Source organism: Kitasatospora purpeofusca, from assembly GCF_000718025.1.
Classification (GTDB): Bacteria; Actinomycetota; Actinomycetes; order Streptomycetales; family Streptomycetaceae; genus Kitasatospora; species Kitasatospora purpeofusca.
In genome coordinates, this window is the sequence record NZ_JODS01000018.1 from 1 (window position 1) to 229,250 (window position 229,250).

A 229,250-nucleotide genomic window follows, 5' to 3' on the forward strand; every position below is an offset into this window, starting at 1 on the left:
CCACGCCGCCCGCCGCCACACCGACACCCAGACCGGCCTGGTCCTGCCCCTGCGCAAGATCCTCGCCACCGACCACACCCCCACCCGACTCCTCCCCGAGGCCCTCCACCTCGTCCACTGGGGCGGACGCCTCAGCCCCGCCCAGGAATCCACCGTCGCCCGCCACCGACCCCCGCACACCGTCACCGCCGCCCACTGGCTCCACCGCGCCCAACTCGCCGACAACATGCAACCCGACCACCACCGCCGCACCACCCACGCCCTCGACGCCCTCACCCGCGGCGCCCACCTGCAAGCATCGAGTCCTCGCCAGACCGGAAGCCAGCAGGTCGGTTCGGGCCTCGGGGGAGTGGGAAGTCGACTCCGTCGACTTCCCACTCCGGACCCCCAGCACCCGTGGACGGCGTGCGGCGGGAGAAGTCCGCCAAGCTCCGCCGCCGATCGTAGGGGGCTGCAAAACTGGACGATGCCGTCAGACACGGACGAGTGACCCGACTCGGCCGACCGGCCGGCTGGCCCCAGGCCACACCATCCCACCTGCGAATTCAAGATGAAAAGTTCTCAATGCCGGGCGGATGCGGATGGCCGCCGAGTACGGCCTGTTCGACGATGGACGCGAGTTCCTGATCGGCATCGACGACTCCGAAGAGGTCGACGAACCGCAGCAAGCCCGGGTGGGGGTCTGGCTTTTGGGCGGGTGGGATTTCGTCGACAGCGAAGTCGAGCAGTTGCGGGGAGGCCGGCTTGTCGGTGCTCGGATCTAGTATGCGGGGCATGACGCGATATGTGGACGAGGATCTGCACGGTGTGGAGTTCCGCGAGTGCGATCTGAGCGGGGCACGCCTGATCGGCGTCGTCATGCAGGATGCCGTGATCGACGGGCTCGTCGCCAACCTCGTGGTCAACGGTGTCGAGGTCGGCGAGTACGTCGAGGCAGAGCTCGACCGGCGTCATCCGGTGCGGGTGCTGATCCGCTCCGAGGACCCTGACGATCTGCGCGAGGCATCGCGTCAGCTCCATGCCGGCTGGGCCGCCACGGTCGAGCGAATCCGCCGCAGGCCCGGCATCGAGCGCCGCAGCGTGAACGACGAGTGGTCGGCGGTGCAGACGATGCGCCACCTGGTCTTCGTCCACGACTCGTGGTTCCGCCGCTGCTGCCTGGGCTCGACGGAGCTGTTCACACCGATAGGCATCGGGACGACCGTCGAGCCCTACCGTGGAGCGCACGGGCTTGACCTCTCGCTCGATCCGACCCTCGACGAGATCGTGAGCGTGCGTGACGCGCAGGCCGCCGAGATCGAGGCCTGGCTCGACGAGGTCACCGCCGTGCAGCTCGCAGAGCGAGCGCCGGTGCCCGACGACGATGTCTGGCCGCCGTACGCCCGGGGCCGCTTGGTGCGGCAGTGCCTCGCCACGGTGCTCAACGAGACCTTCGAACACCACGGCTTCTGCGTCCGCGACCTCGACCTGATCGAAGCACAGGACGCCGAGTAGGGCCGGCTACGGACTCAGCATCTTTGCGGATGCGGGCATCACCGACCGTCTGCGCGGTGCCGAGCTCCTGGGCAGGTGCCCGCCGGGTCGGCGGCCGTCGGGAGCACGGCGAGCTCGGGTGCGCACCAGACGCCGCATCGGTAGACAGAGTCGGCGCAACTACTTCGGGAAGCACAAGGCCCACGGGCTGTTGGTCCTGGCCGTCACCGACGAGCGCGGGAACCTGCTGTGGATCTCGGCGGCCAAACCCGGCCGCGCCTCGGACCTGACCGACCCCAGGCCACCCCATCCCACCTGCGAATTCAGGATGAAAAGTTCTCATTCTTCCTGAGCTGCAGTTGTGGGACTCGAAGCCGGCACTGTGCTCACCACACCCCGGCGGCCTGACGGACGCCGGGGTGACCCGCAGTCGTCTTGCTCAATCCAGTCCATGCAGGTCAACGCGATCCGGCCGACTGACTTCGTGTCGGGCCTTCGGTGCGTTCTACGGGCCCTCGATGCCGACGATGGTGCCGAACGGGTCGCGCAGCTGGGCGATCCTGCGTCCGGGCTCGATGGTCAGCGGGCCCCGGTGGTGTTCGCAGCCGGCCGCCAGCAGCCGGTCCCGGACCCGGTCGACGTCGTCCACGCCCCAGTACACGACAGGGCTGCCGCCCCGGGGGTTTCGCTCGTCGTCCACCGGATGGAAACCGACCTCGACCCCACCGATCTCCACCCAGGCGTAGACCGCCCCGGTGCCGCTGACGTCCGTCTTCACGGGGACGTCCAGGAGCTGACCCCACCACCGGGCCGACGCCTCGGGGTCTGCGGCGAAGGTCATCACGGTACGTACACTGTTGAACACGTCCCACCTCGACAGGGGGCCTCGGGAGTTCCGGTCTCTGATTCCTGCGCTTCGCGTGGGACGGGAGCCAGTGTGTGTCGGAATCAGTCCGGGCCACCACCGCCCCCAATCCGGGCTCTCCATTCTGACTGGGATCATGCCCTCGGGGAAAACCGCAGGCCCGTGCGGCCGTCCGCCAGGTGTGAGACGCGTACGGGCGGCAGTACCGCCGCAGGAACTGGACGAGGGGCAGCCGCTCCGACGAGTGGCCCAGGGGGACCGGGCCACTCTCGTAATCGCCTCACTGACCCCCGGCAGGCATCGCCTCCTCCCGTTCGTCCCGGACATAGGTCAACAGGTCGGGCTGCGTGGTGGAGAGTGGGAAGTCGGCTCCGTCGACTTCCCACTCCGTCCTCACGGCAGCCGTGCTTCAGCGCTTGGTCCCACCTCTGCTCCGCCGTCGCGGCGCCTTCGAAGGTGTCGTCGCTGCGCTTGACGATGGCCGGCATCACGGCGAGAACGGCGAGGCTGTTCTCGACGAGGCTGCCGTTGTGGCCGCCATCTGCCCGGACTAGGGTCAGCCGGCGGTGTGTGGCAGCGACCCGGCCGAGCAGCACCTGGGCGGCGGCACGGTCGCCGACATCTGCGGCCGTGACCATCACCGCGAGCAGCTGTCCGAGCGTGTCGACCACGACGTGCCGCTTGCGGTCCGCCGGGGCCGCCCGCGCCCCCTCGGCGCGGGCCCCGGCGCGCCCCCGTTGATGGGCTTGCCGCCGTCGAAGCCGCGGCTGCCGGCGCCGACAACGGCGTCGGCCTTGACCGCGCTCGGCTCGGGATCCCGCCCGGCCTGTTCGCGAACCTGGCGGCGGAGCCGGTCGTGGAACTCCTTGACCAGGCCGTGGTCGCGCCGGCGGCGGAAGAACGCGTAGACGCGGTCCCACGGCGGGAAGTCGATCGGGATCGCTCTCCACTTCGTGCCGTTGTCGACGGGACAGCGGATCGCATCAAGTATCGCCGGTGGCAGTACGCCGCAGGCTGGCCGCCCCGGCCGCGCAGCCAGCCCGATGCCGAAGCAGCGGCCTGGCCACCCCCTACTCGGCGTCCGACATGTCGGACGGGTAGCGGCGCTCGCGGACCGGGTGGTCGCCGGCGTTCCCGAACCTGTGAGCCACGCAGTCACACGCGATAGCGGCCGCAGTGGACCCCGCCTCCGCGATGCCGTGGAAATACGACAACAGAGCCCCCTGGAGGACTCGTTGGTGCAGAAACCCACTGAGCTACCAAGGAGTCCTGCCTTCATGCCTGACGGTCACCCGATCGGCCTGATCGCGGGAAGGGGTTCGTGCACGCCAGGGGTACGCCCGCAGTGCGCCTTTCCGGTGTGCCCCGGTGCTCGACCGCCCAATGCGCCTCCTCTGCCTGGCGGCGGTACGGTTGCGGGAAAGCTGCGGGGCCGACCGCGGCCCGGGGCGTCGGTTCCCGGAGTTCAGTCCGTCGGGGGTTCGTCGGCGATGAGGTCCAGGAGCTGGTCGGGGGTGAGGGTGGCGAAGTCGACGGAGCGGTCCGCGTGGACGAGCCGTACCGTCGTCTGCCCGGTGGAGAGTTGTCCCGCTCGTTCGATGAGTTCGCCGGCGCGGCGCCGCTTGCGGATCCGATCGGCGATGTCTGCGACCGCGAGCACGGCGGAGGGCACGGACAGGAGCAGTGCCGTCACCGCCACGGGGTCGACGCCCTTGGTGTTCGAGCCGGTCACCGTTGCGCTCGACGCAGTGGTGTCGGCGGGGTGGCCCCAGTCGGCGGTGATCGCTGAAATACTCTTCCGGGCGGCTTCGGCTTCCGGGCCGACAATCTCGATGATCATGATTCCTCGTCTTCGTCGCTGATGGTTTCCATGAGCTGCTCGGCCTGGAACACGATGTCTGCTGCGCCGATCACAGCGGCAGCGGCTCGGCAGGCCTGGAGCACTTGTCGGGCCTGAGCCCGTGCACCTGAGGCCAGCATCACCTGCCCCAGAGTGATCCCGACGACCGCGATACCGTCCGGCCGTTGTAGTTCCAGGAAGTGCTGGAACGAGGTGACCAGCCTCGGCACCGCTGCGTGGAGGTCCCCACCGTCCAGGTCGATTCTGGCCAGGTCCCAGTTCGCTGCTGCGATGCCGTCGATATCGCCGAGCCGTTCATTGACTTCCAAGCGCTTCAGCTGCAGCTCAACGGCTTCGCCGGCCTGACCGCGCTGCTGCAGGATGTGCGCGATCTTTCCCCAGGTGATCGCGGTGGAGCGGGTGTCGCCGATCCGTTCGAAGGCCGGCAGTTCGATCTCGTGGCGGATCCGCAGGGCCTCGTCGACTTCCCCGCGCTGCTGCAGGATGTCCGCGATCTGCCCCCAGGTGACTGCGGCTTCGCGGGTGTCGCTGACCCGCTCGAAGGCCGGCAGTTGGACCTCGTGGCGGATCCGCAGGGCCTCGTCGACGTCCCCGCGCTGCTGCAGGACATCCCCGATCTTTCCCCAGGTGATCGCGGTGGAGCGGGTGTCGCCGACCCCCTCGAAGGCAGGTAGTTCGATCTCGTGGCGGATCCGCAGGGCCTCGTCGACTTCCCCGCGCTGCTGCAGGATGTCCGCGATCTGCCCCCAGGCGATCGCGGTGGAGCGGGTGTCGCCGATCCGCTGGTACTCCGGCAGTTGGACCTCGCGGCGGATCCGCAGGGCCTCCTCCATCTCCCCGCGCTGCTGCAGGACATCTGCGATCTGCCCCCAGGTGGCCGCAGTGAAGCGGGTGTCGCCGATCCGCTCGAAGGCTGGCAGTTGGACCTCGTGGCGGATCCGCAGGGCCTCGTCGACTTCCCCGCGTTGTTGCAGGATGTCCGCGATCTTTCCCCAGGCGATCGCGGCGGAGCGGGTGTCGCCGATCCGCTCGAAGGCAGGTAGTTCGACCTCGTGGCGGATTCGCAGGGCCTCGTCGACGTCCCCGCGCTGCTGCAGGATGTCCGCGATCTGCCCCCAGGCGATCGCGGCGGAGCGGGTGTCGCCGATCCGCTGGTACTCCGGTAGTTCGACCTCGCGGCGGATCCGCAGGGCCTCGTCGGCTTCCCCGCGTTGTTGCAGGATGTCCGCGATCTTTCCCCAGGTGATCGCGGCGGAGCGGGTGTCGCCGATCCGCTGGTATTCCGGCAGTTGGACCTCGTGGCGGATCCGCAGGGCCTCCTCCACCTCCCCGCGCTGTTGCAGGATGTCCGCGATCTGCCCCCAGGTGATTGCGGTGGAGCGGGTGTCGCCGATCCGCTGGTATTCCGGTAGTTCGACCTCGCGGCGGATCCGCAGGGCCTCCTCCACCTCCCCGCGCTGTTGCAGGATGTCCGCGATCTGCCCCCAGGTGATCGCGGCGGAGCGGGTGTCGCCGAGGTCGGTGAACAGTTGCCGGGCCTGGTGGAGGAGGGTCTCGGCCTGTCCGGTCTCGCCGCGGGTGAGCAGGCGGTTGGCGTGGTCGTGGAGGACTGCCGCGTGGTTTGCCGGGTCGGTGTGCTGCGGGTCGGTCTGGATCTGCTGGACGGCGCGGTGCAGGAGGGTGTCGGCACGCTCGCCGTCGCCGCTGGTGACAGCCGCGTCGGCGACGGCGCGCAGCAGGGGCAGGGGGACGGGGTGGTGGTGGCGGTCGAGGAGGGCGATGGCACGCTGGCCGAGTGCGGCGGCGGCGGAGGCCGGGCCCCGGCGCAGGGCGGACACGGCCTTCGCGGCGCAGTCGGCGGTGACGGCGGGGTTGTCGGCGTCCAGTGCGAGGCGGGTCAGCTGCAGGTCCAGGTCGGTGCTGCGGCGAGGGCGGGGTGAGGGTCCGCCCCATCGGGTGTGGAGGGGTTCGACGGCGAGGGCGGCCAGGGTGGTGCGTTCGTCGGGGCTGAGGGGGGTGAGGTGTCCGGCGGCGAGGGCGTTGACGGCCACGGCGGTCGTGGGTCGGTGGTAGTCGTCCGGGTAGGCGTCCAGGAGGCCGAGGCCGCGCAGACGGGAGGCCGATCCGCCGACTGCTTCGGCGAGGGTGTCGACGACGGGTTGTGGGACGGGGAGGGTGAACAGGGTGCAGGCCCGCAGCAGGTCTTGGTGGGCGGGGCCGGCCTGCTGGAGGAGGGTGTCCAGGGCCAGGTTCTCCAGGAACGCGGCCAGGTCGGGATCGTCGGCGGGGTCGCCCTGGCGCAGGTAGTTCTCCATCGCGGCGATGGCGGCCTCGGCGCGGGCCGGGTCGACGTGCTCGCCGTAGACCAGGCGCAGCACAATCAGGTCCTGCAGGCCGGGATTGCCGCGGCTGACCTCCATGGCCCGTCGGGCCAGATCCGTTCGCCGGGCCGGTTCGGTGTCCGGGAGGCGGTTCTCGGTGGTGGCCAGGTCCTGCTGGCGGCGGCGGAGCTTGTGCCGGGCGGCCGGGGAGAGCGGTTGGAGCTGGACCGGCTCCAGGCGCCTCTCCAGCCCGTCGAGAGTGAAGGTGTAGCGGCTGGTGAGCAGGAGCCGGCTGTCGGTGGTGGCCGGGTCGAACGCGGAGATGACGTCGGCGAGCACCTCGTTGTGTGCGTTGTCGACCCGGTGCGGGCCGTCGGGGTGGGCGGTCAGGATCTGTTCGAGGTCGTCGACGACCAGCAGGAGGGGCCTGCGGGTGCCCTGGGCCTGGGCGCACGGCCCGGCCAGCAGGTCGACCAGGAGCGCTCTGAAGCGGTCCGGATGCTCGCGGACGTCGGCGCGCCTGTCCCTGAGCAGGTCGCGGGCGTCGGGAAACGGTTCGACGGCTGTGGCAACGGCGTCGAGGACCGCTGCCCGGGTGTAGTCGCCGAACACGACCGCGACGGCCCGGTCGGGGAGGCGGTCGGCGATCCGGGCGGCCAGGCTCGACTTGCCCAGCCTGCCCTGCCCGTGGAGCAGCACGCCCCCGTGCCGCCGGCCGCGCAGGGCCCGCAGCGCCTGCTGGAGTTCCGGGCGTCGGCCGACGAACATCCCCGCTGCCGCGACCGGGACGTCGTGCTTGCTGCCCAGGAACGTCGTGGTCGCGTGGTGCGCGGGCGCCATCCGGCGCTTGACGGTTCCCGCGACGAGCGGGCCGCCGCCCGCGGGCCCCAGCCACAGCCGTGCCAGGTGCCAGTCCGCGCGCACGTGCTCGTCGGGGGACTCCAGCAGTTCGCGGCGGGCGGCGGCCACCGCCTCCGCCACGGTGACGCGGAGGCCGAGCCGGGCGTACAGGTGCTCGGCGAACAGGGTGGCGGCCCGGTCGCTGACCGAGCCGTCCCAGCCGATCACCGCGGGAATCCCGGCGGCCACCAGCTCCGTGGCCAGCGAGTGCGCCACCGCCGCCCCCGCACCGGTGCCCGGGGCGCCGCGGCGCCCCGCGCCCGCGGGAAGGTGCCCGCCGACATCCGCGCCGGTGGCCGTCAGGCAGGCCGACACGAACGCCAGCCGCGGCCGGGGCGTCAGCAGGCCCACCAACTCCTTCGCACTGGTCGGACGCCCCTGCCCCAGATCGTCCTCCAGCAGCAGGACCGGCGTGGGGCGATCCCCGGGGCGCTCGCGCCAGTTGTGCAGCCCGTGGCACGACAGGTGGACCACCGGCATGCCCCCCAGCTCCGACAGCCGCACACCCAGGCGCTCGGGATTGCCCGAGTCCTCGACCACCAGGTCCAGGCCCGTCTCCCCGACAGCCCCGAGGATCGCCAACTCCTCCGCCTCGTAATCCAGTTCGTTCTGCCCCCGGGGGGACGAGGCCATGAACGCGACCCCCAGCCGCCGGTCGTCCAGGGCATCCGCCGGGCCCGGGCGGCCGAGCCGCCGCACCACCGCGAACTGCTCGGGCTCCTCCACGAGGAACCCGCCCCCGGGAGCCGCCAGCAGTTCGAACGGGGCCCGCAACAACGCCCACTCCGCGGCCGACGGCCTCCTCGGCCCCCGGACCTCGAACAACACCGGCACCGGAGCCTCGTCCAGCAACCGGGTCAACCGGCGGCGGTCCCCGTCCAGCCACCCGTACAACTCCCGTCCCAGCGCGAGCAGTACCTCCCGCCGGGAGCCGCCGCGCACCGCGTCCACGTACCGGCCCGCGACCGCGGTCAACCAGGCGACGTCGGAGTCCTGCAGCAGCCTGCGCGGACCGATCCCCTCCCCGCCGACGACCAGCTCGAACCCGCCGGTCTCCACAACCAGCCCAGTGATCATCTCGTCCCCCTGACGTCGCACCCGGCCCGCACCAGGACCACACCCCCGTGCATAGTGCCACTCAGGTGCACGAGTTGGGCGCCGGACGCAGTTTTCCTCCAGCTGGACCGAGCCTCAGAAACAGTGCGAGGAAGCCCCGCCCCAGCCGGGCTCGGGTCCTGTTCACAAGGGGTCGGCCCACGGCCGACAGGCAGCTCGCCCGATGCAAGACACCAGTTCGATCGATGCCCCTCAAGAACGGAACGACAACAGCTATTTAGTGACGTGCAATCATGTTTGGAGCATTAAAAGGACATTGACCTTCCCATGGCAGTGGTGTGGTTCATCATCGCTGACCATGCTTCAAAATGAGATCTGGGACGACCATGCCGCTCTGAGCTATGACACCCCTGGGTCCGGCATGTTCGCGCCGACGGTGCTGGGGCCGACAGTGGACCGCCTCGTGGAGCTCGCCGAGGGTGGGCGGGCACTGGAGTTCGCCATCGGGACGGGGCGGGTGGCGTTGCCGCTCGCGGCGCGGGGAGTCCCGGTCAGCGGTATCGAGCTGTCGAATCCGATGCTCGATCGGCTCCGCGCCAAGGCGGACGAGGCGACCATTCCGGTCGTCGTCGGCGACATGGCCACTGCACGGGTCCCCGGCAGCTTCCAGCTCGTCTATCTCGTCTACAACACCATCTCGAACCTGCTCACACAGGCCGAGCAGGTCGCCTGCTTCCGGAACGCCGCACGCCACCTCGCGCCGGGTGGACGATTTGTCGTCGAGCTGTGGGTCCCCGAACTCCGAAAGCTGCCACCCGGCCAGCAAGCCATGGTGTGGGAGTCGGCGAGGGGCTATATCGGGCTCGACACCTACGACGTCCTGCGTCAGCAGGTCGTTTCGCACCACTTCCGGTTCGACGCCGAGGGCGGCCGTGACGCCCAGGTGTTCCGCAGCCCGCACCGCTACATCTGGCCGGCCGAGCTCGATCTGATGGCCGAGCTGGCCGGAATGACACTGGAGTCCAGGCATGCCGACTGGGTGGGAGGGGAGTTCACCGCGGAGTCGCGTTCCCACGTCTCGGTCTACCGGACGGCCGACCCGCTCTGACGGGTTCCGGGGGTGGGGCGGTCTTCGAACGGGCGCCCTCGGCGCCCAGGAAGGTGTTCCGCACCCGGGGAGGACTTCGGCCACTCGCCGACCGGATCAGGCCGCATTGCCGAGCGCCTCCTGCCGGGCAACCGGCTACTGGCAGTCTCTGACGCGCGCTGATGCGCCCCAGCTGTCATCTGTCATCACACGCGCCCTGCCGAAGGAGCTCTCCATGCGCCTGTTCCGTACCCGTGCGGCCGCCCCGTTCGCCTTCCTGCTCGCCGGCGGGCTGCTCGCTCTCGCGCAGCCTGCGCAGGCCGTCGGACCTGCCGATCTCTACGCCACGGTGACGGCCTCGGGCGCCCCCGGGGCCGTCACCTACCGCGTCTTCTTCGGCAACGCCGGGCCCAACCGGGCGGCGGGCACGGTGACCGCCGTCGTGCAGCTTCCGTCCCGGACGACCAGCGCGAGCGTCGACCTCTCCGGCTGCGCGTACGACAACACCGCCAAGACCCTGACCTGTGATCTGACGGGGATGCCGGACGGGCAGGGCTTCGTCCCGACCCTGACCGCGCAGGTCGGCCTGCTCGCGCTCGGCGCGCTCACCGCCACCGCGACCATCACGGGCACCGACCCGGACCCCGACCCGAGCAACAACTCCGCCTCGGCCTCGTGCACGGCCCTGACCGGTGCGGTCATCATCTGCTGACCAAACACCTGGTGCGCCTCCACGGGGCCCCGCCGATCACTGGCTCGCGCACCGGCCGGACGGGCGCTCATGCCCGTCCGGGCGGCGGCGGGTCAGGGCAGGGGACACGGACCGGCGCCGTCACTTCCGTCCGGTGCGTTGCGGCAGACCATCGGCGGCCCGCCGCAACGGAGCCAGGCAGGAAGCCAGCAGGTCGGTTCGGGAGGCAGGCCGGAGTGGGAAGTCGGTGCCGTCGACCTCCCGCTCCGACCTGCGGCCCTCGCTCTGTCGCGTGTCTGTAGGGCGTCCGGCCGAGGCCGCTCCTCGCGTGTACGCGGTGGTCACCGGGCTCGCGAGCCTGCACGACCCGGACCGGTGAACGCCGAAGCGTCTGGTGCCCCGTCGACCACCACGGCCGGGTGGGGCACTGGGCGTTCGGCACCTCTGCCACGGGCACTCGATGCCGAGGAACTGTGTCGCCGTCATTCATTGTCCCGACCGCTCCGAGTGGCCGGGAGAATGCGCTACCAGCGGAACCGGCACAACTGAACCCCCTGGCAGGCTGTTTCGCTGCCGCCAGTCGTCCGGGCCGATGGGTCGGCGGGAGTTGCCCGGTGTTTCTTTTCGCGGGGGCGTCGTAGCGTGAAGTCTTGAGGGGTGCAGGAGTTCTGAATGCCAGTTGAGCCAGGGGGAATCGTGCGGAGAGCGACCACGGAATCGGCCACGGCAACAGGCGGCGGCCAGGAGGATTCTGCTGCAACGGGCGGTCTAGGTAGAGGAGTTCGGTACGCTAGGCGACCCCGGCGGCTCGCAGCTGCGGCGGTTCTCCTGACCGCCGCGGCACTGGTGACGGCATGTACCGGCGACGGGACGACACCCTCCGAGCCGGGCGCCCCGTGGGCCCTCGACGGGCTGGCTGCCGCGCCGGTTGCCCCGTCCGTCCAGGCCAGTGTCGACGCGCCCCCGGCCAAGGGCGCCGCCAAGATCCTGGGCATCGCCGAGGTGGAGGGCACCGATGTGGTTCTCGCGGTGAGGAACGACATCTGCCAGGTCGCGTTCCTGGCGGCTCCGCCCACGGGGGCGGACGCCACTGCTTCCGTCTCGGTCGGAGCGCAGCGCCCGACCGGAAGCGTGTACTCGGACAGCCACCAGGGATTCCCCGGCAACGTTCTCACCGGAAAGCACACCCAGGCGTCCGCGCAATTTCCGCCGTTCAGATTCGTGGCCGTGGGATGTTCCGAAAAGGCCATGGCGGTGAGGGTGGAAGGTGCGGGCGCCTCGGCCGACGTTCGGAACAAGGCGGGGGATTCCCTGAGGATCTGGCGGGACGGCCAGGACCTGGTGATGGCCGTCGGGAAGCCTGAGGCAATTCGCCGGGAGCCCGTTCCCACTTCCTGAGGGCGCCCTCGAACCCTCGTCGGAAGTTCGACAGTGCGGCAGGACAGCGCGCGGGGAGTGGGAAGTCGGCTCCGTCGACTTCCCACTCCGGACCCACGGAACCCGTGGCCGGAGTGCGGCGCCGCCGGGCGGACGTCGCCTCCTCGCGTCGCAACCGCGCTGCCCCGGTGCTCCCATGACGCGCACCCGGATGGTGCGGTGGTCCCGGGACACGGTCGGGACCGCCGCCTCATGTCACCGTCCGCACGGATTCCTACCGTTGAGGCATGCGTTGAGCGCACGGACGGTGACACCCGACCGGCGCCGCGCAACGCCGGGTCTGCTCGGACGGCCCGGCGGCCCACGGACCGGAATCCTCCCGGCCGGCGGGTGACGGAAGCGAGCTCCTGGAGGTTCGTAGATGAGTTGGAACCGATTCACGCTGGCGTCGGCCGACAGCGCCTCGCTGTCGAGCCGGGTGGCCGCGGTCTCCCGGATCGACGGCAGCATGGAGGTCTGGTGGGTCGCCCCCAACGGCTCTGTCCAGGGCGCGTACTGGTACGAGGGGTCGCCGTGGCGGCGCTACGAGCTCGCGCCCGCCGGTAGCGCGTCCGCCAACGGCGGCATCGCCGCCGTCTCGCGTGTCCCCGGAAGCATGGAGGTGTTCTTCGTCGGGGCGAACGGCTCCGTCCAGGACCGTTTCTGGTACGAGGGCAGTACCTGGCAGGGTTTCGAGCTCGCTCCCGCGGGGAGTGCCTCGACGACCGGTGGCATTGCGGCGGTCTCGCGGATCCCGGGCAGCATGGAGGTCTGGTACGTTGGCAGGGTTTCGAGCTCGCTCCCGCGGGGAGTGCCTCGACGACCGGTGGCATTGCGGCGGTCTCGCGGATCCCGGGCAGCATGGAGGTCTGGTACGTGGTCCAGGACCGCTTCTGGTACGAGGGCAGTACCTGGCAGGGTTTCGAGCTCGCTCCCGCCGGCAGTGCGTCCGTCACCACCGGGCTCGCCGCGGTGTCCCGCGTTCCCGGAAGCATGGAGGTGTGGTTCACCGGTGGGGACGCGTCGATCCAGGACCACTTCTGGTACGACACGTCGAGCAAGAACTTCGACCAGGACGTCACGACCGACATCGCGATCGGCGGCTCGGTGCACGTCGTGATGCGGCAGGACGGCTTCTTCTCGTTCAGCACGCACGCGCACGACAGCGGCTTCGACAACATCGACTACACGATCTCCGCCGCCGTGCTGACGCCGGACGGACACGTGTTCACGTTCCAGCACTCCGGCCACACGGAAGGCACCGTCGCCGGACTGCCCTTCGGTACGCCGGACCGCAACGACGACTTCACGTTCGTCGGGAACAACCCCGAGATCACGGCCCGGTGGGACGGCATCCTCAACGGCACCTTCAAGGCGAGCCTGGACGCCACCGACACCCTCGCGGCCGGAGTGACCGGAGCCCTCGGCGACCTGGTGAAGGCGGTCCTCGCCGCCGCGGGGAAGGCGGCGGCGGACGCGGTCGTCAAGCTCGTCTCCTGACCGGGCCGGTCCCACGCGGGCCGGTCCCCACCCCCGGGCTCCGGCCTGGGCCGGGCGGCCGGGAGGTCGAAGCCGTGGGGCAGCTGCGGGGGAAGCACGAGGGTGTCCGTCGCGGTCCGTGAACGACCGCGACGGACACCCTCGTGCGTCGGCTAGGCCGGGAGGAAGAAGCCGGTGATGTCGGCGAGGCGCCCGTCCTCGTGGTGGTGGGCGGTGCTGATGCCGGCCGACGCGGTCCCGCCCTGTCCGTCGAGCTGGGTCCAGCGGGCGAGGGAGCGGTCGTGGTGCTCCAGCACCTCGTCGATGCGGAACCGGTGGCCGGGGAAGGCTCCGGCGAAGCCGGCCATGTAGGCGGCGAGTTCGGTCAGGTTGCCGACCTCGGTCCCGGGGTCGCGGTAGGCGACCTCGTCCACCGCGACCGCGCCGAGGGCGGCGGTCCGGTCGGCGGGGTCGGCCGACCAGCAGGCGGCGTAGTCGTTCCAGAGCCGCTGGGTGTCACTCATGGTCGTCCTGCTTTCGTGGGGCCCTCAAGGATCCGATCGACGCCATCGCGCCGTCGGTGACGCTGTGCAGTGTGGTGCGGGGCAGGCCGGCCCGGACGAGCACCAGCAGGCCCTGGTAGAGCGCGAGCAGATGGGCGGCCGTGGTTCCGACGTCGAGGTCCGCCGGCGCGTCGCCGTGCTGCCGGGCGCGGGTCAGCGCGTCGGCGAAGCCGCCCTCGATCGCCGCCAGGCCGTGGTGCACCCCGGCGGCGGCCTGGGGGAGGGCGAAGGACTCGACGGCGGTGTTGGTGAGCAGGCAGCCCGGGTCGGGCTCGGGGCCGGTCTCGATCGCCGAGGTGAAGAACGAGCGGATGCCGGCCAGGGGGTCCGCCGGCTCCAGCAGGTGGACCCGGACCCGGCCCCGCACCACCCGCTCGTTGTAGGCGTCCAGTGCGGCGTGGAACAGGCCGTCCTTGCTCCCGAAGGTCCGGTACAGGCTCCCCGGGTGCAGTCCGGTGGCCTCCTCGATGTCCCGCAGCGAGGCGCCGAGGTACCCCCGGTGGCGGAAGAGCCGCATGGCCGAGGCCAGTACCTCGTCCTGGTCCCAGAGCTGCTTGCGCCCCATCCCCGACCTCCGTAGTTGAACGATTGCTCACAAAAAATAGCACGGCCCGGAGTCGATCGGCTCCGGGGCCGGTCGTCACCGGCCGGGCCGGCTGCCCGCCCGGCCGCCGCTTCCCGACGAACCCGGTGTGACCGGGATCACTCCCGGGAGAAAACCCGCAGGCCCGGCCGCCCGTCTACCAGGTGTGAGACGTGTACGGGCGGCAGCACCGCCGCAGGAACTGGACGAGGAGCAGCTGCTCCGACGGGTGGCCCGGGGGGACCGGGTCGCCTTCGAGGAGCTGTACCGCCGCACTTCGCCGTGGCTGGCGGTGCGGCTGCGCCGCCGCTGCGCCGACGAGCAGATGGTCGCCGAGGTGATGCAGGAGACCTATCTGGCGGTGTGGCGGGCGGCGGGGTCCTTCGCCGGGAGCGGGGCCGGCGGGTCGGCCGTCGGCTGGCTGTGGACGATCGCCGCCCGCCGCCTGGTCGACGCGTTCCGGCGCCGGGCCCACCACGCGGAGCCGCCGCCGGCCGCCGCCCCGCACCCGGTGGCGCCCGCCGCCGAGGAGGAGGCGCTGCTCGCCACCGTCGGCGGCGACGTCGGGGACGCGCTGGGCCGCCTCGCGCCCGAGCTCAGGGACGTCCTGCGGGCCATGGTGCTCGACGGGCTGTCCGTCCGGGAGACGGCCGTCGTCCTCGGACTGCCCGAGGGCACGGTCAAGACCCGCGCCCGCCGGGCCAGGATCGCGATGCGGGAGGCACTGGCATGACCGTCGAACACCCCTCGGCCCGGCTGCTCGCCGCCTATGTCGACGACGGCGTGCCCGGCGCCGCCGCTCCCACCGTCGCCCTCGCCGCCGACGAACTGTGGGCCGTGGAAGCCCACTTGGAGGCCTGCCCGGCCTGCCGGGAGCGGCTGTCGGCCGCCGTCGGCACCGGGGCGCCCGCCGTCGCGGCGCTCACCGCCGCCGTCTGGTCGGAGCTGGAACCGCAGCTGGCCGTGGCCGCCCCGGCGCCCCCACGCCGCCTCGCGGCCCGGCTGTCCACCTGGACGACGCCCGCGATGACGCCGTGGCTGGCCATGGTGCTGGTCGTCACCGCGCTCGCGCTGCTGCTGGACCGGGCGAACGCCGGGCCGGACCCGGACCGGATCTCCCTGCTGCTGGTGCTCGCCCCCGTGCTGCCGGTCGGCGGCGTCGCGGCCGCCTGGTCGCGCGGCCTGGACCCGGCGTACGAACTGACCGCCGCCACCCCCCGCGCCGGACTGCCGCTGTTGCTGCGGCGCACCGCCGCCGTGCTCGCCGTGGTGCTCCCCGCGCTGCTGATCGGCGGGTGGGCGACGGGCGTGACGGCGGCGCAGTGGCTGCTGCCCTGCCTGGCGTTCACCTCGACCACCCTCGCGCTCGGCGCGCTGCTCGGGGTGACCAGGGCGGCCGTCGCCGTGGCGGCCGGCTGGCTCGCGGTCGTCGTGGCCCCGACCGTGGCCGCCGGCCGGACCGCCGCCGTCCTGCGGGCGGACGGCCTGCCGCTGTGGGGCGCGGTCCTCGCGCTCGGCGTGGCGGTCGTGGTCGCCCGCCGCGGCGCCTGGACGGCGCCGGGCCAGAACCGCTGACCTTCCCCCCATTCACAGACAGGAGGACGCGCACCGTGCGTGCCGTCACCAGGGCCGAACTGGCCCCCACCACCTACGCCCGGGAGATCCGGGCGACCGGACTCCAGGTCAGGGCCGGCCGCAAACGGCTCGCCGTGGACGGGCTCGACCTGTCCCTCGGCACCGGCGTCCACGGACTGCTCGGCCCCAACGGGGCGGGCAAGACCACCCTCATCCGGGCCCTGGCCACCGTGCTGCGCCCCGCCGGCGGCGAGCTGGAACTGCTCGGCGAGACCGTCCGCGGCCCGGGCGAGTACCGCGCGCTGCGCCGCCGGATCGGCTATCTGCCGCAGGAGTTCGGCTACTACAAGCGTTTCACCGTCCGGGAGTTCGTCGAGTACATGGCCTGGCTGAAGGAGGTCCCGGCGGCGGAGATCCCGGCCGCGACCCAGCGCGCCGTGGAGCGGGTCGGCCTCGCCGACCGCGCCGACGACCGGATGAAGGCCCTGTCGGGCGGCATGGTGCGGCGGGCCGGCATCGCCCAGGCCATCGTCAACGACCCGGCGGTCCTGCTGCTGGACGAACCGACCGTCGGCCTGGACCCGGCGCAGCGGCTGCGGCTGCGCGAACTGCTCCAGGAACTGGGCACGGAGGCCTGCGTGGTGGTCTCCACCCACCTGGTCGAGGACGTCGCGGCGGCCTGCACCGATGTGCTGCTGTTCGCCGAGGGCCGGCTGGTCTTCCAGGGCACTCCGGACGCGCTGGCCGCGGCGGGCGGTCCCGAGCACGAGGGCGACAGCCCGCTGGAGCGCGGCTACTCGGCGCTGCTGGTCGACCCGGCGCGACGGACGCGGGGTGCCTGGTGAGCCTCTCCCGCCCCGTGAGCCTGCCCTTTGCGCCCTCCGCCCTCCGCCTCCTGCGCACCGAACTGCGCCGCTCCGTCGCCCCGTGGGCCGGCGCGGTGGTCCTGGCGGCCGCCCTCGCGTTCCTGACCCTCGCCCCCGGGCCGTGGTCGGCGGGCACCACCCGGTGGACGGCGCAGTGGACCTCGATGGCCCTGTGGACCCGTCACCTACTGGTCTTCCTGTGGCCGCTCGCCCTCGGGCTCGGCGCACTCCAGGGGCTGCGCGACCACCGCTCGCGGACCGCCGAACTGCTGGCCTGCACCCCGCGGCCGGCCCGGCAGCGGGCGCTCGCCCAGGCCGGCCCGATCGTCCTCGCGCTCGTCACCGGCTACGGGCTGCTGCTCCTCGTCGGCGGGGTGCGGGTACTCACCGGCGACACCCGGTTCACCCCGGCGGGCTGGCTGCCGATCTCGCTGGTCGGGGCGCTCGCGCTGGCCGCCGGGGCGGTGCTGGGCCTGGGCGTCGCCCGGGTCCTGCCCTCCGTACTCACCCCGCCCGCGCTGGCCGTCGGCGCCTTCCTGCTCACCAGCCTGCTGCGGCCGACCACGGACGCCGCGATCCCGACCTCCGCCGTGTCCAACCGGCTCTCCCTGCTGTCACCGGTCACGGCGCCCGTCCGCGACACGCTGCTCACCGTCGCCGTCCCGGTCCACCTCGGGCAGGTCCTGTGGCTGCTCGGTGCGGCCGCGACCGGCCTGGCGCTGCTCGCCGCCGCCACCCCGCGCGCCCGGCTGCTCGCCCTCGCCCCGCTGCTGGCGGGCGGCGCGCTCGCCCTGGCGGTGCTCCCGGCCGACCCGAGGGACACCTATGTGGTCGACCGGGCGGCGGCCGCGCCGGTGTGCGACGGACCGGTCTGTGTGACGGCGCTGCGGCAGTCCCGGCTGGACGAGTTGGCCGGTCCCGGCCGGGAGGCCCTGCGCCTGCTGCACGCCGCCCTCGGCGACCGGGCACCCGGCACCGTCCGTGAGACCGTGGAGTCGCACGCGCTCGGCGAGCGGCCGGAACGCTCGGCGGACGCGGTGCTGGTCGACTTCGACGATCCGGTGTTCGCCGCCGCCACCGGCGACCGGCTGACCAGGGCCCTGGTCGCGCAGGGCATCGCCCCGAACTGCCGCCCGCGCAGCGAGGTGGAGAGCGGCACCCTGGACGACGCCGCCGCCCAGAGCGTCGCCGCGGCCTGGGTGTTCGGCGACCTCCGCCCGCTCGACGGGACGATGCACCGGACGAGCGACCAGAACGACCTGGCCGGGCCGGTCTGGGAGCGGTTCCGCGCCCTGCCGGAGGCGGAGCAGCGGCGCCGGATGGCCGCGCTGCACGAGGCCGCGGTCGGTTGCGCGGACGATGTGCTCGCCACGCTGACGGGGGTGCCGACCCGATGAGGTGGCTGACGCTGTACGCGCGCTCGCGGCAGGTGCCGGCCGCGCTGGCCGCCGTGCTGGCCGGGGCCGTGGCGGTGTCCGTGCTCGGCCGGGCCGTGGGCGGGGCGGACGACCCGCGACTGTCGGTGCTGGTCCTGGCGGCCGGGGCGACGGCGCTCGCCGTCGGTCTGGCCGGGCCCGACCTCGCGCTGGACCGCACGGCCGCGGTCCGCTGGCCGCCCCGGCGGGCGGCGCACCTGCTGGGCGGCGCTTTGCTCGCGGCCGGCGTGCTGCTGGCGGCGCGGGCGGGCGTCGGCCTGTCGACCGACCTCACCCTCGTCGTCCGGGACAGCGCCGGGCTGACCGGGCTGGCCGCGCTCGGCGCGGCCTGGTGCGGGCGGTCCTGCGCGTGGCTGCCGCCGTTCGCGGCGCTCGCGCTCGCATTCGTCCTGCCGCCCGGGCCCGGCACCCTCGCCCAGGTGCTGACCTGGCCGATGCTGCCGCCCGGTACTCCGGTCGCCACCTGGGCCGCGCTGGTGGCGGCCGCCGTCGGCACCGCTGTGTACGCGCTGGGCGGGCCGAGGCGCTGACCGGGCGCTGCGGGCCGAGGAAACCGGGTTGCCCTCCGGCGGAAGATCACATTGGGTGGGCGCCATGACCGATCTGCACACCGACCGTCTCCTGCTCCGCCGCTGGCAGGAGTCCGACCTCGAACCCTGGGCGGCGATGAACGCCGACCCCGAGGTCCGGCAGCACCTGGGCGAGCCTCTCAGCAGGGAGCGGAGCGACGAGTCCGTGGCGCGCTTCGAGGCCGCCTTCGAGCGGCGCGGCTACGGCTGGTGGGCCGTCGAGGTCCGGGAGACGGGCGAGTTCATCGGTTTCGCCGGACTGGACGACATCGACTACGAGGCGCCGTTCACCGGCGTGGAGATCGGTTGGCGGCTCGCCCGTTCCGCCTGGGGCCACGGCTACGCCACCGAGGCCGCCCGCGCCGTGCTCGCGTTCGGCTTCGACACCCTGGAGCTCCCCGAGATCCTGGCCGTCACCACCGCGACCAACCTCCGCTCCCAGGCGGTGATGACCCGCCTGGGCATGACCCGCGACCCGGCCGGTGACTTCGACGACCTCGACGCCCCCGAGGGGCCGCTGCGCCCCAATGTCCTCTTCCGGCTGGCCCGGCCCGCCACGTCCTGACCGGCCCGCCCCGACGTCGTCCTCCGGATGCCCGTCACGTCCTGACCGGCCCACCACGTCCTGACCGGCCCGCCGGTCGGTGACCGGCGGGCCGTGACGGCGCGTCCCCGCGGCGCCGTCGGTAGGAGCCGTCAGTACGAGCCCGACTCCAGCTCTGCCACCGCGCCCGGCCGGTCCGGCTTCCAGCCGAGCGCGGTGCGGGCGGCGGCTCCGCTGACGCTCTGGTCGAGGGCGAGCGCGTCCGCGAACAGCGGGCCGAAGACCTCGGCGGCCTGCGCGGCCGGCACGGCCTTCGGGTCGCCGCTGACACCGGCCACCCGGCCGGCGGCCCGGGCGATCTCCCGCACCGGGACGGCCGACTCGCCCACACCGTGCCAGACGCTGCCGGCCTCGGCCCGCTCGACCGCCGCCAGGAACAGTTCGGCGAGGTCGTCGACGTGCACGGTCGGCCAGCGCACGCCCTCCTCGCCGTAGTACTCGGGCGCACCCTGGGTGCGGGCCCGGTCGACCAGGATCGCCGGGATGCCGCCGCCCCGGCCGTACACGATGCCGGGCCGGACGACGACCGCGCGCACGCCCTCGGCGGCCTCGTCCAGCACCCGCCGCTCGATCCGCGGGCGGTAGCCGACGATGTCGATCGGGTTCGTCGGGGCCTCCTCGCCGACCTCCTGGGCCGCCCCGGTGGCGCCGAGCACCCAGACGCCGCTGGTGTAGACGAAGGAGCGGCCGGTGCCGCGCAGCGGAGCGGCGAGTGCCTCGACGACGGCGGTGTCGACCTCGGCGTCGCCGCTCGGCGGGGCGAGGTGGATCACGGCCTCGATGTCGGGCGTCACCGCGCCGGCCAGCGAGGCCGGGTCGGCGGTGTCGCCGACCAGCTGGCCGTGCCAGCCGCGAGCGGGCTGCGGCTCCGCGCTGCGGGTGAGCGCCACGACCTGGTGGCCGGCGGCGGTGAGGTGCTCGGTGACGGCGGAGCCGATGTAGCCGGTGGCACCCGTGAGCAGGACCTTCATGACCATCCCCCTGTACTGGACACGCCTCGTCGGACACGCCCTGTCGAACATGTCGAACATTTCGATGTCGAAACTATAGGGAGACATGATCCGCGATGTCAAACACTTCCATGTCGAAATGTTAGACTCCGGCGCATGACGGACACGACGGAACAGCAGCCGCAGCACGACGGCGTCGACCGCATCACCGCGCAGTGGCAGGCGGTCCGCCCCGACCTCGACGCCTCGCCCATGGCCGTGATCGGCCGCCTCTCCCGCGCCTCCCGGCTGCTGGAACGCGGGATCAAGGAGAACCTCGCCGCGCACGGCGTCGAGCCCTGGGAGTTCGACGTCCTGGCCACCCTGCTCCGCTCCGGCCCGCCGAACGTCCTCACCGCCGGCGAACTCAGCGCCGCCGCGATGGTCAGCTCCGCGGCGCTCACCAACCGCATCGACCACCTCGTGGAAAAGGGCCTGGTGGACCGGGCCGTCGACCCCGCCCACCGCCGCCGGGTGCTGATCTCCCTCACCGACGCCGGCCGGGAGCTGACCAACCGTCTCGTCGAGCACCACCTCGCCGGGGAGGAACGCCAGCTCGCCGGGCTCACCACCGCCGAACGCGACCAGCTCACGGGCCTGCTCCGCCGCGTCCTGCTCACCCTCGGCGACCACGCCGACGGCACCCCCTGAACGCCGGATCGCCGTCGCTGCCGTCGCGGTTGTCGCCGTCGCCGTCGCCGTCGCCGTCGTCGGAGGGGCTTGACTCTCGGGTGGCACGAGACGGCACAGTCGGGGCCGTGGACAGGAGAAACCTGCTGCCGATCGGGCAGTTCTCGCAGGCCAGCGGCCTCTCGGTGACCGCGCTCCGGCACTACGACGCCAGTGGCGTGCTGCTGCCGGCGTTCGTCGACCCGGTGAGCGGCTACCGGTACTTCCGGCGCGACCAGGTGCGTACGGCGCAGTCCATCAGGGCGCTGCGGCAACTGGACATCCCCGTCGAGGAGGTGGGCCGGCTGCTCGGCGGCGGCGAGGAGGAGCTCGCCGCCGCGCTGCGGGCGCGGCTGCTGGCCGCCGAACGGCGGTTGCAGGTGCAGCGCTCCGTCGTGCACGGCCTGTTGGACCGACTCACCGAAGGAGCAGGGATGACCCACCGCGTCACCGTCCGCCAGGGCGCCGCCGAACGGATCCTCGTCCGCGGGGCGACCGTGGACAACTCGGGGCTCGACGCCTTCCTCCGCACCGCCTACCAGGAGATGTACCAGGCCGCCGGCCGCGGCCCGCTCACCTTCAGCGGGCCCGCGTTCGTCCGCTTCCACGGGGTGTGCGACGACGAGAACGCGACGCTCGTCGAGGCCTGCCTGCCGTTCCGGCCGGACGGCGCGCAGCCCGCGGACCTGCCCGAGGGCATGACCGTGCGCGACCTGCCCGCGAACACCCTCGCCTGCCTGGAGGTCGAGGGCGAGGCCGCCGCCTTCCCGCGGATCCTCGGCGGGTACGACGCCGTCGCCGACTGGATCACGGGGCACGGCTTCGCCTTCGCGGGGCCGGTCCGGCTGGTCCACCGGCGCTGGACCGGGACGCCGGACCACCCGGACAACCGCCTGGAGATCGCCTGGCCCTTCGACGAGCCCGCCGACGAGCCCGCCGACGGGTCCGCCGGAGAGTCCCGTTGAACCGCAGCCCTGTTCAGTCCTGCCACAGGAACAGCAGCGTGTCGACGTCGAGCTCCGTCCACTCGCCGAAGTAGCGGGCCAGGAGGCCGGGAACCAGTGCCCCGCCGCTTCGCAAGTCGATCCAGTGGAAGCCGGCCTCGGTGAAGGCCACCCGGTAGCGGTCGTCCCAGTCGTCGCCGTTCACGAACAGCCCGAGCTGCGACACGTACAACTTGCCCGGGTGGTCGGGGTCGTCGCGGTCGTTGTCGTGGACGATGACGTCGTAGTTGCCCCCGCCCCCGTCGTGGTAGAGCCCGCACGGCATCGGCGCCCACGGGTTCACCCCGAGCTCGGCCAGCACCGCCCACGCCCGGCCGAGCCGCTCGGCGGAGTCGACGGGCGGGGGCGGCTCGGTGAACAGCGCCTCCACCCGCCAGCGCGGATCGCTGCGCTCGCCGCAGACCGGCACGTACGCGTGCACGATCGCTGCCCTGACCTCCTCCGCCAGCCTGGGCACCTCCACCCGGGGGCGTCCCAACCGCTCGTACAGGACGCGCAGTTCGTCGAGGTCGCCCAGGTCGAGCGCGGCCCGCAGCCGCGCCTCGACCGAACGCGCGACGCCGTCCTGCGGTCGGTCCGTGAAACCGGTCATCGCCCCTGCCCCTCCGGGTAGTCGACTCGCGGGTCTACGCTGGACGGGGATCTTGCCCCCGCACAGGAGGATGCACACACATGAGCGGAACGGTCACGGCGGTCAGCAGCAGCGGCGAGTACACCTTCACCAAACCGAACCGGGCGAGCATCACCCTGATCGCCGGCCTCGGCGTGGCGGGCGACGTGCACTCGGGGGTGACCGTCAAGCACCGCTCCCGCGTCGCGCAGGACCCGACGCAGCCGAACCTGCGGCAAGTCCACCTCATCCACGAGGAGTTGTTCGCCGAGGTGGCCGAGCAGGGCTTCCCGGTCGCGCCCGGCGAACTGGGCGAGAACGTCACCACCCGCGGCATCGACCTGCTCGGCCTGCCGGTCGGCACCCTGCTGCGGATCGGCCCCGAGGCCGTCGTCGAGGTCACCGGCCTGCGCAACCCGTGCCTCCAGATCGACGCGTTCCAGGACGGCCTGCTCAAGCAGGTCGTCGGCCGCGACGAGGAGGGCAACATCGTCCGCCGGGCCGGGATCATGGGCGTGGTCCGCACCGGCGGCACGATCCACCCCGGCGACCCCATCAAGGCCGAGCTGCCCCCGGGCCCGCACCGCCCGCTCGACCGCGTCTGAGCGGACCTGCGGGTGGTCAGCCCTGCCGCCCGGAGTGCCGGGGCCGGTTCCGGCTCAGGTCGCGGGCGTGCAGCAGCGCCGCACGGGCCAGGTCCGCGGTCCGCGCCTCACCGTCGGCGCCGTCGAGGCCGGGTACCGCGGGCGGCACGGACCGCCACTCGCCGTCGGTCAACGGCGGTACCGGGGGGCCGGGTTCGATGTCCTCCGGCAGCGCGGGCAGCCGCACCAGCAGCCCGCGCACACCGACCGCGACGGCCGCCGCCACCCCCTCGAAGGCGAGCACCGGCACCCCGTAGGCCCCCTCCAGCGGATGCCCCGGCACCAACGAGGCCAGCCACTCGCAGTTGTCCGGGTGCGTGCGCAACTGCCAGGCCCCCAGGGCATGGTCCGTCGGCCCGCTCGCCGGCGTCGCCCGTTCCCGGAAGTGCGCGAGCAGGGTGCGGTTCTCGGGCAGTTCGGGCAATGGTCGAACCGGAGCGGGCCCCGGTCCGAGTCTTCGCTTCGCCATACGGCCGACCCTAACGACCGACCCGCCCCCGCGCACCGTCGCCCGCCCCCGAGGCGGACCGCACTGTCGCCGTCCGGCGGGCCCTGTCCTCATCATCCGTCAACTCACGCTGTCCCATGGGCCCGTACCGGTGTCGGAGCTGTCGCCCCGGGGTGCTGACGGAGGACGGGGCTAACCTGACGCCGTGACGAATCGAAACCGAACCTTCCGTACCGGCGCGACTGCCCTTGTGGCCGCGGGCCTGGTTCTCCTCACCGGGTGCGGCGGCGGTGACAGCAGCAGTGACAGCAAGGCGAAGCAGGTCGGCTGGTACCGCACGGTCGGTGACCTCTGCGCGGTGGTGGGCGATCCCGGCCTGCCGGGGGAGTTGAGGAGCTCCATACCGGTGACGAGCGCGGGGATCGCGAGCGACCCGTCCAAGACGCTCAGCTGCAGCTACGACGGCGGTCCGGCCACGGAGGACTGGCGGGTGAGCATCGACGCGACGGTCTTCGAGGCGGCCCGCGGCTGCCACTGGCTGGAGGTCTCGGCGGAGAACGCCAGGTCGCCGATCGGCGGGCCCAAGCCGACGGAGACGCGGAAGTTCGAGAGGACCGACGGCGGTGGGCTCGGCCAGGAGGGGTACCAAGTGTCGGTCCGGCACCCGCTCACCGACACCATTCCCGGGCCGGTCGACCGGCTGAGCTTCACCTCGGCGTTCTGCGACGGGAATCTGCGCCTGGCGGTCGAGGTCGACTACGGCGCCGGCTCGGGGATGTCCGCGGACTACCCGGGCGCGCTCGACAAGGCGGAGGAGGCGTCGCGGAAGAAGGCCGCCGAACTGCTCGCACGGGCGCGGGAGAAGCTGTACGAGCGGGCGATGAGCCCCCAGCCGACGGCTTCGTGACGCGCGGGCGCCCCGGCCGGGGCGCCCGGTAGTCGGGGCTCGGGGGGGTCGAGCCGTTCACCCCCGGCCGTCGTGGGCTGCCGCCGTCAGGTACGTGTTCAGGTGGGCGGCCGCGCTCAGCATGGCCAGGCCGCGGGCGGTGAGCCGTTCCTGCCAGTCGGCCAGTGCGGCGGCGAGGGCGCTGGTGCCGCCCGCGGTGCGGATCTGGCCGACGACGGCCGCGATGTGCGGGAGGCGGTAGCCGCCGCGGCGCAGCAGGTGGGCGAGTTCGGCGTCGCGGACGTCGCCCGGGTGGAAGAGGCGGTGGCCGGTCGCGCGGTCGCGGGCGGGGAGCAGGATGCCGGCGGCCTCCCAGGTGCGCAGGGTGGCCGGGGTGAGCCGGAGGCGGTGGGCGACCTCGCCGATGCTGAGCGGGAAGGGGCCGGTATCGCCCCCGGTGTCACTCCCGGTGCCCTCCTCGGGCGCGGAGTCGTCGGCCGCGGCGTCGGCCCCGGCCAGGTGCTCCACGGCCCCGCGCACCGAGGCGAGGGTCTCCCGGTCGCGGAGCAGTTGGGCGTGGCCGTGGTCGAGCGCGGTCAGGGCGTCGTCGGTCCGGTCCGCGTGGACGGCGTTCATGACGGCCCCGGCGGTCGCGTGCCCGTAGGCGCGGACGAGGGCGAGGAAGGTGCGCAGCGCCGCCGCGTGCAAGTCGGTGTAGATCCGGTACCCGGTCGGCGTCCGCTCGGCGGGCGGCAGGAAGCCGTCCTGCTCGTAGTTGCGGACGGCCTGCGCGGAGAGGCCGTGCTCGCGTCCCAGGTCGACGGGTCGCAGTCTCTTCATCGGTTCTGATGGCACTTTGAAACTTTACAGTCGATTCCTCGGGCCGAGAGCAGCAAAGTTTCAACGGGCACATCAAAGATACGCTTGAGGTGGTGAGGGCAGGGAGCGGCGAGGGGGAGTGGCGGAGATGACCTGGAACGGCGCCGACCGCATCGTGGCCGCGCTGGTCGGCGGCGAGGACTACCTCTTCGTCGCGGGGGGTCGCGGCCGCCCGGCCGCGCCGGCGGCGCGCTCCTGCGCGCCGACGGCGCCCCCGCGCTCCTCGACGGCGCCGCGTCACTCCAGCGAACCCGCGCGGACGGACGGGGGCGAACGACCTCTGGGGTAGGTTAGCCTTACCTAAATTGAGGTGAGAGGAGACGGCCCTGACCAGCACCACCGCCCCCGCGCGGTTCCTGCTCTTCCCGCTCGAGGTGGTCCGGACCGCCAGGATCACCCGGCACATGGCCCGCATCACCCTGAGCGGCCCCAGCCTCGCCGGGTTCGTCAACGGCGGCCTCGACCAGCGGGTGAAACTCCTGCTGCCGCTCCCCGGACAGAGCGAACCCCTGATGCCGGAGGGCGAGGACGACTTCGCCTGGTACCAGCACTGGCGCACGATGGATCCGGCCGTCCGCCCGGTGCTGCGCACCTACACCGTCCGCGCCCAGCGCCACGACCCCGACGAGGTCGACATCGACATCGCCGTCAACGGCGACCACGGCCCCGGCTCCCGCTGGGCCGAGACGGCGGCGCCCGGTGACCGGGTGGTCGTCTGCGGGCCGGCGGTCGAGGAGGCCGGCGGCGTCGAGTTCCACCTGCCCGACGGGGCCGACTGGGTGCTGCTGGCGGGGGACGAGTCCACCCTGCCCGCCGTGGCCGCGATCCTCGACGAACTGCCCGCCGACCTGCCGGTCCGGGTGTTCGCCGAGGTCGAGGGACCGACGGAGCACGCCTACCTCCCCGCCGACCGGCCCGGCACCACCATCACCTGGCTGCACCGCGGCACGCCGGGCACCCCCGCCCTCCCCGCCGCCGTCCGCGCCGCCGAACTGCCCTCCGGCACGCCGTACGCGTGGATCGCGGGCGAGGCGGCGGCCGTCCGCGAACTCCGCCGCCACCTGGTCGGCGAGCGCGGCTACCACCGGCGCGCCGTCTGCTTCATGGGCTACTGGCGCCTCGGCACCACCGAGGACCAGCGCGCCGACGAGCCGGCGGAGACGGACACCGACTGACACCCCGGTACCCGGCGCCGGGCGCCCGGCGGGCCTCGGCCTTCCGGGCGGTTTGCCCGAAAGGGCCGTCCTTCGCCCGCGCCGGAACCGTCCGGTCGGTGCACGAAGTCCTCTACGGGGTGACCTCCGACGTGACCCCCGACATGCACCCGACCGAGCCCGCAGCCCCCGCCGGCGCTCCCCGGCCCGCGATCCACCGCCGCCGCCTGCTGCTCAGTACCGTGGGCGGCCTCGGCGCGCTCGCGGTCCCGGCCGGCGTCCGGTGGTGGGCGGACCGGGTGCCCGTACGCGGACCGCGGATCTGGAGCACGGCCGCCACCGGCGGGCGGATGGTCCTGCCCGCCGGTCCGCGCGAGAGCCTGTACGTGTCGGGGTACGACGGCACCGTCCGGGCCCACGACACACGCACCGGCACCGTCCGCTGGACCCGGGCGGTGCCCGCGGCCGACGCCTACGACCCTCCGGGCGGTTGGCCGCTCGCCGCCGGGAACGGCACGGTCTGCGTGAACTCCGCGACCGGCGTCCGGGCCCTCGACGCGGCTTCGGGACAGGTGCGTTGGGAGGTCGCGGTCCCCGACTGGCGGGACCTGTCGGCGGAACAGGGCATCGTGGTGGCCGGCGACCGCGTCCTGACGGGGTACGGGAACGCGCTGCGCTGCCACGACCTGGCCACCGGCGAGGTCCGCTGGAGCACCGCGGCGAACGTCTCGCCGGTGCCGCTCGTGGCCGGCGACACGGTGTACGTACCCGGCCGGACGGGCGGACTGTTCGCCTTCGACGTGCAGAGCGGTGAGCGGCGCTGGGCGCAGGAGGCCGTCGGCACGGTCGACTTCGCGCCGACCGTGCACCGGGGCACCCTTCACACGGTGTGCAACGACCCCGCGACCGGAGGTTCGACCGTGCACGCCCTGGACGCGGCCTCGGGCCGACCGCTGTGGCGGCGGGCGCAGCGCCACAGCCTGGGCGAACTCGCGGTGGCCGACGGGACGGTGTGCCTGCTGAGTGGCACCGCCCTGACCGCCCTGGACGCGGGCACGGGCGACACCCGCTGGACCGCCACCGTCCCCATGGGCCTCGGCCGGGGCATGAGTTCGGCGGCAGCGGCGGGCGGCACGGTCTACGTCGGGACGAACGACGACCGCCTCTTCGCCCACGACCTCGCCACCGGCCGGCTCCACTGGCGCGACGAACCGGACCGCCTCACCGCCGACACCGCGTACACCCGCATCGCCCTGGCCGCCGTCGGCCCCGCCGTCTTCCGGGCCGGCCGCACCGGAATCCAGGCCCTCGGCACCCTCCCGGCGGCCTGACGGCGCGGCCCGCGCACAGGGTCGATTCGCCTGTGCGGCGAAGAGCTTGCCGCTCCGCTCCGGCCGGTGGTTCTCTGGCGGAGTCAACTCCCGCCACCGGGGCGGGAAGTGAACGGGGGAGACTGCATATGCCGGACATGACCGGAGGGTTCGCCAAAATGGCCGCCGTGAGCGTTGTCGTGGCAGGTGCCGCGTTCGGTCTCGCGACGCCGTCGCACGCTGCCGAGCGGGAGGCCCCGGCGCCCGTCGCCCACGAACTCGCCCAGGACGCCGCCGCCACCCACCCGGTGCCGGACCGGGCGAACCAGGGCCACTACTGATCAGGGGGCGACGGCCCTGCGCCACGCGGCGCAGGGCCGTCGCCCGTCCGAGGCCGATCCCACGCATGCGGCCAACTCACCTGAACGGCCGTGCGGTTGCCGGGCATGCGTGACCACTGCCCGGATCGACCGCTACCGGGCGGACGACTCCAGGAAGAAGTCCGCCAGAGCCGGGGCCACGGCGGCGGGATTCGTCTCGGGCCCGAAGTGGTCCAGTCGGGGGAGGAGCAGCAGCCGGGAGCCGGGCAGGACCTCGTGCACGGCGGTGGCCGCACGTCCCGCCCCGGTGCTCCGGGCCTCCTTGCCCGCCATCAGCAGTACGGGCCGGTCGAGCCGCCCGTACTCGCGGAAGGTGTTGTCCCGGGCGGCGATCTCGGCGTGTTCGCGGATCGCCGCGGCCAGCAGGGCGTGCTTCTGCAGCCGCTCGGGCTTCTTGAGGGCGAGCGGGAGGATCAGCCGCAACAGCCAGCGCGGCGCCTTGCCGCTGGTCCCGGGGTTGACGCCGCGGACGAAGGTCAGGAACGCCTCGGCGGGCTTCCCGGCGTCGAGTTCGCGGCGGCACCGCTCGGCCCAGTCGAAGGGGATGGAGCCGTCGACGGACACACCGGGCTCGTAGACGGCGATCCGCTCGAAGGCGGAGCCGGCCAGCGCGGCCTCCAGGGTCAGGAAGCCGCCGAAGCTGTGGCCGAACACGAACCGCGCCCCGGTGGCCGCGCGGACGGCCTCGATGTCCGCGCACTCGGCGGCCGCGCTGTACGTGTCACCCTGCGGGCCGCTCGTACCGCGCCCCCGCCGCTCGACGGTGTGCACCGTGAAGCGGTCCGCCAACTCCGCCGCCAGTCCGTCGAAGTCGGCCGCGAGCGCGAACGCCCCGGGCACCAGCAGGAGCCCCGGCCCGGAGCCGGTGCTGCGGTAGCCGACGGTGGTGCCGTCGGCGGAACGCACCGATCCGACCGTGGTGCCCGGTGTTGTGACGTGCGTGGTCATTCTGTCTCCCCCTGTTGGAACGATCACCTGGCCCGTGCACAGTACGCGGCCGCCGGGCGGACGGGGAGAGCCGTTCCGACGGGTGGGCAGGGCGTGCCCGAAACCGCGTGAACGCCCCCGCCGGAGCGAGGACGACGGTCCGGAGGCTCCGCCTTACGAGCCCTGCCGCCGCGGCGGGTCGACGCGGGTGCGGGCCGGGGCGAGCAGGAGGTTGAGCAGGGCGGCGCCCTCGGCGGTGTCCAGCGGGACGGGGGCGGCGTCGGCCGGCTTGACCAGCGGGGTGGCGGCGTCGTGCTCGTAGAGGATGCAGGCGCTGCTGCCCAGGTCGCGCTTGGACGGCCAGCGCAGGCCGAGTGCCTCCGGGGCCTGACCGCGGATCCAGGCGGCCCAGCGGCGGGTGCGCGGGTAGGCGTCCGGGGTGGAGTGGATCAGCCACTCGTCCTGGTGGACGGCGGCGAGCTGGTCGAGCGTCATCAGGCCGACGAGCGGGATGTCGCAGGTGGTCTCGATCCGCGACAGCACCCGGCCCCGCACCGAGGCGCGCCGGATCCGGCGCCAGCCGCGCTCGTCGAAGGGGATGCCCCGGACCAGCGTCTCCATCACGGCCGTGCGCTCCGAGAACCCGGCGTACAGGTACGGAAGATGGCTGCCGTCGCCCTGGTAGGAGCAGAACCGGCCGCCCTCGTAGTGGCTGTCGGACGGGTTCGGGTTGAACGAGGTGGCCGGGTAGGCGGCCGAGTGCACGCGGTGGAGCACGGTGCCGGCGGGCAGCACCTCGAGGTGCGGGGTGGCGCGCGCGGTCGGGGCGGGGACCTTCACGTCGGGCATGAGGTCACCACTCCGCGATCTCGGCGCGGGCGGCGGCGAGCAGGCCGTGCTCGCCGGGGGTGCCCAGCAGACGGGCGGGGACGGCGTCCAGCCAGGCGTTGGCGCCGAGCCACCAGTCGGCCACGCCCCACGGGTCGTCGTCGGCGTCGAGCAGGCGGTTGACGGCGACCACCACGGGTAACGGCCGGCCGGAGGCACCGTCGAACTGGAACGACGGCAGGCGGACGGTGCCCTGGCGGTCGGTCAGCCGAATCAGATCGGGATCGGCGGGGTCGTGCCCGCCGGACCGGTAGTCGGCGGCGCTGACGGAGTCGGCGGCGAGCAGCCAGTCGTCGGCGTCCTCGGGCGGGACGGGGAGGGCGTCCGGCTCGGGCTCGGGAGCCGCCTCGGGCCCGCCGCCGTCCGTCGACCGTCCGCGGACCAGGGCGAGTACCTGCAGCACGGCGTCACGGTTTGCCGATTCGAACTGGACGGCCTGTGAGTAGCGGACCGAGTCCGCCAGGGCCGCGCGCACCGGGTGTTCGTCCGGAAGGGCCGCCAGCACCAGCCGGACGATCCTGCGGGCAGTCCGCTCCGGCGCGGCGGACGGTGCGTCGAGCAGGGTCGCGATGGCGTCCCTGGCGGACTCGTCCAGGTACTCCTGGACCTCGTCCCAGTGCTCGCGCAGGACATCGAGAAAGTCGGTCGTCATCCTCGCCCTCCGCCCTGGTGTCCGTGTCCGTCGGTCACGCGCCAATGTAGCGTGCCAGCACGCGCCGCGGGCGATGATCCCGGATTGGCAAAGGCGGAACGCGACCGCCTGATCTGCGGCATGATGGGCCCTCAGCAGCACTTCGGGGGTGGTGCCGGTTCGCGCGCGGTCGATGATGTCTCGTGCACGACCCGCACCGGCCCCGGCGGCGCGCGAGGGGTGAGAACCGGACCGGTGCCAACTCCCGGGCGGTGCGCGCCGCAGGTCATGAATCGCGCTCGGAAGGCGGCCGGTGAGCAGTTCCGCGGGATACGGGTGGTCCTATGTCGACCAGGAGGCCGAGCGCCGCCGGCAGTTGCGTGCCCGCCTCGCCGCCGAGGCGCAGCGGGCCGAGAACCTGCGCCGGGCCGAGGCGCGGCGGGCGGAGCTGCGGGCCCGGCTGGGTGAGCTGAACGAGCAGGCCCAGGGGCTGCGCGGGGAGGCCGGCCAGTTGCGGCGCGCGTACCGGACGGCCCGGGTCACGGTGGAGACGGTGACCGTCGGCGCCGGGGCGGACGAGGCGGAGCTGACCCGGGCGGTGGAGCGGGCCCGGGCGGCGAACGCGCGGGCCGCCCAGGAGCTGGCCGAGGCGGTGCAGGACGTGTGGTCGGCCGTGCTGCCGGAGGCGGTGGCCGAACCGGAGCGCACCCGCCGGACCCGCGCCGAGGCGCGCCGCAGCGCCGGGGCGACGAAGGCGGCCGCAGAAGCGGAGGCCGAGGCCGCCGCCGAGCGGGCCCGGGCCGAGTCGGCGGACCGCGTCGAGCGGGTCCGGGCCGGCGCGCTCGTCGAGGCCCAGGCGGTCCTGGACCGCGACGTGCCCCGCTGCGACCCGGCCGACCTGGAACGGGTGGCGGGCCTGGTCCGCGCCCTCCGGGCGGCCGCCACCGTTCCCGATGTGCGGGCCACGCTCACCGACCTCGCCGCCCTGGTCCAGCACTCGGTGGGGCGCCGTGCCCGCGACGAGGAGCGGGCCGAACTGCGCGCCGCCCTGTCCGAGTCGGTGCGGGAGGCGGAGCCGGACGAGCGGGACCGGCTGCTCGCCGAACTCGCCGCCGCCGAGGACCCGGCCTTCCTGCGGCCCGCCGTGGAGGCGGCCGTCGCGCGGGCCGACGCCCGTCGCCACCGGGTGCCGGTGGCGGCGGCGCTCGCCGAGGTGCTGCGCGAGCGGGACTACCTGGTCGGCGAGGACTTCGAGGACCTGCTCGCCGCCGAGGGCGAGGTGGTGGTGCCGTTCGGCGACCCGGATCCGGACCGGGCCGCCGCGGCCGCCGGTGGGCAGGTCGAGGGTTTCGAGGCCGGCGGCGAGCCGCCGGCCGCCGGGTACGGGCTGCGCCTGGTGCTGGCCCCGGACCGGGCGACCCTCTCCACGGCGGTGGTCCGCCGGGAGGACTCCGGGACCGGCGACGCCTGGCAGGACGAGGAGCAGGACGAGAGCGTCCAGCAGTGGTTCTGCGAGGAGCAGTTGCCCGCGATCGAGGAGGGCGTCCGGCAGCAGGGCGTGCGACTGGAACGGACGTCCGCGATGGCGCCGGGCGCGATGGCCGCGGGCACCGTTCCCGGTGGTTCGTGGCCGCAGCCGCCGTCCGCCGCGACCCCGCGCCGCCGAGGCGGCCGGTCGAAGCGCTCCGGCGCCACCGGGGCCGCCGCCGTGCGCAAGCCGCAGGAGCGTGGCCGTGAGCGCTGACCAGCAGGGGGACGGGCCGGCCGGTCTGCGCAAGGACGCGCCGCCGCCCGGCCCCGACGCCGCCGGAAGCGCCCGCAATGGCGCCGACCCCCGCCCCGGGACGCCCAGTTGGATCCGCGAGCTGGACATGGCACTCACCGTCCACCCGCAGGTGCTGCTGACCGGGAACGTGCGCGACCAGTACCTGCTGCCCGACGACCACGCCGCCGGCCGCAGCACCACCCTCGCGCCGTACAGCCTCGGCGGGGTGATCGAGTCGCTCTGCGCCGCCCGGGGTTACGGCGCGCTCGCCTTCCTCGACCAGGTGCACGAGCGGATCACACTGCTGCGGCTGAGCGCCACCGAAGCCCAAGTACCGCCGGTGCTGCGGGAGTTCGCCGAGCGGGACGAGAAGTGGCGGCGCGGCCGGGACGGTCAGGGCGCGAACGGCGCCGACGACGAGGACGAGCCGGAGATGCTGGACCGGCTGCGCGACGCGATGGTGGGCGTCGTGCATCACCCCGGCCCGCCGATCGGACTGGTCGTCCCCTACTCCGGCCGGCTCGGCTCGCCGCAGGCGCCCGTCGCCGGGGAGGCCGCCCGGCTGTTCGCGGCCGCCGAGGAACTGGGCCACACCGCCCGGCCGGTGCAGGGCGCGAGCGCCGTCACGCCCTACAACACGGTGTTCTGGGTGGTGGAACGGCAGGAGGAACTGCCCCGGGAGTTCGCGGTCGGCAGCCGTGCGGTGCGGGTGATCAGCGTCCCGCAGCCACCGCACGACCAGCGGCTCGCCGCCGCCCGGCACGTGGTCGGCGGGCTCGCCCGCTACCAGGCGGCGACCGGCGGACCGGCCCTCACCGAGGCCGAGACCGCGACGGCCGCCAAGGCGCTCGCCGACTCCTCGCACGGCATGGGCAGTTCGGAGGTGATGGCGATCGGCCGGATGGCCCTGGACCGCAACCTGCCGGTGCAGCGGCTGGACGAAGCCGCCCGCCTCTACCGGATCGGGGTGCTCGACAACCCGTGGGCCACCGCCGAACTGCGCGAACGCATCGCCACGGGCGAGGAGTTCCTCAACGGCAAGGTGATCGGCCAGCCGTACGCGGTGCGCCGCACCCTGGAGATCTTCATGCGCTCGGCGGCCGGGCTGAACGGCGCCCAGGCGTCCAGCTCGCCCAGCCGGCCGCGCGGCACCCTCTTCCTCTCCGGCCCGACCGGTGTCGGCAAGACCGAACTCGCCAAGGGCGTCGCGGAGATGATCCTCGGCAAGGACGCCCGGCCGATCCGCTTCGACATGAGCGAGTTCGCCGAGGAGCACGCCCGGGACCGGCTGATCGGTGCCCCGCCCGGCTTCGTCGGCCACGACGCCGGAGGTGAACTCACCAACGCCGTCCGGGCCAACCCGATGAGCGTGCTGCTCTTCGACGAGATCGACAAGGCGAACCCCCGGCTGTTCGACCTCTTCCTCCAGATCCTGGAGGACGGCCGGCTCACCGACGGCCGGGGCGCCACCGTCTACTTCACCGAGTGCGTCCTGATCTTCACCTCCAACCTCGGCATCACCGCCGCCATCGTGGGCGAGTCGCCGAAGGACGGGGCGGGCGCCGGGGACGCGGGCGGCACTGCCGGCGCCAGTGGTGGCACCGGCGCAGGTGGTGGCACCGGCGAGGCCGGGAGCACCGGCGCCACGGAGGTCGCTCCCCGCACCAACCGGCGCCCGCTGAGCCGCCACGACGATCCGGCGATGGTCCGCCAGAGCCTGCGGGAGGCCTTCGACGCCTTCTTCAACGACACCATCAAGCGGCCCGAACTGCGCAACCGCTTCGGTGACAACTTCATCCCGATGGACTTCATGCAGGAGAAGTGGGTGCCGCAGATCCTCGACAAGGCCATCGCCTCCGTCGCCGGCCGCGTCCTGGAGACCCACGGCGCCGAGCTGACCCTCGCCGACGACGCCTGGGAGGTGCTGCGGGTCGAGGCGGTCCGGCGGCTGGACCACGGCGGCCGAGGGGTGCTGACCGCCGTCGAGTCGGCGCTGGTCAACCCGCTCGCCAAGGAGGTCTTCCGGAGCCCACCCGGCCGGGGCGAGCGGCTCGCGGTCGTCGCGATCGAGGGTGACGGGGACGGCGAGGGCTACCGGCTGGAGGTCGAACGGTGGCAGGGCTGAGCCCGGACGGCGGCGGCCCGACGGCGGCGGTCGCCGCACGTCCTGCCGCTGACGTCGCCGGGGCCGCCGGCCGGACCGCCCCGGCCGCCCCGACTACCCCGGCCGTCGCGGCGCTCGTCGGCCAGGTCTACCGGCCGGTGACCTCGCTCGGGCCCGGCCGACGGCTCGGCATCTGGTTCCAGGGCTGCACCCTGGCCTGCCCCGGCTGCATGTCCCGGCACACCTGGGAGTCCACCGGAGGGCGGGAGTTGACCGTCGAGCGGTTCTCCGCCCTGTGGCGTGCGGCACTCGCCGACGGCCTCGACGGCCTCACCGTCAGCGGCGGCGAACCGCTGGAGCAGCCGGCCGCCCTCGCCGCGCTGCTCGCCGCCGCCGACGCCGAGCGCCGCCGCGCGGGGCACCCGGCCGACCTGCTGGTGTACACCGGCTGGGAACCGGAGGAACTGGCCGCCGACCCGGCCACCGCCGCCGCACTGGACGGCGCGGACGCGGTGATCACCGGCCGCTACCGGGCCGGGCAGCCCACTCGGCTCGCCTGGCGCGGCTCGGCCAACCAGCAGCTGACCACCCGCACCGCGCTCGGCCGGGAGCGGTACGCGCCCTACCTGGACCACCGGCCGGAGCGGCCCGAGCTCCAGGTGCGGGTGAGCGAGGGCGAGGTCCGGGTGATCGGGGTGCCGCGCCCCGGGGACCTGGGCCGGATCGAACGGGACCTGGTCCGACGCGGCGTGACCCTTCGGGAGACCTCGTGGCGACCGTGATCTACCGCTGCCCGGTGGGCGCGCCGGGGGAGTGCCCACCGTCCGGCACCCGGGGGTACTGCCAGGTGCACATGTTCCAGCAGTTGGAGCGCTACGACCCGGCCGAGGACGTCCCGCCGGCCGGGACTGCGGCCGAGATGCCTGCCGGCACCCCGGTTGACGCGCCGTCCGCCGGGCCCCGGCCGGCCACCGACCCGGAGGCCGCGACCCGCCCGGCGCGCCCGCCCCGTCCGGCGGAGCACCGGAGCCAGCACCGGCAACAGCAGCAGGACCACCGGCCCCGGCCGCGACCCGCCCGACCGCCGGTGCTCCGGCTGGCCCTGGTCGTCGCCGGGGTGCTGCTGCCCGTCCGCGCCGAACACCGGCGCGGGGGCGGCGGACTGGCGATCGGCCGCGACGAGCCCGACTGCGCGGCGGTCCCCGGACTGGCCGGCCTCGACCAGCTCTCCCGGCACCACGCCCGGCTGCGCTGGATCGACGGCGCGCTGTACGTCGAGGACCTGGGGTCGACCAACGGCACCTTCGTCGACGGCCGCCGGATCGAGGAGCCGACCCGGATCGGACCGGGGCACCGGCTGCGGTTCGCGCTGGACCTGGACGTCCAGGTGGTCGAGATCGACGAGTTCGGCGCGCCCCGGTGAGCCGGGGCCGTGAGGAGGAGAACGGCGCGATGGCCGACACACCGCCGGAACCCGGCCCGCCCACCCGCGTCCAGCGGCCCGGCCGGGTGAAGGGTCGGGCGCAGGCGCAAGGCCAGGCACAGGGGGAGGAACCGACCCCGGACGCGCCCGTCGGCGCCGCCGCGGAGAGCCCACGAACCCGCGTGCAGCGCCCGAAGGCCGATCCCGGCGCCTCCACGGAGAGTCCGCGTACTCGCGTGCAACGCCCGCAGACCGATCCCGGCGCCTCCGCCGAGAGTCCGCGTACCCGTGTGCAACGTCCGAGGACCGACCCCGGCGGCCCCGCCGCCACGGGTACCGTTCCCGGCGCGCGCACCCGCGTCCAGCGCCCGGGCGGCCCGGTCCCGCCCAGGACCCCGGCCGAACCGTCGCCCGCCGCCACCCCGCCCGCCGCGGTCCCACCCACCACCGTCCCACCCGCCGGTCCCGCCGACTTCCCCGCCGCCCTCACCGACCGCTACCACCCCGTCGGCCGGGTCGGCTCCGGCAGCGAGGGCACCGTCTGGCACGCCCACCGCGCCGACACCCACCGCGCCGACACCCACCGCGCCGACGGCCGCGGCGCCGACGGAGGCCGTGGCAGCGGCGGCAACAGGAGGAGCAGCAGCGGGGCGACCGGCGGCGACGCGGCCGTGAAGGTCGGCAACCCGGGCGTGCGCGCGGACACCGAACTCCTCGCCCACCTCGCCGGTGACCCGCTCTTCCGCCGCCACGTCCCCGAGATCCTCGGCCACGGCCGGGTCGAGCACGCGGGCGCGCTCTGCGACTGGCTGGCGATGGAGTACCTCCCCGTCACCCTCGCAGACCACGTCGCCGCGCTGCGCGAGGAGGGCCGCCTCGGCCGCAGCGGCGAGACCCAGCGGATCATCCGCGAACTCGTCGACCTGCTGGAGTTCTGGCAGGTGAGGATCCAGCGCAACCCGGTCGACTTCAAGCCCGCCAACATCCTGGTCCGCCAGGGCGGCCGGAACGGCGGCTCCGCCACCGAGTTCGTGGTGGCCGACTTCGGCGGCGTCGCCAAGCTCACCGCCAGCCGTCGCTTCTCCACCGACATGCAGGTCACCGTCGCCTACATGGCACCGGAACAACTCGCCGGCAGCAACCACCCGGCCGGGCCGTGGTGGGCGCTCGGCACCATCCTCTACGAGGTGTTCACGGGCGCGAGCCGCTACCGCCGCGCGGACGGTGGCCTGGTGAGCGACGAGGCCCTGCAGTTCCGGCTGGTGATGGACGACGAGGTGGACCTCGCCGCCGTCCCCGACGAGCGCCACCGCCTGCTGCTCCAGGGCCTCTTCACCAAGGACCCGGCCGACCGGTGGACGGCGCCGCAGGTCCGGGCCTGGCTGAAGGGCGAGAGCCCGGAGGTGGTGCGCAGCCGGGTCGTCCCGCCGCCGCCCGGACCGACCCCGCCGCCCGGACCCAAGCACCGTCCGATCGCCTTCCGGGGCGAGGACTTCCACGAACCGGCCGCGCTCGCCGGGGCGTTGCTCACGCGTTCCGCGGACGCGGCCGCCTGGCTGGTGAGCGGTGGCGCCCGGCGGCTGCGCGACTGGCTCCGGGACGAGGTCAAGGACACCGTCCTCGACCTGCACTACCTCAAGGACGTCGAACGCGGCACCTCCGCCGAGAAGTCGGCGGCGGCCTCCCGGGCGGTGCTGGCCCTCGGCGCCGCGTTCACGCCCGAGGCGGTCCCGTACGTGCGGGACCGCCGGGTGGACGCGGCGGGGCTGGTGGAACTGGCCGAGCGGCCGGACGCGTTGACCGTGGTCGACGAACTGGTCGCGGCCGGGCTGCTCGGGCTCGCCGCCCGCTTCCAGTGCGGTCACCCGGCCTGCCCGGAGCGGGCCTGCGCCAGGCTGCTCGGGCTCACCGAGCTCGCCGCCGTGCTGAACCGGGTCGAGCGCGAGGCCCGCACCCTCGGCGGCCGCACCGGCAACAACGCCAACGCCAACAACGCCAACTCGAACAACGCCAACTCGAACAACGGCGACGGCCGCCTCACCGCCGCCGAACGCAAGGCCGCCCGCCGCTGGATCCTGCTGCTCACCCTCCAGCCGGACGGGCAGCGGCGCGCCCTCGTCCGACGACTCTCCGCCCTGCCCGGCCCGCTGGGCGCGCTGCCCGCACCGGTCCACTCGACCGTGACCGCCGTCGCCGACGGGGCGGGCGCGGTGGCGGCGCGGGTGCGCGGCGGCGGCCGGGAGCGGTTCCGCCGCGACTGGTCGGACCTGCGCCGCCGGGCGCTCACCGCCGATCCGGCGACGGCCGACGGGCGGGGCACGCTCGCCGCGGCGGCCGTGCTCCAGGTGCGGAGCGTCCGTTCCGGCGGTGCCCGGCGCGGCCGCAACCGGGGGGCGTGGAAGGCCGACCTGCGCGCCTGGCGGAGCGGCGCGCGGAGTGCTCTGCCCCGGCGCGCGGTCGCGGGCGTGCTGCTGCTCCTCTGCCTCGCCGTCAGCCTCTGGGCCGGCGCGGTCTGGCGGATCTCCGTCGACGCCGGGGTGGGCGGGGCGGTGTCTCCCGACGGCGCGTTCGGCGGCCCGCTGCGGACGGCGGGGGAGGCCGCCGCGCGCGCGACGGCCGGTCAGCTCGGCGCCGCCCTGGTCGCCGCCGTCGCGGTGGCCGCGTTCCCGGCCCGGATCGGGCGCCGGATCCTGTTCCTCGCCGCAGCCGCCTCCTTCGCCGTCGGGTATCTGCACCTCGGGCCGCCGATGACCGTGCTCAGGGCGCCGCAGGCGGTGATCGACCGGGTGGTCGTGTTCGAGGGCGGGACGGCGAGTTGGGCCGGCTTCGTCGCGACGGCGACGCCCGTGCTGGTGCTGATCGTCAACGGCCGCTCGGTGCGCTGGCTGCTCACCCCGGCGCACGAGGCCGCGCAGCGGGCGGCCGGCGACCGCCGCAACCTCGCCACCCGCCGCCGCGCCCGGGGCAACGGCACCGGCGCGGCCCGGGGTTGGCGCCCCGGCCGCGACGGCTACCGGGACCGGTTGCTGTTCTGGCTCGGCGGGACGCTGGTGCTGACCCTGGTCCTCTGGGCGGCGGTCGAGGTCCGGCTGGCGGTGGTCCACCGCGACCACCACCCGACCCCGGAGTCCTGGGGCACCGGCCAGGTCGGCGCGGCCTACCAGGCCGACTACCTGCTGCTGCTGGCCTTCCTGACCCTGGTCGCCTCGGCCACCGTCCCGCGCGCGGCCCGCCGCCTGCTGGCCGCCGCCGCGCTCGGCACGGCGGTGCTCGGCGCCTGGCCCCCGCCGCTGGGCCCGCTGGAGGCGCTGCGGATCCCCGTCCTGGGCCCGTGGTTCCGCGCGCTCGCCGAGATCTGGGGCCACGCCGCCTTCTGGGCGGCGGTCCTGGTGATGCTGCCGCTCGCGTGCTACCTGGCCGTCTGGACCTCCCGCCGGATCGGCGAGTAGGAAGTCGGCCGGTCCGACTTTCCGCGCCGACAACCACGTGCCCGCCCGGACCCGCTGTCCGGGCGGGCACGCGCAGTAACGGGTTACGGGCAGACGCGGCCGGGGCGGCACTCGGGGTCGGCGTCGGCGGGACGGTAGTTGGACCACCACAGCGCCCGCTGGCCGTAGTAGACGACCAGGTTTCCGCCGTTCTGGACGGCGAGGTAGGCGCCGGGGTGGCCGGCCGTGCGGCTCTCCCACAGGGGGCGCCAGGCGGCGTCGTAGGCGGTGAGGTTGCCGTCGGCCTGGACGTAGAAGGACGAGCCGAGTCCGTAGGTGCCGACGGCCGTCCAGATGGCGACGCCGTTCTTGTACAGGACCACATGGCCGTCGTACTGCTGGAACAGCACGGTGCTGCCGTCCGGTGAGGACCAGCTCTCGCCGCGGTTCAGGGCGGCGGTGGCCCGGACGACGGTCTGGTCGGCGTTGGACACCGTCGACACTGCCGACACCGCGGCTGCGGCTCCGGCGGGGCCGCTCGCGGCCGGGGCGCCGCCGGCGGCCTGGGCGGTCCCGCCCAGCAGGCCGGCCGCCATCAGCACGGCACCGGCCGCGACACCGGCGCGGGGGACGAGGGATCTCGCGATTCTCATGACGGACACACTCCCGAAGTCGTCTCTGCCTGGGTGCGGCCAGTCTCACGGCGCCCGCCGCGCCCGGGCAAAGCCCTTCGACGCCCCTCGAATCCGGGCGCACGGCGGCGGGGCGGGTGAGCGCTCCGAGGCGGCGCCCGGCGGGGCTCAGTGCGGGCGCAGTCCGGTGAACACCACGTCCAGGACACGCCCGTGGGCCTCCGGATCGGGGCCGAGCTGCTCCAGGGTGGCTCCGGTGCCGACGATCAGCGCGACCAGTTCGGGCAGGGTCAGGTCGGCGCGGACGGCCCCGGCCCGCTGGGCGCGGTCCAGCAGTTCCGCCAGCCGGGTGCGGATGACGTCGGAGGACGCGCGCAGCGCGGAGTGGACGTCGATGCCGGCCGCGGCGAGGGCCCGGGCGAACTCGTTCTTGCCGGCGGACAGTTCGACGATCAGCCGGAAGCAGCTGAAGAAGGCCTCGGCGGGTTCGGCCCCGGCGGCCAGTTCGGCCGTCCGGGCCGCGATCGTCTCCAGCCGGCGCACCATCACCGCCTCCAGCAGGGCTTCCTTGGTGGGGAAGTGCCGGAACAGCGTGCCGACGCCGACACCGGCGGCGCGGGCGATCTCCTCCGTCGGCACACCGACGCCGCAAGTGGTGAACACCTCGGTGGCGGCGTCCAGCAACTTGGCCCGGTTGCGGGCCGCGTCCGCCCGGAGCGGTCGCTCCTGCGTGTCGCTCATCCTCTCAACTCCCTTTCGTCCGAAGGCGGGAACGCCGACCGGCCGACCCTGGACAACCGGACTGCCCAGTCCGTATCGTCGTACCGGAGTCGCTGGTCCGGTTACGGCGGCCACATTCCTGTCCTTGTCGCTCCGTCCCTAGTCGTTCCGGGGGTTGATCATGTCCGAAACGCGGTCACCGCGCGAGACCTTCCACGCACTGCTCGACGGCATCACGGCCGGCCGCTTCACCGAGCTCGCCGCGCTCTACGCCGAGGACATCGTGGTGGAGACGCCCCTCGAACCCGGCGGGCCGGGCCGGTTCGAGGGGCGGAAGGTGCTCGCCGAACGGTTCGCCCAGCTCGGCGAGCAGTCCCCGCTGGAGCTGAGCTCCCGGAACGTGGTGGTCCGCGAGACCGACGACCCCGAGGTGATCGTCGCCGAGTGGGACTACGAGGTGCACCACCGCACCACCGGGCGGAGGCTCACCGCCGCCAACATCCAGGTCCTGCGGGTGCGGGACGGACTCATCGTGCACAGCCGCGACTTCCACGACCACCTGGCGCTCGCCGCGCTCACCGGCACGCTGCCGCAGCTGGTCGCGGCCCTGGAATCCGAGTAGCCGCCCGTCGGACCGGCCACCCCCGGATCAGCTCCGGAGGACGCGCCGCAGCCAGCGCAGCCGGGCGTCCCGGGCGTCGCGGCTGACGGCGGCCTCCGGGGCGTAGGTGTCGAAACCGTGGCACGCGCCCGGCCAGACGTGCAGCTCGGCGGCGCCGCCGGCCCGCCAGATCGCGTCCGCGTACGCCACCGCCTCGTCCCGGAAGGTCTCGGCGGAGCCGACCTCCAGATAGGCCGGCGGCAGCCCCGTCAGGTCCGTGGCCCGGGCGGGCGCCGCGTAGGGCGGCAGGTCGGCGGCGCCGTAGCGCTCGCCCAGCACGGCCCGCCAGGCGGTCGCGTTCGAGGTCCGGTCCCAGGTGTCGTGGCCGGCCAGCTGACGGGTGGAGAAGGTGCGGTCCCGGTCGTCCAGCATCGGGCTCAGCAACAGCTGGCCGACCGGGACCGGACCGCCCCGGTCCCGGGCCAGCAGGGCGAGCGCCGCCGCCAGACCGCCGCCCGCGCTCTTGCCGCCGACGACGATCCGCCCGGGGTCCGCGCCCAGCTCCGCCGCGCGCGCCGCCACCGCGAGCAGCCCGGCCCAGCAGTCCTCCACCGCCGCCGGGTACGGCGCCGCCGGAGCCAGCCGGTACTCCGCCGAGACCACGGCCAGCCCCAGCGGCTCGGCCAGTTCGCGCAGCAGGCGCGGCAGCACCGACCACGCGTTGCCCATCACCATGCCGCCGCCGTGCAGGTAGTAGAGGAGCGGCAGCGGCCCGCCCGCCCCGGCGGGCCGCGCGCTCACCAACCGCACCTCCGGCCCGCCGCCGAGCCCCGGCGCCACCAGCTCGGCCACCTCGAACCGGCCGCCGTCCCGCAGCTCCGCCACCCCGGGCCTCGGCCGCGCCGCCGCGTCCCGGGCCTGCCGGTCGGCGAGGTTCTCCGGCGTGAGCGGGTCCCCGGCCGCCACCCCGGCGGCCCGCACCTCCGCGTCCACCGCTGGTGGGACCGCCCGCCCGCCGCCGTCATCGTTCACGCCCGCCCGCCCGCCGCCGTCACCGTTCACGACCCGCCCCTCCGTCCGGCCGGGGTGGGGGACCGGCCCGGCCACCCACCCCTCGTCGCCTCCCCGAGGCTACTTGCCGGGCGGGATGTCGTAGACGTGATCGGGCGTCACGATGCTGGTGACCGCCTTGCCGACCAGCGTGCTGGGCTCCGAGTTCTGGGCGGTGATGTCGGAGTTGAGCAGCAGCACCAGGGTCGCGCACTCCTCCGGCAGATAGATCGTCAGGCTCTCGTAGCCGGGCAGCGAGCCGTTGTGGCCGATCCAGCCGCCGATGTTGAAGATCCCGAGCCCGTAGTCCGCCCCGGGGATCCCGGTCGGCAGCATCTTCAGCCGCTCCGCCTGGGTGGCGGGGGACAGCAGGGTGCCGGTGGCGAGGTCCTTCGCCCAGTGCTTCAGGTCGCGCAGATCGGAGACCATCGCGCCCGCCGACCACGCCCAGGAGGGGTTCCAGTGGGTGGAGTCGGCGATCTCCCCGGACAGCGTCTGGTCGGTGTAGCCGTGCGCGTACGGCACCGGCAGCTCGGTGCCCTCCGGGTAGAGGGTGTGCCCCAGGCCGCTCGGCGCGGTGATCCGGTCATGGACGAACTGCTCGATGCTCTGCCCGCTCAGCTTCTCCACCAGCAGGCCGAGCAGGATGTAGTTGCTGTTCGAGTACTGGTAGCGGGTGCCCGGCGGGAACACGTTGTCGTGCTTGTACCCGTACGCGAGCAGCTCCTGCGGGGTGAAGACGCGCTGCGGGTCGCCCAGGAAGTCGTTCCCGAAGTCCGCGTCCGCGCTGTACGGGAACAGCCCGCTGCGCATCTCCAGCAGCTCGCGCACGGTGATGACCTCCCCGCACGGGACGCCGTCGAGGTAGGTGGCGATCGGCTCGTCCAGGCCGACCAGGCCCTGGTCCACCAACTGCAGCACGGCGGTGGCGGTGAAGGTCTTGGTCTCGCTGCCGATCCGCTGGTTCAGCCGGTCCGTCATCGGCGCGCCGGTCTCCTTGTCGGCCACGCCGAACGAGCGCACGTACCGCCCCCGCCCCGGCAGCCACAGCCCGACCTGCACCCCGGGGATGCCCGCCTCCCGCATCACCCGCTGCACGGCCTCGTCGAGCTTCGCCCGCAACTCCGGGTCGAGCTCCCGCGCCTCCTCGTCCTCCACGCCGCTGTACACGGCCCGAACGGCGGAGGGCACGGCAGCGGTCGCGAGCGTGGGCGCACCGGCCGCCGTCAGCGGCAGCAGTCCGGCGACGGCGAGTGCCGCCACGACGAGCGTACGGACCGGCGAACGTCTTCTCATGATCCAGGGCCTCTCTGCGATTCGGGGCATCCGCTCCGCCGATCGTCGGCGAGGAGCCCCCGCGAACTACCCCGTTCATCTGTACGAACCATCACGAACCGCTCCGATCCACCCGATCGGCGGACCCGGAGCGGGGTGAGTGGCCGCAGACAGGGGCGCAGGCCGCACCGCTCCACCGACCCGGGGCGGGACGCGCCCCTGCCCGGTTCATGGGCCGGACGGTTCGGTGGCCCAGTCGGCCAGGGTGGTGAAGTCGGCCGCCGTCAGGCCCACCCGGGGGTCGATGCGGTGGAGCAGGGCCGGGCCCGGGTGGTGGGTGGCGACCCAGGTGCGGTCGGCGTCCGAGATCTCGTCGTCCACCCAGGCGAACGGGCGGCCCCGGGCCCGGGCGACGACGGTGGGGGTCTTCCAGAACACGCCGCCCCCGGGCTGCGGCCGGGGGTCGGGCCAGGTGATGACGGGGAGTTCGGGCAGGCCCAGCAGCGGGGCGACGAACTCGTTGGCCTCGGCCTCCCAGGTGGTTGCCCAGGCCAGGTCGAAGGGCAGCGCGGCGAGGGCCGGGCCGTGGTCGGGGCTGAGCCACACCCGGAGGGGCTTGACCGGCTTGTTCGGCAGGCCGTGGGCACGGAGGCGGGCCCGTTCGGCGGCGTGCCAGCGGGGTGTCAGCAGGCGATGGGTCCGGTAGCCCTCGGGGCGCCGGTGCGGCTTGGCCGCGTACGGGTTCAGGGGGCCGTCGACGTCCAGCAGGAGCAGGGGTTGCACCGGTTCACCTCCGGGGAGCGTGCCCCGCACCGTAGCGTGTGGGCGGTGTGCGGGGCACCGGGATTGTTGCGGCGGAGGGGAGCTCCGGGTGGTGGGGGACGACGAGGTCGGCGGGCTGGTCGGGCGGGGGCGGCGGCTGCTGGACGAGCACGACGCGGCGACGGATCCGCGGCAGGCCGCGATGGCGCTGTCCGGCGCGCTGACCGCGTTCACGGCGGCGCGCACGCTGCTGGAGGACGCGGGGCCGGCCGCGCCGCGCGGGGCGCTCGCGGAGGTGCGGCGCCTGCTCGGGCTGACGCTCGCGGTCCGGTACTGGAACGCCGTCGAGCGGCCGGAGTTCGCCGAGGACGAGGACATCCGGGCCGCGGTGTGGGCCGAACGGGACGATGCCGTCGGGCTGTTGACGCTCGGCGCGGCGGTGCTCGACCCGGCCGCGCCGGAGCGGGCGGTGGTCGCGGCGAAACTCGGGCTGCTGCTGTACTCGCGCTTCGAGGACGGGGAGGAGGACGGGCGGGCGCGCCCGGAGGACCTCGACCGGGCGGTGGAGGCGCTGCGGCTGGCCTGCCCCGTGCCGGTGCCGCTCGGCCCCTGGCAGGTGCTCGGCCCCGGCGGACCGGACCGCGGCAGGGACGGGCAGGACCGGCGCGACAACTACGACTCCTACGACGCCTACGACCCCTACGACGCCTACGACGACCAGGACCCCGGCCACCTGATGGCCCTCGGCTGCGCGCTCGCCGACCGCCACGACCGCGACGGCGCCCCCGCCGACCGTGCCGCCGCCGACGCCGTCCTGACAGGCCTGCTCGACCGGCTGCGCCCGCAGCCGTGGCACGAACCGGGCACCGCCCCGCCGCGCCCCGACCCGGCCGCCGATCCGGGACCGGCCGACCTCGCCGACCAGGTCGAGCTGCTCGCCCGCCAACGCCTGGCCCGGCTGCTGCTCGACCAGGAGGAGGACGGCGGCGGGGACCTCGGCACGGCCGACCGGGCCGTCGCCCACCTTGAGCTGGTAGCGGCCACCACCGAGCCCGACGCGCCGGCCCGACTGTGGGCCGGCCTGGTCCTGGTGGGCCAGTACGAGGTTCGCGGCGGTGGCACCGTCCGCCCCGAGGACGCCGACCACCGGCTCGCCCGGCTGCGCGACCTGCGCCGGCTGGTCCCGCCCGGGAGCCCGGAGGGCGGCACCGTCCGCTGGCTGCTGGGAACCGCGCTCGGCGCCCTCTCCCGGCTCGACCACTACCTCCTCACCGCCGAGGCGGGCGAGGCCGTCGAGGTGCTGCGCGAGGGCCTCGCCGGGATGGCCGAGGACGACCCGGTCCGGCCTCCCTCGCACGCGGTACTCGGCACGATGGTCAACGCGCTGCGCGAGCACGAGCCGGACTCCTACCGCCTGGAGGAGGCGCTCCACCACCTCGAACGGGCCGCCGGCACCATGGCGGAGGAGGACCACGGCATCCGCCGCAGCGACATCCTCCAGCAGCTCGCCCACGCCTCCATCGCGCGGGACGAGTTCTCCACCGACCGGGCCGCGCTGGACCGGGTGATCGGCCTGCTCGACGACGCCCGGGCCCGGCCCTCCGGCAGCCTGGGCGCGGAGGAGCACCTGGACGGCTCGCTGGCGGCCGTGATGAGCAAGCGGTTCGCGTTCACCAACGCCGCCGCCGACCTGGACGCGGCGATCCGGCACGAACGCGCCGCGTTCCGCCGGACCGCGCCCGACGACGTCAACCGCGTCGTCCACCTGGAGAACCTCTCCGTCAGCCTCTACCGGCGCTACCTCCTCGGCGGCGACCACCAGGACCTCGAAGCCTCCCGCCGCTACACCGACGAGGCGGTCGCCTTCCTCGCCACCAGCGACCACCCGGGCGTCGGGCGGCTGCTCGGCGGGCAGCGGCCGATGCTCGAACGGACCCGGCTGATGCTGGAGTTCCAGGCCGCCCTGGTGGTCCTGGACGTCGAGGCGATGGGGCGGGTGGTGGCCGAGCTGGAACCGCTGGTCGCGGCGGTGCCCGAGGACGACCCGCTCCGGCCGATGGCACGCGGCGACCTCGGCGTGGCGATGTTCTTCCACGCGGCGCACGTGGGCCCGGTGGCCCGCCTGATGGACGCGGTCGGTCTGATGGCGGAGGCGGCGGAGGAGACGCCGCCCGGGCACCTGCACAAGGCCGTACTGAGCCTGCGGGCCGCCGGCGCGCTCGTCATGCTCGCCATGAGGCGGCCGTTCAACGAGACCCTCGCGGGGGACGCGCTCCGCTGTGTCGACGCCTTCCTCGCGGAGACCGACCCGACCGGCCTGGAGGGCTCCCGGGGCCTGCTGCTGCGGGCCGTCCTGCTGCTGGAGCGCTACCGCCACGCCCGCCGGCCCGCCGACGCCGCCGAGGCGCTGGCCGCCGCCGGTGCGGTGCGCGAGCGGATGCGGCAGGGGACGCCGACCCGGCTGCTGGCGAAGGTCAGCGGGATCCTGGCCGCCGTCCACCGGGCCCGGCTCGGGCCGGAGGACCGCCGGCCCGGCCGGGAGTTCGGGCTGGCCGGGCTGCGCGAACTCGCCGCCGCGACCCTGCTCCAGGCCTCGGCCGAACCCGCCCTGATGCTGGCCAGGGACGCCGCGTCCGAGGCGTTGACGATCGCCGGGTGGTACATCGCCGACCGGGAGCACGAGGCGGTCCCGGACGGCGACGCACCGCCCGGCGAAGATCCCCACCTGCGGGCCGCCGTCGAGACACTGGAACTCGGCCGCGGCCTGGTGCTGCACGCCTCCACCGCCACCACCGACGTCCCCGACCTGCTGCGGATCGCCGGGCACCATGACCTCGCCGACGCCTGGCTCGGCGGCGGCTCCGACTCCGGATCCGGCTCCGGGCCCGAAGGCGGATCCGACGGCGGGCCCGCCGACCCCTTCGACTTCGACGCGCTGCTCGGCCTGCCCGGCACCCTGCTCGAATCCCTCCCCGGCGGCGCCGACATCCCCATGCCCGACGACCTCCGCCGCCGCGCGCTCACCGCCCTCGCCGCCTCCCCGGGGACGGCACTCATGTCCGCACCCCCGGTCGAGGAGATCGCCCGGAGCCTGCGCACGGCCGACGCGGACGCCCTGGTCTACCTGCTGCCGCCCGCCGACGGACGCAGCGGCCAGGCCCTGCTGATCACCGCCGGCGACGAAGGCGGCGCCGTCGACCTGCTGCCGCTCACCCTGGTCAGCAGCTCCGCACTCGGGATGCTGCACACCTACCGGCGGGCGCACCGCGAACGCCAGGCCACCCTGGACGAGCTGCCGCCCCGTCACCCGGAGCGGGTCGCCGCCCGGCGCCGCTGGCAGGGCACCCTCGGCGAACTCTGCGACTGGGCCGGCACCGCCGTGATGCGCCCACTGCTGCGCCACCCGGCCCTGCGCTCGGCCGCCGCCCGCCGGGCGCCCGGTGCGCCGCCCCGGCTGGTGCTGGTGCCGTTCGGCGCGCTCGGAGGCGTGCCCTGGCACGCGGGGCTGCTCAGCAGCGGGCTGCGCGACGGCGGCCGGCCGGTGCGCGCCGTCGAACGCGCGGTGGTCTCCTACGCCGCCTCCGCCCGGCAGTTCTGCGAGGTGGTCCGGCGTCCCCGGCTGCCGCTCGCCGAACGGCCGGTGGTCGTCGGCGACCCCACCAGGGACCTGATGTTCGCCGAGGTCGAGGCCGAGTACCTGCACGCCGACCACTACCCGCACGGCACCCTGCTCGGCTATGTCGAGGACGCCGTGGGCGCGGGCACCCCGGCCGAGGTGCTGGCCGCGCTGCCCGCGCCCGGACGGGCCGGGGCCTCCGTGCTCCACCTGGCCTGCCACGCCCTGCCGTCCGGGCGCTCGCCGCTCGACGCCCACCTCGCCCTCGCCCCCGACCCGGACACCGGGGACCGGCACGGCCGCCTTCCCGTCGGCGACATCCTCCGCCAGGCCCTGGGCCGCCCGCCGGGCTCCCCGGGCGGGCTGGTCGTGCTCGACGCCTGCGTCAGCGACCACACCGGCGAGGACCTCGACGAGGCACTCACCCTCTCCAGCGCCTTCCTCGCCGCCGGCGCGACGGGCGCGATCGGCTCGCGCTGGGAGGTGTCCGACGAGATGGTCTGCGTCCTGATGTACGTCCTCCACGCCCGCCTCACCGCCGGCGACCCACCCGCCGACGCCCTGCGCCACGCCCAACTGTGGGCCCTCGACCCCGACCGCCGCCTCCCACCGGACGCCCCACCCGAACTCCACTCCCTGGCCCGCCGCGCCCCGGACGCCCTGGAGGTCTGGGCGGCCTTCTCCCACCAGGGCTACTGACCGGCGCGGGGCACGCGACCCGGCCCCGTCCTACGGGAGCGCGAGTTCCTTGCGGGCCTCGGTGATCTGGTTCAGCACGCCGTGCGCCTCGGCGGTACCGGCCAGTTCGGTGGCCTCGGCGAGCAGGGCGGCGGCGTCCTCGCGGCGGTCCTGCTGGGCGGCGAGGTGGGCCAGGCCGACCAGGTTGGCCGCGACGCCGGGCAGGAAGCCGAGTTCCCACCGCAGCCGGGTGGACTCCTCCAGCCGTTCGCGGGCTGTCGGCAGGTCCCCGGCGATGTGGGCGGCGATGCCGAGGTGGCGCAGCGCGTAGCTCGTGGTGAGGAGGTCACCGGTGCGGGTGGCGAGGGCGAGCGCGCGCTCCAGGGCGGGGAGGGCGGCGGCCGCGTCGCCCCGGACGACCTGGTGGAACGTACCGGTCCAGAACAGCGCCTCGCCCTCGCCCCGGGCGTCGCCGAGTTCCCGGTAGCGGGCGGCGGCCCGCTCGAACAGCGCCAGCTCGCGCGGGTCCTCGACCCGGTCCGCCAGGAACCGGGCGTGCAGCACCCGCCCCCGGGCCAGCGCGAGGTCCGCCTCGACCCCGTCCAACCCCCGCTCCGCCGCCGCGAGTCCACTCGCGTCGCCGCCGAACACGGCTGTCTCGTAGTGGAGTCCGGCCTGTTCGATCCGTATGTCCCTGGTCATGCGCCGATCCTAGGCGGTCCGTTCGCGGCTCCGACGCCTCGTCACCCCCGAAGGGAACCGCCGGTCGGGGTCCGTGCGTGATCGGGGGTGTCCCGGTACTTCCCGTCCTCGCACACGCTTGGAGTCCCATGACCGACTACCGGACCGTCGGCCTCGTCCATCTGTTCATCGCCGCCGTCTCGGTCCTCGTCCCGTTGATCGGCGCCGTGGTGGCGGGCACGTACATCCGCCGCCGGGGGCGCAACGCCCGGCTGGCGATGATCGGTTGCCTGGTCGCGGCCCTGGGGCCGATCGTCCTCGTCCTGGGGACGGGTTTCGGCCTCGACACCCTGTTCGGGAGTGTGGGGCCGCTCGTGGCACTGAGCGTCGTCTCGGCGGTCTCGGCCCTGTTCCACCTGGCCGGTCTCCTCCTGATCCTGGCCGGGGCCCTCACCGTTCCGGCCCGGCCCGCCGCTCACCAGGCTCCCTATCCCTACGCTGCGCCGTTCTACGTCTACCCGACCGACGCGCCCCCGGGGCACTGACGCGGGGGAGACGTGCCGGTGCCCGCCCCGCGAACGTTGCGGGGCGGGCACCGGATCGGTCGAGGAAGCGTCAGAAGAGCGGGAGGCGGCGGCTGAAGGCGTCGGTGACGGTGTTGGTGTCACCGGGGACGAGGGTGCCGTCCTCCGAGGTGAAGACGAGGGTGGTGCCGAAGGCGTCGATGAGGGGCTCGGAGGAGAAGCCGGCGGTCTGGGCGCCGTCGGAGGAAACGCTGACACGCTCGGTACGGCCGGTCCACAGGTCGTGCCGGAAGATGTCGTCGGTCAGGTTGGTGTCGCCGGGGACGAGGTTCTCGGCGTCGGACATGAAGTAGACCCAGCGGTTCCCGGCGGCCATGACGGCACCGTAGGAGGACCCGGTGGTCACGGTGCCGGGCAGGCCGGCCGGGAGGCGGCGGACGGTGCCCTGCCGCAGGTCGCGCACGAAGACCTCGTAGTGGCGCTGCGAGCCGGAGCTGTCGGGGGTGTTCGGCACGAGGACGGCGAACAGCGCGTAGCGCCCGTCGGGGCTGAAGGCGCCGTCGGAGGAGCCGACCAGCTGGCCGGTCTCGTCGATGCTGCCGCCCTTGAGCTGCCCGGTGGCGACGTCGTGGACGTAGAACGGGTACTGGCGCGGCCTGGTGACCTCCGCGCGGGCGCCGGTGGCGGCCCCGGCGGCGGGGGCGTAACCGTGGCGGGCGGGGCGGCCGGGCACGTGCTCGTCGGCGGTGGCCGAGGCGTCGGACGCGGCGAGGGAGGAGACCTGGCCGCCGCCCTCCTCGGGCGGGAGCAGGTTGGTGGCCTTGGAGATGAAACCGACCCGGCTGCCGTCGCCGCTGATCACCGGCGCGGCGGACGGGCGATCGGCGGGCGTGCCGTCGGCGGCCCGGGTGACCAGCCGGGTGGTGCCGGTCCACCGGTCGAGCAGGTAGACGTTGGCGACGCGGTTGACCGGGTCCGGGACGAGGTCGGTCCGGCTGGAGGCGAAGGCGACGTAGCGGCCGTCCCAACTGATCGACGCCAGATAGGAGTTGAGGTCCGGTGCCTCGCGGTGCGGGTCGCCGGTGGTGAGCCGCTCGGTGCGGTCGGTCCAGCGGTCGCGGAGGTAGATGTCCTCGGCGCCGTTGGTGTCGCCGGGCACGAGCGCGGCGGTGGAGGTGAAGACGACGTAGCGGCCGTTGCCGCTGATCGAGCCGTCGTAGGAGCGGCCGTCGGCCTGGGCGCCGGTGGAGGTGAGGCTGACCCGCTCGGTGCGGCGTGTGAGGAGGTCGCGGACGAACACGTCCGCCGCGCCGTTGGTGTCGCCGGGCACCAGGTTGGTGGCATCGCCGCCGAGGACGGCGTACCGGCCGTCGGCGCTCACGCTGTCGGCCCAGGTCGCGCCGTCGGGCTGGGCGCCGCCGATGCCGACGGTGAGCCGGGTCGTGCCGCCGGCCGTGGACGTCGCCGGGGCGGCGGTCGCGGTCGCGGCGGTGCCGGTGAGGAGGCCGACCGTCAACAGGGCCGCGGTCGCGGCGAGGCGCCGACGGCCGGGCCGTCCGACGGCGATGGTGGGCGTGGTGCTGCTGCTCATCGGGAGTCTCCCTGGATCGCGCCCTCGCCCGCGCGCCCGGTGGTCCACCGAGGACACACGGCCCGCCCCCCGGCGGTCGGCTCGGGGCCGAGCCAACCGGCTCGGACGGGATGCCGTCAACTGCCTGAGCGGGCCTTCGACGACATTCCGCCATTGCGGCGCCTGCCGCGGCAACAAGTGCTGAGCGGAAGGGACTTGGCGGAGCCCGACGGTCGAAGGCGGTCGGGTGACGGCCGGACGGCGCCGGGCCCGGACCGAACCGGGGAGGCCGGGATGTGCCGCAGCCGTGATGTGCCGCAGCCGTCCCGGGTCCGACGGGGGAGGCGGACCCGGGACGGGCTGAAGTCGCGCTGCTGACAAGCGCGTTCGCCGGGCCCGAGGGGTCGGGGTCCGGCTCTCCGACTACGGTGGCCCAGCTCGGCCGGGGTGCCAACGCGGACCGCCCGCCCGGCCCCTACCCGGGCGTCAGTGGCTGCCCCAAGGGGCAGCTCCGGCGCGGTGCACCGGTGCGGTGGACCGGTGCGGTGGACCGGCCTCTCACTCCGCCGGGATGTGCGCGAGCATCCGCTCCATCCCGCCGACCCAGTTGGCCCGCAGGGCGGTGATGGCGCCGGGCAGGTCGTCCTCCAGCAGTCGGCGGGCGATCTCGCAGTGCTCCTCCGACTCGCGCGCCACCGGCTCGTCCTCCGCGACGACCAGGTTCTCGTAGCGCCGCATCCCGGCCTTGACCCGGCCGAGCAGGTCGATCAGGCGCTCGTTGGAGCAGCCGCTGAGCAGCAGGCCGTGCCACTCGTCGTCGCGCCGGTCGACGGTCGCGTGGGTGGCGACCTGGTCCGGGAAGCCCTGGGCGAGGTCCAGCAGGCGCGGGGCGATGGCCCGCAGGTGGGCCGGGTCGGAGGACTCCAGCGCCAGCGACTCCAGGGCGGCGACGATCGCGACCAGTTCGCGGAACTCGGTGCGGCTGACCGGTGCGAAGCGGAAGCCCCGGCCCTGGTTGCTCTCCAGTACGCCCTCGCCCGCCAGGGCGATCAGGGCCTCCCGCAACGGGGTGCGGCTGACCCCGAGTTCGGCGGCCAGGACCGCCTCGTTCACGTCGGTGCCGGCCGCGAACTCGCCGCGGGTGAGGCGGTCCATCAGCTCGTCGCGGATCTGCTCGCGCAGTGGGCGGCGCTCGATCGCCATCGGGGTCCCCCTTTTTTCGGATTCGCAGCATAGCTCTTGACCGCATTCAGTGTACTGCACTATGTATTTTGAATACAAAATTCTGAACGGGGTCCTCGACCCCTCGAGGAGGCGGAGCATGGGCCTGACCCGGGTGCCGGGACTGCTGTTCGGAGGCGACTACAACCCCGAGCAGTGGCCCGAGGAGGTCTGGCAGGAGGACGTCCGGCTGATGGCGGAGGCGGGCGTCAACCTGGTCACCGTCGGCGTCTTCTCCTGGTCCCGACTGGAACCCGCCCCCGGCGTCCACGAGTTCGGCTGGCTGGACCGCGTCCTCGACCTGCTCCACGAGCACGGCATCGCGGTCGACCTCGCCACCGCGACCGCGACCCCGCCGCCCTGGCTGGTCCGCGACCACCCGGAGGTGATGCCGGTCGACGCCGCCGGGACCAGGCTGGAGTTCGGCTCCCGGCAGGGCTACTGCCCCTCCTCGCCGGTGTTCCGCGCCGCCACCGTCCGGCTCGCCCGCGCCGTGGCCGAGCGCTACCGCGACCACCCCGCCCTCGCCCTGTGGCATGTGAGCAACGAGTACGCCGACCACACCGCCGAGTGCTTCTGCCCGGAGTCGGCCCGCGACTTCCGCCGCTGGCTGAAGGAGCGCCACCGCTCCCTGGACGGCCTCAACGCGGCCTGGGGCACGTCCTGCTGGGGTCAGCACTACACCGACTGGACCCAGATCGAACCGCCCCGAAAGGCGCCGGGACCGGTCAACCCGGCGCAGCTGCTGGACTGGCGCCGCTTCTCCAGCGACGCCCTGCTCGCCTGCTTCGAGGCCGAGCGCGCGGTGCTCAAGGAGGTCACCCCGGACGTGCCGGTGACCACCAACTTCATGAGCGTGCTGCGCGACCTCGACTACTGGGCCTGGGCCGCCGCCGAGGACGTCGTCACCGACGACGCCTACCCGGACCCGGCCGACCCCCGGGCCGCGGTGAAGGCCGCGCTCAGCTACGACCTGATGCGCTCGCTGAAGCGGCAGCCCTGGCTGCTGCTGGAGTCCGCGCCGAGCGCGGTCAGCTGGCGGCCGGTCAACGTCCCCAAGGACCCCGGGGTGATGCGGCTGCACAGCCTCCAGGCGCTCGCCCACGGCTCCGACGGCGTGATGTTCTTCCAGTGGCGCCAGGCCCGCTACGGCCCGGAGAAGTTCCACTCGGCGATGCTGCCGCACGGCGGCACCGCGACCCGGCAGTGGCGCGAGACGCTCGCCCTCGGCGCGGACGTCCGCCGGCTGGCCGAGGTGGCCGGCAGCACCACCCGGGCCGAGGTCGCGCTGCTGCTGGACTGGGACAGCTGGTGGGGGCTGGAGGCGCCCGAGTCGATGCCCTCCGACCGGCTCCGGCTGCACGAGCTGCTGCTCTCCTGGTACGCGCCGCTGCACGCCCGGGGCATCGCCGTCGACCTGGCCCCGCCCGGGCGCGACCTCTCCGGCTACCGGCTGGTGATCGCCCCCAACCTCTACCTGTGCACGGCCGAGCAGGCCGCCGCGCTGGCCGCCTTCCCCGGCCACCTGGTGGTCGGGCCGTTCAGCGGCGTGGTCGACGCCGCCGACCAGGTCCACGACGGCGGGGCGCCCGGGCCGCTGCGCGAACTGCTCGGGGTGCGGGTCGAGGAGTGGCGGCCGCTGCCGGACGGTGCCACCCAGGAGGTGGAGACGGCGGACGGCACCCGGCTGCGCGCCCGCACCTGGACCGAGTGGGTGGAGGCCGACGGGGCCGAGGTGGTGGCGCGCTACCGGGGCGGCCCGCTGGACGGCCGCCCGGCCGTCACCCGGCGGGTTGCCAGGACCGGAATCGCCACCGCCGGCGCCACCTATCTGAGCTGCCTGCCCGAGGACCCGTCCCCGCTGCTGGCCGAGGTGCTGGCCGCCGCCGGGGTCACCGGCGTCGCCGGACCCGACCTCCCCGAGGGCGTCGAGGCCTGCCGCCGCGGCCCCTACCTCTTCCTGCTCAACCACGGCAGCCGGACGGCCACCGTCCCGCTGCCGTCCCCGGCCACTACCGACACCGATACCACTACCGACACCGACGCCGTGTTCACCGACCTGCTGACCGGCCGTCCGCTGCCGAGCGGCCCCCTGTCGCTCGCGCCCGGCGACGCCGTCGTCCTCAAGCAGTCCTGACGCAGTCCCCAAGCAGTCCCGAAGCCCTGACCCGAGGAGTGCCAGTGGCCCATCCCTACATCCCCAACGCGGGGCCCGAGACCAGGGCGGCGATGCTCGCCGAGATCGGCGCCCCCGACGTCGCCGAGTTCTACCGCGACATCCCCGCCGAACTGCGGCTCGACCGCCCGCTCGACCTGCCCGCGCCGTACACCGACGAACCCGGCCTGGTCCGGCACCTGCACGGCCTGCTGGCACGCAACACCCACCCGGCCGAACTGCTGAGCTTCCTCGGCCACGGCTGCTACCACCACCACGTCCCGGCGGTGTGCGACGAGGTCAACGGCCGGGGCGAGTTCCTCACCGCCTACGCGGGCGAGCCCTACGAGGACCACGGCCGCTTCCAGGCCCTCTTCGAGTACGTCTCGATGATGGCCGAGCTGCTGGAGATGGACGTCGTCAACGTCCCCGTCTACGACGGCTACCAGGCGACCGGGACGGCCCTGCGGATGGCCGCGCGCCGTACCGGACGCTCCAAGGTGCTGGTGAGCGGGGCGATCGCGGCCGACAAGCTGGCCAAGATCCGCGACTACCTCACCCCGGACGTCGAGGTGCACCTCGCCCCGGTGGCCGACTCCGGGGAGATGGGCGAAGTCCGGCTGGACGACACCTTCGCCGCGCTCTACCTGGAGACGCCGACGGTGCACGGCGTGGTCGAGACCCGGGGCCGGGAGCTGGCCGAACTGGCGCACGGCGTCGGCGCGCTGCTGGTCGTCGGCACCGACCCGATCTCGCTGGGCGTGCTCGCCCCGCCCGCCTCCTACGGCGCCGACCTGGTCTGCGGGGACATCCAGTCGCTCGGCATGCACCCGCAGTACGGCGGCGGCCAGGCCGGGTTCATCGCCAGCCACGACGACGAGCGGCTGGTCGCCGAGTTCCCGTCCCGGCTGTTCGGCATCGCCCCGACGGCGGTGCCCGGCGAGTACGGCTTCGGCGACGTCTTCTACGACCGGACCTCGTTCGCGCTGCGCGAGGAGGGCAAGGAGTGGGTCGGCACCGCGGCCGCCCTGTGGGGCATCACCGCCGGCGTCTACCTGGCGCTGATGGGCCCGCAGGGGATGCGGGAGATCGGCGAGACCGTGCTCGCCCGGACCCGCTACGCGATGCGCGCGCTGGCCGCGGCCGGCGCCGCGGTCCGCCACCAGGAGGCCGTGCACTTCCGGGAGTTCGCCGTGGAGGTGCCGGACGCCGACGCGCTGCTCGCCGACCTGCACGGCCGGGGCATCCTCGGCGGTGTGCGGCTCGGGGACCGCGAGGTCCTGGTCTGCGTCACCGAACGGCACTCGATCGCCGACATCGACACCCTCGCGGCGGCCGTCAAGGACGCCCTCTCCGCCCTGGGAGGCGCCGAATGAGCTCGCACACCGAACCCTTCGCCAGCCTGCCGGTCACGCCCAAGCCGGGCCTGCGCCGCTTCCACCAGGCCCGCTGGGACGAGGAGATCGTCTTCGAGCTGTCCCGGCCCGGCCGCCGCGGCGTGGGCGTGCCCGCGCCCGACGCGCCGCTCGTCGAACTGCCGGAGTCGGTCGCCCGCCGTACCCCGCCCGCGCTGCCCGAGCTCTCCCAGAACCAGGTGGTCCGGCACTACCTGCGGCTCTCCCAGGAGACCCTGGGCGCGGACTTCAACATCGACGTCGGCCAGGGCACCTGCACCATGAAGTACAGCCCCAAGGTCAACGACTCCCTCGTCCGGGACCCGAGGGTCGCCGCGCTGCACCCGTTGCAGCCCGAGTCCACCGTGCAGGGCGTGCTGGAGATCTACTGGCGGCTGGAGCAGATCCTCAAGGAGATCTCCGGCATGGCCAGGGTGTCGCTGCAGCCGGGGGCGGGCTCCGCGGCGATCTACGCCAACATCGCGATGATCCGCGCCTACCACGCCTCGCGGGGCGAGGGCGGGCAGCGCGACCAGGTGATCACCACGATGTTCTCGCACCCCTCGAACGCGGCCTGCGCCAAGGTGGCCGGCTACGAGGTGATCACCCTCATGCCGGACGCCGACGGCAACCCGGACATCGAGGCGCTGCGGGCGGCGGTCGGGCCGCGCACCGCCGCGCTGATGATCACCAACCCGGAGGACACCGGGATCTTCAACCCCCGGATCAAGGAGTTCGTCGACCTGGTCCACGAGGCCGGCGGCCTGGCCTGCTACGACCAGGCCAACGCCAACGGCATCCTCGGCATCACCCGGGCCCGGGACGCGGGCTTCGACCTGTGCCACTTCAACCTGCACAAGACCTTCTCCACCCCGCACGCCTGCGGCGGACCGGCGGCCGGCGCCTGCGGCGTCTCGGCGGCGCTGGTGCCGTTCCTGCCCGGGCCGGTCGTCGACCGGGTCGAGAACGCGGGGACCGCAGCAGGGGAGCCGGAGGTCTACACCCTGACCGTCCCCGAGCGCTCGGTCGGCAAGATCCGCCCCTTCCTCGGCGTCACCCCCAATGTGGTGCGCGCCTACGCCTGGGTGATGGCGCTCGGCGCCGAGGGCCTGCGCGAGGTCGCCGAGACGGCCGTGCTCAACAACAACTACCTGCTGGCGAAGGTCGCCCGGATCCCCGGCGCCTCCGTGCCGTGGGCCGACCGCCGCCGGGTCGAGCAGGTCCGCTACTCCTGGCAGCAGCTGACCGAGGAGACCGGCGTCCACTCCGAGGAGATCGGCATCCGCGCCGCGGACTTCGGCGTGCACTACTGGACCAGCCACCACCCGTACGTGGTGCCCGAGCCGTTCACCCTGGAGCCCACCGAGTCCTACTCCAGGGAGGACCTCGACGAGTACGCGGCGATCCTCGCCCATGTCGCCGACGAGGCCCGCAAGGACCCGGAGTTCGTCCGCAACGCGCCCTACCGCCAGACGGTGCACCGGATCGACCCGGCCTCGCTGGACGACCCGGCGCAGTGGTCGCCCAGCTGGCGCGCCTACCGCCGCAAGCACGGCGGGCAGCCCCAGGCATGATCGTCGGCCTGATCGTGAACCCCGTCGCCGGCCTCGGCGGCGCCGTCGCCCTCAAGGGCAGCGACGGGCCGGACATCCAGGCCAGGGCGCTCGCGCTGGGCGCCGTTCCCCGGGCGGCCGAGCGCGCCGCCGCCGCGCTGCGCGCCCTGCGGGCCCGGCGGCCGGACGTCCTGGTGCGCACCGTGGCCGGACCGATGGGGGAGGACAGCGCCCGGGCGGCGGGCGTCCCGTACCGGCTCGCGCACCGTCCGGCGGCGACGTCCGGCGGAACGGCCGGCTCCGGGGCGACGTCCACCGGCGCCGCCGACACCCGGACTGCGCCCACCGGCCCGGCCGACACCCGGGCGGCGGTCGCGGCGCTCGGCGAGGTGGACCTGCTGCTGTTCGCGGGCGGCGACGGGACGGCGCGCGACGTCCTGGACGCGGCGCCGCGCCCGCCGGTGCTCGGCATCCCGGCCGGGGTGAAGGTGTACTCCGGCTGCTTCGCCCTCAGCCCGGTCGCGGCGGGCGCGACCGTCGCCGGGTTCGACGGCCGGACCGTCGACGCGGAGGTGGTCGACCTGGACGAGGAGGGCCACCGCGCGGGCCTGGTCGGCGCCCGGCTGTACGGCACGCTGCGGGTGCCGGCGGCCCGGGAGCGGCTGAGCGGGCGCAAGACCGGCTCCTCGGCGGCGCCGCCCGGCTCGGCCGAGTCCATCGCCCGCGCGGTGGTGGCGGACATGCGCCCCGGCACCGCCTACGCGCTCGGCCCCGGCGCCACCACGCTCGCCGTGGGGCGGGCGCTCGGGCTGGCGCTGACACCGCTCGGCGTGGACGTGGTCCGGGACGGCGCCCTGCTCGCCCCGGACGTGACCGAGCAGCGGCTGCATGCCATTGCCATGTCACAGGTGACGCATGGTGTGTTGTCGGTGATCGGTGGGCAGGGTTTCGTGATCGGACGCGGGAACCAGCAGTTCAGCCCCCGGGTCCTGGCCGCGCTCGCCGGGGTCGTCGTGCTCGCCACGCAGCAGAAGCTCGCCGCCCTCGGCGGGCGGCCGCTGCTGGTCGACAGCGGCGACCCCCGGGCCGACGCCGCGTTCGAGGGCCACGTCCGGGTGGTCACCGGACACCGTGAATCAGTGCTGTACCGCATCAGTTCGGCGAGTGAGGAGCTTTCATGAACACCCTGCGCAACAAGGTCGCCATCGTCACCGGCGGCGCCTCCGGCATCGGCCGGGCCACCGCCGAACTGTTCGCCGCCGAGGGTGCCGCCGTGGTCGTCGCCGACCTCGCGGACGCGAGCGAGGTCGTCCGCGGCATCGAGGCGGCCGGCGGCCGGGCGCTGGCGGTGCGCGCCGACGTCTCCTCCGAGACCGACTGCGAGCGGATCGTCACCATCGCCGTGCAGACCTTCGGCGGGCTGCACGTCCTGTTCAACAACGCCGGCATCATCCGCCGCCAGACCGCGCTGGAGATATCCGCCGACGACTGGGACCGGGTGATGGCCGTCAATGTGCGGTCCGTCTACCTGATGTGCCGCTTCGCCGTGCCGGCCATGACCGAGGGCGGGTCGATCGTCAACACCGGCTCCGGCTGGGGGCTGAAGGGCGGCGGCAACGCGCTGTCCTACTGCGCCTCCAAGGCGGCGGTCGTCAACATGACGCGTGCGCTGGCGATCGACCACGCGGCCGCCGGCATCCGGGTCAACTCCGTCAACCCGGGCGACACCATGACGCCGATGCTCCGCGACGAGGCGCGCCAGCTCCAGGAGGAGTGGGCGGCGTTCGAGAAGGACGCCGCCGACCGGCCGATGGGCCGGGCCGGCACGCCGCAGGAGATCGCCGCCGCGGTGCTCTTCCTGGCGGGCGACGCCAGCAGCTACATGACCGGCTCCGCCCTCGTCGTCGACGGCGGCGGCCTCGCCTGACACCCCCGCACGACCCCCTCCGGGTACGGAGACGCCACCCCCTCCGTCACGGACCGCAACACCCCCCTTCGCGACACGCGACACCCCACGCTCACGAAAGCCCAGGAGGCATCCGATGTCCGCTTTCACGAGGAGAACAGCCCTGGTCGCCGCCGCGGCGGCCCTGGCCGTCACCGTCACCGGCTGCAGCGGGACCAACGGCGCCGGCGGCGCCGGCGACACCAAGGCCGACGGCGGCAAGATCACGCTCCGCTGGTCGACCTGGGGCTCGGCCGAGGACACCGCGGTCTTCAAGGCCTTCACGGACGACTTCGCCAAGAGGCACCCCGACATCACCCTCAAGCTGGAGCAGGTCGCCTCCTACGAGGACTACCACCCCAAGCTGCTCACCCAGCTCACCTCCAAGACCGCGCCCGACGTCTTCTACGTCGGTGACGACTACATCGGCAAGCTGGTCGCCGACGGCGTGCTCTCCCCGCTCGACCAGCAGCTCGCCGGACCGGACAGCCGCAGCAAGCCCGCCGACTTCTTCGAGGGCATCTACGGCGGCGCCAAGAAGGACGGCGTCACCTACGGCGTCCCCAACGACACCAACCCCGAGGTGCTCTGGTTCGACAAGAAGGCCCTCGCCGCGGCCGGCATCACCGAGGACCCGGCCGCGCTGAACGAGGCCGGCCAGTGGACCACGGCGAAGTTCCTGGAGATGAACGCCAAGCTCAAGGCGGCGGACCGGACCGGCACCATCTTCTGGAACTGGTACGGCGCCAACTACAGCGTCGTCAACGGCTTCGGCGGCAAGGTCTGGGACGGCGGCAGGTTCGTCGCCACCACCGACCCGAAGACCCGCCAGGCGCTGAAGACCCTCGCCGACGGCTACCGGGACAAGACCTTCGCCTCCGCCGACCTGCTGCCCGAGGGCAACGGCCCGTCCACCCAGTTCATCAAGCACAAGGCCGGCTTCTACGCCGGCGGCCGCTGGGTCATCGAGGGCATCGACAAGGGCGGCGACCGCGAGAGCTACGACATCGTGCCGTTCCCGTCCGAGAACGGGCAGCCGATACCCGGCGCCGTCGCCGCCTCCTACCTGACCGTCAACAAGGACAGCAAGCACCCGAAGGAGGCCTTCACCTTCCTGACCGAGTTCGTCAGCAAGGAGGGCCAGCAGCTGCGCCTCAAGGGCGGCAGCGCCGTCCCCTCCGTCCGGGGCGCCGAGAGCCTGGTCACCGAGGGCAACTACCCGCCGCACGCCAAGACCTTCCTGGACGTCCGCGACCGGGGCTTCGCCAACTACCCCGACGAGGTGGCCGTCCCCGGCCTGACCAAGGCCATCAACGACCAGCTGATGAAGATCTGGGAGGGCAAGACCGGCTTCGACGAGGGCATGACCCAGCTCCAGACCCTGGTCGACGGCATGAAGGGCCAGAAGGGGTGAGCGCCCTCACCCAGGCCGCGGCCCGGCGGCGGGAGCGTCCCGCCGCCGGGCCGGCGGGCAGCGCCCCCACCGCGCGCGGCGGCCGCGAGCCGCTCTGGCGCCGCCGCGACCGGCGGTGGGCCCTGGTCTTCCTCGGCCCCCAACTGCTGGGCCTGCTGGTCTTCCTGGTCGGACCGCTCGGCTTCGCCGTGGTCCTCTCCTTCATGCGCTGGGACGGCCTCGGCGACGCCACCTGGGTCGGACTGGACAACTTCCGCACCCAGCTGACCGATCCGGAGTTCGGCCGGGCGGTGTGGAACACCGTCAAGATCGGTCTGATCACCGTGCCCGGCGGCCTCGCCCTGGCCCTGCTGATCGCCCTCGCCCTGCACGGGGTACGCGGGAGGACCGCCTACCGGGTGGTCTACTTCCTGCCGGTGGTGACGAGTTCGGTCGCGGTGTCGGTGATCTGGCAGATGATCCTCGGCGGCGGCGCCGACGGCATCCTCAACGGCACCGTCCACGACATCCTCGGCATCACCCTGCCCGACTGGCTGGCCGACCCCGACTGGGTGGTGGTCGCGGTCTCGGTGGTGACCGTCTGGTCCTCGCTCGGCCTCAATGTGGTGATCTTCCTGGCCGGGCTCGCCACCGTCCCGACCAATCTGCTGGAGGCCGCCCGGATCGACGGCGCCGGGCCCTGGCAGACCCTGCGCTCGGTCACCCTGCCGCTGCTGTCGCCCACCGTCTTCTTCACCGTGGTGGTGTCGGTGATCAGCTCGTTCCAGGCCTTCGACCTCGTCTACGTCCTGGTCAACCCGGACCACAACGAGGGCGCCCAGACCATCGTCTACAAGGTCTACCAACAGGGCTTCCGGGAGTTCCACTTCGGACTGTCGAGTGCCGCCGCCCTGCTCCTGCTGCTGCTGACCCTGATCGTCACGGCGGTCCAGTTCCAGGCGCAGAAGCGCTTCGTCCACTACGAGTCCTGAGGCGCCGCCATGACCACCGTCCGCCACTCCACCGCCCCCCGGCAGCTCCTCCTGCACACCGGGCTCGTCCTCGGCGGCCTGCTGATGCTGTTCCCCTTCGTCTGGATGGTCCTGACCTCCTTCAAGGGCGTCAGCCAGATGATCAACGAGCCGCTGTCCTGGCTGCCCACGCCCTGGCGCGCGCAGAACTACCCCGACGTGCTGAACGAGGTGCCGATCGGGCGGGCGTACTGGAACAGCATGTACATCGCGGCGATCACCGTCGCCGCCACCCTGTTCACCGGCGCGATGGCCGCCTACGCCTTCGCCCGGATCCCGTTCCGGGGCTCCGGACCGCTGTTCGGCCTGTTCCTGGCCACCCAGATGGTGCCCGCCCAGGTCACCATCGTGCCGCTGTACATCATGCTGGCCAAGCTCCAACTGATCGACTCGCACCTGGCGTTGATCCTCCCGGCGATCGCCAACCCGTTCGCCGTCTTCCTGCTCCGGCAGTTCATCCGGGCCGTCCCGGTCGAACTCGAGGAGGCGGCCAGGATCGACGGCGCCGGCCGCTGGACCATCTTCTGGCGGATCGTCCTGCCCAACATCCGGCCCGGCCTGTGGACGCTCGGCATCATCGTCTTCCTGGCCAGCTGGAACAGCTACTTCTTCCCGCTGGTGTTCCTCAACAGCTCGGAGCTGTTCACCGTCCCGCTGCTGCTCGACTCCTTCAACTCCCAGCGCGGCGGCATCGACTACGGGCTCACCGCGGCGCTCTCCGCGATGACCGTGGTGCCGATGCTGATCGCCTTCCTGATCGGGCAGCGCAAGATCCTCAACAGCATGGCCTCCTCCGGCCTGGGAGGCCGCTGATGTCCTCCTCCTTCGTCAACGACCTCGAACTCGACCTGGACGAGCGGCCGTTCACCGAACGCGGCTCCCGGCTGCTGGTCACCGCAGGCCCGGACGGGCTGCGGGTGGCCCGGGCCGAGTACGAGACCCGGCTCGCCGACACCGTCGAACTCACCGGCCTGGTGCTGCACGACGCGGACGGGCACCCGCTGCCGGTCCGCTCCGCGAGCCCCGCGGCGGTCGAATTCGCGGGCGGGGCAACGCTGCTGTTCGCCGACCCGGCCACCCTGGTGCTCGCCGGGCACGGCGTCCACGCCTCCTGGCAGCTGCCCGACGGCACCGGGCGGGCGCTCGCGCTCGACGGCTGCCACGTCCTGCACGGCCCGCCGGGCCGGTGGTCGGCCGCCGCCGTGCGCGCCGCCGCCGAGGCCCGCTGGGCGGCCTGGTTCGCCCGGATGCCCGCCGTCCGCCCCGACCTCGCCGCGGCCGCCGGGACGGCCTGGTGGACGCTGGCCGTCAACCTGCTGCCGATCGCCGGCCGCGAGGGCCTCGTCCCCTCCAAGTACGGCTACGTGGGCGTGTGGAACTGGGACGCGCTCTTCCACGCCGTCGCCCTGCGGCACGCCGATCCGGCGCTCGCCCGGGACCAGATCCTGCTCTTCCTCGACCACCAACTGCCCGACGGCCGGCTCCCCGACGTGGTGCACGAGCACGGCGTGCTCGCCGACACCACCGACCTCCCGCGCGCCGACCACGCCCGGCTCGCCGAGCACGTCGGCACCGCCAACGGCGCCCGGCCCACCCCCGGACCGGTCCCGGTCACCAAACCGCCGCTCGCCGCCTGGGCCGTCTGGAAGGTCCACGAGACCGACCCCGACCTGCCCTTCCTCGCCGCCGCCTACCCCCGGCTGGTCCGCGCCCACCGGTGGTGGTTCGCCGCCTCCGACCCCGACGGCGACGGCCTGCCCGAATACCTGCACCCCTACTCCTCCGGCCTCGACGACAGCCCGATCTGGGACCACGGCCCGCGCGCCGAACCGCCCGACCTCAACTCCTACCTGGTCCTGGAGGCCGACCGGCTGGCCGACATCGCCGACGCCCTCGGCCGGCCCGCCGAGGCCGCCGACTGGCGCTCGCGCGCCGCCGCCCACACCGACCTCCTGGTCGCCCGCCGCTGGGACGGCACCCGCTTCACCACCCTGGCGGCCGGCACCCCCGTACCCGTCCGCACCGCGCTCGACCTGATGCCCCTGTTCACCGGCCGGCTGCCCACCGGCATCGCCGCCACCCTGGAACGCACCCTCCGCTCATCCGCCTACTGGGGCGAACGGCCCGTCCCCACCGTGGCCTTCGACGATCCGGCCTTCGACCCGGAGGCGATGTGGCGCGGCCCGGTCTGGCTCAACGTCAACTACCTGCTGATCGAGGGCCTGCACCGCTCCGGCTTCCCCGACACCGCCGAGGAGCTGCGCGAACGGACCCTCGCCATGGTCCGCGACGGCGGAGGCCTCTACGAGTACTGGAACCCCCTCACCGGCACCCGGGCACCGAGGGCCACCTCCGGCTTCGGCTGGTCCGCCGCGCTCTTCCTCGACCTCGCCCGCGAGTAGCGACCGCCCCGGCGGGAATCCCGTTCCGGGCGGGGTGCTCCGCGCCCCGCCCTCGGCCCTCTCCGGTGCCGAGGACCGCTGTCGCCCCGGGCGTGGTGATCGGGCGCGGTGTCCGGGCGCGGTGGTCGGGCGAGGTGATCGGCCAACTCCCCGACGTTTCCCCGCCGTCGCGGCACTCGGCAACCTCCCTCGACGCGCTCGCCCGCTACGGTGTGCCCCAGGCCCGGACACTGCTGCGGCTGCTCTCCTGCCCGGGCGCGGCGACCCCGGTCCCGGACGATCTGCGTCGCGGCGTCGTGCCCGCGGCGGCGGTCCCGGTCGGTCTCACATGTGGGCGCTGATCCGGCCGCCCGCCGTGAGCACGATGTACACGCCGTTGGCGACGGCGCCGGTGTCGTGCTGGTCGGCGTCGAGGGTGTCGTTCACGGCGTTGTCGAGGCCGAGGATCTGCGCCCGGTAGTGGAGTTCGCCGACCTTGGTGACCTTGGCCGTCCAGCCGCCGGCGAGCTTGAAGGTGCCCGGGCCCTGGTGGGCGCCGCCCATCCAGGAGTGGACCGTGCCGTCGACGGAGAGCACCACGAACATGTCGTTGGCGTCCAGACCGGCGTCGGCGTCCTTGGTCTCCAGGGTGGCCAGGACGGAGCCGCGGCTGAGGATCCTGGCGGTGTAGTTCTGGTTGCCGACCGGTTGGACCTCGGCCGTGCTGCCGTCCACCAGGGGGTAGCTGCGGCCCGGGGACTTCGGCTTGGCGGTCGGGGTGGTGGAGGGGGTGGTCGGCTTGGTGGTGGTGGGGGTGGCGACGGCGGTGGTGGGGACGGGAGCGGCGGTCGGCGGCGCGGTGGTGGCGGTCCCGGCGGGCGCGGGCGGCGCGGTGGTGGGCACGGTCGCGACGGGGGCGGCGGAGGCGGTGCCGCTCGCCGTCGCGGACGCGTCGGAGTCGGGGCCGCAGGCCGTCGCCACGGGCACGATCAGGGCGACCGTCAGGATCGCTCCCGCCAGCGTGCGGACGGTGGTCGGGCGGCGGGTCGCCTTGCGGGACATGGAGCTTCTCCTGAGCGGTGTGCTGGACGGCCGTGCGGCGCCGTGCACGATCGAACGTAGTGCGAACACTCGACGGAATCGCGCCTTCTGTGTCACCGGACTGCAACGCCTGGGGCAGACTGGGCCTCCGACCGTCCGACGAGCCAGGGGAGCAAAGAACCATGACGTTTCCTCACCCTGCCGTCGACCCGGTCGGTCCGGTCGACCCAACCGCCGCCGCCCGCCGTGAACGCGTGCTGCGGGAGGCCGTGCGGCACCGGCTGCTCGACCCCGAGGAGGCGCTGCTCGCCGCCTTCGTCGACCTCGACGGCGTGGCCGCGAGCGTCGCGGACCTCCGGGCGGCCTTCCCGGCCTCGCCCGAGGTGCTGCACACCTTCGCCGCCAAGGCGAACTGCCTGGTCCCGCTGCTGGCCCGGCTGCGCGAGCTGGGCATGGGCTGCGAGGTGGCCAGCCCCGGCGAGTTCGCCCAGGCGCTGGCGGCCGGCTTCGAGCCGGACCGGATCGTCCTCGACTCGCCCGCCAAGACCCGGCGGGAGCTGGCCGCGGCGCTGGAGCTGGGTGTCGCCGTCAACATCGACAACTGGCAGGAACTGGAACGCGTCGACGCCCTGGTGGGGGCCGGGACGCCCCGCTCCCGGATCGGGGTCCGGGTCAATCCGCAGATCGGCGGCGGCACCATCGGGGCGATGAGCACCGCCACCGCGACCTCCAAGTTCGGGATCGGCCTGGCCGACGAGGGCAACACGAAGCGGCTGGTCGAGGCGTTCCGCGAACGCCCCTGGCTGACCTGGGTCCATGTGCACGTCGGCTCCCAGGGCTGCCCGCTCGACCTCATGGCGGACGGCGTCGCCCGGGCCGTCGCCTTCGCGGAGCAGGTGAACGCCGAGCCGGGGCGCCGCCAGGTGGCGGGCATCGACCTCGGCGGCGGGCTGCCCGTCAACTTCGCCGACGACACCACCGCGCCCACCTTCGCCGGTTACGCCGAACTGCTGCGGGCCCGGGTGCCGGAACTGTTCGACGGCCGCTACCGGCTGGCCACCGAGTTCGGCCGCTCGCTGCTGGCCAAGAACGGGTTCACCGCCGCGTACGTCGAGTACACCAAGACCTCCGGCGGCCGGCGGATCGCCGTGACCCACGCCGGGGCCCAGGTCGCGACCCGCACGGTCTTCATGCCGGACGCCTGGCCGCTGCGGATCACCGCGCACCAACCCTCCGGCGCGCAGAAGGACGGCGCGCCGGTGCCGCAGGACGTCGCCGGGCCGTGCTGCTTCGCCGGGGACCTGGTCGCGGCGGGCCGCCCGCTGCCGCTGCTGGAGCCCGGCGACCTGGTCGCGCTGCTCGACACCGGCGCCTACTACGCGACGACCCACTTCCAGTACAACAGCCTGCCCGAGCCGGCGGTGCACGGCTTCACGGTGGACGCGGCGGGCGCGGTGCGGTTCGTGCCGCTGCGCCGGGCGCAGAGCGTCGACGAACTCCTCCGGCCGGTCGACTGACACCGCGGTCCAGTCACGATGGCGACGGTCGTGACGGTGCGTCAGAACAGCAGGCCGGAAGGGGGTTCCCGGACGGTGGCGGGCGGGTATCACCAACCCGCGGCCGCCGTCCCGGCCGCGGTGCAGACAGCCTCAGCATGTCGAAGGAGGCCTCGCCATGTCCGCCCACCCCCCTGCCGAAGCCCGGACCCCCGAAGGTCGCACCCCCGTGGATCCCGACCCCCGGGCCCAGGACGTCCGGACCGTGCGGCGCCTGCGCCTCGGCGTCGGTGTCCTCGGGTTCCTGCTGCCGATCGCCCTGCCGCTCGGCAACAGCCTCACCTCCGCCCGGATCGCGCTGCTCGACTCGATGAGCGCGTCCTACTACACCCATATGCGCAACGTCTTCGTCGGCGGACTGTGCGCCGTCGGCGTCTTCCTCATCTGCTACCGCCACGACCGCCGGGAGGACCGGCTGAGCTCGGTCGCCGGGGTGCTGGCGATCGGGGTGGCCCTGTTCCCCACCGAGCCGCCGTCCGTCCTGGTGCCGCACCCCAGCGGTGTCCAGACCACCGTGGGAATGCTCCATCTGGCCTTCGCGGCGGGCCTGTTCGGGGTGCTCGGGTACTTCTGCCTGCGGCTGTTCGCGGACTCCCCGGCGGCCGGCCGCCGCCGCCCGGCGCGCGACTGGGTGTACCTGGTCTGCGGCTGGGTGATCGTGGCCGGGGTGCTCACGGTCGCCGTGGCCGGGGTGCTGCACCTGGCCCGGGACTGGCCGCTGACCCTGCCCTACCTCGGCGAGGCGGTGTCGGTGTTCGCCTTCGGCGTGGCCTGGCTGGTGAAGAGCGAGGCCGTCCCGGCCCTTCTGCCCCGCACCGCCCGTCCGGCCGCCGCCACGCCCTGAGCGGACCGGACCGGACCGGACCGGGGCGCCACGCCCTGACCGGACCGGCGCCGCGAACGCAACGCCCGGGCTGATGGCAGGATGCTTGCGGTCGGTACCGTACCGGCCGGGGCGCGCCGCGGAGCCCGGGTCGACCGCGGGGGAGTGGAGGCGGCCCGATGGGTCGAGGCAAGCACCGGGTCGCCGTGCTGGTACTGGAGGGGGCGAAGCCGCTGGACGTGGGCATCCCCGCGCAGGTGTTCTCCAGCCGGCCGAGCATGCCGTACACGGTCCGGGTCTGCGGTCCGGCGCCGGGCCTGGTGGCCGGCGGGGACGGCCTGTCGTACCACGTGGCCGAGGGGCTGGAGGCGGTGGAGCACGCGGACACCGTATTCGTCCCCGGCTACCGCGACCCGGCGACCACCGCGCCGCCGGCCGCCGTCGTCGAGGCACTGGTGGCAGCCCACGCCCGGGGCGCCCGGCTGGCGGCCATCTCGACCGGGGCCTTCGCCCTGGCCGCCACCGGGCTGCTCGACGGCCGACGGGCCACCACCCACTGGCACTACGCCAAGGCCCTGGCGGAGCGCCATCCGCAGATCCGGGTCGACGAGAACGTGCTGTTCGTCGACGAGGGCGCCGTGCTCACCTCGGCCGGCGCGGCCTCCGGCATCGACCTGTGCCTGCACCTGGTGCGGCGCGACCACGGGGTGGGCCTGTCGAACCATGTCGCCCGGCGGCTGGTGGCCGCGCCCTACCGCAGCGGCGGCCAGGCCCAGTACGTGCCGCGCAGCGTGCCCGAGCCGCTGGGCGACCTCTTCGCGGGCACCCGGGAGTGGGCGCTGGCGCACCTGGCCGAGCCGCTGACGCTGGAGGGCCTGGCCCGGCACGCGCGGGTCTCGGCGCGGACCTTCTCGCGGCGGTTCGTGGAGGACACCGGCTACACACCCATGCAGTGGGTGCTGCGGGCCCGGGTGGACCTCGCGCGGGAGCTGCTGGAGCGTACGGACCTGGGGGTGGAGCAGATCGCCGACCGGGTCGGGCTCGGCACCGGGGCGAACCTGCGGCTGCACTTCCACCGGGTGCTCGGCACCTCGCCCACCGAGTACCGGCACACCTTCGCGGCCCGCGCCGAGGGCTGAGCGGAAGGCCGTGCCGAGGACCGGGCGGAGGGCCGTGCCGAGGACCGGGCGGAGGGCTGAGCGAACACCGGAACGGCCGTGGCGGGATCCTTGCGACCGTTGGCCGGGAGTCTGGCGTGATCCTTGCGGACCATGTCGATCCAGCCCCTGTCCGACCCGCGTCGGAGTCCCGATCATGGATGTGTCAGCACACGACGGAACGCCCCGGGACCACCACCCCGGAGCACCCCGGCACCGCCCGGAACCGCAGAGGGAGCCCTCCATGACCCGCATCGCCATCAACGGGTTCGGCCGCATCGGCCGCAACAGCCTGCGCGCCCTGGTGGAGCGCGGCAGCGAGCTGGAGGTGGTCGCGGTCAACGACCTCGCCCCCATCGACTCGCTCGCCCACCTGCTCCGCTTCGACAGCGCGCTCGGCCGCTTCCGCCACCCGGTCGCCGTCGAGGGGGACGAGCTGGTCGTCGCCGGCAACCGGATCAAGGTGCTCGCCGAGCGCGACCCCGAGGCCCTGCCGTGGGCCGAGCTCGGCGTCGACCTCGTCCTGGAGGCCACCGGCCGCTTCACCTCCGCGGACGCCGCCCGCGCCCACCTGAAGGCCGGCGCCGCCAAGGTCCTGGTGAGCGCCCCGTCCGACGGCGCGGACGTCACCCTGGCCTACGGCGTGAACACCGCGGACTACGACCCGGCCTCGCACGTGATCGTCTCCAACGCCTCCTGCACCACCAACGCGCTCGCCCCGCTGGCCGCCGTGCTGGACGAGCTGGCCGGCATCGAGCACGGCTTCATGACCACCGTTCACGCCTACACCCAGGAGCAGAACCTCCAGGACGGGCCGCACCGCGACCTGCGCCGGGCCCGCGCCGCCGGCGTCAACATCGTGCCGACCACCACCGGCGCCGCCAAGGCGATCGGCCTGGTCCTGCCGCAGCTCGACGGCAAGCTGTCCGGCGACTCGATCCGGGTCCCGGTCCCGGTCGGCTCGATCGTCGAGCTGAACACCACGGTCGAGCGCGAGGTCACCCTCGACGAGGTGCTCGCCGCCTACCGCGCCGCCGCCGACGGCCCGCTCAAGGGCATCCTCGACTACGCGGACGAGCCGCTGGTCTCCGGCGACATCACCGGCGAGGCCGCGTCCTCGATCTTCGACGCCGCGCTCACCCGGGTCGACGGCCGCCACGTCAAGGTGGTCGCCTGGTACGACAACGAGTGGGGCTTCTCCAACCGCGTGATCGACACCCTGGAACTGCTCGCCCGCGGCTGACCGCTCTCCGCCGGCAGGGGCCGCTCCGGGACCTCCCCGGGGCGGCCCCTGCCGTTCGAGAACGGCGGAGTGACAGGGATGTTGCGCCCGATGACGAATCCCCGGCAGCCCTTGAGCACCCCCGGCCGGTGTGTGACGGTGGACGGCACGCCGCCCGGCCGGTCACCGTCGGCGCCCGGGGGCGCCGAGGAAAGAGGACACCGGTGCCGTCGCACGCGAAGCCCCTGCGCAGGCTGGGATTCCTGACCATCGGACTGTTCGACCCCGCCGACCCGGCCCAGGGGCACGAGCAGACCCTGCGGCTCGTCGAACTCGGCGAGCAACTGGGCTTCGACAGCGCCTGGGTGCGCCACCGCCACCTCCAGTACGGCATATCCTCGCCGGTCGCGGTGCTCGCGGCCGCCACCCAGCGCACCAGCCGGATCGAGCTGGGCACGGCCGTGATCCCGGTCGGCTGGGAGAACCCGCTGCGCCTCGCGGAGGACCTCGCCACCACCGACCTGCTGTCCGGCGGCCGGCTCAACCCGGGCGTCAGCGTCGGCCGCCCCGGCCACTGGGAGCAGGTGTCCGGCGCGCTGTACCCGGACACCGCCGAGGCCGAGGACTTCGGCTACGAGCGGGTCCGCCGGCTGCTGGGCTTCCTGCGCGGCGAGCCGGCCACCGACTTCAGCGGCGTCGAGGGCATCGAGGTCTACTCGGACCGGGTCCAGCCGGTCTCGCCCGGCCTGGCCGACCGCCTCTGGTACGGCGGGGGCAGCCTGCGCTCCGCCCGCTGGGCCGGCGAGCAGGGGCTCTCGCTGCTCACCAGCAACGTGGTGCGCGCCGAGGAGGCGGAGGACTTCGCCGAGATCCAGCGCTCGCAGATCGCCGCCTTCCGCGCGCACCATCCGCTGGGCGCCGCGGCCCGGGTCTCCCAGGGGCTGGTGGTGATCCCCACCGACAGCGCCACCCCCGAGCAGCGGGCGCGCTACGAGGAGTACGTCCGGGCCCGGACGCCGCGGACCGCCACCCCGCAGGGGCCGGCGCGCGTCATGTTCGCCCGGGACCTGGTCGGCCCGTCCGCCGCGATCGCCGAGCAGCTGTCCGCCCACGCGGGCTTCCGCGAGGTGGACGAGGTGGTCTTCGCGCTCCCGTTCACCTTCGGCCACGAGGACTACGTCCAGATCCTCACCGACATCGCCACCCACCTGGCCCCGGCGCTCGGCTGGAAGCCGACCCTCTGACCGGCCGACCCGTGACCGGCCGGCCCTCTGGCCGGCCGACACTCGGTACAGGGCAGAACGGGGCGGGGGCTCTCGCAGCCCCCGCCCCGTTCCGGTGCGGTTCTGTTCCGTTCGTTCCCGGGTGCGGTCAGAGCCGCTCGGGCACCGGGTTGCCGACCGCCTCGATCGCGCGCCGGACGGGGACCTTCAGCAGCACGGCGAAGCCGATCACGAAGAACACCAGCAGCGAGATGATCGCCGAGCGGTAGCTGCCGGTGATCTGGTAGGCCAGGCCGAAGACCAGCGGGCCCATCCAGCTGGTGCCGCGGTCGCTGACCTTGTAGACGCTGAAGTACTCGGCCTCCCGGCCGGCCGGGATCATGTGCGAGAACAGCGAGCGGGACAGCGCCTGGCTGCCGCCGAGCACCAGGCCGATCATGCAGGCCAGCGCGTAGAACCAGGCGGGCTGGTGGGCCGGCATGAAGTAGCCGAGCGCGAGGGTCACCACCCAGCCGACCAGCGAGCCGAGGATGGTGCTCTTGGCGCCGAAGCGGTGCGCGATCCGGCCGAGCAGCAGCGCGCCGCCGATCGCCACTATCTGCACCAGCAGCACGGCGACGACCAGCGAGGTCTGGTCCATGCCCAGCTCCTCGCTGCCGTACAGCGAGGCCTGCGAGACGACGGTCTGGATGCCGTCGTTGTAGCAGAGGAAGGCGCCCAGGTAGAGCAGGGTCAGCGGGTAGCGGCGCATGCCGCGCAGGGTGCGGCCGAGTTCGCGCAGGCTCCCGGCGGCCGGCTCGGCGTCCTTGCCGTCCGCGGCGCCGCCGTCGCGCGCCGCGGGCACCCCGGGCTGCCCCGGGAGCACACCGGCGCGCGAGGGCAGGCGGAGCAGCGGCACCAGGGTGAAGATCGCCCACCACAGCCCCGCCGAGGCCAGGCAGATCCGCACGGCGGTGCCGGAGGACAGCCCGAACGCGTCGTGGCCCTGGAACAGCGCCAGGTTCGCGATCAGCAGCAGGCCGCCGCCCGCGTAGCCGTAGGCCCAGCCCTTGGAGGACACCTTGTCCCGCTCGTCGGGCGAGGCCAGACCGGGGAGGTAGGCGTAGGAGAGCGCGACCGACACCGCGTAGGCGATGTTCGCGACCACCAGCAGGCCGCCGCCGAGCAGGTAGCGGTCGCCGCCGAGGAAGAACATGCCCATCGTCGCGGCCGAGCCGACGTACGCGGCGCCGCACATCAGCTCCTTGTGCCGCCCGGTGCGGTCCGCGACCGTGCCGAGCAGCAGCATCGCGCCGACCGACAGCAGCACCGAGAACGACACCGTGTACGGGAAGAACGAGCCCGCCCGGATCGACAGGCCGAGCGGGTGCACATTGCCCTGGGCGTCGGCCGCCTCCTTGGCGATGGAGGTCAGGTACGGCCCGAGGAACACGGTGAGGACGGTGGCGGAGAAGGCCGCGTTGGCCCAGTCGTTGATGTACCAGCCGAACTGCATGCGGCGCAGCGCGCGGCCGTCGTCGGTGGCGGTCGCCGGATGCTCCGGCAGGTCGGTCGCGGTGCTCATGGGGTGGTTCCTATCACCGTGCTGGAGCCGTTGCCGCCGTGGGGCCAGCATCCGCGCTCGCGGAGGACATCGCGCAGGACGTCGATGCGATCGGCCATGATGCCATCCACACCCAGGTCGAGGAGAGCCCGGATCCGTGTGGCGTCGTCCACAGTCCAGACGTGAACCTGCAGGCCCAGGCGTTGCGCGGCCCGGACGAAGGCCCGGTCGACCACCCGGACCCCCTTGTGCCGCTCGGGCACCTGGGCGCAGGTCCCGGCCCACGGCGCCCCGCCGCCGCGCCCGAGCGGCCCGGCCAGTGAGCGCAGCCGCAGCCGGGCGACCTCGCGCGGGCCGAGCGAGGTGGCCAGCCGGGGTCCGGCGGCGGCCCGTACGGCGGCGAGCCGGGCGTCGGAGAAGCCGCCGACGCAGACCCGGTCCCAGGCCCCGGTCCGGCGCACCGCCTCGACCAGCGGGCCGACGGCGGGCGCCGCCTTGACGTCGATGTTGAAGCGGGCCTCGGGGAACGCGTCGAGCAGGTCCTCCAGCAGCGGTACCGGTTCGGTGCCGCCGATCCTGGCCTCCCGGACGGTGCGCCACGGCAGTTCGGCGAGTACCCCGGTGCGGTCGGTGACCCGGTCGAGCCGGCTGTCGTGGAACGCCACCAGGACGCCGTCGGCGGTGGCGTGGACGTCCGTCTCCAGGTACCGGTACCCGAGCGCGACGGCGGCCTCGAACGCGGCCAGCGAGTTCTCCGGCCGCCCGAGGTCACCACCCCGGTGCGCGAAGGCGAGCGGCCCCGGGTGGTCGAGGAAGGGGTGCATGACGTGCTCCGAGCTGCTGGAATCGGTCACCGCCGGGCCTGCCGGCCCCGCGCGCGTTACATTGTGACACTTGTCGTCAAGATGTAACGGAGTGGGGGCTCGGCGTCGTCGGGGCGGCCGGCTCCCGCGCTTTGCAAAGCCGCACACTTTGCAAAGTCCCGCACTTTGCAAAGTGCGGGACTTTGCAAAGTGCGGGTACGGCGCCGCCCGCTGCCCCCGGTCGCAACGACGGGGCGGCGGGCGGACTGCACGCAGTTCGGGCCGGTACCGGAGAGGATCCGTGTCCCGCGGACAAGGAGTTCTCCGTCGGGCCCCGCTCACCAGGTGACGGGCAGTGACCGCATCCCGTAGATGAACGACTCGGTACGGAACGCGCGCTCGCCGGCGGGCCGCAGCTCCGGCAGCCGGCGGAACAGCGTCTCCAGGGCGATCTGGAGTTCGGCGCGGGCCAGCGGCTGGCCCAGGCACTGGTGCACGCCGAAGCCGAACGCCAGTTGCCGCCGGGCGTCCCGGTGCAGGTCCAGCTCGTCCGTCGCCCGACGGCCGGCGCCGCCGAACACCGCCTCGTCCCGGTTGGCGGTGGAGAGCATCGCCATCACGCCCTCCCCGGCCCGGACGGTGACGCCGCCCAGCTCCACGTCCTCCAGCGCGACCCGGGGCAGGCCGGTGTGCACGATGGTCAGCAGCCGCAACAGCTCCTCCACCGCGCCCGGCAGGGTGGCCGGGTCGGCCAGGCCGGGGATCTGCTCGGGGTGGTCCAGCAGCAGCGCGGTCGACAGCGCGATCATGTTCGCGGTCGTCTCGTGCCCGGCGACAAGCAGCAGCACGCCCATGGCGGCCGCGTCCTCCGCGCTCAGGTCGTCCCGCGCCGCGAGTCGGCTGAGGACGTCGTCCTCCGGCTGTGCGCGCTTGCGGGTGGTGAGGTCGCGCAGGTACTCCAGGACCCCCTCCTGGGCCTCCCGGAGCTGCTCCACGGTGCTCTCCCGGCTGAGCATCGTGCGGCTCAGGCTCTGGAAGCGGTCGTGGTCCTCGTACGGCACGCCGAGCAGCAGGCAGATCACCAGCGAGGGCACCGGCAGCGCGAAGTCGGTGACCAGGTCGGCCGTGGTCCGGCCCGCGGTCATCCGGTCCAGCGCCTCGTCCACGATCCGCTGGATCTCCGGGCGCAGCTCCTCCACCCGCTTGACCAGGAATTCCCCGGTGAGCATGCGGCGCTGGCGGGCGTGCTCGGGGTCGTCGAGCCGCAGGAAGTCCGGATTGTCGGTGATCAGCTCGCGAGCGCCGGCGACCAGCAGCGGGAAGGCCGGGTGGCGAATGTCGGCACTGAACCGGCGGTCGGACAGCACGGTGCGGACCTCGGCGAAGCCGGTGACCAGCCAGCAGAGGTCGCCGTCGGGCAGCTTCGCCCTGGTCATCGGCCCGGTGGCGGCGGCCTCGGGGTACGCGGGCGGCGGGCCGAACGGGCAGCCGCCGGAGTGCGGGGCCGGCAGTGCGAGGACGGGGGTGGTGGGTGCGGTGGTCAAGGCGGGCGTCTCCTCGCGTCGCGGGTGTTCTCGTGGGGTTCGGTGCCAGGGAGGGCTCCAGGAGGCCTGCGGGGCCTGTGCGGCCTGCGGGGTCGTCGGCGGGGGTCCGTCAGGCCCCGGTCCGCGCGGGTCCGTCCCCGGTGACGGTGATCGCCCGGCCCGGGCAGAGCTCGGCGGCGAGTCTGACGTCGTCGAACTGCTCCGGCGGCACGACGGTCTGACGGAGCATCACCAGACTGTCCCGGTCGTCCTGGTCGAAGACCTCGGGGGCGTTCGTCACACACATGCCGGAGCTGCAGCAGCGGTCCCGGTCGACGCTCACCTGCATGTCGGGCACCTTTCGCCAGGGCGGCGCCGACTGCCCGGCGGCCGCCTCTCGTTGTCACGGTCAACCTAGCCATCACTGGTCCGTTCACGGAGGGGCACGGTGGCCGGATCGAGAATGGCCGATTCGGCCCCTGTGCGTGAACCCCCGTCGCGGCGCAGTGCGTCTCTCCCCGCGGTACTTCGCCGGACGGGTCGGCGGACCCGGCCGCGCGGACGGCCTCACAGGCCATCGGCGCTGGCCAACTCCCTTGCGGAGGTCACCGTGTCGGCCTCGGCGGCACTCCGGTCCGGCCGGCAGCGCACCACCCGGGCAAGCCGCAGGGCAGGCCCGGCAGGCCCGGCGGGGCAGCGGGGCTGCCCCGGAGGTCGTCGAAGGCGACCTCGACGACCAGTTCCGGCCGGACCGCCGCCGTTCGGGCGTCCCGCCCGGTCTCCCGGGCGGGCGACTCGGCGTTCTGCCGCCCGAGCGTCCGGTCGGTTGGCCCCGAAGGTCCTGCCGAGTACCACCCACGGCCGAGTGCGGGACGGCTCGTCCGGCAGGTGACCAGGATTCGAACTCGCGAGTGGCTGCCCCGAGCGCTTTCCGTGCGGGCGGCTTTGCGAAGGGCGGGATCCGGCCGCCCGCGGGTCGGGCCGGGGCAGGTCGGGCGAGGTGCGGGTGGTTGCGGAGCGGGCGGTGCGGCGCGCCTCGGGGGTGGGGAGCGGTGACGGGGGAGGATCGGCGGGGTGGCCGGCCGGGAGGGCCGGTCCGCAGGTCCCGTGAGCGAAAGGCCCTGCCGTGGAACTCTTCGACGAACCGCTGCCACCAGCCTCCGCACGGGGGGAGGGCTCATGACGGGGGACCGGCCGGGCGAAGGGCGCTACGGCGAGGCGGTGTTCCGGCCGGAGCAGGCGGGCGAGGGCGAGCGGATCGACTTCGGCGCCCTCGCCTACGACGAGGTCACCATGGCCCGGCTGCACGCCCTCGGGGTCGGCCCCGGGTGGCGCTGCCTCGACATCGGGGCCGGCACCGGCACGGTCTCCCGCCGGCTGCTTGACGAGGCCGGGGTGGCGGAAGTGCTGGCCGTGGACCGCGATGTGCGCTTCCTCGCCGAGCGGGCCGTGCCCGGGCTGGAGGTGCGGGAGGCCGACATCACCGACCCGGACTTCGCCCCCGGCCGGTTCCGGCTGGTCCACGCGCGCTTCGTGCTGATGCACCTGCCCGACCGCGAGCGGCTGGTCCGGGCGCTGGCCCGACTCGTCGAGCCGGGCGGGGTGCTGGTGCTCAGCGACGCGGTCGACCTGACCGGCGACCGGGTGCCCCGCACCCCGTACAGCACGGCGATGCGGGCGATGTGGCAGGGGCTGCGCACCACCATCGGCACCGATGTCTCCCGGGTGCCGTCGTACCCGCAACTGCTGCGCGCGGCGGGGCTCGAACGGGTCGGCGCCGAGATCCACGTACCGCCGCTGCTGCCGGGCAGCCCGATCAGCCGGTTCTGGGCGGACACCTGGGAGCGGAGCCGGGCCGCGATGATCGCCACCGGCCTGGTCGACGACGCGGCGGTGGACGAGGCGATCCGCTACCTGGACTCCGAGGACTGCGCCGCGCTGGCGGCCGGCATGCTGACCGCCTGGGGGTACCGGCCCGCGGCCCGCCCGGCCTGACCGGGGCGCGCGTTCCCCGGCTGTGCGAGGTCAGCCGGTCCGGTCGCCGTGCCAGGAGCGCCACAGCCGGGCGTACGGACCGCCCTGCCGCACCAGTTGCTCGTGGCTTCCGGTCTCGGTGATCCGGCCGTCCTCCATCACCACGACGCGGTCGGCGTCGTGCGCGGTGTGCAGCCGGTGGGCGACGGCGACGACCGCGCGCCCCTCCAGCACGGCGGCCAGCGCCCGTTCCAACTGCCGTGCGGCGCGCGGGTCGAGGAGGGAGGTGGCCTCGTCCAGGACCACGGCGACCGGATCGCCCAGCACCAGCCGGGCGAGGGCCAGTTGCTGCGCCTGGATCGGCGAGAGCGGCGCTGCGCCCGAGCCCACCTCGGTGTCCGGGCCCAGTTCGCGGGCCCAGTCCCAGGCGTCGACCGCCTTCAGCGCGTGTTCGAGTTCGTGGTCCCCGGCGTCCGGCCGGGCGATCAGCAGGTTGTCCCGCAGGGTGCCGCGGAAGACATGGTGCTCCTGGGTCACCAGGGCGACCTGGCGCCGGAGTTCGGCCACCGGGAACGACGCCGTCGCGGTGCCGCCGATGGTGATGGAGCCGGCGGTGGGGGTGTGGAGTCCGGCCAGCAGTCCGGCGAGCGTGCTCTTCCCGGCGCCGGACGGGCCGACGACCGCGATCCGCTCCCCGGCCCGGACCGTCAGATCGACGGAGTGCAGCACGTTCCGGCCCTCCCGGTAGGCGTGCGACACGCCCTTCAGGACGATGTCCTTCCCGGCGCCCGGATCGCCCGGACCGCCCGGACCGCCCGGGCGGCCCGAGCTGCTCGCGCCCGACGCGGTCACGCCGCCCGCCTCGGAAGCGGGCCCGTGCACGCCCAGGATCCGGGCCAGCGAGGCCCCGCCGAGCTGCAGTTCGTCCATCCAGTACAGCAGCCGGTCCACCGGGCCGATGATCTGCTGCACGTACAGGGTGGCCGCCGTCACGGCCGCCAGGGAGACCCGGCCGTCGAGGTACAGCAGGCCGCCGATCAGCAGGGTGGCGACCACCGGCAGCACATAGCCGGTGTCGGCGATCGGCAGGTAGACGCTGCGCAGGTACAGCGTGCGGCGCTCGGCCGCGTAGGACTCGGCGATGTCCTCGTCGACCCGGGCGAAGCGGTGGTCGGCCAGCCGCAGCGCGTCCACGGTGCGCGCCCCGTCGACGGTCTCGCCGAGGCCCCCGGTGAGCCGGGCGTACGAGGCGTTCGCCCGCAGGTAGCCGGCCCGGGCCCGGCGCAGGTACCAGCTGGTCGACAGCCACAGGACGGGCACGGCGACCAGGCACGGCAGGACCAGCACCGGCGCGGTGAGGGCCACCGCGCCCAGCGTCAGCGCGACCGTGGCGAGCGCCACCAGGGTGTCGGGGACGGCGAGTTGCACGGTGCCGGTCAGGACGTCGATGTCCCGGGTGGTCCTGGTGATCAGCTCACCGGGGCCGGCCCGCTCCACCATGGCCAGGGGCAGGGCGAGCACCCGGTCGACGAACTCCTCGCGCAGCCGGGCGAGGACCTTCTCGCTCAGCCGCAGCGAGGCGAGCAGCGCGAAGCGGGTGAGGACGGCCTGGGCCACGACGGCGGCGCCGATCGTCAGCGCGGTGCCGGTGGCGCCGTCCACGCCGCCGCCCCGGCCCGCGTCCTCGACCAGTCCGCCGAGCAGTTTCGGCGCGACCAGCCCCGCCGCGGTGGCGAGGGCGTGCAGCAGCAGCGAGAACGAGAGCTGTCCCGGGTGCCGGAGGGCGAGGCGCCTGGCGTACGCGCGCACCTCGCGGGGTGTCGCGACGGGCAGGGCGCTCATGCCGTCGTCACCTCCCTGGTGACGACGGCGCGGTAGCGGGCGTCGGTGAGCAGTTCGCCGTGGCGGCCCTCGGCCACGACCGTGCCCTCCGCGACGAGGACCACGTGGTCGGCGCGGTCGAGCAGGATCGGGCTGGTCGTGAACACCACGGTCGAGCGGCCGCGCCGATGGGCGCCCAGCCGTTCGGCGATGCGGGCCTCGGTGTGGGCGTCGAGCGCGCCGGTCGGCTCGACCAGGACGAGTGTGTCCGGGTCCGCCGTCAGGGCCCGGACCAGGTTCAGCCGTTGCCGCTGGCCGCCGGAGAACTCCCGGCCGCCGGATATCTCCTGGCCGAGGCCCTCGGGCAGCGCCTCGACGACATCGTGGGCCGAGGCGGTGTCGAGCGCGCGCCGCAGCCGGTCGTCCGCACCGCCGTCGGCACCCAAGCCTGCTCCGCCGAACGCGCCTTCGCCCGCCCGCCCGTGCGGATCGAGCTGGCTGCCGAGACCGCCGGAGAACAGCCGGGCGTCGTGGTCCACGACCAGGATCCGGCGGCGCACCTCGGCGAGCGGGAACTCGGCCAGTGGGGTCCCGCCGAGGGTGACCGGGGAGTCCACGTACCGGCCGAGCCGGTCGGCCAGCAGCAGCATGTCGTCCGGGCGGTCGCAGGCCACGGCGACGAACCGGCCCGGTGGGATCTCCAGGCCCGAACCGGGGTCCCGCAGCGGCCCCCGCGCGGCCTCGGCGTCGAGGTCCCGGTCGCCCGAAGCGAGCCCCGGTTCCATCGCCAGGAGGTCGGTCACCATCCGGGCCGCGACGAACGCCCTGGTCAGCTGGTCGACCATGGAGGTCGCGCGGCGCAACTGCTCGGCGAGGAAGACGGCGTAGCCGTAGAAGGCGACCAGGGCCCCCGGGCTCATCCGGCCGGTGCCGACGAAGTGGGCCCCGAGCCACACGATCACGGTGACGAGGAGTCCGGGCAGCAGCAGCCGTCCGGCGGCCACGCCCGACTCCACGCCCGCGACCCGGACGCCCTCGTGGCGCACCCGCTGCGAGCGCTCGCGGTACCGGTCGGCGAAGACCCGCTCGCCGCCGATGCCGCGCAGGACCCGCAGGCCGTCGACGATGTCCACGGCGAGGTCCGCCAGCGCGCCCTGTTCCTTCCGCAGTTCGTGCTGCCTGGCGTGCAGCAGCCGCATCAGCGCGGCGACGGCCGCCGCCGACAGCGGTACGCCGACCAGGGCGACCAGGCCGAGCTGCCAGGAGACGGTCAGCATGACGCCGGCGACGACCGCGACGGACACCACGGCGCCGCCGCCGCGGGCGGTGCTCTCCAGGGCGGCGCCGATCCGGGTGATGTCCGTCGCGCCGACACTCACGACGGTGCCGGCGGAGACCCGTCGGGGCAGCTCCGCGCCCAGCTGGGCCGTCCTGCGGGTGACGAGCTGCATGGTGCGGTAGGCGGCGCCGAACCGGTTGGTCACCGAGCAGCGGTCGCGCAGGGTGCCGGTGACGGCCTGGACGACGCCGAGGCCGAGCACCACGGCACACCAGGCCACCAGCGCGCCCCGGTCCCCGGCGACGAGCCCCCGGTCGATCCCGCGGCCGATCGCGGCGGGCACGAAGGCCTGGGCCAGGGTGCAGAGCACGCCGTAGCCGACGGCGAGCACCGCGGAGGCGCGGTGGGCGGCCGCGAGCCACAGCAGGTAGCGGCCGGGGGAGCCGAGCGCGGGCTCGCCCGGGTCGGGTTCGGGGAAGGGGCGCATAGCGGGAATCGGGCTTTCGTGCCGAGGGTGAGGCCCCGGACCGGCCAGGCGCGGGCGCCCCGGTGACCAGCAGATGCTACGTCACATACCAACTGTGGGCGACCCTTTAAGACCTGATCCGTTCCCCACGCGGCCGGGGAAAGGTACGGCGGCCCCGCGCACGACAAGCGGTGCGCGGGGCCGCCCGGACCGCCGTGCCTCAGCGGTCGTGCAGTGCCCACCGGCCGCTCTCGACCCGGACCGTGTCGGTGCCCGGCAGGGCGATGAGCTCCGGCTTGAACAGCGGCGGCGCGTCCATCGCGGGCTCCCAGGTCGCCAGCCGCTCGTCCTGGGGCACCTCGATCCGCCGGTTCGCGGCCAGGTCGGCGACCACCTTCAGCAGCAGCCGCACCCCGAGCGGCGCCAGATGGTCCCGCCACAGGGTCTGCGGGGTCGAGCCCGGCGGCACCAGCAGGTGCTCCTGGGCCGCGAGCGGCCCGCCGTCCGTGCGCTCGGTGAGGTGGTAGACGCTGCCGCCGGTCACCTTGTCGCCGTCCCGCACCGTCCACCGGATCGCGTCCCGGCCCCGGTGCAGCGGCAGCAGGCTCGGGTGGTAGCCGATGGTCGCGACCGCCGCCCTGGCCCGGGTCCGGCGGCCGAGGAAGGCGTGCGAGTGCGCGGCGAGGATGATGTCCACCCCGTCCGGGATGTGCATCGCCCGCAGTTCCGCCGAATCCGTCCACGGGACGTCCCGGTGGTACGCCCAGGAGCGCAGCCGGTCCCAGGACATCGCGTCGCCCTCGTCGGACTTCCCCTTGCGGAGCCGGGGGGCGGCCGCGCCGACGATCTTGTGCCCCTCGTCCAGCAGGGCCTCCGCGACCTGGACCGCGAACGCCCCCTGACCTGACATGTAGATGTTCATCCGCACTCCTGCGCTCACTGATCGGATGGTGGCCGGCGTCAGCTGTCGGCGGCCTTCAGTCCGGAGGGGTCGGGGGTGAACCGCACCGGCATCGTGGAGAACCCGGTCAGGAAGTTCGACCGGATCCGCTGCGCCTCCTCGGTCTGCTCGAAGCCGGTGGTGAAGTCCCGCAGGGCGTTGAGCAGTTCGGCGATCTCCACCTTGGCCAGGTACGAGCCGACACAGAAGTGCGGACCGTAGCCGAAGGCCATGTGCTTGTTCGGCGCGCGGCCGAGGTCGAACTCCCCGGGCCGGTCGAAGACCCGCTCGTCCCGGTTCCCGGAGGCGTGCCAGAGGGTGACGATCTCGCCCGGCCGCAGCCGGACGCCGTGCAGTTCGGTCTCCCGCTCGACGCTGCGCCCGAAGTGCATGGTGGGCGAGGCCCAGCGCAGCACCTCGTCCACCGCCGTCCCGACCTCGACCTCGCCGTGCTTGAACCGCCGCCACTCGTCGGGCCGGGCCGCCAGGGTGTGGAGGCAGTCGATCATCGTCAGCCGGCTGGTCTCGTCGCCGCCGATGATCAGGCTGTAGCAGTTGAGCACCACGTCCTCGTCGGACAGCGGCACCCCGTCGATGGAACTGGCGATCAGCATGCTGATCACGTCCTCGCCCGGCGACTCGCGGCGCTCCTCGACGACGTCCATGAAGTACATCAGGATCTCGTTGCGGGCCATTTCGGAGTCGACCTCGTCGACGTCCTCGCCGTCCGCCGAGAGCGCCGCCTTGGTCAGGCTCAGCAGGTAGTCCCGGTCCTCCTCGGGCACCCCGAGCAGGCTGGAGATGGTGGTCATCGGGATCCGGCCGGCGATCTCCTCGGCGAACTCGCAGGTGCCGGCCTCGACCGCCTCCCGGATCCACAGCCGGGTGTTGGTCCGGACCGTGCGCGCGACCTCGTCGAGCACCCGCGGCGAGAGCACCCGCTGCAGGATCTTGCGCAGTTCGTGGTGCCGGTGCCCGTCGGTGACGGCCAGCATCCGGCCGGCCGCCGCGTCGCCGCCCTCCAGCAGGGTGACGAGCACATTGCCGCGCTCCGAGGTGAAGTTCACGTTGTCGCGGTAGGTGGCGATGATGTCCTCGTGGCGGGTCAGCACCCAGAACCCGCGCCGGCCGTCGACCGGCGGGTTCCAGTGCAGTGGCGCGCGGTCGCGCAGGGCGCGCCAGTACCCGTCGAGGTCGAGGGCGCGGTCGGCGAAGGTCGCCGGGTCGCCCAGGTCCACGGAGGCCGGGTCCATGTTGGCCAGGTCCACGCCGGCCGGATCCGCGGTGGCCGGTGCGGGTGCGGGGGTCGGTGTGCTCATGCTCACCAGTCCGTGCGCCAGAACCGGCGGGGCCGGAACGGGTAGGTGGGCAGCGGCACCCGGCGCCCGGACTCCCCCCGGTGCAGGGCGCCGAAGTCCACCTGGCTGCCGCCCACCCAGGCGTCCGCCAGCGCGGCCAGTGCCCCCGCGTCGCCGCCGGCCGGCACCAGACCGTGGTCGGTGCGGCCGAAGGCGCCCGGGTCGGACGGCGGGGCGGTGGCCGTCGAGGTGACCGTCGTGCCGGCGGCGTCCCCGGACAGGGCCGCGATCAGCTCCTCGCGGCTGCGCACCACCGCCGCCCAGCGCCGGGCCATCACCTTGCGGCCGAGGTTGAGGCTGAAGCAGACGTCGTCCAGCCGGAGTTCCGGGTCGGCCTCCAGCCGGGCCAGCAGCCGTTCGCGCTGCCGGGCGAGCGCCTCGTCGTCCAGGGCGGACAGGGTGGCCAGTCGCGGGCGGCCGGCCGGCTCGGGCTCGCGCCGGGCGGCCTCGGGAGCCTCCTCCAGCAGCAGGTGGGCGTTGTAGCCGCCACCGCCGATCGAGGTGATGCCGGCGCGGCGGATGCCGGCCTCCGGGTCCCAGGCGGCCGTCTCCAGCTGCGGTACGAAGGGGGTGCTGGGGAAGTCGAGGTCCGGGTTGACCTCGGTCAGGTTGATGGTGGCCGGGAGCGTCCGGTGGTAGAGCGCCAACGCGGCCTTCATCGCGCCGAAGCCGCCCGACACCACGCCGCCGTGGCCCACGTTGCCCTTGACGCCGCCGATCGAGGTGGTCCCGGTCTGCTTGCCGAAGGCCATGCCCGCCGCGTGCACCTCCAGCTCGTCGGTCATCGGCAGGCCCAGGCCGTTGGCCTCGTACATGGACACCGTCTCCGGGTCGACGCCGCCGACCTGCATCGCGTTGGCGATGCAGGCGCTCAGCCGTTCGGGCTGGGCCAGGCCGTACGCCATCGCGCTGACACCGTTGTTGTTGACCGAGGAGCCCTTCACCACCGCGTAGACGTGGTCGCGGTCGGCGACGGCCCGGCCCAGCGGCTTCAGCAGCAGGGTGACGACACCGCTGGACAGCGCGGTGCCGGTGCCGTTGGCGTCGAAGGGCCGGCAGTGGCCGTCCCTCGACAGGACGCGGTTCTCCTCCCACAGGTGGCCGCGGGGGTGCGGCAGCCGGACCATCGAGCCGCCGGCGATCGCCAGGTCCGTCTGGCCGAGCAGCAGCGACTGGCAGGCCAGGTGCACCGCGTAGTGGAAGCCGGCGCAGACCGCGGCGACCGTGACGGCCTCGCCGGTGAGGCCCATGTAGTACAGCGCGTTGGAGGTCATGGTGTCCGGCGACCAGGCGAGGCTGGCCTCGATCGCCTCCGGCCCGACCGACACCCGGTCCGGCGGGGAGCTGTAGAGCGCGGCGGTCTGCGGGTTGTTGGCGCCGTACATGCCGACCTCGGCGGTGAGCCGGTCCGGGTCGTAGCCGCCGTCCTCCAGCGCCTCCCAGGCGCTCTCCAGGTAGAGCCGGTTCTCCGGGGTCATCGCGGCGGCCATCCGGTCGCTGATGCCGAACACCGAGGGGTCGAACTGGTCGTAGGTGTCGAGCACGCCGCAGGCCCGTACGTAGAACGGGCTGTGGATCAGGGTCTCGTCGACATGGATGTCGTCCTTGGCCAGGAAGGAGACGGACTCCCGGCCGTGGACGAGGTTGTCCCAGAACTCCTCCTTGGTGCGGGCTCCGGGGGCCCGCAGCGACATGCCGATGATGGCCACGTCACCCGGGTCGTAGTCCTGCTCCGGGCTGTCGGTCATGGGGAACGCTCCTGCTTCGGTCGAGGGTGGTGACTCGGCGGGCGGTGCGGTTCGGTGCGGTGCGCGGTGCTTGTCGCTGTCCGGTGCGGTTCGCTGTCCGGTGCGGTTCAGCGGCCGGTGTTGCCCCGGCCGCGCAGTGCGGCCCGGCGGGCGTCGGCGCGCTGGCGGGCCGACTGCACGATCTCGGGGGTGGCGCCGCTGTCGTCGTCGAGCCAGCGCCCGAGGGAGGCGATGTCGCGGAAGCTGAACAGGTCGGGCACCCGGACCCGGCGGTCGAAGCGCCGGGTCATCAGCCGGGCCAGGCGGACCAGCAGCAGCGAGTCCCCGCCCAGGTCGTAGAAGGCGGCCTGCACGTCGATGCCCGCCGGGTCGAGGTCCAGCAGCTCGCCCCAGATCTCCGCGAGGGCGGTCTCGGTCGGCGTGCTCGGCGCCGTCCGCGGCCCGTCGGCGCCGGCGGCCGGCGCGGGGGGCTCGGGGAGCGCGCCGCGGTCGAGCTTCCCGCCGGGGCCCAGCGGCAGGGCGGGGAGGACCACGACCGTCGCGGGCACCATGTAGTCGGGCAGTCCGGCGGCGAGGCGGGCGGTGACGGCGCTCTGCAGCGCGGCGTCCAGCCGGGGGCCGGCCGGCGTCGCGGTGTCCTGCTCCGGAACGTTGCCGGTCGGCACGACGTAGCCGACCAGCCGGTTGCCCCGGACGACGACGGCGGCCTCGCGGACCTCGGGGCAGCCGGTCAGCCGGGCCTCGACCTCCTCCAGCTCGATCCGGTAGCCGCGCAGCTTGACCTGGTGGTCGGTGCGGCCGAGGAAGCGCAGCTCGCCGTCCTCGGTGAACCTGACCAGGTCCCCGGTGCGGTACATCCGCTCGCCGGGCAGGAACGGGTCCGGCAGGAAGCGCTCGGCCGTGGTGCGCGGCCGGTTGACGTAGCCGTGCGCGAGGCCGACGCCGCCGAGGAACAGCTCGCCGGCCTCCCCGGCCGGGAGCCGCCGCAGGTCCTGGTCCAGCACGTACACCCGGGCCGTGCCCGTCGGCGGGCCGATGGTCGGCTCGTCCGTCCCTTCGGCGGGCACCGGCCCGAACGAGCAGAACACCGTCCCCTCGGTGGGGCCGTACGCGTTGAACACCCGTTGGACGCCGGTCTCCCGGTACGTCCGGTCCACCAGCTTGCGGCGCAGCGCCTCGCCTCCGAACACGACGGAGCGCACGTTCGGGGGCAGCGCCCCCGCGTCGAGCAGTCCGTTCATGACCGAGGGGACCATGTTCAGATGGGTGATCCGGTCGGCGTGGCGGCTCTCCGCCAGGTGCACGGCGCTCTCGACCAGGACGAGGGAGCCGCCCCGGCAGAGCGCGTTGAAGATCTCCATCACCGACATGTCGAAGCAGACCGAGCTGGCCGCCGCGATGCCGCTGAGGTCGCAGCCCTCCAGGACCCGGTCCATCTCGGCGAGCATCGCCACACAGCCCGCGTGCCGGACCGCCACGCCCTTGGGGGTGCCGGTGGAGCCGGAGGTGTAGATGATGTAGGCGGTGTCCCCGGGCACGACGGCCGAGGGTGCCTCACCGGGCTCGGTGGTGACGCTTTCCCCGAGCACCACCACGGTCGGCCCGGCCGGGCAGCCGGCCCGGGACGCGGGGGTGGTCAGCAGCAGTCGGGTGCCGCTGTCCCGGACCATGAACGCCAGCCGCTCGGCCGGGTAGTTCGGGTCCAGCGGCAGATAGCAGGAGCCGGACCGCAGGACCGCCAGGATCGCCACCAGCAGATCCGGGGTGCGCTCGACGCAGATGCCGACCGGGACGCCGGGACCGGCGCCGTCGGCCACCAGTCGCTCGGCCAACTCCAGCGAACGCTGGTTGAGTTCGCCGTAGCTCAGGACTCCGGTGTCGGAGTGGACGGCGGTCGCGTCGGGGTTCTTGACCGCTTGCGCGACAAACTCGGAGTGCAGGGTTTCGGTCACCGGTCCGTCTCCTCCGGGAGGCCGCCCGGGGCGAGGTCGCCGAGGGCCAGGTCGGGTCGATCGATCGAGTCGAAGAGCACAGTGCGGTAGAGCGCGAGCAGGTCCGTCACGGTCCGCCTCTCCAGGTAGCTCGGTTTGAACTGGACGTGGCCCGCCACCTCGCCGTCGATGTCGGCCATCGAGATCTCCAGGTCGAACTTGGCGAGGTGCCTGCGCACCTGGAGCGGTTCGAGCGGGAGCGCGCCGTCCGGGGCGATCGTGTCGCCGACGCCGTGGAAGAGCTTCACCGAACGCGGGAACGCGTCCGAGGAGAGCCAGTTGACCACCACGTCGAACCACGGGGAGCGGCCCTCGGCGCGCGGCGGCTTGAGCTGGGCCGCCAGCAGGTCCAGGGGGTAGTTCATGTGCTCCAGCAGGCCGAGCGAGAACGCGTGCACCTCGCGCAGCAGTTCGCGGAAGCTGCGGCCGGCGGAGGGGTTCGCCCGGACCAGTACCGTGTTGAGGTAGTAGCCGACGGCGGACTCCCAACCGGGCTCGGAGCGTTGGGCGATCGCGGTGGCCAGCACCGAATCCTCCGTCCCGACCGCCCGGTTGAGCGTGGCGAAGAACCCGGCCAGGACGACCGTGCTGACCGAGACGCCCTCGCGCAGCGCGAACTCCCGCAGCAGACGGGTCTCCTCGGCGCTCCAGCGGAAGGCGAGGTCGCGGCCCTCGTAGGTGACGCCCGGCGGCCGTTCCTTGTCGGAGAAGTCCAGCCGGGCCGGCGGGTCGGCCAGTTTCGCCGACCACCAGTCCAGGGCCGCGTCCGCGCCCGGACCGGCCAGCCACTGCCGCTCCCGGGTGACGAACTCCGTGTACGGGGCGGCGGGCGCCCGGCCGGCCGGGTCGGCGCTCTGGTAGAACTCCTGGATCTCGCGGATCATGACGTCCGCCGATGCCGCGTCCGAGGCGATGTGGTGGACCAGCACCAGCAGGTAGTGGTCCGCCGGGCCGCGCCGCAGCAGGACGACCCGCACCAGCGGTCCGTAGTCCAGGTCCAGTGGCCGGTGCCCGTGCCGGGCCAGCTCCTCGCGGGCCTGCTCGTCGTCCAGTCCGGAGGTGTCCGCCACCACGAACTCGTACACCGGCTCGTCCAGGACGACCTGGTACGGGCTGCCGCCCGCCTCCACGAAGAGGGTGCGCAGGGCGGGGTGGCGGTCCAGCACGGCCCGGACGGCGCGCTCCAGCGCCTCCTCGTCGACCGAGGTCCGGATCCGGGCGGTCACCATGAAGTTGTAGGGCACGGCGTCCGGCGCGACCATCTGCATGAACCACAGCGAGGCCTGGCCGTGCGAGGCCGGCGCGAGGGTGAGGCCGAGGCCGTCGGCGCGCAACTGCTCCAGGGCCGGCGCGTCGGTGGCCTCCAGCAGGCCGCGGGCGTCGAGCTCCTCGACCAGCTCCTCGGCGTCGAGTTCGGACAGGTCGTCGAGGAAGGACGGCTCGGGGGCCGGTGCCGGTGCCGGTGCCGGCACCGGTACCGGGACCTGTGCGGGGGCGGCTGCTGCCGGGGCGGGGGTGGCAGGGGAGGCTGCTGCCGGTGCGGGTGCGCCGCCGACGATCCCGACGAAGTGGGCGACCACCTCGGCGATCGAGCGGCCGTCGAGGAAGACCACCGGCGACACCCGGTGCCCGAACAGCGACTGCATCCGGTTGACCAGGCGGATCGCCAGCATCGAGTCGAGGCCGAAGTCCCGCAGCCCGGCGTCCGCGTCGAACCGGCTCACCGGCACACCCAGCGCGTCGGCCAGCTCGGCCAGCACCACTTCGTCCACCGGCCGGGTCGCGGCGGCGGGTTCCGGCGCGGGTACCGGGGCCGCCTCGCGTACCGGTGCTGTTTCGACCGCGCCCGTGCTCGCGATGACGGCCGCGGGCCCGCCGGCGCCCGGGAGCGACGCGGGCGCGCGGTGGGACTCGGTGTCGATCCAGTACCGGTCCTTCTGCCACTGGACGAGCGGCGTCTCCACCACCTCGACGTCGTCGGCGAACAGCGGGTCGAAGGTCAGCGGGACGCCCCGGACGTACAGCGAGGCGGCGGCGCCCAGCAGGCAGCGGACGTCGCTCTCCTCCCGCCGCAGGGAGTTGACCGCGTGCACCTGGGCGCCCCGGGTGAGCGCGATCTCCTCGACCGCGCCGCGCAGCGTCTCGTGCGGGCCGATCTCGACGAAGGTGCCGACCCCCTGGTCGACCAGCGCGCCGATCGTCTCGGCGAACCGGACCTGGTTGCGCAGGTTGTGCACCCAGTAGTCGACGTCGGCGACCGGGTTCACCGCGCCCGCCAGGGCCGTCGAGTGGAAGTCGAGTTCGGGGGCCAGCGGGGTGATGCCGTCGATGCGCTTGCGCAGCGGTGCGATCAGCGGGTCCAAGCCGGGGCTGTGCACCGGCCGCTCGACCCGGATCCGGCGCACCGAGACCCCGTCCCGCCTCAGCTCCGCCTCCAGCGCGTCCACGGCCTCGGGCGAGCCCGAGACCGCCGCGCTGGTGGGGCTGTTGACCACCGCGACCGCCGCGTGCGCGGCGTACGGGGCGAGCCGGGGCAGCAGCTCCTCCTCCGGCAGGTCGACCGAGATCATCGCGCCCGCGGCGGCCTCGCGCTCCAGCAGGTGCGAGCGGGCGACCACCACCCGGGCGGCGTCCTCCAGCGACAGCGCTCCGGCGACGCAGGCGGCCGCGACCTCGCCCAGGCTGTGCCCGACCACGGCCGCCGGCCGGATGCCGAGCCCGATCCAGACCTGCGCCAGCGAGACCTGGAGGGCGAACAGCACCGGCTGCTGGAAGTCCATCTCCTCGTACCTGGCCGACTCGGCCGGGGCGGCCAGCAGGTCGAGCACCGAGGCGCCGCCGGCCGCGCGCACGGCGTCGTCGCAGGCCCGCATCCAGGTACGGAACCCGGCGTGGGAGCGCAGCAGTTCGCGGCCCATGCCGACCCACTGGGTGCCCCCGCCGGAGAACACCAGCGCCACCCGGCGGTCGGCGCCGCCGGAGACGGTGCCGGTGAGGAGGTCGGGGTGCGGCTGCCCGGCGGCGACCCGGGCGAGTCCGTCCAGGACGTCCTGGCGGGAGCGGGCGAGCAGCGCGATCCGGTGGTTGTGGTGGCTGCGCCGGGCGGCGAGGGTGTAGGCGAGGTCGGAGACCCGCAGGGCGGTGTTCCGCTCGACGTGGCTGGAGAGTTCGCGGCAGGTGTCGGTCAGCGCGCCCGCCGTCCGGGCCGAGACGGTGACGAGGTGGACGTCCCCATCGGTCGTGCTCGTGCTCGTGCTCGTGCCCGTGGCCGCGGCCCCGCCCCGGCCCGGTGCGACGTGCCGCCCCCGGTCGCCGGCGAGGAACGGATGGGCCGCGACCGGGAGTCCGGCGGTGTACAGGGCGCCGAGCGAGCCGAGCAGGGTCGCCGCCTCGTCGGCGCCCCGGCGCATCGAGGGCAGCGTGGTCGCGGGCAGGATCTCGGACGCCGACTTGAGAAGCAGCGGGTGCGGGCCGAGTTCGAGCACCGCGTCGACGCGGTGCTCGCGCAGCTTCAGCAGCGCGTCCACCACCAGGATCTCCTGGCGCAGGTTGGCCGCCCAGTAGTCCGGCCCGAGCTCCGCCCCGTCGACGTGTTCGCCGGTGACCGTCGAGATCATCGGGACGCGGGCGGTGCGGGGCCGGATGCCGGCGAGTTCCGCCTTCAGCGGGGCGAGCACCTGGTCGACCAGCGGCGAGTGCGGGGCGTGGCCCATCCGCACCCGGTGGTTGGTGACGTCGGCCTCGGTCAGCCGCCGGACGAGTTCGTCGATCTCCTGCGGAGTGCCGGTCACCAGTGTGGAGTTGAGGCCGTTGTAGCCGGAGAGGGTGAGCCCGCCGGTCAGGTACGGCCGTACCTCGTCGGCCGGCGTCATCACCACGATGCCCTCGCCCCGGCCCACGGCCAACTGCTGGAGCAGCCGGCCGTGGTGGGCGGCGAGCAGGGAGGCGTCGTCGTAGTCCAGGGCGCCGGCGACGTAGGAGGCGGCGAACTCGCCGACGCTCTGGCCGAGGACGACGTCCGGCTCCACGCCCAGCGAGCGCCAGGCCTCGGCCAGCGCGACCTGGAGCGAGAACAGCAGGGGCTGGAAGACGTCCATGTCGTCCAGCCGGCCGTCGGCGGAGAGCAGGTGCTCGACCGGGGAGAAGCCCAGCAGTTCCCGCATCCGCCGGTCGGACCTCATCATCGAGCGGCGGAACACCGGCATTCCGGCGAGGAGTTGGCGGCCCATGCCGACCCACTGCGAGCCGTTGCCGGAGAACAGGAACGCCACCCGGGGCCGCTGCCCGGCCTCTTCCGCGGATCGCTGCCCGGCCGGTTCCCCCGTGCTCAGCCCGGCGGCGGGCGCACCGTTCGCGAAGGCGTCCAGCTGGGAGCGGAGTTCGGACATGTCGCGGGCGGTCGCCGCGAGCCGGAACGGGCCCTCGCCCGGCGCGCGGCGACAGAGCTCGCGCAGGTCGGTCCCGTCCCGCAGAGCGAGCGCCCGCTCGGCCAGCTCCTCCCGGGAGTCCGCCGCCAGGAGCAGCAACGAGGCTTCCGGGCGCGGCAGTTCCTCCACCGCGACATGGCAGATCGCGCCACCGAAGCCGAACGAGCTGACCCCGCCCCGGCGGGCGTCGGAGCGCCGCGGCCACGGCGTCAGCCGGTCCTGGACGGTGAGGTTGTACTCGTCGAACATGATCTGCGGGTTCGGCGCGCTGTAGTGCAGGCTCGGCGGCAGCACGCCGTTGCGCATCGACATCGCGAGCTTGACCAGGCCGACGATGCCGGCCGCCGCCTCCAGGTGCCCGACGTTGGACTTCACCGAGCCGAGCCGCAGCGGCTCCGCGCGGTCGGCGCCGCCCAGCACGGCGCCGATCGCGTTGGCCTCGATCGGGTCGCCGAGCGGCGTCGCCGAGCCGTGGGCCTCGATGTAGTCCACGAGGTGCGGGTCGATGCCGGCCCGCCGGTACGCGGTGCGGAGCATCTTCTCCTGCGCCTGCGGGTTCGGCGCCGTCATGCCGTTGCTCAGACCGTCGTTGTTCGAGGAACTGCCCTTGATCAGGCAGTACACCGGCAGGTCGCGCTCCAGCGCCACGCTCAGCGGGGCCAGCACCACGACCCCGGCGCCCTCGCCGCGGACGTAGCCGTTGGCGCGGGCGTCGAAGGACTTGCAGCGGCCGTCCGGGGCGAGTGCCCCCATCGCGTCCATCGCGGTGTAGTAGTCGGAGACGAAGCTCAGGTTCACGCCGCCGGCCAGCACCAGGTCGCTCTCGCCCAGTTGGATCGACTGGCAGCCGACGTGCACCGAGACCAGCGAACCGGCGCAGGCGGCGTCGATGGCCATGCTCGGGCCCTGGAGGCCGAGGACGTAGGAGACGCGGTTGGCGATGATGCCGTCGTGCATGCCGGTCGCGGTGTGCGGGGTGATCTGGACATCGGGGCCGCGGTAGTGCGCCAGTGCGGCGTAGTCGCCCCAGCAGGAGGCCATGAACACGCCGGTGTCGCTGCCGACCAGGCTGTGCGGGGCGATGCCCGCGTCCTCCAGCGCCTCCCAGCACAGTTCCAGGACCAGCCGCTGCTGCGGGTCCATCTGGACGGCCTCGCGGGGCGAGATGCCGAAGAACAGCGGATCGAACTGGTCGATGCCGTCGATGAACCCGCCCCAGCGCACCCGGTCGTTCAGCAGTGCCCGGCGCGCGGCCGGCACCGGTCCGACGGCGTCGCCGCCCTCGACCAGCAACTGCCAGAACCCGGCCGGGTCGGCGCCCCCGGGGAAGCGGCAGCCGATGCCCACGACGGCGACCGGCTCGTTCGGCGCGGCCCGGCGCCCGGCGGCGGGCGCGGCGGCGGGCCCGGCCTCCTGCGGGCCCTCGACCAGCGCCCGGGCCAGTCCGTCGACGGTCGGGTACTGCCACATCATGGTGGCCGGGACGCGCCGGCCGAGGAACTCGGAGAGCGCGGCGGCGAGGGCCACCGACTGCACCGACTCCAGGCCGTACCGGTGCATCGGGGCGCGGCGGTCGACGGTGTGCGCGGGGATGTTCAGCAGCTCGGCGAATCGGGACAGCAGGAAATCGGTGACGCTGGAGATGTCTCGCGCTGCGCGCTCTTGAGGCATGGCGACTCCCTCGGCAGGGCGGGTGGCGGGGTGGTGGGGGCGGCCGGTGCGCTGAGGCCGGGCGGAGCGTCAGCGCCGGCGGGGCAGGGAGCGGTCGGCCGGGCCTAAGATCATCATGGGCATGACATGGATAAGTCCGTGACCGGGCACCGCTGCTCCTCCCGTGGCAAGAAGAAAGGCTCGAAAGCGCCGGACGGCACGGCTCGGCCGCGAAGTCCGGACAGCAAGGCGTTTGCGGGATTGCTCGATGGATCGCACATCAGCGGCCTACGACGGGCCGACGGTCCCCCGGTTCGCCCGAAGGCGCGAGGGGTGCACCGGATACAGGATTGCGTACAACGCGTGTTCGTCGTCGCGGTGGCGAGATTTGATCGACAAAGTGTCCGATTCGATCTCCTGGAGCCGGACGTCACGCTCAGGTACCATCCGTGTACAGGCGGGCTGGACAGCCATTGATCGGGCAATGCAAGCTGGCCCCATGGCAGTTGAGACATTCGAGTCACCGTCGGACCGCGCTCCGGGCGCTTTACCAGGGCCTTTCCCGCTGCGTTTCCCGCAGCCCCTTCCGCGGCCGGCCCTTCGACGCTCGGCCCTTCCGCAGCCGGGCCCCGCCCGGGCGGCCGCCCGCCACAACGCCGGCGGGAGGCCCGCATGACCGACATCGCCGTCAAGTCGGTGGTCCGGCCCGGCCTCGCGCTCGGGGTGCTGGCCGGCGCGCTCGCGCTGGACGTCAGCGGCCTCGGGGTGCTCAACGCCGCCCTCCCGTCAGTGGGGGAGCGGTTCGATCTGGCCGACACCACCCTCCAGTGGGTGATGACCGCCTACGCCGTCACCTTCGCCGGCTTCCTGCTGGTGGGCGGCCGGCTGGCCGATGTGCTGGGCCGGCGCCGGGTGTTCGAGGCGGGCGTCGCCCTGTTCACGGTCTCCGCGCTGGTCGGGGCGGCCGCCCCGAGCACCGGCGTCCTGCTGGGCGCGCGCGCCGCCCAGGGCATCGGTGCCGCCCTGTCCGGACCGGCCGCGCTGGCCCTGCTCACCCAGACCTTCCCGGCCGGTCCGGCCCGCAACCGGGCCTTCAGCGTCTACGCCGCCGTCGGCGCCGCGAGCTTCAGCGGCGGGGTGATGCTCGGCGGCGTGCTGACCCAATTCTGGGGCTGGCGTTCGGTGCTGTGGTTCTCCGTCCTGCTCGGCCTCGCCGTGCTGGCCGCGACCCGGGCCGGACTGCCCGACAGTCCCGGCCACAGCGGCCGGCTCGACCTGCCCGGCGCGATCACCGGCACCCTCGGCCTCACCCTGCTGGTCGTCGGCGTCAGCAGCGACGGCGCCGCGGTCTGGGTCCTGCTCGCCGCCGCCGCGCTAGCCCTGGCGCTGTTCGTCCTCCGCGAGAGCCGCACCACCGACCCGGCCCTGCCGCTCGGCCTGTTCCGGCTCGCCCCGGTCCGGGCCGCCAGCCTCGCCGCGTTCCTCCAGTACATGGGCTCGGTCGGGATGCTGTTCTTCGCGCCCCTCTACCTCCAGGGCATGCTGGACTACTCGCCCTTCGAGTCCGGGCTCGCCCTGGTGCCCATGTCGGCGGCCGTATTCCTCACCGCCAACTTCGCCACCGGCCGCCTGCTCGCCCGCTGGAGCCCGCGCACCCTGATGGCGGTCGGCCTCGTCCTGATCGGCGTCGGCACCGGCCTGTGGGTGACCACCCCGCTCGACGGCGGCTACGTCCAGTACGTCCTGCCGGGCCTGGTGCTCAGCGGCATCGGCCAGGGCCTCAACTTCCCCTCGATGACCTCCGCCGCGCTCTCCGGCGTCCCCGGCGAACAGCACGCCGTCGCCGGCGCGGTCAACGTCGTCACCCAGCAGATCGGCGCGAGCGCCGGCGTGGCCGTCCTGGTCCTGGTCGCCGGCACCCGCGACGACCACCTCGCCGGCTACCACCTCGCCTACGTCACGGCCGCCGTCGCCTGCCTGGCCGGCGCCGCCCTGATCGGCCTCCGCCGCCGGGCCTGACGGACCGACCGGCGGCGATCGGGGGCGTTCGGCGACGATTTCGTGATCGTTCTCCGGGCCCGCGGACGGTCCCGGGGCGGTAGCGTCGGCCCGGAGGGAGCGGCGGGGAGGCTGCTCCGGGGTGAGGGGAGTGTGGCGTGGAGCCGCTGGAAGCGGACGATCCGCAGTGGGTGGGCGAGTACCGGGTGCTGGGGAGGCTCGGTTCGGGCGGGATGGGCCGGGTCTACCTGGGCCGGACCACCGGCGGGCGGACCGTCGCCGTCAAGCTGGTCCACCGCGACCTGGCCGGGGATCCCGAGTTCCGGGCCCGGTTCCGGCTCGAGGTGGCGGCGGCCCGGCGGGTCGGCGGGGTGTGGACGGCACCGGTCCTGGACGCGGACACCGAGAGCGGGCACCCCTGGGTGGCCACCGGCTACGTCGCCGGGCCCGCGCTCACCACCGCCGTGCGGGAGTTCGGTCCGCTGCCCGACCCTGCCGTCCGCGCCCTCGGCGTCGGCCTCACCGAGGCGCTCGCCCATGTGCACGGCCTCGGGCTGGTGCACCGGGACGTCAAACCGTCGAACGTCCTGCTGGCCCTGGACGGGCCGAGGCTGATCGACTTCGGCATCACCCGCGCACTGGACGCCACCGCCGGGCTCACCCGGTCCGGCCAGGTGTTCGGCTCGCCGGGCTTCATGTCACCGGAGCAGGCGAACGGGCTTCCCGCCGGCCCGGCCGGCGACGTCTTCTCGCTCGGCGCGGTGCTCGCGTTCGCGGCGACGGGCACCATGCCGTTCGGCTCCGGGGTGAGCGCGCCCGTGCTGATCTACCGGGTGCTGCACGAGGAACCCGACCTCTCCGGACTGTCCGGCCCGCTGCACGCCGTGGTCCGCGCCTGTCTGGCCAAGGACCCCGCGGCCCGCCCGGTGCCCGGGCAGCTGCGGCGGTTCCTGGACGGCGACGGCGCGGCCGCCGCCCGGCTGGGGCGCGGGGACTGGCTGCCGCCGGGGCTGGCGGCGGCGGTCGGGCGCAGCGCGGTGCAGCTGCTGGACCTGGAGGGGGAGCGGGGGACGGGCTGGACGGCCCCGGGCCCGGCCCTCGCTCCGGACACGACCGCGCCCCCGCCCCCGCTGTCCCCGTCCCTACTGCCCCCGTCCCCGCTGCCTCCGCCGCCGACCTGGTCGGCGCCCGGCCGCGCGCCGTCGTCCCGGCGGGGGTACGGTGCCCTGGCGGCCGGGCTGGCCGCCGTGCTGCTGCTGGGTGGCGGCGGGTACCTGCTGCTCGACAACCTGCGCGGGGGCGATCAGGAGATCACCGCGTCCGAACCCGTCCCGTCCGCGCCCACCGGAGCCGCCACGACCACCGGGCCGGGCATCGTCCCCGCGAAGTACCTCGGGAAGTGGATCGGCCAGCGCACGGCCGCCAACGGCGACGTCACCACCGTCACCCTCACTGTCGTGCAGTCGGCGCAGAGCGAGGAGAAGAGCAAGATCCGCGCCGAGACGCCCAGCACCGGCACCTGGTGCGAGGGCGCCTGGACACTCTCCGACGCCGACGACACCCACGCGACCTACGCGTCCCGGGTGACCGGCTCCTCACCCGGTGACCAGTGCATCACCGACCGGTCGGTCTACCGCCAGATCAGGATGCAGCCGGACGGCGGGCTCCAGTACTGCACCGACCTGCTCAAGCCGGACCAGTACATCGTGCTGCAGAAGTTGGGCTGAGGCAGGTCCGGAGTGCCGGCGGGAACCGGATCAACACTCTTTGCACTCCCCATCTTTGACCTTCCGTCCGTTCACTGTCGAGGAGAGCCGTGGTCACCACCGTCAACTCGCTGATCCCCCGCCTGCAGGACCTGCTGCTCGGGCACCTGACCAACAGCGGCGTCGACGTGGTGGCGGGCCTCCACGACATCGTCGCGCGCGCCTCGGTCCTCGGCCCCGACGGTGCGTGGCTCGCCGCCGCGGCCCACGCCGATCTGTCCGATCTGGCCGTCGCCCAGGGCCAGGTGGACCTCGGCCTGCGCCACCTCGACGCCGCGGTGGACGGCGGCTACAACGACTGCGTGGCACTCCACGTCCCCACCGTGCTCCCGCTGCACCGGGACCCCCGGTTCCGGGCCGCCTACGGGCGCATGCGCGTCACCCAGGCGGACCTGGACGAGTTCTTCTGGCTGCACCGGGAGATGCAGATCGCGGTGAGCGACGCCCGCACCGCGACCGTGGACAACATCGGCCGCCTCGACACCGGGGTGTCGCTGCTCGCGCAGGCCCCCCTGCCCACCCGCGAGCCGAACACCCCCGGTGTCCTGATCACCCGCATCCACCTCACCGTGATCCAGGGCGCACTCCAGCAGGCCGCCGTCAAGGCGGAGTTCGGGCGCAGCTCCGGCAATACCGCCCTCGACCTCATCGACGGCACCTGGGACCCCACCCGCGCCAGGTACGACGCCCGGCACGCGGACGACCACGACACCCGGCTCCACCACGCCGCCCAGGCCCGGGCCTTCGTCGAACGCCCCGGCGTCGCGACCGCCCTGGTGCCCTGCCCGCCGCTCGGCTCGATCCGCTACCCGTCCTGACCTCGCTTCGCCCCGACCTCGCCGGTCGGGGTCACTCCGGCAGCGAGGCGAGCAGGGCCCGGGCCTCGTCCGCCTCCGGGACGTCCAGGGCGGCGAGGATCCCGACGGCCAGTTCGGCGTGCTTCCGCGCCGTGCCCGGTTCGCCCAGGCGCAGGTGCGTGCGGGCCATCCCGGTGTGGATGCGGCCGAGGTTGTAGCGCTCGCCGGTGTGCGGCAGGTACTCCAGAGCGGCCAGGTAGTGCCGCAGGGCGCTCTCCGGGGCGTCCATGGCCAGCAGGGCGTCGCCGAGCAGGGTGTGCGACTCGGCCTGGCCGAAGGTGTCGCCGAGGTCGCGGTGCAGCTCCAGGGCCTCCTGGTACAGGTCGAGCGCCTCCGGGTGGCGGTTCAGCCTCTGCTGGTGCTCGCCGAACTGGTTGAGCGCGATGGCCCGGCCGAGGCGGTTGCCGCCGCGCCGGTGGAACTCCAGTGCCTCGTGGTGGTGGTCCAGCGCCTCCCGCATCCGTCCGAGCCTGGTCAGCGTGGGGCCCAGATTGGTCAGGGCGATCGACTCCACCGCCGGCTCGGGGAGTTCCCGGGCGAGCCGCAGCGCCTCCCGGTGGTGGTCGAGGGCCTCCTCCAGGCGCCCCGTCCGGGTCAGGGTGAGGCCCAGATTGGCCAGGACGTGGGCCTCGCCGCTGCGGTTGCCGGTCCGCCGCTGGAGCTCCAGGGCCCGGTGCAGCAGGTCGAGCGCCTGCGGGAAGTCGCCGAGCTGGTACTGCACCAGTCCGAGGTGCCGCAGCGCGGCCGCCTCCCGGGCCTGACTGCCGAGCTGCCGGGTGGCCCGGAGGGCGCTGAGCCCCAGCCCGAGGGCCTCCTGCGCGGGCAGATGGCGCTTGAGGTGGCGCCAGAGGATCGCCGGCAGGTCCGCGGCGTACTCCGGCAGGTCGGCCTCGGCGGCGTGCCGGGTGAGCGCCAGCAGGTTGGCGTGCTCCCGGGCCAGCCAGTCCGTCGCCTCCGCCGGACCGGCGAACACCAGGGGCGCCCCGCCGCGGGCCCCGCCGGGCGCGGGAGGCTGCGGCCGGTGGTGCCGTTCCAACGGGACCAGCAGGTCCATCGCCGAGGCGGCGGTGTGACGGTAGTGGTCGAACAGCCGGACGAGCGCGGCCCGCGGGACCGGCGTGGACGCCTCCCGCGCGAGGAGTTCACCGGCGAAGGCCCGCAGCAGGTCGTGGAAGCTGTAGCGGAACGCCGCGTGCTCGATCAGCAGGTGGTGGTTGTGCAGCGACTCCAGCAGCTCCTCGGTCTCGTCCAGCGGCGCGTCGACCAGGGCCGCGAGGGCGTGCGGCGTCACGTCCTCCCCGGGATGCACCGCGGCCAGCCGGAACGCGCCCCGCTGCGCCGGGGTGAGGGAGTGGTAGGACTCGACGAAGGCCGCCGCGACGCTCTGGTCGTGGTTGGACAGCTCGGTCAGCAACCGCTGCGGACGCCGGATCCGCTGCAGCAGTTCGGCCGGCGTCCAGGCGGGATGGTGGGCCAGCCTGGCGGCGGCTATCCGCAGCGCCAGCGGCAGCCGTCCGCAGCGGGTGACGATCTCCTCCACGGCGGCGGCGTGGCCCGCGACCCGGTCCGCTCCGGCGACCCGGGTGAACAGTTCCACGGCCTCGTCGTGGCTCAGCACGTCCAGCGGCACGGCGACCGCCCCGTCCAGTCCGGGCATCCGCCGCCGGGACGTCACCAGGACCAGGCAGCGCGGGTCGCCGGGGATCAACGGGCGGACCTGCGCGGCGTCGACGGCGTTGTCCAGCACCAGCAGGTACCGCTTGCCCGCCGCCCGGCTGCGCCACAGCTGGGCGCGCTCCTCGGTGTGCGGCGGCAGCGCGTTCTCGGCGACCCCGACCGCCCGGAGCAGGCCGGCCAGCGCCGCGCCCGGTTCGAGCGGCGGCTGGCCCGGGGTGGCGCCGCGCAGGTCGACGAAGAGCTGCCCGTCCGGGAACCGGTCGGCGAGGGCGTGCCCGATGTGGACGGCCAGGGCGGTCTTGCCGACGCCGGCCATGCCGTCGATGGCCGAGATCACCAGCGGACGGGCCCGTGCACCGACCGGTCCGGCGGCCAGGGCCAGCAGCCGGTCCACCTCGCCGCGCCGGCCGACGAAGTCCGGGACGGCGTACGGCAGCAGCCGGGGCACCACCTGCTCCGCCGGCTGCTCCCCGCCGGACCGCGGCTCCGGCTCCCCGTCCCCGCGGGCCGCGGCGAGCAGCCGGTCGCGGTCGGCCGGTTCCAGCCCGAGGGCCGTGGCCAGCCGCGCCACCGACGACAGCCGGGGCCGCCGGCGTCCCGACTCCAGCACGCTGATCGCATGGGTCGAGAGGCCCGACTGCTCCGCGAGCTCCTCCTGCGTCCACCCGGTCGAGTACCGGTACTGCCGCAGCAGCGTTCCGAAGTCCCCCTGCACGATCGCCTCCGACGAGTGGTCATCCGAGGGAACGACGACGGCAGGGAACGACCCAGCCCCGGAGACGCGTCCCCCGTCGCGACCCCCGGCCCGCGACCCTGACGGGCCCCTGACAACGGATCATCATAGGACGCCGGGCCGACGCATTGGGGCGGTCGGCCGGTGTTGGCCGGATCGTTCCCGGCCCGCCGGACTACCACTCCATTGCGCCGGCCCGGGGAATCGGTGCACGGCTCGGGGCATCAGTGCCCGGCCCGGGGAGTCAGTGCACCGGCATCGACATGTAGACCGCGCGCCGCCCGTAGGACGCGGGGACGGCCACCTCCCGGTGCGAGCGGTAGCCGATGATCCGCAGCAGGATGTCCGCCCCGCGGACCGCGACCATCGAGATCTGCTGGAAGCCCAACTCCTCGGCCCGCGTCCGGAAGTGCCGCATGAACCCGAGCGCCACCTCCCGGCCGCGCAGGTCCTCGGCGATCACCAGATCGTGCACGTGCAGGTTGTCCGACTCGAAGGCGGTGTCCTCCGCCCGGGCGAGGTCCGGGCACTGCAGCGGCGGGTACGGCAGGCTCAGCAGGTAGCCGCGGACCGTGCCGCTCTGCTCCAGCACGAAGCAGGTCTCCGGTGAGGCGACGGCCCGGGACCGCAGCGCCTCCCGGCCCTCCGACAGGCCGTCGGCCGCGTAGGCGTCGTACTCCAGCGCGACCACGGCGTCCCAGTCGTCCTCGGCGAGCTGCCGGATCAGGAAGTCCTCGCTCACCCCGCGGCCCCGTCCCGGCCGGGGCGCAGGCCCTCGGCACGGGCGGCGGCCACCATCCCGGCCCAGGACTCCACCAGCACCGCCCAGCGCTCGGCGTCCTCCTGCGCCTCGTCCATGAGCTGCTGCCGCTTCCCGGCCACCGCGTCCGCGAGTCCGGTGTACTTGCCGCCCAGCTTGCGGTAGGAGCGGTCCAGGACGTCCAGGCAGTGCTCGTTCCCGGCCCGGTCCCAGTCGACGCTGCCCCGCACCAGGTCGAGGATCGGCTCGACCTTCAGCCCGTGCCGCTCGTCCAGCAGCCCGCGGCCGTGGTCGATCATCCCGCCGTATACCGGGTACAGGTACAGCATCGAGAGCAGGAACTTGACGAACCGCATCTGGTACGAGATGAAGCCGGCGCCGGTGCGGCGCTCGGGCGTGTAGTAGTTGACGATGTGGCGGTTGTGGACGACGCCGGGCGACTGGGAGTGGACCAGCGCGTGCAGCAGGGCGTAGTCGCAGCCGATGGTCTCGATCGAGGGCAGCAGCGGCAGCACCTCGTAGGCCCGGTGGTCCAGGGCGATGTTGCACATGTAGACGTTCCAGATGTCGGGCACGCCCAGGACGGAGTGGTCCGTGTCGAACGGCTCGGCGCCGACGCCCTTGAAGGACAGGTCCACCATCGCGTCCCGGTCCTCGTCCGACCACACCGGCGGGGTCCACAGGCGCACCAGGTCGCGGTAGACGGCCGGGTCCAGTTCGAGGATCTCGCCGATGTCCACGTTGAGTTCGCCGAGGAAGGAGCCGCTGACCAGCATCACCGGCATGTCGGCGTCGGCCGCGTCGAGCTCGGAGCGGGTGACGACGGCCGCGGCCTCGCCGGCCGGCCGGCCGATCGAGAGCAGCTCGTGGTGGATCGGGAAGACCTTCTCGTCGTCGACGACCTGGAAGTCGGCGTCGTCGTTGCGCAGGTGCGTCGAGGTGCAGCCCAGGGCGGCCGCGGCGAGGAAGAGCCGGTTGACGCAGGATCCGTACGCGACGGCCTGCGGGAGCATCAGGTCGAGCAGCAGCTCGGGGTCGGCGCCACCGGAGCGCTCGGCCACCGCGCGGAAGAACTCCCGCTGCTGAGCGTTGCCGAGGTGGTGGACGAACACCCCGGGCGTGGGGGCCAGCGCGGCCACGGCGTCCGCGTTCTTCGCGAACTCGGCCTCGTCGGTGGTGTCGAGGACGAGGAGGTGCACCTCGACCCCGAAGGTCGCGACGGCGTAGGCCGCCTCCTCGGCGAGGTCCACGATGGTGCCGGGGCAGGAACGCATGGTGGGCAGGGCGAGGCAGACTCGTTGCATGGTTCGGAACTCTCCGTCTGATCGTCAGATTCGGTACAGCGGCGTTCGGTTGGGCGCGATTCGGCGTGCCGTCGGCGTACGCCGACGCCATGACGGCGGCCCGGGCGGACCTCCACGCCGACGTCCCCCGCCGCGCATGCGGCCTCCCTGCCGGTGGCCCTGCTCCACCAAGGTGGACTAGACCAACTTCAGTGTCAACGGAGTGCTTTCGGCGAGCGGTCGGCGACACGCCGACACTGCCCGAACGGGCAGGCGCCGGTGCCCCTGGACGGACGTCGGCGGCCTGGCAGGCGAAGTGGTTTGTCCGGACAGCGGCCGTGCGCGACACAGTCGGCGGCCACGCTCCCGCGCGATCGCCCCGGCTCCCGCGGTCCTCGCCCCCGGGCTCGTCCGGTGCGACGTCCTGGGCCTGGACAACGTGCGGCTCCGGTCGCGTCCCTTCGCCCGCCGCACACTCGGGAGGGAGGCGCCGCCCCCCTGTGACCGGGGGCGGGGTCCGGGCGGCACGCGCCCGGACCCCGCCCCCGGGGTCGTGGACCCCCGACGCACGCGGGATCAGTCCTTGTCGGGCACCGCCAGGATGCACAGCAGGGAGCAGGCGACCGCCGCCGACGGGGCGGTGGTGGTCGGCGAGGTGCCAGGCGGCGAGTTGGCGGGCACGAAGCTCGCGGACGCCGTGTTCTTCAGCGGGAGCGCCAGCAGGAAGGAGTCGCAGTAGACCCGGCGGGTGGCCCCGGCGGGCAGGGTGAACGTACCGGCCGCCTTGCGGCACCCGGGGGTGACCGCGTCGTTGACGGTGACGGAGGCGGCGTCGACGGGGCCCGCGTTGCTGACGGTGATCCGCCAGTGGGCCGTGCCGAGCAGGCCGAGCAGGCCGACCGGGCTGGTCTTGGCCCACGGACCGGCGCCGTCCGGCCCGCAGTCGTGCCAGTTGCCGGAGCCGCAGATCTCCTTCTCCACGGTGACGTCCGGCCGGCAGCCCGCGCCCGGGGCGACGGCGGTGGTGACGGTGTTGGAGGTGAGCGCGCCGGTTGCGTCGCTGCCGCTCGCGGTGTTGGTGACGGCGGTGGTGGTGCAGGCGGCGGCCACCGTGGTGCGGAAGCAGATCTGTGGCGGGTCGCCCCGGTACTCCACGACCAGTGCCGGGTGGTTGTCGGGGGTGAAGTCACCCGTGCCGGTGAGGACGAGCTGCGCGGTGACGGTCAGCGCGGGGTGGGCCGCGGCGTCGACGCCCGACAGGTCGACCGTGCCGTCGGGTGCGGGACCCGGTACGGGCACGGGCGTGCCGTCGGGGTCGGTGACGAGCACCCGGGAGGCGGTCAGGTCGACGTGCGCGATGTCGATGTCGGTCAGCCTCGCCCTCGTGTACCCCTGGACGTGGCCGGTGCCGCCGTCGCAGGCGAAGTCGGCCGGCCGGAGGGTGACGGCGGCGCCGCTGTGTACGCAGGGGCTGGCGGCGGTCGCCGGGTCGAGCGAGAACAGCACGCCCGCGTCGCCGAGGCCGATCAGGCAGCGGGTGGTGGTGTCGTAGGTGTAGCCGTAGTCACGGGTGGCGCCGCCGTTGACGCCCGGGTGGGTGGCGGGCAGCGGGAAGCCCGCGCACGGCGCGTCGTGCGTCCAGTCGTGGCAGACCGTCGCGCCGGCCACGGAGCCGCCCCAGGCGGGGAAGTAGCTGCGCGTCACACCGTCCGCGACGACCGTCTCCGGGCTGAACGTCAGGACGTTGCCGGCCAGCGCCGCCAGGGTGCCGGGCGCGGGGCGGGCGGCACCGTCGAGGGCGTAGCAGGTGGTCAGGACGTTGGCCCCGCCGACGGTGCTGGTGCAGGCGCCGTCGGGCTGTCCCGCAGTGCTGTACGACGCGAAGACGCCGTAGCTGTAGTAACCGGCGTTCGGCCCCGCGGGGTGCGGGGCGGTCCAGCCGGCGCAGACAGTCCGTGCGGTGGTGTCGAAGCAGCCGAGGACGGGCGGGCCGGCGGCCGTGGAGCCGGAGGCCTGCGGCGAGGAGGAGGCGAAGACCTTGTCCCCGACCACCGTCAGCGCGCCGAGGTAGAGGGCGTTCGGCGTGCTCGGCAGGTCGTGGTTGGGGGCGACGACCGGTGCGTACGGCTGGCCCGCGCACGGGGTGCGGGTGGCGAGCGTCATGCACAGCACCTGGCCCGTGGTCGCGACCCCGTACAGGCTGTCGCCGGCCCGGACCAGGCCGGCCAGGCTGTTGGCGCTGCTGGGCGAGCCGCCGCCGGTCGCCAGGGCGGTGAAGCCGCAGTTGGCCCGCGCGTCGAGGTCGAGGCAGCCGACGCCGATCGCGGTCTGCGTGACCGCCGGGTAGTACAGCAGGTTCGGCTGCTGCGGGTCGAGCACGTACTGCGGGGTCAGCGGGCTGCCGATGTCGCCGGTAGAGCCGGTGCCGAGCGGCCCGGCGGCGGTGTTCAGCGGCCGCGGCCACGGCCCGCCGGAGCAGAGCTGTCCGGTGGACAGGCTGTTGCAGACCGCCTGCGGGGCCCCGCGCGCGGCGTGGTGGTAGATGCTCCAGGACTGCACCTCGCCGGACGCCGTCCGGTACAGCACGGGCGTGAACCCGTCACCGCCGGTCGCCTGCGCCGCCGCCCTGACGGGCGCGAGCAGCGGCGCGGACAGGCCGGTGCCGCCGGCCCGGGCCACCGGGTTCCCGGCGCGGACGGCGACGGTCGCCGCGCCCGGGTCGGTGCCGGTGAAGGTGCTGCCGTCGGTGGACCACGACGGCGTCCACCCCGGCGGCACGCGCAGCGAACCGGGCACGTAGGTCTGCGCCGACCCGGCCCCGGTCAACCGGTCGGTGACGACGGCCTGCGCGGCCGTGCCGTCGGTGGTGCCGTTCCCGTACTCGACGGTCCAGTTGAGGGTGTCCCCGTGGTCGGCGGCGGCCGCCCCGGGATGGGTGACGTTCTGCAGGCTCTTCACCAGCGCCGACGCCGCGGCGTCGGCGCCGGCGGCCCGCGGTGCGAGGCCGGCCGGGCCGAACAGGAGGAGGGCGGTGGTCAGCACGGCGGCCAGGGCGGCACGCGGCGAGCGACGGATCGGAACGGGCGGACACGGGCTTCTCAGCACAGGTTCTCCACCTCTGACTCTGATCGGCAGGGTGCCTGACGGATCGTCAGGCAACCTGCCGATCAGATTAGAGACACAGGGAGGGTGCCGCGGCCCGATTTTTCGTATTGACCGCATGATGAACGAATTCGACCGCGGGCCCATCACAGGGGACAGGAGTCGAGCTCCTCCGTCGTCGGCGTGATGTCCTGCTTCCGGGCGCCGGCGCCCTGGGGACGCAGTTCGCCGCCGCCCCCGCAGGCGGGTCGGTCCGCCCGCGGACGGACACCGTCCCCGTCCCTCAGGCACCGACCGCGTCGTCGTCGCGGACGGCGGACCGGCGGACCAGGTGCTCGAAGGTCCCGGTCAGGTGGAGCAGCCGGTCCAGGACCGCGGGCCGGTGATCGATCAACAACAGGAGTCCGGCGGCGTCGGTGCGTCGCCGGATCTGCAGCAGGGTCGACAGGCCCATCGAGTCGCACATGGTCATCGCCGTGCAGTCGAGTCGGACGACTCCACCCGCCGGCTGGGTGGACACCGCGGCCGTGATGGTGGCGAGCAGGGTGTCGCAGCTCTCGTGGTCGAGGTCGCCCTCGACCGGGAGGGTGACCGCCGCGGGCGGTGGCGCCGGCACGGGTGCGGGGTGGACGGGATCGGGGAGCTCGGTCATGCCGGGTTTCCGTGGTACTGGTGCGGGACGGTGGCGGGTACGGCGGACGGGGAGGCGACGGCGGCGCGACCGTGGTCGAGCAGGCCGACGGCGCGGGGCAGGTCGCGCAGCTCGTGGCCCAGCACCTCCAGCGCGGCCAGCAGGGAGGCGGTCGGAACGGCGCGGGCGGTGAGCACGCCGGCGGTCCAGGTCAGGAACCCGCCGAACAGTTCGGGGTCGTCGGTGTAGAGGGCGGCGCCGAGGAAGTCCACGATGTGCGCGGTGTCCTCCGCGGTGTGCTGGAGCTGCGCCTCGGTGTAGGAGCGCACGGCGGGGAACCGCTCGGCGAGACCCGACATCACGGCACCGACGAGGCGCGGCGCGCTCCGGCGGACCAGCGTGTACTCCTGGTCGGCGAGATGGGGCAGGTCGTCGACGGGTTGGTGCGCGGGCAGTGGGGCGACCAGGCCCTCGGCCAGCCGATCGGCCGCGCCACGGGCGTCCTCGGCCCAGGCGTCCGCCCCCAGCAGCCGGGCGTATCGGCCGTCGGGGCCGAAGGCCGCGCCGCCCACCAGTACCGGGACGCCCGCAGCCTGCGCGGCGCTGATCGCGGAGTGGGCGGTGGCCAGGCGCGGCGCGAGGGAGGCGGACAGCGCCAGGGCGACCGGCGCGGTGCGGTGCAGCCGTGCGATCAGGTGCGGGGTCGGCACCTGGGCGCCGAGATAGTCCACCTCCCAGCCGCGCAGCGCCAGCACCTGGGCCAGCAGTCGGGCGGGAAAGGCATGCCACTCGCCGTCGACGCAGGACACGGTCACTCGGCCGCGGGGCCCGGCGCGGACGGCATCGCGGACCACGGGGTGGTGGGCCAGCGCGGCCACCACCCGGTCGTTGATGGCGGTGGCGGCGTGCTCCTCCGCCACCGTCAGCCGATTGGCGGCCCACTCGCGACCGATCCGCGCCTGGACCGCCGCGATCACCTCCAGCAGCACCGACTCCGGTTCGGCCCCGGCGGTCAGCGCCCCGAAGACGACGGCGCCGGCCGCTTCCTCGCTTCCCGCGGTCACCGCCTCCCACAACCGGTCGACGGTAGCGGTGAGTTCACTCGTCGGAGGCGGTACCGTCCGGACAGCCGTCATGCGGGAAAGCCTCCGTGTCCGTATCTGCCGGCCGCGGAGAGCCGGGTGCCCTGGGGTGCGGCGACGACCATCACGGCCATGTCGTCGTGGCGCCGGCCACCCACCCACTGCGAGGCGAGCATCAGAACGCGCTCGACGATCGCCTCGGCCGGCATCCGGGCGCACTCGCCCAGCGCGTGCAGCAGGCGCTCCTCACCGAACATCGCGTCGCCCAGCGGACCGCCGCGGGCCTCCGTCACACCGTCGCTGTAGAGCACGCAGGCCTCGCCGGGGGCGAGCACGACGGTGTCCGACACGACCGTGGTCTCCGGCAGCGCGCCCACCAGGCTGCCGTGGGTCCGGGAGACCTCGACCCGACCGTCCGCCCGGACGATCAGCGGAGCGGGGTGGCCGGCAGCGGACAGGCGGACCGTCACCCGGCTCTGCTGACGCCGGACCGAAGCCAGCACCATGGTGGCGAAGCGGGTGTGGTGCGAGGTCAGCAGCGCGCGGTTGAGCAGCGACAGCAGCCTCGGATGGTCGTCGGCCAGTGGCAGCAGCGCGTGCAGGGTGTTGCGGATCTTCCCGGTGAGCACGGCCGCCTCCAGCCCCTTGCCGCAGACGTCACCGAGCACCGCAAGGGTCTCGCCGTCGGGGTCGGCCGCGGGGTGGACGTCGTAGAAGTCGCCGCCGACCCGGTCGCGGTCCACCGAGGCCCGGTAGCCGCCCGCGAAGTCGGCCCCGTTCATGTGCTCGAGTCGCGGGGGGAGGAGCTCCCGCATCAGCAGGTCTGTGATCGCGGCCTGTTCCGAGTACATCACGGCTGCCGAGACCGCCGCGCCCGCGCGCGCTGCGAACAACCTGGCGAAGACCTCCTCGGAGGGCGTGAAGGCGCCGTGGCCCGGTCCGCGCAGCAGTACCAGCGCGCCCGCCGGTACACCGTGGCCCGGGAGCGGGGTGACGGACACCGCACCGACGGCCGTCAGGCCCTCCGGCAGCAGCCAGTTCGGTGCCGTTTCCGGGTCGATCCACCGGGACGGCACCGGCGGAAATCCCTGGAGGGCCTCGGCCAGTCCGGGCACGGCCGCCGGGTCCGCCCGGACCTGGCCCCGCACCGGCGGACCGTCACGCAGGCAGGTCACGAAGCGCAACGCCCGCCCGCTGTGCGGCGAGACGACCACCGCGGCGTCCGCCAGGTGGGCGGCCGCCTGCTGCGCCGTGGTCTCCAGGCAGCGGTCGACGTTCAAAGAGTTGAGCAACAGGCCCGGCAACCGGGCCAGCAGTTCCCACCTCTCGCGTTCCACCACGGCGGCCAGGCCGCGATCGGTGTCGCCGACCAGCCACCACACCACGCTGCCGTCGGCCCGGAGCGACGGATGGGCCTCCACCTCGGCACCGGCGATGACGCCGCGGACCGCCGTCTCCGCCGCGGGTGCCCCCGGCCGGTGCCGGCGGACGGTCGCGGCGGCGCAGAGCCGGGAGTGCGCCTCCAGCAGCCAGGGGGCGACCTCGGCGAGCTCCTCGCCCTCCGCTCCGGCCGGCCTCCCGAGCAGGTTCCAGGCGGAGCCGCTGCCGTGCACGACAGCCCCGTCCGCGGCGAGGACCAGGACCGGATACGGTGCCCCGGCCAGGAATGCCAGCCCGGATTCGGCCGACCCGAGGGGGGTCTCTGTCGGGAGGAGTGCCATCTGGTCGGCCCTGTCGGACCATCACCTCGTCACGCGTCTCGGGCAGTGGCCGGAGCCGCCGCGAATCCGGCTCGAAGGGCACGAACCGCGTCGGCCGCTGGATTCCCGCGCAAAGCCGACAGGTCCGACAGTACGCTCTGTACGGAACGGTCGTCACGTCCGGCACCGCTGTCGCCGAGGCTGCCCGTTCGCGGACGGATGACGTAACATCCGGCTGTGACGGAGAACGCCGAGGTGAGCAGCCACGGGACAGGTGGGCGGGGTTCCCGGCTGCTGCTGGTGCGCCCTCGGGGCGAACTCGACTGGGAGAGCGCGCAGGAGTTCGCGGAACAGGTCGGCGCGGCCGTCGAGCGCTGCCCCGACCTGGTGATCGCGGACTTCTCCGACGTGACCTTCGCCGACTCCTCCAGCCTGCACACGCTGTTCGACGCCCACCGGCGGCTGGCCGCCGCCGGTGGGCGACTGGTCGTCGCGGGGCCGCTCAGCCCCGGGGTGCAGCGACTGTTCGAAGTCTCCGCCACCACCGACTACTTCCACTTCGCACCCACTGCCGGGGCGGCGGCCGCCGGCGGCCCGGCGAAGTCACCGACGAGCGAAGGCCGATGACGCGGGCGGCCCGGGCGGTGCGGCTGCGGGGCACGGTGCACGGGGCGCCCGAGGCGGATCGGGCCGCTCGCTCCGTACCACGTCCGACACCCTGCGGCTGCACTCATTCGAGGTCCACCCATGCCGGAACCGTCCCCCCGCCACGACAGCACGGTGGCTCCCGACTCCGCGCGACTCGCTGCGCTCCCGGGTGAGCCGCCGGACGGAGCGGGCCACGGCGCCGGAACGGTTACCACGGCCGCAGAGGCGCGGACCGCGATCACCGCCCTGCTCGACCGTCTGCCCGGCGACCTCGGCGCGACCAGGAGGGACGCCCTCCTGGCCGCCACCGAACTCGTGACCAACGCCATACGCCACGGCGGCGGGCTGACCGGATTCCGCGCTCACCTGGCCCCGGACGGGACGGTGCTGCGTATCGAGGTGGAGGACGCCACGGACCAGCACCCGCGGCAGCCCGGGCCGGACGCCGAGGACCCGCACCGTCTGGGCGGCCGGGGATGGGCGATCGTCCTGCGGCTGTCGACCACCTGCACTGTCCAGCCGCTGCCGGCAGGCGGCAAGCGCGTCTCCATCACGCTCCGCGTCGGCTGAGCAGCGGGGAGCCGAGCCGCGGGCGATCGGATCCGGCCGCACCGGCCGTCGCCGGCTCCCCGCTCCGCCACCCGGGGTGGGACCGCCCCGGCCGGACCGAGGACGCGGGCGGCCCCGCGCTCCGATGCCCCGGGTCGGCCGGTGTCACCGGTCAGGGCCCGGCGTGCCGTTCCGCCGCGCCGGGCCCCAGTGCGGCTACGGCCAGGTCCACGTCGTGGTGGTGCGCCACCAGGCGCTCGACCCCGGTGAGGGCGAGCAGATGGCGCAGGTCGGCCGGGGCGCCGACCACCGGAAGCGCAGACTCCGGCACCGGGGTGCGCCGGGCGGCGAAGACGAGTTCGCCGATGCCGACCGAGTCGCAGAACCGCAGGTCGGTGAGGTCCAGAACCAGGGGGAGCCCGGCCGGGGTCCGTTCGAGGACGCGCCGAAGCCGGGGAGCGGTCTGGTGGTCCAGCTCGCCGGAGAGCACGACGACGGTCGCACCCGTCGAGTGCGTGCGGACGTCGATGGTGAGGGTGTAGGCGGGCACCTGGGCTCCGGGGTGGTGGGACGGACGTGTTGTCAGTGGAGTCGGGCGAGCAGCAGGGCGACGTCGTCCGCCTGGGCCTTGGCGAAGGACTCCAGCAGGAGGCCACCGGTCTCGTCGAGGTCCCCGGGCGCCCGGGAGAAGGACTCCCGCAGGGCGGCCAGCCCGATCTCCAGGTTCTCCCCGGGAACCTCCACCAGGCCGTCCGTGACCAGCAGCAGTGTGCTGCCCGGGGGAGTGTCGTGGGTGGCCGCCGGTGGTTGCGGCAGGTTGAGGCCGAGCAGGATGCCGTGCTCGGTCAGGAAGTGGGCCGATCCGTCGGGCAGCCGGAGCAACGGTGGCAGGTGGCCCGCGTTGGCGATGCGGACGCGGCGCCGGCCGGGCTCGACCAGTACCAGGCAGACCGTTGCGGTGATGCCGGGGCGCAGCTGGACCAGAAGCGCGTCGAGCCGCTGGAGCAGGGTGCGCGGGTCGTGGCCCTCGATCGCGTAGGCGCGCAGGGCGTGGCGCAGTTCGCCCATCACCATGGCGGCCTCGAGGGAGTGCCCGGCCACGTCGCCGATCGCCAGCAGCAGACCCGCCGGAGTCTCGATGGCCTCGTAGAAGTCACCCCCGATCTCGCTGCGGTCGGAGGCGGGTTCGTAGCGGACGGCGAGGTCGACGCCTTCGGTGGCGGGCAGCCGGGCGGGCAGGAAGCTCCGCTGCAGGGTCAGCGCCAGGGCGTGCTCCTCCGCCTGGCTGCGCAGGGCCTCCAGTGCCAGTGCGGTGGCCTGGGTGAGCTGGGAGAGCAACCGGTGCTGGTCCAGATCCTCGGCCGCCGACGGGTCGACGGCCACGGCCACCAAGGGCCGGCCCGGCTTGGTCCGGGCGACCAGCAGGGTGACGGGCTCCACCGGCAGGCCGTGGTCCTGGGTGAAGTCGGTTGCCAGCGCGTCCTGCCACTGCGCGGCCGTCAGCCGCACCGTGTCGGTACCGGTGGCGTCGCCGAGGGTGTGGTGCGCGAGGGCGTCCAGCAGGGCGGCCGAGCCGGTCGACAGGCGGACTTCCGGAGCGGACTCCGCTGCCCCGGACAGGACGCAGTGGGCGAGGTGCAGGTTCTCCCGGTGCGGTCCGAGGACGATCGCGGAGGCCTGTGCGGCGCCCAGTTCGATCGCGCCCAGCGCGGCGGCGGTGACCATCGCGTCCGCGTCGGCGGCACCGTAGAGCGCGAGTGTGCTGCGGTGCAGCGCGGCGACGCGGTCCGCGAGCCGCTCCGCCCGGCGGCGGGCTCGGGTGTAGCGCAGTACCGCGGTCACGGTGGCCTGCAGCTCGGCCGGGTCGATGGGCTCGGTGAGGTAGGCGTCCGCGCCGCGGTGCAGGCCCTGGGTGCGGTCACTGGCCTCGATCGCGGTGGCGGAGATGTGGACGACCGGAAGGTCGGTGGTGTGCGGCCGCTCCTTGATCCGCTCGCACACCTCGAACCCGGTCATGTCCGGCAGGCGCACGTCCACCAGGGCGATCTCGGGCAGCTCGTGCGCGGGAGTGCCGGTCAGCAGCGCCAACGCCTGGGCGCCGTCGACGGCTTCCACGACCTGGTGGCCGGCCCGGCGCAGCCAGCTGCCGAGGATGTAGCGGGTGGTGGCGTTGTCGTCCAGTACCAGAACGGTGGCTGGTCCGGTGTCGGGAACGGGCGCGGTCACGGACCCTCCTCGGGTTCGGCGGCCGCTTCCGGTGGCGTCGGACCGGGCGCGGCCGGACGGTCGGTGAAGAGTGCGGACGCCAGCCGTCCGCTGGTCAGGGCCGTCTTGGACAGTACCGCCCGGGCATGGACCAGCCGCTCGCGGTCGACGGAGGACAGCGTGGCGGAGGTCAGGACGACGACCGGCAGCCGTCGCAGGTCCGGGTCGGCGCTCAGCAGGGCGAGCACCTGGTAACCGTCGAGGCCGCTCATCTGCAGGTCCAGGAGGATGCCGTCGGGCCGTTCGCGCCGGATGGCGGTGACGGCCTCGCTACTGTCCGCGATCTCCACGATCCGGTCGGCGATCCCGTGCAACAGCGGTCGCAGCACGGTCCGGAACGCCGCGTCGTCGTCCACCACGAGCAGGGCGGCCGGGCGCGCACCGTCGTCCGCGGCACCGCTCGGACCGGTCGGCAGCCGCACGGTGATGGTCGTCCCGGCATCCGGGGCGCTCTCCAACCGCATCGTCCCGCCGAGCAGTTCGACCAGGCGCCGGGCGTACGGCAGACCCAGCCCGGTGCCGTGGCGGCCGCGCTGGTGCGGGCCGCGGACCTGGTAGAACTCCTCGAAGACCCGCTCGTGCTGGTCGGCCGGTATGCCGATCCCGGTGTCGGCGACAGTCAGTTCGAGCTGCCCGGCCGCGCCGGCGCGCGCGGGATCCTCCAACCGGGCGTCCAGGGTGACCGACCCGGCCTCGGTGAACTTCAAGGCGTTGGACAGCAGGTTGCGCAGGATCCGGGCGAGCATCGTCTCGTCCCCGACGATCGGGGCACAGGCGTCCGGAACGGTCACGGTGAGCGTGACACCGGGGCGGGCGAGTCCGCGCAGCGTCCCCTCGAGGTGGGTGAGTACGGCCCGCAGGTCCAGCGGAGCCCAGGCGGGTTCGAGGTTCCCGGACTCCGCCTTCGCGACGTCCAGGAGCTCGTCGACCAAGGTGAGCAGGGTGCGCCCGGAGTCGGCGATCAGCGAGAGCTGCTGCTCGCGCTCCGCCGGTGCGGCGTCGACATCGGTGAGCAGCAGCTCCGCCAGCCCGACCACGGCGTTGACGGGGGTGCGAAGCTCGTGGCTGACGTTGGCCCAGAGCCGGCTCTTGGCTTCGCCGGCCTCGCGCAACTGCTGCGACTTCTCCTCCAGTTCGCCGTAGAGAGCGACGACGCCGCGGTTCGTCTCCTCCAACTCCTCGGACAGCTCGGCATAGAGCGCGACGACGCCGCGGTTGGTCTCGGCCAGCTCCTCGTTGAGGCGCTTGAGTTCCTCGCCCTGGGCCCGGGTCCGTTCGAGCGCCGCGATCAGGTCGCGGTTCTGGGCGCGCGAGTCGTCCAGCTCGGTCGAGCCGGCGTGGGAACGGAGCAGCCGCTGCGCCTCCTCCGCGCCCGCGGAGTGCCCGTCGAGCGGATGCACCAGCCGCTGCTCCAGACACACCCACCCGCCGTGTCCGGTCTCTCCCTGGCTGGTGGGGAGCATCCGGGTGCAGGCCTCGAGGGCGTCGGTGGACGGGGCGGGACCGCCGAACCGCTCCAGCGTGACGCGGAGCACGGGCCGGGAGCCGGGGTGGACGTCGAAGTGGGTGGTGAGCCGGTCGGCGCCCAGCAGGTCCCGGCTGAGCTCGCTCAGCGCGGTCGCCAGTCGGACCGCGTCCTGGCTGTCCGCCCCCAGCAGTTCGGCGACCGCCTTCCCGAGGCGGCGCAGGGCGAAGCCGTCCTGTGCCGAGCTGGTCCTTACCGTCCCCAGCCGCACGGGCGGCCGGTCCGGCGCGCCGGAGCTCACCACATGCCCTTCGCCACGAGGACTCCGGCATCGTCCCGCCGGATTCCGGCCTCCCGCAGCAGCAACGCTGCGGCCGTGGCCGGCAGGTGGGAGAGCATCCCCGGCAGGGCCGCGGCCTGCCAACGGTCGGTCAGTCCGTCCGAGTGCATGACCAACGCGCTGCCCGGGGCGAGCTGGTGGCGGACCGTGCGCAGCGTCGGCAGCTGGTGGCCGACGATGCCCGGTGTGGACGGCAGCGCCCGCCTGGTCCCGGTCGCCGGGTCCACCACGAAGGCGCTGACGTTGCCGACACCGCAGAGGCTGACCCGCAGCTCGGCCGGTTCCACCAGGGCGACCGCAACCGCTCCGCCGCGTCCCGAGCGCAGGGCCTGGTGGATGTCGGCCAGGAGCGCGTCCGGGCTGCCGGCCCTACTGCGTCGGAAGGCCGCTACCGCGTCGACGGAGGCTCTGGCCGCCAGCGGACCGTGACCCAGCCCGTCGCAGAACACGAGCAGGAATGCACCGGTGTCGTCGGCCGGCAGCGGAGCCGGTGCGGGCGCCGGTGCCGCGCGCACGAGGCGCTCGGAGGCGCCCGGGCGCGTGGCGGTACCGGTGAGCACCGACCAGTCCAGGACCGCGGGGGAGCGGTGCGGCCGGCCGGGAACCGGTGCGGCCGACCGGTCGGCAGGCAGCGGCCGGGCGGCCCAGGCGTCCCCGCACAGCTCCTGGCCGCTCATCGGCCGGGTGATGCCCGCGACCACCGGCTCGCCGTCGGCGGCGGCACGGCGGCCACCGGGCGTGCGGTTCCAGAACCGTGCGGTCAGCACCGTGCCCCGGCCCGGCAGGGAGTGCACGTCGAAGGTGTCGGCCAGACGCGAGATGGCCCCCAGGCCGATGCCGAGCGTGCCGCGGGAGGAGACGCCGTCGGTGAGTGAGCGGGGGACGTCGGCCATGCCGGGGCCGTGGTCCAGGGTGACGAACTCCAGGGCCGCCTCGCTGTCGGTCCGCACGACCCGCAGCAGCAGCGACCCGTCGCGGGCGTGCCGGCGCAGGTTGGTCGCCGCCTCACTGACCGCCAGGCAGACCTCGGCGACCCGCTCGGGCAGCAGCGCGGCGCGTTGCGCGAGCGTCCGGGCCGCGCTGCGCGCGGCGGCGGGAAGCGACTCGGCGTCCCGGAACCAGGCCACGTCCTCGCACTCCAGGAGCGGGACCGTCAGCGCGCCCATTTGGTCACCGACACCTTGGTACCGACGCCGGTCCGGCTGTCCAGCTCGAAGTCGTCCACCAGGCGCCGCGCACCGCTCAGCCCCAGTCCCAGGCCGCCGCCGGAGGTCCAGCCGTCGGTCAGCGCCAGGTCGAGGTCGGGGATCCCGGGACCGCTGTCCTCGAAGACGGCGTGCACGCCGCGCCGGCCGTCCCGGCGCACGGTGGCGCAGTGCATCGCACCGCCGCCTCCGTAGACCAGGGTGTTGCGGGCCAGTTCGCTGGCGGCGGTGACCAGCTTGGTCTGGTCCACCAGGGAGAGTCCGCACTGCTGCGCGAGGGTTCGGACCAGCTGCCGCGCCCGGACCACGTCGTCGTTGGACACGATCGGGACGGTCTGCTCCACGTCCTCGGCCAACCTGGTCATCCGCGGTCCGCACTCGTGGCGCGGCCGCGCTCGAGGAGGGCGAGCCCCTTCTCGAGCGTCAACGCGGTGCGCACACCACCCAGCGACAGTCCGAGTTCGACCAGGGTGATGGCCACGGCCGGTCGCATGCCCACCACCACGGTCTCGGCGTCGAGCATCCGGGAGATCGCGGCGGCGTTGGCCAGCATCCGTCCCACGAAGGAGTCGACGATCTCCAGCGCGGTGATGTCGATCACGACGCCGATCGCGCCGGTGGTCACGATCCGCTCGGCCAGGTCGTCCTGGAGGTCCAACACGGTCTGGTCCTCCAGGTCGATCTGGATCGACACCAGGAGCACCCGGCCCAGCTTGAGGATGGGGACGCGGTCGGTCACTTCGGACCACCCGTCGCGGCGGGCTCGGTGCCGATGCGCCGCAGCACGTACCGCAGGGCGTCGGCCAGCGTCGCCTTGGTGACGATGTCGTCGAACCGGACGCCCAGCGCGACCAGGGTCTGCGCGATCTGCGGCCGGATGCCCGAGATCGTGCACTCCGCTCCCATCAGACGGGCGGCGACCACCGTCTTCAGCAGGTGCTGCGCGACCTCGGTGTCCACCGCCGGCACGCCGGTGATGTCGATGATGGCCTGCTCGGACTCCGAGTCCACCAGGCTCTGCAGCAGCTTCTCCATGACGATCTGGGTCCGCGCGGAGTCCAGCGTGCCGACCAGCGGAACCGCGACCACGCCCTCCCACAGCTTCACCACGGGGGTGGACAGTTCGAGGAGCTGCTCCGCCTGCGCGCTGATGATCTCCTCGCGCGTGCGGGCGTACGCCTCGATGGTGAACAGGCCCAGCGCGTCCAGCAGCCGGCCGAGCTGGAGGTAGGCGCTGATGTCCTCGGCCGAGCTGGTGGCGGTCGGTGCCACTACGTCCTTGCAGGCGAAGAGGCTTGTCGCCGTCTCCGTGGGAGTGAACCCGTGCTGGGCGCGGTTGCGCGACAGTTCCACGAGAAGTGCCCGGACCTCGGAGTACTCCTCCGCCCGCCAGTTCAGGCCGCCCTCCCGAAGGGCTTGGCCGAGCGCCTGGTAGAGGTCGGTCAACTCCCGTTCCAGTTCGGCGCGGCTGATCCGGCCCCGGAGGATCTCGGCCACCGCCTCGACCCACCTGTCCAGGATCTCGCTGTCGTGCGTCAAGAGCCGGACCAGCCGCTCCGACGATTCCGCTGCCGCCATCAGGCGCTCTCCTCCATTGTGGGTGTGCCGGTTCCGGGGAAGCCCGGACGAGTGGGACCGGTCGGATGGCGAGCCGAGCTGGTGACAGACGGGCGCCCGGTTCGACCCGGCACCGAGGCGAACCGGACGCCCTTCTGCCCCCGGATCCGATTCCCATGCACCTGGATGCGACCTTTTTCTCCGGCGGTCCGATCAACGGTGCAACGGCGGAGGAACGGACAGAAGCGGGTGGCCGCGGATCGGCGGGTGCCGCGTCCCCGGGCCGGCGCGCGGCACCCGCCGGCGCCTGCGGATCGCTCGCCCGCCTGAACGCGGACATCGAGCTGTGAGCGCGCGGTACCCAGGTGTGGGGGCTGCCGCTCCGGGCAGACGGGGGACGCATCAGCGGCGTTCACCGGTACAGGCACGCACGTCGGCTCCGGGCGGAGATTACCTCGGCCCAGCGGGCCGCTTCTCCGAGGAGAGAGGAATCGCATGTTCGTGGGGCTAGGCACCGCCGTCCTCATCGTCGTCAGCGCTCTTGCCGTTCGCGCGCTCCGGCGAAGGTGAAGCGGGCGCGCGGGTGCGCCGCCCGCGAAACGCGCGCGGCGCACCCGCCCCATGACCCGCGAGCTCCCCGGCCGAGGCCGAGGAGGCACTTGCCCAGCGGTCGGACCGCTCGCCCACCGCGGCCGGACTGGCCGATCACCTCGGGGCGAGCGAGGGCGAGGTGGTCGAGGGACCGGCCGCCGCCAACGCCCGCACCGCAGGCTCCCCGCACCGCCGGCTCCCCGCACCGCCGGCTCCCCGGACCGGTCCGTTGAGCCGGGCCAGGACGACGGCGTTCCACTGGTCGACCGGCTGCTGGGTGCGGACATCGTCCTCCTGGTGGCCGTCCGGAACCGGCGCGAGGCGCCTGGACAGCGCGGATCGCACTGTCCAGGCGCCTCGCGCCGATGTCGAAGCGGTCCTCGGTCGGGTCAGGTGCGGGTGTGCCGGGCCCTCGTGGTGCGGTCGGTCCGGACGACGGCGACCCGTGGCCGGTGGCCGCGGGACGCGGTGTCCGGTGCGCCGGCCGTCAGGATCGCCGCCAGGGCGAGCGGCACCAGCATCGGTGACAAGGTCGTGGTCATGGTTCAGTTCCTCTCGTCCGCAGCGAAAGCCCGGCCGACTCGGTCACCACCGGTACCAGCGGCTTCGAGTGCCGGAGGCGCCGGTGCTGCGGGCCACGAAACCCACCAGCCAGACCACCAGGACGATGACCGCAACCCACCACAGCAGCTTCACCGCGAAGCCGAGGCCGAAGAGCAGCAGGGCGAGCAGCAGGACGAGAAGAAGGGGAACCATGGAGACCTCCAGAATCGGTGTGGCAACCGGATGCCCCGAGTCCGGACAGCTATTCGTAGGAATCGTCCCGGTGTTGTGCGGGTGGCCACAGTAGGCACCGTTCGCCCCCACGGCCGTGACGACCGTGCAGAACGCCGCAGGACGGGCGCAGCAACGAACCGCGAGGACGCTACTCGATGCTCAGGTCGAACACGGCGGTGACGGGCGCGTGGTCGGACCAGCGCTCCGCGTGGGTCTCGGCGCGTTCGACGTAGGCCTCGACGGCCCGGTCGGCCAGGCCGGGGGTGGCGACCTGGAGGTCGATCCGCCAGCCCGAGTCGTTGTCGAAGGCGCGGCCCCGGTAGGACCACCAGGAGTAGGGGCCGGTGCGGTCGGGGTGGAGGCGGCGGACGACGTCGACGTAGCCGGCCTCGTCGTAGACGCGGGAGAGCCAGGCGCGCTCCTCGGGGAGGAAGCCGGCGGCCTTCTGGTTGGACTTCCAGTTCTTGAGGTCCTCGGGGCGGTGGGCGATGTTCCAGTCGCCGCAGACCACGACCTCGCGGCCGTCGGCGGCGGCGCGGGTGCGGAGCTTCTGCAGGTGGACGAGGAACTCCGCCATGAAGCGCTCCTTCTCCTCCTGGCGTTCGGTGCCGACTTCTCCGGAGGGGAGGTAGAGGCTGGCCACGGTCAGGCCCGGCAGATCGATTTCGACATACCTGCCCGAATTGTCGAATTCGGCCGATTCGAAGCCGATGGCCGTCCGGCTCGGCTCCTGGCGGGAGAGCACGGCGACGCCGGCCCGGCCCTTGGTGGCGGCCGGGGCCCACACCGCGTGCCAGCCGTCCAGGTCGCGGAGCTCCACCGGGAGCTGCTCGGGCTCGGACCGCACCTCCTGCAGGCAGATCACGTCCGCCTCGGTGGCGGCGAGCCACTCGACGAAGCCCTTCTTGGCCGCCGCCCGGATTCCGTTCACATTCACACTTGTCACCACGATCACCCGGGCAGCCTATCCAGTGGCACCGACAGGAGCGGGATGCGACGCGTCCGCTTGGGTGGTTGGCGTGAACGCACCATGAAACTGTGAGGTGGTCGTGCCGGGGGTCGCCATTGGTCTTGACCATCTCCCGATCCAGCCCCTAGGGTCACTTACTGCAAAGACCTTTAATAAAGAAGGACGGAAAAAGCCCGCTCTCCCACCTGCCGCAACAGCGGGCAGCGGGCCGGAACCGACCTCTTTCGGGCACAGCGGAAGAAAACCGGGTGGAGGACATGGTGGGAACGACTGGGCAGCTCACGGCGGTTCCGGAGCCGAAGTACTGGCACCTGCGCACGGTGCTGCTCCGCGCCATCGACACGGAGTTCTCCACCGGCCAGATCCTCCCCAACGAGCGTGAGCTCTCCGCCCGCTTCGGCGTCGCCCGGGCCACCCTGCGGCAGGCGCTCGACCAGCTGGAGCTGGAGGGCCGACTGGTCCGCCGGCGCGGCATCGGCACCCTGATCGCCGCCCCCCGGGTCGGTGTCCCCGTGAACCGGCAGGAGGAGGGCTGGCCCGGCGCCGCCCGCAGCCAGGCCTGGCGCACGGTGGACTGCACCACCGCGCCGGCCGCCCGTCGGCTGGCCGCGGCGCTCGGCGTCGCCGAGGGCGCGCCCGTGCACACCGTCCGCCGGGTCCGTCTGGTCCAGGGACAGAGCATGGCCTCCGAGTCGCTGCACGTGCCGGCCGCGGTGCTGCCGCACCTGCCCGGCTTCCGCGCCGAGAGCGACCGCGCCCGCTCGGTGCTGCGCCAGCTGGAGCGCCTGGAGGTCGACGGCGAGTCCCGCTCGGTCGAGCTGGGTGTCGCCGAGGCCGAGGAGGCCGCCCTGCTGGAGCGCCCGCCCGGCTCGCCGGTCCTGGTGATGACCACCCAGTACGCCGCCGCCGGCCGCCTGGTAGCGCTCGCCGTCGCCACCTACCGCGCGGACACCTGCAAGCTCACCTTCGGCGAGACCGGCCTCGTCGAGGTCACCCCCGTCGGCGCCACCCCCGTGGGTGCCGCCGCCTCCTGAACCACTCCCGAAAACCCTCAGGCCCAGGCCCGAACGCCCCACAGGCGTCCGGGCCTGGGCCGTTTCCGTCCCACCGGCACCGTGATCACCGCCACCCGGACCGACGTGCCGCGTCCGCGGGCCACCCCGCCCAAACCGGTCGTCGTCAAGACCGGCACCAGCTGGCGCACCACCGAGGACGTCCGCACCGAGACCAGCAGCTGGTGGGACGACACCTACCTCTACACCGCACCGACACCTGGATCACCGACACCACCTGCATCACCACCCACTACTCCGACGGCTCCTGGACCGGGAGCGGACCGCAGGTCAGCATCCGGCACCTGTGGGAGACGCTGCGCAAGGCCCTGATCGACTTCGCCAACCCGATCCAGCTGCCGACCCCCACCGACACCAACAGCCCCGACCCCCACGTCGACAACCCCACCGACACCGCCGGCGCCGGCCGCCTCCCCGGCGGAGCCCTCGACCCCACCCCGACCCCGGACGACGCCGGCGCCGGGGCGGCAAGAAGCCGCCGACGGTGGACGCCCCCAACTGCGACGCCAGCCCCGACGGAAGGCGTCCTTCCCCAGGGCGTGACCGCAGACAAGTTCGCCGAGGCGGCGGAGCAGCTCCGGGCCCACCCCCGGGGCCAGGAGGGCGACCTCGTTGTGCAGGGGAGCCGGGCGGCGGGCACGGCACGCCCCGACTCGGACATCGACTTCGCGATCAGGGTGAGCTCCGAGCGGTTCGACCAGCTCATCGGTGACTGCTTCGGCACCCCCAACCCCGGGAGCGCCAAGGAGAAGACCAGGAACCGGGCGGTCGAGTCGGGGAAGATCCAGGCGGGCGAGGCCGGGATGCGGGGCCTGCGCAAACTGCTGGCGAGGACACTGGGGATGAAGGTGGACCTGTCGGTCATCCGGATCGGCGGCCCCTTCGACAACCCGCCCTTCATCGGAGTTCCCTGATGGACCGCTACGAGTACTGCAAGATCTTCGTGCACGGCGCCGACCTCGAACGGACGGCCGGCCTGCTGGCCTCGCTGTTCGGCGCCGAGGTCGAGGACGACTCCCTGACCGTCGACGGGATCGTGGTCGACGTCCTGGAGAACCCGGACGGCGACCCGGACGAGGCGGACTTCGTGCGGTGGCCGGTGCTGGTCGAGGTGGAACCCCTCGACGCCACGCCGACGGCCACGGTCGCGCTGGTCTCCCGGCTCCTCGTCGGGTTACACGACGCCGGGCGGCTCGCCGTCGCCGCGTGCGACTACGAGGACGAGCTGCCGTGGAGCGGAGGCATCGAGCTCTTCCACCGGTGGGAGGCCGTCCTCGACCGCGGCGCGGCCGAGGACGGGAGTGATCGGCAAGACGGACCGTAGGGTCCGGAGCGTGAGGGCGGCCGGCCCGGGTGAGCACTCGGGCCGGCCGCCCTCACGTCGCAGCAGTCGGGCCGGTCGCGGGTCGGCCGTGGGCCGGCCGTGGGTCTCAGCTGCGGGGCGAAGTCGGCTCCGTCATCGGAGGGTTGACCGCGAAGAGCTGTTCCTCGACCTGGTCGAGGGCGACCCGGAGGGCGCCCATGGCGACCACCTCGGAGCCGAGGGCGGCGAGGGCGACCTCGGGGGCGCGGAGGGTGAAGCGGGCGAGCCGCTCGCGCAGCGGGTCGAGGACGCCGTCCAGGCCCGCGGCCCAGCCGCCGACGACCACCAGCTGTGGGTCGATGGCCAGGACGAGCGCGGCGACGCTCTGGACCAGGCGGGTCAGGAACCGGTCGGTGGCGACCTGCGCCACCTCGTCGCCCTCGCGGGCGAGCTTCAGCACCCGGGCCACCGCCGCCTCGTCCAGCGGGTTCAGCGGCTTGCCGGTGGTGGAGAGCAGCCGCTCCGGCGTCACCTCCTGGCCGAGCAGGTGCAGGGCGCCGATCTCGCCGGCCGCGCCGCCGAAACCGCGGTGCAGGCGGCCGTTGATGAGCGAGCCGGCGCCCGGGCTGAGACCGGCCATCACGAACACCACGTCGTCGGCGCCGACCGCCGCGCCCTGCCAGTGCTCGGCGATCGCGGCGAGGTTGGCGTCGTTCTCGATCATCACCGGGCAGCGGAACGAGCGCCGCAGCCGGGCGCCCAGGTCCAGGCCGGTCCAGCCGGCCATCGCGGTGCCCAACTGCACCGTGCCGTCCCTGTCGACGATGCCCGGCGTGCCGACGCCGACCGCCCACAGGTTGTCCCGGGAGACGCCGGCCTTGCGCAGCACCTCGGCGACCACCGACCGCACGGCGGTGAGCCGTTCCTCCGCGTCCAGGGTCTCCTCGACGGGTCTGAAGTGGCTGCCCACCACCACGCCGGCCAGGTCGGCGAGGATGATCCGGATGTCGTGGACGCCGATCTCGATGCCGAGGATGTGCCCGGCCTCGGCCCGGAACCGGAACCAGCGGGCCGGCCGTCCGCGCCGGCCCGCGCCGGGCTGGCCGTCCGGTTGCGGCGGCTGCTCGACCTCGGCGACCAGCCCGGTCTCCACCAGTCCCTCGATCACGCCCTCGACCGTCGGTCGGGAGAGTCCGGTGTCGCCGACCAGCTGGGTGAGGGTCACCGCATGGCCCTCGCGCAGTGCTCGGAGGGTCACCGCCGCGTTGATCCGCCGCAGTAGTGAGGAGTCGCCACCGGTGAGTCGATCCGCCAAGACGCTGCCCTTCGCCGTTCCGCGCGACTGCCCTGGCGCGCGTGCCGTGGACGCGGGCACGGCCGGCCGGGGCCGCCGGGCTGTGGTGCCGGAGGCCGCCCCCGGAGGGCCCGCGGGTGTCCGCCGCCCGACGGACCGGCACGGCGGCGCTGCGGCGCCTGCGCCGGGCCGGACGGCCTGTGCCGGATGCTACCGGGGCCCGGGCCCGACCGGCGAGCATCTTCCCAGCTCATCCCGGCTTCGGTATCGAAATGGTACGCACCGGGTGGCGGTGCGTGATCCGGGCTTCACCGGGCCTTCCCGGAAGCCGCTCCGGCGGGACGCGGGGGCAGGTCGGGCGGGGCGGGGCGGCCGGTCGGGTGGGGCAGGGCCCAGGGCTCGGCGCCGGCCGCAGGCGCTCGGCCCGGGCCGCAGGCGCTCAGTGCAGGCCGCGGGCGCTCAGCGCAGGCCGCCGGTCGCCCCGAGGTTCTGCCCCGAGACCCACCGCGCGTCCGGACCGACCAGGAACGCGACCACGTCCGCCACGTCGGCCGGCTGCCCGAGCCGCCGCAGCGGGGTCAGCCCGGCCACCGTCTCCAGCGCGTGCGGGGGATTGACGGACCGCAGCATCTCGGTCTCGGTCGGCCCGGGGGAGACGGTGTTGGCGGTGATCCCGCGCGGCCCCAGCTCCACCGCGGCGGCCTCGGTCAGCTGCTCCAGCGCCCCCTTGCCGGCCAGGTAGGCGGCCAGCCCCGGCATCGGGCGGCGGGTGTTGAGGGAGGAGATGTTGACGATCCGGCCGCCGTCGCGCATCCGCCGCGCCGCGTACCGGAGGGTGAGGAACACCGCGCGGGCGTTGACGGCCATGGTGGCATCGAAGTCCGCCGGGTCGGTGTCGGCGAGCGGGGCCCGGGTGACGGCGCGGGCCGCGTTGTTGACGAGGATGTCCAGGCCGCCGAGCTCCTCCTCGGCGGCCGCCATCAGCTGCTCCGGACCCTCCGGCGTGCCGAGGTCGGCGCGGACCGCGTACACCCGCCCGGCCCCGGTCGCCCCGGCGGCGGCGCTCGCGGCCACGGCGCGGACCACCTCGGCCGCCGCCGCGTCGTCGTGCGCGTAGCCGAACACCACGTCCGCGCCGTCCGCGGCGAGCCGCTCCACCACGGCCCGCCCGATCCCGCGCGAGCCGCCCGTGACGACCGCCGCGCGGCCCGCCAGCACCTTGTCCGACACCGTGACCCCCGCTCCCGGCCGGCCGCACACCGGCTCCGGGGAGAACCTACCCGCCCGGCGCGCCGTCCCGGGGGCGGGATTCGGCCGACTCGGGCCGGGGTCAACGCGACTGCGGGACCGGCCGGTTCGCGCTCGGGTCCCGGTCCGCCCGCGACGGTAAGGAGCACCTGCTCAGGGCCCGTATGCTGCTCGGCATGCTGAGCGACACACACCCGGCGGGTCCGGGGGCGGCCATGCGGTCGGACGAGGACTTCGTACGCGCGCAGACCGGCATCGCCCCGGTGCCGTTCGTGCCGGAGGTGCGCCTGCACATGGCTGAGGACGCCATCGCCCTGTGGGAGACCACCGAGTCGGCGCGCGGCGAGCGCGGCCTGCCGCCGCCGTTCTGGGCCTTCGCCTGGGCGGGCGGCGTCGGGGTGGCCCGGTACGTGCTGGACCACCCGGAGCTGGTGGCCGGGCGGTCGGTGCTGGACCTCGCGGCCGGCTCCGGCCTGGTCGGCATCGCGGCGGCGCTGCGCGGCGCCCGGTCGGTGCGGGCGGCCGAGATCGACGCCTACGCGGTCGCGGCGATCGGCGTCAACGCGGCGGCGAACGGCGTCCGGGTGGACGCGGCGGTCGAGGACCTGCTGGACGGCGACGGCGGGCCGGCCGAGGTGGTGCTGGCCGGGGACGTCTTCTACGAGCGGGCGATGGCGGCCCGGTTCCTGCCGTTCCTGCTCCGTGCCCGGGCCCGCGGCGCGGTGGTGATCGTCGGCGACCCCGGCCGCGCCTACCTGCCGCGTGAACGCTTCGCCGCGCTGGCGGCGTACGAGGTCCCGGTGGTGGCGGACCTGGAGGACACGGCGCTGAAGGCCACGACGGTGTGGGAGCTGGCGGGCGACTGACCCGTCCGTCCCGTTCGGTTGTTCCGTCCGGCGGTCGGAATTCGCGGTGGGACGGCGGCCGGTGCTGGTAGACAGTCGCCCATGATCGACTTCATTCTGCGCACCGCCGGCCCCGAGGAGGCCCCGGCCGTGCTCGCGCTGTGGGCCCGCGCCGCCAAGGGCACCAGCATCACCGACGACGCCGACGGGGTGGCGGCGCTGCTCGCCCGCGACCCGGACTGCCTGCTGGTGGCCGTCCGGGCCGACGAGCCGGCCGTACTGCTCGGCACCGTCATCGCCGGCTGGGACGGCTGGCGCTGCCACCTCTACCGCCTCGCCGTCGACCCGGAGCACCGGCGGCGCGGCATCGGCGCGGCCCTGCTGGCGGCCGCCGAGGAGCGCTTCGCGGCCCTGGGCGGCCGACGGGCGGACGCCATGGTGCTGGACGGCAACACCCTCGGCCACCGCACCTGGCAGGGCGCCGGGTACGGGCCGCAGCCGCAGTGGACGCGCTGGGTCAAGCCGCTGGCGGACGACTGACCCGTCCTGGGGATGCGGTCCGTCCGGGCGGTGCGCTTCGTCCACGCGGTGCGCTCCGTCCACGCGGTGCGGCCCGCCCCGGCGGTGCGGTCCGTCCGGGCGGTGCGGTCGCCGGATGGGCGAGGACGACTGGCGTGGCCCTCGGGGGCGTGGTGCGCTGGCGACGCACGTATACGAACCAATCCGGTTCCGCCGCGCCCTCCCCGGAAGTGAGCCCCTTCGCCATGACCCTTTCGACAGGCCCCACCGGCCCGACCGAATCCGCCGAACTGCTCGCGCGGATCCCCGACTTCGAGCAGGCTCTCGCCTACTACCGCCGCCACCTTGCCCCGGACACGGTCATCGACCTGTCCGTCGCGGAGAATGTCCTCGTCTACGAGGACTCGATGCAGAAGATGGTGTTCGACCACACCGTGCTGCTGCCGGAGGCCTACATCCACTACATGTCCGCGTACGGCAGCCCGGACCTGCGGAAGGAGGTCGCGGCGCTGCTGAGCAAGGCCTTCAAGGTCCCGGTCGAGGCGGGCGACGTGTTCGGCACCGGCGGCGTCGGTTCGGCGCTGGAGTGTCTGGCCTTCGCCCTCCAGGACCCGCCGCAGCCGGGCGAGGCCGGCCCGCCGCCGCTGGTGGAGGGGGACGCCGTCCTGCTGCCCGCGCCGTACTGGCAGGGGTTCAATTGGTCGTTCGAACAACGGCCGAAGCTGAAGTGCGTGCCGGTGAACCTGCCGACGGAGGGGCCGGAGCGGTTCCGGCTGACCCTGGACGCGATCAAGGAGGAGTACTTCAAGTACCACCGTCTCTTCGACGCGTTCCCCCGCCTGCTGGTGCTGACCAACCCGCACAACCCGCTCGGCGTCAACTACGACAAGGAGCTGCTGGAGGAGATCTACGGCTGGGTGATCGACGAGACCGACATGCACATCGTCTCCGACGAGATCTACTGCCATTCGCAGGTCCACGGCGTGCGGGTGCCGTTCACCAACGCGTTCGCCCTGGACGCGTACCGGAGGGCGCCGGAGCGGATCCACGTGGTGTGGGGGTTCGCCAAGGACTTCGGGCTGTCGGGGTTCCGGACCGGGTTCGTGGTGTCGAAGTACGGTCCCGTGCAGCGGGCGATGCTCGGCACGAAGGGCATCGAGGAGAAGAAGCACCCGATGTCCTGGTTCACCCCGGTCGATTCGCTGAAGCACTACGTGCTCGGCGCGATCCTGGAGACCACGGTCAACGGGACCGGTTCGGAGCTGTACACCGACTACGCGATGGGGCGCTACCAGGAGCTGCTGAGCGCGAGCTTCGAGCGGGTGAAGGAGCGACTGGTCGCCCGGGGCATCGAGTTCGTCCACACCGAGGGCGACAACCCGGCCCAGTTCTTCTGGCTTGACCTCACCGCGTACCTGGGCAAACTCCCGCCCGGCGGCACGGGAAGCGTCACCCCGCTGCCGTTCACGGAGAACAGCGGGGTGGACTCGGAGGAGCTGCAGCTGTTCAACTACCTTGCCGGCAGCCCCGCCGAGGTCACCCTCCTCCCCGGCGGAACCATGCACAGCCCCGCCCCCGGCTACTTCCGCCTGTGCTTCACCGCCTACCAGCCGGAGGTCGTCTGCGAGGCGATCGACCGCGTCGCCGACGCGCTGGCGGCGTTGGGGAACGCGGAGTAGCGAAGGAGTCCGACCCCCCGAGCTCAGGCCCGGTCGAGCCGGCGGGTGATCCGGCCGAGGAGGTCCTGCAGGGGTTCGCCGACGTCCCGGCCGAACTCGGTGAGCCCGTAGGTGACCTGGGGCGGTGTCGTCGGCTCGACCACCCGCCACACCAGGCCGTCCTGGACCAGCGCCCTCAGGGTCTGGGCGAGCATCTTCTCGCTGATGCCCCGGATGCTGTCGCGCAGTTCGAAGAACCGCAGGTCGTTGCTCTGCAGGGCGATCAGCACCCAGACGCCCCACCGGCTGGTCACATGGTCGACCGTGTCGCGCGCCGCGCAGTCGGTGTGAAACACCTCATACCGCCTGCCGGCCGCACCGCGTTCCAGCTGGACACCTTCCGTCATGTGCGGAGCTTACCCCGGGGTATGTCCTTACGAACGGTAAGCCAGCAGCTCTAGCGTCAGCAGTCCCAACGGGGCAACGAGCGAGGAGCTGACCATGATCGTGGTGACCGGGGCGACCGGAAACATCGGCAGGCCGCTGACGCGGGCGCTGGCGGAGGCGGGCGAGCGGGTGACGGCGGTGTCGCGGCACCCCGGGCCGGTGCCGGACGGCGTCCGCCAGCTGACGGCCGACCTGGCCGAACCGGCCTCCCTGGAGGGGGTGCTGACGGAGGCGAAGGCCCTGTTCCTGCTGCTCTCGGGCGATCTCCACGGCCCGGGCGGCGCTCCGGCCGAGCTCGTCCGCCGGGCGGCGTCGGCCGGGGTCCGGCGGATCGTCCTGCTCTCCACCCAGGGCGTCGTGACCAGGCCGTTCGGCCGGACCCGGATTGCGATGCGCGCGCTGGAGGACCTGGTCCGGGCGTCCGTGCCGGAGTGGGCGATCGTGCGGCCGGGCGGCTTCGCCTCCAACACGCTGTGGTGGGCCGAGTCCATCCGGACGGGGCGGCTGGTCGCGGCCCCGTTCGGTGACGTCGCGACACCGGTCGTCGACCCGGCGGACATCGCCGAGGTCGCCGCCGCCTGCCTGCTGGAGGACCGGCACCTCGGCGGCGCGTACGAGCTGACCGGCCCGGAGGTGATCAGCCCGCGCGGGCAGACGGCGGCACTCTCCGCCGCGCTCGGTGTGCCGCTGCGCTTCCACGAGCTGACCCGCGAGGAGGCCGGGGCCGCGATGGCCCGGAGCATGCCGGTGGAGCTCGCCGACGACACCCTCGACATCCTCGGCGCCCCGAGCGCGGCCGAACTGCGGATCGGCCCGGGCGTCCGGGAGGTACTGGGCCGCGACCCGAGGACCTTCGCCGACTGGGCCGCGCGCCATGTCGACGCCTTCCGCTGAGTGGCGCACGCCGGGCCGTCGGCGAAAGCCGCTTGACCCGTCCGGGACGATAGGAGCGTGATCAGCAGGGAACGCGCGATCGAACTCGTCGAGTCCTACCTGGCCGCGAGGAGTTGGCCCTGGGACGGCCCGGTGCCCGAGGTGGCCGTCTATGCGGTGGAGGAGCACAGCGTCGGCTGGCTGGCCTTCTGGGACACCGCGGCCTTCGCCCGGACCGGCGACGCGCGGCTCAGCCTCGGGGGCGGCGGCAGCCATGTGCTGGTCGACCGGGAGGACGGGAGCCTGCACTTCGTCCCCAACGCCCGGGACGGCGACGAGGGCTGGGAGGAGCACTACCTCCTCCAGGCCAAGGGTGTCCGCCGCCCCGACCCGCTGGCTGCCGAGGTCCGCGCCCTCGCCCGCTCCGCCGGGGCCGTCGCCGCGATGAGCCACCTGCGCAAGCAGGCCCCCGGGCTGAGCCCCCAGCAGGCGAGGGCCTACCTCACCGCCGTGCGGGAGGGCGCCGAACCGCCGGAGGAACTGGCGAGCCTCACCCGCAAGGAGCCGAGATGGCCGCTGTGGCCGGTCGAGACGCTCGCCGGGCCGGTCGAGCGGTAGCCGCCGGCACCGAATTGGCTGGCCACGGACAGGTCCGAGCTGCGACGATGCGCGGATGATCACTCTCCCCGACGAGCTCGGCCACCTCTCCTACGTCGTCTCCGGCGACGGACCGCCCGTCGTCCTGGTCCACGCCGGCGTCGCCGACCACCGGATGTGGGACGCCGTCGTGCCCGCGCTCGCCGAGCACCACACCGTCGTCCGCTACGACCTGCGGGGCTTCGGCGAGTCCGCACCCCCGACCGGCCCGTTCCGCGAGACCGACGACCTGCTCCGCCTCCTCGACCACCTCGGGCACGACCGCGTCCGCCTCGTCGGTGCCTCCTGGGGCGGCCGGGTCGCCGTGGAGTTCACCCTCACCCACCCGGACCGCGTCCACTCCCTCGCCCTGCTCGCGGCACCCTGGCCGCGCTACGACTGGTCCGCCGACATGGTCGCCTACGACGAGGCCGAGACCGCCGCCCTGGACGCCGGCGACCTCGACGCCGCGGTCCGGGTCAACCTCGACATGTGGCTGCGCGGCCCGTCCCGCAGCTGGGCCGAGGTGCCCGACGGACTGGCCGACCGCCTCCGCGCCCCGATGCGGACCTCGCTGGTGAACCAGCCCACCGTGGGCGAGCACTCCCAGGGCCCCTCGACCCGCGCGGTCTCCGCCATCGCCACCCCCACCCTGATCGGCGTCGGCAGGCTGGACGTCCCGGACTTCCAGGCCATCGCCCGCCGCTACGCCACCGAGATCCCGAACGCCACCTTGGTCGAGTTCCCTGACGCGGCTCATCTCATCGCCCTGGACGCGCCCACCGAACTCGCCGCTGCCCTGCTGCCCTTCCTGGCCGACTGAGCGGACAGCACCGGCCCGCTCAGGACGTAGGCCGCACCGACTTCCCACTCCACCGCCACCGGCTGCCGCCGAGTACGGCGGCGGTTGCCCGCACGTGCCTGCTGAGGGCCTGGCGGCGAGTGGTTCTGCGAGGCGGTCACGGTGCCCGCCGCCGACCGGCCGTTGACGGAACGGGCCGAAGCACGGGACTCGTACGACGGGCCGGGTGAGCTCAGTCCTGGAGGTCGACCTCGGCCTGGTTCTTTCCCCCGGCGGAGCCGGCGAGGAGACTCGCCGGCTCCGGAAAGCGCCTTTGGACCTGCGGTTCTGGTTTCGGTTCTGCTCTCGTTCACGCCGTCCGGCACCGGTTCGATGCCCGGTCAGTAGATCGTTGCACCACAGGTCAGAACGCCCAGGGGTGCCCCACCACTGGCACCTTGGTCCCTGTCCCATGGAGGCTCATGTCCAGCAGGGCTGGAGCGAGGGGTACGGGGCCGGCTGTGAGTCTGGAGCCAGGTCATCGAGGCTGAAGATCGAGTGGCTGGAGCGGCAGGTCAAGGACCTCTACAGCGGCTCGACGAGGCCACTCGCATCTATGGACTCGGCGGTGATCAGATCGTAGATGTCGGTGGATATGCATACCGGTGGCGAGGTGGGGACCACCTCGAAGTGGGCGACCGGGTGCTGCTCCCGGAGAACTACGTGAGCCGCATGAAGAACGGCCCAGGTCCGGTGATCGGTGTGGTCACTGCGCTGGGCACGACGTATCGGGGCACCATCTCCTTCATCGTCGGGCGGGCGCCGGCGGAGGTGTAGAACACACCAGTAGTTCTGAGGCGGCCGCATGGGTCACGCCGTCCCGGCCCCCGCGTCGTCCTCTGCCGGGGCCTCGCTGCGGTCCTGGGCGGCCATGACCTCGTCGCCGTGTTCGAAGGCCCAGGCGCCGACGGCCTCGATCGGGACGAGGAAGCTGCGGCCCAGGGCGGTGAGGCGGTACTCGACGCGGGGTGGGGGGCCGGGGAGGGGGTGCCGGTCGACGAGGCCGTTGAACTGGAGGCGGCGCAGGGTCTCGGTGAGCACCTTGGAGCTGATTCCGCCGATCTGTTCCCGCAGTTCGACGGGGCGGCGGGGGCCGTCGCGCAGTGCGCGGAGGACCACGGCGTTCCAGGTGTTGGAGAGCAGGTCGAAGGCGAGGCGGGCGCGGCAGTCGGCGAGGCGGGCATCGGTGGGCACGTACCGAATGGTGCCTGACGGGTTCTCTAGCGTCATGGGGGACGGGGAGTCGGAACGGGAGAGACCCGCGACACGGAGGGCGGCGTGATGAGGATCGGCGTGCTGGGCACGGGAAACATGGCGGACGCGCTCGCGACCCACTGGGCGCGGGCCGGGCACGAGGTGACGGTCGGCGGGCGGGACGCGGTCGCCGCGGAGCGTCTCGCCCGGCGGATCGGGGGCGGGGCGCGGGCCGCCGGGCTGCGGGGGGCGGCGGCCGCCGGTGAGGTGGTGCTGGCCGCGCTGCCCTACGGGGCGGGGGCGGAGGTGGTGCGGGAGTTGCGCGCGGAGCTGGACGGCACTGTGCTCGTCGACTGCTCCAACCCCGTCGGCCCCGGCTTCCGGTTGCTGACGGACGGTGGGCCGTCGGCGGCGCGGCAGTTGGCCGGGGCGGCGCCGGGGGCCGCGGTGGTCAAGGCGTTCAACCTCTGCCACGAGGACGTGTGGCGGATGCGGCCGCCCGTCTTCGACGGCAGGCCGTTGGCGGTGCCGCTGTGCGGGGACGACGCGGCGGCCCTCGCCCGGGTGTCCGAGCTGGTGCGGGACACGGGCTGCCGGCCGGTGGCGGCCGGCGGTCTCGACCGGGCGGGCCTGCTGGAGGCGACCGCGGCGCTGTTCATCGGCCTGTGGGTCGGCGAGGGCGCGGACGCGCAGGCGATCGCGCCGCCGCTGTCCCACGCGGCCGGCGAGCCGGCGGCCAGTGGGGGCCGGAGTGCTACCGGGGCTGGGGGCGGACGGTGAGGATCTGCTCGGCCTGACCGACCGGGCCGTCGACATCGTGCAGCACGCTGCTGGTGAGGCCCTGGCCGGTCGGGCCGAAGCTGGCCGTGGTGTCCAGGCCGGTCCAGGGGCCGCGCGGCTGCCGGAACAGGTGGACGGTCAGGTCGACGTTGGGGAACATCCACTCGGCCGGGTCCTGCTGCACGGCGATGCCGTTCGCCGTGTCCACCAGCGCGACGAAGGAGGCGAGGGCGCTGCTCGGCTCGCCCCCGACCAGGTCCACCCGGGAGGAGATCCAGGCCGCGGTGCGGCCGCGGCGGGTCGGCGGCACCCGGCGGAGGTCGACCGAGGCGACGTAGCCGCCGTCCCATTCCCGGTCCATCGCCCACGGCGCGAGTTCCTCGGGCGCGGGCAGCGGCGCGATCGGGCTGTCGGCGACGGCCGAGGTGTCCAGGGTGGCCAGCAGCCAGGCCCGGGCCCGGACCACGGCCCGCCCGCCGATCACCACGGTCGCTTCCAGGAGCTCGATGGTCCGGCCGGGACGGACGGACTCCACGGTGATCTCGCACTCGTCGAGCGCGATGCGGCCGAGGATGTCGTAGCCGATCCGTCCGAGCGTCAGCCCCTTGTCGCCCCCGGGCCGCTCCGCCAGCCACCGGTCGATCGCGTGCACCACCAGTCCGGCCATCGGACTGAAGTGCTGCTCGTCGGCGCTCCACGCCCCACCGGCGTGCGCGGTGGGCTTGAACGCCCGGGCGCCGGTTCGCTGGTAGTAGCTCTCACGCGCGAGGTCGCTGCTGCTCAAGGGGATCCGCTCCTCGGCCGGGACAGGTGCATCGGTCACGAATCGTAGGCTCCTTCGGCGGCCCGGGTCGCCGTGATCTCCCGCACACGCTCGGGGGCACGGCGGGTCACGCAGTGGTGTCACGGAGCGGGGTCACGCCGCGCTGTCAGTGGTGCGCTGTTGACTGGGCGCCATGACCGTGCGCGACCTTCTGCCCCTGCTGCCCGATCCGGCCGAGCTCCGTGCCCGCTGCCGCGGGATCGCCCTGCTCGACAGCATCCTCGACCCGTACGCGCCCACGCACGCGTTCGTCCGCGACTGGCGCGAGGGCGTGGACCTGGCCACCATGGACAACGGTTCCGGCGACCAGTACGCGATCGTGTTCGATCCGGCCGGGGTGTTCCTGTACGGCTTCGACCACGAGAGCGATGCCAGCCCGTGGCGGGACGAGGACCGCGAGCACTGGCCCGGCCTGCTGGACGGTCTGCCCGCCCCGCTTTCCCACTACGCACAGGAGCCGGAGTTCCAGTTCGAGGGCTTCTTCGACGCGACGGTCTGCGTCTGGCGCGAACGCGGCGCCGCCGAGTGGCGGTGCGGGCCGGTGGAGTTCGGGCCCGAGGAGAGGGACGGCGCCGAGGAACTGTTCGGCCTGCTCGTCGACGCGGGCCCGGAGGCGTACGCGGGCTTCGCCGAGGACTACTTCGAGCGCCCGGTGGACCGCGGGGCGGTGGCGGCGGTGCTGGCGGGTGGCCCGCTGACCCGGGGGACGGTCGAGGCGCTGTCCGTCGGTGCGGACTTCGAGGCCGTGGCCGCGCGGGCCCGGGCGATGGGCTTCGGGGAGCCGGCCGGGTCGGGGTCCTGAGGGATCCGGCCGGTGGTGGAAAAGCTGTCGAGGGGGAGGAGGGGCGGGTCGTAGGCTGGGGCGCATGGCCTACAGCAAGACCTCCTTCGTCTGCCTGCCCTGCCGGGCCTCGTACAAGCAGGCGTACGGCAGGTGGACGGACGAGCGGCGTTGTCCGCGCTGTGCCGGTGCGCTGATCCATGCGGGCTCCGCCTTCGCGGCGCCGCCGCGTCGGGACACCGCGGCCTGGCGCACCCTCACGCTGCTGCTGAACGCGGGCATCGGCTTCCACAAGAGCTGCTGCGGCGGCCCGGGCTACCGGCCCCGCACCCGGCACGAGGTGCGCGAGCGCACGCTCTACGCCCGCCGCTCCGGTGAGCCGCTCGCGCAGGCGCTGCTGCACCGGGACGTCCCGTGGGAGCGGACGACCCGGTGAGCGGCGCGGGAAGTCGGGTGGGCCGACTTCCCGCGCGGGGCGGCGGGTTCAGCTCGCCAGGACCACCGGGCGGTGGGCTGCCGGGGTGAAGCCCTTGGCGATCAGGCGGACGGCCAGGGTGACCTCCCAGGCGAAGACCGGGAGGGCGGCCAGCGAGCCGATCGTCGACACCTGCGGGTAGAGGCCGAACAGCACGGCCACCGCCGAGGCGAGGATCAGCGGTCCGCCGATCAGGCCGAGCAGGGCGACGGGGCGGGGCACCAGCCGTGAGCGGTGCATCAGGAACGCCAGGACGAGCGAGTTGGCGCCCAGGACGACATTGGGGCCGAGCAGGAACGTCCAGTCGTGGACGGCGACCAGGGCGCGGGCGGCGGTGGCCGCCCCGGCGCCGGCGTCCTGCCGCAGGGTGACGACCGCGAGCACGCTGACGATGCCGACCGCGATCACCGCGGCCTCCAGCAGCCGCCCGCAGACGTAGCCGAGCGCCAGCGCCTCCTGCTGCCGCCGCAGCACCGGGTAGAGCGCCACCCCGGTGCCGATCACCGCCAGCACCAGCACCACCTCGCACAGCGCCCCCGCCGCGACCCGGCCGTCCGCACCTGATCCGGCCACGTACGCGGCGCCGTCCAGCGCGGGCCGGTACAGCAACATCCCGGCGATCGCCGCCACTTCGGTCACGAGGAACAGTACGCCCGTGACCACCGCCGTCTTCCTGTCCCCGGTCGCCTTCACCAGAACCAGCCCCTCTCCGTCGACCCAGGTGTACGGCGTACACCTGGGGATCACCGTAGGCGTACGCCGTACACTCGTCAAGCCGACGACGAGAGAGGAACCGGAGATGAGCGAGAGCGAAGGGGTGCGCCGCACCCCGCTGAACCGCGAACGCGTACTGGCCGCCGCCGTGGCCTTCGCCGACCGCGAGGCCGGCGGCACCGACGCCCTGAGCATGCGCAAACTCGCCCAGGAGCTGGGCGTGGTGCCGATGGCGCTCTACAAGCACGTCGCCAACAAGGAGGAACTGCTCGCCGGCATGGTCGACACCGTCGTCGGCGGGATCGACCCGCCCGCCGCCGGCGCCGACTGGAAGGGCGCCGTGCGCGAACGCGTCCTGTCCGCCCGCCGGGCGCTGCGCCGCCACCCGTGGGCGCCGCGCGTCATCGAGGCGCTGCCCGCGCCGACACCCGCGGTGCTCGGCCACCTGGACGCGGTGATCGGCCTGCTGCGGGCCGGCGGCCTCTCCGCCGACCTCGCCCACCACGCCATGCACGCCCTCGGCGGCCGCCTCCTGGGCTTCACCCAGGAACTCTTCGACGCCTCCCCGGAAGCGGCCCCCGATCCTGGCGTCGCGGCCCGACTCGCCGCCCGCTACCCGCACATCGCCGAGGTCGCCGCCACGGCCGCCCATGCGGAGCGCGCGGCGGAGGACGGCACGGCGGTCGGCGGCGGCTGCGACGACCAGTTCGAGTTCGAATTCGCCCTGGACGTCCTGCTCGACGGCATCGAGCGCCTGCACCTGGCCGGTTGGACCTCGACGGGGGCCCGCCGTGCCGTACAGTGATGCCACGGCCGTGGCGACGGCCGCGGCTGTGCGTTGTGGCCCGTGCCCATGACGCCTGTGACGGCCGGAAGTTGAGTCATCGCGATCACCCTCGGTCCACCGTGCCCATGAGCATGTGCCGAGGCACGGGCGGCGCATGCCAGAGGGAAGCACGATGCCGCGACACACCTTCGGCGAGGCCATGCCGCCGCACCTGCGGTCGGCCGCGATCCAGTACACGATGGAGACCGTCGATGACCTGAGGGAGGTCCTGCAGTACTCCGCTCCTGTCCTGGCGGGCCACGGCTGGGCGCGGATGTGCATGTACCGGACGGCCGACGCGATGGACACGATGGGATTTCTTGTCGACGAGATCGCGCTGCACCTGGAGGACACCGGCGTAGGGCGGGGGGAGATCCGGCGGCTGCTCGCGGCTGACCGCGAGTGCCTTCGGACCGAACGGCCGGCCCGCGTCGCCGGGTCGCGGTATACGAAGGAAGCGCTCCATGTGATGCCGCGGTGGGTTGCCGACGAGCTGCAGGACGCCCTGACCTACGTCCTTCTGCGCCTGCCCGTCATGCTGCGGTCCGCTGTGAGGGCACGGGACACGCTCTGGGTGGGGCGCTGCCTTCGTCCTCTGGTCGACTCGATGGACCGGCTTGGGCGGCTGGCCAACCTCTTCGCGGCCGTGCACGTCGACGTGTACCCCGAGAGCGCGTTGTCGTGGTACCAGCAGCTCTTCCAACAGCGGTCGCGGGTAACAATGCCGGATGTCCAAGGTCGTCACTTCCGGGCTGCGGCAGACTGGGGGGACCTGCCGGTCTGTTGCGACTCCTACGAGGTGAAGGTGTCCACGCTGCTGGTCATGCTGGACGAGCAGTGCGACGGCCGACGGTGGGAAGGCCATGACGGGCGGACGCATCCGGCGATGCGGAACGCCGCTGTCGGAACCCTGAACGCGGTGGCGGTCGTGACGGCCGAGAACGGCGACGGTCCTCGCTACCGGCTCACCGACGATGAGTGGGGCTATGCCGAGGCGGTCTCCGCGGCCCTGCGCAGCCGGTTGGCACGCTCCTTCCCGGATCCGACGGAGGGTGACAGGCCCTTGCTCGACGTCCTCCGTGCCGCGTTCCAGCGCACTCCCCGGGGGTCGGCGATGACTCTGCGGCTGCTGTGCCTGCTGGTCGCCGTCCTGCTCTCCACCGTCGCCGCCCTGCTGGTGTTCATCCTCCGGTCCCGGCTCGGGGTGCGGGTCTCCGAGGCGGTGCTGTGGGCCGGGTCGGCGTTCGGGGGGAGCATGGTGGTGGTGCTCGGGGCGCTGGTGTTCGTGTTCGGGGGGTGAGCGGGTCGGCGGAAGCTGTTGCGGGTGATCGCGATTGCGTCTTGAATGGTCCAGACCACTACGGGGAGGACCCACACTCATGACCATTCCTCAGCGCACCGTCGTCCTGGGCACTTTGGGCTTCGGCACGATCGTCGACGAGGAGACCTCGTTCCGGATCCTGGACCGCTTCGTCGAGGGCGGCGGTACCGTCCTCGACACCGCGAACAACTACGCGTTCTGGCTCGACGGCGCCACCGGTGACGAGAGCGAGGCCGTGATCGGCCGCTGGCTGGCCAGCCGCAAGGTCCGCGACGAGATCGTCATCAGCACCAAGGTCGGCGCCCGGCCCACCGTGCCGGGGGCCGGGCTGGAGGCGGCCGAGGGGCTGTCGGAGAAGGCGATCCGGGCCGGCATCGAAGGCAGTCTGCGGCGGCTCGGCACGGACCGGGTCGAGGTGTACTGGACGCACATCGAGGACCGTTCGGTGCCGCTCGCCGAGACCGTGGAGACCCTCGCCGGGCTGGTGACCTCCGGCAAGGCGGGTGCGGTCGGCGCCAGCAACCACGCCGTGTGGCGGGTCGAGCGGGCCCGGGCGCTCGCCGGGGACGGGCCGCGCTACTCGCACCTCCAGTACCGCTACTCGTACCTCCAGCCGCGCTTCGACGTGCCGCTGCTGTCCTCCGCCCATGTGCACGTGACGTCCGAACTCCTGGACTACGTGCGCTCCGAGGGGGATCTGCGGCTCTGGGTCTACAGCCCGATCCTCTCCGGTGGGCTCACCCGCGACGACGTCGAGATCGGCGCCGCCTACGACCACCCGGGCACGCCGAGGCGCCTCGCCGCCCTGCGCGCGGTGGCGGAGGAGACCGGTACGACCGTCAACCAGGTGGCGCTCAGCTGGCTGCTCGACCACGAGGCGGGGATCCTGCCGCTGGTCGGCGTGAGCCGGACCGCGCAGCTGGACGAGGCGCTCGGCGCCCTCGACCTGACGCTGACGGCGGAGCAGCGGAAGCGGCTGGACGAGGCCGCGCTGTAAGGAGCACCCCCGGGGGCCCGGCCGGGCCCCCGGGGGACACGGCGCCTGCTCAGGCCGTCGGGTAGCCGATCTCCGCGATGTCCTCGGCGAGGTCGTCCAGTTCGACGTCCGGGTCGATGGCCGCCACGACGGCAGCCGTGAGCGGGCGTAGCGCGAGCACGTGCGCGACCGCCGCCGGATCGGGGGCGTGCTCGGGCTCGTAGTACTCCTCGGCCCACTCCAGGTACGCGCGCGCCGGGTCGGCGGCGGTCGGCAGGGCGAACAGTTCCACCCCGCCCGTCGGCGCGGCCGAGGGTGCCTGCCACCCGTCCTCGCCCCCGGCGCCGTGCCAGAAGCAGACGGTGGCGAGCGGTACGCCGTCCTCCTCGCCGAAGGCCGGCTCCACGGTCTGGGCGCGGAAGGCGTCGGGCACCTCGGGGAGCAGTCGCGGCGCGGCGTTGGGCGCGGTGTGGTCGAAGCCGCGCGCGTACACGCCGGCGTCGGAGAAGACCATGAACCAGTCGTCGCCCTCCCCGTCGCGCATCGACGCCATCTGCTGGCCGTCGCCCCAGGCGGAGTCGAAGGAGTAGTACCGGCCGCCCCAGTCGGGGCTGAGGATCGCCTCGAGCATGGCGAGCCCCCGGCACCGGTCGCGCAGAGCGGCCGGGTCGGGCAGTCGGGCGAGGAGTCCTCGCAGCTCAGGGGTGTCGTGGGTGTCGTGCACACCAGGATTCAAGCACGTGCCACCGACAGCGGTCCTGGCTGCGGTGCGGCAGTGAGACCCGCAGCGCCTGGCCCCGGTGGTCGGACAGTCCCCGGTCGTCGACGAAGGCGTAGTGGTCCACCGTTGCCCCGTCGTTGGTGAACGCCCAGTCGAGGCGCCACCAGTCGGTGCCGAGGATGCCGCCCCAGCTGCCGGGGTAGAGGTCGCCGCTCGCCGCGCGGGCGTCGTGCAGGTGGGTGCGGAGCGGGTCGAGGTCGCCCATCGCCGGGCTGGTGTTGAAGTCCCCGGCGACCAGCAGGGGGCGGGAGTTGGCGGCGGTGTCGCGCTCCAGCGCCGCGAACTGCTCGCGGCGGGCCGCGTCGGCCTCGCGCACCACCCGGTAGAAGGCGCTGCCGAACAGCGACTCCCGGGTGTCCACCTGGACCGGGATGTGCACGTTGTAGAAGGAGACGGTGCGGCCCCGGACGTCGAGGTCGGTGCGCAGCACCTTGCGCCGGGTGAAGACGTCCGACCAGGGCGCGTCCGCCGCCACCGCCGGGCCGACGGTCGGCGTGGCGAGCACCGGGAACCGGGACAGCGTGACCAGCTCGCCGACCGCCACCACCTGGTAGCCGGGGAACTCCCTCCGGATCCGGTCGAGTCGGTCGATCGGGGTGTGCGTCCCGCGTACCCACGCCAGGTACTCCTGGAGCAGGTAGACATCGGCGTCCTGGGCGTGCAGGAAGCGGTAGAAGGCGTCCGGGTCGTCGGTGGTGTCCCAGTACTCGGTGTTCCAGGAGAAGACGCTGATCCCCTGACCGGTCGGGGCGGCGGCCGAACCCGGCTTCAGGGCCGACCAGTTGAGGCCGGTCCGGGGCAGTGCGGCGACCAGCAGCAGGACCGCTGTCGGCACCAGCCACCGCCGCAGGCCCGAGCCGGCGGCCGGGAGCGTCCACGCCAGCGCGAGCAGCGTCACCGGCACGGCGAGGAACAGCAGCGGCGGCGCCAGCGCGGGTATCAGCCAGAACCACCACCGCCCGTTCGCCAGGAGGTCCAGCGCCAGGAACGCCGCCCACAGCGCGGTGGCGGCCACCAGCAGGCGCACCCCCGTGGAATGCCGGGAACGGGGGGAAACGGGGGAAACGGAATCCGGATCCATGCGGCGGAGCGTAGCAGGACGGGCCGCCCGCCCGAATTCCGGTGCCCAGCACCCGGACACCCCCGATACGGGGACGATATCCGCCCGATACGCGGTCCGCCTGAACTGGGCCCATGACCTTTTCCGTGACGGTCGTCGTCCCGGCCCACAACGCGGCCAGAACCCTTTCGGCCTGCCTGGACTCGGTGTACGCGCAGACCCACCGGCCGCACCAGGTGATCGTGGTCGACGACGGATCCACCGATGCCACCGCCCGGATCGCCCAGGCCTACGCGGCCCATGCGGCTGACGGCGGCCCGGCGGGGGGCCCCGACGGCGGCCCCGCCGAGGGCTCCGCCGGGGGCCCGCCGTGCGAGCTGATCCGGCAGTGGCCGAATCGCGGGGTTTCCGCCGCGCGGAATGCCGGAATTGCGGCGGCGACCGGCGAGGTGATCTTCTTCCTGGATTCCGACGAGGCCCTGACACCCGATTCGGTGGCGAATGCGCTGGAAATCCTGGAAAAGGATCCGGAATGCGGCTGCGTACACGGGGTGATCGCCCCGGAACCACTCTTCGACGACGGACCGGTGGAACGCTACCGGGTGCTGCACGCGCACTGGTGGCGGGTACGCGGCGCGGGTGTGGTGGAGACGGCGTTCTTCGCCCAGGCGGCGGTGCGGCGCGAGGTGTTCGAGCGGATCGGCGGCTTCGACGAGAGCCTGCGCGACTCCGAGGACCTCGAACTCAGCGACCGGCTCGCCCCGCACTACCGGATCGTGCTCACGGACCGGGTGGTCGCCCACCACGACGAGGTCGACCGGCTCGGCCCGCTGCTCACCGAGACCTACCGGCGCGCGCTGCTGCTGGTGCCCGCGCTCGCCTCGTCGCGGCGCGGCGGGCGGCGCAACCTCACCGCCAACAGCCCGGCCTCGGTCGCGACGGCCGCGTTCGCCCTGGCCGCGCTGCCGCTGGCCGGCCGGTGGCCGGTGCTGCCGGCCGCCGGACTGGCCGCCTTCTGTGCCGCCAACGCGGGGCTGCTGCGGTTCGCCGCCCGGCGGCACGGGGTGGCGTTCGCGCCGTACGCGGCGGGCGTGCACTTCCTGGTCGTCGGCTCGCTGCTGACCGGCGCGGGCGTCGGCGCCCTGCGGATGCTGCGGCCCGGGCGGCGGGCGGCACCGCCCTCGGTACCGCCCGTGACGGGGGAGCGGACAGCGCCGCCCGTGACGGGGGAGCGGACGGCACCGCCCGCGACGGGGGAGCGGAACTGATGGCGGAACGGCTGCGCAGACTCCTCACCCCCGCCATCGTGCTGGCCGCCCTGGTCGGCGTCGGCCTGCTGCTGCGGCACGAGGGCTCGGTCGCCGCCCGCGCCCTCGCCCGCGCCGACGCGGTGCCGCCGCTGCTCGCCGCGCTGGCCGCCAACGTCGGCGGCCTGGTCCTCGCCGTGCACGCCTGGCGGGTGCTGGTGCCCGCGCCGCCCGGCAGTGCCCCCGGCACGCCGGGCCCGGTCCGGGGCCTGCTCGCGGCCCGGATCTACTTCCTCGGCCAGCTGTCCAAGTACCTGCCCGGCCGGGTGTGGGGCGTGGTCACCCATGTCACCCACGGCCGCGCGGTGGGCGTGCCGGCCGCCGCGATGACCTCCGCCTATCTGCTGAGCCTCGCGCTCACCGTGCTCACCGGAGCCTGCGTCAGCCTGTTCGCCGCGCCCGCCGTCCTGCCGGGGCAGTGGTTCTGGCTGGTCCTGCCCGTCCTCGGCCTGCTCGCCTGCCTGGCCAGGCCCGCCCTGGCGACCGGGCCGGTGGTGGCGCTCGCCCGGCTGGCCCGCCGCACCGTGGAGCCGCCGCCGGACGCCGCCGTCCGCCGGGCGATCGCGCTGGCGGTCGCCGCCTGGCTGGTGTCCGGGCTGCACCTGTGGTTCCTGGCGATCGCCCTCGGTGCGCCGGCCGTGTCCTCCGCGGGGCCGGCGATCGGGGCGTTCGCGCTCGCCACCGTGGTAAGCAGCCTCGCCGTGGTCGTCCCCGACGGCTGGGGCGTGCGCGAGCTGACCATCGCCGCCGCGCTCGCGGCCGCGCTGCCCGACGGCACCGCGGCGACGGCGGCCGTCGCCAGCCGCGTGGTGTGCGTGGCCGCCGAACTCGGCAGCTCCGCCGTCGTCCTGGCGCTGGCCCGGGCCCGGCTCGGCGCCCCGGGCACCCGTACCGACGCCGACAGCGGCACGCTCCCCACGCCCGCCCCAGCCTCAGTCCCCGCCCCAGCCCCCACTCCGATCGGAGACTCCCGTGTACACCCTTGACGACGCCGAACGGTTCGAGGTCGGCGAGGTGCACGACCTGTACCGCCGGTACGTGAACAAGAGCCAGGTCTCGCTGATGACCTCCTTCGGCTTCGGCCGCGAGCTGGTCGCGCACGCCGAGGGCGCCCACCTCACCCTCACCGACGGCCGGCGGATCCTCGACGTCACCGGCGGCGTGGGCGTGCTCAACCACGGCCACAACCACCCCCGCATCCTCGCCGTGCGGGAGCGCTTCGCCCGCGAGCGCCGGATGGAGGTCCACAAGACCTACTTCTCGCCCTACCTCGCCGCCCTCGGCCACAACCTGGCCGAGGTGCTGCCCGGCGACCTGTCGATGTCCTTCCTCCCCAACTCCGGCGCCGAGGCGGTCGAGGGCGCCGTCAAGCTCGCCTTCAAGTACCACAACGGCAAGCGCCGGACGGTGCTGCGCGCGGACCGGGCCTTCCACGGCAAGCTCCTCGGCTCCGGCGGCCTCACCGGGCAGTCGCAGTTCGCGTTCCCCACCATCCCGGGCATCGACACCTTCACCTACAACGACCTCGCCTCCGTGCGGCGCGCCGTGGCCGCCCACCCCGGCGACGTCTACGCGATCCTGATCGAGCCGTTCAGCGCCTCCACCATCGAGGCCTGCTCGGAGGAGTTCCTGCGCGGCCTGCGCGAGCTGTGCGACCGAGAGAAGATCGTGCTGATCTTCGACGAGATCTACACCGGCTGGGGCAAGACCGGCACGCTCTTCCACTTCATGCGCTACCCGGGCCTGCTGCCGGACGTGCTCACCACCTCCAAGTCCTTCGGCGGAGGCAAGTCCTCCATCTCGGCGTTCGTCGCCCGCGAACCGGTCTTCCGCAAGGCCTACGACAACCTCGGCGACGCCCTGCTGCAGTCCACCTCGACCACCTACTACGGCTTCGGCGAGGAGTGCGCCACTGCGCTGGAGGCCGTCAACATCGCGATCGAGGACGACTACCCGGCCCGGGCCCGGGCGATCGGGGCCGTCCTCGAACCGGGTCTGCGGCGGCTCGCCAAGGAGCACCCGGACACCGTCGCCCGGGTGGACGGCGCGGGCGCCCTGTGGGGGGTCTTCATCGACGGCGGGCCGCGGATCCTCGACCTGGTCGCCAAGCTCGCGCCCGGCGGGATGGCGCGCGACCCCCGGTTCAAGACCAAGCTGGTCACCTGCGCCGTCATCAGCGCCCTCTACCAGGACCACGGCATCTTCGCCTACTACACCCTCAACGGCCGCAATCCGCTGATCATCGGGCCGTCCCTGATCACCGAACCGGCCGACGTCGAGCGGACCGTGGACGCCCTCGGCACCGTTCTCGAGGAGGGGCTCGGCCGGCTGGTCACCCGCTTCGTCAAGCAGAAGGTGGCCTCGCAGTGGTGACCCCGACCGGCCCCGACGGCCGTCCCGACGCAGGCTCCGGCACCGCCCCCGAAGCCCGCCCCGACGCAGACGCCCACCCCGAAGCCCGTACCGACACCCGCCCCGGCCCCCGCCTCACCGTGGCCGTCACCGGCGCCGCCGGCATGCTCGGCTCCCGTCTCGCCGAACGCCTCACCGCCGACGGCCACCACGTACGCGGCATCGACCTGCGCCCCGGCCCCGGCGTCGAGGTGGTCGGCGACATCCGCGACCGCACCGCCCTCGACCGCGCCCTGCACGGCGCCGACATCCTGGTCCACGCCGCTGCCGCGCTCCCCAGCTACCCGGACGAGCAGATCCGCTCCATCATCGTCGACGGCACCCGCGCCGTCTTCGCCGCCGCCCGCGCCGCCGGCACCCCGCGCGTGGTGCACATCTCCTCCACCGCCGTCTACGGCCTGCCCCGCCGGGTCCCCACCCCCGAGACCCACCCCCGCGAACCCGTCGACACCTACAGCCGCGCCAAGGCCGCCGCCGAGGAGATCGCCGAACGCCACCGCGCCGACGGCCTGTGCGTCCCGATCCTGCGGCCCAAGACCTTCGTCGGCCCCGGCCGGATGGGCCTGTTCGCGATGCTCTTCGAATGGGCCGAGGAGGGCCGCAACTTCCCCGTGCTCGGCCGGGGCGACGTCCGCACCCAGATGTTCGGCATCGACGACCTGGTGGACGCCGTGGTCACCGTCCTGCACGCCCCCGACCACCTCGCCAACGACACCTACAACCTCGCCGCCGCCGAATTCGGCACCCTGCGCGAGGACTTCCAGGCCGTCCTGGACGCCGCCGGCCACGGCAAGCACGTCGTCGGCCTGCCCGCCCGGCCCGCCCTCGCCGTCCTCAACACCCTGCAGCGCGCCCGCCTGTCGCCCGTCTACGGACGCCTGCTGCACAAGCTCACCGCCGACTCCTACGTCTCCATCGACAAGGCCCGCGACCGGCTCGGCTTCGACCCCAAGCTCTCCAACCGGGACGCCATCCTGCGCACCTACGACTGGTGGCGCACCGCCCGGCACGAGACCCCGGCCGCCCCGCGCACCGGCGGCCCCGACGCGGGCCGCACCAGCCGCGACCCGTGGAGCCAGGGACTGCTGTCCGCCGTGAAGATCTTCTTCTGAGGAGCGCTCCGCCATGACCTCCCTGAGCGAACAGAGCTCGCAGCACGAGACGGGCCGCCCCGAAGGACCGCCCGAGCCCGCCCGCCGCACCGCCGGGCCCTCCCGGCTGCCCGCACCGCTCGCCCTGCTCCGGCCCGGCCAGTGGCCCAAGAACATCCTGGTCGTCCCGCTGCCCCTGCTCGGCGCCGACCTCGCCTGGGACATGACCGCCCGGATCGCCGTCGCCGTCGGCGCCTTCGTCCTCGCCTCCTCGCTCGTCTACGTCGTCAACGACCTCGCCGACGTCGAACGCGACCGCCGCCACCCCGTCAAACGCCACCGGCCGCTCGCCTCCGGACGGGTCGCCCCGCGCACCGCCGTCGGCCTCGCGCTGCTCCTCGCCGCCCTGCTCGTGCCCGTGCTGGCCGTCGCCGGACCGGGCGTCGCCGCACCCGTCCTGCTCTACCTCGGCGTCAACGCCGCCTACAGCTGGCGGCTCAAACACCTCCCGCTGCTGGACGTGTTCGTCGTCGCCACCGGCTTCGTGCTCCGCCTGCTCGGCGGCTACGGGGCCAGCGGACGACCGCTCTCCGCCTGGCTGGTGCTCACCGTGCTCACCCTCTGCCTGGTCCTCATCGTCGGCAAACGACGCCACGAACTCGGCGTCGCCGGCAGCGGCCACCGCCCCGCGCTGGTCGGCTACTCCGCGCACTTCCTCGACCTGGTGCTGGTGCTCTGCTCCGGACTCACCGTCGTCGGCTACCTGCTGTACCTGCGCACCGAGTCCGGCTACGAGACCGGCGCGCTGCTCACCGCCCCGCTGGCCCTGTTCGCCCTGTTCCGCTACCTGCAGATCGTCGTCGTGCACGCCGAGGGCGGGAACCCCGTGCACACCCTGCTGCGCGACCGGGCCATGCTCGCCACCGCCGCGCTCTGGGTCGCCCTCCTGCTCACCTTCCAGCTCACCTGAACGAACTCACCGGAAACCCGAGCCCGTTGACCCCCCCCGCCGTTCCGAACGAGGAGCCATGCCCACCACACCGCTCGTCTCGGTGGTCGTGCCGATGTACAACGACAGCCGCACCGTCGACCTCTGCCTCGGCTCCGTCCTCGCCCAGAGCCACCCCGTGCACGAGGTGATCGTCGTCGACGACGCCAGCACCGACGACTCCGCCGCGCTCGCCGCCGCCCACCCCGTCACCCTGATCCGCGCCGAACGCAACGGCGGCCCCGGCGCCACCCGCAACCTCGGCGTCGAACACGCCACCGGCGACATCGTCTTCTTCCTCGACGCCGACCTCGCGATGCACCCCGACGCCGTCGCCGAAGCCGTCGCCGTCTTCGCCGAACACCCCGAGTACGGCGCCGTGTTCGGCGTCCCCGACAAGGAACCCCTGTTCCCCGAGGGCCCCGTCGGCCAGTACCGCATCCTCCAGTACCACTACTGGCGCAAGAGCGCCGAAGGACTGGTCAGCGGAGGCTTCTACGCCCTCGGCGCCGTCCGCCGCACCGCCTTCCTGGAAGCCGGACCGTTCAACCCGGCACTGCGCCAGACCGAGGAGATCGACCACGCCGAACGGCTCGCCGCCCGCCACCCCATGCTGCTCACCTCACGCGTCCGGGGCCGGCTCTCCGACGAGAACCGGCTCCGCCCGCTGCTGCGCAAGGCCTTCGTGCGCAGCCGGCTGCGGGTGCCGTTCTACCTCGACCGCGGACGGGCGATGCAGGGCATGGAGACCCCCGGCCGGGCCCTCGCCTCGGTGCTCGCCGCACTCACCCTGCTGAGCCTGCCCCTGATCGCCTGGCAGCCCGCGGCCGCGCTCGCCACCGCCCTGCTGCTCGCCGCCTTCGTCCTCACCGACCTCGGGCAGTACCGCTTCGTCCGCCAGGAGCGCGGCTACCGCTTCCTCGCCTTCTTCACCCTCTGCCACCTCCTGCTGAACGCCGTCGTCACCGCCGGACTCGCCGCCGGGGTCGGCCGGTTCGCGGTCAGCCGGGAGTTCCGCCGGATGTACCGGCGGGACGACCCGGCCGGGGCGACCGCCGAGGCACCCGCCGACGGACCGGACGGCGGACCGGCCCCCGAACCCACCCGGGCCCGCCGGGCCGCCCGGCGGCTGCGCACCTGGTACGGCCGCGCCCTGGTCGGCCTCACCGGCGCCTGGCTGCTCTACGCCTTCTTCCGCTGGTCGGTCAGCGGACGCTGGCACTGGGCGATCCTGTTCGACGCCGTCCCGCCGGTCCTCCTCGTCGCCGTGCCGCTGTTCCTGGTGCTCGCCGCCGCGGGCGCCTGCGGCCCCCGCCGCGGCTGGGCGCTCGGACTCGCCCTGCCGCCGCTGCTGCTCGGCCTCACCACCGGCTCCGGCCTCAACTGGCCCGCCCTGTGGCACGGCGAGCGGACGGTGCCGGCCGGAGCGCTGCACGTGGTCTCCTTCAACACCCAGTACTGGGCCGCGTCCACCGGCGTCGACCGGCTCTACAGCCTGATTCACCGTCAGAACGCCGATGTGTACCTGTTCCAGGAGCACGTGGTCTGGCAGCCCGGCCTCGGTGAGGACGGCTACCGCCGGCTCGACGACGACGCCCGGCTCGCCGCCGAGTTCCCCGGCTACCACATCGCCCGCACCGGCGAACTGCTCACGATCTCGCGCTACCCGATCGTCTCGCAGCGCTCGGTCGGCACCGGCGCCGCGCTGGAGGCGGACGCCTCCTTCAGCCGGATCTTCGCCCGCGACAAGGTGATGCGCACCGACCTCCAGGTCGGCGGCACCCTGCTCAGCGTCTACAACGTGCATGTCACCGTGCCGCTGGCGCCCGACCTCGACCCGTTCTCGGGCTTCGACTTCGACTCCTACTTCAAGCGCAAGTTCGCCTGGCGCCAGGAGGAGATCCGGGGCCTGGAGACCGACCTCAAGGGCAACCCCAACCGCACGCTGATCGCCGGCGACTTCAACGCCAGTCCCGCGATGCGCGACCTGGACGGGGTCCGCTCGCTCGCGGACGACGCGATTCGCGCCAACAATGACTTCCTGCCGCTGAGTTGGAAGTTCTCCGCACCGGCCGGCTTCGACTGGGACAGCGCGATCAACCGCCCCTACCCGCTCTGGCGGCTGGACTGGAGCTTCACCCGGGGCCCGGTGAAGGTCCACCGCTACGACTTCCGGTCCGCCGAGGGCATCTCCGAACACCGGCTGCAGGACCTCTGGCTCTCGCTCTGAACCCCCCGAAAGGACACGACATGGTGCTCAAGGATCTGCGGACCGCCGTCCGTACCGCCTCCGGCGTCGAACTGCTGGAGCGCCTGCCCGCGCTCCGCCGGCCGGTGGACTGGCTCGGCGAGCGGCCGGTGCTGCACGGTCTCACCCTGTGGGCGTTCGGGCTGCGCAAACCGCTGTTCTGGGACCACGTGGTCACCCCTGAGCCGCGCGCCGAACTCACCGAGGTGCGGGAGCTGTTGGAGAAGAACCGGGAGCGCTACGCGGAACGCCTGGCCGGCTTCGTGGAGTTGGGCGACTCGCTGGGCGGCATCCCGCTGCGGGGCACCGCGGCCGGCTCCACGCCGTACTGGAACAACGGCTGGCTGCCGCCGCTGGACGCACTGTCGCTGTACGGGTTCCTGGCCGAGCTGCGGCCCGCCCGCTACCTGGAGATCGGCTCCGGCAACTCCACCAAGTTCGCCCGCCGGGCCGTCGAGGACCTCGGGCTGAGCACCCGGATCACCTCGATCGACCCGGCCCCGCGCGCCACCGTGGACCGGCTCTGCGACGAGGTGGTCCGCACCCCGCTCCAGCACGCCGACCTCGCGGTGTTCCGCGAGCTGGAGCCGGGCGACATCGTCTTCTTCGACGGGTCGCACCGGCTCCACATGGGCTCGGACGTCGCGGTGTTCTTCTTCGAGGTGCTGCCGGTGCTCAAGCCGGGGGTGATCGTCCACGTGCACGACATCATGCTCCCGGCGGACTACCCGAGCTCGTGGCGCTGGCGGCACTACTCCGAGCAGTACCTGCTGGCGGCGCTGCTGACGGCCGCGCCGGGGCGGTTCGACGTCGAGCTGCCGGACGCCTTCGTGCACGCCGACCCGGAGCTGCGGCGGATCGCCGAGCCGCTCTGGCGCAGGCTCGGGGTCACCGAGCACTACGAGCCGGGGTCGTTCTGGTGGCGGCACACCGGCTGAGCCGCACTGGCCGAGGCACATCGGCCGAGCCGCACCGGCCGGCCCGGCCCGGCCCGGCCCGGGCGGGTGGCCCGGGGGACCGGGAGCGGCCGGCGCGGCCGGGGCGGACGGGCCGGGTCCGGGAGGCCCGACGGACGGCTCAGCGGGCCGGGCAGGCGCCGTTGAGGATGTCCTGCTCCAGCGTCCGCAGCTCCGGCCCCGGCTCCAGGCCCAGCTCCTCGACCAGCTGGGCGCGCAGGGTGCGGTAGACGCCGAGCGCCTCCACGGTCCGCCCGGAGCTGTGCAGGGCCTGCATCAGCAGGGCGTGCAGATGCTCGCGGAACGGATGCGCGGAGACCAGTTCGAGCAGCTCGCCGACCAGGTCCCCGGAGCGGCCGAGGGCCAGTTCCAGGCGCACCCGCTCCTCGACCGCGCGCAGCCGGTTCTCCTCCAGCCGGCGGGCCCAGGACTCCAGCGCCGGGCAGTCCAGGCCCGCCATGGCGGGCCCGGTCCACCGGGCGAGGGCCTGCCGCAGGACGGCGGCGGCCTCGGGGAGGTGGCCGGCGGCGGCCCGCATCCGGGCGCGGGCGACCTCCTCGTTGAACAGCGTGGCGTCCAGCTCACCGGGCCCGAGTCGGAGCCGGTAGCCGTTCGGATGGGTCTCGATCACCGGTGGCGCGCCCGCGTCGGCGAACACGCGGCGCAGCTGCGAGACGCAGATCCGGATCTGCGTCCGGGCGCTGGCCGGTGGGGCGGCGCCCCACAGGTTGTCCACCAGCCGGTCCAGCGGGACGACCCAGTTGGGTGTCAGGGCGAGGGTCGCCAGCAGGAGTTGGCTGCGTCGTCCCCCGAGTGGTACCGGCCTTCCGTCGACGTCGACCTGGAGTGGTCCCAGGATATGCACCAGCACAATACGGCCCCCGTTCGTCGCTCTCACCTGCGCCGAAATGGCGCCGCGGAAGCGGAGAAGACTCCGCCGTCCGGGCGCCGGATGGCAGCATGGTATAGACCTTTGAGGGTGTCAAGGGCACTTCAAGGCCGCCTGATGGCCGGATCGGACCCCGGTTCGGGCGCCCGCCTCCGCCGTCCGGGAACCCTCGTGACTGACGAACCGTCAGGAACTGTCGCTCAGCGCGTAGGTGCGGAAAGTGGCGAGCAGGGGCAGCACATCGGTCTTGCTCGGCTCCTCGGTGACGGCCCGCATGGCGTCGATCACCGCGTGCGCGATCACCTTGACCACGCCCAGGTCGTCCCCGGCCGTCTCGCCCCAGGCGCGCAGCGTCCGGGTGAGCAGGGCGCTCATCCGGGCGCCGATGTTGGAGCTCACCGCGTCGGTGAGTTCGGCGAGTTCCTCGTCGGTCATGCTCGACCGCAGGCCGAAGGCCAGCGCCATCAGCGTGTCGACGGCGTGCTCGCCGTAGCGCGCGACCAGTGCGGCGAGCGGCTGCTCGGTCGGCCCCCCGGCGGCCAGCGCGGCCAGGGCCTCGTCGTCGTCCTTCCAAGCCGCTTCGAGCGCGGCCAGGGCCCGCAGGGCCTCGTCCACCATCAGGCCATCCGTCATGCGGAGAACCGTATTGAGCGTCCGGGGGCCGGGGGCGGGGTCGGGCCGCGATCTCACCCGATCGAGCGAAAACGGTGCGGTTCCGCCACCGGGGGCGCAGGGGGCGTGGCGGTGCGCGGTGGTGGGCGGCGGTGCGTGCCCTGTCGCCCCCCGGTGACCGTCCCCGGTTCGGTCGGTCCCCGGCCCCCGGGTTCAGCCGGCCCCGTGCTCGGCGGTGAAGGCGGCGGCGTCCCAACTGCCGTGCAGCGCGGGCGCGAGCGCGGCGACCGCGAGCGCGGTGAAGTCCGCCGCCCGGCCCGCCCGTTCGGGCAGCGCGCCGAGCAGCGGCGCACCGGCGGCCGCCCGCGGCAGGTCGGCGAGGTTGCAGCGGTCGGCCAGCCCGGGGGAGTCCGGCCAGGCGCCGACCACCACGCCGAGCAGCGGCAGACCGCGCGCGGCCAGCGCCTCGGCCGTGAGCGCGGTGGTGTTCAGCGTGCCGAGACCGGCCGTCGCCACCAGCAGCACCTCGGCGGGCAGGCCGAGTTCACGCACCGCCCGGGCCTGGTCGGCCAGCGTCCGGCCCTGCTCGTCGTAGCGCACCAGCAGCCCGCCGGCGCCCTCGACCAGCACCAGGTCGTGCCGCTCGGCCAGGGCCGCGACCTCCTTCGCCACGTCCTCGGGCGCCAGGCACGGCAGGCCGGACCGGCGGGCCGCCGTGTCGGGCGCCAAGGGCTCGGGGTAGCGGGCGAGTTCGCGCAGGGTGAGGGCGTCCGGGGCCGGGGCCGCGGGCCCGGCCAGCCGGCGGACCTCCTCGGCGTCGCCCGGCTCCTCGGGGGCGACCCCGGTCTGGCCGGGCTTGAGCACCGCGACCCGCAGACCGGCCCGCAGGGCGCTCGCCGTGACGGCCGCCGTGGTGACGGTCTTGCCGACCTCGGTGCCGGTCCCGGTGACGAAGACGACGCGTCCGCGCGTGGTGCCGTCCGTGCCGGTGCCAGTGCCGGTGCCGGTGCCCGTGTTCGTTCCAGTGCCAGGGCCGCTGCCCGCGTTCCCGCTCATGTCCCCGTCCGTGCCCATGCCCATACCCATGTTCTCGTTGCCGTTGCCGTTCCTGTCCGTCGTGTTCCCGGCCGCGGCGCTCATCCGGCGGCGGCCGCCGCGGTGACGGCCCGGGCGATCCGCGCCACGTCCTCGTCGCCGGTGATGTACGGCGGCATGGTGTAGACGAGGTCCCGGAACGGGCGCAGCCAGACGCCCTCGCGCGCGGCGGCCTCGGTCGCCGCCGCCATGTCCACCGGGTGGTCCAACTGCACGACGCCGATCGCGCCGAGCACCCGGACGTCCTTGACGCCCGGCAGCGCGGCGGCGTCCGCCAGGCCCGCGGCCAGCCCGGTGCCGATCCGCTTCACCTCGGTCGCCCAGTCCTGCCCGAGCAGCAGGTCGATCGAGGCGTTGGCGACCGCCGCCGCCAGCGGGTTGCCCATGAACGTCGGCCCGTGCGCCAGCACCGGCATCGCGCCGCGGCTGATGCCGTCCGCGATCTCCGCGGTGCACAGGGTGGCCGCCATGGTGAGGTAGCCACCCGTCAGCGCCTTGCCGAGGCACATCACGTCCGGGGCGACGCCCGCGTGGTCGGCGGCGAACAGCTCGCCGCTGCGGCCGAAGCCGGTGGCGATCTCGTCGAAGACGAGCAACACCCCGTGCCGGTCGCACAGTTCGCGCAGCATCCGGAGGTAGGCGGGGGAGTGGAAGCGCATCCCGCCGGCGCCCTGCACCACCGGTTCCACGATCACCGCCGCCAGTTCGCCCGCGTGGCGCTCCACCAGCTCCTCGAAGGCCCGGGCGTACGCGTCGTCGATCGGGGCGTCGAAGCCGGCCGGCGGCTCGTCCACGAACAGCTGCTGGGGCAGTACCCCGCCCCACAGCTGGTGCATGCCGCCCTCCGGGTCGCACACCGACATCGGGTGGAAGGTGTCCCCGTGGTAGCCGCCGCGCCAGGTGAGCAGCCGCCGCTTCTCCGGCCGGCCCACGGACTGCCAGTACTGCAGACACATCTTCATCGCGACCTCGACGGCCACCGAGCCCGAGTCGGCGAGGAACACGTGCCGCAGCGGCTCCGGGGTGATCTCCACCAGGGTGGCCGCCAGCCGGACGGCGGGCTCGTGGGTGAGCCCGCCGAACATGACGTGGCTCATCCGCCCCAACTGCCCGCGCACCGCCTCGTCCAGCACCGGGTGCCCGTACCCGTGGATCGCCGCCCACCAGGACGACATGCCGTCGACCAGCTCGCGCCGCCCGCCCGCGACCGGTGCGGCCAGCCGCAGCCGGACGCCGGAGGCTGACTCCACCACGTACGGGGTGGCGGTGCCGGGCATCGGCCCGTACGGGTGCCAGACGTGCGCCCGGTCGAGCGCGAGCAGGGTGTCGGTGGACAGCTGGGTCATGAGGGGAGCACTTTCCGAGGGGTGCGGTCGGGGCCCGGCCGGACCGGGCCCCGGACGGGGCGGGGCGGGGCGTCAGGCGTTGGGCGCCAGCTCGGTGCCGGCGCCGCGGCGGCGGACCCGCACCAGGTCGGTGCGCACCTCGTCGGCGGCCCTGTCGGCGTCCTTGTCGTCGGCCGCGCCGACGGTCGCCGCCGGCACCGCGTGCCCGTGGCCGCCGCAGGGGCCGCAGCCGCCGCCCGTGCCGCAGCCACCGCCGACAGCGGCGTCCGCGCTCTCGCCCTCGCCCTCGCCGGACACGGCGCCCGTGCCGCAGCCACCGCCCGCGGAGCCACTGCCGCAACCGCCGGTGGCCGCCGCCGCGATGTCCGCCCGGTGCCGGGGCAGGGTGCTCTCGCCCATGCCCTCGACCTCGAAGCCGGCGTCCGCGATCATGTCGAGGTCGGTCTGCCCGGCCTGGCCCTCGCTGGTCAGGTAGTCGCCCAGGAAGATGGAGTTGGCGAGGTGCAGGCCCAGCGGCTGCATGCTGCGCAGGTGCACCTCGCGGCCGCCGGCGATCCGCACCTCGGTGTCCGGGTTCACGAACCGCACCATGGCGAGGATCCGCAGGCAGCGCTGCGGCGAGAGGTTCCACTCCTTCGCCAGCGGCGTGCCCTCGAACGGGATCAGGAAGTTCACCGGCACCGAGTCGGAGCCCAGCTCGCGCAGCGCGAAGACCACGTCCACCAGGTCCTCGTCGCTCTCGCCCATGCCCGCGATCAGGCCCGAGCAGGCCGACAGGCCCGCGCCGTGCGCCTTCTGCACGGTGTCCACCCGGTCCGCGTAGGTGTGGGTGGTGGTGATGTCGCCGTAGGTGCCCTCGGAGGTGTTCAGGTTGTGGTTGTAGGCGTCGACACCGGCCGCCTTCAGCCGCTCCGCCTGGTTGTCGGAGAGCAGACCGAGGCAGGCGCAGATCTCCACCGCCGGGTCGGCGTCCTTGATGGCCGCGACGGTGTCGGTCACCCGGTCGATGTCACGGTCCGTCGGACCGCGGCCGCTCGCCACCAGGCAGACCCGCTTGGCGCCGCCCGACACGCCGGCCTTCGCCGCCTCGGCGGCCTGGTCCGGCTTGAGCCAGGTGTACTTCAGGATCTCGGCCTTGGAGCCCAGCCGCTGCGAACAGTAGGAGCAGTCCTCCGGGCACAGCCCGCTCTTCAGGTTCACCAGGTAGTTGAGCTTGACCCGGCGGCCGAACCACCGCCGGCGCACCCGCCCGGCGGCCGCGACCACGTCGAGCAGCTCGTCGTCAGTGGTGGCGAGGACGGCGAGCGCCTCCTCGCGGGTGGGGGTCTCCCCACGCAGGCCCTTGGCGGTGAGGGTATCGAGCAGATCCATGCGCCTGATCCTGCCTGCTGGGCCGCGACGGACGCCAGAGGAAACCCACCAGAAGATCCCGGGGAGGATGTGCGAGTTGTCACAGTGTCGAAGCTCACGGTAGTGGTGCCGGTCACGTCGCCGGCGAGGGCCCCCGGCGGGCCTCCCGCGGACCGTCCCGACGGCTGCCCGGCCGCCTCTCCCACCGCCCCGGCCGCCGCCCCGCCCCCGTGATCTCCACCACTCGTGACCTGCATACAATCGGCCGCATGACCACGCAGGGGGAGCGCGCCCCGTCATCGGCAGAATCACCGGCGGAGCGGCCGGCGTACGACGTGTCCGAACAGCCGGGCGGGGCCCACCGGCCCAGACGCGTGACCGCCCGACGGGTCGTCGGCTGGATCACCGTCGCCGGCGTGGTCGCGGCCGGCGGCTGGATCGTCACCCGCCCCACGCCCGGCGACTACATACCCGGGCTGGGCCCCTCCAGCAAGGAGGCGTCCAAGACCCCGCCGATTGTCGGCGACCCGCCGCAGCGCACCCTCGTCGACCCCGAGGCCCTCGACGTGGAGGCCTACTTCCCCGCCCAGCGGATCGTGGAGTCCGGCTCCTACAAGGGCAAGCGCTCCGGCGTGCGGCGCGGCGACAACTGCACCGAGGTGCTCCAGGACCGCACCCTGGACCTGCTGCGCGAGGCCGGCTGCAAGGGCTACCTCGCGGTCAGCTTCACCGCCCAGGACCGGCCGGTGCTGAGCAGCGTCACCCTGCTGCGCTTCACCGACGCCGCGGTCGCGGCCCGCGCCGCCGAGGCGCTGCGCGCCAAGTCCGGCTCGGTCGCCTTCATCCTCCCGGACGCCTCCGCCGCGCCGGCGCTGGCGGCCGGAGCGGCCCGGCCCGCGATCGAGCCGCGCGTCGAACTCGTCGGCCACTACGTGACGGTGGCCAGTTCGCGGCCCGCCGAGATGTACCCCGGCGGCGTGGCCGCCCCCGCGGCCACCCCCGTCGTCCCCGGTGCCGGCACCGCCTCGCCCACCGTCGGCGCGTCCGTCCCCCCGGCGAGTCCGCTGCCGGTGCCCTCGGCGAGCACCCCCGGCCTCGACCAGCAGCTCGACGAGGCCACCCGGGCCGTCTCGCACAGCGCGGGCGCGCCGTTCGTCTGGATGTAGCGGCACGGACCGGACGGGGGAGGGGCGGGGCGCGGCCCGGCCCCCCCCCCGTTCACCCACCCGGCCCCAGTCGTGGTCGCCCTCCGGGTCGTCGAAGATCTGCCGCACCCGCCAGGCCGAGTCCTCCTCCTCGATGATCAGCATCTTCGGGCCGCGCGCGTTCGGACCGGTGCTCAGGTCGTCGTACTCGTCCCAGTAGCCGTCCATGGCGTCCGCCCAGCGGTCCGCGTCCCAGCCGTACTCGCCGTCCAGCGCGGCCAGTTCGTCGTAGTGCTCCAGTGCGCACAGCTCGACCCGGCGGAACATCTCGTTGCGCACCAGCACCCGGAACGCCCGCGCGTTCGCCGTCACCGGCGCCGGCTTGTCGTCCAGCACCACCTCGGCCGTCTGCGGTCCGGTCGGGTTGGCCAGCTGCTCCCACTCGTCCAGCAGGCTGGAGTCGACCTGGCGGACCAGCTCGCCCAGCCAGGCGATGATGTCCTTGAGGTCGTCGGTCTTCACGTCCTCGGGGACGGTCTGCTCCAGCGCCTTGAACGCGCCGGCCAGGTAGCGCAGCACGATGCCCTCGGTGCGGGCCAGCTCGTAGAAGCCGACGTAGTCCGAGAAGGTCATCGCCCGCTCGTAGAGGTCCCGCACCACCGACTTCGGCTGGAGCTGGTGGTCGCCGATCCACGGGTGCGCCCGCTGGTACACCTCGTAGGCGTGGGTGAGCAGCTCCTCCAGCGGCTTCGGGTAGGTGATCTCCTGGAGCCGCTCCATCCGCTCCTCGTACTCGATGCCGTCGCGCTTCATCTCGCCGATGGCCTCGCCGCGCGCCTTGTTCTGCTGCGAGGCGAGGATCTGCCGCGGGTCGTCGAGGGTCGCCTCGACCACCGACACCACGTCCATGGCGAAGGACGGCGAGGTCGGGTCGAGCAGCTCGAAGGCGGCCAGGGCGAAGGTGGACAGCGGCTGGTTGAGCGCGAAGTTCTCCTGGAGGTCCAGGGTGAGGCGCACGATCCGGCCCTCGGCGTCCGGCTCCGGCAGCCGTTCCACCACGCCGCCCTCCAGCAGCGAGCGGTAGATGGCGATCGCGGTGCGGATGTGCCGGCGCTGCGAGGCCCGGTCCTCGTGGTTGTCGGTGAGCAGCTTGCGCATCGCCTCGAAGGCGTTGCCCGGCCGCGCGATCACCGACAGCAGCATCGCGTGGGTCACCTTGAACCGGGAGACCAGCGGCTCCGGGTCGGCGGCGATCAGCTTCTGGAAGGTCTCCTCGGACCAGCCGACGAAGCCCTCCGGCGCCTTCTTGCGGACGATCTTCCGCTTCTTCTTGGGGTCGTCGCCCGCCTTGGCGACGGCCTTGTCGTTCTCGATGACGTGCTCGGGCGCCTGCGCCACGACCTGGCCCACCGTGTCGAACCCGGCCCGTCCGGCCCGTCCGGCGATCTGGTGGAACTCCCGGGCGCGCAGGATCCGCACCCGCTGCCCGTCGTACTTCGACAGCGCCGTGAACAGCACCGTGCGGATCGGCACATTGACGCCCACGCCGAGCGTGTCCGTCCCGCAGATCACCTTCAGCAGACCCGCCTGGGCGAGCCGCTCGACCAGCCGCCGGTACTTCGGAAGCATGCCCGCGTGGTGCACACCGATCCCGTGCCGTACGAAACGCGAAAGATTGCGTCCGAACTTGGTGGTGAAGCGGAAATTCCCGATCAGCTCGGCGATGGCGTCCTTCTCCGCCTTCGAGCACATGTTGATGCTCATCAGCGACTGCGCGCGGTCCACCGCCTCCTTCTGGGTGAAGTGCACGACATACACCGGCGCCTGGCCGGTCTGCAGCAGCTCCTCCAGCGTGTCGTGCATGGTGGTACGGCGGTACTCGTAGAATAGCGGCACCGGACGCGTCGTGTTGCGCACCACCGTCGTCGGCCGGCCGGTGCGCCGGGTGAGGTCCTCCTCGAACCGCCGCACGTCGCCCAGCGTCGCCGACATCAGCAGGAACTGCGCCTGCGGCAGCTCCAGCAGCGGGATCTGCCAGGCCCAGCCGCGGTCCGGCTCCGCGTAGAAGTGGAACTCGTCCATGACCACCTGGCCGACATCGGCCCGGGTGCCGTCGCGCAGCGCGATCTGCGCCAGCACCTCCGCCGTGCAGCAGATGATCGGCGCCGTCGGGTTCACCGAGGCGTCGCCCGTCATCATGCCGACCTGCTCGGTCCCGAACATCTTCACCAGGTCGAAGAACTTCTCCGACACCAGCGCCTTGATCGGCGCCGTGTAGAACGTCCGCTTCCCCTCCGCGAGCGCCGCGAAGTGCGCACCCGCCGCCACCAGGCTCTTCCCCGAGCCCGTCGGCGTCGCCAGGATCACGTTGTTCCCCGACACCAGCTCGATCAGCGCCTCCTCCTGAGCCGGGTACAGCGAGATCCCGCGCTCCTCCGCCCAGGCGGCGAACGTCTCGTACAGCGCGTCGGGCGTGGCGGGCTTCGGCATCAGATCAAGGAGGGTCACCGCCCCATCTTGCCTGCTCGCCGCCACCCCCGGCAAAGCCCGGGCGCACGAACGGGCGGGCCGGGCGACCGCGAGGGCAGCGCCCTCCGCCCGCCGACCGTGTGCCACGGCGCACATTGCCCGGGTCGCGCCGGGCGTGCCAGAGTGCCGGGCATGGTCAACCGCACCGCGCCCGAACCGCGCACCCTCGCTCCCGGCGCCGTCTTCGACTGGCTCGACGAGACCGCGGAGCAGCGGGCGGCGGCCGGGCTCACCAGGACGCTGCGCAGCCGGCCCGCCGACGACCCGGTGCTGGACCTCGCGGGGAACGACTACCTCGGGCTGACCCGCCACCCCGCCGTCACCGGGGCCGCCGCCGAGGCCGCGCTGCGCTGGGGCGCCGGTGCCACCGGCTCCCGGCTGGTGACCGGGACCACCGCGCTGCACACCGAGCTGGAGCAGGAGCTCGCCGACTTCTGCGGGGCCGAGGCCGCGCTCGTCTTCTCCTCCGGCTACACCGCGAACCTGGCCGCGCTCACCGCGCTCACCGACCCGGACACCCTGATCGTGTCCGACGCCTACAACCACGCCTCGCTGATCGACGGCTGCCGCCTCGCCCGGGCGGACGTCCACCGGGCCCCGCACAGCGATCCGGGCGCCGTCGCCGGGATCCTCGCCGGGCGGGAGCGGCCCCGGGCGCTGGTGGTCACCGACTCGGTCTTCTCGGTCGACGGCAACGCCGCCCCGCTCGCCGAACTCGCCGACGTCACCCGGAGGTTCGGTGCCGCGCTGCTCGTCGACGACGCGCACGGCCTGGGCGTCCTCGGCCCCGGCGGCAGCGGTGCCCCGGCCGCCGCCGGTCTCGCCGGTGCGCCCGACCTGGTCACCACGGTCACCCTGTCGAAGTCGCTCGGCTCCCAGGGCGGCGCCGTGCTCGGCCCCCGCCGGGTGGTCCGCCACCTCACCGAGACCGCCCGCACCTTCATCTTCGACACCGGTCTCGCCCCCGCCGCCGCCGGTGCCGCCCTCGGCGCGCTGCGGCTGCTGCGCGCCGAACCCCACCGCGCCGAGCGCGCCCGGGAGGTGGCCCGCAGCCTGTCCGCCCGCCTCGCCGCCGCCGGCCTGCACGCCTCCGCCCCCGACGCGGCCGTGGTGTCCGTCCGCGCCCCGGGCCCCGAGGCCGCCGTCGGCTGGGCCGCCGACTGCCGCCGGGCCGGGCTCGCCGTCGGCTGCTTCCGCCCCCCGTCCGTCCCGGACGGCATCTCGCGGCTGCGGCTGACCGCGCGCGGCGACCTGACGGACGAGCAGATCGCCGAGGCCGTCCGCGTCGTCGCCGCCACCGCCCCGGAGGGCGCCCGCGCGGTCGGGTGACGCCCCGGCCCGGACGGGGACGAACAACTCGCTTGTGGCAAAAGGCTGCTGACGGTGCGTCGGGCTGCCATCATGGGCGCGTCGGACGGCCGGTGACGGAGGCGGGGATCATGAGCGAGCAGATCGTCACGGCCCTGCTGTCCGGGCTCGTTGCCCTGGTGGTGGCCGCCGTCGGGGCGGCACTGACCCTCGCGCAGCAGCGGCGGGAACGGGCCGGGTGGCTGACCGACCTCAAGTCCGGCTGGGCACTGGATCTTCACAAGGTCAGGCTGGAGTCCTACCCGGAGGCCTTCCGGATCCTGGGCGGGCTGTCGCACGCCGCCGGTTCCCCGCTCACCCCGGAGGCGGCGGGGCGGGTGGCGGCGGCGCTCAACGGCTGGTTCTACGGGCCGGGCGGCATGTGCGCGACCGCCACCGCCCGGGGCGCCGTCCTCGGCCTGCGGCACTGCTGCCGGACCTGGGAGCGGGAGGGCGGTCGGCGTCCCGAGGAGCTCTACGGGTGGCGAGACCTGGCGGTGGCGGCCCTCCGCCGGGACCTCGACCTGTCCGGCCTGGAGTCGTACGACTTCCAGCCGGGTTCCACGATCCTGTCGGACCTCCGGCGGGAGCTCAAGGACGCGGAGAACCACCGCCCGTCGCCCTCGACGGGCGGCGGACCCGGGATCGCCGGGCGTCCCGGTCCGTCCCCCCGCCGAGGCCCGTCCGCCCGCTGAGGGAGGCCCCGCTACAGCCCCGCCAGCTCCCGCAGGAACACCGTGCCGGCGTCCCCACGGCCGGCGGCGACGCGCGGGGCGGCGATCAGGACGGCCGCCGCCCGGCACCAGGCGAGGACGCGGTCGGCGTCCGCGCCCGCGACCAGGTCGGTCAGCTCCGAGATCCGGTCGGACAGCGCCGCCCGGTCGGCCACGCCTTCGAGGGCCCAGTCGACCAGGTCGAAGTCCGGGTCGCCCAGGCAGGCGCGCGGGTCGATCGCCACCGGACCGGCCGGGCCGAGCAGCGCGTTGGCCGGGTGCAGGTCGCCGTGGACCAGCCCGAGCGGGGCGCCGTCGCCGGTCAGCTCGCGGGTCAGGGCCCGGGCGTCCGCCGTCGACACACCGGGGGCCCGCCGCTCGGTGAGGTCGAACAGGAAGTCCAGCCGCTCCGCCAGGGACGGGAGGGCGGCACGGGACGGCGCGGGCACCGAGCGCAGCCCGGTCAGCATCCCCGCCACCTCCGCCGGCCGCCAACCGCGCTCGCGCAGCGTCGTCCCCGGCCGGACGTCCGCCAGCAGCAGCGCCCCGGCCCCGACGTCCTCCGCCAGCAGCCCCACCACCGAGGGCACCTCCCGCCACGCGGTCAGCGCCACCGCCTCCTGCCGGGCCACCTCGGTGTCCGGCGTCAGCTTGAGCCACACCACGGCACCGTCGGCCGGCCGCTCGCAGCGGAACACCCGCGACGTGCCGCCCCCGCCGGCCGCCCGCACCGCCAGGCCCCAGCGCCCGGCCAGCTCGTCCACCAGCCGCGGCAGCTGTGCGCACCACTCCCGGGCGCCGGGCCCGAAGCGGGTCACCAGCCGGGCCCGCACCTCCTCGGGGACGGCGGCGAGGTCGGCTAGGGCGGCGAAGCCGGCCGTTCCGGAGGCGACGTCGGCCGTCCCGGCGGTGCGGTCGGCGGTCACGGCCGCCCCACCACCAGCAGCGTCTCCGCGCCCACCGGCCGGTAGCCGGCGGCCTGGAAGGCCCGCACGCTGGTCGCGTTGCCCGGCGCCTGCTGCGACCAGACCACAGCACCGTCCGGGACCAGGTGCCGGGCCGCCAGCGCCAGCGCCCGACCCAGGCCCCGGCCCCGGGCCGCCGCACCGACCTCGATCGCACACTCCCAGCGCCCGGCGACGCCGCGCCCCAGCACCAGGACCCCGTTCCCGCCCTCGGCCTCGAACACCCGCACGTCGTCGCGGTAGCGCAGCGCCCGCACCACCCGGGGATGCTCCCGGTCCTCGACCGGGGCGAGCGGCAGCGGCGGCTCGCCGGGCAGGCGGTCGGCCACCGTCAGCAGGTCGATGTTGCCGTTCTCCCGTCCGGTGCGGCGGGCGAACGCGCTCAGGAACGGCGGGCACAGCGGCGCGGCCAGCGGGTCGCTCGGCGTGGCCGCCAGCGTCGCCCGCACCCAGTCCGGGTCCTCGTCGGTGAACACCACTGCGTGCGCGGAGAAAGACAGCACCCCCGCCTCGCGCGGCGACGGCTGCGGCACCACCGTCACCGACCCGTCCGACGGCGGGAACACCCCGCTCCCCGCGTCCGCCAGAATCTCCCGCAGCCCCCGTGCAGCCATCGTTCCCCGCCCCTTGGTGATCCTCTTGGTGATCTTCGTGGGCGATCAGCCTACGTGATCACGTCACACCCGGAGCGGGGTGCTCCCACGGGGCCGGGTCCTGCGCTCAGGTCTTCTTCCGGGCCCGGCTCGGCTGCACCCGGGTCGGCTCGCCCGCCGCCTTCGGATGGTCCGGCGGATACGGCAGCTCGCCGTGCGCGCCGTCCGCGACCTGCCGCTCGTACAGCTCCAGCAGCGCCTCCAGCCGGAACGCCTCGTCCTGCATGCCCGCGTGCGGATCGCCCACCTCCGCGAACCTGGCGGGCACCGTCCGCAGGTCGAAGTCCTCCGGCAGCGCGTCGTCCAGCTCCTCCCACAGCAGCGGCGTCGACGCCGTCGCCCGGGGCCGGGCCCGCAGCGAGTAGGCGGAGGCGATCGTCCGGTCCCGCGCCATCTGGTTGTAGTCGACGAAGATCCGCTCCCCGCGCTCCTCCTTCCACCACGCCGTGGTCACCCGCCCCGGCAGCCGCCGCTCCAGCTCCCGGCCCAGCGCGATCACCGCGTGCCGCCCGTCGGTGAACGTCCACTCCGGCACCAGCGGCACGTACACGTGCACCCCGCGCCCGCCCGAGGTCTTCGGCCACCCCCGCAGCCCGTGCTCCTCCAGGACGGCCCGCAGCTCGTGCGCGACCCGCACCGAGTCCCGGAAGTCCGTGCCCGGCTGCGGGTCCAGGTCGATCCGCAGCTCGTCCACATGGTCGGTGTCCGAGCGGCGCACCGGCCACGGGTGGAAGGTCAGACAGCCGAGGTTCGCCGCCCACAGCACCGCCGCCGGCTCGGTCGGACAGATCTCGTCCGCCGACCGCCCGCTCGGGAAGGCGATCCGCGCGGTCGGCAGCCAGTCGGGCAGGCCCTTCGGGGCCCGCTTCTGGTAGAAGAACTCGCCCTCCACCCCGTCCGGGAACCGCTGCAGCGTGGTCGGCCGGTCCCGCAGCCCGCGCAGCACCCCGTCCGCGACCGCGAGGTAGTACTCGGCGACGTCCAGCTTGGTGAAGCCGCGCTCCGGGAAGTACACCTTGTCGGGGTTCGAGAGCCGGACGGTGCGTCCGGCGACGTCCAGTTCCACGGCAGAGCCCATGCCACTCACGCTAAGCGCGCGCCGCCCGACGCGCCTGTCCTGACCTGGGCGCGCGTACCTACCTGGGTGCTCGTGAGGCCCGCGTGCCGCCCGCGCGCCGCCGCGCGTGCGGACCGCGTCGGCGCGAGGATCGGAAGCATGGACCTGCCCGTGATGCCGCCCGTCGCCCCGATGCTCGCCAAGTCCGTCGCGAAGATCCCGCCCGGCATGCAGTACGAGGCCAAATGGGACGGCTTCCGCGCCATCGTCTTCCGCGACGGCGACGAGATCGAGATCGGCAGCCGCACCGGCAAACCCCTCACCCGCTACTTCCCCGAACTCGTCACGGCCCTGCGCCGCGAAACACCCCCGCGCTGCGTCCTCGACGGCGAGGTGGTCATCGCCCGCGACGGCCGGCTGCGCTTCGAGGAACTCCTCGAACGCATCCACCCCGCCGCCAGCCGGGTCGAACTGCTCGCCGAACGCACCCCCGCCTCCTTCGTCGCCTTCGACCTGCTCGCCCTCGGCGACGAATCCCTCCTCGACCGGCCGCTCGCGGCCCGCCGCGCCGCCCTCGAAACGGCCCTCGCCGACGCCGCCGACCCCGTCTTCACCGCCCCCGCCGCGACCGACCGCGACCTCGCCGAGACCTGGTTCGCCCAGTACGAGGGCGCCGGACTGGACGGCATCGTCGCCAAACCCCTCGACCAGCCCTACCGGCCCGGCGAACGCACCATGTACAAGATCAAGCACGAGCGCACCGCCGACTGCGTGGTCGCCGGCTACCGCGAGCACAAGAGCGGACCCGTCGTCGGCTCCCTGCTGCTCGGGATCCACGACGCCGAGGGCCGCCTCCAGCACGTCGGCGTCTGCGCCGCCTTCAGCATGGCCCGCCGCAGCGAACTCGCCGAGGAACTCGCGCCGTTGCGCACCACCGACCTCGCCGGCCACCCCTGGGGCGCCTGGGCCGACGAGGCCGCCCACGCCGACGCCAGACTCCCCGGGGCCCAGAGCCGCTGGACCGGGAAGAAGGACCTCTCCTGGGTGCCGCTGCGCCCCGAACGCGTCGTCGAGGTCGCCTACGACCACATGGAGGGCACCCGCTTCCGGCACACCGCGCAGTTCCGGCGCTGGCGCCCGGACCGGGCGCCGGAGAGCTGCACGTACGAGCAGTTGGAGGAGCCGGTCTCCTACGACCTGGCGCGGGTGCTCGGGGGCTGACCGCCTCTTGGCACCCGCGCCGGGTCACGCACCCGTGCCGGGTCACGCCCGCCCGGTCACGCCCGCCCGGTCACGCCCGCCAGGTCACGCTGTCGAAGGCACCGGCGGCGTCACCGAGGTCGACACCGACGCGTCCGCCGTCGCCGAGGGCTCGTCCCCGCCCGCCGGGGCCGCCGGCAGGTCGTAGACGTTCCCCGGCGAGACGACCTCCGTGATCGCCTTCGCGAACAGCGTCGACGGCGCCGACCCCTTGTACGTGATGTCGGTGTTCAGCAGCACCACCAACGAGGCCTGCGCGGACGGCAGATACACCACCACCGTCTGGTAGCCCGGCAGCGAGCCGTTGTGCCCGATCCACCCGTGGTTGTAGAACACCCCCAGCCCGTACCAGGTGTCCGGCACCGCCGAGGGCTGCGGCTGGAGCCGCTGCGCCTGCGTCTGCGGAGTCAGCAGCGTGCCGGTGGCCAGCACCTTGGCCCACTTCTTCATGTCCGCCTGGTCCGAGATCATCGCCCCCGCCGCCCAACCCCAGGACGGATTCCAGTCGGTGGCGTCCGCGATCGTCCCGTCCGCGGTCTGGTTGGTGTAACCCTGGGAGTGCGGCTGCGGGAACGCGTTCGTGGTCGGGAACACCGTCCGGCCCAGGTCCGCCGGGTCGAACACCTCCTTCTTCAGGAACTCGCCGAGCGGCTGCCCGCCCAGCTTCTCGATCACCTTCCCGATCAGCACCGTGTTGGTGTTGGAGTAGTCGAACTCCGCCCCCGGGGCGAAGTTCACCGGGTGCTTGAACGCGTACGCGAGCAACTGGTCCGGCGTGAACGAGCGTTGCGGGTCCGCCTGGAGCGCCGCCACGAAGTCCTCGTCCTGGGTGTACGAGAACAGGCCGCTGCGCATGTCGGACAGCTGGCGCAGGGTGATCGTGTCACCGTTCGGCACGCCCGAGACGTACTTGCCGATCGGGTCGTCCAGCCCCGCCTTGCCCTGGTCCACCAGCCGCAGCAGACCGGTGACGGTGAAGGTCTTCGTCTCGCTGCCGATCCGCATGTTCAGCCCGGTCACCATCGCCGTGCCCGCGACCTTGTCGGAGACACCGAAGGCCTTCAGGTACTCGCCCTGCGGCGTCGACAGGTTGACGATCACCCCCGGCACCGAGGCCTCCGTCAGCACCCGCTGCACCGCGGTGTCCAGCCGGGCCGTCACGTCCGGCGTCAACGGCAGCGCGGTCGGGCCCGCGGAGCCGCCCGAGGACGTGGTGGGAGTGGTCGGGGAGGGGCTGAGCAGCGTCGCGCTCGCGCTCGGGCCCGAAGCCGAGGCCGAGGGGCTGAGCGCCGCCGGGACGGCCGTCACCGCCCCGGCCGCGGGGGAGCCGGCGGAGGAGCCGCCCGAACAGCCGGCCGAGGCCAGCAGCCCGGCCAGCGCCAGCGCGACTGCCGCCGGGGCGGGCCGGGCCGAGGCCGCCCGGGCCGTAGCCGCGCGGGTCGTACCCGGTCGGGCCGCGGCCGGGCGGCGCGGGGTCGTGGCTCGGGCCGTCGTCACACGATTCGGCACGCGGTCGTGATTCGTCATCGTCGAGGCGCCTCTCTGGGCAGGACGGACCCGGAGCACCGCTCCACGGGCCCGCAAGGGGGAGCGATCGCCACCGTATGCGCCGCTCAACGCCACCGCGCGCCCTGCGGCCACCCGCTGGCCCGAACGGACCCACCCGTCAGCCACCCGGCCCGGCCCCGGTCGCGCCACCACCGGATCGGCCCGCACCATATCCGCCCCCTACCGGCCGCCGCGTAAGGTGCCCACCGCCCGACCGACGGAGGGGAACACCGAGGTGCTGCTGCACTGCGAAGCCGTAGGCAAACGCTACGGACGGGGCCGCTGGATCCTGCGCGACGTCGACCTGGACCTCGCACCCGGCGACGTGCTCGCCGTCGTCGGCGCCAACGGCTCCGGCAAGTCCACCCTGCTACGGATCCTGGCCGGCCTCACCCGCCCCACCGCCGGCCGCCGCACCGGAACGGCCACCGCCCAGGGGGCCTCCGTCGGCTATGTCCCCGACCGCTTCACCGCCCACGAACGCCTCACCGCCATGGCCTACCTCACCCACCTCGGACGCATCCGCGGCCTGCCCACCGCCACCGCCCGGGACCGCGCCGGCCGACTGCTGGACCGCCTCGCCCTCGCCGGCGGCCCGGACGCCCCGCTGCGCACCCTCTCCAAGGGCAACGCCCAGAAGGTCGCGCTCGCGCAGGCCCTGCTCGTGCCGCCCGACCTGCTCGTCCTCGACGAACCGTGGTCCGGCCTCGACGCCTCCGCCCACACCGCGCTCGCCGGGATCCTCGCCGAGACGGCCGCCGCCGGCGGGGCGGTGGTGTTCACCGACCACCGCGAGGCCCTCGCCCGGACGCACGCCACCGCCGTGCACACCGTCGCCGACGGACGGGTCACCCGCCGCGCCGACCCCGGCCCGGGCGCGCCCGTGGTGGTTGTCCTCACCCGCCGGGGCGGCCCCGACCTCCCCGGTGTTCTCGACCTTCCCGGCTTTCTCGACCTTCCAGGTGTCCTCGCCGTCGAGCGCCACGGGGCCGAACTCCACCTGCGGGTCGACCGGTCGAGGACCGACGCCGTCCTGCTCGCCGCACTCCGCGACGACTGGTCCGTGCAAGCCGTCACCCGGCCCGCGCCCGAACCGGCCCCCGCTGCGGCCGAACCGGCGCCCGCACCCACCCCGAGGACCACCGCCCGATGACCGCCCTCGTCCGCTACCGGCTCACCACCCTGCTGCTCTCCCAGCGCTACCTCGCCCCGCTGCTCCTGTTCGCCGCCCTCGTCACCGTGCTCACCAGCAACGACACCGGCCCGCTCACCGCCGCCCACGCTGCCTCCGGCCTGGCGATGCTGCTCGCCGCGACCTGGCTCACCATGGCGCTGGCCGGGCTCGACGACCCGCCCCACCGGGCCGTGCTGACGGCCGCCACCGGCGGACACCGGCGCCTGACCACCGGGACCGTCCTCGCCGCGCTGGCGGCCTGCCTGCCCCTCGCCGCCCTCGGCCTGCTCCTGCCGCTGCTCGTCGGCGACCACAGCCCCACCGCCGCCGACCTGCTCCTGGGCGTCGAGGTCCAGCTCACCTGCGCCTGCACCGGCGCCGCCGTCGGCCTGCTCACCGCCCGGCCGGTGGTCCGGCGACAGGGGCACGGACTGCTGCTCGCCCTCGCGCTGCTGCTCGTCCTGACCCTCGGCAAGGGCCTGCCGCCGGTGAACCTCATGCTCACCCGGCTCTCCGGCCACCACCGGTCGGCGGACCTGGTCGGCTCCACCGCGCTGCTGCTCGCGCTCGCCGCCGTTCTGCTCGGGACCGCGGCGGTGGTCGGGCACGCCGTCGCCGTCCGGCGGGACTGACCGGACCGGGCCGGGCCGGGACTGACCGGAGCGGCGTGGACCGGCGTGGACCGGCGTGGACCGCCCGGGTCGGGTCGCGGTCCGGCGGGGCCGCCGGGCGGGCGCTCCGTGCGCCCCGAACGCGCCCCGCGCGCTCCGCCGTCGGGGTGCCGACCGGCACGCCGCGACCGGCCCCGGGCGCAGCTCGGGCACGATCGTTCAGCCCAGCTGTCGCGGCCCTTAAGAATTCCTCGATGGACCGCACCCCCTCCGACCAGGCAGATTTCTGCCTGCCCGGATTACGGACGCCAGGACCGACACCAGGACCCCGGCCCCGTCACCACCCTCCGGCCCTCCCGGGGGCCGCCACCGCCGGGCCTCGTCGGCCTGCCCACACCAGGCCGCCCCACCGTGCGTCAGGAGCCACCGCCGTGAAGGCACTCGTCAAGCAGAAGGCCGAGCCGGGACTCTGGCTGATGGACGTCCCCACCCCGGCGATCGGCCCCGGCGAGGTGCTCATCAAGGTGCTGCGCACCGGCATCTGCGGTACCGACCTGCACATCCGCAAGTGGGACGGCTGGGCGCAGCAGGCCATCAGGACCCCGCTGGTGCTGGGCCACGAGTTCGTCGGCGAGGTCGCCGAGCTCGGTGCCGGCGTCGCGGACATCGCCGTCGGCGACCTGGTCAGCGGCGAGGGCCACCTGGTCTGCGGCAAGTGCCGCAACTGCCTGGCCGGCCGCCGCCACCTCTGCCGCAACACCGTCGGCCTCGGCGTCAACCGCGACGGCGCCTTCGCCGAGTACGTCGCCCTGCCGGCCTCCAACGTCTGGGTGCACCGGGTCCCCGTCGACCTCGACGTCGCCGCGATCTTCGACCCGTTCGGCAACGCCGTGCACACCGCGCTGTCCTTCCCGCTGGTCGGCGAGGACGTTCTGGTCACCGGTGCCGGCCCGATCGGCATCATGGCCGCCGCCGTCGCCAAGCACGCCGGCGCCCGCAACGTCATGATCACCGACGTCTCCCCGTACCGCCTCGACCTCGCCCGCAAGGTCGGTGTCACGCTGGCGCTCAACGTCGCCGAGCACACCATCGAGGAGGGCCAGCAGAAGCTCGGCCTGCGCGAGGGCTTCGACGTCGGCCTGGAGATGTCCGGCCGGCCCGAGGCGATGCAGTCGATGATCGCCAACATGACCCACGGCGGGAAGATCGCCATGCTGGGCCTGCCCGCCGAGCAGTTCCCGATCGACTGGGCCTCCGTCGTCACCTCGATGCTCACCATCAAGGGCATCTACGGCCGGGAGATGTTCGAGACCTGGTACGCGATGTCCGTCCTCCTGGAGGGCGGCCTCGACCTCAGCCCCGTGATCACCGGTCGGTACGCCGCCACCGACTTCGAGGCAGCCTTCGACGAGGCGGCCGGCGGCCGCTGCGGCAAGGTCATCCTCGACTGGACCGCCTGAGCACCCTCGCCGATCCGACGATCCTTTTAGGAGCAGCTGTGTTCGACAACGTGCGCGACGAGGTCGCCGCCACCCTCGAAGAGATCCGTGAGGCCGGCCTCTTCAAGCCGGAGCGCGTCATCGGCAGCCCGCAGAGTGCCGCCGTCACCGTCACCGCGGGCGGCACCCCGGGCGAGGTCCTCAACTTCTGCGCCAACAACTACCTCGGCCTCGCCGACCACCCCGAGGTGCTCGACGCCGCCAAGGACGCGCTCGACCGCTGGGGCTACGGCATGGCGTCCGTCCGCTTCATCTGCGGCACCCAGGACGTGCACAAGCAGCTCGAGGACCGCCTCTCCGCGTTCCTCGGCCAGGAGGACACGATCCTCTACTCGTCCTGCTTCGACGCCAACGGCGGTGTCTTCGAGACCCTGCTCGACGAGCGCGACGCCGTCATCTCGGACGCCCTCAACCACGCGAGCATCATCGACGGCATCCGGCTCTGCAAGGCCCGCCGCCACCGCTACGCCAACCGCGACCTCGCCGACCTGGAGCAGCAGCTCAAGGAGAGCCAGGACGCGCGCCGCCGCCTGATCGTCACCGACGGCGTCTTCTCGATGGACGGCTACGTCGCCCCGCTGCGCGAGATCTGCGACCTCGCCGACCGCTACAACGCCATGGTCATGGTCGACGACTCGCACGCCGTCGGCTTCGTCGGCGCGGGCGGGCGCGGCACGCCGGAGCTGCACGGCGTCATGGACCGGGTCGACATCATCACCGGCACCCTCGGCAAGGCGCTCGGCGGTGCCTCCGGCGGCTACGTGGCCGCGCGTCGGGAGATCGTCGCGCTGCTGCGCCAGCGCTCGCGCCCGTACCTGTTCTCGAACTCGCTCGCGCCGGTCATCGCGGCCGCCTCGCTGAAGGTCCTGGACCTCGTCGAGAGCTCGAACGAGCTGCGGGAGCGGCTGGCGGCGAACACCGCGCTGTTCCGTTCGAAGATGACCGAGGCGGGCTTCGAGATCCTGCCCGGGGACCACCCGATCGCGCCGGTGATGATCGGCGACGCGGCGAAGGCGGGCCGGCTCGCCGAGCTGCTGCTTGAGCGCGGCGTGTACGTGATCGGCTTCTCGTACCCGGTCGTCCCGCACGGCCAGGCCCGGATTCGGGTCCAGCTCTCCGCCGCGCACACCACCGAGGACGTCGAGCGCGCCGTCGCCGCCTTCGTGGACGCGCGCGCCGCGCTGGGGGAGTAGCTCCCGCGCTGTTGCGCTTGCCGCAACCGCCGGCTACCGCTGCGACCGCCGTGACGCTGTGACCGCTGCGTCCGTTCGTCCGCCGCGTCACTCACGCGGTGGCGGTCGCCGGGAACGGCCCCTTGCCGGGCCCGTTCCCCCTCGATCGCCCGTGGCACGTCCGCTCGGAACCGGACGTGCCACGGGCTCCAGAACCGCTGTGCGATGTCGGCGGGGCCGGCCCCGCCGACATCGCACAGCACCAAGACCACCTGCCCCACCCTCCCGCCGCGGGAGTGGGAAGTCGGCCCGACCGACTTCCCACTCCCGTTCGCGGTTTCCGGGGCCGGTCGGCTCCGTGCCGGTGGCGCGGCTCGCTGCGGAGGTGTCCGGCACCGGGCTGTGCTTCGTCGGGCTCGCCCTTCCGCTCCCTCGCCCTGGTCCTCTTCGGGCGCGCCTTCGCTTTCTCTCCGCTCCACTGCTGCTGTGCCGCTGTGCCGCTGTGCCGCTGTGCCGCTGTGCCGCTGTGCCGCTGTGCCGCTTCGCCTCACCGCACTCTTTCCCCGCTCTCCCTCCCCGCTCCGCACTTTGCAAAGTCACACTTTGCAAAGTGCGGGAAGGAGCGTCGAGGAGGCTGTGCGCCCGGGAATCAAGGGGATCGCCTCTCGTTGCACTTTGCAAAGTGTGACTTTGCAAAGTGCTGGGGGCGGGGATCCGGGGCGAGGGGCAGGGGGTCGCCGGAGTACTGCGTGCGGTGTTGCCGGGAGTGGGAAGTCGGCGGGGCCGACTTCCCACTCCGTAGTCCCTCCCGACCGGTTCGTCACCCCCGCCCCGGCAGTCCCATCGACGCTGGCAGAATTGGTCTGTGATCGACGCGAGACGGCTGCGGACCCTGCGAGCGGTGGCGGACCACCGGACGGTGACCGCCGCGGCGGCCGCGCTCTACCTCACCCCCTCCGCCGTCTCGCAACAGCTGGCCGCCCTGGAGCAGGAGACCGGCCACCACCTGCTCGCCCGCGAGGGCCGTGGCGTGCGGCTCACGGCGGCCGGGGAGATCCTGCTCGGTCACGCCGACGCCGTCCTCGCCCAGCTCGAACGGGCCGAGGCCGACCTCGCCGCCTACAGCGCCGGCGTCTCCGGTGAGGTCACCGTGGCCTCCTTCGCCACCGGCATCTCGCTCGTCCTCGCGCCCGCCATCGGCACCCTCGCCACCCGTGCCCCCGGTGTCCGGCTCAAGGTGCTCGACGCCGAGGGCGACGCCAGCCTGCCGATGCTGCTCGACGGTCGCGCCGACCTCGCCGTGGCAGTCGAGTACCGCGGCGCCCCGCGTGCCGACGACGCCCGGCTCACCCGCGTCCCGCTCTACGCCGAGCCCTTCGAGGCCGTTCTTCCGCTCGCCCACCCGCTGGCCGCCGCAGAGGGGCCGGTCGCGATGGCCGACCTCGGCGACGAACCGTGGATCGGCCCCTACCCGGGCAACCCGTGCCACGACGTGGTGCTGCTGGCCTGCGAGCACGCCGGTTTCCAGCCGCGCCTGGTGCACTCCTCCGACGACTTCCGCGCCGTCGTCGCCCTCGCCTCGGCCGGTGCCGGCGTGGCTCTGGTCCCGCGCTCGGCCCTTCTCGGCGTAGACCTGGCCCGGGTCGCCGTCCGCCCCGTCGACAGTGCCCTCGCCACCCGCCGGGTCTTCGCCGCCGTCCGCGCCGGTGCCGACGGCCACCCGCTCATCCGCCCCGTCCTCGACGCCCTCGCCGAAGTCGCTCCGGCCACCCTCTGACCTCGCGGGGCGCCGCCGGGGAGGCGGCGCCCCGGCAGTCCTCCGCACTTTGCAAAGTGCACTTTGCAAAGTGTGAGCAGGGGCCGGAGGTGTCGGCGTGGGTGACCCGCGGCTCGCGCCGGCCGAGGGGTGACGGGCGAGGGTCGAGGAGCGAGGGCCGAGGGGTGGCCAGCGATGGGTGGCGGGTCGCCGGCGACGGACGATGAACGATGAGATGACGAACGGCGGTCGACGGAAGACCAGCGACCGCCGACGGCTGACGACCGACGGCCGATCGACGACAGGACGGGTGGTGCCAGGTGGGGTTCCTCGGGGAGAGCTGGCGGTTGGTGCGGGAGGGGGAGGTGCTCGGTGAGATCGTGATCGACGAGGCGGACTTCCCGTGGCTGCACGGGCGGTTCGTGCCGACGGCGGCGTTCGGTGCGGTGCGGGCGTGGTTCGAGGAGTCGTTGGCGCTGCTCGACGCGGAGGAGTACGAGCGGTTCGACGTGAGCTACGAGCGGATCGCGGGCGCGCTGTCGCTGGTGGCACCGGCGGGGCCGGTGGCGGAGTTCCTGCTGCACGTCGACGGCGGGCGCGCCTGGTTCCGGTGGAGCGACGAGCCGTTCGACGAGGCCTGACCGCCGCTCCCGGGCGTGCTGTTGGCATCATCCGGGCACGTTCGACCTCTTGCCGGTGCCCGACGGGAGCGTCAGCATGAGGGCACCGCAGTGGTGTGCCGCCGGAGGGGGGATCCCGTCGATGGGTGGTGGAGATCCGGTGTGTCCGGCGTGCGGAGCGCCACGCGCGCCGGGGGTACCGCTACCGCCGGCGGCGGCGCTGCCGCTGACCCGGGAGCTGACGCCCCGGGAGCGCACCGTGCTGCAGCTGTTGGGCCTCGGGTACGACAATCGCTCGATAGCCTACGAACTCAATATCAGTGAGCGCACCGTCAAACGGTTCGTCACCGCCATTCTGGCGAAACTGGGACTCCGGTCAAGACTGCAGGCCGGACTGCTCGCACTGATTCTCGCGTCCTCCCCCGCCGAAGGCGGTTTCTGGCCCAAAGGTCTCATGGACGGCGTCCCGGGCGGCGGTGATGATGATCTGGCATCCGAGAAGGAGGGGACCATGACATTCGACGCCCTCGCCGCCCTCCGGCAGGCGGGCAACCCGGTCGACCTGCTGACACTGGAGCAACGGGACGTGCTGTCCCGGCTCAGCGAGGACGAGGTCGCTGTCCTCAATTCCGTGAAACAGCGGCTCGACGCTGTTTCGGACGCCGAGGTGGAAGGGCATTCCTTCGTCATCAAGTTGGCGTGAGATGGCGGTCAGATTCGGGATTCTCGGGCCGCTGCACGTGCTGGAGAACGGTCGGGCCGTCGATCCGGGATCACGGAAACAACAGATTCTCCTGGCGGCGCTGCTGTCCCACGCGAATACCCGGGTGTCGGCCGACTCCCTGGTCGAGGCGCTGTGGGACGACGCGCCGCCGCGTACCGCCCGGAAGAACCTCCAGGTGTACGTCTCGGGGCTGCGCCGACTGGCCGGTCCCGAGTCCGGCGCGGACGCTTCCTGTCCCGGATCCGGCACGGGACACGCAACCGCCCTCGGGGCCACCCGGATCAGCCACCAGGCCGGCGGCTACGTCCTGCACACCGCCGAGGGGGAGCTCGACGCGCTCCGCTTCGAACAGCAGGCCAGGGCAGGGGCGCTCACCGAGGCCCTGGAGCTGTGGCGCGGCTCGGCGCTCGACGGGTTCCGGGACGTCCCGCTGATCGACAGCGCCGCGCAGCGCCTCGACCGCCGCTTCCTCGGTGTGTTCGAGGACTGGCTGGACGCCGAACTCGCCGCCGGGCGCGGGGCGGAGGCGATCGAGCGAGCCACCGAGACCGCGCAGCGGCACCCGTTGCGCGAACGCCTGCGGATGCTGCAGATGACCGCCCTGTGCCAGGCCGGCCGCCGCTCCGAGGCGCTCGCCGTCTACGACGAGCTGCGGCAGACGCTGGCCCATGAACTCGGCCTGCCGCCGAGCCCGGCCCTGGCGCGCTTCTACCGTTCGCTGCTCTGCGAGGCCGGCCCCGTCCAGGCGAGGCCCGCGCCGCCCGCCGAGCTGCGGCCGCCGCCTCCGCGCCCGCACCGGGTGGCGGCGCCGAACCTGCTGCCCACCGACCCGCCCGCGTTCACCGGCCGCGCGGCCCCCGTGCGCCGGCTGGCCGAGGTGCTCACGGGTGGCGCCGGCCGGCTGGCGGTGGTGACCGGACCGCTGGGCGCGGGCAAGACCGCGCTCGCCGTCCACACCGCGCACCGGTTGGCCGAACAGTTCCCGGACGGCCGGCTGTTCGTCCGGCTGCGCGGGGAGGACGGCCGCCCCCGCCCGCTGGACGACGTCCTGCGCCAGCTGCTGGCGGCCACCGCCTGCGCCGAACGGGACGGTCCGACCGGCGCGCCGCCCGCCGCGGAGTGCTCCGACCCGCGCTGGGCCTGGCAGTTGTGGCTGACCGGGCGCCGCGCGCTGGTGGTCGTCGACGACGCCCGCCGGGAGTCCGAGGTCCGGCCACTGCTGCCGGAGGCGGGGGAGAGCGCCGTCGTGGTCACCGCCAGGCCCGGGCTGATCGGCCTGGAGGGCGCCCACCGGGTCTGGCTGCCGCCCTTCACCGCGGACGAGGCGGTGGAGTTCCTCGGCCGGACGATCGGCGCCGAACGGGTCGACGCGGACCGGGAGTCCGCCGCCCGGATCGTCCGGGCGACCGGGCTGCTGCCGCTCGGGGTCAGGCTGGTCGCCGACCGGCTGGCGTTCCTGCGGCACGTCCCGTTGGGCGAGTACGTCGCGCGGCTGGGCGGCGGCCGGGCGCTGCTGGACGAGCTGTGCGGGGGCGATCCGCTGGTGCGGGTGCGTCTGGCCGAGTCGGTCGGCGAACTGCCGGAGGCCGCGCACTGGGCGGTGCTGCGGCTCGGCCTGCTGGCCCGGCCGGTGTTCACCCTGGACCGGGCGGCCGCGGTGCTGGACTGCGATCCGGGGACGGCCGTGCGGGTGCTGGAGGACCTCCTGGAGGCCAGCCTGCTCACCGTCGCCGACGCGGAGGGGCTCGCCCACACCGTGCGGTACGAGATGCCGGCGCTGCTGTACGCGTACGCCCGGGAGCGGGCCGGCCGGACCGCCGACCGGGTGCCGGTCCACCTCCACTGAGCGAGCCGGGTGCACGGGGCGGACGGGACGAAGGGGAAGCACGTGGCGCACGGGTGCGGTGGGCCGTCGGTCCGGAGCCGGAGTGAAGAGCCAGGAACGAAGAGCAGAACGGCATATGACCAACCGTCATACCGAAATCGAACCGCCGCCTAATCGCCGCCATACCGGGGATCCCTACGTTTCTCCCGGGCCGGCGTAGCGGACGCCGCACTGCAGAGGGAGGTCAGCATGAGTGACTCCATCAACCCGGAGCCGACCGAGGCCGAGGACGAGGTCGACGTCGTGGCGCACGGCATCGACGTCGAGGACGACGGCGTCGTCGACGACATCTGTGTGATCAACAACAGTTCGGCGATGTGACGTTGTCGCAGCCGGTCGTCGAGTCACGACGTCATGACCTGGTGACCTTGTGACCTGGTGACTTTGTGACGTCATGGCGTCACGACGCCCGAGCGGGTCATCCGCCACCGGCCCGAGCCGCCGGCGGCCGGGTGGCCCGTTCGGCCGGTCCCGCCGACCGCCGCGCCCCGACCGCAGCCCCCTGGCCCGGAGGCCCCGTGAACATCCTGCTCTGCCCGCTCAGTGACGGCGGCTACCTCTACCCGACGCTCGCCGTCGGGCGCGAACTGCGGCGCCGCGGCCACCGGGTGTCGGTGCTGGGCCGCGCCACCGCCGCGCCGTTCGCGGCCGAGGCCGGCCTGCCGTTCGCGGCGGCGGAGGAGTTCGGCGGCGAGCGGGCCTTCTCCGCCGCCCGCTGGGGCGTCATGGGTCTCGGGCAGTACCGGGCGACCGTGCGCGCCGCCCGGCAGGCCCGGGCCGACCTGCTGGTGACCTCCGTGCTGTGCAACGGCGCACTGCTCGCCGCCGAGACGCTGGACGTACCGGTGGTCGTGATCGGACTCTCGATCCACCTGTGGACCTACCGCTCCGGGGGCGAGGGCGAGCCGCAGTACGGCCGCAGCCGGGAGAACCGGACCCTGGAGACGATGGCGCTCTACGACGCGACCCGGGAGGAGGCCGGTCTCTCCGCCCGGCCGTCCCGTTGGCCGCGGGCGACGGTCGCGGCGGCCGCCGCCGGCGGCCCGGAGGACTCCCCGCTGCTCGGTGACGCGCTCCTGCTCCGGGGGGACCCCGAACTGGAGCACCCGGGAGCGGAGTTGCCGCCACGGGTGCACCAGGTCGGCCCGCTGTCCTGGGAGCCGGCCGCCGACCCGGGCGAACTCGCCGCCGTGGACGCCGCGTTGGCGCGCAGTGGCAAGCCGGTCGTCTATGTGCACCTGGGTCGCTTCTTCGGCGGCGGCACTCCGTGGCCACGCCTCAACGCGACCTTCACCGGCGGCCGTTACCAGGCCGTCGTGGAGCAGGGCCGGACCGCCGAGCCGTGCCCGGCCCCGGACGCCGACATCCTGCTCGTCCGCAAGCCCTGGCTGGGTCCGCTCGTCGACCGGGCCGGGCTGGTGCTGACCGCCGGCACCTCGGCGCCGGTGCTCGGCGCCCTGCTGCGCGGCCGACCGCTCGGCGTCACCCCCAACGGCTCCGAACAGCCCGTCCTCGCCGGTGCGTTGCTGCGGGCCGGCGCGGCCGTCCACCTCCCGCGAACGGGGGAGCCGGACCAGGCCGGGCTGGTGGACGCGGCCTGGCGGGACCACCGGCTGCGTTCCCATGCCCAGCGCCTCGGCCGACGGCTCGCCGACGCCGCCGCGGACGGCCCCCGCCGAGCCGCCGACCTCGTCGAGCAGACCGCCCGCACGTCCGACCGGCAGCCCGCAACCTCAAGGGAGAACCATGGGTACTCGATCAGCCGCCCCGGACCTCGCGGCCGTGGAGAGCCTCTCGGCGGGCGCGCGGCGGTGGATCGGTCGGCACTGCGGCTTTCTTGACGAGCCGGCGGGCCGGGCCGAACTGCCGGTGACCCCCCGGGTCAAGGCGCTGCTGCAACTCGCCCTGCTGTACCGCTGCTGGGCGAGGGCCACCGGGGCTGCCGGGGCCACCGACACCTCCGGCACCTCCGGGGCCGACCGGACCGCGGAGGCCGTCCGACCGCGGCCCCCGGACCCCGACCTGGCCGCCGTCGCCGCGACCGTCGAGCAGGTCTGGCGCAGCCCCGACCACCCGCCGCTGCTCACCGTCGAGCCGCGCTACGCCCGGCAGTTCCAGCTCATGTACGGCGCGCTCGCCCCGGCCGGCCTGGACGCCGACGGCCCGCACCGGGCGGCCCTCGCCGAAGGGGTCGCGGGCGACCTCCTGACGCCGCGCCGCAAGTCGCCCTTCCTGCACCTGGAGACCCGCTACTACGCCGAACTGGCGGACGTGAAGCACCAGTTGCTCGACTACCCGGAGCTGTACCGGATCAGCCGGCTGGCCGCGCACGCCGACGGTCAGCCGCTGGCCGAGCTCGACGTCTGCAATGTGACCCACACCGTCTTCCACCTGGCCGACTTCGGCTTCCGGGACCCGGGCCTCGGCGCGGCCGATCTCGCCCACGCCCGCGACCGGGTCGAGCGCCTCACCGAGGAGTCCGTCCGGCGCGGCGAGTGGGACCTCACGGGCAAGCTCGTCCTCGCGCAGCACTGCCTCGGCCTCGACCCGCTGACCACGCCCTCGGGCGCGGCTGCTCTGCGCCTGCTCGCCGAGGCCCAGTCGCCGGAGGGGGCCTTCCCCGGCCGCTCCGCCACCGACCGGGTGCCGGACGGCGCGACGGCCGTCCACCTCTTCCGGAAGTCCTACCAGTCTACGCTGGTGGTGGCACTGGCGACGGTGATCCTCCTGCGCCCGCGCGCGGGCACGTCCGGCGAACGGCCTCCGACGGCGTCCGCCGCCCCGGTCCTGGGCGGTGCCCGATGAACCGGACGGGCGCGAGCAGCCCGACGGCCCCGAGCAGCCCGACGAGCGCGCCGGCCCCGACCAGCCCGCCGGACCCGACGAGCGCACCACCCCCGACTCCCGTCGCCGCCACCGGCGCCCGCCTCCTCCAGGGCGAGCGCAACTGGTGGTTCCTCGGCCCCGGCGGTGGCCTCGCCCGGCTGCGCCCCGGCCAGTTGACCGAGGACGGCACCCTGCGCCCCGGCGCCGAACGCGGCCTGCGCGAAGCCGGCCTGCTGACCGCCCCGGCCCCGCGCAGCTACGCCCTGACCGTGCTGACCAGCACCCACTGCAACCTCGGCTGCGGCTACTGCTTCCAGAACACCGCCCAGGACAGCGCCGGCGGCAGCCGACCGCCCCGGATCGCCCGCAAGCGGCTGACCTCGCGGACCATCACCGAGATCCTCGACTTCACCGACCGGCAGATGGCCGCCGCCGAACTGGCGAAGCTGCGCATCCTGCTGTTCGGCGGCGAGCCCCTGCTCAACCCGCGCGGCTGCCTGGAACTCCTCGAACGGGCCGCCGACCACGGTCTCGCCTCCGCCTGGATGATCTCCAACGCGACCCTGCTCACCCCGGCGCTCGCCACCGGGCTCGCCGACCGGGGCCTGCGCTCCGTCCAGGTCACCTTCGACGGCGACCGCCCGGACCACGACCGGATCCGGATCCGCCGCTCCGAGGGCGGCGGCACCTTCGACACCATCGTCGGCAACCTCGCCCGCGCCTCCGAGGCCTCCCCGCTGCGCTGGATCTTCCGGGTCAACGTCTCGCAGGAGACCTACCGGGGCGTCGACAGCCTGCTCGACCGGCTCGCCGCCGCGCTCGACCCGGCCCGCTGCACCATGTACTTCGCCCAGGTGGGCGATGTCGGTGTGGGCTACGGCAACGACCTCCGGCACACCCGCGACCTCTCCGCGCGCTTCACCCGCTGGCAGCGCCGCGCCCTCGACCTCGGTCTCGGCGTGACCCGACCGCAGGCCCACCGGCCGTGCGCCACCTGCGGACACGGGGACGGCCGGTACGGCGCGGTGGTGAGCGCCGACGGCACCCTCGCCAGTTGCTGGGAGACGGCGGGCAAACCGGACTGGGAGGTCGGCACCGTCTCCGGCGGCTACCTGCCGGGCACCCTCACCCGGGACCGCTGGGTCGGCTGCGAGGACCTCTACCGGCGGGACGAGGACCGGCGCACACTCGCCGCGTTCCACGACACGGTCGACGCCGCGCTGCTCGACTACCTGGACGAGACGGGGCGCCTGTGAGCACGACACCCGGCCTCCGCGCCGGCCCCGTCCCCGCCGGTCCCGGTCCCGCCGTTCCCGTCCCCGCCGGTCCCGGTCCCCGTCACCCGGAGGACGGCGCGCCCGGCCACGGCCTGGAGCGGCTCGGCGACGGCGCGCTCGGCTGGATCGGCCGCCACCTCGACCACTTCGACCCGTTCGCACCCGCCCGCGGCGCCGTCCGCACCCCCGACCCCGGTGGCGCGCACCGGCCCGCCAAGGCCGCGCTGGAACTCGCGCTGCTCACCCACTGCTGGACCCGCCTCGACCCCGGCGACGACCCGCGCCGGGCCGAGGCGACCGTCCGGGTCCGCGTCATCTGGTTGCACCCCGGCTTCCCGCGCCTGCTCACCGCCGAGCCGCGCGGCGCCACCCAGTACCGGCTGGCCTGCGCCGCCCTGGCACCCGCCGGGACCGAGGACGCGCCGTTCCGCGCCGCCCTCGCCCGGCTCACCGCCGCCGACCTCGCCCCGGCCGGGCGCTCGCCCTACCAGCGGCTCGAACTGCGCTACTACGCGGACAAGGCGGGGGTGGCGCACGCCGTCGAGTCCTACCCGGAGCTCGCCCGGCGCAACGTCCTGGTCACCCTGCCCGCCACCGCCCTCGCCCGGGCCCGGCGCCGGGACGTGCAAAGCGCACAGGACGCGCAGAACGCCCAGGGCATCACAACACCCCGTCCCGACGAGCCGCCGGTGACCGTCCCCGAGGCGTACGCCCTCACCCACTCCGCCTTCTACCTCAGCGACTTCGCCCGCACCGGCCCCGGACTGCCCGACGGCGCGGTGGCCGACGCGGCGGCCCTGACCGGACGGCTGCTCGACCACTGCGTCCGGCACGACTGGTGGGATCTCGCCGCCGAACTCGTCATGACCCAGGTCTGCCTGGGCCTGGACCCGACGGGCACGCCCGAGGGCACCGCCGCCCTCGCCTGCCTGGCCCGCGCCCAGCGCCCGGACGGCTCCATCCCCGGCCGGTCCGCCGCCACCCGCGCGAGCACCGCCGACCCGGCCGCCGAGTACTTCGCCAAGGCGTACCACACCACCCTGGTGACGGCCCTGATGACGCTGCTGCTCGGAACGGGGCGCACCCCGTGACCGCCCTCGGCAGGCTCCGGCCGACCCTCATCAACCCCACCTACACCCGGCTCTGGTTCGGTCAGGCGGTCTCCTCGGTCGGGGACGCGGTGTTCAGCACCACGCTCGTGCTCTGGGTGGCGACCGTGCTGGCGGAGGGGAAGTCCTGGGGCCCGCAGGCGGTCAGCGGCGTCGTCCTGGCGACCAGCGCGGCCGTGATGTTCGTCGGGCCCTTCGCCGGGGTCTTCGTCGACCGCTGGGACAAGCGCGCCACCATGCTCGGCACCGAGGTGCTGCGCGGCGCACTGGTCGCCGTCCTGACCGCCGTCGCCTTCGTGCCGACCCGGGAGCTGCCGGCGGGCGTCTGGCTGGCCCTGATCTATGTGATCGTGCTGGTGCTCAACGCGGCCAGCCAGTTCTTCACCCCGGCCCGGTTCTCGATCATCGCGGAACTCGTGACGGACGAGGCCGACCGGGCCAGGGCAGCCGGCATCGCCCAGGCGACCGGGCAGACCGCCTGGATCATCGGCCCGCCGCTCGCCGCGCCGCTGCTGTTCGCGGTGGGCCTGCAGTGGGCGCTGCTGTTCAACGCGTTCTCGTACCTGGTGTCGTACATCGCCATCAGCTCGGCGGACCTGCGGCCGGTGAACCCCGCGCGCACCGCGCCGACAGCCCCGAGGACCGGCAAGCCCGCCCAACGCCGCGGCCTGTTCAAGGACTTCGCCGAGGGTCTGCGCTTCTTCGCCCGCAACCGGTTCCTCGTCGCGCTGCTGCTGCTCACGGTCATCGGCCAGCTCGGGATGGGCGCCCTGAGCACCCTGAACATCTTCTTCGCCACCCGGAACCTGCACGTCTCCGCCGAGTCGTACGGCTACCTCGGCATGGCGCTCGGCATCGGCGGGATCGCGGGCGCGCTCGCCGCCGGGCGGGTGGTGCAGTGGATCGGCGCCCGCCGGACGACCTGGATCGGCCTGATGGCGAGCGGCGGGCTGCTGGTGCTGTACTCACGGCAGACCGGCTTCCCGGCGGCCGTGACGCTGCTGTTCGTCTTCGTGGTGCCGATCACCATGCTGAACACCGCGATGGCACCGCTGCTGCTCGCCGCCACCCCGCATGAGTTCCGGGGCCGGGTGATCTCGGTGTTCTACCCGGTGACCCGGCTCGCGGCGATGCTGACGGCGGTGCTGTCCGGCTGGTTGGCGGGCAGCGGGCTGCGGGACTTCTCGGGCTCCTTGGCGGGGCTGCGGTTCGGCCCGATCGACACGATCTTCGCGGTGTCCGGGCTGGTGGTCGTGCTCGCCGGGGTCTACGCGCGGGTGGGCCTCCCGGCGAGCGGGGCGGCCCCGACTCCCGCACCCGCCCACGTACCCGGCGCGGCCGCATCCGAGGCCGAACCGGCGCGCGAGCCCGCGGCCATGGCCGTCGAGGCGCACGGGGAGGTACCCGGGGAAGCACCGGGGGAGACGCCCGCCGAGAATCCGACCGACCCCGCCGACCCCGCCGCCCCCGCCGACCCCGCCGGTCCCGCCCCCGAGGACCGGTCGTGAGCTGCACCGCGTGCGGACACCGCACCGCCGAGGCCGACCGGTTCTGCGCCGGCTGCGGCACCCCGCTCGCGGCCGCCGCGTCCCCCGCTCCGCCCCCGGTCGTCGCCGAGCCGCGCGAGTCGCGCCGCAAGGTGTCGATGCTCTTCCTGGACGTCGTCGGCTCCACCACCCTCGCCGAACGGCTGGACCCCGAGCCGCTGCGCCGCGTCATGGACCGCTACTTCGCCAGCTGCGGCGCCTGCATCGCCGAACACGGCGGCGTGGTGGAGAAGTTCATCGGCGACGCGATCCTCGCGGCCTTCGGCGCCACCGTCGCCCGCGAGGACGACGCGCTGCGCGCCGTCCGGGCCGCCACCGGCGCGCTCGCCGCCCTGGCCGGCCTCACCGCCGAGCTCGCCGCCAAGTACGGGGTCGAGCTGGAGGCCCGGGCCGGGATCTGCACCGGCAACGTCGTGGTGATCACCCGCCCGGGGGACGACTTCCGGGTCGTCGGCGACTCCGTCAACACGGCCGCCAGGCTGCAGACCGCCGCCGCTCCCGGCGAGGTGCTGATCTGTGCCGACACCGCCGCGATGGTGCGGGCGCAGGTCGGCATCGAGCCGGTCGAACCGCTGCGACTGAAGGGCAAGTCCCGTCCGGTGCCGGCCTGGCGGGTCACCGCCCCGGACGCGACGGCCGACGAGCCGGCCCCGGTCACCCCGTTCATCGGTCGGACGGACGAACTGGCCGTGCTCGAACGCGGCTACCGGCGGGCCAGGGAGCGGCGCGAGGTGTGCCTCGCCACCGTGCTCGGCGCCCCGGGCATCGGAAAGTCGCGCCTGGTCCGGGAGTTCCTCTCCGGGCTGCCGGACGGCGAGGCGCTGGTGCTCGCCGGGCGCTGTTCCGCCTACGGCCGGGGGATCACCTACCGGCCGCTCGCCGAGATGCTCGGCTCGCTGCCCGGCGGTCGGCCCGAACTGGTCCGGCTGCTCGCCGAGGACGCCGCTTCGGCCGGGCCGCCCGACAGCGCGGACGGCCGCGTGCGCCGCCTGGTGACCCGCACCCTCGCCGCCGTCACCGACCCGGCCGACCCCGGCGGCTCCGCCGAACCCGCCGACCCTGCCGCCGTCACGGAGCCCGCCGACCCCGCCGACCCGCCCCCCGGACAGGTCGGCGTCGAGGACATCGCCTGGGCCGTGCGCCACCTCCTGGAGGTGCTCGGCCGCTCCCGTCCCGTGGTCATGGTCTGGGAGGACCTGCACTGGGCGGAGTCGACCCTGCTCGATCTCGTCGACGAGATCGCCACCTGGCTGCGCGACGTGCCCGTCCTGCTGCTCTGCGTCGCCCGCCCCGAGCTGCTCGACCAGCGCGCCGACTGGGGCAGCGGCAAGCCGTGCGCCACCACCGTCGACCTCGGGCCGATGAGCGAGGAGCAGACCGCCGCCCTGGTCGGCGGCCTGGCCCAACGCGGCGACGTCCACGCGCAGGACCTCCGGGTCGACGAACAGCGCGAACTGACCGGCCGGGTGGTCGCGTTGTGCGACGGCAACCCGCTCTTCGCCGAACAGCTGATGGACGTGTTCGCCGAGACCGCCCCCGGCACCCATGTCCCGCCCACCGTCCAGGCCCTGCTCGGCGCGCGGCTGGACCGACTCCCGGCCACCGAGCGCGGACTGCTGGAACTCGCCGCCGTGGTCGGGCGCGAGTTCAGCCGCGGGCAGCTGCGGGCGATGGCCGAGGCCGACGGGGTGGTGCCGACCGCCGCCGACGAGGCGACCGCCCGACTGGCCCGCCGCCGGGTCTTCGAACCCGGCCCGGCCGCCACCTACCGCTTCGCCCAGGCGCTGCTGCGGGACACCGCCTACGAGTTCACCCCGAAGACCCGGCGGGAACGCTGGCACGACTTCCTCGCCGACCGGTTCTCGCGCGCGCACCCGAAGGACCCGATGGCGGTCGCCTACCACGTCGAGGCCAGTTGGCAGCTGCGCCGCCAACTGCGTCCGGGCGACCGCCAGTTGCCCGTGCTGGCCGGAGCGGCGGCCGGGACCCTGATCGCCGAGGGGACACGTGCGCTGGCCCGCAAGGACCTCCCCGCCGCCGTCCAACTCCTCGAACGCGGCCGCGCCCTGCTGCCGGTCGGGGACCCCCGGCACATCGCGCTCGCGCTGCACGTCTGCGACGCGGGGATCTGGCTCCAGGACGAGGCCCGGTGCCGGGCCGCGCTCGACGTCGCCGAGGCCGCACTTCCCGGCAACCCGCGCGCCGCGGCGACCCTCGCCGTCCAGCGCGGGATCGTCGCGCTCCGGCTCGGCCTCGCCCCGCCCACCACCGTCGCCGCCGACGCGGACCGCCTCACCGCGCTGCTGGAGCACGACCCGGGCGACGACCGCAGCTGGTCCCGGCTCCACCAACTACGCGCCCACCTCGAACTCGCCGCCGAGCGCACCGCCTCCGCCGAGACCTCCTTCCGGCTCGCGCTGGCCCGCGCCCGGGCCCTCGCCGACAGCTACGAGGAAGACCGACTCCTCTGCGCGGTCTGCGAGTTGGCCCAGTGGACGCCCACCCCGGTGGCCGCCTCGCTGGAGCTGTGCGCCCTGCTCGGCCGACGCTTCGCCGCCAACCGCTCGCTGCTGATCCCCGTGCTCGTCGCCCGCGCCCACCTGGAGGCGCTGGACGGGGACGTGGCCGCCGCCCGCCGCACCCTCGCCGAGGCGCTCACGTACTCCCACGACGTGCACACCGACCTTGCGGACGCCGTCGTGCTGGACGCGGCGGGCTTCGTCGAGTCGCTGGCCGGGGCCCACGAGGTCGCCGAGGCCCGCTACCGGCAGAGCCTCGGCGTGCTGCGCGCCGCCGAGCACGCCCCGGACACCCGGACCACGGAGGTCGCCATCGCCCGCGAGCTGTTCGCCCAGGGCCGGACCGAGGCCGCCGCCGCGGCCCTGGCCGCACTCGACCCGCCCGACGGTCCGGACCGAGGACCCGGCGGCGGGGACAGGGAGCAGGACGGCGAGCGGCCCGGCGGCCAGGACGACGGACCGGGCGACCAGGACGGCGGGAACCCGCGCGCCCGGCTGGGCGCGACGGCGCTGCGCGGCCGCCTCGCCTCCGCCCGGGGCGACCACACCGAGGCGGTCGCCGCCGCCACGGCGGCCCGCCGGCTGAGCGAGGGCTCCGACGACCCCTGCCTGGTCGGGGAGACGCTGTTCGATCTGGCGATCGTGCTCCGCGCGGCCGGCCGGGCCGGGCGGGCGACGGCTGAAGGGACCGAGGCTTTGCGGATGTTCGAGGCCAAGGGCGCCGCGCTGCCCGCCGGACGGGTCCGCGCCTGGCTCGCCGCCGGGGGGACGGGCACCACCACCAGCACCGGAACACCCGAACCACCCGCCCCGCCCGGCGCGCCCGCCCCGCCCGGCGCCGAGGACGGTGGCCGGCGATGACCGACCTCCAGCTCCCGCCCTGGCGCCGCCCGCCGCGCGACCACTTCCCCGGAGTGCCCGCCTGGAGCATGCCGGTCTCCGTCGTGCCCCAGGAGCCCTTCGACATCAGCCCGCTCGGCGGCCACCTCACCCAGGACTGGGCCTGGGGCGGCGCCGACGGCTCGGGCGTGCGGGTCTGCGTCCTGGACAGCGGCGTGGACGCCGAACACCCGCTGGTCGGCGGCCTCGACCGGGCCATGGACGTGGTGCGCGCCGAGGACGGCACCCTCACCGTCACCCCGACCGAACCGGGCGACACCGCCGGCCACGGCACCGCCTGCGCCAGCGTCATCCGCTCCGTCGCCCCCGGCGCGGCGCTCACCTCGGTCCGCGTCCTGTCCGGCGGCCGGCACGGCAGCGGCGCCGCCCTGCTGGCGGGCCTGACCTGGGCCATCGAGGAGGGCTACGACGTCATCAACATGAGCCTGTCGACGACCAAGGCGGAGTTCTGCGACGCACTGCGCGACCTCTCCGACTCCGCCTACTTCCGCCGCTGCGTCATCGTCGCCTCCGCCCACAACATGCCGGTGCGCAGCTACCCGTGGCCGTTCGCCTCGGTGATCTCGGTCGCCAGCCACGACAGCCCCGACCCGATGACCTACTACTACAACCCGTCACCGCCGGTGGAGTTCTACGCCCGCGGTGTGCGGGTGCCGGTGGCCGGACCCGGCGGTCGCCAACTGCTCAGCACCGGGAACAGCTTCGCGACCCCGCACATCGCGGGTATCTGCGCGCTCATTCTCAGCAAGCACCGCTCGCTCACCCCCTTCCAGCTCAAGTCCGTCCTCTACCTGGCCGCTGAGAACGTAGCCGTACCCGATGGAGGTGCGCGTGTCGACTGACCCGTTGGAGAGTGCCGAGCTGCGGCAACGCAGACTGCTCCAGTCGATCGTGGAGGTTGCCCGCAGCGTGTTCGACGCGGCCGCGGCCTCCGTGCTGCTGGTGGACGAGGCCGACGGCGACCTCGTCTTCGAGGCGGTGGCCGGGGAGGGGGAGCACCACCTGCTGGGCAGCCGCTTCCCGGCCGGCACCGGTATCGCGGGCTGGGCGCTGATGACCGGCCAGCCGGTGGTGGTGGACGACGTGGCGGACAGCCCGCAGTTCGCCCGCTCGGCCGCCGAGTCCACCGGCTATGTGCCGAGCAGCATCATGGCCGCCCCGCTGATCTGCGACGGCGACTGCATCGGGGTGCTGTCCGTGCTGGACCGCGACAGCCGTCCGCGCTGCGACCTCGGCGACATGGCCTCGCTCGGGCTGCTGGCCACCGAGATGGCCACGGTGCTGGAACTCCTCCTGACGCTCCGCTCCGCCGCCCCGGACCCGGTGGCGGCGCCCGCGCCGGGCAAGCCGGCGGCCTTCGACCTGGCGGTGCTGCAACGTGTCGCCGACCGCCTTCCCGGCGCCTCGGACCATGTGGCCGCGACCGTCGGCAAGCTGCTGGCGATGGCCGACGACCTGCTCGACACCGTCGACGCCGATGCCTGACCGCCCCACCGGAGCGCCCTCCCCGCGACCTCCCCGCCCGCCCCGCCCGCCCCGCTCACCGTTCCTCGCCCAGCTCGACGACCCCGCCCGCACCCTGGACGCGCGCCCGCGCCCGGCCCCCTGCGTCCTGCTGCTCAGCCGCGCCTGCGACACCGACCTCGACCCGGTGCGGAACCTGCTCGCGGGCGCGGGCATCCGCACCGCCCGCCTGAACGCCGAGGAGCTCGGCGCCACCTCGCTGACCATCGCCCCGGAGGGCCGCACCGTCCGCCTGAACGGGCGCGAGCTGATCCCCACCGTCACCTGGATCCGCCACTTCGCGCCCACCGCCCTCGACCCGGCCGCGTTCGACCCCACGGCCCTCGACTCCACCGCCCTCGGCCCGGCCGCCCCGGTCGCGGACGTCGCCGGGACGCCGCGCGGCGCCTTCCTCCGCGACTCCTGGCTGGCGGCGGCCGCACAGCTGGCGGCGATCTCCGGCACGGCCGTCCGCCCCGACCGCCCCGGGGTGCTCTGCCAACTGGACCTCGCCCGCCGGCACGGGGTCGCGGCGCCGCGCGCCGTGCTGACCACCGATCCGTATCTCGTGCGCGACGAGTTCGACGGCCCGCGCGTGGTCGTCAAGGCGGCCGGCCACCACTTCGTGGAGCCGGTCCCGGGCCGGTTGCACGGGATCTTCCCGACCGTCCTCGACCGGGCCGACCTGGCCGGCGGCCCGCGACCCGGGCCGCCGGTGATCGTCCAGGAGTACGTCGAGCACGAGGCCGAGCTGCGGGTCTACTTCGTCGGCGGGCAGCTGCACGCCTTCGAGGTCACCAAGACCGCCCCGGCCGACCCCTGGACCGCCCCCGACCGGCTCGGCGTCCGCGCCCTTCCGTCACCCCCGCCGGACGTCGCCGCCGCGACCCGCACCCTCGCCGCCGCGATGTCCCTGCGCTACGGCGCGTTCGACTTCCTCCTCAGCGCCGGCACCCCGGTCTTCCTGGAGGTCAACCCGGACGGCGACTGGCGCTGGGCCGAGCGCCGCACCCGCACCACCCCGGTCACCCTCGCCGTCGCCGCCATGCTGGCCGCCCTGCACCGGGCCGCCCTCTGACGGCGTCCGGTCCGGCCCGAGCCCATTGAGCCGCTGGGCGGAGCGGGGGTGTGGGCGGACGCCGACGGGGTAGCCGAGCGGTGTCAGCGCCTCCGACCACGGAGAGGAACGACCGACCGTGGGAATCCCGCCGAACGACCCCGTACCGCCCAGCCCCACCCCGCCCCCGGGACCGGGACCCGCGCCTGGTCCGGGCCCGCTGCCCGGTCCGGTGCCGGGCCCCGGCGGGCCGGACCCGCTGCCGCCCCGCCCGCTGCCGCCGGTGTCCGACCCGCCCCCGCCGCCCGCCCCGCGCCCCGACCCGAACCCGGGCCCAGGACCCCTGCCCGGGCCCGGGCCGACCCCCGAACCGGTCACCCGCGCGCCCGCGGCCGGTCACTCGCCGCCGCACCTGTAACCCGGACACCGCCGGCCTCGGCCCCGATCACCGTCGGCCACCGCCCCGGCGCCACCGCCCCGGCCTCCGCCATTCGGCGGAGGCCGGCCGCCGCCGGGCCGCCACCGTCCCGCCGCGGCGCCTACCGTGGGCGGATGACCGACCGTCGGACCGGCTACCTCGGCGCAGCCGCCGCCTTCGCCGTCTGCATGGCGGGCACCACCCTGCCCACCCCGCTGTACGGGCTGTACCAGGAGGAGATCGGCTTCTCCGAACTGATGGTGACGGTGGTGTTCGCCGTCTACGCGTTCGGGGTGATCGGGGTGCTGCTGCTCGTCGGCAACGTCTCCGACAGCGTCGGCCGCCGTCCCGTCCTGCTCTGCGGGCTCGCCCTCGCCGCGGGCAGCGCCGTCGCCTTCCTCGCCGAGGGCGGACTGCCGCTGCTCTGCCTGGGCCGCCTGCTGTCCGGACTGTCGGCGGGTCTGTTCACCGGCACCGCCACCGCCTATGTGCTGGAACTCGCCCCGCCCGACCGCCGGGCCCGGGCCGGGTTCGTCGCGACCGCCGCCAACATGGGCGGCCTCGGCTGCGGCCCGCTGCTGTCCGGGCTGCTCGCCGAGTACGCGCCGGAGCCGCTCGTCCTGCCGTTCGTCGTGCACCTGGTGCTGCTGGCCGCGTCGTTCGCGGTCACCTGGTTCCTGCCGGAGACCGTCGACGGCGCCCGGCCGCTGCGCACCGCCCGGCCGCGGCGACCGTCGCTGCCGCCGGAGGTCCGCGGGGTGTTCGTCCCGGCGGCGATCGCCGCCTTCGCGGGCTTCGCGCTGCTGGGCGTCTTCACCTCGGTCACCCCGGCGTTCCTGGGGCAGAGCCTGGGGATCCACAACCACGCGGTGGTCGGCCTGATCGTCTTCACGGCCTTCCTCGCCTCCACCCTCGGCCAGTTGCTGGTGCCCCGGCTGGGCACCGCCCGGGCGATCCCGCTGGGCTGCCTGGTGCTCATCGCGGGCCTCGCCCTGCTGGCCGCCTCGCTCGCGTGGGAGATCCTCGCCCCGCTGGTGCTCAGCGCCCTGGTCGGCGGCGCCGGGCAGGGCATGGGCCTGCGCGGGGCGGTCGGGGAGATCGCCGGCGCGGCCCCCGCCGAACACCGGGGCGGGGCCCTCTCCGCGCTCTTCGTGGTCGCCTACTTCGGCATCTCCGTCCCCGTCATCGGGGTCGGCCTGCTCGCCGAGCCGCTCGGCCTCGCCGACGCGGGCCTGGTCTTCGCCGCCTGCATGGCCGTCCTCGCCGCCGCCTCCGGCGCCTACCTGCTCCGCCGCGCCCGCTCCCGTCCGGCCTGACGTCGCGAAACCTCCCGGTGCGGCCCGGTACCGGGTTCGTTCCGCCCGGGGCCGGTGCATAGGGTGGGGGCGGTAGAAGCCCCAGCGCACCCCTGGAGATCCGGATGAGTCCGACCGCCGAGCCCGACGTCCTGCTGCCGGTCGGGGTGATCGGCCTCGGGGACATCGCCCAGAAGGCCTACCTGCCGGTCCTGACCGCGCTGCCCGGCCTGGACCTGCGCCTGATGACCCGGGACGGCGCGAAGCTGGACCGGATCGGCGACACCCACCGGATCCCGGCGGAGAAGCGGTTCACCGACCTCGGGCAGCTCATCGGCAGCGGGATCAGGGCCGCCTTCGTGCACGCCGCGACCGACCAGCACGTCCCGATCGTGGAGCAGCTGCTGACGGCGGGCGTCGAGGTCTACGTCGACAAGCCGCTCGACTACACCCTCGACGGCTCCCGCCGCCTGGTGGACCTGGCGGACCGCACCGGCCGCTCCCTGATGGTCGGTTTCAACCGGCGCTTCGCCCCTGCCAACGTCCAGGCGAAGGAGCGCCCGCGCGACCTCGTCCTGCTGCGCAAGAACCGCGAGGGCCTGCCCGAGGCGGCGCGCCCGCTGGTCTTCGACGACTTCATCCACGTCGTCGACACCCTGCGCTTCCTCGTCCCCGGCGACATCGAGCACGTCGACGTCCGCGCCCGGGTCCGCGAGGGCCTGGTCGAGCACGTGGTCCTCACCCTGGCCGGTGAGGGCTTCACCGCCCTCGGCATCATGAACCGGATGTCCGGCTCCACCGAGGAGATCCTCGAGGTCTCCGGCGGCGACTCCAAGCGCGAGGTCCACAACCTCGCCGACGTCGTCGACCACCGCGGCCAGCCCACCGTCCGCCGCCGCGGCGACTGGGTCCCCGTCGCCCGCCAGCGCGGCATCGAACAGGCCGTCCTCACCTTCCTCGACGCCGTCCGCACCGGCCGGACCCTGGACGCCCACGACGCCCTGCGCACCCACGAACTCTGCGAACTGGTCGTCGAGCGCATCGAAGCCCTCTGACACCACCCCTGCCACGTACCGCAGCCCCGCACCGGGACGTCCTCCCCGGTGCGGGGCTGCGGCGCGCGGTGCCGGGGAATCAGGCCGACAGGCGGTCGCGCCACCAGGTGAGGGTGGTGCGGAGCTGGGTGTCGAGCGGGGTGGGGCGGGTGGTGAAGGCGGCTTCCCAGGCGGTGGTGTCGACGACGAAGGGGCGGTCGAACTGGTAGCGGGTCTCGCGGAGTTCGCGCAGGAGGGGGGTGACGAGGGCGGCGAGGGCGAAGACCGTGGGGTTCAGGCGGCGGACGGGGACGGGGGCGACGCCGGCCTCGGTGGCGAGGAGGTCGACCATGCGGCGGATCGGGACGGCCGGCGCGGTCGGGGCGTGCCAGGCGCGGCCCCAGGCGCGTTCGTCGGTGGCGGCCTCCGCCAGGGTGCGGGCCACGTCCGGGAGGTAGGTCCAGCTGTGCGGGGCGTCGGGGTCGCCGAGGACGCTGACCGGCTTGCCGGCCAGCAGGCGGGGGACGACACGGCCGGCCAGGTGGCCGCCGTCGGTGACGCCGGGGCCGAAGAAGTCGGAGGCGCGGACCTCGACGGCGCGGATGCGGCCGGCTTCGTGGAGGGCGCGGGCCTGCTCCCAGAGCGAGGCCCGGAGGCGGCCCTTGGGGCCGGGGGCGGCGAGCGGGAGGTCCTCGGTGAGGGGGCCGTCCACTGGGCCGTAGCCGTAGAGGTTGCCGAGCATGACGAGCACGGCGCCGGTCGCCTCGGCGGTGGCGAGGAGCGAGGCGTGCAGGGGCGGCCAGTCGGCCGTCCAGCGGGGGAGCGGCGGTGCGGCGCAGCTGTGGATCGCGGCCGCGCCGCGGGCGGCCTCGGTCAGCCGCGCGGTGTCGGTGGCGTCCAGGGCGAGGTGCTCGATGCCGGGCTCGGCCGGCCGCCCGGAGCGGGTGACCACCCTTACCGTGTGGCCCTGTTCGGCCAGCAGTCGTGCCGTGGCCGCTCCGGCCGGTCCGTGTCCGACGATCACATGAAGACTCACCGTCACACCATAGAGGTCCCGGACCAGGGAGAACGCGCTCGGGGTGGGCGCGGTCGGGGGCGCGGGCGGGGCGGCCGCGCGGCCCGGCCCCGGTGGGGGCCGAACCGCGCGGGTGGGACCGGACGGGGCGTCAGCAGGGCACGAAGGCCGAGACCGTCGCCGTCGAGGGCGGCCAGCCGCCGTTGTTGACGCTGAAGCTGGACGTCACCGTGTTGCCGCAGGGCACGGTGAGCAGCAGGTCGCCGACGGTGGCACCGCCGGCCGGGATCAGCGCGGTCAGGTTGAGGGGCGGCTGCGGCGGGAGGGCGGGGGTGGAGCCGGTGATGGTGAAGCCGACGTTCTGGGCGACCCAGGCCGGGTCGGTGGTGGCGACCTGGCCGTAGAGGCGGACGTGGGTGCCGCTGACCTCGATACAGGCGCGGGTGCGCAGGAAGCCGGGCGCGCCCGGGGTCCCGCAGGTGACGGTGCCGGTCGGACCGGCCGGGCCCACCGGGCCGGTGGTGGCGGCGGTCGCGGTGGGGGCCAGGCCGACGGTCAGCGCGGCGAGGCCGGCGGCGCCCGCCAGGGCGGCGGTGGTGAGGCGGTTCATGGAGCGGTTCCCTCCCTCGTGCGGCGCGCCGGGTGTGGAACCCGACGTGCACACTGTGACATGTCACATTCCTTGGGGGGATCTTTGCATTCCGGATGACGATCCGTCCGCTCCTGGGGCGGTGCGGGCCGGTTCTGGCCGGTGGGTGCGCGGGTTTGGCCGGAACGGAGTGGCATGCACCGGTTCGTGGGCGAGGGGAGGGGCACGAAGCCCGGTCGGCTCTCCCCGGGGAGAGCCGACCGGGCTTCGCGCTTTCGTCAACCGGCCTCAGTGGTCGTTCAGTTGGCGATCCCGCAGTACTGCTGCTGCTTGCCGATGGCCCGGTAGACGCAGTCGGCGGTCTCCAGCAGCCGCAGCACCGCCTCCCGGTTGCGGCTGGTCTCGCGTCCGATCACCTCGTCCGGCGGGTAGAAGCCGGCGCTGCCGTTCGGCCCGGGGTACATCTCGAAGGTGTAGGCGAACACCCGCTGGGTGCCCCACAGCCAGTCGTCGATCGAGCCGTCGGTGATGTAGAGGTCGCTCGACTGCTCCGGCGTGTAGCCGTTGGTGGAGGCCATCGAACGGCCGAGCGTGGCGAAGGTGTTGTACTCGTCGGCGGTCATGCCGGTGGTGGTGTTGGCGGTGGTCCAGCCGAACGGCCAGAGCACCAGCTCGCTGTAGGTGTGGAAGTCGATCGCCGCGGTGATCTGCTGCTTGCCGCCGACCACCCGGGTGCGGACGAAGTCGGCGACCACCTTGGTCTCCTTGGCGGACTCCGCCGCGCTGCCCCGGTAGGTCTCGCTGGAGGTGGAACCGGAGGAGCCGCCGCAGCAGCCCCACTTGTAGTTCCAGTTGCGGTTGAGGTCGGTGCCGACGTTGCTGCTGCCGGTGTTCGGCTGCCGGTCCTTGCGCCAACTGCGGTAGCGGCCGGTGGCGATGTCGTACTCGCCGCCGTCCGGGTTGAGGTCCGGGACCACCCAGATCTCCCGGTTGTTGACGACATTGGCGATCCGGCTGTCGGTGGCGTACTTGTCGCCGAGTTCGTGCAGCAGGTAGAGCGACATCTCGACGGTGAGGTGCTCGCGGGCGTGCTGGTGGGCGGTGAAGAGCACCTCGGGTTCGTTCTCGTCGGTACCGACGTTGTCGCTGATCTTGACGGCGACGATCGGCCGGCCCTCGTAGGAGGTGCCGATGACCCGCTTGCTCATGATGTCGGGGTGCGCGGCCACGACGGCGTCGATGTCGGCGGCGGCCTCCGCGTAGTTGTGGTAGCCGGAGTCGGCGGACGGGAAGTCGTACAGCGCGGCGCCGGACTCGGCCTGCCCGGCGGGCCCGTCGCCGTACCGGGGGCCCGGCAGCGGGACGGGGGACCAGCCGAGCGCCCGCAGCCGGGCGGCCTCGGCGGGTGTGGCCGTGACCGTCACCGAGTCGGCCATGACGGCGTCGACCGAGGCTCCGGTGGCGGCGACGGCAGTGCGTTCGGCGACGGTGCGGGGGCCGTCGAGGCGGTACTGCCGGGCGGAGTCGGCGTCGCCGGCCGAGGCGGCGGAGGCGACGGAGTCCGGCTGGACGGCGGCGGCCGGGGTGACGGCCTGGATGCTGAGCGGGGTGGCGAGGGCGAGCGCCAGCAGGACGGCGGTGGCCGTGGCGGGCTTCCCTCGGCGGGGCAGTCGCATGACTGTCCTCCTGTGGGGGGTCCGTAGGGACGGAACGTTGGAGGAGATGCGGCGCCGCGAGGTTGATGGTGCGTCAATGTCATGCTTTCGTCAAGGAGTTGGGGGCGTGCCGAGGCCGAAAGGGGGCTCGCGGCCGGTCAGTACGGGTCGCCCGCCGCCGACCCGAGCGTCACCACCCGGGCCCAGCCGGGCGGCTCCGGCCGCCGGTACTCGGTACTGTTCTCGCTCCACCGGCCCGGTCGGCCGAACAGGCCCACCACCGTCCGGCAGGACGGCTGCGCGGTCGGCCAAGGAGTCTGACCGTCCGTCAGCACCACGACGACGTCCGGCCGGGGCCAGGTCCGCAGGGCGGTGGCGAACCCCTCCCGGAGGTCCGTCCCGCCGCCGCCCACCAGGGCGATGTCCCCCTCCCGGCAGAGCCGTTGCGCGGTCTGCGCGGCCGCGTCGCAGGACACCACGGTGACCAGGTCACGGCGGCCGCCCACGGCCCGGACGATCTCCGCGACCTCCAGCAGCGCGCCGCCCAACTCGGCGTCGCTGACCGACCCGGAGGTGTCGACGACCACGGTCACCCGGGGCGGGCGCCGCCGCAGGGAGGGCAGCACCGCGCCGGGCAGCGCGGCCGACCGGCGGGCCGGGCGGCCGTACGAGTAGTCGCCGCCCGAGCCCGGGCCCGACACCGCCGAGCGCACCGCCGTGCCCAGCAACTCCCGCCACCGCTGCGGCGGGTGGAACGCCTGCTCGGCCCACCGCCGCCACCCGGCCGGTGCGTCGCCCGGCCGGCCGAGGATCCCCTGCGCGACCCGGAACCGCACCGCGTCCCGCTCCTGCGGGCTCAGCCCGTGCGCGCCCTCCGGCCCGAGGTCCCAGCCGCGGACTAGGCCGTCGGCGCCGCTGCCGCAGTCCAGCCAGGCGAACCGCTCGGTCAGCGGCCCGAGTCCGAACTGCCGGAGGTAGTCCTCCATCAGCCGGCCGTCGGACAGTTCCAGGTCCCCGGGCAGCACCGCGCCCGCCGGCCGGACCAGCCCCTCGCCGTAGATGTCGTCGTTGATCTCGCAGTCCGCGGCGATGTTCGTCCGCAGCCGGTCGGCGACGCTGTGCAGACCGCGCTCGCGGGCGACCCGGTCGCCGCGTCCGTGGTGGTCGCGCAGCAGGTGCGACACCTCGTGCACCCAGACGCCCGCCAGCTCCTCCACCGGCATCAGGGCGACGAACGACGGCGAGACGTAGCAGCGCCAGTGCTCGTCCACGGCCATCGTCGGGACGTCGCGGGACTCCACGACGTGCAGGGCGAACAGCGCCGTGGCCAGGTAGGGGCGGACGCGGACCGCGTGCAGCCGGGCGGCGTACAGCTTGTCGACGTCGAGTCGGCCGGCCCGCGGCGCCCTGATGCCGTGAGTGTCCTGCCTGTTCCGCGTGGCCCGTGGGAGCGGTACCGGCACCGGGACCGCGGACGGCGCGCTCACCGGCGGGCCCCGTCGGCCGCCGCGACCCGCGCCACCGCGCGGTCCGCCCGCCGGGACAGCGCGACCGCCCCGGCGAGACGGTCGATCGTCGCCGGCACCTCCCAGTCGGCCTGCCGCAGCGCGGCGAGCGTGGTCGCGGGGACGACCGCGACGTCCGGGGCCCCGCTCTCCACCGCCCGCGCCAGCAGCGCCCACGCCGCGTCCCAGCGCGCCCGGTCCGGGCGGCGCCGGACGGCGTCCACCACACCCTCCAGGGTGGCCTGCCGGAGGTCCCCGCGCTCCGGCAGCACGGCGGCGGCCGGGTCGGCGAGCAGCGCCTCCGGGTCGGGGAGGTCCATCCGGTCCATCGCCGCCATCAGCTCCAGACCGGGCCCGTCCCCGACCGTGCCCCGCACCAGCAGCGCCAGCACCTCGCGCGAGGCCCCGGCGGCGGTGGCGAAGGCGATCAGCCGGACCGTCATCTCCCAACTCCTGGGCGACGGCCAGGCCCCGCCCCGCTGGGCGTCGCTGCCGGGCAGCCGGTGGACGAGCGCCGGGCGTACGGCGAGGAGTTCGCACACCGCGCGGCGGGCGAGGGCCACCGCCTCCGGCAGCCGCGCCGGGTCGAGCTCCGGCAGCACGGCGCGCGGCCAGGTGCCGCCGAGGCCGCGCACCACCACCTCGTGGTCGTGCTGCCACGGCAGATGGACGAACCGGTTGGCCAGCGGCGGGCTCAGCTCCCAGCCGTCGGCCGCCGAGGAGCGGGGGTTGGCGGCCGCCACGATCCGGACCCCGGGCGGGAGTTGGAGGGAGCCGATGCGGCGTTCGAGCACCAGGCGCAGCAACGCGGCCTGGACGGCGGGCGGCGCGGTGGAGAGCTCGTCCAGGAACAGCAGGCCCCGGCCGGACCTGACCAGCCGGACCGCCCAGTCCGGCGGGGCCATCGGGACGCCCTGCACGGCCGGGTCGTCGCCGAGCACGGGCAGCCCGGCGAAGTCGGAGGGCTCGTGCACGCTCGCGATGACGGTGGTGAGCGGCAGGCGCAGGGTGTCGGCGAGTTGGGTGAGGGCGGCGGTCTTGCCGATCCCCGGTTCGCCCCACAGGAGCACCGGCAGGTCGGCGGCCACGGTGAGGGTCAGGGCAGCCAGCCGGTCGTCGGGGCGCGGTTCGGTGGTGGTGGCGGAGAGCAGCTCCAGGAGCTCTGCGGCGACGTCGAGTTGGGGCATCGGGGCAGCAAGAGGCATGTGGTGGCGTCCTTTCGGGAGACAGGCAGGGCGGAAGAAGGCAGGGCGGAAGACGGCAGGGCGGAAGACAGGCAGGGCGGGTCGAAGCGGGGTGGCGTCAGCGCGAGCTGGCGTGCCGCGGGTGGGCGCGGTGCTCCTGCGGCCGCGGCCAGGGCCCGGGCGGCCGGAAGTGGTCCGTCCGGCGCGGCGCAGGGTCGGCGAGGCCGGCCCGGAACAGGCCGTGGGCGACCCGCCGTTCGGCGGCCTCCGCGAGCGCGTCCCGCAGGGGGCCGGTGCGCAGCATGGCGTCCGGGCCGAGCAGGGCCTCGACGGCGGCCAGCGCTCCGGCGGTGTCGCCGTGGTCGAGGCGTGCGCGGACGTCGGCGAGGCTCTCCGGGCGGCGGTGGGCGTCGTCGATGGTCTGCAGGCAGGGCAGCGGGGTGCCGGTGAGTTCCATCAGCAGCTCTTCGCGGCGGATTTCGTCGGGACGGTGGTCGAGCGCGGTGAGCACCCCGTCGACCAGGCCGATCCGGTGGAGGCTGCCTCGGCACCGCACGACGCGCGGACGGCCGGGCGACGGGCCGGGGTCGGCCGGTGGCGCGGCAGCGGTGGGGGCGAGGGCCGCGGCGACCAGCGGATGCAGGCCCTCGGGGCCGATCAGCCCGGCCCGGAGCAGCTCCAGATCGGGAGGCACCCGCACCGCCGCTTCGGGCAGCAGGGGGAGCGTGGCGGGGAGGACGGGCGGCACCGTATGCCCGCCGGTGCCCGTCCCGACCACCACCTCGCGTGCTCCGAGCCGCACCCGCACGGCCCCTTCGCCGTCGGGGCGGCCCTCCGCGCGGAGCAGGATCCGGGCCTCGGCCGCCCACCGCTCGGGGCCCCCGGAGCGGAGCGGCAGTTCGCCGCTCCGGCCGGCGTCCCAGAGGTGGCGGTGCAGGTCCAGCCGGAACCGCGCACTGGGGTGCGGATGCGGGTGCGACGCGTCGGCCGGATGTTCCGGCGCCCGTCCGTGGGCGGGCCGGCGGGGTGCGGTGCCGTCCTGGAGGGCGAGGCTGAACCGCTGTCCGCCGCTCGCCCGGCCCGGCGGCGTGCGCACCACCAGGTGCACCGCGCCGTACCTGGCGAGCGAGAGGGTCAGCCCGGGCCGCAGCAACCCGACCGGCGCGACCCTCGGCAGGTGCCAGCGCAGCAGGTCGGGCGCCAACGCCCGGAGGTCACGGCGGAGTCGGTCGGCCAGCTCGCGCCCGTGGCGCCGGGCGGCGGACCGCAGATCGAGGTCGACATCGACCCGGGCGGCGGCACACGCCCCGGCCCAGTCCCCGGCGAGGCGCCGGGCTGTCGCGGTTTCGATGACCGAGGCCGGCACGGCGAACTCGCGCACGTGCAGCCAGAAGGAGAGTCGGGGATTCCCGGTCGCGAGGTGAGCGCTCATCAGCACTCACCTTGCGTGGACCGGACCCCCACTTCGTGAGGAGCGGAAGTCTTCATCGGCCCGGAGCCTAGCCGCCCCGGGCGCCCGAGCGCCACAGGTTTCACGACCGGGGCCGTCTACCGCCCCCGCGCGCCCTCGCCCGCCGCGTCCGGTCCGGCTGTCCGGTCCGGCTGTCCGGTCCGTCAGGCGACCCGGTGGCCGGTCCGCGGAAGGCGTTCGGTCTCCGCCCGGGCCCGTGCCGCCGCGGCCCCGTCGGCCTGCGGAAGGCGTTCGGTCTCCTCCCCGGCCCGGGCGTCGGTTGCCGCCCCGGCCCGGGCCTCCGTACCTGCCCCGGCCGCCGGCGGGGCCGCTTCGTCCGCGAGCAGCGGGATGCCGTTCCGCAAGGCCACCGCGCCGGGCAGGTCGTACCGGCGGCTGCGCTGGACGATCTTCTCCCGGTCCACCGTGAGCGCCCCGGTGACGGTGCAACGTCCCGCACGCAGCGCCACCAGACGGGCCCGTCGGACCACCGCGACGATGCCCGCCAGCTCGATGACGAGCGTCAGCTCCATCCGGACCGAGCCGACCGGAGTGCCGTCGACGAGCAGATCGACACGCGGGCTGTTGGCCGAGGTGATGCGGTGGTCGGCGAGTGCCACCACCTCCTCCGACGCGGGGTCGGCCCGGGTGCGCCGGGCAGCCGCGGTCAGGGCGGTGTACCGGGACCAGCCGGCGGCGGCGAAACCGAACAGGTCGCGCCCGAGCTGGCGGTCCAGCGCGGTGGCCACCTCGCGCTCGACGGCCTGCCCGGCCGCGCCGGTCAGCCGCGGGACACCGTGCAGCAGGGTGCCGACGGTTCCGTGTTCGTGCAGGGACTCGGTGAGCGCGTCGACGGCGCTGCCGGGCGTGTCCGCCCCGAACAGCAACGCCCGCGCGGTCGCCGGATCGGTGAGGGTGGCGGTGGTCATGGCTCCTCCTCCGTCGTTCCCCCCTCCTCGGCACCGGTCTCCCCGGCACTGACCTGCCCGCCGGTCGGCCCGACCCCGGGCGTCTCCTCGACGCGCTGCGTACCGGGCTCCTCCCGGCTCTCCAGCCGGACGGTGCGGCCGGGCCCGGCCGGGTCGTCCGTCTCGGTGACCAGCGGCCGCGGCGGCGCACCGGCCACCGGGGCGACCGCGACGTGCGCCGACGCCCAGTGCGGTCCCCGCCGCCGGCCGAGCACGTAGGTACCGGCGAGGGCGGCGAGCACCACGGCGCCGCCGGCCGTCGAGCCGACCACCAGCGCGGTGGGTGCCGCGTCTCCGCCGCCCGGTCCGGGAACCACGTCGGCGGCCAGCACCTCGAAGTCCGTGGACCCGGCCATCGCCGGACGGTCCGGGCAGACGGCGCGCAGCCGGTAGTGCCCGGGCCGGGCGTCGCCGGCGACCCGGGTGGTGACGGTGAAACCGTCGCCGGTGCCGGTGCCGACGCGCTCCCACACCACGCCGTTCCAGGTCAGTTCCGCCTCGGTGCCGCGGCAGGCGTAGCCGCTCCCGGTGAGCACCACCTGCTGCCCGGGACGTCCACTGCTCGGCTGCGCCCGCAGGACTGCTCCCGCGCCCGCCGGGGTGCCGGCCGACGTGTTCGGCGAGTCGTCGGGCGTGGCCTGCCCGGTCAGTGGTCCGGCCGGACTTCCGGTGCTCGTGGGGGTGAGGACTGTGAACGTCGCCGTGGTGTCGTGCTCCGCGGACGGGTCGCAGGCGGCCTCCACCGGGTGGGTGCCGGGCGGCGCGTCGGCGGCCGCGGTGACCTGCTGATCGAAGGTGCCGCTGGGGGCCTGCACCCGGCCCAGCTCGCGCTGCTCCCAGCGCAGGACGACGGGCTCACCGGCGGGGCAGGAGAATCCGGTGCCGCGCGCCCGGAAGGTCGTACCGGCGGCGCCGCTCGCCGGGTCGAGGGTGAGGACGCCCGGCGGCGCGGGCTCGACGGTGAAGGTCGCGGCCGCGGTGACGTCGAAGGGGCCGCGGAAGTTCTGGGTGTCGGGCGCCTTGACGTTGGGCCCGGGGTAGGCGCGGCAGGTGGCCGTGACCTGGTGCGGGGCCGGACGGGCGTTCGCCGGCACGGTGAAGGACGTGCTGATGCTTCCGTCCGGCCGGATCGAGGGTGTTCCCAGGTCGGCGCCGTCGTCCCACCGTAATTGGACGTTCTTCGTGTCGGGCGGACAGGCGCCGAATCCCGTTCCGTCGACCGTCACGCGGGTGGTCCCCGCGGTCCCGTGGCCGGGGGACAGCCGGAGGCCGGCGTCGGCGTGAGCCACCGGTGCGAGCAGCAGCGACCCCACCGCGACCACGGAGCTCAGCAGCGCCGGGGCCACGACCCGGCCCACCGGTCGTCCGGTTCCCCTTGGCATCGCCGGCCGCCCTACGGGCGGGTCCCGTCGTCCGGGGACCGGTTCGCACGGGTGCGGGCGGGGGCGTCGCGGTCGTCCTCGGCGGAGGATGCGCACGGCTGTCGGGTCATCGCCGACCGTCCTTCCACGAACCTTCTCCCATCATCGCCCCACGCCCGCTCACGCACCATGCCCGGGGCACGGCGGAGGCAGGTGCGGTGGCAGGGCGGCGCCGGGACGGGATTCGCCCTACTGGCGCGCGGCGCGGCGGTAGTGGTCCAGGACGTCCTGGCGCAGCAGGCTCCCGAAGCCGGCGCCTTCGAGGCGCAGGCCGAGCTGGGGTTCGGTGAGGCCGAGCGCGGTGGCGGTTGTCGGCAGGTGCCAGTCGTGGGCGGCGAGGCGGTCCAGCAGGTGGCCGCGGCGGACCTGGGCCTCGGAGAGGCGGAAGGTCTTGAGGTAGGCGAGCCGGCCGTGCTCGTCGGTGATCGCCTCGCCGATGTGGTTCTCCTGCTTGGGGCGGAACTCCGGCCGGAACCGGTCGAGGCGGAAACGGCCCAGGCGGCGCACCGTCCGCGACCGGTAGTCCGGGTCCAGCAGGCCGCCGGCCATGGTGTCGTCGTGGAAGGCCGCCCAGGCGCGCTCCTGGCCGTCGACGGCCGCGCGCAGCTCGGCCGTCGAGTTGATCGGACCGGCCGTGCGCAGATCGGCCCGGAAGTCCGGGACGGGGGCGGACAGCAGGGCGTAGTGGTGGATCAGCTCGCCGAAGAGGTCGAGCAGCAGGGTCCGGTGCAGCGCCCGGTAGTCGTCGGGGTGCGGGACGACGAAGGCCGCGGCGAGCGCGTCGGCCACGTACACGACCAGGCCGCACTGGCCGGGGTGGATCTCGAAGACCCGCAGGGCGTCGGCGAGGCCGCGGACCCGGTCGCCGGCGTACGCCTCCTCGGCGCGCGGCGAGAGGCCGTTCCGCAGCGCGCGCTCGGAGTACTCCTCCCAGGCGATCGACGGGCCGCCGAAGTGCAGGGAGAGATAGCCCTCCAGGGCGAGGTGCAGCGGCAGGAAGCGCAGCCGGGTGCGGTTCTCGCGCTTGGCGATCCGGCGCGGCACCCGGACCCGGACCCGCTCGGGCGGGGTGCTCGCGGTGATGGCGGAGGGGGTGTCGAGCCGGGTGCCGTAGGCGGCGGCGGGGGTGCCGTCACGGGTCCAGTCGGCGACGAAGCCGTGCGGGACGAAGGCGAGGTAGTCGGTGCGGGGGCCGACCGGGACGGCGGTGTACTCCGGCTCGTAGAGCTCCTGGTGGAGGCGGAGGTCCTCGATCGGCTCGGCGCGGACCAGGGGCACCAGGCGCACGCCGCCCCACACCTGGGCGGGACGGGTGTCGAGGCCGGTGAGGTCGAGGCGGAACGCCGGGGCGGCCGGGGTGGTGGTCATCGGACGGTCTCCTCAGCGGTCTCGGTGGCGGCGGTCCCTGTGGTCCCTGTGGTCCCGGCGGTCCCTGTGATCCCGGCGGTCCCGGTGGTCCCGGTGGATCCGGCGGCGGGGGCCACCGGTCCGCGCACCGCGCCCTCCGCCGCCAGGAACCGCTCGGTGCGGGCCGCCAGGTGCGCCGTCAGCTCCGAGAGGTCCGTCCGGCCCTCGGCGAAGCGGGCGAACTCGACCAGGGCGGGCACGTCCTCGGCGTCGCGCAGCCCGGCGGTTGGCACCGTCGGCGCGAGCCGGCGGACGTCGAAGCCCTCCGCGTCGTACACCGGGTTGAGGTGCACGATGCTGGTCCGGTGCTCCGGGTCGAGCCGGGTGCGCCACACCCGCAGCACCTCGGCGGCCAGCCCGGGCGGGGCGTTGTCCCAGCCGTCGGAGACGATCACCAGTCGCTCGGGCGCGGTGTCCAGCGCGTCCAGGATGCGGCGCCCGAGCGGGGTCGGCCCGGCCGGGCGGGCGAGCAGCGCGTCGCCGTGCCCCGAGGTCCACAGCGCCGTGTACTCGCCGGCCAGCGCGGCCAGCAGGAAGTGGCAGGCGAGCGCGGCGGCGAGCGGCCGGCGGCGCTTGACGCCCGAGCCGTACGCGGACCAGCTGTCGTCGAGGACGGCCGTGACCCGGCCCCAGCTGCCCTCCTCCGCCCCGGCCGCGCGCACCGCCCGGCGCGCCGCGCCCCGCAGGGCGTCGGTCAGTTCGGCGCGGCGGGCGGTCCGGTCGGCGGGCGGCAGGCCCAGCACGTACGAGGCGAGCCGGGTGAGCGGCATCCGGGCGAGCGCGGCGGCGTCGGAGGTGACGGCGGTGGCGCCGAGCGCCCGGGCGGACTCCTGCAGGCGCAGCCGCTCCAGGGCCGTCAGCCGCGGTTCGATCTTCTTCAGGAAGGCGGCCCGGGGGATGCCGTGGCGGTTCGCGAAGCCCTCCGCGACGGTGTACGGCAGTTCGTAGAGCGCGCCCTGCTCGTAGTGGGCGCGCCGCCAGGCGTCCAGCAGCGGCGCGGTGTACTTGGGGCGCCGGCGCGGGGCGTACAGGAAGTCGCCGGTCTCCTCCGCGACGGGGCGCAGATGGGTGTGGCGCAGCGCGAGCTTGAGCCCGGCGCGGTACTTGACGGCGTCGAGGGCCTGGTCGGGCCGGGTGGCGAGCCAGTCGCGCAGGATCGCCCGGGTGCGGCGGTTGTTGACCTTGGCCCGGCGCAGTTCGCCGATCAGCCGGTAGACCCGCTGCGGCGGCAGCAGCCGCAGCCGTCGGGCGATCAGCCGGCCCTCGGTGCGGCGCTGCTCGTCGGTGGCGTCGCGGGAGGTCTCCAGCAGGCGGCGGACGATCAGGGCGGAGTTGTGGTCGTTGATGTCGAGGGCGAGCGCGGCGGCGTACGGGCCGCGGTAGTTGACGAGCATGTACTCGTGCAGGAAGTCGAGCGAGAGCTGCTGCTCGGCGGCCCCGCCGTGGAACTCGCGCTGGCCGGTGCCGGTGATCGCGGCGTTGACGAACAGCAGCACGTCCTCGGCGGCGACGAGGTCGCCGTACGTCTCCACAAGGACCGCCCCCGCGTCTGTCACGCTGCTGAGCAGCACCGGTACGGCGCCAGTCGCCCATCCGGTCCTCGGATGCTATCGGGACGAATCGGATGAGCCAACCCGGTTTCGCGGCCCGCACGACCGGCCGCGGTTGCCGTGACGGACGCGGCCACGAGGAGGGCACCGGGGCCGCGTTCCTGTGAATGCGCCGGTGCGGGCAGCCTTCGGTCGTCGGCGGAGCATTTCGGCCAACTTGCAGTGCCGTTGATGACATGCCCTCACCAAAAATGGCACTGTGTACCGTCCCGCCGCCGAGGCCCTGGCAGTCGCCCGGGCAGCGCGCCGCGCGGCGAGTACGCCGAAGGCCGTTCCAGCCAGTCGAACCACCAGCTCTACCGGGCGGTGCCCCTCTCGACCGCCCGGCTGACTCCGGCCGCCTGAACCCGGCCGTCGCAGAAGGAGTTCCGTGTGACTCGATTCCGCAAGAAGTCCGTCCCCGTGAGCGCGTTGATCGCCGGCGCCGCGATGATCGTGGCCGCCCTGCCCGCCGGTGTCGCCTCCGCGGCGGACGGCCCGAGCGGGGCGCCCGCAGGGGAGCGGGCCTTCGCCGGCGCGCTGCCGGCCTCCCTGTCGGCCGCGCAGCGCGGCGCCCTGCTGGCCGCCGCCGACGCGAACAGGACGAGGACGGCCGCCGCGCTGAAACTGGGTCCGAAGGAGGCCCTGGTCGTCCGGGGCGTCACCAAGGACGCGGACGGCACCGTGCACACCCGCTACGAGCGGACCTTCGACGGACTGCCGGTGCTCGGCGGCGACCTGGTCGTGCACACCGCCCGCGACGGCTCCAGCAAGGGCGTCACCCGGGCCACCGGTGCGGACATCGCCGTCGACACCAGCCCCGAGGAGAGCGCCGAGACGGCGAAGGGCCTCGCGCTCGCCGGCGCCGCGGGCGCGAAGGTGGCGGGGGCGGCGGCCGGCGACGCCCGCAAGGTGGTCTGGGCCGGATCGGGCACCCCGCGGCTCGCGTGGGAGACGGTCGTGACGGGCACCCAGGAGGACGGCACGCCCTCCGAGCTGCACGTCGTCACGGACGCGAACTCCGGCAAGAAGATCTTCGAGTACCAGGGCATCGAGACCGGCCTGGGCACCAGCAAGTACTCCGGCCAGGTCACCATAGGCACCTCCGCGGCCGACGGCGGCGGTTACGCGCTGACCGACCCCACCCGGGGCGGCCACAGCACGTACGACCTGAACGGCACCAGCTCCACCAGGACGCTGTTCACCAACCCGACCGACACCTGGGGCGACGGCACCGTCGCCAACCGGCAGACCGCCGCCGTGGACGCCGCCTACGGCGCCCAACTCACCTGGGACTACTACCAGACCGTCCACGGCCGCGACGGCATCAAGGACGACGGCGTCGGCGCCTACACCCGGGTGCACTACGGCAGCAACTACGTCAACGCGTTCTGGTCCGACACCTGCTTCTGCATGACGTACGGGGACGGCGCGGGCAACGTCAAGCCGCTCACCTCGATCGACGTCGGCGGCCACGAGATGACCCACGGCATCACCTCCGCCACCGCCGGCCTGATCTACGGCGGCGAGTCCGGCGGCCTGAACGAGGCGACCTCCGACATCATGGCCGCCGCCATCGAGTTCTGGGCCGGCAACCCCGAGGACCGGGGCGACTACCTGGTCGGCGAGAAGATCGACATCCGGGGCGACGGCACCCCGCTGCGGTACATGGACAAGCCCTCGAAGGACGGCAAGTCGCGGGACGCCTGGTCGGCCGACCTCGGCACCGTCGACGTGCACTACTCCTCCGGCCCCGCCAACCACTGGTTCTACCTGGCCTCCGAGGGCAGCGGTGCCAAGACCGTCGACGGGGTGTCCTACGACTCCCCGACCTCCGACGGCCTGCCGGTGACCGCCATCGGCCGGGACGCCGCCGCCAGGATCTGGTACCGGGCGCTCACCACCTACATGACCTCGTCCACCGACTACGCCGCGGCCCGCACCGCCACCCTCCGGGCCACCGCCGACCTGTACGGGCAGCTCAGCGCCACGTACATGAACGCCGCCAACGCCTGGGCGGCGGTCAACGTCGGCCCGCGCGTCGTCGACGGCCTGCTCGTCGACCCCGTCGCCGACCAGGTCACCGAGGTCGGCGCGCCCGCCGAACTCGAGGTCAAGGCCATCAACTTCAACCCCGGCGCCGTCACCTACCACGCGACCGGCCTCCCCGACGGCGTCCGGCTCCACCCGGTCACCGGCCGCATCACCGGGAACCCGGCCACGGCCGGGACCTACACGGTGACCGTCACCGCCAAGGCCTCCCACAACCGGCAGCTCTCGACCACGTTCGCCTGGAAGGTCTCCCGGGGCATCTTCGCCAACGCCACCGCCGTGCCGATCCCGGACGGCGGCCCGGCGGTCTTCTCGGACGTCGTCGTCGACCGGATCCCGGGCGCGGCGCCGAGCGACCTCAAGGTGGCCGTGGACATCAAGCACACCTGGCGCGGTGACCTGGCCGTCGACCTGATCGGCCCGGACGGGACGGTGTACTCGCTGAAGAAGGCCAGCGTCGGCGACTCGGCCGACAACGTGCTCGAGACCTACACGGTGGACGCCTCCGCCCAGCAGGCCAACGGCACCTGGCGGCTCCGGGTGCAGGACATGTACCGCATCGACTCGGGCCGCATCGACAGCTGGAGGATCATCTTCTGACCGCGTCACCGCCCGGGTGCTCCGGCCGGCTCAACCCGCCGGCCGGAGCACCCGGGCGCACGCACGTCACGGCCCGGACGGTCGGGCGTACCGCTGCGGAACCCGCGCCGCCCGGTGGCGGTCGTCGTAGTTCGGACGGCCGGCCGGGGAATGGGGGTACGAACTGCGAATCATTGCGGTAGAGGCACATTCCGGAAGTCGCACCGGAGTCCCGCGGCCGGCCGCAACGACAGTAGCACCGGGTGGTGCGGGGGCCGCATCCGGTTTTCCGCCGGCCGCCCCCCGCACGCCGTCCGCTACCGGGTGCCCCGGGCGCTCGGGCCGGGCCCGTCAGGCCGGGGCGCCGCGCAGCTCCAGGGTGCAGCACTTCACGCTGCCGCCCGCCTTGAGCAGCTCGGTGACGTCGATCCCGATCGGCTCGAAGCCCCGCTCCCGCAGCCGCGCCGCCAGCCCGACCGCCGCCTCCGGCAGCACCACCCGGCGGCCGTCCGAGACGGCGTTGAGGCCGAACACGGCCGCGTCCTCGTCGGTGGCGAGCACGGCGTCCGGGTACAGCCCGGCCAGGGTGCGCCGGCTCTCGGGGGAGAAGGCGGCCGGGTAGTACATGACCTCGTCGTGGTCGAGCACCGCGAGCGCGGTGTCCAGGTGGTAGTAGCGCGGGTCGGCCAGCTCCAGGGTGACCACGGGGCGCCCGAGGACGCGCTCCGTCTCGGCGTGCGCCCGCCGGTCCGTGCGGAAGCCGGTGCCGGCCAGGATGCGGTCGCCGACCAGCAGGTAGTCGCCCTCGCCCTCGTTGGTGAACTCGGCCCGGTGCACCGCCCGGTAGCCGCGCGAACGGAACCACTCCACGTACGCCGGCGCCTCGTCCGCGCGCTCCTCGTGCCGGAACCGGGCGACCAGGGCGGTGCCGTCGACCACGGTCGCGCCGTTGGCCGCGAACACCATGTCGGGCAGGCCGGGCAGCGGCTCGATCAACTCGACGGTGTGGCCCAGCTCCTGGAACAGCGCGTACAACTGCTCCCACTGGGCGACGGCGCGGTCGGCGTCGGTCGGCTTAGCCGGCTCCATCCACGGGTTGATCGAGTAGTCGACCGTGAAGTGCGTCGGACGGCACATCAGGTAGTGGCGCGTGCGGGCGGTACGGGACACGGGCGGTGGACTTCCTTCCGGCGGGGTGGTGCGGGAGGGACCGGACGGGTGCGGGGTGCGCCCCGCCGGTTGCCCCGAGCGTGCCGGGCGCGGCGATCGCGGACATGGCCGCGACATGCACGGTGATCGGACGGCGGCGGTCCGGCCGGGGTCGGCGTGCCCGGCGGCGTCGGCGCAGGTCGGGGAGCCGCAGGCCGGGGACGGCGCCGGACGTCCACAAGGGGTGCGCGCTCCACGACACGCGGGCAGGAACGTGCCTGCGCGGCCGGTGCGGGGCGCTGCGGTGGACTGGCCCGGCCGGACACGCCGCGTCGACGAGGAGACCGCGCCATGGGGACCATGCGGACCAGCACGGGAGCGGGCACGAGTACGGAGAAAGGTACGGGCACAGCGACGGGAACGGCGCCGGACGCGGCCACCGGCCTGGACCGGCGCCGGGTGCTGCTGGACGTCGGCGCCGGCGAGGGCCGGACCACCGCCCACCTCGCGCAGTACTTCGAGCGCACGGTGGCGATCGAGCCCAGCGCGGTGATGCGCGAGCGGCTCCGCGCCGTCTGCCCGGACGCCCTCGTCCTGCCGGACCCGATCGACGCGGCCGAACCGCCCGAGCCGGCGGACCTCGTCCACCTCTCCCACGTGCTCTACTACGTGCCGCCGGAGGACTGGCTGCGCACCGTCGGCCGGGTCCTGGACTGGGCGGCGCCCGGCGGGACGCTGCTGGTCGTGCTGCAGAACCCGGACAGCCCCTGCATGCGGATGGCCGCGCACTTCGCCGGCGTGCGCTACGACCTGCGGCCGCTCGCCGAGCAGTTGGCGGAACAGGGACCGGAGCACGCGGTGGCCCTGGAGACCCTCGACCTCTGCTACCGGACGGACCGGCTGGCGGAGGCGGTGGACGTCGCGGAGTTCATGGTGAACGTGGCCGACCTGGCCGTCCTGGACCGGCTGCCCGACCGGGACGAACTGACCGCCTACGTCGAGCGCCATTTCGCCCGGCCGGACGGCGGCTACGCCATCGGCCACACCCAGGACATGCTGACGGTCCGCCGCGCCCCGCGCTGACGGCGCCGCCCGCCCGGAACCGTCAGGCCCAGGGCAGCGCCGAGCGCGTGCTCCAGTACCGCCCGGCCGGTTCGGCGAGCGACGCGAGACCGGCCGACGCGGCGGCGTCGAGGGCGAGCCCGACGGCGTCCAGGTTCGAGGCGAGCTGGTCGGTGGTGGCCGCACCGGAGAGCACCACGTCCGCCCAGGGCTGCGCGGCGACGGCCGCCAGCGCGAGGGCGTCGCAGGAGGCGCCGGTCCGGGCGGCGAGCTCGCGCAGGGCGGCGGTGTCCGGACCGGTGGCGTTGCGGTCGGCGAGCCGGCCGTTGGCCATGCCCTCCTTGACCACGACGAGCAGGCCCGCCGCGTGCGCCTCGGCCAGCGCCGGGCCGGCCGAGGGCTCCAGCAGGTTCCAGGTCGACTGCACGGCGCCGAACAGCGGCCGGCCGTCCACCGTCACCGCCAGCGCCGCCCGGACCGCCGCCGCCTGCTCCGGGCCGCTGGTCGACAGGCCGACCCGCACGCCCTCGGCGGCCAGCGCGGCCAGCCGGGCGTGCAGTGCGGGGTCGCTGAGCGCGGGGCTGTCCGGCGTGACCGAGTGCACCAGGTAGACGTCCGGACGGCGGCCCAGCAGCGCGAGGCTCTCCCGCACCTGACGGTCGAAGACGGCCGTCGAGTGCTCCTTGACCTCGTGCACCGGCACCCCGGAGGCCTGCCAGTCGGCGGTGTAGGTGTATCCCCACTTGCTGCCGACCGTCACCTCGGCCGCGGCCTGCGGCCGGGCGGCGAGCCAGGCGCCGAGGAACTCCTCCGCGCGGCCGTAGGAACGGGCGGTGTCGAAGTAGCGCACGCCGGCGGCGAACGCGGCGTCGAGCAGGGCGTGGGTCCGCGCGCGCAGGGCGTCCACGGTGCGCTCGGCCGGGAGGTCGAGGTCGCGGCCGAGCGTGATGTACCCGGGCCGTCCGACGGCCGCGGTGCCCAACCCGAACCGCGCGATCGACGGTCCGGACGGTCCGGAGGCTTCGGCGGCGGCGTGGGCGGTGGGCATGGCGGGCCTCCATCGGCAGGTCGGGTAGGCAGATGCGCAGGTCGGCGGGACGCGGTGGGGTCCGCCCCGTCGCACCCTATCCGCCCCGCCGCCCCCGACCGGCTCCCGACCGGCCCCTGACCTGCGCCTGACCTGCGCCGACAGCCCCCCGCCGCCGTCCGCTCCCGTGCTGGTGCCTATGCTCCTGTGTCGAATGTGTCGAATGTGTCCGAGCGAGGACCATTGCGGGGAGGGCCGTCATGACCTACCGGATCGAGCGGATCGGCCGGACGGACACGGACTGGGAGCGGTTGCGGGAGGTGCGCCTCGCGCAGCTGATGGACACCCCGATGGCCTTCCTGGAGACCTACGAGACGGCGCTGGCACACGGCGACGAGGAGTGGCACTCCCGGATCCGCCGGGTCAACGAGCCCGGCAGCGTCGGTCTGGCGGCCGTGCACGACGACGGCACCGGGGCGGGGGAGTGGGTCGGGACGATGATCGGCTTCACGCCCGAGCCCGGGACGGCGCTGCTGGTCGGCGTCTGGGTCCACCCGGAGCACCGGGGCCGCGAGCGCGGGGTGACGGACACCATGCTGGATGCGATCGTCGCCTGGGCCCGGGAGACGGGCGCGCGGCGCCTGCTGCTGACCGTGCACGAGGACAACGCCAGGGCCGCCGCCTTCTACCGGCGCCGGGGCTTCGAACTCACCGGCGGCACCAAGCCCTACCCGCTGGACCCGGCCGCCCGCGAACTGGAGATGGCACTGCCGCTGGTCTGACCGGACCCGCTCTCCTCCTCTGCCCCTTCACCCCGTCAGCGACCGGGCCTCCTCCGCGCTGAACGCGGAGGCGAAGGTGAACGCCCGCGGCGAGGGCCCGTGCGCCCGTAGGTGCGCCAGCCGCTCCAGCGCCTCGCCGACGTCCGGACGGTGCCCGGCGGGCACCCACCAGAGCACCAGATGCGCCTCGACGTGCCGTGCGAACCATTCGCGCCGGCGCCGCATCGCCTCCAAGTGCCCACTGCGGTAGGCGAATTCCCACAGGGCTTCGTGGTTCTCCCAGACCGACAGGTTGACGATGACGTCCGCGCCCGCCGGGCGCAGGCCGGTGGCGTCGTCCGTGCCGTCCTCGACCAGCCGCCAGACGAATCCGGGCGCCCCGTCGGCGGCGGCGTTGACCGGGTCGAGCAGCTCGACGAACGGCGCGATCCGCGGGTCGTCGATCGGGTGGAGCAGCGTGGCGAGGTTGAGTTGGGCGAGCTGGGCGGGCTGATCGTGCAGGGCGGGATGAGCAGGCCGGGACGAAGTCATGCCTCATCCCAGCACGGCCCGAGTTTCTATGTCAATCATCATTGTTTTTAGAAGCCTCGACCACCACACAGCACTCGCCCGGCCGCGCGTCCATCCGCGCCCGGACCGGACCGTCCGTCCCCAACAGCCCTTCCAGCAGTGCGAGGTTCATACCGCACACCAGCGGTGGGAACTGCTCGGCGACGGCGTGGAAGGGGCAGTTGCGCATCCGGACCGCCGTCGCCGCGCCGTCGTCACCGTCGTCACCGCCGTCACCGTCGTCCTCGTTGGCCTGCTCGCCCCGCACCGGGTACGGCTCGTAGCCGCGCGCGGCCAGTAGCTCCATCGCCCGGTCGAGGTCGCCGCAGGGCGCACCCGCTCCGCGCAGCGCCTCCCCCCGGCGGCGCGCGGCCTCCTGGAGCGCGAGGTCCACTCCGGCCGACTCGGCCGCCCCGGCGAGCAGTTCGGCGGCAGTGCGGTAGTCGCGGGCGGGCAGCGACACCGCGTGTTCGGCGCGCGCCCGGGTGTACACCTTGGCGGGTCGGCCCGCCCCCGGGCCGGAGCGGCCGGTCAGCCGACGGCTGCCGCTCTCCAGCAGTCCGGCCTCGGTGAGCCGGTCGAGGTGGTGCGCGGCGAGCGTGCGGGCCACCGCCGCGCCCTCGGCCGCCTCGTTCCGGCCGACCTCGCGGCCCTGCGCCACCACGTACTCGTACAGTCGGCGCCGCACTGGGTCCTGCAGCACCGCGATCGCGTCGATGTCCTCCATCCGGCCATCCTAAGAACAACGCGGATCGCCGTTAGAAGCCCCGCCCGTCGGAGCCCTGCCTTCAGGCGTAGTGGCCGCCGGTGACGTCCGGCAGCGGGTCCGCCACCGCGTCCAGCAGCTGCGGGCCGTCGTTGCGGACGCTGTTCACCGTCGTCGCGACCGGTCGCACCTGCAGGTCGCTCGCCGGTGCGTGCAGCAGGCCGCGGACCTCGGCGGGGTCGGTGACGCTCGGGTCGAGCCAGGCGTCCAGGGTGTCGGTGGTGAGGGTGACCGGCATCCGGTCGTGGATCCGGCCGGCCGCGTCGGTGGCCTCGGTGGTCAGCACGGTGCAGGTCACCAGCCACGCGTCCGTGTCCTCGGGCGCCGTGCGGTCGCGCCAGAACTCGTACAGCCCGGCCATCAGCAGCAGGCCGCCGTCCGGCCGGTGGAGGTAGTAGGGCTGCTTGTACGCCTTGCGCCCGTCCGCCGCCGGCACCGGGCGCCACTCGAAGTACCCGTCGGCGGGCACCACGCAGCGCCGCTCCTTGAACGCCTTGCGGAACGCCGGCTTCTCGGCGGCCGTCTCCACCCGCGCGTTGATCATCCGCGCGCCGGAGCCCGGGTCCTTCGACCAGGACGGCACCAGCCCCCAGCGCAGCGACCTCACCTGGCGCGTGATCTCCCCGGTCTCCCGGTCGACCCGTTCCAGCACGCTCGCCACCTCGTCGGTCGGCGCGACGTTCCACGAGGGCGCGAGGGCCTCCGCGGCCGGCCACAGCGAGGCGCGCAGCAGTTCCGCCAGATCCGGCGGGGTGGTGGTGGAGACGAATCGACCGCACATGCGCCTCATCCTGCCCGCACCGGACCCCGCCCGTCACGCATCCCGCGCCTCCCGGGTCTCCCGCATCACCCGGGCCCCGGCCGCCGCCCCAAGATCATCAGGCGGTAGGCTCCATCCGCAACACGACGCGAAGGGGAGCCAGTGGCGCGGGTTGCAGTGATCGGTGGCGGTATCGGCGGCCTGGGGGCCGCGCTCATGCTCGGGCGACGGGGGCACACCGTCACCCTCTTCGAGCAGGACACCCGGGAGGCCGGGGACGACCTGCACCGGGACTTCTTCCACTGGGACCGCCCCCGCGTCCCGCAGGCCGTCCAGCCGCACTCCCTGCTTGCTCCGGTGCGCACGGTGCTGCACGCCGAGGCGCCGGACGTCTACGCGGACCTGCTGGCGCGCGGCGCCCGGGAGTACCACGAGTTCGACTGGTTCGACGAGCACCCGCCGCACCGGGCCGGCGACGAGGAACTGGTGACCCTCCGCACCCGCCGGATCGTGCTGGAGGCCGCCCTGGCCTCGGCCGTGCGGCGCGAGCCCACCGTCGACGTGCGGCGCGGCCACCGGGTCGACGGCCTCACCTTCGCGCCGGGCGACCCCGCCCGGGTCACCGGCGTCACCGTCGGCGCGGACACCCACCCGGCGGACCTGGTCGTCGACGCGGCCGGCCGTCGCTCCCCGGTCCCCGGGATGCTCGTCGCGGCGGGCTGCCGCCCGCCCGTGGTCGAGAGCCACCGCGCCGGGATCGCCTACCTGTGCCGCTGGTACCGCGTCCGGGAGGACGGCCCCCGCGACCCGGGCCGGCTGCGGAACGGCTCGTCCACGCCGTTCGCGCTCGCCGGGGTCTTCCCCTCCGACAACGACACCTTCGCGGTGAACGTGGTCGTCTCCACCACGGAACCGACCCGGGGCGCGCTCACCGACCCCGCCGTGTTCGAGGCCGTCGCCCGCAGCTTCCCCGCCACCGCCGCCTGGCTCGACCTGGCCGCCGAACCGCTCTCCGACGTCCTGGCGATGGCCGGCCTGGACAACCGCTGGACCTCCCTCGTCGACGACGAGGGCCCCGTCGTCACCGGCCTGGTCAACGCCGGGGACAGCCTCGTCCACACCAACCCGACCCTCGGCCACGGCGCGGCCCTCGGCCTGCGCGCCGCCCAGTACCTCGCCGGCCACGTCGAGGAGACGGTCGCGGACCCGGGCGGCTACCACGACTGGACGGTGCGGGCCCTGCGCCCCTGGTTCGACGCCCAGGTGGCGGCCGACCGTGTCGCCGGGCAGCGCCTCGCCGAGGGCGCGGAGTCCACCGACCGGCGGGCCGCCGCCCTCGCCGCCTGCGCCTTCGACGACCCCGTCGTGATGCGGGCCCGCGCGCAGGTGCGACACCTGCTGCGCACGCCCGGCGAGGCGTACGCGACCGCCGAGGTCGACCGCAGCGTCACCGCCTGGCTGGCCGCCCGCCCGGACTTCGAGCCGACGCACGACGGCCCGACCCGCGCCGAGTGGGACGCCCTCGTCCCGGCCTGACGCCGGATGTCCGTACCGGTCCGCGCTCCTGTCCGGGAAGTGTGCGAACGGCCGGTGCGCCGGCGGACGCCGAGAGGCCCGCTGTTAGCCTCGTCGACATGATCATGATGAAGCGGGGGGCCGGGCGGAAGGTGTCCGAGGAGTCGGAGGCCGGTCCGCAACGGGCCCTGATCGCCGCGTGTTTCGTCAACCGGGTGGGCAACGGCCTCTTCAACGCCGCGTCCGTCCTCTACTTCACGCTCGTGGTGCACCTGCCCGCCACCCAGGTCGGGGCGGGCCTGACGATCGCCGGCCTCTGCGGCCTGGCGGCCGGCATCCCGGCGGGCAACCTGGCCGACCGGTACGGGCCGCGGGTCATCTGGCTGACCTCCCTCGTCGTCCAGGCGGTCAGCATGGCCGCGTTCGTGCTCATCGACAGCTGGCTCGCGTTCGTGCTGCTGGCCACGGTGGACCGGCTGGCCGCCTCGGCGGGCGGCGCCGCGGGCGGCGCGCTCATCGCCAGGGCCGGCGGCGAGCGGCCCGCCGCGTTCCGGGCCAGGCTCCGCACCTACGTCAACCTCGGCGTGGTCATGGGCACCCTGGGCGCGGCCGTCGCCCTCCAGATCGACACCCGCGCCGCCTACACCGCGCTGATCCTCGCCAACGCCGCCAGCTTCGCCGGAGCCGCACTGGTCGCACTGCTCGGCGTCCCCGCCTACCCGCCGCTGCCCCGGCCCGAGCAGCACCGCCAGTGGTCGGTCCTGGCCGACCGGCCGTACGTGTCCTTCGTCGCCCTCTACAGCGCCATGGGCCTGCAGTACCAGACCGTCTCGCTGCTCCTGCCGATCTGGCTCAGCGCCCACACCGACGCACCGCGCTGGACCGTGGCGGCGGTCTACGCGATCAACAGCGGCGTCTGCGTGCTGCTCCAGAGCAGGCTCGGCGCCAAGGTGGAGACCCCCCGTCAGGGCGGGCGCGCCTTCCGCCTCGCCGGGCTGATGTTCCTGCTCAGCTGCCCCCTGATGGCACTGACCGCCGACGTCCCCGCCTGGGTGGCGCCGGTGCTGGCCGTGCTCGCGGTGGTCCTCCACAGCATCGGCGAGGTGTGGGAGTCCTCGGCCGGCTACGCCCTCGGCTTCGGCCTCGCACCCGACCACGCCCAGGGCCAGTACCAGGGCCTGCTCGGCATCGGCTTCAACGCCGGTCAGGCCCTCGCGCCGCTGGTCCTGACCGGCGCCGTGCTCGGCCTCGGCCACACCGGCTGGCTGCTCCTCGGCCTCTTCTTCGCCGCCCTCGGCGCCGTGGCCCCGCCCCTGGCCGGCTGGGCCGAGCGCACCCGCCCGGCGCCTCCGGCCCCCGACGTCCAAGCCCCCGCCGACGCCTCCGCCCGGCTCAGCCCGTGACCGCCTCCGCGATCCGCCGGGCGGCCTGGGCAGGCGTGAGGTGCGTGGTGTCGACGACCTCGGCCTCCGCGTGCAGCCAGGTGCGGGCCGCCTCGGCGTAGGGCTCCAGATACCTGAGGCGGAACGGCGAGGGGCCGCCGAGCACGGTGTCCCCCTCGATCCGCCCGCGCAGCGTCTCCTGGTCGGCGTGGAGGACGAAGTGCCGTACGGGGATGCCGTGCTGGGCCAGGCCCGTGCTGATCTCGCGCCAGTACCGCTCGACCAGGACGGTCATCGGCATCACCAGCGTGCCCCCGGTGTAGTCGAGCACCCGCCGCGCGGTCTCCACCACGAGCGGCCGCCACGGCGGCCAGTGCTGGAAGTTGCCGGTGTCGGGCAGCCCCGGCGTGATGTCCATGAGCGTCTCGCCGACCTTCTCGGCGTCGAGCACCCGCGACTCCGGAATCAGCGGCTGCACCAGCGCCGCCGTCGTCGTCTTGCCCGCACCGTGGGTGCCGTTGAGCCATACGATCATGCGCCCGATCCTAGATGGGTAGTTCCGATGTCGGTCAGTAGTCGTATGCGATCAGTGAGTGGGTGGCGGTGGTTGACGGGGGCTGTGGGCGACGGCATGATGACGGACTGCGTGGCCTACGCCGAACCTCCCGCGACCGTCCCCAGCACGGTCTCCCATCGGAGGCAAAGGGACTAGCGTCTCAGGTCGCTGTCGCAGCCCGATCGCCTCGGGCGAGGTTGCTGGGGAACGGTCGCTCAGGCGTGGAAGGCCGCGATGACAGCCCGCAGGAACTTCAAGCGCCAGGTGCGCGCCCGTGCCGCTAAGACCGGCGAGTCCTACACGTCTGCCCTCCGGCACTTCCGTCCGACTCCATCAGGAGACGTCATGTCGGAAGTAAGGAACCCCAAGAGCGTGCGGCTTGCCGTCGCGCAGACCCCCGTCCGCGAGGACCCCCGAGATGTGGACGCGCTGCGCGAAAGCGGCCGTCAGGTCCGTGCTCTGATGCGCGAGGCGGGTGCTCGGGGCGCGAGGATCGTGCACTTCCCGGAAGGCGCGATCTGCTTTCCCCACAAGCTCGTCATGTCCGTGGATGGCCCGGACGCGGTCGGCCCGGCGGACTGGGACCGGTGCCAGTGGCCGGTTCTGCGAGCAGAGTTGGCTGCGATCACCGAGCTGGCAGGCGAGTTGCGGCTGTGGACGGTGATCGCCTCGGTGCACCGCCTGACTGAGCCGAACCGCCCGCACAACAGCCTTTACGTCATCTCCGATCGCGGCGAGGTGGTCACGCGCTACGACGAGCGCCTGCTGTCGAACACGAAGGTCTCGTACATGTACTCGCCGGGCATTTCACCGGTGACCTTCGATGTCGACGGTGTGCGTTTCGGCTGCCTGCTCGGCATGGAGATCCACTACCCGGAGTTGTTCGCCGAGTACGAGAGCCTGGACGTCGACTGCGTTCTGTTCTCCACGACCGGCGTCTCCCCGGGCAACGCCGCCGCCCAAGCCCAGGGCCACGCCGCGGCGAACAGCTACTGGGTCAGCTTTTCGGTGCCGTCGCAGCACAGCGCCACCGCGCCGTCCGGAGTCATCGCCCCGGGCGGCGATTGGCTTGAACGGTGCCCCGCGGACGGTTCGCCGTCGGTGGCGGTCGTGGACCTCGACGACGGTTCCGAGGCCGCCGCAGAAGCAGTGGCTTACGCGCGTCCCTGGCGTCGCAAGTCGCGCGCCGGCCTGTACGCAGGGCACCAGGTGACCGATCCGCGCAGCGAGGACCGCTCTGCGGCCTTCTAGGACAAGCAGGTCCGATGCGGTCAGTGGTCGCAGGCGATCAGCGAGCGGGTGACCGGTGTGCCGATCAGGTTGTTGTGCCAGATGCCGGCGGCCGCCCGGGTGACCCGCTGGGTCACCCGGGCGGCCACGCCCTCGAAGGTCCGTCCACCGTGTCGTTCCAGGTCAAGCTGCCCTTTGAGGGTGTCGTTGACCGACTCGATCAGCTGGCGGACCTTCTTGAGCATCGGCTCGCCGTATCGCTTCTTCTCGCGCTTGAGTGACGGCCTCAGGAGTTCGATGCCCTGCTCGGCGAGGTCCTTCTCGAACGGCTCGGAGGCGAATCCCTTGTCCGTCATGAGCAGGATGCCGCTGCGCGCGGCCACCAAGTCGGCCTCGACTTCGAGCATCGCCGCCAGGACCTCGCGTTCGCCTCATGCGCTTGAGCAGTGGCAGTGCCGACTTCAACCGCTTGCTGTAGCCGGGCCGTTGGGGCAGGTAGGGGAACATGTCGGACAGGTGCTTGTTCGCGTAGCGCAGCCAGCGGGCTTCGGAGTGGTAGCCGAGCAGGGCCTGGGCGACCGCGAGGCAGACGAGTTCGGAGTCCCGGACGGTCCTCACCCGGTGTACCGGTGTCCCGGGGCTCCGTCCGGGTTCGGGGCCGTCAGCTGTCCCCGCCGGGCCGGAGGTGGGCGTCCAGGAAGGCCCGGACGCCCGCCCCGTCGGTCGCCTCCGTCGTGGTGGCCACCGCTTCGCCGTCCAGGACGAGCACGAAGGTCGGCGCGCCCAGCACCCCGTACCGTGCGGTGGCCGCCGGGCAGCGCACGATGTCGGTGCGGACGACGGCGACGCGGCCCGCGTACTCGCGGGCCACGTCCTTGACCACCGGTTCCAGGTCCTTGCAGGCGGCGGCCCACACGCCCCAGAAGTACGCGAGCACCGGACCGTCGACGTGCGCGAGCACGAAGTCGAATTCCGCGTCCTCCTTGGGATGGTGCACCCCGACTGCTGCCATGCGGTCTTCTCCTTCGTCGTCGCGACCGGCTCGCTCGCCGCCCCATTCTCCCTGGTCTTCTCCCTGGTCGGCGCTCCGCCGGCGGCACCCGTGCCTCGGAGCCCGGGCGCGAGCCGTCGGCGCCGCCCGCAACGGACTCGTCGCCGGAAGCCGGGGCCCCGGCCTGCCGCTGGGCGCCTCCCTTGTGCCTATGCCCCGCTGCGGCACCCCGCGAGGAGGGCGGCGACCATCCGTGCCACCTCGTCCCGGCCGTAGTCGGGGCCGGTGATGGAGAGGTTGCCGATGGCGCGCATCAACGTGTAGGCGGTGATGCCGGGTTCGAGTTCGCCGGCGGCCGTGCAGGCGTCCAGGAGTGTCGCGCAGGCGGGGACCAGGGTGTCGAGCATCAGGGTGTGGAGGTTCTCCAGCCCCGGGTCGCCGGACCCGAGTGCCGCGCCGAGGCCGTGCTTGGTCACCAGGAACTCCACGAACGCGTCCGCCCAGCGGGTCAGGGCGGTGAACGGGGAGTCGGACTCCGCCAGCAGCCGGGGCGCGAGCGCGGCGCAGGTGTCGATCTGGTGCCGGTAGACGGCGGTGACGAGGTCGGCCCGGGTCGGGAAGTTCCGGTAGAGCGTGCCGACGCCGACGCCGGCGCGTTCGGCGATGTCCCGGACGGGGGCCTGGACCCCCTGCTCCACGAAGACCGCCGCGGCGGCCGCCAGTACGCCGTCGCGGGTGCGCTGCGCCTGTGCTTGGCGTACTCCGACCGGTTCCGGCACGGGCTTCTCCTTTACTCGCGGAACAATGTTCCGCTAGATTGGCGGAACGCTGCTCCGCCAAATTATGGCAGAGCCTTCTCCTGGAGAAAGCGCAGGTCCCCCCATGTCCGTCCACCCCCTGGACCAGCGGATCGTCTCGGTCAAGCCCATTGCCGTCCCCGCACCCGGCCGCAGTGTCGAACTGCAGGTGAAGGTCACCGCCCCACTGGCGGGCCGGAACCTTCCCGTCATCGTGTTCTCCCACGGCAACGCCTGGTCCCTCGACGGGTACGAGCCCCTCGTCGACCGCTGGGCCGCGGCCGGATTCGTCGTCGTGCAGCCCACCCACCTGGACTCCCGCCGTTACGGCATCGGCTGGGAGGACCCGCGCTTCGCCGGCATCTGGCGGGTGCGGATCGCCGACCTCCACGCCGTCCTCGACCACCTCGGCGACATCCTTCGCCAGGTGGACGGCCTGGAGGCCCGGGTCGACCGCGGACGCGTCGCGGTCGCCGGCCACTCCTGGGGCGCCCAGACGGCCGGCGCGGTCCTCGGCACGCGCGTGCTCGACGCCGACGGCGTGCCCGGCGAGGACTTCTCCCACCCCGCCGTCACGGCCGGCGCACTGATCGCCGCGACCGGAGCCGGCGACACGCTCACCCCGTTCGCCGTCGAGCACCTGCCGTTCATGAGGCCGGACTACTCCACCATGACCGTCCCCACCCTGGTCGTCGCGGGCGGCAAGGACCAATCGCGGCTCTCCATGCGGGGGCCGGACTGGTTCACCGACGCCTACCACCTCGCCCCGTCCCCGAAGAGCCTGCTCGCGGTCGCCGAGGGTGAGCACACCATGGGCGGCGTCGCCGGCGAGGCGGTCGCCGAGACCACCGACGAGGACCCCGCCCGCGTCGCCCTCGTCGCCGACGCGATCTCCGCCTACCTCCTCGACGCGCTCAAGGTCGACGGCACCGCCTGGGCCGCCTTCAACGACGCTGCCAGCGAAGGCGGTTGGAGCCTCTCCGGCAAGTGATCCCCGCCGGTCCGGCCCGGTCCCGCCAGTCTGGCCCGGTCCCGCCCGGCCCCGCCCTGCCGGCCGCTACGTCCCGGCCTGCTGGTAGAGCGTCACCAGGAGGCCGTGCACCGGCTCGCCCTCCGGCTCCTCCTCCGCCCCGTCGACCAGTTCGGCCAGCGCCTTGGCGAGCCGGGCCGCCTTGGCCGAACTTAGCCGAATATGACGAAGCGTCAGAAGATGGTCGACGGGGGAGCGTTCCAACTCCTGGGCGACGGCGCCGAACAGCGCGGCGGTGCCCTCGGCCCGGGGCCGGGCGACGACCATCCGCTCGGCCGTCCGCCGGTAGTACTTCTCGGTGCCGCCGCGCACCTGTCGCGTTCCCGCCTCCTGGATCAGCCCCGCCTCGCCCAGCACCCGGAGGTGGTGGGAGACGCTGCCCTTGTTCACCCCCAGCTGCGCGGCGAGCCGGCTGATCGTCGACGGCCGGCCGCTCAGCGCGAACAGCAGGCGCTGACGGGTGGGGTGGGCGAGGGCGGTGTGCTGCTGGGGCGTGCTGATCCGCTGGACGCTGTCGTCCGGTTGATGGCTCACCCAATCAAGCGTTAAGTACGATTGACGCTTTGGCAAGCCGCTGGTCTACTCCCTCCCATGACTTCCACCACATCGTCACCCGCGCTGGACACCGCCACCGTCGTCGAGTCGGTCGCCGACCTGGTCCGCGAGCACTACGTCTTCCCGGACGTCGCCCGGGAACTGGCGGACCTGCTGCGCCGCCGGAACGCCGAGGACGCCTACCCGGCCGGTTCCGCCGAGGAGTTGGCCGACGCCGTCACCGCGGACCTGCGATCCGTCAACGGTGACCTGCACCTGGCCCTGAAGCACCACGACGTGCCGGTGCCGTCCGGGCAGGGCGAGGCGGTGCTCGCCGAGATGCGGCGGAAGTTCGACGCCAACCTGGGCGGCGTTCCGCGGGTCGAGCTCCTCGACGGCGGCGTCGCGGTGCTGGAGATCTCGTCCCACATGTTCCCGCTCGACTGGGCCGCGCAGCCGCTGGCCGCGGCGCTCTCGCTGGTGGCACCGGCCGAGGCACTCATTCTGGACCTGCGCCGCAACCTCGGCGGCGACCCGGACACCGTGGCCTTCGTCTGCGGCTACCTGCTCGACGGCCGCACCCACCTCAACACGATGCTCTCGAAGCAGGGGGAGCGGGTCGCGCAGTCCTGGACGCCCCCGTTCGTGCCGGGTGCCCGCTTCGGCGCCGACAAGCCGCTCTACGTCCTGACGAGCGGAAAGACCTTCTCCGCGGGCGAGGAACTCGCCTACGACCTGCAGCAGCTCGGCCGCGCCGAGATCGTCGGCGAGGCCACCCGCGGCGGCGCCCACCCGCGCGACGGCTGGACGGTGCACCCGCACCTGGAACTCAGCGTCCCCGTCGCCCGCGCCGTCAACCCGGTCTCGGGCACCAACTGGGAGGGCACCGGCGTCCGCCCCGACGTCCCCTGCGCCGCCGAGGACGCACTCGACCTCGCCCTGTCCCTGTCCCTGGCGCGCCTGGCTGAGTAGTCCCGGCCGGGTGGCGCCGCGGGGGTGGAGCTGTGCCACGACAGGGGTCCGGGTCGAAGCCGTCTGCTGCGGCTTCGACCCGGACCCCTGTGCCGTGCCGGGGCGGCGGCGGGAGCCGTGCCGCTCCTCGCCCCGTCCCGTCGCCCTACTCGTCCATGGCGTCGGTCACGCCCTGCCGGCCGTCGAGGTCGGCGAGCCGTTCCGTCAGGGCGGAGCGCATGTCCGTCGCGGCGGAGGCGCCGAGGGCCAGGCGCAGCGGGGGGTTGGGGCTGTCGACCGCGGCCCGGATGCCTGCGGCGATCCGCGCCGCGGCGGAGAACGCGGTCGTGGGCAGTTCCCCAATGCCCTTCTGGACCTCGCGGACGGTCGGGTCGTAGTCGTCCAGGCCGGCCGCGACGTCGAGGTTGGCGAGGAAGGGGGTCGCGGTCAGTCCGGGCTGGACGAGGGTGACCTTGATGCCGAGCGGTGCGACCTCGGCCGCGAGCGCGTCCGACAGCCCCTCGACCGCGTGCTTGGTGGCGGCCAGCAGGCCCACGCCGGGGTGGGCGGACTGCCCGTAGACCGACGAGCCCTGGAGGACGTGTCCCGACCGCTGGGCCCGGAGCACCGGCAGCGTCGCGCGGAGCACGTTGAGCACTCCGAAGACATTGGTGTCGAAGACGGCGCGGGCCTGTGCGTCGGAGGCCTCCTCGACGGCTCCGAAGAGTCCGTAGCCCGCGTTGTTGGCCACGACGTCGATCCGGCCGAACCGGGCGAGCGCGGCGTCCACGGCGCCCTGGACGGCTCTCTCGTCCCGGACGTCAGTCCGGACCAGGAGCAGGCGCCCGCCGTGGGCCCGCGCCGTCCCGTCCAGGGGGGAGGTGTCGCGGGCGAGGGCCGCGACGTTGTCGCCGTTCTCCAGTGCCTGGAGCGTCAGTTCGTGGCCGATGCCGGAGGTGGCGCCGGTGATCAGCCAGGTGCGGAGGTCGGTCCGGGGGGTGGAGGTTTCGTTCATGTTGCGACCGTAGAGCGATAGCTCGCAACGCGTCAACCCTGATCGCTTCGACGGTTGCCCACTAGCCGGAGTAGCTCCACTCGCACTGAGGTACTGTGGGGGGATGACCACAGCGACGGCCGGATCCCCCGGACCAAGCCCGCGCACCGTCACGCCGACGGTGGAGACCGTGCTCGCCTTCGTGAACACGCGCGCCGACGGAGCGGGCCGCCGCGAACTCTTCGCGGACGGCGACTCGTTCGCCGCCTGGCTGGCCGAGCGCGACGAGTTCGGCGGCGAAACCGTGGTCACCGACGCCGACGCCGCGGCCGCGCGCGAACTGCGCGACGCCCTGGTGACACTGCTGCTCGCGCACTCCGGCGACGAGGAGAGCCGGGGCGAGCCGCTGCTGCGCGCCGAGCAGCACCTGCGGCGAGTGGGCCCGCTCTATCCGCTGGCGACGGTGGTCACGGCCGACGGGGTCGGGCTGACCTCGCCGCAGGCGGGAGCGCCGCGCGTGTTCGGCACCGTCCTGGCCGCGGTGACGGCCTTCGCCGGGACCGGCGACTGGGCCCGGATCAAGGCCTGCCGCAACCCTCCGTGCCACTTCGGCTTCCTCGACCGCACCCGCAACGGCGGAGGGCTGTACTGCAGCACCGGCTGCGGCTCCCAGGTCTCCATGCGCAAACACCGCCGCCGCCTGCGCGAGACCACCGCGACCCCGTCCGGGGCCGCCGCCCCGCCGGAGGTCTGAGCCCGTTCCGGCGAGCAGGGCTCACGGGTGGTTCGGGTTGATCCGCACCGCGCCGGACTCCGCCGCGCCGGACGCCGACGAGAACCCCTTCCACTCGTCCGCGGTCGTCAGCGGACAGCCCGGGAACACGAATCCGGCCGACGGCCCGCTACTGCGTCAGGTGTGCCCACGTCTGCGGCCCGACGATGCCGTCGACCGCGATGGCGACGCGCTGCCGGAACTCGCGCACGCGGCCGTCCGTGACCGGGACGAACCAGCCGTCGACGGCGAGCCGCAGGTCGGGCGGGTGATCGTTCAGCAGCCGCTGGAGCTTGCGCACCGACGCCCCCTGGGAGCCCTGGCCGAGAGTGGGGGTGCCGATGCCGTCCGACGCACCCGAGCCGGGTCCGGCGGTCCGGACGTCCAGGTAGAACACGTACTTGCCGAGATCGCCGGCGTCGTCCACGCCGGTGAGGACGATGCTGTCGGTGAGCTGCAGCGTCCGCGGGGCGTCGGGTCGGGTCCGGACCTGGCGGCGGGAGTCCACGGACAGCAGTCGGCTCCGGGGCAGGGCGATCGCCCCTGGGTTGCAGGGGTCGTCCTGGACGCCGAACAGGTCGGCGAAGACATCGATCGGAGCCCCGGACGGGAGCCCGGTCATGGATGCGGCCGCGGTGGCCACGCCACCCCCGGCGGGGACGGCGACGGTGGCGGCCGCACCGGTGACGGCCCGATCGGCGGTGGCGGTGACCGGCCGTGTGCAGTTCCGTCCTGCCGAACCGGTCGGGTGGGTTCCGGGCCGGCCGAACGCCCCGCCTCTCCCGATCCGACTCCGCCCCGGCGCCGTGTTCCGCCCGCACCGGTGACCGTCCTCGGGCCCGCCCGCAGGGCCGCCCGCCCGGAGGGGCGGACGGCCCGGCACGGGAGTTCGGGGTCGGGGATCAGGCCTTGCTGAGGGAGAACAGCCGGGTGGTGCCGATGCAGCCGGTGCCGGCGGACGAGGCGGTGACGACCCATCCCTTCGGGATCGGGGAGTAGGAGCACACCACGGCGTACGTCTGGTTGCTGAGGTTGTCGATGGTGTACTCGACGCCGCTGCCGGCGCAGCTGCTGGTGTTGACTCCGCCGGTGACGGCCCACTGGGCGGGAATCGGGGAGAAGGAGCACACCCAGGCGCGGGTCAGCCCGGCGGTGTTCTTGATGCTGTAGTCGACGCCGCTGCCGGCGCAGGTGCGGCTGCCGCTGTACGAGGCGGTGACGACCCACCCGGTCGGGACGGGGGAGAAAGAGCAGACGCTGAGGGCGGTGGTCACGCCAGCGGTGTTCTTGATGGTGTAGTCGACGCCGCTGCCGGCGCACTTGATGCTGCCGCTGTAGGAGCCCGTCACGACCCAGCCCGCGGGGACGGGCGAGAAGGAGCAGACGTCGAAGTACGTCTGCTCGGTCGAGTCGCTGATGGAGTACTCGACACGGGTGGCGGGACAGTTGCGGCTGGGGGTCGAGTGCGTGATGACCCACCCGGCGGGGACGGGCGTGTTGGAGCATATGGTCGTGCTGGCGGTGACCTGCTGCGGGGCCGCCTGGGCCTGCGCCGTCGCGCCGGCCAGCACCCCGAGGAACAGCAGGACGACCGTCAGCAGGTGTGGCACGCGGGTCCGTAGGGCCTTCACAATCTTCCTCGGATCTTCTCGGGAGCTCTACCGCTCACGCGGATGTCGGTCGGATCGTGCCAGATCCGTACCGGTACGACCAGAGCGCCTTCCCGGCCCGGCCGCGCTCGCCGCTCACCGGTGTGTGACCGGACACGCTAGTTGGCGAGACGGTGGCGGTTTGGCCAGGTCGTTGGATGCGTCCCGCAACAGCATCGCGATGTCCACCGACGTGTCCGACACCAGCGTGAGGCGGAACGCCACGATCGAGTGCGTGTAAAGATCCAGCGCCAGCGACAGCACCACGGAGACCGGCTCACCGAACACGTGCTCACGAACCTTCACCGGCAGCGGCGTGGAGTCCAGCGCGACGACCTGCCCCGGCCGGTGCACCACCACCCGCCGCCCCGCCTCGGCGATCTCGGCGGTGCGGACGTAACGCTGCCTCGAGCCGCCCGGCCCGAACCACTCTCGCCAGACCCGCCCCAGCGTCTTGCAACTGGGAACTTCCTCAGCCGGGAAGTCGGGGAACACCTCGGCGACGTACTGGTGCAGCAGCCGATGCCGGGCCGCCATGGTGATCCGCGACCGCTCCACGCACTCTGCCCGGACAGCGAAGATCCCCTCCCGGATCTCCTTTGTGACGCTTGGTCGGCTACCACCGGTCCGCAGCCACCGGCCGTCCGCGCAGGCCAGTACCAAGTCCTCGCCCGTGCTGCGGCCCAGGCGCTCCAGAGTGCGAAGGCTCATGAACCGCAGGCCCAGTGCCCGGGCCTCGATCTCTGGCAGGGCCCGCAGCTCGGCCGCCTTCGCACGGCGCCGCTCGCCGACCGTGGTCACCCGCGGGTCGAAGCCCGGCCTCGGCTCCCCGGCCTGGGCCCGGTCCGGGCTCCCGGCGCGGAATCCCGTCTCGGCTTCCAGGACGTGCTCGGCGCGGATCCGGGCCTGCCGAACCTGCTCGGGCGTCAGATCGGACAGTGCCGTGCCCCGCCGGTCCCGCGCAGGTCGGTCCCCCTGTCCGGCCGAACGGGCGGGGCGAAGACCAGGATGGTTGGCCAGCCAGCGCAACGACCGCCGACTGAGCCCGCCTTCCATGTCGGCCAGCACCACCCGGCCCAGGTGTGGCTCAAGTTCCTCAACAGTGAAGCAGGCCCCGTCGAGCTCCAGCTGGAGCCCGGGAGCGAGCAGCAGAACGCCCCTGCTCACGACCACAGCCCCTGCCCCGGAAGCTGGCGGCCCGAGTGCCAGCCAGCGAGCCAGACGAGAGAGCGGTCGCCGAGCGGGGAGCCAAGATCGAGGCCAAGGCGCCGGTGCCAGAGCAGATGAATTGCCTCCGGCCGGGCGAGCGCCGGCCAAGGCGTGGCCTCCGACAACTCCCCGAACGTGACCGGCCCGCCGCCGACAACGGCCAGGAGCTCGGCCTGGAGGCCGAGCGGGTCCTTGCGCGGACGGCGCCGGGCCGACAGCGCGTCCAGCACTCCGACCACGTGCGGGCGCCAGCCGGTGACCACGCTGTAGCGCCAGCCGACCGCCGTCGCGGCCTCCGAGGCGGCGGCGAACTTCACCGCGTCCTCGTCCTTCACCAGGGCAGCGGGGCGGACATCGAACAGCCAGGACCCGCCCGGCAGCAGCGCGAGGAAGTCCGGGATGTGCGCGGAGCGGCCAGCGGTGTGCTCAAAGTCCAGGCGGAACGGCTGCGGCAGCACCTCCCGAGCTCGCAGGAAGTCAAGCGCCCGCAGCAGGTCCCGCTCCTCCAGCGACTCGAAACCGTTGAGGCGGCCGGTGGAGACCATGAACTCCAGTCCTGGCCGGTGCCGCTGCCGGGCTCGCCAAGTGAACCGGCGTACCGGCTCCGAGTCCAACACCGGTACCGACCCGAGGTCTCGGACCGGCCAGACGACCTGGCTGCCGTTCAGCTGCCAGGTCGTGACCCACCGCCGTGTCCAGCCCTCACCGAGCGCCAGCTGTTCCCGATGGGCTCCATCGGCGGTGAACGTGCTGGTCAGCGCAATGAGATCGCATTCGTCCGAGCGGATGCCGGGGCTGGGCCGCGTACTCATGTGAGAACAGAAGCACTTGGCGGCGGCAGCCGTGGGTGAGACGCCCGAAAGAGGCGGTGAGCTGATGAATTTTCACCCGCTCGAGTAACTGCCGCTGCTGTCCCGCCTCGGCGCCGGGGGTACTCTGCGCAGCCACTCGTAATGGGGAGGACCAACTCAGCGGTAGCGGTCGAACCTCCAGCCTGGCTCGGTCAGGTAGAGGCCGCCGTCCAGGTCCCAGCCCGGCGGAGTCCAAGCCGAGCCGACCGGCCTGAACGACCTGCCCGAGGGCACTCGGATCACCGTCCGCCACGAGTGTTCGGACCCCGGCGCAGAGCCTGGACTATTGGTCTGCGGCTGCGTGGGAAAGTCGTAGGCGCGTTCCTTCCAGAATCGCATCGATCACTAAGCCGCTGCGCAGGGCAGCAGCGACATCGGCGTGGTCTCTCGCAGCGATGCGGCCGCGAGTGCGATGGTCGTCTGTGATGAGAATTTCGCGGGCTGGCTTGGTGTTGGTCCAGACGAGACTCACCCTGCCAGGTGTGGGTTCGATTGAGAGGTCGGGTTCGATTTCCAACTCGACCGGGTCCCCCTTCAGGAGGGTTGGAAGTAGGCTGCGTCGGCGTCGGCGGACGTACTCCAGGAGGTCATCGATCTCCAAGGCTGTCGGTCGGAAACGATCGTGCCATCCGGGGATGTGCTGAGAGGCCAGCTGTGTGCCGAGGTCGGTGGGGGCGATGTCTTCGTAGGCAGCCCACTGGCCGACGTTGTAGGCGAGGGTGCGGGAGCGGACGCCGTGGATGAGTAGGTGGAGGGCCTGTTCGGTGTCGACGCCATAGCGCAGGCACCAGGCGGTAGTGGTCCGAAGGCGGAGAGGGGCGGACATGTGGGCCAACTCTTCGTTGGCCATGTTGATGAGCGCGCCGACTGTCCAGGACAGGTAGTGCTCGAAGGTGACGCTGATGTTGGAGACGGCCTGCTCCAAGGCCCAGTCGATCTCTGCGTTCGGCAGCCACTCCCGTGCCATCGCTGGGATGGGTGTGCCATTGACCCAGCGCGTGATTGCCCCGGCGAGGTCGACCTGGACCGCCTGGCGGTTCCTTCCTCGACGGCGGTCGCGGAACTGCCAGGCCTTCTCCCGTTCCGGGAGCTGAAGGAGCGCCTCGTAGACCTGCTCTTCTTCCAGGATCTGCAGGGTCTCCGCCAGGGTCAGTTCGTCGGGTTCCAGCACGGACCACATGTCGAAGGTGGTCATCTCTCCGTCGAAGGTCGCAGCGCGTTGGGCCACTCGTCGGGCCAGCCCATCCAAGGTGCGAGCGCTGCGCAGGCTGGTGCCGGCGCTCGTCCAGCGGCGACGGCTCGCCGGGTTCGTCGCCGCATAACGATGACGGGTGGTCTGCGCCAGGCTGTACCAGCGCGCGCGGTCCTGGTCCGGAAGCTGTTGCATAGCCAGAAGGCGGTCGACCGTACCGATCGGGTCGGGAGCGGCTGCTTCCAGGTGCGCGTGAGCATCGAGGACGAACCATACGAAGCTTATGAAGTCGGCGGCCATGCCCTGGGCTACCGCCATGACGTCGTCCGCGCTGGAGGTGATGATCGCCTCGGCGGCTGCGAGCGCCTCCAATGCGGCGTGGCTGGCGAGCGCGGAGCGGACCTGAAGCTGCTCGCTGTCAGGCGAGAAAAGGTTGTAGTCCTCCGTGCTGGTCTCCCGGTTCAGGGCGAGCAGGATCCAGCCCTCGCTCTCCTGGCCGGCCCTTCCTGCCCTGCCGACGGCGTTGAGCAGTCGGGCCGGATCGAGCCCGTACGACGCGGAACCGCGGTTGGTCTCCTCGCTGTCGAGGTCGGCGGTGATCAGGACGGTGCGAACTGGCAGGTTCACGCCGTCGGTCAAGGTGCTGGTGCTAGCCACGGCCAGCAGGCGTGCACCGCGCAGCGCGTCCTCGACGGCCTCCAGGACATCGTCAGGGAGAGCCGCGTGGTGGAACGCCACTCCGTGGCGGGTGCAGCCGACGAGAGGGTGCTCCTCGCCGAGTTGCTCAGCGAACAACTGGGCGAGTTCCAGGGCCGGCTCAAACTCCGGCAGGTGCTTGGCCATCGCCATTGCAGTGGACTGCGCTAGGTCCTTGGTGCCCGCGACGACCAGCATGGCGCCAGCAGGCAGCAGCAACGTTGCAGCTGCAGCGAACATCTTGTACGCCGCCGTGCTTTTGCTCTTGTCCTTCTTGCACCCCCTGAGGCTGGACTCAACAGGGTGATTGAGGACGAGTTCGCCGACCGGCTGAGTCGATAGCTGAATGGGTGTCATGGACTCTGCGGGACGTAGGCTGATCCCTACCGACAACGGGACGCTGGTTTGCCACGGCAAATCGGCTGAGCGCGGCCGGGCCGTTGTTGACTGCTCGTCCCAGGAGGGCGTGGTGGAGAGCAGCCCGTGCAGACGGCGTGGCCCACGCCACGCCGAGGTGAACAGGACCTCGGGGGTGCCGGGGGCGAGCCAGGAGGCCAGTGCCGCGCCGTTGCCGACTGCGGCCGACAGCAGCACGAGCCGGGGTGCATCCGGGTAGGTCTGGCAGAATGCCAGCAGTCCCTCCAGGAGAAACCCGCGCTTTCCTTGGGCTATGTGATGGGCCTCGTCCACCACAATCAGCGTCACATCCTTCAACGCCGTTTCGGGGTCGTTGCGCAGGCTGTGCATCAGGCGTTCAGGGGTGATGACCTCCACATCCGCCGGCTCCTCCTCCGTCGGCCCGAAGACCTGCCAGGCACCGGGGAACTCCGGAACGTCCGCGTCCAACTCCCGGTCCAGCACACGCAACCGCTCGCGCAGGGAACGGCGCATCTCACGGGTAAGACTTCGCAGCGGCGACACGTACACCACCCGACCGGGCACCGTCGCCAGGTGCGAGCACATGATCAGCTGCGAGATCAGGCTCTTCCCGGCACTAGTCGGCACACTCACCAGGAGCCGACTGGTCGATGGATCCAGCGGATTGGCACTGCCTCGGCTGAGCAGCTCACGCTGCGGCGGCCACAGCGTCAGCACCGGCGGCGACGTCAGCGTGAACGCCTGGGCGACTGCCCTCCGAGCATCGGGAGGCAACAGCTCGTGCAGACTGCCCGCACCGAGGTCACCCAACAGTCGAAGCAGGTGGGCAGCCACCCATTGCGCATTGACGTCCCCCCTGCCACTGCGCCCGCTCACCACTCGTTCCAGGGCTTCATGGGCCCGCCGTAGGCGGTCGCGTGCGCCGAAAACGAGAAAGTTGGT

The 229,250-nt window shown here is 73.9% G+C and carries 197 protein-coding genes and 3 pseudogenes (1 of these 200 running past the window's edge); 104 read left to right on the forward strand and 96 right to left on the reverse strand.

Annotation, left to right across the window (positions count from 1 at the left end; all coding sequences use genetic code 11):
• From IF01_RS48455 to IF01_RS47670, 4 genes are all read left to right on the forward strand, one after another.
• Positions 1-490: NUDIX hydrolase (locus IF01_RS48455; protein ID WP_157855328.1), on the forward strand; the 490-nt coding region annotated here is incomplete at its 5' end.
• 91 nt (positions 491-581) lie between these two features.
• Positions 582-764, forward strand: coding sequence for a hypothetical protein (locus IF01_RS0123805; protein ID WP_157855329.1), 183 nt, complete (start codon positions 582-584; stop codon positions 762-764).
• Positions 765-774: 10 nt separating this feature from the next.
• Positions 775-1,494, forward strand: coding sequence for a DinB family protein (locus tag IF01_RS0123810; protein ID WP_030395557.1), 720 nt, complete (start codon positions 775-777; stop codon positions 1,492-1,494).
• A 118-nt stretch (positions 1,495-1,612) separates the two neighbouring features.
• Positions 1,613-1,825: a transposase family protein gene (locus tag IF01_RS47670; RefSeq protein WP_157855330.1), complete on the forward strand. Its 213-nt coding sequence runs from the start codon at positions 1,613-1,615 to the stop codon at positions 1,823-1,825.
• Positions 1,826-1,978: 153 nt separating this feature from the next.
• On the opposite strand, the gene IF01_RS0123815 is transcribed toward IF01_RS47670, so the two are convergent.
• The 5 genes and pseudogenes from IF01_RS0123815 to IF01_RS0123830 all read right to left on the reverse strand — a co-directional run bounded on the left by IF01_RS0123815 (position 1,979) and on the right by IF01_RS0123830 (position 8,497).
• Positions 1,979-2,338, reverse strand: a complete 360-nt coding sequence (locus IF01_RS0123815) for a VOC family protein (RefSeq protein WP_030395558.1) — start codon at positions 2,336-2,338, stop codon at positions 1,979-1,981.
• Between the two features lie 134 nt (positions 2,339-2,472).
• A complete protein-coding gene (locus IF01_RS48460; RefSeq protein ID WP_341845501.1) occupies positions 2,473-3,288 on the reverse strand; it encodes a transposase in 816 nt (271 codons plus the stop codon).
• Positions 3,207-3,617: pseudogene (locus IF01_RS51380) on the reverse strand (transposase); the annotation flags it as partial. The gene IF01_RS48460 and the pseudogene IF01_RS51380, both read right to left, overlap by 82 nt.
• Before the next feature lie 186 nt (positions 3,618-3,803).
• Complete coding sequence (locus IF01_RS0123825) at positions 3,804-4,178, reverse strand: hypothetical protein (protein WP_030395559.1); 375 nt, start codon at positions 4,176-4,178, stop codon at positions 3,804-3,806.
• Positions 4,175-8,497, reverse strand: coding sequence for a CHAT domain-containing protein (locus IF01_RS0123830; RefSeq protein ID WP_030395560.1), 4,323 nt, complete (start codon positions 8,495-8,497; stop codon positions 4,175-4,177). Before IF01_RS0123830 ends, IF01_RS0123825 begins: the two co-directional genes overlap by 4 nt.
• 337 nt (positions 8,498-8,834) lie before the next feature.
• Here IF01_RS0123830 and IF01_RS0123835 point away from each other — a divergent pair, with 337 nt between their 5' ends.
• From IF01_RS0123835 to IF01_RS48465, 4 genes are all read left to right on the forward strand, one after another.
• Positions 8,835-9,584 (forward strand): class I SAM-dependent methyltransferase, encoded by a 750-nt coding sequence (locus tag IF01_RS0123835; RefSeq protein ID WP_030395561.1) that lies wholly within the window; start codon positions 8,835-8,837, stop codon positions 9,582-9,584.
• Positions 9,585-9,798: 214 nt separating this feature from the next.
• Positions 9,799-10,275: a DUF11 domain-containing protein gene (locus tag IF01_RS0123840; protein ID WP_030395562.1), complete on the forward strand. Its 477-nt coding sequence runs from the start codon at positions 9,799-9,801 to the stop codon at positions 10,273-10,275.
• Between the two features lie 825 nt (positions 10,276-11,100).
• Entirely contained in the window at positions 11,101-11,652 is a 552-nt protein-coding gene (locus IF01_RS0123845; RefSeq protein ID WP_030395563.1) for a hypothetical protein, read from the forward strand.
• Between the two features lie 879 nt (positions 11,653-12,531).
• Positions 12,532-13,170 (forward strand): hypothetical protein, encoded by a 639-nt coding sequence (locus IF01_RS48465; RefSeq protein ID WP_037780951.1) that lies wholly within the window; start codon positions 12,532-12,534, stop codon positions 13,168-13,170.
• 152 nt (positions 13,171-13,322) lie between these two features.
• On the opposite strand, the gene IF01_RS0123855 is transcribed toward IF01_RS48465, so the two are convergent.
• Positions 13,323-13,673, reverse strand: coding sequence for a nuclear transport factor 2 family protein (locus tag IF01_RS0123855; RefSeq protein ID WP_030395564.1), 351 nt, complete (start codon positions 13,671-13,673; stop codon positions 13,323-13,325).
• Complete coding sequence (locus IF01_RS0123860) at positions 13,666-14,277, reverse strand: TetR/AcrR family transcriptional regulator (protein WP_030395565.1); 612 nt, start codon at positions 14,275-14,277, stop codon at positions 13,666-13,668. Before IF01_RS0123860 ends, IF01_RS0123855 begins: the two co-directional genes overlap by 8 nt.
• 247 nt (positions 14,278-14,524) lie before the next feature.
• On the opposite strand from IF01_RS0123860, the gene IF01_RS0123865 reads away from it, so the two are divergent.
• The 6 genes from IF01_RS0123865 (at position 14,525) to IF01_RS0123890 (ending at position 19,306) form a co-directional block, all read left to right on the forward strand.
• Positions 14,525-15,028 carry an RNA polymerase sigma factor gene (locus tag IF01_RS0123865; protein WP_051756083.1) on the forward strand — a complete coding sequence of 168 codons (504 nt, stop codon included), beginning with the start codon at positions 14,525-14,527 and terminating at the stop codon, positions 15,026-15,028.
• The gene (locus tag IF01_RS0123870; protein ID WP_030395567.1) at positions 15,025-15,870 is read left to right on the forward strand and encodes a zf-HC2 domain-containing protein; all 846 of its coding nucleotides are present in this window, start codon (positions 15,025-15,027) and stop codon (positions 15,868-15,870) included. Before IF01_RS0123865 ends, IF01_RS0123870 begins: the two co-directional genes overlap by 4 nt.
• A gap of 35 nt (positions 15,871-15,905) precedes the next feature.
• Positions 15,906-16,715: an ATP-binding cassette domain-containing protein gene (locus tag IF01_RS0123875; protein ID WP_030395568.1), complete on the forward strand. Its 810-nt coding sequence runs from the start codon at positions 15,906-15,908 to the stop codon at positions 16,713-16,715.
• Between the two features lie 14 nt (positions 16,716-16,729).
• Positions 16,730-18,133 carry a hypothetical protein gene (locus tag IF01_RS0123880; RefSeq protein ID WP_244215609.1) on the forward strand — a complete coding sequence of 468 codons (1,404 nt, stop codon included), beginning with the start codon at positions 16,730-16,732 and terminating at the stop codon, positions 18,131-18,133.
• The gene (locus IF01_RS0123885; RefSeq protein WP_030395570.1) at positions 18,130-18,702 is read left to right on the forward strand and encodes a hypothetical protein; all 573 of its coding nucleotides are present in this window, start codon (positions 18,130-18,132) and stop codon (positions 18,700-18,702) included. The genes IF01_RS0123880 and IF01_RS0123885 overlap by 4 nt, the downstream gene beginning before the upstream one ends.
• 64 nt (positions 18,703-18,766) lie before the next feature.
• The gene (locus IF01_RS0123890; protein ID WP_030395571.1) at positions 18,767-19,306 is read left to right on the forward strand and encodes a GNAT family N-acetyltransferase; all 540 of its coding nucleotides are present in this window, start codon (positions 18,767-18,769) and stop codon (positions 19,304-19,306) included.
• 131 nt (positions 19,307-19,437) lie between these two features.
• On the opposite strand, the gene IF01_RS0123895 is transcribed toward IF01_RS0123890, so the two are convergent.
• On the reverse strand, positions 19,438-20,316 hold the full coding sequence (locus tag IF01_RS0123895; RefSeq protein ID WP_030395572.1) for an NAD-dependent epimerase/dehydratase family protein: 879 nt from the start codon (positions 20,314-20,316) through the stop codon (positions 19,438-19,440).
• A 135-nt stretch (positions 20,317-20,451) separates the two neighbouring features.
• On the opposite strand from IF01_RS0123895, the gene IF01_RS0123900 reads away from it, so the two are divergent.
• Positions 20,452-20,985, forward strand: a complete 534-nt coding sequence (locus IF01_RS0123900; RefSeq protein ID WP_030395573.1) for a MarR family winged helix-turn-helix transcriptional regulator — start codon at positions 20,452-20,454, stop codon at positions 20,983-20,985.
• Between the two features lie 107 nt (positions 20,986-21,092).
• On the forward strand, positions 21,093-21,968 hold the full coding sequence (locus IF01_RS0123905; RefSeq protein WP_030395574.1) for a MerR family transcriptional regulator: 876 nt from the start codon (positions 21,093-21,095) through the stop codon (positions 21,966-21,968).
• Between the two features lie 13 nt (positions 21,969-21,981).
• On the opposite strand, the gene IF01_RS0123910 is transcribed toward IF01_RS0123905, so the two are convergent.
• On the reverse strand, positions 21,982-22,599 hold the full coding sequence (locus IF01_RS0123910; protein WP_051756086.1) for a hypothetical protein: 618 nt from the start codon (positions 22,597-22,599) through the stop codon (positions 21,982-21,984).
• Between the two features lie 80 nt (positions 22,600-22,679).
• On the opposite strand from IF01_RS0123910, the gene IF01_RS0123915 reads away from it, so the two are divergent.
• Positions 22,680-23,222 carry an MOSC domain-containing protein gene (locus IF01_RS0123915; RefSeq protein WP_030395576.1) on the forward strand — a complete coding sequence of 181 codons (543 nt, stop codon included), beginning with the start codon at positions 22,680-22,682 and terminating at the stop codon, positions 23,220-23,222.
• A 16-nt stretch (positions 23,223-23,238) separates the two neighbouring features.
• Here the strand turns inward: IF01_RS0123915 and IF01_RS0123920 are convergent, their stop codons facing one another.
• The gene (locus IF01_RS0123920) at positions 23,239-23,730 is read right to left on the reverse strand and encodes a hypothetical protein (RefSeq protein WP_157855332.1); all 492 of its coding nucleotides are present in this window, start codon (positions 23,728-23,730) and stop codon (positions 23,239-23,241) included.
• 184 nt (positions 23,731-23,914) lie between these two features.
• On the opposite strand from IF01_RS0123920, the gene IF01_RS0123925 reads away from it, so the two are divergent.
• Positions 23,915-24,616, forward strand: coding sequence for a hypothetical protein (locus IF01_RS0123925; protein WP_149030363.1), 702 nt, complete (start codon positions 23,915-23,917; stop codon positions 24,614-24,616).
• 57 nt (positions 24,617-24,673) lie between these two features.
• On the opposite strand, the gene IF01_RS0123930 is transcribed toward IF01_RS0123925, so the two are convergent.
• A complete protein-coding gene (locus tag IF01_RS0123930; RefSeq protein ID WP_030395579.1) occupies positions 24,674-25,435 on the reverse strand; it encodes a TioE family transcriptional regulator in 762 nt (253 codons plus the stop codon).
• Positions 25,436-25,562: 127 nt separating this feature from the next.
• Between IF01_RS0123930 and IF01_RS0123935 the strand changes: the two genes are divergently transcribed.
• From IF01_RS0123935 to IF01_RS48470, 4 genes are all read left to right on the forward strand, one after another.
• Positions 25,563-25,763, forward strand: a complete 201-nt coding sequence (locus IF01_RS0123935) for a hypothetical protein (RefSeq protein WP_157855333.1) — start codon at positions 25,563-25,565, stop codon at positions 25,761-25,763.
• Between the two features lie 85 nt (positions 25,764-25,848).
• Positions 25,849-26,649, forward strand: a complete 801-nt coding sequence (locus IF01_RS0123940) for a siderophore-interacting protein (RefSeq protein ID WP_341845499.1) — start codon at positions 25,849-25,851, stop codon at positions 26,647-26,649.
• Between the two features lie 98 nt (positions 26,650-26,747).
• Entirely contained in the window at positions 26,748-27,959 is a 1,212-nt protein-coding gene (locus IF01_RS0123945) for an outer membrane protein assembly factor BamB family protein (RefSeq protein WP_030395582.1), read from the forward strand.
• A gap of 167 nt (positions 27,960-28,126) precedes the next feature.
• On the forward strand, positions 28,127-28,279 hold the full coding sequence (locus tag IF01_RS48470; protein ID WP_157855334.1) for a hypothetical protein: 153 nt from the start codon (positions 28,127-28,129) through the stop codon (positions 28,277-28,279).
• Between the two features lie 132 nt (positions 28,280-28,411).
• Here IF01_RS48470 and IF01_RS0123955 read toward each other — a convergent pair whose 3' ends face one another.
• The 3 genes from IF01_RS0123955 to IF01_RS42225 form a co-directional block, all read right to left on the reverse strand.
• Positions 28,412-29,266 (reverse strand): alpha/beta fold hydrolase, encoded by an 855-nt coding sequence (locus tag IF01_RS0123955; RefSeq protein ID WP_037780955.1) that lies wholly within the window; start codon positions 29,264-29,266, stop codon positions 28,412-28,414.
• Between the two features lie 153 nt (positions 29,267-29,419).
• Complete coding sequence (locus IF01_RS0123960; RefSeq protein WP_030395584.1) at positions 29,420-30,094, reverse strand: RES family NAD+ phosphorylase; 675 nt, start codon at positions 30,092-30,094, stop codon at positions 29,420-29,422.
• A 4-nt stretch (positions 30,095-30,098) separates the two neighbouring features.
• Complete coding sequence (locus tag IF01_RS42225) at positions 30,099-30,785, reverse strand: hypothetical protein (RefSeq protein ID WP_051756088.1); 687 nt, start codon at positions 30,783-30,785, stop codon at positions 30,099-30,101.
• A gap of 292 nt (positions 30,786-31,077) precedes the next feature.
• Between IF01_RS42225 and IF01_RS47685 the strand changes: the two genes are divergently transcribed.
• The 5 genes from IF01_RS47685 (at position 31,078) to IF01_RS0123990 (ending at position 39,505) form a co-directional block, all read left to right on the forward strand.
• Positions 31,078-32,508 carry a hypothetical protein gene (locus tag IF01_RS47685; RefSeq protein WP_030395586.1) on the forward strand — a complete coding sequence of 477 codons (1,431 nt, stop codon included), beginning with the start codon at positions 31,078-31,080 and terminating at the stop codon, positions 32,506-32,508.
• Positions 32,498-34,654: an AAA family ATPase gene (locus tag IF01_RS0123975; RefSeq protein WP_244215611.1), complete on the forward strand. Its 2,157-nt coding sequence runs from the start codon at positions 32,498-32,500 to the stop codon at positions 34,652-34,654. The genes IF01_RS47685 and IF01_RS0123975 overlap by 11 nt, the downstream gene beginning before the upstream one ends.
• Positions 34,642-35,415, forward strand: coding sequence for a 4Fe-4S cluster-binding domain-containing protein (locus tag IF01_RS0123980; RefSeq protein WP_244215612.1), 774 nt, complete (start codon positions 34,642-34,644; stop codon positions 35,413-35,415). The genes IF01_RS0123975 and IF01_RS0123980 overlap by 13 nt, the downstream gene beginning before the upstream one ends.
• Entirely contained in the window at positions 35,403-36,056 is a 654-nt protein-coding gene (locus tag IF01_RS44220; protein ID WP_051740935.1) for an FHA domain-containing protein, read from the forward strand. The genes IF01_RS0123980 and IF01_RS44220 overlap by 13 nt, the downstream gene beginning before the upstream one ends.
• Positions 36,057-36,346: 290 nt before the next feature.
• Positions 36,347-39,505: a protein kinase domain-containing protein gene (locus IF01_RS0123990; protein ID WP_157855335.1), complete on the forward strand. Its 3,159-nt coding sequence runs from the start codon at positions 36,347-36,349 to the stop codon at positions 39,503-39,505.
• An 83-nt stretch (positions 39,506-39,588) separates the two neighbouring features.
• Here the strand turns inward: IF01_RS0123990 and IF01_RS44225 are convergent, their stop codons facing one another.
• A complete protein-coding gene (locus IF01_RS44225) occupies positions 39,589-40,137 on the reverse strand; it encodes a hypothetical protein (RefSeq protein ID WP_051756090.1) in 549 nt (182 codons plus the stop codon).
• Between the two features lie 147 nt (positions 40,138-40,284).
• Entirely contained in the window at positions 40,285-40,857 is a 573-nt protein-coding gene (locus IF01_RS0124000; RefSeq protein WP_030395592.1) for a TetR/AcrR family transcriptional regulator, read from the reverse strand.
• Between the two features lie 160 nt (positions 40,858-41,017).
• Between IF01_RS0124000 and IF01_RS0124005 the strand changes: the two genes are divergently transcribed.
• On the forward strand, positions 41,018-41,458 hold the full coding sequence (locus IF01_RS0124005) for a nuclear transport factor 2 family protein (protein ID WP_030395593.1): 441 nt from the start codon (positions 41,018-41,020) through the stop codon (positions 41,456-41,458).
• Between the two features lie 27 nt (positions 41,459-41,485).
• Here the strand turns inward: IF01_RS0124005 and IF01_RS0124010 are convergent, their stop codons facing one another.
• The 3 genes from IF01_RS0124010 to IF01_RS0124020 form a co-directional block, all read right to left on the reverse strand.
• Positions 41,486-42,499 carry an alpha/beta hydrolase gene (locus IF01_RS0124010; RefSeq protein ID WP_375340997.1) on the reverse strand — a complete coding sequence of 338 codons (1,014 nt, stop codon included), beginning with the start codon at positions 42,497-42,499 and terminating at the stop codon, positions 41,486-41,488.
• Between the two features lie 69 nt (positions 42,500-42,568).
• Positions 42,569-43,783 (reverse strand): serine hydrolase domain-containing protein, encoded by a 1,215-nt coding sequence (locus IF01_RS0124015; protein ID WP_030395595.1) that lies wholly within the window; start codon positions 43,781-43,783, stop codon positions 42,569-42,571.
• A 207-nt stretch (positions 43,784-43,990) separates the two neighbouring features.
• Complete coding sequence (locus tag IF01_RS0124020) at positions 43,991-44,536, reverse strand: HAD domain-containing protein (protein ID WP_078880270.1); 546 nt, start codon at positions 44,534-44,536, stop codon at positions 43,991-43,993.
• A gap of 97 nt (positions 44,537-44,633) precedes the next feature.
• Between IF01_RS0124020 and IF01_RS42240 the strand changes: the two genes are divergently transcribed.
• Positions 44,634-48,839, forward strand: a complete 4,206-nt coding sequence (locus tag IF01_RS42240) for a CHAT domain-containing protein (RefSeq protein ID WP_037780958.1) — start codon at positions 44,634-44,636, stop codon at positions 48,837-48,839.
• Between the two features lie 30 nt (positions 48,840-48,869).
• On the opposite strand, the gene IF01_RS0124030 is transcribed toward IF01_RS42240, so the two are convergent.
• Positions 48,870-49,520: a tetratricopeptide repeat protein gene (locus IF01_RS0124030; RefSeq protein WP_030395597.1), complete on the reverse strand. Its 651-nt coding sequence runs from the start codon at positions 49,518-49,520 to the stop codon at positions 48,870-48,872.
• A gap of 128 nt (positions 49,521-49,648) precedes the next feature.
• On the opposite strand from IF01_RS0124030, the gene IF01_RS0124035 reads away from it, so the two are divergent.
• Positions 49,649-50,044 carry a hypothetical protein gene (locus IF01_RS0124035; protein ID WP_030395598.1) on the forward strand — a complete coding sequence of 132 codons (396 nt, stop codon included), beginning with the start codon at positions 49,649-49,651 and terminating at the stop codon, positions 50,042-50,044.
• Positions 50,045-50,114: 70 nt separating this feature from the next.
• On the opposite strand, the gene IF01_RS0124040 is transcribed toward IF01_RS0124035, so the two are convergent.
• Together IF01_RS0124040 and IF01_RS0124045 are read right to left on the reverse strand one after the other, a co-directional pair.
• Positions 50,115-51,614 carry a TolB-like translocation protein gene (locus tag IF01_RS0124040; protein ID WP_030395599.1) on the reverse strand — a complete coding sequence of 500 codons (1,500 nt, stop codon included), beginning with the start codon at positions 51,612-51,614 and terminating at the stop codon, positions 50,115-50,117.
• A 537-nt stretch (positions 51,615-52,151) separates the two neighbouring features.
• Positions 52,152-52,796: a GntR family transcriptional regulator gene (locus tag IF01_RS0124045; RefSeq protein ID WP_030395600.1), complete on the reverse strand. Its 645-nt coding sequence runs from the start codon at positions 52,794-52,796 to the stop codon at positions 52,152-52,154.
• Positions 52,797-52,914: 118 nt separating this feature from the next.
• Here IF01_RS0124045 and IF01_RS0124050 point away from each other — a divergent pair, with 118 nt between their 5' ends.
• The 9 genes from IF01_RS0124050 (at position 52,915) to IF01_RS51125 (ending at position 64,687) form a co-directional block, all read left to right on the forward strand.
• A complete protein-coding gene (locus IF01_RS0124050; RefSeq protein ID WP_037780960.1) occupies positions 52,915-54,951 on the forward strand; it encodes a beta-galactosidase in 2,037 nt (678 codons plus the stop codon).
• A 44-nt stretch (positions 54,952-54,995) separates the two neighbouring features.
• Entirely contained in the window at positions 54,996-56,345 is a 1,350-nt protein-coding gene (gene gcvPA, locus IF01_RS0124055) for an aminomethyl-transferring glycine dehydrogenase subunit GcvPA (protein WP_030395602.1), read from the forward strand.
• Positions 56,342-57,937 (forward strand): aminomethyl-transferring glycine dehydrogenase subunit GcvPB, encoded by a 1,596-nt coding sequence (gene gcvPB / locus IF01_RS0124060; RefSeq protein ID WP_030395603.1) that lies wholly within the window; start codon positions 56,342-56,344, stop codon positions 57,935-57,937. The genes gcvPA and gcvPB overlap by 4 nt, the downstream gene beginning before the upstream one ends.
• The gene (locus tag IF01_RS0124065) at positions 57,934-59,097 is read left to right on the forward strand and encodes an ATP-NAD kinase family protein (RefSeq protein WP_030395604.1); all 1,164 of its coding nucleotides are present in this window, start codon (positions 57,934-57,936) and stop codon (positions 59,095-59,097) included. The genes gcvPB and IF01_RS0124065 overlap by 4 nt, the downstream gene beginning before the upstream one ends.
• A complete protein-coding gene (locus IF01_RS0124070) occupies positions 59,094-59,843 on the forward strand; it encodes an SDR family NAD(P)-dependent oxidoreductase (protein ID WP_030395605.1) in 750 nt (249 codons plus the stop codon). Before IF01_RS0124065 ends, IF01_RS0124070 begins: the two co-directional genes overlap by 4 nt.
• Before the next feature lie 115 nt (positions 59,844-59,958).
• The gene (locus IF01_RS0124075; RefSeq protein WP_030395606.1) at positions 59,959-61,275 is read left to right on the forward strand and encodes an ABC transporter substrate-binding protein; all 1,317 of its coding nucleotides are present in this window, start codon (positions 59,959-59,961) and stop codon (positions 61,273-61,275) included.
• Complete coding sequence (locus IF01_RS0124080; protein WP_208624350.1) at positions 61,272-62,246, forward strand: carbohydrate ABC transporter permease; 975 nt, start codon at positions 61,272-61,274, stop codon at positions 62,244-62,246. The genes IF01_RS0124075 and IF01_RS0124080 overlap by 4 nt, the downstream gene beginning before the upstream one ends.
• 9 nt (positions 62,247-62,255) lie before the next feature.
• Positions 62,256-63,098, forward strand: coding sequence for a carbohydrate ABC transporter permease (locus IF01_RS0124085; protein ID WP_030395608.1), 843 nt, complete (start codon positions 62,256-62,258; stop codon positions 63,096-63,098).
• Positions 63,098-64,687, forward strand: a complete 1,590-nt coding sequence (locus IF01_RS51125; RefSeq protein ID WP_030395609.1) for an amylo-alpha-1,6-glucosidase — start codon at positions 63,098-63,100, stop codon at positions 64,685-64,687. Before IF01_RS0124085 ends, IF01_RS51125 begins: the two co-directional genes overlap by 1 nt.
• Before the next feature lie 324 nt (positions 64,688-65,011).
• On the opposite strand, the gene IF01_RS0124100 is transcribed toward IF01_RS51125, so the two are convergent.
• Positions 65,012-65,728, reverse strand: a complete 717-nt coding sequence (locus IF01_RS0124100; protein ID WP_030395611.1) for a hypothetical protein — start codon at positions 65,726-65,728, stop codon at positions 65,012-65,014.
• A gap of 161 nt (positions 65,729-65,889) precedes the next feature.
• Here IF01_RS0124100 and IF01_RS0124105 point away from each other — a divergent pair, with 161 nt between their 5' ends.
• The 5 genes from IF01_RS0124105 to IF01_RS0124125 all read left to right on the forward strand — a co-directional run bounded on the left by IF01_RS0124105 (position 65,890) and on the right by IF01_RS0124125 (position 71,709).
• Complete coding sequence (locus IF01_RS0124105) at positions 65,890-67,224, forward strand: type III PLP-dependent enzyme domain-containing protein (RefSeq protein ID WP_051756093.1); 1,335 nt, start codon at positions 65,890-65,892, stop codon at positions 67,222-67,224.
• A 208-nt stretch (positions 67,225-67,432) separates the two neighbouring features.
• Entirely contained in the window at positions 67,433-68,107 is a 675-nt protein-coding gene (locus tag IF01_RS0124110) for a hypothetical protein (RefSeq protein WP_030395613.1), read from the forward strand.
• Between the two features lie 158 nt (positions 68,108-68,265).
• Complete coding sequence (locus IF01_RS0124115; RefSeq protein ID WP_030395614.1) at positions 68,266-69,225, forward strand: GlxA family transcriptional regulator; 960 nt, start codon at positions 68,266-68,268, stop codon at positions 69,223-69,225.
• Positions 69,226-69,487: 262 nt separating this feature from the next.
• Positions 69,488-70,486 (forward strand): type I glyceraldehyde-3-phosphate dehydrogenase, encoded by a 999-nt coding sequence (gene gap / locus IF01_RS0124120; protein WP_030395615.1) that lies wholly within the window; start codon positions 69,488-69,490, stop codon positions 70,484-70,486.
• A gap of 203 nt (positions 70,487-70,689) precedes the next feature.
• Positions 70,690-71,709, forward strand: a complete 1,020-nt coding sequence (locus tag IF01_RS0124125) for an LLM class flavin-dependent oxidoreductase (protein ID WP_030395616.1) — start codon at positions 70,690-70,692, stop codon at positions 71,707-71,709.
• A 127-nt stretch (positions 71,710-71,836) separates the two neighbouring features.
• Here IF01_RS0124125 and IF01_RS0124130 read toward each other — a convergent pair whose 3' ends face one another.
• The 4 genes from IF01_RS0124130 to IF01_RS0124145 all read right to left on the reverse strand — a co-directional run bounded on the left by IF01_RS0124130 (position 71,837) and on the right by IF01_RS0124145 (position 75,906).
• Positions 71,837-73,252, reverse strand: a complete 1,416-nt coding sequence (locus tag IF01_RS0124130; RefSeq protein ID WP_030395617.1) for an MFS transporter — start codon at positions 73,250-73,252, stop codon at positions 71,837-71,839.
• A complete protein-coding gene (locus IF01_RS0124135) occupies positions 73,249-74,055 on the reverse strand; it encodes a glycerophosphodiester phosphodiesterase family protein (protein ID WP_051756095.1) in 807 nt (268 codons plus the stop codon). Before IF01_RS0124135 ends, IF01_RS0124130 begins: the two co-directional genes overlap by 4 nt.
• A gap of 317 nt (positions 74,056-74,372) precedes the next feature.
• Positions 74,373-75,578, reverse strand: a complete 1,206-nt coding sequence (locus IF01_RS0124140; RefSeq protein WP_030395619.1) for a cytochrome P450 — start codon at positions 75,576-75,578, stop codon at positions 74,373-74,375.
• Positions 75,579-75,687: 109 nt separating this feature from the next.
• Positions 75,688-75,906, reverse strand: a complete 219-nt coding sequence (locus tag IF01_RS0124145; protein WP_030395620.1) for a ferredoxin — start codon at positions 75,904-75,906, stop codon at positions 75,688-75,690.
• A gap of 830 nt (positions 75,907-76,736) precedes the next feature.
• On the opposite strand from IF01_RS0124145, the gene IF01_RS0124150 reads away from it, so the two are divergent.
• A complete protein-coding gene (locus IF01_RS0124150) occupies positions 76,737-77,552 on the forward strand; it encodes a class I SAM-dependent methyltransferase (protein ID WP_030395621.1) in 816 nt (271 codons plus the stop codon).
• A 30-nt stretch (positions 77,553-77,582) separates the two neighbouring features.
• Here the strand turns inward: IF01_RS0124150 and IF01_RS0124155 are convergent, their stop codons facing one another.
• The 7 genes from IF01_RS0124155 to IF01_RS0124185 all read right to left on the reverse strand — a co-directional run bounded on the left by IF01_RS0124155 (position 77,583) and on the right by IF01_RS0124185 (position 93,232).
• Positions 77,583-79,373: an ABC transporter ATP-binding protein gene (locus IF01_RS0124155; RefSeq protein WP_030395622.1), complete on the reverse strand. Its 1,791-nt coding sequence runs from the start codon at positions 79,371-79,373 to the stop codon at positions 77,583-77,585.
• Positions 79,370-81,118, reverse strand: a complete 1,749-nt coding sequence (locus IF01_RS0124160; protein ID WP_030395623.1) for an ABC transporter transmembrane domain-containing protein — start codon at positions 81,116-81,118, stop codon at positions 79,370-79,372. The genes IF01_RS0124155 and IF01_RS0124160 overlap by 4 nt, the downstream gene beginning before the upstream one ends.
• 199 nt (positions 81,119-81,317) lie before the next feature.
• A complete protein-coding gene (locus tag IF01_RS0124165) occupies positions 81,318-82,037 on the reverse strand; it encodes a formyltransferase family protein (RefSeq protein ID WP_233290134.1) in 720 nt (239 codons plus the stop codon).
• A gap of 20 nt (positions 82,038-82,057) precedes the next feature.
• Complete coding sequence (locus IF01_RS0124170) at positions 82,058-83,290, reverse strand: cytochrome P450 (protein WP_030395625.1); 1,233 nt, start codon at positions 83,288-83,290, stop codon at positions 82,058-82,060.
• 68 nt (positions 83,291-83,358) lie between these two features.
• Positions 83,359-85,143, reverse strand: coding sequence for a beta-ketoacyl synthase N-terminal-like domain-containing protein (locus IF01_RS0124175; protein ID WP_030395626.1), 1,785 nt, complete (start codon positions 85,141-85,143; stop codon positions 83,359-83,361).
• A gap of 107 nt (positions 85,144-85,250) precedes the next feature.
• Entirely contained in the window at positions 85,251-87,095 is a 1,845-nt protein-coding gene (locus IF01_RS0124180; RefSeq protein WP_030395627.1) for a non-ribosomal peptide synthetase, read from the reverse strand.
• Positions 87,092-93,232: a type I polyketide synthase gene (locus IF01_RS0124185; protein ID WP_037780967.1), complete on the reverse strand. Its 6,141-nt coding sequence runs from the start codon at positions 93,230-93,232 to the stop codon at positions 87,092-87,094. The genes IF01_RS0124180 and IF01_RS0124185 overlap by 4 nt, the downstream gene beginning before the upstream one ends.
• 651 nt (positions 93,233-93,883) lie before the next feature.
• On the opposite strand from IF01_RS0124185, the gene IF01_RS0124190 reads away from it, so the two are divergent.
• The 3 genes from IF01_RS0124190 (at position 93,884) to IF01_RS0124200 (ending at position 97,793) form a co-directional block, all read left to right on the forward strand.
• Positions 93,884-95,230, forward strand: coding sequence for an MFS transporter (locus IF01_RS0124190; protein WP_030395629.1), 1,347 nt, complete (start codon positions 93,884-93,886; stop codon positions 95,228-95,230).
• A gap of 137 nt (positions 95,231-95,367) precedes the next feature.
• Positions 95,368-96,936, forward strand: a complete 1,569-nt coding sequence (locus IF01_RS0124195) for a serine/threonine-protein kinase (RefSeq protein ID WP_051740951.1) — start codon at positions 95,368-95,370, stop codon at positions 96,934-96,936.
• 89 nt (positions 96,937-97,025) lie between these two features.
• Entirely contained in the window at positions 97,026-97,793 is a 768-nt protein-coding gene (locus tag IF01_RS0124200; protein WP_030395631.1) for a hypothetical protein, read from the forward strand.
• Positions 97,794-97,824: 31 nt separating this feature from the next.
• Here the strand turns inward: IF01_RS0124200 and IF01_RS0124205 are convergent, their stop codons facing one another.
• The 7 genes from IF01_RS0124205 to IF01_RS0124240 all read right to left on the reverse strand — a co-directional run bounded on the left by IF01_RS0124205 (position 97,825) and on the right by IF01_RS0124240 (position 108,821).
• Positions 97,825-100,224, reverse strand: coding sequence for an ATP-binding protein (locus tag IF01_RS0124205; RefSeq protein WP_051756096.1), 2,400 nt, complete (start codon positions 100,222-100,224; stop codon positions 97,825-97,827).
• 262 nt (positions 100,225-100,486) lie between these two features.
• Complete coding sequence (locus tag IF01_RS0124215) at positions 100,487-100,984, reverse strand: GNAT family N-acetyltransferase (RefSeq protein WP_030395633.1); 498 nt, start codon at positions 100,982-100,984, stop codon at positions 100,487-100,489.
• The gene (locus tag IF01_RS0124220) at positions 100,981-102,306 is read right to left on the reverse strand and encodes a DUF6271 family protein (protein ID WP_030395634.1); all 1,326 of its coding nucleotides are present in this window, start codon (positions 102,304-102,306) and stop codon (positions 100,981-100,983) included. The genes IF01_RS0124215 and IF01_RS0124220 overlap by 4 nt, the downstream gene beginning before the upstream one ends.
• Positions 102,307-102,861: 555 nt before the next feature.
• Positions 102,862-105,327 (reverse strand): DUF7617 domain-containing protein, encoded by a 2,466-nt coding sequence (locus IF01_RS0124225; protein ID WP_094745636.1) that lies wholly within the window; start codon positions 105,325-105,327, stop codon positions 102,862-102,864.
• A gap of 343 nt (positions 105,328-105,670) precedes the next feature.
• Positions 105,671-106,039, reverse strand: a complete 369-nt coding sequence (locus IF01_RS0124230) for an STAS domain-containing protein (protein WP_037780970.1) — start codon at positions 106,037-106,039, stop codon at positions 105,671-105,673.
• Positions 106,036-107,154: a cobalamin B12-binding domain-containing protein gene (locus tag IF01_RS0124235; protein ID WP_051756100.1), complete on the reverse strand. Its 1,119-nt coding sequence runs from the start codon at positions 107,152-107,154 to the stop codon at positions 106,036-106,038. The genes IF01_RS0124230 and IF01_RS0124235 overlap by 4 nt, the downstream gene beginning before the upstream one ends.
• Complete coding sequence (locus IF01_RS0124240; RefSeq protein ID WP_078880255.1) at positions 107,151-108,821, reverse strand: PP2C family protein-serine/threonine phosphatase; 1,671 nt, start codon at positions 108,819-108,821, stop codon at positions 107,151-107,153. Before IF01_RS0124240 ends, IF01_RS0124235 begins: the two co-directional genes overlap by 4 nt.
• A gap of 216 nt (positions 108,822-109,037) precedes the next feature.
• On the opposite strand from IF01_RS0124240, the gene IF01_RS0124245 reads away from it, so the two are divergent.
• Together IF01_RS0124245 and IF01_RS0124250 are read left to right on the forward strand one after the other, a co-directional pair.
• Entirely contained in the window at positions 109,038-109,427 is a 390-nt protein-coding gene (locus tag IF01_RS0124245) for an STAS domain-containing protein (RefSeq protein WP_051756105.1), read from the forward strand.
• A 120-nt stretch (positions 109,428-109,547) separates the two neighbouring features.
• Positions 109,548-110,018: an ATP-binding protein gene (locus IF01_RS0124250; RefSeq protein WP_051756107.1), complete on the forward strand. Its 471-nt coding sequence runs from the start codon at positions 109,548-109,550 to the stop codon at positions 110,016-110,018.
• Between the two features lie 151 nt (positions 110,019-110,169).
• Here the strand turns inward: IF01_RS0124250 and IF01_RS0124255 are convergent, their stop codons facing one another.
• The 11 genes from IF01_RS0124255 to IF01_RS0124305 all read right to left on the reverse strand — a co-directional run bounded on the left by IF01_RS0124255 (position 110,170) and on the right by IF01_RS0124305 (position 119,152).
• Positions 110,170-110,547: an STAS domain-containing protein gene (locus tag IF01_RS0124255; protein WP_063764287.1), complete on the reverse strand. Its 378-nt coding sequence runs from the start codon at positions 110,545-110,547 to the stop codon at positions 110,170-110,172.
• A 32-nt stretch (positions 110,548-110,579) separates the two neighbouring features.
• Complete coding sequence (locus IF01_RS0124260) at positions 110,580-112,223, reverse strand: fused response regulator/phosphatase (RefSeq protein ID WP_030395642.1); 1,644 nt, start codon at positions 112,221-112,223, stop codon at positions 110,580-110,582.
• Positions 112,220-114,028, reverse strand: coding sequence for an ATP-binding protein (locus IF01_RS0124265; RefSeq protein WP_037781025.1), 1,809 nt, complete (start codon positions 114,026-114,028; stop codon positions 112,220-112,222). The genes IF01_RS0124260 and IF01_RS0124265 overlap by 4 nt, the downstream gene beginning before the upstream one ends.
• Positions 114,025-115,233, reverse strand: a complete 1,209-nt coding sequence (locus IF01_RS0124270; protein WP_030395644.1) for an ATP-binding SpoIIE family protein phosphatase — start codon at positions 115,231-115,233, stop codon at positions 114,025-114,027. The genes IF01_RS0124265 and IF01_RS0124270 overlap by 4 nt, the downstream gene beginning before the upstream one ends.
• Positions 115,221-115,637: an anti-sigma regulatory factor gene (locus IF01_RS0124275; RefSeq protein WP_030395645.1), complete on the reverse strand. Its 417-nt coding sequence runs from the start codon at positions 115,635-115,637 to the stop codon at positions 115,221-115,223. The genes IF01_RS0124270 and IF01_RS0124275 overlap by 13 nt, the downstream gene beginning before the upstream one ends.
• Complete coding sequence (locus IF01_RS0124280; protein WP_030395646.1) at positions 115,634-116,011, reverse strand: STAS domain-containing protein; 378 nt, start codon at positions 116,009-116,011, stop codon at positions 115,634-115,636. Before IF01_RS0124280 ends, IF01_RS0124275 begins: the two co-directional genes overlap by 4 nt.
• Complete coding sequence (locus IF01_RS0124285) at positions 116,008-116,850, reverse strand: STAS domain-containing protein (RefSeq protein ID WP_030395647.1); 843 nt, start codon at positions 116,848-116,850, stop codon at positions 116,008-116,010. Before IF01_RS0124285 ends, IF01_RS0124280 begins: the two co-directional genes overlap by 4 nt.
• Before the next feature lie 684 nt (positions 116,851-117,534).
• Positions 117,535-117,765, reverse strand: coding sequence for a hypothetical protein (locus tag IF01_RS51585; RefSeq protein ID WP_030395648.1), 231 nt, complete (start codon positions 117,763-117,765; stop codon positions 117,535-117,537).
• A gap of 44 nt (positions 117,766-117,809) precedes the next feature.
• Positions 117,810-117,962 carry a hypothetical protein gene (locus IF01_RS48475; RefSeq protein WP_157855336.1) on the reverse strand — a complete coding sequence of 51 codons (153 nt, stop codon included), beginning with the start codon at positions 117,960-117,962 and terminating at the stop codon, positions 117,810-117,812.
• 43 nt (positions 117,963-118,005) lie between these two features.
• Positions 118,006-118,176: a DUF5670 family protein gene (locus IF01_RS0124300; RefSeq protein WP_030395649.1), complete on the reverse strand. Its 171-nt coding sequence runs from the start codon at positions 118,174-118,176 to the stop codon at positions 118,006-118,008.
• Positions 118,177-118,345: 169 nt separating this feature from the next.
• Positions 118,346-119,152, reverse strand: coding sequence for an exodeoxyribonuclease III (locus IF01_RS0124305; protein WP_030395650.1), 807 nt, complete (start codon positions 119,150-119,152; stop codon positions 118,346-118,348).
• 275 nt (positions 119,153-119,427) lie between these two features.
• Between IF01_RS0124305 and IF01_RS0124310 the strand changes: the two genes are divergently transcribed.
• The 3 genes from IF01_RS0124310 (at position 119,428) to IF01_RS0124320 (ending at position 121,564) form a co-directional block, all read left to right on the forward strand.
• A complete protein-coding gene (locus IF01_RS0124310; protein ID WP_037781027.1) occupies positions 119,428-120,201 on the forward strand; it encodes a GntR family transcriptional regulator in 774 nt (257 codons plus the stop codon).
• A 203-nt stretch (positions 120,202-120,404) separates the two neighbouring features.
• Complete coding sequence (locus IF01_RS48480; protein ID WP_030395652.1) at positions 120,405-121,154, forward strand: nucleotidyltransferase domain-containing protein; 750 nt, start codon at positions 120,405-120,407, stop codon at positions 121,152-121,154.
• Positions 121,154-121,564 (forward strand): hypothetical protein, encoded by a 411-nt coding sequence (locus tag IF01_RS0124320; protein WP_030395653.1) that lies wholly within the window; start codon positions 121,154-121,156, stop codon positions 121,562-121,564. The genes IF01_RS48480 and IF01_RS0124320 overlap by 1 nt, the downstream gene beginning before the upstream one ends.
• A gap of 106 nt (positions 121,565-121,670) precedes the next feature.
• On the opposite strand, the gene IF01_RS0124325 is transcribed toward IF01_RS0124320, so the two are convergent.
• Both IF01_RS0124325 and IF01_RS0124330 read right to left on the reverse strand, forming a co-directional pair.
• Entirely contained in the window at positions 121,671-122,858 is a 1,188-nt protein-coding gene (locus IF01_RS0124325; protein ID WP_030395654.1) for an ROK family protein, read from the reverse strand.
• A gap of 438 nt (positions 122,859-123,296) precedes the next feature.
• Positions 123,297-124,067, reverse strand: coding sequence for an SDR family oxidoreductase (locus IF01_RS0124330; protein ID WP_030395655.1), 771 nt, complete (start codon positions 124,065-124,067; stop codon positions 123,297-123,299).
• A 194-nt stretch (positions 124,068-124,261) separates the two neighbouring features.
• Between IF01_RS0124330 and IF01_RS0124335 the strand changes: the two genes are divergently transcribed.
• From IF01_RS0124335 to IF01_RS0124345, 3 genes are all read left to right on the forward strand, one after another.
• Entirely contained in the window at positions 124,262-124,951 is a 690-nt protein-coding gene (locus IF01_RS0124335; RefSeq protein ID WP_078880272.1) for a class I SAM-dependent methyltransferase, read from the forward strand.
• Between the two features lie 81 nt (positions 124,952-125,032).
• Positions 125,033-125,470 carry a GNAT family N-acetyltransferase gene (locus IF01_RS0124340; protein ID WP_030395657.1) on the forward strand — a complete coding sequence of 146 codons (438 nt, stop codon included), beginning with the start codon at positions 125,033-125,035 and terminating at the stop codon, positions 125,468-125,470.
• A 224-nt stretch (positions 125,471-125,694) separates the two neighbouring features.
• Positions 125,695-127,128 carry an aminotransferase class I/II-fold pyridoxal phosphate-dependent enzyme gene (locus tag IF01_RS0124345; RefSeq protein ID WP_051756111.1) on the forward strand — a complete coding sequence of 478 codons (1,434 nt, stop codon included), beginning with the start codon at positions 125,695-125,697 and terminating at the stop codon, positions 127,126-127,128.
• 23 nt (positions 127,129-127,151) lie between these two features.
• Here the strand turns inward: IF01_RS0124345 and IF01_RS0124350 are convergent, their stop codons facing one another.
• The gene (locus IF01_RS0124350; RefSeq protein WP_030395659.1) at positions 127,152-127,514 is read right to left on the reverse strand and encodes a winged helix-turn-helix transcriptional regulator; all 363 of its coding nucleotides are present in this window, start codon (positions 127,512-127,514) and stop codon (positions 127,152-127,154) included.
• 94 nt (positions 127,515-127,608) lie between these two features.
• On the opposite strand from IF01_RS0124350, the gene IF01_RS0124355 reads away from it, so the two are divergent.
• The 3 genes from IF01_RS0124355 to IF01_RS0124365 are packed head-to-tail and all read left to right on the forward strand — an operon-like array spanning position 127,609 to position 129,886.
• Positions 127,609-128,448, forward strand: a complete 840-nt coding sequence (locus tag IF01_RS0124355; protein ID WP_030395660.1) for an SDR family oxidoreductase — start codon at positions 127,609-127,611, stop codon at positions 128,446-128,448.
• A 57-nt stretch (positions 128,449-128,505) separates the two neighbouring features.
• Entirely contained in the window at positions 128,506-129,045 is a 540-nt protein-coding gene (locus tag IF01_RS0124360; RefSeq protein WP_030395661.1) for a YrhB domain-containing protein, read from the forward strand.
• 55 nt (positions 129,046-129,100) lie between these two features.
• Entirely contained in the window at positions 129,101-129,886 is a 786-nt protein-coding gene (locus IF01_RS0124365; RefSeq protein WP_030395662.1) for an alpha/beta fold hydrolase, read from the forward strand.
• An 828-nt stretch (positions 129,887-130,714) separates the two neighbouring features.
• On the opposite strand, the gene IF01_RS0124375 is transcribed toward IF01_RS0124365, so the two are convergent.
• Positions 130,715-131,098, reverse strand: a complete 384-nt coding sequence (locus tag IF01_RS0124375; protein ID WP_030395663.1) for a winged helix-turn-helix transcriptional regulator — start codon at positions 131,096-131,098, stop codon at positions 130,715-130,717.
• An 87-nt stretch (positions 131,099-131,185) separates the two neighbouring features.
• On the opposite strand from IF01_RS0124375, the gene IF01_RS0124380 reads away from it, so the two are divergent.
• Entirely contained in the window at positions 131,186-131,878 is a 693-nt protein-coding gene (locus IF01_RS0124380; RefSeq protein ID WP_037780973.1) for an NADPH-dependent F420 reductase, read from the forward strand.
• Here IF01_RS0124380 and IF01_RS0124385 read toward each other — a convergent pair.
• The gene (locus IF01_RS0124385) at positions 131,853-132,662 is read right to left on the reverse strand and encodes a thioesterase family protein (RefSeq protein ID WP_030395665.1); all 810 of its coding nucleotides are present in this window, start codon (positions 132,660-132,662) and stop codon (positions 131,853-131,855) included. The genes IF01_RS0124380 and IF01_RS0124385 overlap by 26 nt on opposite strands.
• A gap of 172 nt (positions 132,663-132,834) precedes the next feature.
• On the opposite strand from IF01_RS0124385, the gene IF01_RS0124390 reads away from it, so the two are divergent.
• Together IF01_RS0124390 and IF01_RS0124395 are read left to right on the forward strand one after the other, a co-directional pair.
• Positions 132,835-133,503 carry a hypothetical protein gene (locus tag IF01_RS0124390; protein ID WP_030395666.1) on the forward strand — a complete coding sequence of 223 codons (669 nt, stop codon included), beginning with the start codon at positions 132,835-132,837 and terminating at the stop codon, positions 133,501-133,503.
• A 64-nt stretch (positions 133,504-133,567) separates the two neighbouring features.
• On the forward strand, positions 133,568-133,918 hold the full coding sequence (locus IF01_RS0124395; protein ID WP_030395667.1) for a hypothetical protein: 351 nt from the start codon (positions 133,568-133,570) through the stop codon (positions 133,916-133,918).
• A gap of 48 nt (positions 133,919-133,966) precedes the next feature.
• Here IF01_RS0124395 and IF01_RS0124400 read toward each other — a convergent pair whose 3' ends face one another.
• Positions 133,967-134,620 carry a DUF4386 domain-containing protein gene (locus IF01_RS0124400; RefSeq protein ID WP_094745645.1) on the reverse strand — a complete coding sequence of 218 codons (654 nt, stop codon included), beginning with the start codon at positions 134,618-134,620 and terminating at the stop codon, positions 133,967-133,969.
• 136 nt (positions 134,621-134,756) lie between these two features.
• Between IF01_RS0124400 and IF01_RS0124405 the strand changes: the two genes are divergently transcribed.
• The 3 genes from IF01_RS0124405 (at position 134,757) to IF01_RS0124415 (ending at position 137,815) form a co-directional block, all read left to right on the forward strand.
• Complete coding sequence (locus IF01_RS0124405; RefSeq protein ID WP_030395669.1) at positions 134,757-135,476, forward strand: TetR/AcrR family transcriptional regulator; 720 nt, start codon at positions 134,757-134,759, stop codon at positions 135,474-135,476.
• Between the two features lie 154 nt (positions 135,477-135,630).
• On the forward strand, positions 135,631-136,797 hold the full coding sequence (locus IF01_RS0124410; protein ID WP_157855337.1) for a hypothetical protein: 1,167 nt from the start codon (positions 135,631-135,633) through the stop codon (positions 136,795-136,797).
• Between the two features lie 79 nt (positions 136,798-136,876).
• Complete coding sequence (locus tag IF01_RS0124415; RefSeq protein ID WP_030395671.1) at positions 136,877-137,815, forward strand: aldo/keto reductase; 939 nt, start codon at positions 136,877-136,879, stop codon at positions 137,813-137,815.
• 49 nt (positions 137,816-137,864) lie between these two features.
• On the opposite strand, the gene IF01_RS0124420 is transcribed toward IF01_RS0124415, so the two are convergent.
• On the reverse strand, positions 137,865-138,518 hold the full coding sequence (locus IF01_RS0124420) for a hypothetical protein (RefSeq protein WP_244215613.1): 654 nt from the start codon (positions 138,516-138,518) through the stop codon (positions 137,865-137,867).
• Positions 138,493-139,602, reverse strand: coding sequence for an endonuclease/exonuclease/phosphatase family protein (locus IF01_RS0124425; protein ID WP_051756113.1), 1,110 nt, complete (start codon positions 139,600-139,602; stop codon positions 138,493-138,495). The genes IF01_RS0124420 and IF01_RS0124425 overlap by 26 nt, the downstream gene beginning before the upstream one ends.
• 167 nt (positions 139,603-139,769) lie before the next feature.
• Here IF01_RS0124425 and IF01_RS0124430 point away from each other — a divergent pair, with 167 nt between their 5' ends.
• From IF01_RS0124430 to IF01_RS0124465, 7 genes are all read left to right on the forward strand, one after another.
• On the forward strand, positions 139,770-140,903 hold the full coding sequence (locus tag IF01_RS0124430) for a glycosyltransferase family 2 protein (protein WP_078880258.1): 1,134 nt from the start codon (positions 139,770-139,772) through the stop codon (positions 140,901-140,903).
• Positions 140,903-141,928: a lysylphosphatidylglycerol synthase domain-containing protein gene (locus tag IF01_RS0124435; protein ID WP_051756115.1), complete on the forward strand. Its 1,026-nt coding sequence runs from the start codon at positions 140,903-140,905 to the stop codon at positions 141,926-141,928. The genes IF01_RS0124430 and IF01_RS0124435 overlap by 1 nt, the downstream gene beginning before the upstream one ends.
• Positions 141,915-143,315, forward strand: a complete 1,401-nt coding sequence (locus IF01_RS0124440; protein WP_030395676.1) for an aspartate aminotransferase family protein — start codon at positions 141,915-141,917, stop codon at positions 143,313-143,315. The genes IF01_RS0124435 and IF01_RS0124440 overlap by 14 nt, the downstream gene beginning before the upstream one ends.
• Positions 143,316-143,434: 119 nt before the next feature.
• Complete coding sequence (locus IF01_RS0124450; RefSeq protein ID WP_030395677.1) at positions 143,435-144,466, forward strand: NAD-dependent epimerase/dehydratase family protein; 1,032 nt, start codon at positions 143,435-143,437, stop codon at positions 144,464-144,466.
• Positions 144,467-144,479: 13 nt separating this feature from the next.
• Positions 144,480-145,415: a UbiA prenyltransferase family protein gene (locus IF01_RS0124455; protein WP_030395678.1), complete on the forward strand. Its 936-nt coding sequence runs from the start codon at positions 144,480-144,482 to the stop codon at positions 145,413-145,415.
• Positions 145,416-145,473: 58 nt separating this feature from the next.
• Entirely contained in the window at positions 145,474-147,663 is a 2,190-nt protein-coding gene (locus IF01_RS49340; protein ID WP_078880259.1) for a glycosyltransferase, read from the forward strand.
• Positions 147,664-147,683: 20 nt separating this feature from the next.
• A complete protein-coding gene (locus tag IF01_RS0124465) occupies positions 147,684-148,619 on the forward strand; it encodes a class I SAM-dependent methyltransferase (RefSeq protein WP_051756117.1) in 936 nt (311 codons plus the stop codon).
• Between the two features lie 139 nt (positions 148,620-148,758).
• Here IF01_RS0124465 and IF01_RS0124470 read toward each other — a convergent pair whose 3' ends face one another.
• From IF01_RS0124470 to IF01_RS0124500, 6 genes and pseudogenes are all read right to left on the reverse strand, one after another.
• Positions 148,759-149,502: an AfsR/SARP family transcriptional regulator gene (locus IF01_RS0124470; RefSeq protein WP_149030370.1), complete on the reverse strand. Its 744-nt coding sequence runs from the start codon at positions 149,500-149,502 to the stop codon at positions 148,759-148,761.
• A 210-nt stretch (positions 149,503-149,712) separates the two neighbouring features.
• Positions 149,713-150,159 carry a hypothetical protein gene (locus IF01_RS0124475; protein ID WP_063764289.1) on the reverse strand — a complete coding sequence of 149 codons (447 nt, stop codon included), beginning with the start codon at positions 150,157-150,159 and terminating at the stop codon, positions 149,713-149,715.
• Between the two features lie 192 nt (positions 150,160-150,351).
• Positions 150,352-151,278 (reverse strand): dethiobiotin synthase, encoded by a 927-nt coding sequence (gene bioD / locus IF01_RS0124480; RefSeq protein ID WP_244215614.1) that lies wholly within the window; start codon positions 151,276-151,278, stop codon positions 150,352-150,354.
• Positions 151,275-152,579 (reverse strand): adenosylmethionine--8-amino-7-oxononanoate transaminase, encoded by a 1,305-nt coding sequence (locus IF01_RS0124485; RefSeq protein ID WP_030395684.1) that lies wholly within the window; start codon positions 152,577-152,579, stop codon positions 151,275-151,277. The genes bioD and IF01_RS0124485 overlap by 4 nt, the downstream gene beginning before the upstream one ends.
• A gap of 72 nt (positions 152,580-152,651) precedes the next feature.
• The gene (bioB, locus tag IF01_RS0124490) at positions 152,652-153,950 is read right to left on the reverse strand and encodes a biotin synthase BioB (RefSeq protein WP_030395685.1); all 1,299 of its coding nucleotides are present in this window, start codon (positions 153,948-153,950) and stop codon (positions 152,652-152,654) included.
• 1,208 nt (positions 153,951-155,158) lie between these two features.
• A pseudogene (locus IF01_RS0124500) lies at positions 155,159-157,582 on the reverse strand (DEAD/DEAH box helicase); the annotation flags it as partial.
• Between the two features lie 153 nt (positions 157,583-157,735).
• Here IF01_RS0124500 and IF01_RS0124505 point away from each other — a divergent pair.
• Both IF01_RS0124505 and IF01_RS0124510 read left to right on the forward strand, forming a co-directional pair.
• Positions 157,736-158,932: an 8-amino-7-oxononanoate synthase gene (locus IF01_RS0124505; RefSeq protein ID WP_037780976.1), complete on the forward strand. Its 1,197-nt coding sequence runs from the start codon at positions 157,736-157,738 to the stop codon at positions 158,930-158,932.
• Positions 158,933-159,042: 110 nt separating this feature from the next.
• Entirely contained in the window at positions 159,043-159,645 is a 603-nt protein-coding gene (locus IF01_RS0124510) for a hypothetical protein (protein WP_030395688.1), read from the forward strand.
• A gap of 11 nt (positions 159,646-159,656) precedes the next feature.
• Here the strand turns inward: IF01_RS0124510 and IF01_RS42250 are convergent, their stop codons facing one another.
• The 3 genes from IF01_RS42250 to ligD form a co-directional block, all read right to left on the reverse strand.
• Positions 159,657-160,589: an aminoglycoside phosphotransferase family protein gene (locus IF01_RS42250; protein ID WP_078880260.1), complete on the reverse strand. Its 933-nt coding sequence runs from the start codon at positions 160,587-160,589 to the stop codon at positions 159,657-159,659.
• Positions 160,586-161,242: a GNAT family N-acetyltransferase gene (locus IF01_RS0124520; protein ID WP_030395690.1), complete on the reverse strand. Its 657-nt coding sequence runs from the start codon at positions 161,240-161,242 to the stop codon at positions 160,586-160,588. The genes IF01_RS42250 and IF01_RS0124520 overlap by 4 nt, the downstream gene beginning before the upstream one ends.
• Before the next feature lie 106 nt (positions 161,243-161,348).
• On the reverse strand, positions 161,349-162,347 hold the full coding sequence (gene ligD / locus IF01_RS0124525; RefSeq protein WP_030395691.1) for a non-homologous end-joining DNA ligase: 999 nt from the start codon (positions 162,345-162,347) through the stop codon (positions 161,349-161,351).
• 150 nt (positions 162,348-162,497) lie between these two features.
• Between ligD and IF01_RS0124530 the strand changes: the two genes are divergently transcribed.
• Positions 162,498-163,559: an ATP-dependent DNA ligase gene (locus IF01_RS0124530; RefSeq protein ID WP_030395692.1), complete on the forward strand. Its 1,062-nt coding sequence runs from the start codon at positions 162,498-162,500 to the stop codon at positions 163,557-163,559.
• Between the two features lie 84 nt (positions 163,560-163,643).
• On the opposite strand, the gene IF01_RS0124535 is transcribed toward IF01_RS0124530, so the two are convergent.
• Complete coding sequence (locus IF01_RS0124535) at positions 163,644-165,107, reverse strand: serine hydrolase domain-containing protein (protein ID WP_233290138.1); 1,464 nt, start codon at positions 165,105-165,107, stop codon at positions 163,644-163,646.
• 280 nt (positions 165,108-165,387) lie between these two features.
• Between IF01_RS0124535 and IF01_RS0124540 the strand changes: the two genes are divergently transcribed.
• From IF01_RS0124540 to IF01_RS0124635, 20 genes are all read left to right on the forward strand, one after another.
• A complete protein-coding gene (locus IF01_RS0124540) occupies positions 165,388-166,299 on the forward strand; it encodes an ABC transporter ATP-binding protein (RefSeq protein WP_051756150.1) in 912 nt (303 codons plus the stop codon).
• Positions 166,296-166,952, forward strand: a complete 657-nt coding sequence (locus IF01_RS0124545) for a hypothetical protein (RefSeq protein WP_030395695.1) — start codon at positions 166,296-166,298, stop codon at positions 166,950-166,952. The genes IF01_RS0124540 and IF01_RS0124545 overlap by 4 nt, the downstream gene beginning before the upstream one ends.
• 410 nt (positions 166,953-167,362) lie before the next feature.
• Positions 167,363-168,391 (forward strand): L-threonine 3-dehydrogenase, encoded by a 1,029-nt coding sequence (tdh, locus tag IF01_RS0124550; RefSeq protein WP_030395696.1) that lies wholly within the window; start codon positions 167,363-167,365, stop codon positions 168,389-168,391.
• 38 nt (positions 168,392-168,429) lie between these two features.
• Entirely contained in the window at positions 168,430-169,623 is a 1,194-nt protein-coding gene (locus IF01_RS0124555; RefSeq protein WP_030395697.1) for a glycine C-acetyltransferase, read from the forward strand.
• A gap of 844 nt (positions 169,624-170,467) precedes the next feature.
• Positions 170,468-171,379 carry a LysR family transcriptional regulator gene (locus IF01_RS0124560; RefSeq protein WP_030395698.1) on the forward strand — a complete coding sequence of 304 codons (912 nt, stop codon included), beginning with the start codon at positions 170,468-170,470 and terminating at the stop codon, positions 171,377-171,379.
• Positions 171,380-171,678: 299 nt separating this feature from the next.
• Positions 171,679-171,999 carry a hypothetical protein gene (locus tag IF01_RS0124565; RefSeq protein ID WP_030395699.1) on the forward strand — a complete coding sequence of 107 codons (321 nt, stop codon included), beginning with the start codon at positions 171,679-171,681 and terminating at the stop codon, positions 171,997-171,999.
• A 121-nt stretch (positions 172,000-172,120) separates the two neighbouring features.
• Positions 172,121-172,681, forward strand: a complete 561-nt coding sequence (locus IF01_RS50245) for a helix-turn-helix domain-containing protein (protein WP_286163180.1) — start codon at positions 172,121-172,123, stop codon at positions 172,679-172,681.
• A gap of 1 nt (position 172,682) precedes the next feature.
• A complete protein-coding gene (locus IF01_RS0124575) occupies positions 172,683-174,548 on the forward strand; it encodes an AfsR/SARP family transcriptional regulator (protein ID WP_030395701.1) in 1,866 nt (621 codons plus the stop codon).
• Between the two features lie 228 nt (positions 174,549-174,776).
• Positions 174,777-174,908 carry a hypothetical protein gene (locus tag IF01_RS51130; RefSeq protein ID WP_255360214.1) on the forward strand — a complete coding sequence of 44 codons (132 nt, stop codon included), beginning with the start codon at positions 174,777-174,779 and terminating at the stop codon, positions 174,906-174,908.
• A 197-nt stretch (positions 174,909-175,105) separates the two neighbouring features.
• Positions 175,106-176,428 (forward strand): glycosyltransferase, encoded by a 1,323-nt coding sequence (locus IF01_RS0124585; RefSeq protein ID WP_063764290.1) that lies wholly within the window; start codon positions 175,106-175,108, stop codon positions 176,426-176,428.
• A complete protein-coding gene (locus tag IF01_RS0124590) occupies positions 176,334-177,392 on the forward strand; it encodes a DUF6895 family protein (RefSeq protein WP_030395703.1) in 1,059 nt (352 codons plus the stop codon). The genes IF01_RS0124585 and IF01_RS0124590 overlap by 95 nt, the downstream gene beginning before the upstream one ends.
• Entirely contained in the window at positions 177,389-178,669 is a 1,281-nt protein-coding gene (locus IF01_RS0124595) for a radical SAM protein (protein WP_030395704.1), read from the forward strand. Before IF01_RS0124590 ends, IF01_RS0124595 begins: the two co-directional genes overlap by 4 nt.
• Positions 178,666-179,781, forward strand: a complete 1,116-nt coding sequence (locus IF01_RS0124600) for a DUF6895 family protein (protein WP_244215616.1) — start codon at positions 178,666-178,668, stop codon at positions 179,779-179,781. Before IF01_RS0124595 ends, IF01_RS0124600 begins: the two co-directional genes overlap by 4 nt.
• A complete protein-coding gene (locus IF01_RS0124605) occupies positions 179,778-181,307 on the forward strand; it encodes an MFS transporter (protein WP_051756119.1) in 1,530 nt (509 codons plus the stop codon). The genes IF01_RS0124600 and IF01_RS0124605 overlap by 4 nt, the downstream gene beginning before the upstream one ends.
• Positions 181,304-184,726, forward strand: coding sequence for an AAA family ATPase (locus IF01_RS51135; protein ID WP_051756121.1), 3,423 nt, complete (start codon positions 181,304-181,306; stop codon positions 184,724-184,726). The genes IF01_RS0124605 and IF01_RS51135 overlap by 4 nt, the downstream gene beginning before the upstream one ends.
• Positions 184,723-185,607 (forward strand): S8 family serine peptidase, encoded by an 885-nt coding sequence (locus tag IF01_RS0124615; RefSeq protein WP_037780981.1) that lies wholly within the window; start codon positions 184,723-184,725, stop codon positions 185,605-185,607. Before IF01_RS51135 ends, IF01_RS0124615 begins: the two co-directional genes overlap by 4 nt.
• Positions 185,597-186,250, forward strand: coding sequence for a GAF domain-containing protein (locus IF01_RS0124620; protein WP_244215617.1), 654 nt, complete (start codon positions 185,597-185,599; stop codon positions 186,248-186,250). The genes IF01_RS0124615 and IF01_RS0124620 overlap by 11 nt, the downstream gene beginning before the upstream one ends.
• Positions 186,243-187,346 carry an ATP-grasp domain-containing protein gene (locus tag IF01_RS0124625; protein WP_051756123.1) on the forward strand — a complete coding sequence of 368 codons (1,104 nt, stop codon included), beginning with the start codon at positions 186,243-186,245 and terminating at the stop codon, positions 187,344-187,346. Before IF01_RS0124620 ends, IF01_RS0124625 begins: the two co-directional genes overlap by 8 nt.
• Positions 187,347-187,877: 531 nt before the next feature.
• Positions 187,878-189,059: an MFS transporter gene (locus IF01_RS0124630; RefSeq protein WP_030395711.1), complete on the forward strand. Its 1,182-nt coding sequence runs from the start codon at positions 187,878-187,880 to the stop codon at positions 189,057-189,059.
• A 134-nt stretch (positions 189,060-189,193) separates the two neighbouring features.
• Complete coding sequence (locus IF01_RS0124635) at positions 189,194-190,093, forward strand: Gfo/Idh/MocA family oxidoreductase (protein ID WP_037781066.1); 900 nt, start codon at positions 189,194-189,196, stop codon at positions 190,091-190,093.
• Between the two features lie 79 nt (positions 190,094-190,172).
• On the opposite strand, the gene IF01_RS0124640 is transcribed toward IF01_RS0124635, so the two are convergent.
• The 10 genes from IF01_RS0124640 to IF01_RS0124685 all read right to left on the reverse strand — a co-directional run bounded on the left by IF01_RS0124640 (position 190,173) and on the right by IF01_RS0124685 (position 202,798).
• Positions 190,173-191,108: an NAD-dependent epimerase/dehydratase family protein gene (locus IF01_RS0124640; protein ID WP_030395713.1), complete on the reverse strand. Its 936-nt coding sequence runs from the start codon at positions 191,106-191,108 to the stop codon at positions 190,173-190,175.
• Between the two features lie 130 nt (positions 191,109-191,238).
• Positions 191,239-191,697, reverse strand: coding sequence for a hypothetical protein (locus IF01_RS0124645; RefSeq protein WP_030395714.1), 459 nt, complete (start codon positions 191,695-191,697; stop codon positions 191,239-191,241).
• A 278-nt stretch (positions 191,698-191,975) separates the two neighbouring features.
• On the reverse strand, positions 191,976-193,352 hold the full coding sequence (locus IF01_RS0124650; protein WP_030395715.1) for a M14 family metallopeptidase: 1,377 nt from the start codon (positions 193,350-193,352) through the stop codon (positions 191,976-191,978).
• Positions 193,353-193,489: 137 nt separating this feature from the next.
• On the reverse strand, positions 193,490-194,743 hold the full coding sequence (locus tag IF01_RS0124655; RefSeq protein ID WP_030395716.1) for a vWA domain-containing protein: 1,254 nt from the start codon (positions 194,741-194,743) through the stop codon (positions 193,490-193,492).
• A 71-nt stretch (positions 194,744-194,814) separates the two neighbouring features.
• Positions 194,815-196,041 (reverse strand): AAA family ATPase, encoded by a 1,227-nt coding sequence (locus IF01_RS0124660; protein WP_030395717.1) that lies wholly within the window; start codon positions 196,039-196,041, stop codon positions 194,815-194,817.
• A gap of 97 nt (positions 196,042-196,138) precedes the next feature.
• Positions 196,139-197,452 (reverse strand): hypothetical protein, encoded by a 1,314-nt coding sequence (locus IF01_RS0124665; protein ID WP_030395718.1) that lies wholly within the window; start codon positions 197,450-197,452, stop codon positions 196,139-196,141.
• Positions 197,453-197,634: 182 nt separating this feature from the next.
• A complete protein-coding gene (locus IF01_RS0124670) occupies positions 197,635-198,399 on the reverse strand; it encodes a hypothetical protein (RefSeq protein ID WP_030395719.1) in 765 nt (254 codons plus the stop codon).
• Positions 198,396-199,796, reverse strand: a complete 1,401-nt coding sequence (locus IF01_RS0124675) for a hypothetical protein (RefSeq protein ID WP_030395720.1) — start codon at positions 199,794-199,796, stop codon at positions 198,396-198,398. Before IF01_RS0124675 ends, IF01_RS0124670 begins: the two co-directional genes overlap by 4 nt.
• Positions 199,797-200,048: 252 nt before the next feature.
• A complete protein-coding gene (locus tag IF01_RS0124680; protein WP_030395721.1) occupies positions 200,049-201,227 on the reverse strand; it encodes an ARPP-2 domain-containing protein in 1,179 nt (392 codons plus the stop codon).
• Entirely contained in the window at positions 201,224-202,798 is a 1,575-nt protein-coding gene (locus tag IF01_RS0124685; protein WP_244215620.1) for a hypothetical protein, read from the reverse strand. The genes IF01_RS0124680 and IF01_RS0124685 overlap by 4 nt, the downstream gene beginning before the upstream one ends.
• A 507-nt stretch (positions 202,799-203,305) precedes the next feature.
• Here IF01_RS0124685 and IF01_RS0124690 point away from each other — a divergent pair.
• Entirely contained in the window at positions 203,306-205,507 is a 2,202-nt protein-coding gene (locus IF01_RS0124690) for a M4 family metallopeptidase (protein WP_030395723.1), read from the forward strand.
• A 330-nt stretch (positions 205,508-205,837) separates the two neighbouring features.
• Here IF01_RS0124690 and ddaH read toward each other — a convergent pair whose 3' ends face one another.
• On the reverse strand, positions 205,838-206,656 hold the full coding sequence (ddaH, locus tag IF01_RS0124695) for a dimethylargininase (RefSeq protein ID WP_030395724.1): 819 nt from the start codon (positions 206,654-206,656) through the stop codon (positions 205,838-205,840).
• A gap of 330 nt (positions 206,657-206,986) precedes the next feature.
• On the opposite strand from ddaH, the gene IF01_RS44230 reads away from it, so the two are divergent.
• Positions 206,987-207,718, forward strand: a complete 732-nt coding sequence (locus IF01_RS44230; protein WP_078880265.1) for a class I SAM-dependent methyltransferase — start codon at positions 206,987-206,989, stop codon at positions 207,716-207,718.
• 22 nt (positions 207,719-207,740) lie between these two features.
• On the opposite strand, the gene IF01_RS0124705 is transcribed toward IF01_RS44230, so the two are convergent.
• Positions 207,741-208,745 (reverse strand): aldo/keto reductase, encoded by a 1,005-nt coding sequence (locus tag IF01_RS0124705; protein WP_030395726.1) that lies wholly within the window; start codon positions 208,743-208,745, stop codon positions 207,741-207,743.
• Positions 208,746-208,984: 239 nt separating this feature from the next.
• On the opposite strand from IF01_RS0124705, the gene IF01_RS0124710 reads away from it, so the two are divergent.
• The gene (locus IF01_RS0124710) at positions 208,985-209,506 is read left to right on the forward strand and encodes a GNAT family N-acetyltransferase (protein ID WP_030395727.1); all 522 of its coding nucleotides are present in this window, start codon (positions 208,985-208,987) and stop codon (positions 209,504-209,506) included.
• Positions 209,507-209,533: 27 nt separating this feature from the next.
• Here the strand turns inward: IF01_RS0124710 and IF01_RS0124715 are convergent, their stop codons facing one another.
• From IF01_RS0124715 to IF01_RS0124725, 3 genes are all read right to left on the reverse strand, one after another.
• Positions 209,534-210,037, reverse strand: coding sequence for a DUF3291 domain-containing protein (locus IF01_RS0124715; RefSeq protein WP_037780987.1), 504 nt, complete (start codon positions 210,035-210,037; stop codon positions 209,534-209,536).
• Positions 210,038-210,068: 31 nt separating this feature from the next.
• Positions 210,069-210,782: a helix-turn-helix transcriptional regulator gene (locus tag IF01_RS0124720; RefSeq protein ID WP_030395729.1), complete on the reverse strand. Its 714-nt coding sequence runs from the start codon at positions 210,780-210,782 to the stop codon at positions 210,069-210,071.
• 61 nt (positions 210,783-210,843) lie between these two features.
• The gene (locus IF01_RS0124725; RefSeq protein WP_030395730.1) at positions 210,844-211,602 is read right to left on the reverse strand and encodes an SOS response-associated peptidase; all 759 of its coding nucleotides are present in this window, start codon (positions 211,600-211,602) and stop codon (positions 210,844-210,846) included.
• Between the two features lie 141 nt (positions 211,603-211,743).
• Here IF01_RS0124725 and IF01_RS0124730 point away from each other — a divergent pair, with 141 nt between their 5' ends.
• Entirely contained in the window at positions 211,744-213,117 is a 1,374-nt protein-coding gene (locus tag IF01_RS0124730; protein WP_030395731.1) for an NAD(P)/FAD-dependent oxidoreductase, read from the forward strand.
• 98 nt (positions 213,118-213,215) lie between these two features.
• A complete protein-coding gene (locus IF01_RS0124735; RefSeq protein WP_233290143.1) occupies positions 213,216-214,499 on the forward strand; it encodes an MFS transporter in 1,284 nt (427 codons plus the stop codon).
• On the opposite strand, the gene IF01_RS0124740 is transcribed toward IF01_RS0124735, so the two are convergent.
• On the reverse strand, positions 214,489-215,013 hold the full coding sequence (locus tag IF01_RS0124740; RefSeq protein WP_030395733.1) for an AAA family ATPase: 525 nt from the start codon (positions 215,011-215,013) through the stop codon (positions 214,489-214,491). The two genes, IF01_RS0124735 and IF01_RS0124740, sit on opposite strands and share 11 nt — an antisense overlap.
• A gap of 393 nt (positions 215,014-215,406) precedes the next feature.
• On the opposite strand from IF01_RS0124740, the gene IF01_RS0124745 reads away from it, so the two are divergent.
• Entirely contained in the window at positions 215,407-216,285 is an 879-nt protein-coding gene (locus IF01_RS0124745; RefSeq protein WP_244215618.1) for a carbon-nitrogen hydrolase family protein, read from the forward strand.
• Positions 216,286-216,305: 20 nt separating this feature from the next.
• Here IF01_RS0124745 and IF01_RS49345 read toward each other — a convergent pair.
• The 3 genes and pseudogenes from IF01_RS49345 to IF01_RS0124760 form a co-directional block, all read right to left on the reverse strand.
• Positions 216,306-216,867: pseudogene (locus IF01_RS49345) on the reverse strand (hypothetical protein); the annotation flags it as partial.
• A gap of 58 nt (positions 216,868-216,925) precedes the next feature.
• Positions 216,926-217,276, reverse strand: a complete 351-nt coding sequence (locus tag IF01_RS0124755; RefSeq protein ID WP_030395735.1) for a thioredoxin family protein — start codon at positions 217,274-217,276, stop codon at positions 216,926-216,928.
• Between the two features lie 188 nt (positions 217,277-217,464).
• Complete coding sequence (locus tag IF01_RS0124760) at positions 217,465-218,034, reverse strand: TetR/AcrR family transcriptional regulator (protein ID WP_030395736.1); 570 nt, start codon at positions 218,032-218,034, stop codon at positions 217,465-217,467.
• A gap of 103 nt (positions 218,035-218,137) precedes the next feature.
• Between IF01_RS0124760 and IF01_RS0124765 the strand changes: the two genes are divergently transcribed.
• Entirely contained in the window at positions 218,138-219,043 is a 906-nt protein-coding gene (locus tag IF01_RS0124765; protein ID WP_030395737.1) for an alpha/beta hydrolase family protein, read from the forward strand.
• A 66-nt stretch (positions 219,044-219,109) separates the two neighbouring features.
• On the opposite strand, the gene IF01_RS0124770 is transcribed toward IF01_RS0124765, so the two are convergent.
• Positions 219,110-219,616: an ArsR/SmtB family transcription factor gene (locus IF01_RS0124770; RefSeq protein WP_030395738.1), complete on the reverse strand. Its 507-nt coding sequence runs from the start codon at positions 219,614-219,616 to the stop codon at positions 219,110-219,112.
• A gap of 57 nt (positions 219,617-219,673) precedes the next feature.
• On the opposite strand from IF01_RS0124770, the gene IF01_RS0124775 reads away from it, so the two are divergent.
• Positions 219,674-220,588 carry a S41 family peptidase gene (locus tag IF01_RS0124775; RefSeq protein WP_030395739.1) on the forward strand — a complete coding sequence of 305 codons (915 nt, stop codon included), beginning with the start codon at positions 219,674-219,676 and terminating at the stop codon, positions 220,586-220,588.
• A 145-nt stretch (positions 220,589-220,733) separates the two neighbouring features.
• Here IF01_RS0124775 and IF01_RS0124780 read toward each other — a convergent pair whose 3' ends face one another.
• Entirely contained in the window at positions 220,734-221,582 is an 849-nt protein-coding gene (locus IF01_RS0124780; RefSeq protein WP_030395740.1) for an SDR family NAD(P)-dependent oxidoreductase, read from the reverse strand.
• 103 nt (positions 221,583-221,685) lie between these two features.
• On the opposite strand from IF01_RS0124780, the gene IF01_RS0124785 reads away from it, so the two are divergent.
• Positions 221,686-222,315, forward strand: coding sequence for a CGNR zinc finger domain-containing protein (locus IF01_RS0124785; RefSeq protein ID WP_030395741.1), 630 nt, complete (start codon positions 221,686-221,688; stop codon positions 222,313-222,315).
• A 148-nt stretch (positions 222,316-222,463) separates the two neighbouring features.
• Here the strand turns inward: IF01_RS0124785 and IF01_RS44240 are convergent, their stop codons facing one another.
• The 5 genes from IF01_RS44240 to IF01_RS0124815 form a co-directional block, all read right to left on the reverse strand.
• Positions 222,464-222,955: a peptidoglycan-binding domain-containing protein gene (locus IF01_RS44240; RefSeq protein WP_157855338.1), complete on the reverse strand. Its 492-nt coding sequence runs from the start codon at positions 222,953-222,955 to the stop codon at positions 222,464-222,466.
• Between the two features lie 280 nt (positions 222,956-223,235).
• Positions 223,236-223,943, reverse strand: coding sequence for a hypothetical protein (locus tag IF01_RS0124800; protein WP_030395743.1), 708 nt, complete (start codon positions 223,941-223,943; stop codon positions 223,236-223,238).
• Between the two features lie 135 nt (positions 223,944-224,078).
• A complete protein-coding gene (locus tag IF01_RS0124805) occupies positions 224,079-225,149 on the reverse strand; it encodes a hypothetical protein (RefSeq protein ID WP_157855339.1) in 1,071 nt (356 codons plus the stop codon).
• Complete coding sequence (locus tag IF01_RS0124810) at positions 225,146-226,003, reverse strand: TnsA-like heteromeric transposase endonuclease subunit (protein ID WP_078880266.1); 858 nt, start codon at positions 226,001-226,003, stop codon at positions 225,146-225,148. Before IF01_RS0124810 ends, IF01_RS0124805 begins: the two co-directional genes overlap by 4 nt.
• Positions 226,004-226,325: 322 nt before the next feature.
• Positions 226,326-229,250 carry the 3' portion of a DEAD/DEAH box helicase gene (locus IF01_RS0124815; protein WP_030395746.1) on the reverse strand. It continues 636 nt past the right edge of the window, so 2,925 of the gene's 3,561 nt are visible here — the last part of the coding sequence; its start codon lies off the right edge, out of view — the gene reads right to left on this strand; it ends in the stop codon at positions 226,326-226,328.

Excerpts from the sequence above, each read along its gene's own strand:
- IF01_RS0123805 (WP_157855329.1), top strand. The coding sequence starts at position 582 with ATGGCCGCCGAGTACGGCCTGTTCGACGATGGACGCGAGTTCCTGATC.
- IF01_RS0123810 (WP_030395557.1), top strand. The coding sequence starts at position 775 with ATGACGCGATATGTGGACGAGGATCTGCACGGTGTGGAGTTCCGCGAG.
- IF01_RS0123825 (WP_030395559.1), bottom strand. The coding sequence starts at position 4,178 with ATGATCATCGAGATTGTCGGCCCGGAAGCCGAAGCCGCCCGGAAGAGT.
- IF01_RS0123830 (WP_030395560.1), bottom strand. The coding sequence starts at position 8,497 with ATGATCACTGGGCTGGTTGTGGAGACCGGCGGGTTCGAGCTGGTCGTC.
- IF01_RS0123835 (WP_030395561.1), top strand. The coding sequence starts at position 8,835 with ATGCTTCAAAATGAGATCTGGGACGACCATGCCGCTCTGAGCTATGAC.
- IF01_RS0123840 (WP_030395562.1), top strand. The coding sequence starts at position 9,799 with ATGCGCCTGTTCCGTACCCGTGCGGCCGCCCCGTTCGCCTTCCTGCTC.
- IF01_RS48465 (WP_037780951.1), top strand. The coding sequence starts at position 12,532 with ATGGAGGTCTGGTACGTGGTCCAGGACCGCTTCTGGTACGAGGGCAGT.
- IF01_RS0123855 (WP_030395564.1), bottom strand. The coding sequence starts at position 13,673 with ATGAGTGACACCCAGCGGCTCTGGAACGACTACGCCGCCTGCTGGTCG.
- IF01_RS0123860 (WP_030395565.1), bottom strand. The coding sequence starts at position 14,277 with ATGGGGCGCAAGCAGCTCTGGGACCAGGACGAGGTACTGGCCTCGGCC.
- IF01_RS0123870 (WP_030395567.1), top strand. The coding sequence starts at position 15,025 with ATGACCGTCGAACACCCCTCGGCCCGGCTGCTCGCCGCCTATGTCGAC.
- IF01_RS0123885 (WP_030395570.1), top strand. The coding sequence starts at position 18,130 with ATGAGGTGGCTGACGCTGTACGCGCGCTCGCGGCAGGTGCCGGCCGCG.
- IF01_RS0123890 (WP_030395571.1), top strand. The coding sequence starts at position 18,767 with ATGACCGATCTGCACACCGACCGTCTCCTGCTCCGCCGCTGGCAGGAG.
- IF01_RS0123895 (WP_030395572.1), bottom strand. The coding sequence starts at position 20,316 with ATGAAGGTCCTGCTCACGGGTGCCACCGGCTACATCGGCTCCGCCGTC.
- IF01_RS0123900 (WP_030395573.1), top strand. The coding sequence starts at position 20,452 with ATGACGGACACGACGGAACAGCAGCCGCAGCACGACGGCGTCGACCGC.
- IF01_RS0123910 (WP_051756086.1), bottom strand. The coding sequence starts at position 22,599 with ATGACCGGTTTCACGGACCGACCGCAGGACGGCGTCGCGCGTTCGGTC.
- IF01_RS0123915 (WP_030395576.1), top strand. The coding sequence starts at position 22,680 with ATGAGCGGAACGGTCACGGCGGTCAGCAGCAGCGGCGAGTACACCTTC.
- IF01_RS0123920 (WP_157855332.1), bottom strand. The coding sequence starts at position 23,730 with ATGGCGAAGCGAAGACTCGGACCGGGGCCCGCTCCGGTTCGACCATTG.
- IF01_RS0123930 (WP_030395579.1), bottom strand. The coding sequence starts at position 25,435 with ATGAAGAGACTGCGACCCGTCGACCTGGGACGCGAGCACGGCCTCTCC.
- IF01_RS0123935 (WP_157855333.1), top strand. The coding sequence starts at position 25,563 with ATGACCTGGAACGGCGCCGACCGCATCGTGGCCGCGCTGGTCGGCGGC.
- IF01_RS0123955 (WP_037780955.1), bottom strand. The coding sequence starts at position 29,266 with ATGACCACGCACGTCACAACACCGGGCACCACGGTCGGATCGGTGCGT.
- IF01_RS0123960 (WP_030395584.1), bottom strand. The coding sequence starts at position 30,094 with ATGCCCGACGTGAAGGTCCCCGCCCCGACCGCGCGCGCCACCCCGCAC.
- IF01_RS42225 (WP_051756088.1), bottom strand. The coding sequence starts at position 30,785 with ATGACGACCGACTTTCTCGATGTCCTGCGCGAGCACTGGGACGAGGTC.
- IF01_RS44225 (WP_051756090.1), bottom strand. The coding sequence starts at position 40,137 with ATGAGAATCGCGAGATCCCTCGTCCCCCGCGCCGGTGTCGCGGCCGGT.
- IF01_RS0124000 (WP_030395592.1), bottom strand. The coding sequence starts at position 40,857 with ATGAGCGACACGCAGGAGCGACCGCTCCGGGCGGACGCGGCCCGCAAC.
- IF01_RS0124005 (WP_030395593.1), top strand. The coding sequence starts at position 41,018 with ATGTCCGAAACGCGGTCACCGCGCGAGACCTTCCACGCACTGCTCGAC.
- IF01_RS0124015 (WP_030395595.1), bottom strand. The coding sequence starts at position 43,783 with ATGAGAAGACGTTCGCCGGTCCGTACGCTCGTCGTGGCGGCACTCGCC.
- IF01_RS0124030 (WP_030395597.1), bottom strand. The coding sequence starts at position 49,520 with ATGACCAGGGACATACGGATCGAACAGGCCGGACTCCACTACGAGACA.
- IF01_RS0124035 (WP_030395598.1), top strand. The coding sequence starts at position 49,649 with ATGACCGACTACCGGACCGTCGGCCTCGTCCATCTGTTCATCGCCGCC.
- IF01_RS0124040 (WP_030395599.1), bottom strand. The coding sequence starts at position 51,614 with ATGAGCAGCAGCACCACGCCCACCATCGCCGTCGGACGGCCCGGCCGT.
- IF01_RS0124045 (WP_030395600.1), bottom strand. The coding sequence starts at position 52,796 with ATGGCGATCGAGCGCCGCCCACTGCGCGAGCAGATCCGCGACGAGCTG.
- IF01_RS0124050 (WP_037780960.1), top strand. The coding sequence starts at position 52,915 with ATGGGCCTGACCCGGGTGCCGGGACTGCTGTTCGGAGGCGACTACAAC.
- gcvPB (WP_030395603.1), top strand. The coding sequence starts at position 56,342 with ATGAGCTCGCACACCGAACCCTTCGCCAGCCTGCCGGTCACGCCCAAG.
- IF01_RS0124065 (WP_030395604.1), top strand. The coding sequence starts at position 57,934 with ATGATCGTCGGCCTGATCGTGAACCCCGTCGCCGGCCTCGGCGGCGCC.
- IF01_RS0124070 (WP_030395605.1), top strand. The coding sequence starts at position 59,094 with ATGAACACCCTGCGCAACAAGGTCGCCATCGTCACCGGCGGCGCCTCC.
- IF01_RS0124075 (WP_030395606.1), top strand. The coding sequence starts at position 59,959 with ATGTCCGCTTTCACGAGGAGAACAGCCCTGGTCGCCGCCGCGGCGGCC.
- IF01_RS0124085 (WP_030395608.1), top strand. The coding sequence starts at position 62,256 with ATGACCACCGTCCGCCACTCCACCGCCCCCCGGCAGCTCCTCCTGCAC.
- IF01_RS51125 (WP_030395609.1), top strand. The coding sequence starts at position 63,098 with ATGTCCTCCTCCTTCGTCAACGACCTCGAACTCGACCTGGACGAGCGG.
- IF01_RS0124100 (WP_030395611.1), bottom strand. The coding sequence starts at position 65,728 with ATGTCCCGCAAGGCGACCCGCCGCCCGACCACCGTCCGCACGCTGGCG.
- IF01_RS0124105 (WP_051756093.1), top strand. The coding sequence starts at position 65,890 with ATGACGTTTCCTCACCCTGCCGTCGACCCGGTCGGTCCGGTCGACCCA.
- IF01_RS0124115 (WP_030395614.1), top strand. The coding sequence starts at position 68,266 with ATGGGTCGAGGCAAGCACCGGGTCGCCGTGCTGGTACTGGAGGGGGCG.
- gap (WP_030395615.1), top strand. The coding sequence starts at position 69,488 with ATGACCCGCATCGCCATCAACGGGTTCGGCCGCATCGGCCGCAACAGC.
- IF01_RS0124130 (WP_030395617.1), bottom strand. The coding sequence starts at position 73,252 with ATGAGCACCGCGACCGACCTGCCGGAGCATCCGGCGACCGCCACCGAC.
- IF01_RS0124135 (WP_051756095.1), bottom strand. The coding sequence starts at position 74,055 with ATGCACCCCTTCCTCGACCACCCGGGGCCGCTCGCCTTCGCGCACCGG.
- IF01_RS0124145 (WP_030395620.1), bottom strand. The coding sequence starts at position 75,906 with ATGCAGGTGAGCGTCGACCGGGACCGCTGCTGCAGCTCCGGCATGTGT.
- IF01_RS0124150 (WP_030395621.1), top strand. The coding sequence starts at position 76,737 with ATGACGGGGGACCGGCCGGGCGAAGGGCGCTACGGCGAGGCGGTGTTC.
- IF01_RS0124155 (WP_030395622.1), bottom strand. The coding sequence starts at position 79,373 with ATGAGCGCCCTGCCCGTCGCGACACCCCGCGAGGTGCGCGCGTACGCC.
- IF01_RS0124160 (WP_030395623.1), bottom strand. The coding sequence starts at position 81,118 with ATGCGCCCCTTCCCCGAACCCGACCCGGGCGAGCCCGCGCTCGGCTCC.
- IF01_RS0124170 (WP_030395625.1), bottom strand. The coding sequence starts at position 83,290 with ATGGACCCGGCCTCCGTGGACCTGGGCGACCCGGCGACCTTCGCCGAC.
- IF01_RS0124175 (WP_030395626.1), bottom strand. The coding sequence starts at position 85,143 with ATGACCGACAGCCCGGAGCAGGACTACGACCCGGGTGACGTGGCCATC.
- IF01_RS0124185 (WP_037780967.1), bottom strand. The coding sequence starts at position 93,232 with ATGCCTCAAGAGCGCGCAGCGCGAGACATCTCCAGCGTCACCGATTTC.
- IF01_RS0124190 (WP_030395629.1), top strand. The coding sequence starts at position 93,884 with ATGACCGACATCGCCGTCAAGTCGGTGGTCCGGCCCGGCCTCGCGCTC.
- IF01_RS0124220 (WP_030395634.1), bottom strand. The coding sequence starts at position 102,306 with ATGCAACGAGTCTGCCTCGCCCTGCCCACCATGCGTTCCTGCCCCGGC.
- IF01_RS0124230 (WP_037780970.1), bottom strand. The coding sequence starts at position 106,039 with ATGACCGAGCTCCCCGATCCCGTCCACCCCGCACCCGTGCCGGCGCCA.
- IF01_RS0124235 (WP_051756100.1), bottom strand. The coding sequence starts at position 107,154 with ATGACGGCTGTCCGGACGGTACCGCCTCCGACGAGTGAACTCACCGCT.
- IF01_RS0124240 (WP_078880255.1), bottom strand. The coding sequence starts at position 108,821 with ATGGCACTCCTCCCGACAGAGACCCCCCTCGGGTCGGCCGAATCCGGG.
- IF01_RS0124250 (WP_051756107.1), top strand. The coding sequence starts at position 109,548 with ATGCCGGAACCGTCCCCCCGCCACGACAGCACGGTGGCTCCCGACTCC.
- IF01_RS0124270 (WP_030395644.1), bottom strand. The coding sequence starts at position 115,233 with ATGGGCGCGCTGACGGTCCCGCTCCTGGAGTGCGAGGACGTGGCCTGG.
- IF01_RS0124275 (WP_030395645.1), bottom strand. The coding sequence starts at position 115,637 with ATGACCAGGTTGGCCGAGGACGTGGAGCAGACCGTCCCGATCGTGTCC.
- IF01_RS0124285 (WP_030395647.1), bottom strand. The coding sequence starts at position 116,850 with ATGGCGGCAGCGGAATCGTCGGAGCGGCTGGTCCGGCTCTTGACGCAC.
- IF01_RS48475 (WP_157855336.1), bottom strand. The coding sequence starts at position 117,962 with ATGACCACGACCTTGTCACCGATGCTGGTGCCGCTCGCCCTGGCGGCG.
- IF01_RS0124300 (WP_030395649.1), bottom strand. The coding sequence starts at position 118,176 with ATGGTTCCCCTTCTTCTCGTCCTGCTGCTCGCCCTGCTGCTCTTCGGC.
- IF01_RS0124320 (WP_030395653.1), top strand. The coding sequence starts at position 121,154 with ATGGACCGCTACGAGTACTGCAAGATCTTCGTGCACGGCGCCGACCTC.
- IF01_RS0124335 (WP_078880272.1), top strand. The coding sequence starts at position 124,262 with ATGCTGAGCGACACACACCCGGCGGGTCCGGGGGCGGCCATGCGGTCG.
- IF01_RS0124340 (WP_030395657.1), top strand. The coding sequence starts at position 125,033 with ATGATCGACTTCATTCTGCGCACCGCCGGCCCCGAGGAGGCCCCGGCC.
- IF01_RS0124345 (WP_051756111.1), top strand. The coding sequence starts at position 125,695 with ATGACCCTTTCGACAGGCCCCACCGGCCCGACCGAATCCGCCGAACTG.
- IF01_RS0124350 (WP_030395659.1), bottom strand. The coding sequence starts at position 127,514 with ATGACGGAAGGTGTCCAGCTGGAACGCGGTGCGGCCGGCAGGCGGTAT.
- IF01_RS0124355 (WP_030395660.1), top strand. The coding sequence starts at position 127,609 with ATGATCGTGGTGACCGGGGCGACCGGAAACATCGGCAGGCCGCTGACG.
- IF01_RS0124365 (WP_030395662.1), top strand. The coding sequence starts at position 129,101 with ATGATCACTCTCCCCGACGAGCTCGGCCACCTCTCCTACGTCGTCTCC.
- IF01_RS0124380 (WP_037780973.1), top strand. The coding sequence starts at position 131,186 with ATGAGGATCGGCGTGCTGGGCACGGGAAACATGGCGGACGCGCTCGCG.
- IF01_RS0124390 (WP_030395666.1), top strand. The coding sequence starts at position 132,835 with ATGACCGTGCGCGACCTTCTGCCCCTGCTGCCCGATCCGGCCGAGCTC.
- IF01_RS0124395 (WP_030395667.1), top strand. The coding sequence starts at position 133,568 with ATGGCCTACAGCAAGACCTCCTTCGTCTGCCTGCCCTGCCGGGCCTCG.
- IF01_RS0124405 (WP_030395669.1), top strand. The coding sequence starts at position 134,757 with ATGAGCGAGAGCGAAGGGGTGCGCCGCACCCCGCTGAACCGCGAACGC.
- IF01_RS0124410 (WP_157855337.1), top strand. The coding sequence starts at position 135,631 with ATGCCGCGACACACCTTCGGCGAGGCCATGCCGCCGCACCTGCGGTCG.
- IF01_RS0124415 (WP_030395671.1), top strand. The coding sequence starts at position 136,877 with ATGACCATTCCTCAGCGCACCGTCGTCCTGGGCACTTTGGGCTTCGGC.
- IF01_RS0124430 (WP_078880258.1), top strand. The coding sequence starts at position 139,770 with ATGACCTTTTCCGTGACGGTCGTCGTCCCGGCCCACAACGCGGCCAGA.
- IF01_RS0124435 (WP_051756115.1), top strand. The coding sequence starts at position 140,903 with ATGGCGGAACGGCTGCGCAGACTCCTCACCCCCGCCATCGTGCTGGCC.
- IF01_RS0124455 (WP_030395678.1), top strand. The coding sequence starts at position 144,480 with ATGACCTCCCTGAGCGAACAGAGCTCGCAGCACGAGACGGGCCGCCCC.
- IF01_RS49340 (WP_078880259.1), top strand. The coding sequence starts at position 145,474 with ATGCCCACCACACCGCTCGTCTCGGTGGTCGTGCCGATGTACAACGAC.
- IF01_RS0124465 (WP_051756117.1), top strand. The coding sequence starts at position 147,684 with ATGGTGCTCAAGGATCTGCGGACCGCCGTCCGTACCGCCTCCGGCGTC.
- IF01_RS0124475 (WP_063764289.1), bottom strand. The coding sequence starts at position 150,159 with ATGACGGATGGCCTGATGGTGGACGAGGCCCTGCGGGCCCTGGCCGCG.
- bioD (WP_244215614.1), bottom strand. The coding sequence starts at position 151,278 with ATGAGCGCCGCGGCCGGGAACACGACGGACAGGAACGGCAACGGCAAC.
- IF01_RS0124485 (WP_030395684.1), bottom strand. The coding sequence starts at position 152,579 with ATGACCCAGCTGTCCACCGACACCCTGCTCGCGCTCGACCGGGCGCAC.
- bioB (WP_030395685.1), bottom strand. The coding sequence starts at position 153,950 with ATGGATCTGCTCGATACCCTCACCGCCAAGGGCCTGCGTGGGGAGACC.
- IF01_RS0124505 (WP_037780976.1), top strand. The coding sequence starts at position 157,736 with ATGGTCAACCGCACCGCGCCCGAACCGCGCACCCTCGCTCCCGGCGCC.
- IF01_RS0124510 (WP_030395688.1), top strand. The coding sequence starts at position 159,043 with ATGAGCGAGCAGATCGTCACGGCCCTGCTGTCCGGGCTCGTTGCCCTG.
- IF01_RS0124520 (WP_030395690.1), bottom strand. The coding sequence starts at position 161,242 with ATGGCTGCACGGGGGCTGCGGGAGATTCTGGCGGACGCGGGGAGCGGG.
- IF01_RS0124530 (WP_030395692.1), top strand. The coding sequence starts at position 162,498 with ATGGACCTGCCCGTGATGCCGCCCGTCGCCCCGATGCTCGCCAAGTCC.
- IF01_RS0124545 (WP_030395695.1), top strand. The coding sequence starts at position 166,296 with ATGACCGCCCTCGTCCGCTACCGGCTCACCACCCTGCTGCTCTCCCAG.
- IF01_RS50245 (WP_286163180.1), top strand. The coding sequence starts at position 172,121 with ATGGGTGGTGGAGATCCGGTGTGTCCGGCGTGCGGAGCGCCACGCGCG.
- IF01_RS0124575 (WP_030395701.1), top strand. The coding sequence starts at position 172,683 with ATGGCGGTCAGATTCGGGATTCTCGGGCCGCTGCACGTGCTGGAGAAC.
- IF01_RS51130 (WP_255360214.1), top strand. The coding sequence starts at position 174,777 with ATGAGTGACTCCATCAACCCGGAGCCGACCGAGGCCGAGGACGAGGTC.
- IF01_RS0124590 (WP_030395703.1), top strand. The coding sequence starts at position 176,334 with ATGGGTACTCGATCAGCCGCCCCGGACCTCGCGGCCGTGGAGAGCCTC.
- IF01_RS0124595 (WP_030395704.1), top strand. The coding sequence starts at position 177,389 with ATGAACCGGACGGGCGCGAGCAGCCCGACGGCCCCGAGCAGCCCGACG.
- IF01_RS0124615 (WP_037780981.1), top strand. The coding sequence starts at position 184,723 with ATGACCGACCTCCAGCTCCCGCCCTGGCGCCGCCCGCCGCGCGACCAC.
- IF01_RS0124625 (WP_051756123.1), top strand. The coding sequence starts at position 186,243 with ATGCCTGACCGCCCCACCGGAGCGCCCTCCCCGCGACCTCCCCGCCCG.
- IF01_RS0124630 (WP_030395711.1), top strand. The coding sequence starts at position 187,878 with ATGACCGACCGTCGGACCGGCTACCTCGGCGCAGCCGCCGCCTTCGCC.
- IF01_RS0124645 (WP_030395714.1), bottom strand. The coding sequence starts at position 191,697 with ATGAACCGCCTCACCACCGCCGCCCTGGCGGGCGCCGCCGGCCTCGCC.
- IF01_RS0124650 (WP_030395715.1), bottom strand. The coding sequence starts at position 193,352 with ATGCGACTGCCCCGCCGAGGGAAGCCCGCCACGGCCACCGCCGTCCTG.
- IF01_RS0124660 (WP_030395717.1), bottom strand. The coding sequence starts at position 196,041 with ATGCCTCTTGCTGCCCCGATGCCCCAACTCGACGTCGCCGCAGAGCTC.
- IF01_RS0124665 (WP_030395718.1), bottom strand. The coding sequence starts at position 197,452 with ATGAGCGCTCACCTCGCGACCGGGAATCCCCGACTCTCCTTCTGGCTG.
- IF01_RS0124670 (WP_030395719.1), bottom strand. The coding sequence starts at position 198,399 with ATGACCACCGCCACCCTCACCGATCCGGCGACCGCGCGGGCGTTGCTG.
- IF01_RS0124680 (WP_030395721.1), bottom strand. The coding sequence starts at position 201,227 with ATGACCACCACCCCGGCCGCCCCGGCGTTCCGCCTCGACCTCACCGGC.
- IF01_RS0124690 (WP_030395723.1), top strand. The coding sequence starts at position 203,306 with ATGATCGTGGCCGCCCTGCCCGCCGGTGTCGCCTCCGCGGCGGACGGC.
- IF01_RS44230 (WP_078880265.1), top strand. The coding sequence starts at position 206,987 with ATGGGGACCATGCGGACCAGCACGGGAGCGGGCACGAGTACGGAGAAA.
- IF01_RS0124705 (WP_030395726.1), bottom strand. The coding sequence starts at position 208,745 with ATGCCCACCGCCCACGCCGCCGCCGAAGCCTCCGGACCGTCCGGACCG.
- IF01_RS0124710 (WP_030395727.1), top strand. The coding sequence starts at position 208,985 with ATGACCTACCGGATCGAGCGGATCGGCCGGACGGACACGGACTGGGAG.
- IF01_RS0124715 (WP_037780987.1), bottom strand. The coding sequence starts at position 210,037 with ATGACTTCGTCCCGGCCTGCTCATCCCGCCCTGCACGATCAGCCCGCC.
- IF01_RS0124720 (WP_030395729.1), bottom strand. The coding sequence starts at position 210,782 with ATGGAGGACATCGACGCGATCGCGGTGCTGCAGGACCCAGTGCGGCGC.
- IF01_RS0124725 (WP_030395730.1), bottom strand. The coding sequence starts at position 211,602 with ATGTGCGGTCGATTCGTCTCCACCACCACCCCGCCGGATCTGGCGGAA.
- IF01_RS0124735 (WP_233290143.1), top strand. The coding sequence starts at position 213,216 with ATGATCATGATGAAGCGGGGGGCCGGGCGGAAGGTGTCCGAGGAGTCG.
- IF01_RS0124740 (WP_030395733.1), bottom strand. The coding sequence starts at position 215,013 with ATGATCGTATGGCTCAACGGCACCCACGGTGCGGGCAAGACGACGACG.
- IF01_RS0124755 (WP_030395735.1), bottom strand. The coding sequence starts at position 217,276 with ATGGCAGCAGTCGGGGTGCACCATCCCAAGGAGGACGCGGAATTCGAC.
- IF01_RS0124765 (WP_030395737.1), top strand. The coding sequence starts at position 218,138 with ATGTCCGTCCACCCCCTGGACCAGCGGATCGTCTCGGTCAAGCCCATT.
- IF01_RS0124775 (WP_030395739.1), top strand. The coding sequence starts at position 219,674 with ATGACTTCCACCACATCGTCACCCGCGCTGGACACCGCCACCGTCGTC.
- IF01_RS0124780 (WP_030395740.1), bottom strand. The coding sequence starts at position 221,582 with ATGAACGAAACCTCCACCCCCCGGACCGACCTCCGCACCTGGCTGATC.
- IF01_RS0124785 (WP_030395741.1), top strand. The coding sequence starts at position 221,686 with ATGACCACAGCGACGGCCGGATCCCCCGGACCAAGCCCGCGCACCGTC.
- IF01_RS44240 (WP_157855338.1), bottom strand. The coding sequence starts at position 222,955 with ATGACCGGGCTCCCGTCCGGGGCTCCGATCGATGTCTTCGCCGACCTG.
- IF01_RS0124810 (WP_078880266.1), bottom strand. The coding sequence starts at position 226,003 with ATGAGTACGCGGCCCAGCCCCGGCATCCGCTCGGACGAATGCGATCTC.